The organism is Nocardiopsis sp. NPDC057823 (genome assembly GCF_042797335.1).
Classification (GTDB): Bacteria; Actinomycetota; Actinomycetes; order Streptosporangiales; family Streptosporangiaceae; genus Nocardiopsis; species Nocardiopsis changdeensis.
The window spans coordinates 168,129-374,261 of the sequence record NZ_JBHVLR010000004.1; the positions used below are offsets into that span (position 1 = coordinate 168,129).

Below are 206,133 nucleotides of genomic sequence, written 5' to 3' on the forward strand. Positions count from 1 at the left end.
CAGGGCCTCCGACACCGACAGCGAGTCGGGGAGCAGGAGGGGTTCGCGGATCAGGGCGGCGACGTCGCTGTCGTCCCGGCCGATCAGGTCCGACCAGTGGACCACCCCGAGCACGTCGTCCACGTCCCCGGCCGCCACCACGGGGGCCCGCGAGTGCCCGTGGTCGGCGAGCATGCGCAGCGCCTCCCGGGCGGTGGTCCCCGCGGGGACCACGTCGACCTCGGGGCGCGGGACCAGCACCTGGCGGACCTTGCGCTCGCGGATGTCGAACGCCCCGGCCAGGATGTGCCGCTGCTCGGGGGTGATGTCGCCGCGCGAGACGATCATGTCCCGCAGCTCCTCCTCGGTGACGTCCTCCCGCTCCGCCCCCGGGTCGCCGCCGAAGACCCGCACCACCAGGTCGGTGGAGACCCCGAGCAGCCACACCACCGGGCGCGACAGGGCGGCGAGCAGGCCGAGGGGGCGGGCCGCCAGCAGCGACCACGCCTCGGCGCGCTGCATGGCGATGCGCTTGGGCGCGAGCTCGCCCAGGACCAGGGTGAGGAAGGTCAGCAGCAGGGTGACCAGGACGACGGACGTCGGGGCGGCGTAGGGGCCGAGGAAGCCCAGCGGCTCGACCAGCGGCCCGGCCAGCGTGACGGCGGCGGTCGCGGAGGCGAGGAAGCCGGCGAGCGTGATGAAGATCTGGATGGTGGCCAGGAAGCGGTTGGGGTCCCGGGCGAGCCTGGCGACGGCCCGGCCCGCCCGGCCGCCCGCCTCCAGGCGGCGGATCTGGCCCTCGCGCAGGGTGACCAGCGCGATCTCGCTGCCGGCGAACAGGGCGTTCACCACGACCAAGACCAGCACGAGGCCGATCTGGGCCCCGTAGCCCTCCATGTGGTGCTCCCGTGGGTCGGTTGCGCTGTGCTGTGCTGGGATGGGGGTCTTCCCCGATTCCCCGCCCTCCACACACGCCCCGCCCGGGCCCCGCCCGGACAGGGGGCGGAACCGCTCAGGACGTGGAGCGGACGACCAGCTCGGTGGGCAGGATCAGCGGGGTGGCCTCGCCGCCGCCCAGGACGGTGAGGAGCATCCGGGCCGTCTCGCGGCCCAGGGCCCGGACGGGCTGGCGCACGGTGGTCAGCGCGGGCTCGCGGGTGCGGGCGGTGTCCAGGTCGTCGAACCCCACCAGGGAGACGTCGCCGGGGACGTCCCGGCCCGCCGCGCGCAGGACGCGCAGGGCGCCCGCGGCCATGTTGTCGTTGGCGGCGAACACCCCGTCCGCGTCCGGGAGGCGCTCCAGCAGGCGGGACATGGCGGCGGCGCCGCCGGCCTCGGTGAAGTCCCCGCGCTCGGGGGCGAGGGCCTCCCGTCCGGCCAGGGCGAGGGCCTCGCGGTGGCCGCGCTCGCGAGCGCGGGAGACCTCGGTGTCGGCGGGGCCGGAGATCATGGCCACCCGGCGGCGGCCGCGGGCGAGCAGGTGCTCGGTGGCCAGCCGTGCGCCGCCGGCGTTGTCGACGTCGACGTACCAGCGGGGGGCGGGGCCGGGGGGCAGCCCCCCGAAGACCACCGGCACCTCGGAGGCGGCGAACACCGGCAGCAGGGGGTCGCCCTCGCGCATCGCCATCGGCATCACGCCGTCGGTGCCCCGGGAGCGCAGCAGCTCCTCCACCCGGCGGCGGCCGCGCTCGGAGGCGGCCAGGCACAGCATGAGGTGCAGGTCGCCCTCCTCCAGGGCGGCGGACAGGCCGACGATGACCTGGGCGAAGAAGGGGTCGGCGAAGATCGACGGGTCCTCGCCGGAGACGACCAGGGCGGCCGTGCCGCTGCGCCGGGTGGCCAGGGCGCGGGCCCTGGTGTCGGGCACGTAGCCCAGCTCTTGGACCGCGCGCCGGACCGCCTCGCGCTTGTCCCGGCTGACGTGCGGGGCGCCGTTGAGCGCACGGGAGGCGACGGAGCGGGACACCCCGGCTCGGGCGGCCACGGCGTCGAGGGTGGGGGCGGGAGGGCGCTGCTCGGTCATCGCGGTCCGTTCTTCCCGGCAGGGCGGTCGTGGGCTCGACTGGAAGCGGTTCCAGTTTAACTCCGGAGTCAGCCCCGAACGGGTCCGGAGGAGATTTTCCTTCACCCCCTTGACGGTGGTTCCAGGGAAACTCATGATGTGAGGCGCCTCACCACGACCCGGGACCGGGCTGGAAGCGCTTCCAATGGGAGCGCTTCCACGAAAGCCCGGGGCAGCGCCGCGCACACCGCGCGGCGTGCCACGAACAGCGCAGAGACAGGGGTACCACCCATGCGTCGCCTCACCCGCTCGATCGCGGCCGCGATCCTCGCCCTGCCATTGGCCCTCGCCGTCACCCCACCCGCCAACGCCGCCCGCGCCGGAGACCCGGTCTCCATGACCAGCGGCTTCTACGTCGACCCCGCCTCCACACCGGGCGCCTGGGCCGCCGCCAACCCGCACGACGGGCGGGCCGCGGCGATCACCTCCTCGATCGCCTCCGTGCCCATGGCCCGCTGGTTCGGGTCCTGGAGCGGCAGCATCGGCCCGGCCACCGGCTCCTACGTCGGCCGGGCGGACCAGCAGGACAAGCTGCCCGTCCTCGTCGCCTACAACATGTACGGGCGCGACGCCTGCGGCGGGCACTCCTCGGGCGGCGCGGCCTCGCCCGCCGAGTACGCGACGTGGATCGGCGCCTTCGCCGGGGGCGTCGGCCACCGCCCGGCCGTCGTCATCCTGGAACCGGACTCCCTCGGCGACTACGACTGCATGAGCCCGGACGAGATCGCCGAGCGCCGGGGCATGCTGTCCAACGCCCTCACGCAGTTCCGGAACCAGGCCCCCAACACGTGGGTGTACATGGACGCGGGCAACCCGGGGTGGCTCGACGCCGCGACCGTGGCCGAGCGCCTGCACCAGGCCGGGCTCAGCGGGGCCCGGGGGTTCTCGCTGAACGTGTCGAACTACTTCACCACCGCGGAGAACACCGCCTACGCCCAGAGGATCAACCAGGTGCTCTCCTCCCGGTACGGGTACACGAAGCCGTTCGTGGTGGACACCAGCCGCAACGGCAACGGGTCCAACGGGGAGTGGTGCAACCCGGCGGGGCGCAGGCTGGGAACGCCCACGCGGCTGGGCGGCGGGGCGGAGATGCTCCTGTGGATCAAGACCCCGGGCGAGTCCGACGGTGACTGCGGTGTCGGACAGGGGTCCCGGGCCGGGGACTTCCTGCCGGAGGTCGCGTACAGGATGATCTACGGGTACTAGCCCCCGGCCCGTCCGCGCGCCGCCCGGTCCCGGGCGGCGCGCGGTCAGCCGAGCCGGTCGCGCGCCCGCTTCGGGGAGCGGGCGCGGCGGTGCATGCCCCGGAAGGGGCACTCCTCGCGCTCCAGGTCCAGGCCGAAGGCGCGGGGCGACTCCAGGCCGTCCAGCTCCTCCCAGAACAGGGGCGCGGCCACCGGGGCGCCCTCGCGGACCCGGACCGAGTAGGGGGCGACCGCCAGCTGCTCGCGGCCGTTGCGGAGGTAGTCGACGAACAGGCGGCCCTCGCGCTTGTTCTTGCGCACCTCCGTGGTGCGCTCCCCGGGGGCGCGCTCGGCCACCCGTTCCGCGAGGAGCTTCGCCAGGTCCCGGACCTCCTGGTCGTCCAGCTCGGGGCGCAGCGGAGAACGGACGTGCAGGCCCTTGGAGCCGGTGGTCATGACGTAGGCGGCCAGGCCCGCCCCCTCCAGGACCTCGCGGGCGTCGCGGGCGGCCGCCTTGCAGGCGGCGAACGCGCCGGGGTCGGTGTCGGGCGGGTCCAGGTCGAGGATCAGGAGGTCGGGCCGGCCCAGGCGGGGTTCGCGGGACTGCCAGGCGTGCAGGGTGATGGCGGCCTGGTCGGCGCACCACACCAGGGCGGCGGTGTCGCGGGCCTCCATCATCGGCTCGCCCTCGATCTCCAGGGTGCGCACCCAGTCGGGGACCGAGGGGTGCTTGACGAAGAAGCCGGGGCCGCCGACCCCGCCGGGGTAGCGCTCCAGCGCCACGGGGCGGCCCTTGAGGTGCGGCAGCATCAAAGGCGCGATCCGCACGTGGTAGCGGGCCAGGTCCTCCTTGGTGGGGCCGCCCGCCCCGAAGAGCTCCTTGTCCGGGCGCTTCACCTCGACCACCCGGCGCCCCGCCCGGATCCTCACACCGTCCCCCACGGCGACCACCTCCCGGAGGCCCCCTACCCACCCGGCGGAAAACCGTTCACCCGACCCCCGCCAGAGCCGCGACGTGCGGACACACCGCTCACGCCCCGGTCAGGTGGGAAACCCCTGCGGCGTAGGAAGCGGTTCACCCCCCGCTCAGCGCCGCCCGGGCCCGGGCGCGCGGCCGATCCCGTCCACGTCGAAGGTGGTCAGCGCTTCGGCCACGGGGACACCGGTGCGCTCGGCGGCGGCCAGCCGCTCCCTGACCTGCACCATGGTGCGCGGCCGCCATCCCGGGCCGTCGCAGCAGGTGGAGTGGAAGGTGACCCCGGCACGGAGCAGCGTCCCCAGCACCCGCCAACCGGCGTCATCACCGCGCCGGGGCACCTCCAGATCGCTCCCGGCGTCGATCAGCTCCCCCGCACAGTTCGGGCACAGCCGGGAGCGCGGTTCATCGACACGATGCTTGAACCCGACCCGGCATTCCAGGCACACGTGATGGCGTCCGAGGTGGGCGGGGCGGGTGCACATGCGGGCAGTATCGCCCGGTTCTCCACCGGCCCGCAAGACCGCGGGGGCGCGGCCCGAGAAGCTCGGCAAGCCCCGCGCACGCGGGGATGGAACCGTGGCACGTTCAGACACGGTTTCCGTGATTTCCGCCAGTCGCTCGGCGTTTTGTCTTTGTCCCTGCCGCCATGGTCGTGCTGGGACGACATGATCGGGACAACACCCGAACCGAGCCGTTGTCCTCTTCCGGCCACCCCCGCCCGCCCTCAGGCGGGTACACCACCCGCATGAGCGAACCCGTGTTCTTCAAGTCCGGCCACCGCAGTGGGGAAGGCGAGTGCGTGGAGGTCGCGTTCCGTAAGAGCAGCTACAGCGGCACCGGCAACAACTACATCGGGGCCGCCGATACCCCCACCCCCACCCTCGTCCGCGACACCCGGAACCGGGCCGCCGGCCATCTCGGATTCGCCCCCGGAGAATGGGCGGCGCTCCTCAACACCCTCGACCGCTGACAGGACCCCTCTTGGAACTCTTGATCGTCCTCTCCATCCCCCCGGGAATCGGCCTCCTCATCTGGATCATGATGAGCAGAGAAGCACGGGAGCGCTCCTTGCAGACCAAAGCCGATCCATGGATCCCGCCCGCCGGCGACTCGGGAGGCGGCGACGGCGGCGGAGGGAGCTGACACGCAAAAGCCCCCGCTGGAACGGGGGCTTCCCAGGGGCTCGCCAGCACTGCTTGTGCCCCTCGAACACCAAGCGCAGCACACCCTCCGCATCCAGCACCACCACCGGCAGGATCGCCAAGGACATCACCACCTGCTGTGGCACCGGTGGTGCCCCCGCCTCCAGCGGGCGGTAGGCCGTCTGCCTGAACACCCCCGGGACGAACACCGTCCCCACGAACACGCGAGGATGGCCCGCCTCGAGCTGTACATTGTAGATTCCGAGCCGTTCCCAGAGGTTCAGGCTCTCGTGGGCACGGCGGCGCGGACGGGGAACGGGCCCGAGGCCGTCAGGCGCTCCCGGTGCGGAACCGGCCCCGCTTCAGGCCGACACGCACCGGTCGGGATCTAGTGTGCTGTCATGCGCGATGACACCCCTGACGAAACGCGCCGTGTCCGCTTGAGCCGGACCTTCGACGAAGACGCGGAGCTGTACGACCGCGCCAGGCCCGGATATCCGCCGGAGCTGTTCGACGACCTCGCCCCGATGGCCGGCATCGGCCCCGGCTGCCGCGTCCTGGAGATGGGCGCGGGCACCGGCAAGGCGACCCTGCCGCTCGCCGAACGCGGTTGCCGTGTCACGGCCGTCGAGTTGGGCGCGGACATGGCCGCCGTCGCCCGGCGCAACCTGGCCGGATTCGGGGCGGTGGAGGTCGTGACGGCGGACTTCGAGACCTGGCCGCTGCCGGAGGAGCCGTTCGATGCGGTCGTCGCGGCGACGGCGTTCCACTGGATCGATCCAGTGGTGCGGATGGTCAAGTCCGCCGACGCCCTGCGGCCCGGCGGCGCTCTCGCCGTGATCGGCACGCAGCACGTGGCGGGCGGCAGCGAGGAGTTCTTCGTCGAGGTGCAGGACTGCTACGAGCGTTTCGACCCCGCCACCGTCCCGGGGACGCGGCTGCCCGCAGCGGCGGACATCGACACCTCGGACCACGCGGACGAGGTGGCCCGCAGCGGCCGCTTCGGCCCCGTCACCGTCCGGCGCTACGAGTGGGACCTGGCCTACACCACCGCCGGGTACCTGGACGTGCTGCGAACCTACTCCGGCCACCGCGCTCTGCCGCCGCAGGCCCGGGAGGGCCTTCTGGGCTGCATCGCCGCGCTCATCGACCGCCGCTACGACGGCCGGATCACCAAGAGGTACCTCACCGAGCTGCGGGTATCGCGCACACTCCCCGCCCCGGGGTAGAAACGGCCCGGACCAGGCCGCTGCGTACCCGTCGGTCCGCGGGCGTACCGGACGGCGACCCCTATCACCGTTCCCACGTGGTCGGGCTCAGGGAGTGGTGGAGGCGGGCGCACACTCCGCGTGCGCCCGCCCCGGGGGACCGGCCGGAACCGCGCGGGTCAGTCGCGGGCCGGGCCGAGGATCCCGCGGAAGAGGCGCCGCACACCGGCCAGGAGCGATCCGAGGATGAAGGACTGGACCAGGGCGCAGACGACGAGCCCGACGCCGAGGAACCACAGGGGCGCGTCCAGCCCCCAGACCGCGTCGGCGATGGTCGTCACGGCCGCGAAGGCGGGGAAGGTGAACATGGCGGGCCATACCCAGATGAACCCGGGGTCCGTGCTGAACGCGGTGACGGCCGCGGCCACCGCGATGGAGCTTCCGACGAGTCCGAGGTAGATCGCCGAGGCCGGGTTGGCGAAGGTCAGCCGGACGAGGGGATGAGCGTTCATCGTCTCCCTTGGTGAAGAGGTGGAATGCCCTCCATGGTGGGGCGCGGCCGCTCCCCTGTCGTGAGTACCCGTACTCAGGGGGAACGCGGCCCCTCCCTGCACGTCCGCGCCCCGGCCGGGGCCGACGCCCGTTCCCCCTCCGGCGCCTCCCGAGGCGAACGCGGGGGTCCGGTGGCGGTGCGCGCACGGCAGCGGAACCCCCCGCGCTCCCGGCCCGCCACGCGCCTCGGCACAGGTCAGCCGGGGAAGACCTCGGACAGGGCGTCCAGGTACGCCTGCTCGTCGAACCCGGGGACGACGATCCGCTGGAGCATGAACCCCGGGATGGACGAGAGCAGCACGGGCGTCACCCGCTCCGCCCACGCCTGCGGGTCCTTCCCCCGCACGGCCTCCGGCTCGCCCGCCGCCCACTCCGCCAGTTCCGCCCGGATGATCCCCCGGACCCGGCCGAAGATCATCTCCACGATGGCGCGGATCTCCGGGTCGACGGTCGCCTCGGCCCAGATCTGCGGCGCCACGGTCATCGCCGGGTGCCGTTGCAGCACCCGGACGATCGCTCGGACGACCTCGCCCGGCGACCGCGGCGGCTCCCCCTGCGGCCTGGCGAAGCTCATCACCTTCAGGTCGAAGGTGCGCTCGGCCAGGGCCCGGAACAGCTCCTGCTTGCCCTCGAAGTACCCGTACACCGCGCCCGTGGACAGGCCCGTCTCCCTGACGATCACCGCCATGGACGCGCCGCGGTAACCGTCGCGGATGATCACCCGTTCGGCGGCGTCGAGGATCTGGTCGCGGCGGGCGGCCCTGTGCGCGTCACTCACTTTCGGCATGGGGACAGCATATGTTATACAGAACGAACATTCGTTTTTTTGGAGAAGCCATGTCTCAGACCTCCTCGCCGACACCCCGGCCGGCCGCCCCCGGACCCACGCCCCTCCCGCGCGCCTTAGGCATCGCGACCGCCCTGACCGCGGTCGTGGCCCTCGTCGTGCTCGCCTTCTCCTGGCCCGCCGTGACCGCGGAGCCCAAGGACGTCCCGATCGCGCTGGTGGGTCCTGACGCGGCCGTCGAGGCCCTCGGGGCCCGGCTGGCGGAGGACTCCGAGGGCCTCTTCGACACCGATATCCTCGGCGACCGCGACAGCGCGGTCGAGGCCGTCGAGCGTCGGGAGGTCGCCGGCGCCGTGGTCCTGGGCCCGGAGCCGGAACTGCTCACGGCCTCCGCCACCGGCCCCCTGAACCAGCCCGTCGCCCAGCTGGCGGTCCCCCTCCAGGCCGCGCTGACCGAGCAGGCCCCGGACCAGGGCGGGCGGCCCGTCGCCCTGACGGTGACCGACGTCGTCCCCTACTCCGAGGACGACCCGAACGGCGGCAAGCTCTCCTCCGCGTTCTTCCCGCTCCTGCTCGGCGGCATGATCGGCGGCATCGCCATCGGGCTCGCCGTCCACGGCGCCGGCCGCCGGGCGGTCGCGGTGCTCGCCTACTCCGCGGTCGGCGGCACCCTGCTCACCGGCATCCTCCAGACCTGGTTCGGATCGCTCCAGGGCGACTTCTGGTCCAACGCCGCCGCCTTCGGCCTCGCCCTGGGCGCCATCGCCGCGCCGATCGTCGGATTCGTCTCCCTGCTGGGCCGCGCGGGCATCGCCGTCGGCCCGGTCGTGATGATGCTCTTCGCCAACCCGATCTCCGGCGCGACCCTGCCGGCGCAGTTCCTCCCCGGCGCGTGGGGAGCCGTCGGCCAGTGGTTCCCGCCCGGGGCCTCGGCCACCCTCGTGCGCGGACTCTCCTACTTCCCGGACGCCGACCTGGCGTTCCCCTGGCTCGTACTCGCCGCCTGGGCGGCCTGCGGGCTCCTGTTGACCCTGGTGAGCGGCCTGCGCCGCACCCCGGCGGAGGATCCCGGCCGGGAGGCGGCCGCCGGCGAGCGGCGGCCCGTCGGCGTCTGAACCGTCCGGTCCCGTGCCCCGGACCGGTCGCGAAGACCCCTCCCGTCTCCGCGGAAAACCGGGAAACCCCCACCGGCCCCGCCCGCAGGTGTGAGGATCGGACCATGCAGAAACCGATACCGCTCCCCGACGCCGACGCCGCCGAGCGCCTCGCCGACGACATGAGGAACGAGCGCGTCTACGTCTTCTGCCCGAACAGGTTCTGGTCCTCGGTCCTGGTCGGCTGCGACGGCGGCACCCTCTACCTGCCCACCGCCCTGGGGGTGGTGTTCGTCGAGGAGACGAACACCGACCCGATGTGGGAGGTCGTCGACTCCCTCCCGCGCCCCATCGAGGCCGGGGAGTCGGTCCTCACCTGGCCCCGGACCCCCGAGGGCCACCGGGAGCTCCTCTCCGCGGGGATCGACAACACCCCGCCACCGCGGGAGGCCGGTTCTCTCCCGCTGCTCCTCATCCCCGAGGAGGGCCGGAGTCCGCGCATGCCCAAGCTGCTCACGGACGCGATCTCGGTGTACGAGCCGGTCTCGGCCGCGCGCATCCGCGCCCGCGCCCGCCACGTCACCTGAGCCCCGCGCCCGACCGCCGCACCCGGCCGCCGGCGGGTCCCCGCCCGCCGGGGCGGCCGTGGCACCGGGGTCAGGCCTGTTCGGTGTCGGTGCCGTCGCGCGGCGGGGCGGGGGCCGGGCGGGCCGGCGCGTCCGCGGGGTCGATCTGGCCGTACCCCATGGCCACGTAGTACTCCTCCAGCGTCGCGTACCCCGCCCGCCGGGCCACGCTGATCATGTCCCCCGACGACTCCGCCTCGATCAGGCTCCGGTCGCCGCCCATGGACTCCGCCATCCTGCGCCGCCCCGCGACCTCGGCGCGCTCGCGGTCCCGGGTGCGGTGCCACGCCCCGATCGCCACCCGCGCCTTGCCGGTGCGCACCGACTCCAGCCACGCCCGGTCCGGGCCCGGCTCGGTCTTGGTGATGATCTGGACGGTGTCGCCCTCCCGCACCTGGGCGCTGGGCAGCGCCAGCCGCCCGTTGACGGTCGCCGCCGAGAACCGGTCGCCGATCTCGTTGTCCAGGGCGTAGGCCACGTCCACCGGGGTCGACCCCTCGGGCAGCATGAGGACCACACCGTCCGCGGTGAGCACCGTGATGCTGTCCGCCAGGTCGGTGCGCACCCCCTCCAGCAGCTCCTCCGCCGAGGCGCCCTCCTGCCAGCGCAGCAGCCGGGTCAGCCACTCCGGGTCGGTGGTGCCCCCGGCGGCCAGTCGCCCGTCGCGGCCGGTGCGCTCGTGGATCTCGGCGATGATCCCGTACTCCGAAACCTGCTGGGCGCGGTTGTCGCAGATGATGATCTGCACCCGGTGCCCGGTGTCGGTGAGCACGGTCGTGTGCAGCGCCCGGTACAGGTTGTACTTGGGCGAGGCGATGAAGTCGCGGAACTTCGCGGGGACCGGCTGCCACCTGCCGTGGACCGCCCCGAGCGCCAGGTAGGCGTTGCGCTCCTCGCCGCGGACCACCACCAGGTACCGGACGGTCGCCTGCGGGTCCAGGGCGGCCAGCGGGGCGCCGGAGTGGAAGACCGACGCCAGGTGGCGCGGGCGCACCTCCACGTCCGCCTTGACCCGGAACGCCGCCAGGCTGTCGCGCAGGGCCACCGTCAGGGCCTCGGTCTCCGGCCGAGCCCGCCCCCGGACCAGGGCGGCGCACTCGCGGGTGCGCTCGAACTCCTCGGTCTCCAGGTACTCGAAACACAGGTCCTCGAGTTCCCGTTTGAGCTTGTACACGCCCAGCCGCTCGGCCAGCGGGATGAGCAGCTCCCGGGTGCCCCTGGCGATCTTCACCCGCTTGTGCGGCGGCTGGAACTGGAGGGTGCGCAGGTTGTGCACCCGGTCGGCGAGCTTGATCAGCAGGACCCGCAGGTCGTCGCGGGCGGCCACGACCATCTTGCGGAAGGTCTCGCCGGCGGCGGCGCTGCCGTACATGGACCGGTCGACCTTGGTGACCCCGTCGACCATGACGCCCACCTCGGTGCCGAACTCCGCGGCGAGGTGGGCGAGGCTGAACGGGGTGTCCTCCACGGTGTCGTGCAGGAGCGCGGCGACGAGGGTGGCGGTGTCGAGGCCGAGCTCGGCGAGGATCGTGGCGACGGCCAGGGGGTGGATGATGAAGGGCTCGCCGCTCTTGCGCTTCTGCTCCCGGTGCAGGTGGTCGGCGACGGCGTAGGCGCGCGCCAGCAGGGCGGTGTCGGCCTTGGGGTACCAGCGCAGGTGCTCGGCGATGAGCGGTTCGGCCTCGGAAGCGGGGCGGGTGGTGGCCTTGGCCTGGTTGAGCCCGCGCCACCACTCGGTGGAGGCCGTCACATCCACATCGGGAGCACCCATATGGACCCCTTCCCATCGCGCTGCGGACCGGGTATTCCGCTAAGCCTACTTATCCCCGGGCGCCCCCGGCCCACGAACCCCGCAACCCGGTGCGGAACCGGCTGCGGGCAGGGGATCGCCGTTCCCGGGAGAGGTGGGTCACCCCGCCCCGCTCCCCCGGCCCGGGACGCGCGAACGCCCGGCCAGGGTCCTGGCCGGGCGTTCGGGGCTCGCGAGCGCGGTACCTGCGCCGCCCGCGACCGGCGGCGGCCGGTCACGGGTGGGTGCGGCTACTTGCGCTTCTTGATCTCCTCGGTCAGCTGCGGGGCGACGGTGTGCAGGTCGCCCACGACACCGAAGTCCACCAGCTCGAAGATCGGCGCCTCGGGGTCCTTGTTGACCGCGACGATGTTCTTCGAGGTCTGCATGCCGGCCCGGTGCTGGATCGCGCCGGAGATGCCCAGGGCGATGTACAGGTTCGGGCTGACCGTCTTGCCCGTCTGGCCGACCTGGAACTGGTTCGGGTACCAGCCGGAGTCGACGGCGGCGCGGGACGCGCCGACGGCGGCACCGAGCGAGTCGGCGAGGTTCTCGACGACGGTGAAGTCGTCGGAGCCCACGCCGCGGCCGCCGGAGACCACGACGGCGGCCTCGGTCAGCTCGGGGCGCTCGCCCTGCTCCTGGACGACGCGCTCGACGACCTTGGCGGTCTTGGCGGCGTCCGACAGCTCGACGGTAACGGCCTCCTCGGCGGCGGCGCCGGCGGCGGCCTCGGCCGGGATGGAGTTCGGGCGGACCGCGATGACCGGGACGCCGGTCCGGACGCGGCCGTGGGTGACGGTGGCGCCGCCGAAGATGCTGTGCTCGGTGACCAGGTCGGCGTTGACGTCGACCACGTCGGTGAGCACGCCCGAGCCCAGCTTGACGGCGGTGCGGCCGGCGATCTCCTTGTTCTCGGCGGTGGCCGAGACGAGGACGGCGGCGGCGCCCTTGTCCTGGGCGAGCTTGGCGAGCAGCTCGGCCTTGGGCGCGACGACGTAGTCGTTGAGCTCGGCCGGAGCGACGTAGACCTTCTCGGCGCCGAACTCGGCCAGCGCGGCCTTGCCCGACTCCGCACCTTCGCCGACCCAGACCGCGGCGGGCTCGCCGATGCGGCGCGCGGCGGTCAGCAGCTCGGTGGTGACCTTCTTGACCTGTCCGTCGACGTGGTCGACGAGGACGAGGACCTCAGCCATAATCCTTGAACCTTCCTGAGTCTCTCGCCTGACCTACACGAACTTCTTCTCGGCGAGGAAGTCGGCGATCTTCACGCCGCCGTCGCCCTCGTCCTTGACGATCGTGCCCGCGGCGCGCGGCGGCGCGGCGGCGAAGTCGACGGTCTCGGTGGTGGCGTTGGCCAGTCCGACCTTGGCGGTGTCGATGCCGGCGTCGGCCGCGGACTTCTTGTCCACCGGCTTCTTCTTCGCCTGCATGATCAGCTTGAAGGACGGGTAGCGCGGCTCGTTGATCTTCTCCACGACGGAGACGACGGCGGGCAGCTGCGCCTCGACGACGTCGTAGCCGTAGTCGGTCTGCCGCTGGATCCTGATGGCGCCGCCGTCCACGTCGACCTTGCCGGCCAGCGTGAGCTGGGGCAGGCCGAGGTACTCGGCGAGCGCGGCGCCGACGACGCCGGTGCGGGCGTCGGTGGACTCCGAGCCCAGGACGACGAGGTCGAACTCCAGGGTGCCCAGGGCCTGCGCGAGCGCGTAGGCGGTCTGGAGGGAGTCCGAGCCGTGGAGGGCGTCGTCGTTGACGAAGACGGCCTTGTCGGCGCCCATGGACAGCGCCTTGCGGATCGAGTCCGTGGCCTGGTCCGGTCCCATCGTCAGGATGGTGACCTCGCCGCCGTGCTTCTCCTTGAGCAGGAGGGCTTCCTCGATCGCGTACTCGTCGAGCTCGTTGACGACGCCGTCGGACGCTGCGCGGTCCAGCGTGTTGTCGGCGGCGTTGAGCTTCCGTTCGGTCGCCGTGTCCGGGACCTGCTTGACCAAAACGACAATATTCATGGCCGGTGGCCGACCTCCCTGCACTCCATGATCCGCCGTGCGGCGGCCGGACGCTGGCGCGCCCCGTACTGCCCAACAATGTCGAACGACGTTCGGTCATCCGACGGCGGGTCCGGTCTTTCCGGTCGATCGGCCCCGCGGTGTGCTCATAGTCCAGATGTTACTGGCTAGTAGCATGAAGGCCAACCCGCAGCCCCCGCTTTTACTTAGGAAACCCTAACCCCTACGGATAGCGCGAACCGAACGAGCGGCGCCATCAGGCGTTCCACCGGTTCTCCGGGCCGTGCGCACGCGGGGTCGGAGGCCCTTCTCACACCTTAACCACCGCGTGCCGCGGCCCCGCAGCCGCACCGCCCCCGCACCGGGGCGCCCGGCGGCCCCCACGGCCCCCCGGCCCCGCCGTCCCCACGGCCCCCGCACTCCCCCGGAAACGGGGGCGCCCCCGCTCTCCGAGGAGGAGCGGGGGCGTCCGGGACGCGTGGCGGGCGTCAGCCGCTGAACCAGTCCGAGGGGCCCCGGAGCGGCCCCAGGCGCCAGTCCGGCGCGGAGCCGAAGCCGAACGACAGGATGAGCATCGTCAGCAGCACCACCGCGACGATCACGCCGATGTACAGGTACAGGTTGCGGAACCGGACCCGCTCCACCAGCCACACCGCCTGGTGCCGGGCCTGGCGGCCGCTGGGCATCAGGTAGCTGAGCAGCATCGTCACGAACACCGCGAACCCGCCGATGTAGTTGGCCCCGGAGTCGCCGGTCTCCACGATCTGGGCGTAGACCAGGCCCACGAGGATGCCCGCCACCAGGTACACCAGGCCGAACCCGACGGTGCGCAGCAGCATCCGCCCGAACGCCCACGGGAAGCTGAGCGCCACCACCACGCTGTCGGAGTTGCGCGGGCCGCGCGTCTGGAGCCGCTTGGCGTGCTCGGCCTTGACCACGTCCAGCGCGCTCAGCCCGGCGATGACCAGGATGCCCAGCAGGATGCCGATCCACGGGAACACCAGGCCCAGGCCGGCCAGCGCCAGCACCACCGGGATGAGGATCAGCGGGTGCATCTGGTACACCCGCTCCTCGTACTCCTCGCCGTCCCCGTCCTCGTAGAGGGAGTCGTACTCGTCGTACTCGCCGGTGTTGTTGTCGCCCCGGAAGTAGCCGCCCATCCGGTCGTTGCCGCCGCGACGGAAGCGGTTCAGCCAGCCGCCCTGCTCCTCGTCGTCCTCGTCGAACTCCTGCGTGTGCCGACTGCGCCCGCCGTCCTCGTCGACGGGGGTGAGGATGTCCGAGAAGTCGCCCTTGTGCAGCGGCGTGTTGAAGAACTGGGTCTGCGGCGACTCGTACTGCTGCTCGTACGGCTCCTCGTAGTCGAGGGAGGAGCGCTTGCCCCGCGCCGTCTCGCGCGGGTCGAGCATCATGGTGCCCTGCGGGTCGTTGGAGCCGCCGTCGACCGGGTCGAGCATCATGGTGCCCTGCGGGTCGTTGGAACCACCGTCCGCCGGGTCGATCCGCACGGTGCCCTGGTCGTCGCCGGCGGACACCGGGGTGAAGCGCTGCGTGCCCGCGTCGTCGGCGAGCGGGTCGATCCGCATGGTGCCCTGCGGGTCGTCCAGGTCGTCCGCCCCCGCGGGGGCGATCCGCTCCGTGCCCCGGTCGCCCGGGTCGTCGAAGCGGCCGGGGCCGATGCGCTCGGTGCCGGCCCCGCCCAGGTCGTCGGTGGCCTCCTCACCGGCGCCCCAGCCGCCGGACAGGTCGTCCGTGGCCTCGTCCTCCCAGCCGCGGCCGCGGCCGCCCGAGAGGTCGTCGGTGGCCTCGTCGCCGGGCAGGCCGCCCGACTCCGAGCGCGCCTCCCGGCGCTGGTCGCCCGGAGCGGACCAGGCGCTGGCGGCGGGGTTGGGACCGCTGGTCCAGCCCTCGCCCCCGCCCTGCGTCATCCGGCTGGCCAGGTACCCGGCCGCACCGCCCAGCGCCGCACCGCCCAGGGCCGCGCCCGCGGCGCCGCCCGCGCCCGCCCCGGAGCCGCCCGGGTCCGCGGCGGCCGTGCCGCCGGTATCGCTCCCGGGCACCGGCGAGTGGTAGACGGTGTGCCCGCCCGTCAGCCCCGCGGACTTGGCCCCGGGGTCCTCGGTCCAGGGCAGGTCGAGGTTGAGCCGCCCGGCCTCCTCCACCAGCTCGGCGGCGGTGGGACGGCGCCGCATGTCGCGGGAGACGGCGCGCGTGACCAGCGGCCGCAGCGCCTCGTGCATCCCGTCCATGTCGATCTCGCCGTTGAGGATGCGGAAGAAGATCACCTCGAAGGCGCCCGCGCCGTAGGGCGGGCGGCCGGTGGAGGCGAAGGCGACGGTGCCGCCCCAGGCGTGGATGTCGGTGGCCGGCCCCAGCGCGGTGCCCTCGATGACTTCCGGGGAGAGGTAGCTGGGCGTGCCGACGAAGGTGCCGGTCTGGGTGAGCTTGGCGCCGTCGACGGCGTGCGCGATGCCGAAGTCGATGACGATCGGCTCGCCGTTGGAGATGATGACGTTGCCGGGCTTGAGGTCGCGGTGGATGACGTCGACCGCGTGGATGTCCTTGATCGCCCGGGCCAGGCCGGTGATGAAGCGGGTGAGCGCGCGCCCGCGCAGCGGCCCGTGGTCGGTGACGGTGGCGTCCAGGGTGGGACCGGGGATGTACTCGGTGACCACCCAGGGCAGCTCGGCGTCGATGTTGGCGTCGATGACCTCGGCGACGTTGGGGCTCTGCACCCGGCGCATCGTCTCGACCTCGCGGGCGAGCCGGGCGCGGGCGATGCGGTCTCCGGCGACCTCGGGCTTGAGGACCTTCACCGCGACGAACTGCTGGGTCCGGGGATCTTCGGCCTGGTACACCACGCCCATGCCGCCCGATCCGATGCGGCGGCGGATCACGTAGTGGCCGATGCGCTCCGGCAGCTCCTCACCCATGGGGAAACCTGCCGACATTGCCATCGAGTACTCATCCCCTCAAAAGACCGCATAACCGCCACGTCCAGCTTATCGGCCGGGGGAATGGGTCACCATTGGCTTGTACGGGCCCCGACGGGGCCGTTGTGGTCTGTTCGGCGCCGCCGGGAAGTCTGGGGGCTCCGGCGGTCGGTCCCTCGTCGGACGACCACCACCGAGTATGACGGAAAATCCGGGCGTGCGGTTCCCCTCCACCTGTCCGAACTGGCCGGTTTCGGTCTCCGGGAAGGGTGTTTCGGTCCGTGTGTGCCCGTCCCACCCGCCCCGTCCTCCGTACCGGCCCCCGCGGACCGGCGGCCCGTGCCGGGCACCGCCGTGCCCCTTCTCACCCCGCGTCCCGCGACCGGTGCCGCGGCTACCGGCCGCGGGACGGCCCCGGCGGGTCAGCGGCCGTTGAAGACCGCCTTGCCGGGCCCCTGCTCGATGAAGCTGCGCATGCCGGTCTTCTGGTCCTCGGTGGCGAACAGCCCGGCGAAGTGCAGGCGCTCCATCTCCAGCCCGGTGTCCAGGTCGGTCTCCAGGCCGCGGTCCACGGCCTCCTTGGCGGCGGCCAGCGCCACCGCGGGGCCGTCGGCGAAGCGGGCGACGAAGGCCACCGCCTCGGCGTAGACGTCCTCGTCGGCGACGACGGCGTCCGCCAGGCCGATCTCCTTCGCCTCGGCGGCGTCCACGTGGCGGCCGCTGAAGATCATCTCCTTGGCGCGGGCCGGGCCGATGAGCCGGGGCAGCCGCTGGGTGCCGCCGGCGCCGGGGATCACGCCGAGCTGGATCTCGGGGACGCCCAGCTTGGCCTTGCTCCCCACCACCCGGAAGTCGGCGGCCAGCGCCAGCTCCAGGCCGCCGCCCAGGGCGTAGCCGGTGACGGCCGCGACCACGGGCTTGGGGATGCGCGCCACGGCGGTCAGCGCCTTCTGGAGGTCGCGGGCGTACTCCAGCATCTGCGCGTGGGTGCGCTCGGCCATCTCCTTGATGTCGGCCCCCGCCACGAAGAACCGCTCGCCGCCGTAGACCACGACCGCTCGGGCCGCCGGGTCGGCGGCGACCTGCGCGGCGGCCTCGGCGATCTCGGCGGTCAGTACCGCGTTGAGCGCGTTCACCTTGGGGCGGTCCAGCCGGATCACGGCGACCGCCGGGTGCTCGGGGTCGGTCTCCACGCGCACGAACTCGGCCACGTGCTCCACCTCTTCGCTTGTCGACGTCAGTGTCTGGGTCCCAGGGATTCCTATCACCCGGGTCACGAGAACAGCAGTACCAGGGTGCCCAGCCTGGCGGACAGCGTGTAGGCCGCCGCCAGCAGCAGCAACGCCCCGACCGGCAGCAGCGTGTCGGCGGTGCGCCAGCGGCTGTGCCGGGCGTGGCTGCGCCGTCCGGTGCCGAACGCGCGGGCGTCCATGGCGGTGGCCATGAGCGTCCCGGTGCGGATGGCCCGCACCAGCAACGCGAACATCCGCCCGAAGAACAGCGCGACCATCCGCACCGGGTTGCGGCCCGCCTCCAGCCCGCGGGCCCGCCGGGCCAGGGTGATGGTGCGCCACTGGTCGGCCAGCAGCGGGACCAGCCGCAGCGCGGCCAGCACGCCCATGGCCGGGCGCTCGGGCACCCTCAGCCTCTGCACCAGGCCGTCGGCCATGTCGGTGGGGTCGCTCCCGGCGGCGGCGAGCAGCCCGGGCAGGGCGATGGCCAGCAGGCGCACCGCCGCCCCCACCGCCCCCTCCAGGCCCTCCTCGCCGTACAGGTAATTGACCAGGCCGCTGGACAGGCCCATGAGGACGAACGGCCCGCCCAGGACCAGCAGGGTGCGCCGGTCCAGGCCGCTGAACGGCACCAGGGCCAGCACGCCCAGCAGCACCACGCCGCCGGTGACGGCGTCCACCGCCGGGACCAGGCCCAGGCCCAGGACCAGCGCGGCCAGCAGCTTGGCCGCGGGGTTGAACCGGGTCAGCCAGGTGCGGGCGCCGCCGTCCCCGGGCGCGTCGAAGGTCAGCGCGTCCGCGACCGGCGCGTTGGTCTCACGGTCGGCCACGGGTGCCCCCCTCCGCCGCGTCGGCGCGGCCCGTCTCCTCGGCCCGGCCGCCGGCGACCCGGATCCGCACGTCGGCCAGGCGGCGCAGCAGCAGCTCGTCGTGGGTGGCCATGACGACGGCGCGGCCCTCGGCCCGCAGTCCGCCGAGCAGTTCCACCAGCTCGGTCCAGGTCCGGGTGTCCTGGCCGAAGGTGGGCTCGTCCAGGACCAGCACGTCGGGGGCGTGCGAAGGGCCGGAACTCAGCGCGGTGGCGACCGAAAGCCGCCGTTTCTCTCCCCCGGAAAGCGTGTACGGGTGCACGTCGGCCAGCGCGGTCAGCCGCAGGCGCTCCAGCAGCTCGCCGACCCACGCCTCGGTCTCCGCCTCGCCCCTCCCGGCGCGCAGCGGGGCGAACCTCAGCTCGTCCCGGACGGTGCCGGTGACGAACTGGTCCTCGGCGTGCTGGAACACGGTGCCCACGTGCCGGGCCAGCCTGCGCGCCGGCCAGCGTGCCAGCGGCCGCCGGTCGGCGTCGGCCAGCGGGCCGTGCGGCAGGACGGCGCCGCGGTGGGGGCGGGACAGCCCGGCCAGCAGGGTGAGCAGCGTGGACTTGCCGGCGCCGTTGGGCCCGGTCAGCGCGGTGGCGGTCCCGGCCCGCACCGCGACGTCCACGTCCTCCAGGACCGTGCGCCGGGGCGGGACGCGCACGCCCAGCCCGGGCGGGGTGCGGGCGTCCACCCCGGCGGCCCGCAGCAGCACCGGGCCGCCGGGGGCGGCTCCCGGGGAGGGGTCGGGCTCGTGCCCGGGCACCCACACGCCCTGCGCGGCCAGCGCCGCGCCGTGGGCGGCGAACACCTCGCGCGGCGGGCCGTCGGCGGCCACGCCGCCCCCGGCCTCCAGCACGACCACCCGGTCCACCAGGTCCACGACCTCGGCGACCCGGTGCTCCACCAGCACCATCGTCGCCGAGGTCCGCTCCAGCAGGCGGGCGAGCACCCCGCGCACGAGGGCGGCCCCGTCCGGGTCGAGGTTGGCGGTGGGCTCGTCGAGCAGCAGCAGGCGCGGGCGCATCGCCATCGCCCCGGCGATGACCAGGCGCTGCTTCTCGCCGCCCGACAGCGCACCGGTGGGGTGGCGCGGACCGTAGGGGAACCCGACGGCCTCCAGCGCCTCGCCCACCCGCTCGCGGATCTCCTCCGGCGGCACGCCCAGGTTCTCCGGGCCGAAGGCGACGTCGTCCCCGGCCCGGGCCATGACGATCTGCGACTCGGGGTCCTGGGCGACCAGCCCGACCCCGGCCCGGCCGCGGCGGGCCCGCTCCCCGTCCACCAGGAGCAGGCCCTCCTCCTCTCCGCCGATGGCGCCGTCGTCGCCGGTGAGCCCGGCCAGGGCGTGCAGCAGGGTGGACTTGCCGGTGCCGGAGGCGCCGAGCAGCAGCACCCGTTCACCGGGCCCGACGGCCAGGTCGACGCCCCGCAGGGTGTACGCGTCCCGGCCCGCGTGCCGCCATCCCCAGCCGGAGAGCTCGACGCGGGCGCCCGGGCGTCCTCGGTCGGCCACGGTCAGCCCTTGGCCGAGGCGAAGGGGGCCAGCGCGCCGGAGCGGGCCAGGGCGGTGGTGAGCAGGCGCGCGCCGACCCCGGCGATGACCGCGGCGCTGATCACCACGATGACCCCGTAGATCACCTGGTAGTGCAGCGGCCAGGTGACGTTGTAGGCGATGTTGTCGCGGATCGCCGGGGAGATCCCGGCGACGGCGGCGGCCAGGACGGCGACGCCCATGCCCCAGCGGCGGTAGCCGAAGGCCAGGAAGACCAGCTCGGGCAGGATGCCCTGGAGGGTGCCGTCGAGGAGGACCATGACCCCCCACTGGGTGCCCAGGACCGCCGACACCGAGGCGGCGGCGATCGAGGTCAGCAGGGCGGCGCCGGGCCTGCGGATGATGAGCCCGCCCAGGACGCCGGAGATCAGCCACATGCCGTAGACGGCCGCCTGCCCGGGCGGGAACGCCGCGAACAGCGGGGTGGTGATGGACCAGACGATGTTCCAGAGCCAGAACACGACGCCGACGGCGACGCCCAGCACGGCGGCGACGACGATGTCGACGGTGCGCCAGCCGCGTGCCCGCGACCTGATGTCGGCCCAGGTGCCACCGGGGGTGGTGTCGGTGCCCATTCGATGTGTCCCTTCGTCGGTGTGACGAGGGGCGGATACGGCCAAGAGCGGCACCGGGGCACTGCGGCGCCGGAAGCGGACCTCCGGCGCGCGAGACGCGCCATCGGTGGCGGTTCCCACGACTTCCTTCGCCGGCATTACCCGGATCAGGTGTGTAAGGGTCTGCGGACTTTCCGCACTCTCAGCGCTCACGCGCTCCCCTGTCGGTTCGCCCCCATTATGCGCCATATGCCGGAGAAGGCCAGTCCTGTGCCGTGCCGTCTCACCTCCCGGGACGCCGCGGGGGCCGGCCCCGAACCGGGACCGGCCCCCGTCCCCTCCCCGGGGACTGCTCCGGAGGGCCCTCCCCGGGCCCCTCCGCGCCTTGCGGTCAGGCGTCCTCGTCGCCCTCCTCCTCCTTCTTGGGCGGGGCCGCCGACGGGTCGCCGAAGCGGGGCGGCGACGGGGCGAAGGACTCCGCGGGCAGGTCGGCCGCGGCGCGGTTCATCGTGGCCTGCCAGATCGGCCCCGGCAGCGTGCCGCCGTAGACGATCCCGTAGTACCGGCCGCCGATCCACACCCCCTGGAGCGGGTTCTGCTCCCCGCCCCGGATGTCGCCGACCACCACGGCCGAGGCCAGGTTGGGCGTGTACCCGGCGAACCAGGCGTAGGCCGCGCTGTCGGTGGTGCCGGTCTTGCCCGCGGCCGGGCGGCCGATGCCCAGGCCGTTCGCGGTGCCGCCCTTGAAGGTCTGCTGGAGCAGGTGGTTGACGCCGTCGGCCACGTGGGTCGGCACCGCCCCCTCCTCGCAGTGCGAGCGCATCCGGATCTCGCGGAAGTCCTCGTCGCCCTCGCGGCCGATGGTCACGGAGGACACCGGGCGCGGCTCGCAGTACTCGCCCCGCGCCGCGAAGGTGGCGTAGGCGTTGGCGACGGTGAGCGGGGAGACCTCCTGGTCGCCCAGGGTGAAGGAGCTCCACACGCCCAGCGGCTCGCCGTCGGCGCGGTGGATGCCGGTCCGCTCGGCCATCTCGGCGGTCTCGCACAGCCCCACCCGCCTCTGGAGCTGGGCGAAGTAGGTGTTCACCGACCCCTTGGTCCCGCTGATCATGTTGTGCGAGCCCGCGTCGCTCTCACCCGCGTTGTTCACCTTCCACGTGGACATCGTCCCGCCCTCGCAGTTGGCCATCCCGCTCACGGAGACGCTCTTGGGCGAGTCGAAGCTGGTCCCGTACTTCAGCCCCTTGTCGAGCGCCGCGGCCAGGGTGAACGCCTTGAACGTGGACCCCGCCTGGTACCCGTGCGAGCCGCCGTCCTCGTGGTCGACGGCCAGGTTGATGGAGGTCGTCCCGACCTCCTCCTCGTCGAACCCGTACCGCATGTTCTGGGCCATCGCCCGGACCTTGCCGGTCCCGGGCTCCACCAGCACCTGCGCGGCGAACTTGGTGGTGTCCCCCGGGGGCACCCGGGAGTCGATGGCCTCCTGCGCGGCCGCCTGCATCCCCGAGTCCAGGGTGGTGCGCACGGTGATGCCGCCGCGCCCGAGCAGGAACTCGCGCTCCGCGGGGTCCTCGGCCAGCTCCTCGGAGTCCTGGAGCCAGCGCATCACGTAGTCGCAGAAGAACGGCTGCTCGCTGTGGTAGCAGCTGCCGCCGCGCGGCGTGGGGTCCAGCCGCAGGTCGGCCCCGCGGTACCGGTCGGCCTCCCCTTCGGACAGGTGGCCGGTGGCGACCATGCGGTCGAGCACCAGGTCGCGCCGTTCGGCGGCGGCCTCGGGGTTGGCCAACGGGTCGTAGTAGGAGGGGGCGCGCACCAGGCCCACGAGGGTCGCCGCCTGGCCGGGGTCCAGCCGGTCCGCGGTGGTCGAGAAGTAGCGGCGGGCCGCGATCTCGATGCCGTGGGCGCCGGAGCCGAAGTAGGCGAGGTTGAGGTAGCCCTCCATGATCTCGTCCTTGCTCAGGCGGTCCTCGACGTCGATGGCGTAGCGCAGCTCGACGAGCTTGCGGACCAGGGTCCGCTCGCTGGCGCGCCGCACCCCCTCCTCGTCGGTGGCCTGCTCGATGAGCAGGTTCTTGACGTACTGCTGGGTGATGGTCGAGCCGCCCTGGGTGTCGCCCTGCGCGGTGCGCGTGGCGGCGCGCAGCAGGCCGCGCAGGTCGAGCCCGGCGTGTTCGTAGAACCGCTCGTCCTCGATCGCCATCAGCGCGGCCGGGACCCAGGGGCTGATGTCCGCCAGGTCGACGACCTCGCGTTCGCGCCGGGCCACCTCGGCGATGGGCTCGTGGTCGACGTCGGTGATGAGGACCCGCTCGGTCAGGCGGTGGATCTCCAGGTCGGCGGGCAGCGCCATGAACCCGGCCGCGGCGTCGCGGGCGGCCAGCCCCAGGCCGCCCGCCCAGGGCAGGATCAGCGCCGCGGTCAGCAGCCCCGCCAGCGCGCCCGTCCCCGCCAGTCCCAGGATCGTCCTGCGTCTCTCCTCCGGCCGGCCCTTCCGGTTCGGCTCCGTCACGTCGTCCCCCCAACGCCGTGTGGCCCCCGCCCGCGCTCGGCACGGGCGGGGCACTGCTGCGTCGACCACCCTCGCAGGGACGGGCCGCCGCGGACGGCGCGGGATCGGGCGTGTCACTGAAACTCTTCATCAATCCATGGCAAAGCCAACAGATCGGACATCGCTCACGCCAGGTGCACTACTCAACGAAACGGGCATTTCAATTTCTCGACATCGAGACGAAACGAAGCCGCACGGCACGGCCCGCCGCACCGATGCACCGAATCCGGGACTAGCCGACTTCCATGGATCATTCCGACACACGGACATGTCCGCAATAAGGTCGGACCCCTCCTCCGGGCATTTGGTCATCCCTACCCATCCGCCACACCCCTGCAACATGACCGATGAGTTTTCCGACTTTTCACCACAGAGAACGGCAGAACAACCAGAGAGACCCCCGAAACACGTGTCTCTTTCTGACCGATTTGCGTAGTTTACGCAGGTGAAACCAGTCAAATACCAGCAGAAAGCCCTTACAGCCAGTGTGACGAGGATCACATAAATTATCCGGCCCTGGCACTCCGCCAAACCACACGAGAGGGCACACGATAGAGAGCGGAGGGCACCGAAGCCGCAATCCGGACAGAATCCGATCCGGGCCCTTCATTAACTCCGTCTTGCCTCGGATTAACTCTGGGTTATTTCTGCCCGACGTCGACCGAAGCGCCTCCCCGAAACGCCCGAACCACGACAATTACGGTGTAGCCAGTGATCGGACGCCTGCCCATCCTCGACATCTCTCCGGACAACGATCTCGGCCCGGTGAAAGCCGTTCCCGGTGAACGCTTCACCGTCGGCGCGACGGTCATCCGCGAAGGGCACGACTCCCTCGCCGCGGGTGTGGTCGTCTATTCGCCCAAGGGCCGCCGGGAACGCCTCGTGCGCATGAGCGAGCGCGCCCCCGGGACCGACCGCCACGAGGCGGAGATCTCCCTCCCCGCCGAGGGGAAGTGGTCCTTCGCCATCGAGGCCTGGAGCGACCCCTTCGCCACCTGGCACCACGTCGCCGAGGTCAAGCTCCCCCTGGACCAGGACACCGACCTGGTCCTGGAGGAGGGGGCCCGGCTGCTGTCCCGGGCCGCCCGCCGCGTTCCCCGCAAGCCCCCGCTCGCCCGGGCCGCGGCCGCCCTGCGCGACACCTCGCTGACCCCGGCCGAGCGCTACGCCGCCGCGGTCACCCCCGAGGTGCTCGAGCTCATGCACGACCACCCGCTGCGCGAGCTCGTCACCCGCTCGCAGCGCACCAGCGTGGTCGTGCACCGCGAGCGCGCCCTCTTCGGCTCCTGGTACGAGTTCTTCCCCCGGTCCGAGGGCGCCCAGGTGGACACCGCCCCCGGCCAGGAGGTCTCCGGCACCTTCGCCACCGCGGCCAAGCGGCTGCCGGCCATCGCCGACATGGGCTTCGACGTGGTGTACCTGCCGCCGATCCACCCCGTGGGGCACTCCCACCGCAAGGGCGCCAACAACGCCCTGACCGCCGGTCCGGGCGAGCCCGGGTCGGTATGGGCCATCGGCTCGGCCGACGGCGGGCACGACGCCGTCCACCCCGACCTGGGCACCCTCGCCGACTTCGACGCCTTCGTCTCCGAGGCGCGCGGACACGGCCTGGAGATCGCCCTGGACCTGGCCCTGCAGTGCTCCCCCGACCACCCGTGGGTCGCCGAGCACCCCGAGTGGTTCACCACCCGGGCCGACGGGTCCATCGCCTACGCCGAGAACCCGCCCAAGAAGTACCAGGACATCTACCCCCTGAACTTCGACAACGACTTCCCGGGGCTGTACCGGGAGATCCGCCGCGTCGTCCAGCACTGGATCGACCACGGGGTGCGCATCTTCCGGGTCGACAACCCGCACACCAAGCCGGTGGCGTTCTGGGAGAAGCTGCTGGCCGACGTGGCGAAGAAGCACCCGGACGTCCTGTTCCTGGCCGAGGCGTTCACCCGCCCCGCCATGATGCGGACCCTGGCCAAGGTCGGGTTCCACCAGTCGTACACCTACTTCACCTGGCGCAACGGCAAGGACGAGCTCACCGACTACCTCACCGAGCTGAGCCGGGAGACCGCCCACTACCTGCGGCCCAACTTCTTCGCCAACACCCCGGACATCCTCAACGCCTACCTCCAGGAGGGCGGCCGCCCCGCCTTCGAGATCCGCGCGGTCCTGGCCTCGCTGCTCTCGCCCACCTGGGGCGTCTACTCCGGCTACGAGCTGTGCGAGAACACCCCCGTGCGGCCCGGCAGCGAGGAGTACCTGGACTCGGAGAAGTACCAGTACCGGCCGCGCGACTGGGCCGGGGCCGAGGCCGAGGGACGGAGCATCTCCGGCCTCATCACCCGGCTCAACCGGCTGCGCCGCGCCCACCCCGCCCTGCGCGAGCTGCGCAACCTGCGGTTCCACCCGGTGGACCGGCCGGAGATCATCTGCTTCTCCAAGCGCCGCCCCGGCGAGCGCCCCGGCGACCCCGACGACCTGGTCGTCGCCGTCGTCAACCTCGACCCGCACCACGTCCGCGAGGCGACGGTGCACCTGGATCTGCCGTCCATCGGCCGCGCGTGGGAGGAGGAACTCAAGGTGACCGACGAGTTGACCGGCGCCGCCTACACGTGGGGGGCGGCGAACTACGTCCGGCTCGACCCCGAGCGGGGTCCCGCGCACGTGTTCACCGTCAACGGCAGATAGCGGCCCGCGGAGCATCCGGAGGGGCGCGGCGGACGGTGTCCGCCGGCGCCCTTCCCATGCCCGAGCAGCCGTTGATCCGATGTCGAACATTCATTGGTGGGGAGCAGTAGATGAGCAACGACGAGTCCGGACCGGGCCGCCCCGAACACCCCGCGCACGGTCCGCTCGCGCCGGCCACCGGGGCCGCCACCGGCCCGCTCATGTCCTCCGGCGGTACCGGTGACCCCTACTGGTACAAGCACGCCGTCTTCTACGAAGTACTCGCCCGGGGTTTCCACGACTCCAACGGCGACGGCACCGGCGACCTCGCCGGCCTGGTGCGGAAACTGGACTACCTCCAGTGGCTTGGCATCGACTGCATCTGGCTGCTGCCGATGTACGAGTCCCCCCTGCGCGACGGCGGCTACGACATCTCGGACTACTTCAAGATCCTCCCCGAGTTCGGCACCACCGCCGACTTCGTGGAGCTGCTCGACGAGGCGCACCGGCGCGGCATCCGCGTCATCACCGACCTGGTCATGAACCACACCAGCGACCAGCACCCGTGGTTCAAGGCCTCCCGGGAGGACCCCGAGGGCCCCTACGGCGACTTCTACGTGTGGTCCGACACCAAGGACCGCTACGAGGACGCCCGGATCATCTTCGTCGACACCGAGACGTCCAACTGGACCTACGACGAGGTCCGCGGCCAGTACTACTGGCACCGCTTCTTCTCCCACCAGCCCGACCTCAACTTCGAGAACCCGGCCGTCCAGGAGGCCATCCTGGAGGTCCTGCGCTACTGGCTGGACCTGGGCATCGACGGCTTCCGGCTGGACGCCGTGCCCTACCTGTACGAGCGCGAGGGCACCAACTGCGAGAACCTCAAGGAGACGCACGAGTTCCTCAAGCGCGTGCGCGCGGAGGTGGACCGGCTCTACCCCGGCCGGGTCCTGCTGAGCGAGGCCAACCAGTGGCCCTCCGAGGTCGTGGACTACTTCGGCGACCACGCCGCCGGCGGCGACGAGTGCCACATGAACTTCCACTTCCCGCTGATGCCGCGCATGTTCATGGCGGTGCGGCGGGAGCAGAGGTACCCGATCTCGGAGATCCTCGCCCAGACCCCGGAGATCCCGGCCAACTGCCAGTGGGCGATCTTCCTGCGCAACCACGACGAGCTGACCCTGGAGATGGTCACCGACGAGGAGCGCGACTACATGTACGCCGAGTACGCCAAGGAACCCCGCATGCGCGCCAACGTGGGGATCCGGCGGCGGCTCGCCCCCCTGTTGGACAACGACCGCAACCAGATCGAGCTGTTCACCGCCCTGCTGCTGTCCCTGCCCGGCTCCCCGGTGCTGTACTACGGCGACGAGATCGGCATGGGCGACAACATCTGGCTGGGCGACCGCGACGCCGTGCGCACCCCCATGCAGTGGAGCTCCGACCGCAACGCCGGGTTCTCCACCGGGGACCCCGGGCGCCTGTACCTTCCGCTCATCCTCGACCCGGTGTACGGCTACCAGGCGGTCAACGTCGAGTCCCAGCGCGCCAACCCCGGCTCGCTGCTCAACTGGACGCGGCAGATGATCCAGATCCGCAAGCGGCACCCCGTGTTCGGCACCGGGGCGTTCACCGAGCTCGACGCCAGCAACCCCAGCGTGTTCGCGTTCATCCGCGAGCACGGCGACGACCGCATGCTGTGCGTCAACAACCTGTCCAAGCACCCGCAGCCGGTGGAGCTGGACCTGTCCGGCTACCTCGGGGTGAACCCGGTGGAGTGCGTGGGCGGGACGCGCTTCCCGCGGATCGGCGAGCTGCCGTACCTGCTCACCCTGCCCGGACACGGCTTCTACTGGTTCCAGCTGCCCCCCGCCGCGGACACCGGCCCCGGTCCCGTCGTCGGCGAGGAGGACACCGCACCGACCTACGGCCTGCCCGCGGCCGGGGTCAGTGCCCGGACCGCGCTGGGCGGGCACTCCCCCCGCACCCGCGGCGGCCACCGCACCACGGTCACCATGCCGTCCTCCGACGAGAAGGGGAACAGGCCCGACTGATCATGTCCCAACTCGAAGAGCTCCTCGCCGTCTGGATGCCCCGTCAGCGCTGGTTCTCCGGCAAGGGGATCCCCATCCGCAACATCCGGGTCGAAAGCCGGCACACCCTGGTGTCCGCCGGCCCCGAGGGCCCCGACCTCAACCTGCTCGTCGTCCGCGCCGGGCAGCGCGGCCGCAGCTCCCGCTACCAGGTACTGCTCGGCTCCCGGTCGTCTCGCTCCCTGCCCGCGGAGCTGGCGGGCGCCGCCATCGGCGTCCACCAGGCCCCGGGCGGGAGGTCGCGGGTCGTCTACGACGCGGCCAACGACGCCCAGCTGACCGCCATGCTGCTGGAACGCTTCGCGGCCCCCTCGGCGGCCGGGCACGTCCGGTTCCGCACCCTGCCCGGCGAGCGCATCCGCACCGGTACCTCGGGGCGGGTGCTGACCGGGGAGCAGTCCAACACGTCGCTGGTGTTCGGAGAGGACTACGTCCTCAAGACGTTCCGGCGGGTGTGGCCCGGGCCCAACCCGGACCTGGAGCTCAACCGGGCGCTGTACGGCTCGCCGTACGTGGCCCGGCCGTGCGGGTGGATCGAGGCGGACCTGCCCGGGTACGCCGAGCCCACCACCCTGGCGATGCTCCAGGACTACATCCCCGGGGCCACGGACGGCTGGGTGCTGGCCACCGCCGACGCCGAGGCGCTGACCCGGGGCGCCGACCGCGCGGCGCGGACCTCGTTCACCGGGGATGCCGCCCTGCTCGGGCGCACCACGGCGGAGGTGCACCGCGCCCTGGCCCGCACCCTGCCCACGGACGTGCTGTCGGTGACGGCCGTGGCGGAGCTGGCCGACGCCATGGTGGAGCGGCTGGCCATGGCCAGCGCCGAGGTGCCGGAACTGGCCGAGCACGCACCCCTGGTGATGGAGGCCTACGCCGAGTTCGCCCGGGTGGACGAGCCGCTGCCGATCCAGCGCATCCACGGCGACTACCACCTGGGCCAGGTCATCCGCACCGGGACCGGGGGGTGGGTGCTGCTCGACTTCGAGGGCGAGCCCACCGTCTCCGTCGCCGAGCGCCGGCAGCTCGCCAGCCCGCTGCGGGACGTGGCCGGGATGCTCCGCTCCTTCGACTACGCCGCCGGGTACCTGCTGGTCGACCACCCCGGCGACGAGGGGCTGGAGTGGTCGGCGCGGTCCTGGGCGCGGGCCAACCGCGAGGCGTTCTGCCGCGGCTACGCCGACGGCGGCGGCGCCGACCCGGAGAAGCACCTGGTCGTGCTGCGGGCCTTCGAGTTCGACAAGGCCGTGTACGAGGTGCTGTACGAGGCCCGCAACCGGCCGCACTGGCTGCGGGTACCGCTGGAGTCCATCGCCGCCGCGGCGGCCCCGCCGGTGCCCCGCTGAACGGCGGCCCGCCCCCGGGGGGGCCGCCTCCGCTCCCCCGCCCCTCCCCGTTTCCTGTCCACCGTTCCTGTCCACGAGCACCACGGAGCAGCATTGTCCTCGCCACACAGCGAACAGCGTCAGCGCGCGACCACCGATGAGGAGACCGCGAAGAAGACCGGGAGCAAGGCCGCCGGCGCGAAGAAGAAGACCGCGGGCAAGCCGGCGGCGGCTAAGGCCGCCACCGCGAAAACGGCCGCCGCCAAGACCACGGCGGGCAAGACGACGGCCGCCAAGAGCACCGCCGCCAAGGCCGCCGCGGGCAAGACCGCCGCCGGGTCGGCGGCGGCGAAGAAACCCGCCGCCGCGCGAACGGCCGCGGGCAAGACGACGGCGGGCAAGACGGCCGCGGCGAAGAAGCCCGCGGGCCGGGCCACCGCCGCGAAGGAGCCCGCGACCAGGGCCGCCTCCGCGAAGAAGACGGCGCCCGCCACCAAGGGCCGCGCCAAGGCCGCCCCGGCGGGGAGGGCGCCCGCGCGCACCGCCCCGGCCCGCGCGACCTCCGGGCCCGAGCAGGAGCTGCTCGCCGCCGTCGACCGCCTGGTCGACGGCCACCACCACGACCCGCACTCCGTCCTGGGCGTACACCCCCAGGGGCGGTCCACCGTGGTACGGGTGCTGCGGCCCCACGCCACCGAGGTCCACCTGGAGCTGCGCGACGGCGAGCGGGTGCGGGCCGAGCACCTGCACCGGGGCGTGTTCACCGCCAAGGTGCCCGGTAAGAGGCTCGGCGACCCCGCCGACTACCGGGTCACCGCCCGCTACGAGGACGGCGCCGAGCACACGGCCGCCGACCCCTACCGGTTCACGCCCGTTCTGGGCGACCTGGACCTGCACCTCATCGGCGAGGGCAGGCACGAGGAGCTGTGGCGGGCGCTGGGGGCGCACACCCGCACCCTGGAGACCGAAGCGGGCGAGGTGTCCGGCACCTCCTTCACCGTGTGGGCGCCCAACGCCCGCGGGGTGCGCCTGATCGGCGACTTCAACCTGTGGAACGGCGTCGGCCACCCCATGCGCAGCCTGGGCAGCACCGGCGTGTGGGAGCTGTTCGTGCCCGGCGTGGGCGACGGGGCGCTGTACAAGTTCCAGGTGCTGGGCGCCGACGGGCACTGGCGGGACAAGGCCGACCCGATGGCGCGGGCCACCCAGATGCCGCCGCAGACCGCGTCGGTGGTGACGACGTCGGGCCACGTGTGGACCGACCAGGAGTGGATGGCCGAGCGCAAGGGCGTGGAGCCGCACCGGGCGCCGATGAGCGTGTACGAGGTGCACCTGGGGTCGTGGCGGCCCGGCCTGTCGTACACCGAACTGGCCGACCAGCTCGTCGGGTACGTCACCGAGATGGGGTTCACCCATGTGGAGCTCCTGCCGGTGGCCGGGCACCCCTACGACGGCTCCTGGGGCTACCAGGTCACGTCGTACTACGCGCCCACGCCCCGGTTCGGCACGCCCGACGAGTTCCGGCACCTGGTGGACTCGCTGCACCGGGCCGGGATCGGGGTCCTGCTGGACTGGGTGCCCGCGCACTTCCCCAGGGACGAGTGGGCGCTGGCCCGGTTCGACGGCACCGCGCTGTACGAGCACCCCGACCCGCGCCGGGGCGAGCACCCCGACTGGGGGACGCTCATCTTCAACTACGGGCGCACCGAGGTGCGCAACTTCCTCGTGGCCAACGCCCTGTACTGGCTGGAGGAGTTCCACATCGACGGGCTGCGGGTGGACGCGGTGGCGTCCATGCTGTACCTGGACTACTCGCGCGAGGACGGCGGGTGGGAGCCCAACGCCTTCGGCGGCCGGGAGAACCTGGAGGCGATCGACTTCCTCAAGGAGCTCAACACGGTCGTCTACCGGCGCAACCCGCACGCGGTGATGATCGCCGAGGAGTCCACCGCCTACCCGGGGGTGACCCTGCCGGTGGACCACGGGGGGCTCGGGTTCGGGCTCAAGTGGAACATGGGGTGGATGCACGACACCCTCCAGTACCTCTCCAAGGAGCCGGTCCACCGCAAGTACCACCACGACGAGGTCACCTTCGCGATGGTGTACGCCTACAGCGAGAACTACGTGCTGCCGCTGTCGCACGACGAGGTGGTGCACGGCAAGGGGTCGCTGTTCAACCGGCCGCCGGGCGACGAGTGGCAGCGGGCGGCGAACCTGCGGGCGCTGCTGGCGTTCATGTGGTCCCACCCGGGCAAGCAGCTGCTGTTCATGGGCGGGGAGATCGCCCAGGGCGACGAGTGGTCGCACCTGGACGGGGTGCCCTGGTGGTTGCTGCAGTACGACCACCACGCGGGGGCGCAGCGGCTGGTCAAGGCGCTCAACGACCTGTACCGGCCGCGTCCGGCGCTGTGGTCGCTGGACACCGACCCGGCCGGGTTCCAGTGGCTGGACGGCGGCGACCGCGACGGCAACACGCTGTCGTACCTGCGGCGGGGCGAGGACGGCTCGGCCCTGGTGTGCGCGGTGAACTTCTCGCCGGTGCCGCGCCCCGACTGGCGGATCGGCCTGCCCTGGGAGGGCCGCTGGGACGCGGTGCTCAACACCGACGAGGCCCGGTTCGGGGGCTCGGAGTACCCGGCCCCCGCACACGTGGAGGCCCAGGTCCAGGAGTGGCACGGCCAGCCGTACTCGGCTCCGGTGACCCTGCCGCCGCTGGGCGCGGTCTGGTTCGAGCACCGGCCCTGAGCCCGACGAGCGCGGGAGCGGCCCCGGTCCGGTCGGACCGGGGCCGTTCCCGTGGAAACGTCATCGCGGCGTCATCCGGTGTCACGCCGATGACACCGCAGGTCACACGGACTTCATGACCCTCCGTGGGGATCCGGTGCGCCAGGGGGGATGAAACCCGTCCGGAATTCGTCCGGAACGGCCCTTTACCTCCGCGGGTCCGCGTGCTGGGGTGGCCTGCACCACAGTCACGAACGATGGGACACCCCCTATGTCCGACACCTCCCAGAGTTTCGCGAAAGTCCTCGGCCGGGGCGACGTCCTCGCCCTCGGCTTCGGCGCCATGATCGGCTTCGGCTGGATCGTGCTGGTCGGCGACTTCATCGGCGCGGCCGGCCCCGGCGGTGCCGCCGCCGCCTTCGTCATCGGCGGGGTGATCATGGCCTTCGTCGGCCTCACCTACGCCGAACTCGTCTCGGCGATGCCGCACGCCGGGGGCGAGCACCACTACGCCATGCGGGCCGTCGGCCCCCACGGGGCGTTCGTCGCCTCCTGGGCGATGGTGCTCGGCTACGTGTCGGTGGTCGCGTTCGAGGCGGTCGCCGTCCCCCAGACGCTCGTCTACCTCTTCCCCGACATGGCGGCCGGGCACCTGTGGACCGTCGCCGGGTACGACGTGTACGCGAGCCTGGTCGCGACCGGCGTGGTGGCCGCGGCGGTGATGACCTTCGTCAACTACGTCGGGATCAAGCCCGCCGCCGTGTTCCAGACCGTCGCCGTGCTGTTCCTGGTGTGCGTCGGCGCCGTCATGCTCACCGGCTCGTTCGCGGGCGGCTCGGCGGCGAACATGGAGCCCCTGTTCACCGGCGGCGTGCCGGGGGTCTTCGTGGTCCTGGTGGCGGTGCCGTTCCTGTTCGTCGGGTTCGACGTGATCCCGCAGTCGGCGTCCGAGGTCAGGATCCCCCACCGGCTGGTGGGGGCACTGCTGGTGGTCTCGGTCCTGTGCGCGACCGCCTGGTACGTGATGGTCATGCTCACCGCGGGGGCGGGCCTGCCCGCGGCGGACCTGGCGGCCTCGGAGCTGGCCTCGGCGGACGCGGTGGCCGCCCTGTGGAACAGCCCGGTGATGGGCGACGTGCTGGTCCTGGGCGGCATCGCCGGTCTGCTGACCAGCTGGAACGCCTTCCTCATCGGCGGCAGCCGCCTGGTCTACGCGATGGCGGCGTCGCGGATGCTCCCGGCGTGGTTCGGCCGCCTGCACCCGCGGTACCGCACCCCGGCCAACGCCGTCCTGTTCATCGGCGCGCTGTCGGCCGCGGCGCCGTTCTTCGGCCGCCCCATGCTGGTGTGGCTGACCAACGCGGGCGGGATCAACATCGTGCTCGCGTACCTGGTGGTGGTGGTGAGCTTCCTGGTGCTGCGCCGCCGCGAACCCGCCATGGAACGGCCGTTCCGCACCCCGGCCGGCCCGGCGGTGGGGTGGATCGCCCTGGTGCTGTCGCTCGGCCTGTTCTCGCTGTACCTGCCGGGCATGCCCGCCGCCCTGGGCTGGCCCCAGGAGTGGCCGATGGTGCTGGCCTGGTGGGCCGCCGGGGCGCTGCTGCTGTGGCGGCTCCCCCGCGTCCCCCCGGGGCCGGACGCCGAGCGGCGCCTCATCGCCCTCATGGACGCCCGCCGTTGAACGGGGCCGGTGGCCCCGCGGGGCCACCGGCCCGCCCGGGCGGTGCGGTCCCCCGACGAAAGGCCCGGCGGCGGACGCCCCAGCGCGGAGAGGAGACGGGCCCCCTCCGGGGCCCGCCCGGGCGGTGCGGTCCCCGCCGGAAGGCCCGGCGGCGGACGCCCCGGCGCGGGAAGGAGGCGGTGGCCACCTCCGGGGCCGCGTTCGGCGGCGCGCCGCACGGCGGGCCCCGTCGTCAGGACGCGCGGTGGTGCCAGGCGGTGAGGCGGGCGACCGCCTCGTCCAGGACCTCGTCGCGCTTGCAGAAGGCGAAGCGCAGCAGGTGTTCGCCCTCCTTCTCGCGGTCGTAGAACACCTGGGCGGGGACCGCCGCCACCCCGGCCTCCCGGGGCAGGGCGCGGGCGATGTCCACCCCGCTCGTGTACCCCAGCGGGCGGATGTCGGCCATCACGAAGTAGGTGCCCTCGGACACGCCCACCTCGAACCCGGTCTCCGCCAGCCCCGCCGCCAGCCGGTCCCGCTTGCCCTGGAGCGCGGCGCGCTGGGCGGCGACCCACTCGCCCTCGTTGTCGATGGCGTCGGCGATCGCGAGCTGGAGCGCCCCGTTGGCGCTGAACGTCAGGAACTGGTTGACCGTGCGCACCGCCGTCACCAGCGGCTCGGGGCCCATGACCCAGCCGGTCTTCCACCCGGTGACCGCGAACATCTTGCCCACCGAGGACACCGACACGGTGCGCTCGCGCATCCCCGGCAGCGTCGCCAGCGGCACGTGCGGCCTGCCGTCGAAGGTCAGGAACTCGTACACCTCGTCGGTGAACGCGATGAGGTCGTGCTCGCGGCACACCGCCGCGATCTCCTCCAGCTCCTGCGCGGTGAACACCGTCCCCGTGGGGTTGTGCGGGCTGTTGACCAGCACCATCCGCGTCCGGGGGCCCACCGCGGCGCGCAGCTCGTCCGGGTCGAAGACGAACCGGCCGGTCGCCGGGTCCGGGCGCAGGGTGACCGGGCGGCGGACGCCGCCGGCCAGCGTGACCATCGCGGCGTAGGAGTCGTACATCGGCTCGAACACGATGACCTCGTCGCCCTGCTCGACCAGGGCCAGCAGGGCCGCGGCGATGCCCGCCGTCGCCCCCACCGTGATGTACACCTCGGTGTCCGGGTCCAGGTCGATGCCGTAATGGCGCGACCGGTAGCGGCTGACCGCCCGACGCAGCTCCGGCCGCCCCGGGCCCGGCGGGTACTGGTTGACGCCCTCCAGGATGTTGCGGGAGGCGGCCTCCAGCAGTGAGCGGGGCCCGTCGGTGTCGGGGAATCCCTGGCCCAGGTTGACCGACCCGGTCTCCGTGGCCAGTCGCGTCATCTCGGCGAAGATCGTCTCGCCGTACACGCGCATTCGTTCGATCAGCGGATTGTCCACGTCCCGAGCGTATCCCCCGGACCGCGGCCGCGCCCATCCGGGCGCACGCGTGGGGCGGGACCCCTCGGGTCCCGCCCCACGCGTGCGTCTCGGTCCCTCACAGGAGCAGGCTGAGCACGATCCACACCACCGGCCCCGCGATGAGCAGGGAGTCCAGCCGGTCCATCAGGCCGCCGTGGCCCGGCATGAACCGGCCCATGTCCTTGATCCCCAGGTCGCGTTTGAACAGCGACTCGATGAGGTCGCCGACCGTCGCGGCCAGGACGACCGCCAGCCCCAGGACCACGCCGACCCACCAGGGGCCGTCGAGCATCAGCACCACGCACAGGGCCCCGGCCAGGGCGCAGCCGAGCACGGAGCCGCCGAAGCCCTCCCAGGTCTTGTTCGGGCTGATCACCGGCGCCATCTTGTGCCGGCCCAGCAGGATCCCGGCGAAGTAGCCGCCGATGTCGCTGGAGATCGTCACCACGATGAACGTCACCAGGCGCTGCTGGCCGTCCTCGGGGTGGGCGATCAGCAGCAGCCACGTCCCCAGCAGGAAGGGGAGGTAGACCAGGGTGAACATGCTCGCCGACGTGTCGGCGACGAACCCGTCCGCCCCGCCCCGCAACCGCCACACCAGGGCGGCGATCGCGGTCAGGGCGGTGGCGCCCAGCAGCCACTCGGGGCCGCCGAAGTAGGCGGCCACCTGCATGGCGACGCCGCCGGCGGCCAGGGGGACCACCGCGACGTCCATCCCCTTGCTGGCGAACGCCCGGTTGAGCTCGCGCATGCCGATCAGCACCCCCGCGGAGGTGATGATCGTGAACAGCGCGGGCCAGGGGAAGATCGAGAAGAAGACCAGTGCGCCCAGGAGGCAGCCGCTGGCGATGGCCACCGGGAGGTTGCGGCCCGTCTTGACCGGCTCACCTCCCGGCTTGTGCAGCACGAAGCGCTGACCGGCGGCCCTGTCGGCCCCGGCGTCGCCGGGGCCGACCTGCTGATCGTCGTCGGGTCTGTGCTCCGGCGAGTGGTCATCGCCTCCGGAGCCGCTGGAAGGAGTCGTCACCGGCTAGACCTCAAGGAGTTCCGATTCCTTGTGCTTGAGGAGCTCGTCGACGGAGGCGACGTACTTGTGGGACAGCTCGTCCAGCTCCGCCTGCGCACGGTGGGCCTCGTCCTCGCCGACCTCGCCCGCCTTGACGGCCTTCTCGAAGGCGTCCTTGGCGCGGCGGCGGACGTTGCGGATCGAGATCTTGGCGTCCTCGCCCTTGGTGCGCGCGACCTTCACGTACTCCTTGCGGCGCTCCTCGGACAGGTCCGGGAAGACGACCCGGATGACCTGGCCGTCGTCGGACGGGTTGACGCCCAGGTCGCTGTTGCGGATGGCGTTGATGATCGAGGTCCGGGAGTTGACGTCGAACGGTGAGATGACCACCATGCGCGGCTCGGGGACCGAGAAGGACGCGAGCTGGTTGATCGGCGTCGGCGCGCCGTAGTAGTCCACGGTGATCTTGTTGAACGTCGCCGGCGTGGGACGCCCGGTGCGGATCGCCGCGAAGTCCTCCTTCGCGACGATGACGGCCTTCTCCATCTTCTCCTCGGCTTCGAGGAGGGTCTCTTCGATCATGGGGCGCTCCCGGTTCTCGGCTGTGGTGTGCGTGGCTTGAGGGTGTCGCCGCGGCCGCCTCAGGCGGGGGTCGGCCCGACGATGGTGCCGATCTTCTCACCGCGGACGGCGCGCAGGATGTTGCCCTGGCTCATCAGGTCGAAGACGACGATGGGCAGCCCGTTGTCCATGCACAGGCTGACGGCGGTGGCGTCCATGACCTTGAGGCCGCGGGTGAGGACCTCGTTGTAGTTGAGCTTGTCGAACTTGACCGCGTCCGGGTTGCTCCGGGGGTCGGAGTCGTAGACCCCGTCGACCTGGGTGCCCTTGAGGACGGCCTGGGCGCCGATCTCCAGGGCGCGCTGGGCCGCGGTCGTGTCGGTGGAGAAGAACGGGGCGCCCAGGCCGGCGCCGAAGATGACCACACGGCCCTTCTCCAGGTGGCGCACGGCGCGGCGGGGGATGTACGCCTCGGCGACCTGGCTCATGTGGATGGCGGTCTGGACGCGGGTGTCCACGCCCAGGCGCTCCAGGAAGTCCTGGAGGGCGAGGCAGTTGATGACGGTGCCGAGCATGCCCATGTAGTCGGCGCGGCCGCGCTCGATGCCGCCCTCGGTGAGCTGGGCGCCGCGGAACATATTGCCGCCGCCCACCACGACCGCGACCTGGATGCCCTCGGACACGGCCTCGGCGATGGACTCGGCGACGTACTGGACGACCTCCGGGTCGATGCCCAGGCCGCCCCCGCCGGCGAAGGCCTCGCCGGAGAGCTTGAGCATCACGCGCTTCCAGCCTGCGTCGTGCATGGCGGGTTCGGTGTTCGTCGCTGCGTTCACGGCCTGTGGCCTCCCTTGTCGTCCCCGAGCGGCACAGGGTCCCCCGAGTGCTCCTGCTGCGGGCGGTGGGGGTCGTCATGCCCTCCGAAACCGCCCATATCCACCGAAGGTGCCGGGGAGAGCGTTCTCCCCGGCACCTCCATCATGTCAAAACCTAGGCCTGGCCGACCTTGAAGCGGGCGAAGCGCTTGACCGTGACGCCGGCGGCGTCGACGACCTGCTGGACCGTCTTCTTGTTCTCCTTGACGAACGGCTGGCCGAGCAGCGTCACGTCCTTGAAGAAGCCGTTGAGGCGGCCCTCGACGATCTTGGGGATCGCCTGCTCGGGCTTGCCCTCCTCGCGGGTGGTCTGCTCGGCGATGCGGCGCTCGTTCTCGACGACCTCGGCGGGCACCTCGTCCTTGGAGACGTACTGCGGGGCCATCGCGGCGATCTGCTGCGCGAGGTCCTTGCCGACCTCCTCGTCCGCCTTGTCCAGCTCGACCAGGACGCCCATGGTCGGGGGCAGGTCCGGGTCGGACTTGTGCAGGTAGGCGGAGACGTAGGCGCCGTCGAACTTGGCGAAGCGGCGGAACTCCAGCTTCTCGCCGATGATCGCGCTCTTCTCCTCGATGTAGCCCTGGAGGGTCTTCCCGGGCTCGATCTCGGCGGCGGCGACGGTGGCGAGGTCGTCGCTGTCCTGGGCGGCGACGAAGTCGGCGACCTGGTCGGCCAGCTCGATGAACTGGGCGTTCTTGGCGACGAAGTCGGTCTCGCAGTTGAGCTCGATGAGGGTGGCCTTGCCCTCGCCCTGCTGGCGGAGGACGACCGTGCCCTGGGCGGCGGTGCGGCCCGCGCGCTTGTCGACGGACTTGGCGCCCTTGATGCGCAGGGCCTCGACGGCCTTGTCGAAGTCGCCGTCGGCCTCGGTCAGGGCCTTCTTGCAGTCCATCATGCCCGCGCCGGTCATGTCGCGCAGCTTCTTGACGTCCGCGGCGGTGAAGTTCGCCATGACTGTTGGATTCCCTTGGAAGTGAAGTCTGTACGGAAGGTGAGCGGTCCGTACACCCCGCGTGCCGCCCCGCTCGAAGGCGGAGCGGCACCGGGGTGTCGTGGGTCCCGGGGGACCGACTGCTACTCGGCGGCCGGGGTGTCCTGGGCCGGGGTCTCCTCGGCCGGAGCCTCGTCGACGGTGGCGGCCTCGGACTCGGCGACGGCCTCGGCGGCGGGCTCGGGGGTCTGGACCGGGACCTCGGAGGCGTCCTGGCCGGCCCCGACGGAGTCGGCGGTCTCGCCCTTGCCCTCGAGGATCTCGCGCTCCCACTCGGCCAGGGGCTCCTCGGCGGCCTTCTGCTCACCGGCGCCGGAGCGGGTCAGCAGACCGTCGGCCACGGCGTCGGCGATCACGCGGGTCAGCAGGCTGACACTGCGGATGGCGTCGTCGTTACCCGGGATCGGGTAGTCGACCTCGTCCGGGTCGCAGTTGGTGTCGAGGATCGCGACGACCGGGATGTTGAGCTTCCGGGCCTCGCTGATCGCGATGTGCTCCTTCTTGGTGTCCACGATCCACACGGCGCTGGGCACGCGGGACATGTCGCGGATACCGCCGAGGGTGCGCTCGAGCTTCTCCTTCTCGCGGCGGAGGTTGAGGAGCTCCTTCTTGGTGAGCGAGGAGCCGGCGACGTCGTCGAAGTCGATCTCCTCCAGCTCCTTCAGGCGCTGCAGCCGCTTGTGGACGGTGGAGAAGTTGGTGAGCATGCCGCCCAGCCAGCGCTGGTTGACGAACGGCATGCCGACGCGGCGGGCCTGCTCGTCGATGGCCTCCTGCGCCTGCTTCTTGGTGCCGACGAACAGGACGGTGCCGCCGTGGGCGACCGTCTGCTTGACGAACTCGTAGGCGCGGTCGATGTGCGCCAGCGACTTCTGGAGGTCGATGATGTAGATGCCGTTGCGCTCCGTGAGGATGAAGCGCTTCATCTTCGGGTTCCAGCGACGGGTCTGGTGCCCGAAGTGGACGCCGCTCTCCAGGAGCTGGCGGGTCGTCACGACTGTGGCCATGACAGGTCCTCCTAGTGGTGGCGGGGATAGGGCTCCCCGCCTTCGGTTGTTCCTGACGCCCCGGCCGTACCGCCACTCCGCCGAGGCGGTGTGGACCGTGGGTACGACCCCTCCGGAGGGAGGCTGGTGGACGTGCGTAGTGTGTTCGGCCCGGTGGGCCACAGATGATTCTATCCTCCGCGGGGAACGGGCCGGACCTGCGCGGGGGGCGGCCCCCGCGGTCGTCCACAGGCCGGCGGAAAAGCCCGCCCGCCGGGCCCGCGGCGGCGAACCTGGATGTATGCGGAACCTCGTGCCCCTCCTCCTGCCCGTCCTCCTCCTGCTGGCCTGCCTCCTGCCCGCTCCCCCGGCGGCCGCCGGCGCCGACTGGCGGTGGCCGCTGGACCCGGCGCCGCGGGTGCTGCGGCCCTTCGACCCGCCCGAGCGCCCCTGGCTGCCCGGCCACCGCGGCGCCGACCTGGCCGCAGAGCCCGGCCAGGAGGTCCTCGCGGCCGGCCCCGGCCGCGTCCACTTCGCCGGCACGGTCGCGGGCACGCCCGTGGTGTCGGTCTCCCACGGCGGCCTGCGCACCACCTACCTGCCGGTGGAGACCGGCCTGGCCCGCGGCGACCCGGTGACCGCCGGGCAGGTCATCGGCACCGTCGCCGCCGCGCCGCGGCACTGTCCGCAGCGCGCCTGCCTCCACTGGGGCCTGCTCCGGGGCCGGGACTACCTCGACCCGCTCTCCCTGCTGGGCCCCGTCCCCGTCCGCCTCCTCCCCCGCACCCCCTGACCCGCCGCCGGCGAACCGCGCCCACCCGCGCGAGCAGCCGGTCGCCGGTGGCACCCGCCTCCGGCATGCCCAGGTGACGGGAAGGGCGTCGCCGCGCCCGCGACGGGGCCTCCCGGGACGGCGAAGGCCATCGGCGGCGGACACGCGCCCGCCGGCTCGGGCGACCGGTCGCCGGTGGCACCCGCCTCCGACATGCTCGGCGACGGGAAGAACGTCGCCGCACCCGACCGGTTGCCCGGGGCGGCGGTGCCGTCGGCGCTGGCCGGCGCGCACCCGGTCGTCACCTGGCCCACCGGCCCGGGCGGTCGGCACCCGCCTCCGGCATGCCCAGGTGACGGGAAGGGCGTCGCCGCGCCCGCAACGGGGCCTCCCGGGACGGCGAAGGCCATCGGCGGCGGCCGACACGCGCCCACCGGCCAGGGTCTCAGGCGCGGGGGTGGGAGCGGCGGTAGACGTCGCGGAGGCGGTCGACGGAGACGTGGGTGTAGATCTGCGTGCTGCGGGGGCTGGCGTGGCCCAGGAACTCCTGGACGCTGCGGAGGTCGGCGCCGCCGTTGAGGAGGTGGGTGGCGGCGCTGTGGCGCAGGTCGTGCGGGGCGGCGTCCAGGCCCGCGGCGCCCAGGTGGGCGTGGACGTCCTCGCGGGCGCGGCGCACGTCCAGGCGCCCGCCGCGCACGCCCAGGAACAGGGCCGGGCCGCTGGACGGGCCGACCAGTGCCGGACGGCCGACGGCGAGCCAGTCGTCCAGGGCGTCCAGGGCCGGGGCGCCCACCGGGACGGTGCGCTCCTTGTCGCCCTTGCCGACGACGCGCACGGTGGTGCGGGCGCGGTCGACGTCGTCCACGTCCAGGGAGCACAGCTCGGCGACGCGCACTCCCGTGGCGTAGAGCAGCTCCACCACGGCGCGGCGGCGGGTGCCCACCGGGGTGTCGTCCACCGGGCGCGACAGCGCGGCCTCGGCCTGGGCCTCGTCCAGGACGGCGGGCAGCGCGCGCCGCTGGGACGGGGCGGACAGGCGCGGCCCCGGGTCGGCGGCGAGCACGCCCTCCCGGTGCAGGTAGCGGGTGAAGGCGCGGACGGCGGCCACCCGGCGGGCGACGGTGGAGCGGCCCGCCCCCCGGTCGCGGGCGCGGGACAGCCAGGCGCGCACCGCGGGCACGTCGAGGTCGCGGACCTCCAGCCCCTGCTCCTCCAGGTCCTCCAGCAGGGACCGCAGGTCGGCGAGGTAGCCGCGCACGGTGTGCGGGGAGCGGCCCAGCTCGCCCGCCAGGTGGGCGGCGAAGCCGTCGAGCGGGCTCACCGGCGGGGCAGGCAGGCGATGCCGTCGATCTCCACCATGTAGGTGGGGTCGATGAGGGCGCTCACCTCCACCAGGGTCGAGGTGGGCCGGTGCCCCTCGGGCAGGCGGGACAGGAGCGCGGAGCGGAACTCCTCCAGGTCGCTGATGTGCCGCAGGTAGTAGGTGAGCCGCACCACGTGGCTCAGGTCCGCGCCGTGGCGGGCGAGGATCGCCTCGATGTTGCTCAGGACCTGCCGGGTCTGGCCGCCGATGTCCCCGGCGACCTCTCCGGCGGGACCCACCGGGACCTGGCCCGAGATGAACAGCAGCGGGCCGTCGGCGGTCAGGGCGTCACTGTAGGGCTTGGCCATGGACGCACGGTATCAGCGCGCCTCCGGCGGAGCGGTGCGCCGGACCACGCCGCGGGCGGGTTCGGCCCCGTCGAGGGCCCCGGAGCGGACCCGGGCGGCCAGGGCGCGGGCGACGATCCGGTCGGTGACCGCCGGGAGGTGCCGGGCCAGGAAGAACTCGACCGCGCCCCGGCGGGTGGTCGGCAGGTCGCGGCGGGGGCGGCGCGACAGCCCCGCCAGCAGCACGGTGTCCACGACGCCGTCCAGGCTCTCGTAGGTGCTCATCCCCTCCAGGGACAGCCCCGCCCGGGCGGTCGAGTCGTGGATGGGACTGCGCACCATCGACGGGTAGACGCAGGTGACGGTCACGTGCGGGGCCAGCTCCAGGCGCAGGGCGTCGGCGTAGGCGACGAGCGCGCGTTTGGAGGCCCCGTAGGCGGCGGCCAGGGGCAGCTGCATGACGGCCATGCGCGAGGACACCATGACCACCCGGCCCCGGGAGTCGACGAGGGCGTCCACGCAGGCGGCGCCGACCCGCCAGGCGCCGAGCAGGTTGACGTCCAGCTGGCGGCGGACCTCGGCGCCCGGGGGCAGCTCGGCCGGCGCGGGCCCGCCGATCCCGGCGTTGTTGACCAGCAGGTCGAGCCCGCCCAGCCGGGACAGCGCCCCGGCGACGGCCGCGGGCACCGCGGCGTCGTCGGTGAGGTCGCAGGCGAGGACCTCGACGGGGTCGTCTTCGCGGGGGCGGGCGTCCAGCCCGACGACCCGCGCGCCCGCGTCGCTCAGCCTCGTGCACAGGGCCCGGCCGAAGGTGCCCGAGGCCCCGGTGACCAGGACGCGCAGGCCGCGGGGGTCGCGGCGGCCGCCGGACAGCAGGTCGCGCAGGGGTCGGCTCATCGGGGGCTCTCCTGGGGGCGGGCGGGCGCGAAGGCGCGTTCGGGGCGGGCGGCCAGGCGCCTGGCCCCGGCGGCGCGCTCGCGGGGCAGGTCGGCGACGTAGTGGTCGAAGTCCACCCGCATCATGGGGCGCCTGTCGCCCCAGCGGGCGGTGGCGGCACGCAGGTCGCGGGCGACGGCCCGGCGCTGCGCGGCCGGGTCGGGCAGGGCGTACTCCCCCGCCAGGTGGGCGGCCACGAGCTCGCCCTGGGCCTCCACGACGGGCAGGGCGGCGCCGGTGGACTGCATGAGGCCGACGAACGCCAGGCTCGGGTCGTCCAGGTGGAACACCCGCTTGTACAGGGGCAGGCGCTCGGGGTCGGGGCCGGTCCAGCGCTCGCCGAGGAAGGGGAGGGTGACGCGGTAGCCGGTGGCCCAGACGACGGTGTCGACGGTGTCGCCGCTCCCGTCGGCGAACACCGCCCGGTCGCCCTCGAAGCGCGCGATCCCCGGCCGGACGGCGATCTCGCCGTGGGTGAGGCGGCTCAGGACGGTGTCGCTGACCGTGGGGTGGTTCTGGAGCAGTCCGCCGGAGGGGGCGGGCAGCCCGTAGTCCTGGGGGCGGCCCACGGCCAGCCGCAGCAGGATCTGGGCGACGGCCTGGCGGATACGCCAGGGCAGCACGGCCAGGGCCCCGCCGGTCGCGTCGGAGGGCCGCCCGAACAGGTACTTGGGCACGATGTGGACGCCGCGGCGGGCCGACAGCAGGACGGGCCCGCGGGCGACGTGGGAGGCGTCGACGGCGATGTCCATGGCGGAGTTGCCGGTGCCGACGACCAGGACCCGGCGGCCCCGGAACGGTTCGGGGTCGCTGTAGTCGCGGGCGTGCATGTGGACGCCTGAGAAGTCGCCCGGGTAGGCCGCGGCGGGCATGCGGGGGTCGCTGTTGTGCCCGTTGGCGACGACGACGGCGTCGTAGCGGGCGGTGTCCCGGCCGGCGGCCACCTCCCAGCGGCCGTCCTCCGTGCGCTCCACCGAGGTGACGTCGGTGCCGAACCGGATGTGCCCGGTCACCCCGAAGGCGTCGGCGTAGTCGGCGAGATATCCGGCCACGAGGTCCGCCGACGGGTAGTCGGGCCACGTCCGCGGCATGGGGCGGGCGGCGAACCCGGTGCGCCCCCGGCTGGTGTTGAGGTGCAGGGAGGCGTAGGCCGGGGAGCCGGGGGCCGTGCGCACCCACAGCCCGCCGGGGCGGTCGCCGCGTTCGTGGACCACCGGTTCCAGGCCGCGGTCCAGCAGGGCCTTGGCGGCGGCCAGACCCGCCGCCCCGGCTCCGATCACGGCGACGCGTGGGCGGCTTATGGGTGGCCTTTCGTGGGGGCGGCGCCCGCCGGGCCCTTCCCGGTTCGGCGGGCGCCGCGGTACTCGGGGGTGTTCCCGCCCCGTCGGCGCCGGGCCCGGGGCGGGGACCGGCGCCGGCGGGGCGGCCGTGGGCCGGTGTGCTCGGGGAGGGCGCGGCTTCCGGGACGCGGCCCTGTTCGGGGAGAGGGGGCCGCCGCCGCACACCGGCCGCCCGGATGCCGGGCTTGTGCGCGGGACCAATCGTAAGCGTCCCCCTGCCCGAAGGACATGGTCACGGACACACCCTTGCCCGGCGGGGTTGTGCTCCGCCACAATCCGGCGGGACGCACGAGGAGGCGCTGATGGATCCGCGGGGGGACTGGGACGGCGTGGTCGCCGTCATCGAACAGGTGGTGGCCGACGACCGGCTGCTGGCGGCGACCGTGGCCGGTGTCCGCGGCTCGGTGCGCGAGGTGGCCGCGCTCACCCCGGGCGACATGAGCGCGCACACCCGGGCGCTGCTGCTGGCCGCGACCCGGGCGGTGGCGGCCCGGCGCGGGCCCACCGAGGCCGAGCTGGGCTTCGTCCAGGAGCTCGGGGTGACCCGGGCCCTCCAGGGCGTCCCGGTGGAGGCGGTGCTGTCCGCGATCCATGTCGCCGAACGCGGGATCTGGGCGCACGTCCGGGAGATCGCCCGGGCCCACGGGGTGGGCGCCGAGCGGCTGCTCGACATGCGCGAGCTGTACGAGGACTGGGCCGAGGCGGTGCGCGGCCGCCTGATCACCGCCCACCGCGAGACCCTGGCCGACCGGGAGCGGTCCGCCACCGCCCGGGACACCGCCCTGCTGCTGCGCCTGCTGGAGGGCGGATCGGCGGCGACGCTGGCCGCCGCCGAAGCGGGCCTGCCCCCGGAGCTGTGGGTGGTGGCGGCCCGCTCCGGGGAGCCGGTGGGCAGCGCCGCCCGCTGGGAGCGGGACCTGCGCGGCCCGGCCCCGGTCCTGGCGGCCGAGGTGGACGGGCTCTTCGTGGCGGTGCTGGCCCGCTCCCCCGCCCCGGACGCCCTGCCGGGGCCGGCGGGCCTGGCCGGGCCCGGGCAGCCGGAGCACGTGTCCAAGCTGCGGCGCCTGGCCGCGTCGGCGCTGGCGGCGGCCGAGGCCGCGGGCCGCACGGGGGTGGTGCACATCGCCGGCCTGGCCGCGCTGGCCGCCGTGGTGGAGCGCGACGACCTGGCCGGAGTGCTGGCGCGGCACCACGCTCCGGCCCGCCGTGCGCTCGGGGCGAACGCGCTGCCCGTGGCCCGGGCCGTGCGCGCCTGGTTCGAGTGCGACCGCGACGTGGCGAGGACCGCCGAGGCCCTGTTCGTGCACCCGAACACCGTGCGCAACCGGCTCCAGCGCTTCGCGGAGGCCACCGGAACGGACCCGTACACGCCGCTGGGCGCGGTGGACGCCTGGTGGCTGTGCCGGACCTGGCTGCTCGCCGCCGAGTGACCTCACCGGACGGGCCGCCACCCCGCGGGGCAGCGCTCCACGAGCCCGGCGGCGGCCAGCAGTCCCAGCGCCCGCATGGTGGACTCCAGGTCCCGGCCGCAGGCCCGGGCGATGACCGCGGGCCCGCCCCCGCCGCGGGGGACCGCGGCCAGCACCCGGGCGCTCTCGGGCGCCAGCTCGGCGGTGACCCGCACCGGGCCGGGCGGGACCCCGCCCAGGGGCCCGATCTGGTCGAGCACGTCCTCGGCGCTCGTGACGCAGGCCGCCTGCCGGTCGCGCAGCAGCAGGTGGCAGCCCGCGGACATCGCCGAGGTGACCGGGCCGGGGACGGCCATGAGCACCCGGTGCAGCTCCGCGGCGTGCGCGGCGGTGTTGAGCGCCCCGCTGCGCAGCCCGGCCTCGACCACCACGGTGCCGGGGGTGAGCGCGGCGATGAGCCGGTTGCGGACCAGGAAGTCCTTGGCCCGCGGGCGCAGGCCGACGGGGCGCTCGCTCACCAGGACCCCGGTGCGGGCGATGTCGGTGAACATCCCCGCGTGGCCGCGCGGGTAGTCCACGTCCGGCCCGCAGGCGAGCACGACCACGGTGGCGCCCGCCGCGTGGGCGGCCCGGTGCGCGGCGCCGTCGATGCCGTAGGCCCCGCCGGACACCACCACGACGGAGCGCTCGGCCAGGTCGTAGGCGAGTTCGGCGGCGACGTGCCCGCCGTAGGGGGTGGCCGCCCGGGAGCCGACGATCGCCACCGAGCGCAGGCACAGGTTGCGCAGGTCGCCGCGGCCGCGCACCCACAGTCCGTGCGAGCGGCGGCCGCCGGGGGCGTCCAGCGCCTCCAGCCTGCCGGGCCACTCGGGGTCCCCCGGCGCCACGAACCTGACCCCGGCCGCGGCCGAGGCCGCCAGCAGGGCGTCGACGTCCACTCCGCGGGCCTGCGCGTGCCAGCGCCGCCAGCGCAGCGCCACCCGGTCCCGGTCCACGACCGCCTCCCCGTCCGCGGGCCCGCTCGGCGGCGGCGCCCCGGCCACCAGGTCCGCCCACACCCGCGCCGCCCCGTGTTCGGCGAGCACCGCCCCCAGCCACGGGTCCCCGGGCGGGGCCACCGTCGTCAGCGCCGCCAGGGCCCGCACCTCGTCCTCGTCCACCGCACCGCTCCTCGCCTCGCCCGTCACCGCGGCCCGCCCCGGGCCGCACTCCCCCGCCGCCGCCCGCCCGGTGGGCCCCACGGCCCGGTCCCGGCGTCACCAGGCGCGGCCGGACCACAGCGCGAAGGCATAGGCCACCTCCTCCTCCCCGGGGCGGTCGCGGTCCGCCAGGTCCGCCAGCGTCCAGGCGACGCGCAGGGTGCGGTCCACCCCGCGCGCGCTGATCCGGCCCTGGTCCATGGCCGTCCCGAGGATGCGCAGCGCGCCGGGCTCCACGGGGAACTCCCGGCGCAGGTGGGCGCCGGGCACCTGGGCGTTGGCGGTCCACGGGGTCCGCTCCAGGCGGGCGGCCGCCCGCCCGCGGGCCGCGAGCACCCGGGCGCCCACCACCGCCGAGGACTCGGCGAAGGCCCGGTCCGCGAGCAGTTCGGCCCGGCCCACCTGGGGCAGCTCGACCTTGAGGTCGATCCTGTCCAGCAGCGGCCCGGAGATCCGGGAGAAGTAGCGGCGCCGCTCCCCGGCGGGGCAGTCGCACAGGGCGCCCGGCTTGGCGCAGGGGCAGGGGTTGGCCGCCATCACCAGCTGGAACCGGGCGGGGAACACGACCGTGGAGGAGGCCCGGGCCAGCACCACCTCGCCGCGCTCCAGCGGCTCGCGCAGCGAGTCCAGCACGCCCCGTCCGAACTGCGGAGCCTCGTCCACGAAGAGCACCCCGCGGTGCGCCTTGGACACCCACCCCGGGGCGGGGTGGCCGCTGCCGCCGCCGATGATGGCCGACCGGGTGGAGGTGTGGTGCGGTGCGGCGAAGGGCGGCACCGTGACCAGCGGGGACCCGGCTGGCAGCAGGCCGGCGACCGAGTGGATGGCGGTGGCCTCCAGCGCCGCCGCCGGGTCCAGCCGGGGCAGCACCGTGGGCAGCCGCTCGGCCAGCAGGCTCTTCCCGGTGCCGGGCGGGCCGAGCATCATCAGGTTGTGCCCGCCCGCGGCGGCGATCTCCACCGCCCGCCGGGCCACCGGCTGGCCCAGCACGTCCGCCAGGTCGGGCTCGGTGTCGGCGGGGCGGCGCGGCCGCGGCGCCGGGTCGGGCGGCCGCGCCTCGGGGAGCAGGCCCTCCCGCGCCCAGCGGCACAGCTCCTCCAGGGAGTCGACCGCGACCACCTCGATGTCGGGGACCAGGGCCGCCTCGGCGGCGTTGCCCCGGGCGACCACGAAGCGGTCGTGGCCGCGCTCGCGGGCGGCGATGACCGCGGGCAGCACCCCGCGCACCGGGCGGGCCCGGCCGTCCAGCCCCAGCTCCGCGATGAGGACCGTGCCCGCCAGCGGGTCCGGCGGCACCGCCCCCTCGGCGGCCAGGACGGCGGCGGCGATGGCGAGGTCGAACATGCTGCCCGCCTTGGGCAGGCTGGCCGGGGACAGGCTGATGGTGATCTGGCCGCTGGGCCAGGCCTCGCCGCTGTTGGCCAGGGCCGCGCGGATCCGGTCGCGGGCCTCGCGCAGCGCCGCGTCGGGCAGGCCCACCAGAGTGACGCCGGGGTCGCCGCCGCCCAGGTGCACCTCGATCTCGACGACGTGTCCCTCCACCCCCAGCAGCGCGACGCAGTGGGTCCGGGCGAGCGTGATCATCGCACCCCCCGCACGGGTCGCCCGGGAGGGGGTGCGCCCTCAGGCGGCTGTGGCACCTGCCCTCCGCCCGCCCTCCCGTACCACCGGGGAACGGCGGGCTCCGCTGGAGCGGTCCGCGGGAAGGACCCGTGCCCGTGGGGCCGCCCGTAGACGGCAGGGGGCGACAGGCGAGCGGGAATCACGACGGAAAGACCGAAGGCACCCCGGCACCGCACAAGGCGAGGGCTACGGCCTCCAGGCCACCCGCCGAAGGCGGCACCAGGCCACGGATGGGCATCGCCGGAAAGGCGGGGCCCCGCCCTCCAGGGCCACCGCACAGGGCGAGGGCTACGGCCTCCAGGCCGCCCATCAAAGGCGGCGGGCGCCGGGCGGGGGTCCGGGGGGACACGCCACGGTGAGGGGCGGGCGGGCTCCCGCGGGGCGGTCATGACAGGCCCCGCTCGTGGGAGACGTACACGCGGCCGCCGGTGAGCAGGACGCCCAGGCCGTCGACGCGCAGGGGGCGCCCGGGCACCCGGCGGGCGCGGGCCCAGGCCCGGCCCAGGCGGCGCAGCCGTCCGCGCTTGCTCCGGCCGATGGCCTCCACCGGGTGTCCGTGCAGCAGCCGGGTGCGGGTCTTGACCTCGGCGACGACCAGCACGGGGCCGTCCCGCGCCACGATGTCGATCTCCCCGGCGGGGCACCGCCAGTTGCGGTCCACCACCCGTATCCCGGATCGTTCCAGGAACGCGGCGGCCAGGTCCTCACCGAGGCCGCCCAGGTCCCTCCGGTACGCGGCGTACACGTCCACGTCGACCACCTCCCGTTACCACGGTCGGTGATCGGGCGGCGTCCCGCCAGGGTCGGTTCTCTTCTGTGGATAACCGGCGTCAGTCCCTGCCGCCCTCCGCGGGCGGCAGCTCGATGTCGGCCTTGGTGATCTCCTCGACGTTGACGTCCTTGAACGTCACGACGCGGACGTTGCGGACGAACCTGGCGGGCCGGTACATGTCCCAGACCCAGGCGTCCTCCATCACGACCTCGAAGTACATCTCCCCGTTCTCGGTGGAACGCGGCTGCAGGTCGACGTGGTTGGTCAGGTAGAACCGCCGCTCGGTCTCCACGACGTAGCCGAACAGCCCCACGACGTCCCGGTACTCGCGATAGAGCTGGAGCTCCATCTCGGCCTCGTACTTCTCCAGGTCCTCAGAACTCATCCACGTGCTCGCTTTCGTCTGCAGTCTCCGGCCGGGGTGTCCGGTTCCTCCCTGTCATCCACTCGTTGTCGGCCTTCGCTCTGTTCCCAACGGGGGAAGGCCCTGGGACGTTCCACGCGAGACCCACACGGTCTGGGATCCATCATGCGTCACGGAACGGACTTTCGTGCCCGGACGAGAGGATTTCCTCGGACCGATCCCGCCGGCCGGCCCTCCGGCCGCCCGTCAGGCGTCGTCGTCGAGCCGCGCGAAGGTCTCGGGGATCCCCAGGCCGCCGGCCTGGTCGAAGGGCCAGATGATCACGAACGCCCGCCCGACCACGTGGTCGATGGGCACCGCCCCGCCCCCGGGGTTGCCCTGGTTGCGCCGGGAGTCGGAGGAGATCGCCCGGTGGTCGCCCATCACCCACACGTGCCCCTCGGGCACCGTGACCGGCCCGAACTCCTCGTGCGAGGTCAGGCTGCCCGGGTAGAGGTACTCCTCCTCGTCCAGGGCGACGCCGTTGACCGTGACCCGCTGCTGCTCGTCGCAGCACTGCACCACGTCGCCGGGCAGGCCGATGACCCGCTTGATGTACTCCTTGCCGGTGGGCGCCGCGCCCAGCTGCTGCTGCACCCAGGTGAAGCCGCGCGAGACCGGGTTGGTCGGCTCGGGGATCACCACGGTGTTGGGGTCGTCCCACGACCCGTCGCCGTCGAAGACCACGACCTCGCCGCGCCGGATGTCCCGGATCTCGTAGACGACCTTGTTGACGAGCACGCGGTCGCCGACCTGCAGGGTGTTCTCCATCGACCCGGAGGGGATGTAGAAGGCCTGCATCACCCAGGTCCTGATCACGAACGCCAGTACCAGGGCGATCACGATGAGGATGGGCAGTTCCTTCCAGAACGACCCCTGCTTCTCCTTGCTCATCGACTCGTCCGCCTTCTCCTCCGCGTCGGCATCCTCGGCTTCGGAGACAGCACTGGCTCCCGAGTCCTGATCGGACTCGGGAGCCAGTGGGGAGCCGTGCTCCTCAGGGCCGGGCCGGGCGGAATCCTCGTCCTGAACCCCGTCCGCGCCGAGGTCCCTGTCGTCTGTACTCATCGAGCCGAAGCTTATACCTCGCGGGAAAACCGCGGGGGCGACTCCGGAGAGGAACCAGGCGACTACTGACCGGCGGGCTCGCGGCGCTCGCGGATGCGGGCGGCCTTGCCGCGCAGGTCGCGCAGGTAGTACAGCTTGGCGCGGCGGACACGGCCACGGGCCGCGACCTCGTACTTCTCGATCGCCGGGGTGTGGATCGGGAAGGTCCGCTCCACGCCGACGCCGTAGCTCACCTTGCGGATGGTGAAGGTCTCGCGGCTGCCGGAGCCCTGGCGGCGGATGACAACGCCCTTGAAGACCTGGACACGGGTACGGTTGCCCTCGGTCACGCGCACGTGAACGTTGAGGGTGTCACCGGGGCGGAACTCCGGGACGTCGGAACGCAGCTGGGCCTTCTCCAGCTCCTGAATGGCGGTGTGCATCTGAATCCTCATCGATAGCGCTCCGCGCCCCACCCCGCCCGCTCCGGGCGTGCGGGGGTGCGCGGGCGATGGCCCGTAAGGGTCTGACTGTCGAACCGCCCGGGTGACCGACACAGAGGCCGACGTCGTGCCGCCGGCATGCGGATGCCTGAGGATCACCAGGGGGGAACCCACCCAGTTTGCCACATCCCGTGCGGCGCACCGAACCACCTGGTCAGGTGGTCTCGGGTACACCCTCCCCGGCCTCCTCGGCCAGGACCTCCCGGTCCCGCCGGTCCAGGGACTCCGCGGGGATGGCGGCCACCAGGTCGGGGCGGTTGCGCGCGGTCTTGCGCAGCGCCTCGTCGCGCCGCCAGCGGTCGACCGCGCCGTGGTTGCCCGACAGCAGGACCGGCGGCACCCCGCGGCCGCGCCATTCGGCGGGCTTGGTGTACACCGGGCCCTCGACCAGGTTCTCCATGCCCCCGGAGGCGAACGAGTCCTGCACCGCGGACTCCCGGTTGCCCAGCACCCCGGGCAGCAGCCGGGTGATCGCCTCGACCATGACCAGGGTCGCCGACTCCCCGCCGTTGAGCACGTAGTCGCCGATGCTGATCTCCTCGACGGGCATCCGCTCCGCGGCGTCCTGGGCGACCCGGGAGTCGATGCCCTCGTAGCGGCCGCAGCCGAACACGAGGTGCCCCTCCCCCGCCAGCCTCTCGGCGTCGGCCTGCCGGAAGGGGCGGCCGCTGGGGGTGGGCAGGATGAGCCGGGCGGGCGCGTCGCCGACCACGGCGTCCAGCGCCTCGCCCCACGGCTCGGGCTTCATCACCATGCCGGGGCCGCCGCCGTAGGGGGTGTCGTCCACGGTGTTGTGGCGGTCGTGGGTCCACGAGCGCAGGTCGTGGACGTGCACGTCGAGCAGCCCGGAGGCGCGCGCCCTGCCGATGAGGGACAGCTCCAGCGGCGCGAAGTAGTCGGGGAAGATGCTGATGATGTCGATGCGCACGGTGCGCCCTTCAGTCGGCGAGGTCGAGCAGCCCCGGGGGCGGGTCCAGGACGATCCGGCCGCCGGGCACGTCCACCTCGGGGACCAGCTCCGCGACGAACGGGACGAGCACCTCGCGGCCGCCGGGGGCGGCCAGGACCAGGACGTCCTGGGCATTGTGGAGCACGTCGTCCACCGTCCCGACCTCCTCGCCGTCGGTCGTCACGGCGGTCAGGCCGATGAGCTCGTGGTCGTGGAACTCGTCGGGGTCGCCGGTGGGCCCCAGGTCCTCGGAGTCGATGAGCAGGGTGGTCCCGCGCAGCTCCTCGGCGGCGGTGCGGTCGGCGACGCCCTTGAAGCGCACCAGCAGGCGGCCGCTGTGCACGCGCACCGCCCCGACGGTCAGCGGACCGCCTCCGGGCCGGTCGGTCTCCAGGACGGAGCCGACGAAGAACCGCTCCTCGGGGGTGTCGGTGCGCACGTCGATGGCGACGTCGCCGCGGATGCCGTGGGCGCGGCCGATACGGCCGACCACCAGACGCATGGGACTCCGTCCTCCCTCCCGCCCTCGCGCGGGGTAGTCGGGGAACAAGGGGAAACTCGGGTGCCGGGAACGGCGGGGAAAAGACCGTGCCCGGGGCCGTGTGGCCCCGGGCACGGCTGCGGGGGCGCCGACCGAGATCGGCGCCCCCGCAAGGCGCGTCAGCGCACTTCGTTCAGGTCCAGCAGATCGACGCGGACGTAGCGGCCGCCGGCCAGCGCACCGATGACGGTGCGCAGGGCCTTGGCGGTGCGTCCGTTACGGCCGATCACCTTGCCGAGGTCGTCGGGGTGCACCCGGACCTCCAGGACTTTGCCCTTGCGGAGTCGTTTGACCCGCACCTGGACATCGTCGGCGTTCGCAACGATCCCCTTCACGAGGTGCTCAAGCGCCTCTTCCAGCACGTCAGGCCTCGCCCTCGGACTTCTCGGCCTCAGCGGTCTCGGCGGCGGGCTTCTCCGCCTTCTTCTTCGGGGCGGCGGTCTTCTTCTCGGCGCCCGGGAGCACGAGCTCCTTCAGGGCGGCCTGGAAGGCGGCCTCCTTGGCCTCCGGGTCCTTGGCCTCGGCGACCTTCAGCGGAGCCGGCGCGGCCAGGCCCTTGAACTTCTGCCAGTCACCGGTCTTGCGCAGGAGGACCTTGACCGCGTCGGAGGGCTGGGCGCCCACGCCGAGCCAGTACTGGACCCGCTCGGAGTCGACCTCGATGAGGCTCGGGTGCTCCTTGGGGTGGTACTTGCCGATCTCCTCGATCGCCTTGCCGTCACGCTTGGTGCGGGCGTCGGCGACGACGATGCGGTACTGGGGCGTACGGATCTTGCCCATACGCTTGAGCTTCAGTTTGACAGCCACTGGAGTGGTCTTCTCCCGATTAACGGTTGAGGCGCCCGGCGGGGCGGCCACGTGGGGTTGTGGAGCCCACCGGAACAGACGTGGGCGGCGGGCTAGTTAGAGGGCCGGCCCGCCACCGTTAGTCGACTACTCATTGTGCCAGACACCCGCGGGTTCCTTGGACAGCCCCGCGGCGTGGCCTACTTCTCAGGCAGCTTGAACCCCGACAGGTCGGGCATGTTCGGCATTCCGCCGCCGCCGAACGCGGGGGGCAGCTGCGGCTGCTTGCCGCCGCCGAGCCCCGGCGGCAGCTGCGGCTGGGCGTTCTCCTGCTGCTCCTTGCGGCGCTGCTGGCGCTCCAGCTCCTGCTGGCGGGCCTTCATCGGGTTGCCGCTGCGCTGCTTGCCCTTCTTCTTCTGCTGGGCCTTGGCCTTCTTGCGGGCCCCGCCGCCACCGCCCATGCCGGGCATGCCGGGGATCCCGGGCATGCCGCCGTTCTTCATCTTGCGCATGACCTTCTGCGCCTCGAAGAACCGGGTGACCAGGTTGTTGACGTCGCCGACCTGCGTGCCCGAACCGTTGGCGATGCGCAGCCGGCGCGAGCCGTTGATCATCTTGGGGTTGGCCCGCTCGCCGGGCGTCATCGACTGGATGATCGCCTGGAGGCGGTCCAGGGCCTTGTCGTCGATGTTGTCGATCTGCTCGCGCATCTGGCCCATGCCGGGCATCATGCCGAGCAGGTTGCCGATGGGGCCGAGCTTGCGGACCATCATCATCTGCTGGAGGAAGTCGTCCAGCGTGAAGTCCTCGTCCGACGCCATCGTCGAGGCCATCTTCTGGACCTCGGCCTCGTCGAACGTGCGCTGCGCCTGCTCGATGAGCGTGAGCACGTCACCCATGTCCAGGATGCGCGAGGCCATCCGGTCCGGGTGGAACAGGTCGAAGTCGTCCAGCTTCTCGCCGGTGGAGGCGAACATGATGGGACGGCCGGTGATGTGCCGGATCGACAGCGCGGCACCGCCGCGCGCGTCGCCGTCGAGCTTGGTGAGGGCGACCGCGTCGTAGCCGACCCCGTCCAGGAAGGCCTGGGCGGTGTTGACGGCGTCCTGGCCGATCATCGCGTCGACGACGAAGATGATCTCGTCCGGCGACACGACGTCGCGGATGTCCGCGGCCTGCTGCATCATCTCGGTGTCCACACCGAGGCGGCCGGCGGTGTCGATGATGACGATGTTGTGGTTGTTGCGCCGCGCGAACTCGATGGAACCGCGCGCGACCTCGACCGGGTCGCCCACGCCGTTGCCGGGCTCGGGCGCGAAGACGGGGGCGCCGGCGCGCTCGCCGACGACCTGGAGCTGGGTGACCGCGTTGGGACGCTGGAGGTCGGCGGCGACCAGCAGCGGCGTGTTGCGCTGCGCGGCCAGCCACTTGGCGAGCTTGCCCGCCAGGGTGGTCTTACCGGCGCCCTGGAGGCCCGCCAGCATGATGACGGTGGGCGGGTTCTTGGCGTAGCGGATCTGCCGGGTCTCGCCGCCGAGGACCTCGATGAGCTCCTCGTTGACGATCTTGATGACCTGCTGGGCCGGGTTGAGGGCCTTGGAGACCTCCTCGCCCCGGGAGCGCTCCTTGATCCGCGCGATGAAATCACGGACCACGGGCAGGGCGACGTCCGCCTCCAGCAGCGCGAGACGGATCTCCCGCGCGGTCGCGTTGATGTCCTCCTCGGACAGGCGCCCCTTGCCCCGCAGCGAGGAGAAGACCGATGTCAGCCGGTCGGAAAGCGTCTCGAACACGAGTGTGGCCAGTCCTTCGTCTCGGAATTGGTCTCTAAGCCTACCCGGACCTCGTCACACCGGCGGAAACCCGTCGGGGGCCCGGAACGGGGAGGAGGGGCCGGGAAACCCCGGCCCCTCCTCCACCCGGACGCGGAGCGTGTCAGTTGCCGCCCCCGTCCTCCTCGCTCTCCTCGTCCGCGGGCTCTCCGCCGCCGGACAGCGTGGCCTCGCGCTGCTCGTTCAGGGCCTCCAGCATGCTCTCCTGCTGGCTTCCGGGCAGGCCCCGGGTGCTCAGGGTGGCGTTGCCGTCGATCGTGTACGTCTGCTGGGTCTGGCTGACGATGTTGTAGTCGGCGCTGCACGACAGGTCCAGCGTGCCGCCCGCCTCCAGGTTCCCGCTGTCGTCGCAGGTCTGCTCGCCGATCTCGGAGTTGCTGAAGGTCACGTCCATGCGGACGGCGACCGTCCCGCTGCCGGTCCCGGCGGCGTCGCGGACGGTGCCCGACCAGGTGCAGTTGGGGCCGTCCTCGCAGGTCATCTCGGCCTGGCCCTCCCAGCCGACCTCGATGCGCGCGTCGCGCGAGGAGCCGAGCTCGTCCGTGGTGGCGGCGATGACCCCGTCGTAGAGCTCCTCGACGGCGGCGGTGTCGGCCTCGGCCAGGTCCAGGCGGACCTGGGGACCGCTCTCGGCCTCCGGCGCCACGAGCTCCTCGATGGCGATGCGCTTGATCTGGCCGCTCTCGGCGTCGATCCACATCTGGTTGCGCTCGCCCGCCAGGTCGATGCGGTGGGTGAGGGTGCCGTCCAGGTTCTCCTCGACGGCCTCGTCCGACTCCAGCTCGATGCCGCCCAGGATCTCGGCGAGGACCGGCGGGGCGAGCACGGCGCTGGGGTCGATCCCGGCCTGCGCGCCGGAGGCCCGCACCCAGTTGCCGCCGAACTCGTCGAAGTCGGGCGCGAAGACGCCCTGGTCGAGCCAGAAGTCCTCCAGCGCCCGGATGAAGATCCGCCCGTCGGCGCTGATGAGGTCGGCCTCGATGCTGCCGGAGCGGATGGTGCCGTTGGCGGCGCCGCCGTCGGCGACGGTGAGCGAGGCGTCGCGCACGTCGGCGCCCACGCTCTCGGCGACCTGGCCGGTGGCGACCAGGCCCTGGTACCCGGCGAGGTCGGTCAGCGCCTGCTCCACCAGGGGCGCGGCGGCCACCGGCTCGGCGGGCTCGGGGCTGGGCTCCTCCTCGCCGCCGCCGGGGCGCAGGTTGCTCAGGTCGATGGAGCATCCGGCCAGGCCGAGCACGACCGTCGCACCCGCCGCGGCGAGCACGGTGCGCCCGCCCCTGCGAAGCCTGTTGTGAATGACCGGCGCCATCTTGCCTCCTGACCCCGCTGTGCGGGGCACGTACGAATCAGCGTGGTTTCTTCCGGGAGTCCGGCCGGGGTGCACCCCCTCGACCTGTTCGCCCCCTGGGATGCGCCCGCGCGCCCCCGGGTTCGGGTCGGCATGGGCGCTTCGCGCGATCCGGCCGTACGACCGGCCTCGGCGGCGTCCGGCGCCCCGACCGCGCCGCCCCGCCAGGGTATCGAACCACAGCACAGAACACGGCCAACATCCGGTACGAATGCCCCCATATGCCGCGTCGGCGGTGGTTCCGTGGACGACGACGGGGCCGGCGGGGATCGCTCCCCGCCGGCCCCTGGGTCACCTCACCGCTTCAGCGGCGCAAGACCTCCGGCCTCAACGTTGAAGACTAGGCCTTGACCTGCGATGAGGCCGTCTCCCCGCCCGGAGGCGTCGGCGAGGAGACCGCTTCCGCCTCCAGCTCGTCGAGTTCGTCGAAGGCGTAGGCCGACTCGGCGTGGAGCTCGTGGTCGAGCCCGTTGGTCTCGACCTCCTCGGGGATGCGGAACCCGATGATGAGGTCGATGACCTTGCCGATGACGAAGGTGATGACGAAGGAGTAGAGCATGACGCCGACCACGGAGACGGCCTGCACGGCGAGGAGGCCGACACCGCCCCCGTAGAAGAGGCCGGCGGAGCCGCCCGTGACGTCGGCGGCCAGGAAGCCCAGGGCCAGGCAGCCGATGATGCCGCCGACCATGTGGATGCCGACCACGTCCAGGGCGTCGTCGTACTTGAACTTGAACTTCCAGCTGATGGCGTAGGCGCAGACGCCGCCGGAGACGAGGCCGAGGATGATCGCGCCGACCGGGGTGAGGTTGGCGGCGGCCGGGGTGATGGCGACCAGGCCGGCGACGGCGCCGGACGCGAAGCCCAGGGCGCTGACCTTGCCGTAGCGGATGCGCTCGACGAGCATCCACGCGGCGGTGGCGGCGGCGGTCGCGACCTGGGTGTTGACCAGGGCCAGGGCGGCGGTGCCGTCGGCGACGTAGGCGGAGCCGGCGTTGAAGCCGAACCAGCCGAACCACAGGAGCGCGGTGCCCAGCAGGACGAACGGCAGGTTGTGCGGGCGCATCGACTCGGAGCCGAAGCCCTTGCGGCGGCCGAGCACGAAGGTCAGCGCCAGGGCCGCGGCGCCGGCGTTGATGTGGACCGCGGTGCCGCCGGCGAAGTCGATGACGTTGTAGCCGCCGATGGTCATGCTCTCGATCCAGCCCTCGCCCCAGACCCAGTGGGCGACGGGGAAGTAGACCAGCAGGGCCCACACCGGGACGAACAGCAGCCAGGCGCCGAACTTGGCGCGGTCGGCGATGGCACCGCTGATCAGGGCGACGGTGATGATGGCGAACATCATCTGGAATCCGGCGTCGACCAGCAGCGGGTAGGAACCGGGGCCCTCACCCGAGTTCTCGCCGATCAGGCTGGTGAGGCCGACGTAGTCGAAGCCGCCGATGAACGCCTGCAGGGGCCCGAAACCCTCGGAGTAGGTCAGCGAGTGGCCGATCAGGACCCAGAGCATGCTCACGATGGCGATGCTGGCGAAGCTCATCAGCATCATGTTCAGGACGCTCTTGGCCCGCGACATGCCTCCGTAGAAGAAGGCCAGGCCCGGTGTCATGAGCATCACGAGCGCGGCACTGGTCAACAACCAGGCTGTCGTGCCGGTGTCAATCATTACGTCGCCTCCATAGGACGGACGGGGGATTGTCTGTGAGGGCGGCAGTCAGCGAGCGCATCATCGGGCCCGATGCAGAACACCACGCAGGCAACTGTCCGACCGGGGTGTTTCTCGGTGGCGCCCCACGTGTTGCACGGGCGTAAAAGGACAGCCAGTCGTGTTAACGCCCCGTGAACGAACCCCCCGCATGCGGCCGATGCACGTGCACCGGCGCAGGGCGACCACCCTCACATCGACTCTGGGCGATGTTCGCGCAACGCAGCGTCACATCTCGCGGCGATAACGGAGTCATTGCCAGGAAGTCACCCCGCCGTGTAACACCGGTATTTCAATTGCATGACGTGGGTCACAGGAGGTTCGCGCGACTCCCCCGGAGACGCCGGCGGCCGGCCACCCCGTGTCGGGGCGGCCGGCCGCCGTGGAGGGGTCCGCGCTCAGCCGAGGATGGCGTCCACGAACACCTCGGGGTCGAACGGCGCCAGGTCGTCGGGGCCCTCGCCCAGGCCGACCAGCTTGACCGGCACGCCCAGCTCCCGCTGGACCTGCACGATGATGCCGCCCTTGGCGGTGCCGTCCAGCTTGGTGAGCGCGATGCCGGTCACGTTGACCACCTCGGCGAACACCCGCGCCTGGCGCAGGCCGTTCTGGCCGGTGGTGGCGTCCAGCACCAGCAGCACCTCGTCCACCTGGGACTTCTTCTCCACCACGCGCTTGACCTTGCCGAGCTCGTCCATCAGGCCCGTCTTGGTGTGCAGGCGCCCGGCGGTGTCGATGATGACGGTGTCGGCGCCGTCCTCGATGCCGCGCGCCACCGCGTCGAAGGCCACGCTGGCCGGGTCGGCGCCCTCCTCCTTGCGCACGACCGGGGCGCCCACCCGCGACCCCCAGGTCTGGAGCTGCTCGCTGGCGGCGGCGCGGAAGGTGTCGGCGGCGCCCAGGACGACCGAGCGGCCGTCGCCCACCAGAACCCGGGCCAGCTTGCCCGTGGTGGTGGTCTTCCCGGTGCCGTTGACGCCGACGACCATGATGACCGCGGGGCGGTCGCCGTGCGGCGCGGTGTGCACCGCCCGGTCGGCGTCGGTGCGGATCTGGGCGAGCAGCTCCTCGCGGAGCAGGGCGCGGACCTCGTCGCGGTCGCGGGTCCCCAGCACCTTGACCTTGGTGCGCAGGTTCTCCACGATCTGCGTGGCCGAGGTGACGCCGATGTCGGCGGTGATGAGGGTGTCCTCGATCTCCTCCCAGGCGTCCTCGTCGAGGGAGGAGGAGGACAAGAGGTTGAGCAGCCCCTGGCCCAGGGCGCTCTGCGAGCGGGCGAGCCGGGCGCGCAGCCGGACCATGCGTCCGGCCGAGGGCGGGGGCGTCTCCAGCTCGGGTTCGGCGGGCGGCGCGGGGGCCGCGGTCGCGCCCGCCGGAGGTGCCTGGGCGGGCGGGAGGAGGTCGGCCCCGCCGTCCTTCTCCCGGTCCTCCGGGGTGGTCGGCTGGGGCTCGCGGGTGACCTCGGGAGCGGTCTCCTCCTCGCCCGGCGCGACCGAACGCCGGGTCCTGACCAGGAAGAATCCGCCGACGGCCGCGAGCACGAGGACGATGGCAAGACCTGCGTACAAGTAGATTTCCATAGCCCGCCCAGTCTCCCAGAGTGTTCGACGCATTCGCATCACACCGTGGTGGCGTGCCGGGAACGAACCGGTGACCGGGCACGGGCCCGTTCAGACGGAGCGGTGGCGTGTGGTGCGCAGGATCAGCACGAAGAACGGCGCCCCCAGGAACGCGGTGACCACCCCGATCGGCAGCTCGGCCGGTGCCGCGACGGTGCGCGCGACGATGTCGACGGCGACCAGGAAGGCCGCGCCGACGATCATGGTCACCGGCAGGACGGCCCGGTAGCTCGACCCCACCAGCCGGCGCACGATGTGCGGCACCACGATGCCGACGAACCCGATGAGACCGCTCACCGACACCGCCGCGGCGGTGGCCAGGGAGGCGGCGGAGATCACGGTGATCCGCACCACGGCCGGGTCCAGCCCCAGGCTGACGGCCTTGTCGTCGCCCAGCGCGAGCATGTCCAGCAGGTGGCCGCACACCAGCAGGACGAGCATCCCGGTCACCGCGTAGGGGGCGATCAGGCGCACGTCGTCCCAGCCGCCCCGGCCCAGTCCGCCCAGCAGCCAGGCGTAGATGCGCTGGAGCTGGTCGGTGCCCATCTGCTGTACGAACGTCTGGACGGCCGACAGGAACGAGGACACCGCCACCCCCGCCAGGACGAGCGCGGCGGTGCCGCCCCCGCCCGCGGTGGTGCCGAGCAGGTAGGCGGCGGCGACCCCGGCCAGGGCCCCGGCGAAGGCGGCCACCGGCACCAGGGCCCGGGGGTCGTCGCTGATCTGGGCGCCGAAGACGATGACCGCGGTGGCGCCCAGCCCGGCCCCGGCGGCGGCCCCCAGCAGGTAGGGGTCGGCCAGCGGGTTGCGGAAGACGCCCTGGTAGGCGGCGCCCGCGGTGGCCAGCAGGGCTCCGACCACGGCGCCCATGACCACCCGGGGCAGCCGGAGTTCGACCAGCAGGGCCGCCTGCCGCTCGGTGAGCGGTGACTCCACGTCGAGCGGCAGGAGGCTCAGCAGGTGCAGGACGATGTCGGACGCGGACAGGGAGGCCGCTCCCGCGGAGACCCCGAAGAGGACGGCCGCGGCCAACAGGACCAGGCCGCCCGCGCCCCAGCCGAGGGGGACACCGACAACGCCCCGGGGCACTACTTGTCCGCGTTCTCGAGGACGGCGTCGCCGACGAGCCGGGCGAAGTCGACCACGCGCGGCCCCCAGCGGGAGGCGATGTCGGCGTCGAGCAGGTAGACGGCGTCGTTCTGGACGGCGGTGACGGTGTCGAAGGCGGGGCGCTCGGCCACGGCCCCGACGGCGGCCTCGTCGCCGTAGGACAGGAAGATCAGGTCGGGGTTCTCCTCGACGATGTACTCCTGCGAAAGCTGCGGGTAGCCCCCGGCGGTGCCGTCGTCGGCCGCGTCGGCGATGTTGACCAGGCCGAACGAGGAGTAGACCTGGCCGACGAAGGTCTCGGAGGTGGCGGCGAAGGGGGTCTCGTCCAGCTCCTGGTAGAAGGTCAGGCCGCTGTCGCCCGCCTCGGCGCAGACCTCTTCGACGACCTCGGCGAACTCGGTCTCGACCCGGGTCGCCTCCGCGTCCGCGTCCTCGCTGTGGCCGGTGGCGTCGCCCAGCAGGCGGATCTGGGCGTAGGTGTCCTCCAGGGTGGCGGCGGCCGGCAGGACCAGGGTGGGGATGTCCACCTCGCCGAGCTGCTCGGCGACCTCGGCGGTGCTGTCGGACATGACGACCAGGTCGGGGTCGTACTCGGTGACGGCCTCCACGCTGGGGGTGAACCCGCTCAGGTCGGTGGTGGGCGCCTCGGGCGGGTGGTTGGAGTACTCGTCGGCCGCCTCCACCAGGTCGCCCGCGCCGATGGCGAAGAGCATCTCGGTGTGGCTCGGGGAGAGGGAGACGATCCGCTCGGGGGCGGCCTCCAGGGTGACCTCGCCGGTGGCGTCGGTGAGGGTGACCGGGAAGGTGCCGTCTCCGACGCCGGGGCGGTCCGGGTCGGCCGCGGGCGGCGCGCAGGTCGCGGCGGCGGTGTCGGTGCCCGGCTCGGCGGACTCGGCGGGCTCGGGCTCCTCGCCCTGGCCGCCGCAGGCGGTGAGGGCGAGCGTCGCGCCCAGCAGGACGGCGGGAAGTCGGTGTGCGATCCGCACGGTGCTCCTTGGGGAACCGGGGGAAGGGGAGCGGCCATGGCGGAGGACGGCCCTGTCCCTCCCACGAGGACGGTGGCGTGCGGTGTCGGTCAGGCGACCCGGCTCGTCCCCGCCGGGGCGGGGCTTCACGGTTGCGGGGCAGCGCCGGGTTGGGCGGCCGTGGGGGCCGCGGTACCGGACTTCGCTTTGTCGACACCGGCCGGTCGCCCGTGTGCGGGGCGGATCGGCCCCACCACTGTACTGGCCGGCACCCGGCGGGCACCGGCCGGGGCGACACCGCGTCCGGCCCGGCGTTCGCGGCGGACGAGGGCGGAAAAGGAACCCGGTACCACAATTCAGGACTCCGGAATCTACACAAAAGTGAACTTCATCCGCTTTCTCACCTTGCGAAACACACGTCACTTGGGAGCGTTTTCATCCTCTGTGTGGCCATATTGAGTCTTGGTGAACATTGACACGGAGATGGCACACAGCAATGATCTCGTTGCTATGCGCGCCATTTAACCGAGTAAGGACTTGACGCGGTGTATAGCCCCAACCGTGTACCCCGTACCCCCACGGGCTGTCCCGCCACCATTCCCCCGGCGTCCCGAGGCGCGCGCAGAGAAGGGATGTGTTGACAAGGTGGCACCCCACCGTAAACACCTGGCGTCACTCGCCGGGCTGACCCTGCTGGCGGGCCTCGTCTCCGCCGCCCCGGCGGGAGCCGACGAGATCTCGGAACTCGCGCCCCTGCACCCCGTTCCCGCCCCCGGCGACGGCGAACTGGTCCACCAGGCGAACGGCCTGTGGTTCATCGAGCTGGAGAGCCCGCCCACCACCCAGGGCACCTCCGAGTCGAAGGTCGACGCCGAGCAGGACGAGTTCCGCACCGAGGCCGAGGCGTTCGGCCTGGAGTACGACGAACGCCACTCCTTCAGCGACCTGTGGAACGGCTTCTCCGTCGAGATGGACGACGCGCAGGTGAGCACCGCGCGCGAGATCCCCGGCGTCCGGGCCATCTACCCCGTCGTCACCTACCGGATCCCCGAGGTGGACGAGAGCGTCCCCGACCTCGACACCGCCCTCCCCATGACCGGCGCCGACATCGCCCAGAACGAGCTCGGCCTCAGGGGCGAGGGCGTCCGGGTCGCCATCATGGACACCGGCGTCGACTACACCCACCCCGACCTGGGCGGCGGCGGCTTCCCCAACGACCGCGTGGTCACCGGTCACGACTTCGTCGGCGACGACTTCAACGCCCAGGACCCGGCCGCCGTCCCGGTGCCCGACGCGGACCCCCAGGACTGCAACGGCCACGGCACCCACGTCGCGGGCATCGTCGGCGCCGAGGGCGAGGTCACCGGTGTGGCCCCCGACGTCGAGTTCGGCGCCTACAAGGTGTTCGGCTGCTCCGGCTCCACCACCTCCGACATCATGATCGCGGCCATGGAGCAGGCGCTGGCCGACGACATGGACGTGCTCAACATGAGCATCGGCTCCTCCCACTCCTGGCCGCAGTACCCGACCGCCACCGCCGCCGACAACCTGGTCGACGAGGGCATGGTCGTCGTCGCCTCCATCGGCAACGAGGGCGCCACCGGCCTGTACTCTGCGGGCGCGCCCGGCCTGGGCGAGAACGTCATCGGCGTCGCGTCCTTCGACAACACCCACGTGCGGACCGCCACCGCCCTCGCGCGGCCCGGCGGCGAGCCCGTCCCCTACATGGAGATGGACGACGCCCCGGTGCCGCCCACCTCGGGCACCACCGACCCGCTCGCCGAGGCCGGCCGGGCCTGTACCGCTCTCGGCGACGAGGTCGGCGACATGACCGGGCGGACGGCGCTCGTCATCCGCGGCGGGTGCACCTTCGCCGAGAAGTACGACGCGGCCGTGGCGGCCGGCGCCACCGGCGTCGTCATCTACAACAACGTGCCCGGCCTGTTCGCCGGCGGCGGCGTCGCGGCGGGCGACGCCTTCTCCGTCGGCGTCTCCGACACCTCCGGCGCCCACCTGCTGGAACTGCTGGAGGGCGGCGAGCCCGTCACCCTGGAGTGGACCGAGCAGACCTCCACCGTCCCCAACCCGACCGGCGGCCTGATCAGCTCCTTCAGCTCCTACGGCCTGGCCGCGGACCTCTCCGTCAAGCCGGACATCGGCGCCCCCGGCGGCCTGATCAACTCGACCTACCCGATGGCCAAGGGCGGCTACGCCACCATCAGCGGCACCTCGATGTCGTCGCCGCACGTGGCCGGCGGCGTGGCCCTGCTCCTCCAGGCCCGCCCCGACCTGGACGCGCACGAGGTGCGCACCGTCCTCCAGAACAGCGCCGACCCCCGGGCCTGGTGGGGCAACCCCGGCCTCGGCCTCCTGGACAACGTCCACCGCCAGGGCGCGGGCATGCTCGACATCCCCGGCTCGGTGCTGGCCGCCTCCACGGTCACCCCGGGCAAGCTGTCCCTGGGCGCGACCGAGGGGCCGGCCACGGAGACCGTCACCATCACCAACGACGGTGACGAGGAGGCCGTGTACGAGCTCTCCCACGAGAGCGCGCTGGGCACCCACGGCGACACCTTCGCGCCGAGCTTCAACGACGGCTCCGCCGACGTGGCGTTCGACTCCGACAAGGTGACCGTCGCCGCGGGCGACTCCGTGGACGTCCGGGTCACCGTCACCCCGCCCGCCCGCGACTACGAGCAGATGGTCTACGGCGGCTACGTGGTGGTGTCCCAGGTCGGCGGGGAGACCTTCCGGGTCCCCTACGCCGCCTACAACGGGGACTACCAGGAGATCACCGCGGTCACCCCGACCGAGTACGGGCTGCCCTGGCTGACCCGGATCACCGAGTGCGCCGCGTTCTCCGGCCTGGAGTGCGCCGACGGCGGCTCGTTCGAGAACCGCCCCGACGGCGAGACCTACACCCTGGAGTGGGTGGACGGCCTGCCCGACGCCCCCTACGTCATCGCGCACCTGGACCACCACGTCTCCAGGCTGGAGCTGGTGGTCATCGACGAGCGGACCGGCCGCCCGATCCACCCGCGCAACAACATCGCGGTGTCGGTCGACCACGTCGGCCGCAACGCCACGCCGACCTCGTTCCACAGCTACGTGTGGGACGGCACCTACGTCGACGCGCACGGCCGCGTCAAGGACGTGAGGAACGGCGAGTACCGGCTGGAGCTGCGCGCCCTCAAGGCGCTCGGCGACGCCGGGAACCCCGACCACTGGGAGACCTGGACCTCCCCGGTCATCACCATCGACCGGGGCTGACCCCTCCCCGGTCCGCGGCCGTCCCCTCTCCAGGAGGGGGCGGCCGCTCCCCTTCCCGGGTCAGGCGGAGCGCTCGATCTTCTGGCTGATGACCTGGGAGATGCCGTCGCCCTGCATGGTGACGCCGTACAGCGCGTCGGCCGCCTCCATGGTGCGCTTCTGGTGGGTGATGACGATGAGCTGGGAGGACTCCCGCAGCTCCTCGAAGATCACCAGCAGCCGCTGGAGGTTGGTGTCGTCCAGGGCCGCCTCGACCTCGTCCATCACGTAGAACGGCGACGGGCGGGCCTTGAAGATCGCCGCCAGGAACGCCACCGCGGTCAGCGAGCGCTCGCCGCCCGACAGCAGCGACAGCCGCTTGACCTTCTTGCCGGGCGGACGGGCCTCCACCTCGATGCCGGTGGTGAGCATGTCGTCGGGGTCGGTGAGCAGCAGCCGCCCCTCACCGCCCGGGAACAGCCGGCCGAAGATCGCCGAGAACTCGCGCTCCACGTCCAGGTAGGCGGAGGCGAACACCTCCTGCACCCGGGCGTCCACCTCCTGGACGATGTCCATGAGGTCGCGCCGGGTCTTCTTGAGGTCCTCCAGCTGGGCGTTGAGGAAGGCGTGCCGCTCCTCCAGAGCGGCGAACTCCTCCAGCGCCAGCGGGTTGATCTTGCCCAGCTGGTTGAGCTGGCGCTCGGCCGCCTTGGCCCGCTTGAGCTGGACCTCGCGCACGTACGGCACCGGGACGCCGTCCTCGCCCGCCTCGGCGGGCGGCGGCACCGGGACGGTCGGACCGTACTCGGCGACGAGGGTGGGCACGTCCACGCCCATCTCCTCCATCGCCTTGGTCTCCAGCTGCTCCAGGCGCAGGCGGCGCTCGGCGCGGGCCATCTCGCCGCTGTGCGCCGAACCGGTGAGCTTCTCCAGGTCGACGGACAGCTCGCGGACGCGGGCGCGCACGGTGCGCAGCTCGGCGTCGCGGGCCTCCTTGCCCGCCTCGGCGGCGGACCGCTCGGACTCGGCGGCGGCCAGCGAGGCGGCGATGCGCTCCAGGGCCAGGCGGGCGCCCTCGGCGACGGCCTCGGCGAGGGTGGCCTGCGCCCCGCGCAGGGCGCGGCGCTGTGCCGCGCGCTCGGCGGCCCGCCGCTCCTCGGCGGCCTGGGCGAGCAGCTGCTCGGCGCGGCCCGCGACGGCGCGGGCGCGCTCCTCGGCGGTGCGCACCGCCAGGCGGCGCTCCATCTCGGCGGCGCGGGCGCGCGAGGCCTGCGCGGACAGCTCGTCGCGCACCTCCGGGTCGGGGGCCTCCTCCTCCAGGGAGGCGGCCATCTCCTCGGCCTCGGCGTGCCGCTCCTCCAGCCGGGCCAGCTTCTCGACGTCCTCCGCGCGGGCGGCGGCCGCCTTGGCCGCCGCGGCGGCGTACCTCGCGGACTCGGCCTCGGCGGAGCGGGCCTGACCGCCGAGCTTGCCCAGGCGCTGGGCGGTCTCGTTGCGCTTGCGCTCGCCCTGGCGGCGGCGGGCCGTCAGCTCCTGGACCCGGGCGGACAGCTCGGCCCGCTCGGCCTTGGCGGCGTCCAGCTCCTCGGCCGCGGCGGCCGCGGCCGCGGTGGCGGTCTCCAGCTTGGCGGCGGCCTCGTCGACGGCGGCCTGGACCTCCAGCAGGCTGGGCGCGGCGGCCGAGCCGCCGTGGGCCAGCGCCCCGGCCAGCACGTCGCCGTCGGGGGTGACGGCCCGCACCGCGGGCAGCTTGGCGACCAGGTCGCGGGCGGCGGCCAGGTCGGCGGCGAGCAGCACCCGGTCCAGCAGCGCGGTGACCGGCCCGGCCAGGTGCTCGGGGGCGGTGACCGCGTCCACCGCGTAGCGGACCCCGGGCGGGGGCTGGGGCCAGTCGGCGCGCGGCACGGCGGGCACGGCCCCGGCGATGACGATCCCGGCCCGGCCCGCGTCCTCGGCGCGCAGGAGTTCGAGGGCGGCGACGGCGGCGTCGGGGTCGGCGACCGCGACGGCGCCGGCGGCCGCGCCCAGAGCGGCGGCCACCGCGGCCTCCCGGCCGGGCTCCACCTGGACCAGGGACGCCAGCGAGCCGAGCAGTCCGGGCAGGTCGGAGCCGAGCAGGGCGGCGGCGCCGTCCCTGCCGGCCAGCCCCAGTTCGAGGGCCTCCTTGCGGGCGGCCAGCGCGGCCCGCTCGCCCTCGGCGGAGCGCTCGGCGTCGCGCAGCCGGTTCAGCTCGGACTCGACCGCGGCGAGCGCGGCGGCGGCCTCCTCCTGGGCGGCGTCCAGCTCGGCGTCGCCCTCGTCGAGGCCCGCCGCCTCCTCGGCGGCCATCTCGTACTCGGCCTGGGCCTGCTCGGCGCGTTCGGCGGCCTGGGCGGCGGCCTCCTCCAGCCGGGTGATCTCGGCCTCGCCGGAGGCCAGGCGGCCGCGCAGCCCCTCCACGCTCGCCGACAGGCGGACCAGCTGCTCGCGGCGCTCGGCGGCGGCCCGGCCCGCGGCCTCCAGGCGCTTCTCCTCGCGGTACAGGGCGTCCTCGGCGGCGCTGCGCTCGGCGACGGCGGTCTCCAGGACCTCGCGGGCCTCGTCCAGCCGGGCCAGCAGCTCCTCCTCCTGGGCCGCGGCCTCCTCGGCCTCCATCTCCAGTTCCGCGGGGTCGCGCCGGTGGGCGGGCTCGTCGCCGACGGAGGCGAGGTTGCGGAAGCGCTCGGCGGCCAGTCCGCGCACGGCGTCCAGCCGCTCGGTGAGCCGGGACAGCGCGTGGTAGGTCTCGGTGGCGCGGGCCAGGGCGGGGGCGGCCTCGGCGGCCTGGGCCTCCAGCTCGGACTCGCGCTCCTGGGCCTGGGCGAGGGAGGCCTCCACCGCCGCCCGGCGGCGCAGGACGTCCTTCTCGTCGGCCTCCTCCTTGGCGAGCTGCTCGGTGAGGGTGACGATGTCGTCGGCGAGCAGCCGCAGCCGGGAGTCGCGCAGGTCGGCCTGGATGACGGCGGCCCGGCGGGCCAGCTCGGCCTGGCGGCCCAGCGGCTTGAGCTGGCGGCGCAGCTCGGCGGTGAGGTCGGTGACCCGGTCCAGGTTGCCCTGCATCGCGTTGAGCTTGCGGATCGCCTTCTCTTTGCGCTTGCGGTGCTTGAGGATGCCCGCGGCCTCCTCCACCAGCGAGCGGCGCTCCTCGGGGCCGGCGTGCAGGACGGTGTCGAGCTGGCCCTGGCCGACGATGACGTGCATCTCGCGGCCGATGCCGGAGTCGCTGAGCAGGTCCTGGATGTCGAGGAGGCGGCAGGTGTCGCCGTTGATCGCGTACTCCGAGCCGCCGTTGCGGAACATGGTCCGCTTGATGGTGACCTCGGTGTAGTCGATGGGCAGCGCGCCGTCGGTGTTGTCGATGGTGAGGCTGACCTCGGCGCGGCCCAGCGCGGGGCGGGTGGAGGTCCCCGCGAAGATGACGTCCTCCATCTTGCCGCCGCGCAGCGACTTGGCGCCCTGCTCGCCCATCACCCAGGACAGGGCGTCGACGACGTTGGACTTGCCCGAGCCGTTGGGGCCCACCACACAGGTGATCCCCGGTTCGAAGCGCAGGGTGGTGGCCGACGCGAACGACTTGAAGCCGCGCAGCGTCAGATTCTTCAGGTACACCCACACCTCCCGCAGTGGCCACCGGGCGTTCGCGCCGCGCTTTCCGGGGAGGGAAGGCGGGCCGACCCGTACAAGGGTGCCACGAAGAGGCGACAGGGGTGCGGGGGTCGGCGCGGTGTGCCGGTGGGGGACGCGTCGCCGGGCGGAGCAGGTCCGCCCTGCGCGTCGCGTGTTCGTACGTTTCCTCCCGGCTTTCCCGGGAGGAGTCGAGGAGGGGGGATCACCGGCGGACACGGAGGGTTGTGACGGAGTCCGCCGGGTACTAAAAGGAAAAGAGGCCGCAATGGAAAAGGAAAGACTGCGGCGCGGTGGACTTGTGGATCCGGTGGGAATCCCACCGGTGAGGATTCAGGGACGCCCGGACGATACAGCGGAAAGGCGTCCCCACCCCTGGATTCGTGCGCGGCGCGCGCGGCCGGTCATCGCCGGGCGCGGAACGCGCGGATCAGGCGAGCGCGGGCTCGCGGTCGGTGGCACCCGCGACGTCGCTGACCGCCATGCTGAGCTGGTCGTTGCGCGCCTGGAGCCGGCTGACCTCGTCCTCGAGGTCGCGTACCCGCTTCTGAAGCCGTCGCATCTCCTGGACCATACGAGGGTCGGAGCCGCCGACGTGGCCGAACAGAGCCTTCGCCATGATGTGGGTCCTCCACACTGAGTGACCAGTTGTGATTTTGCGCATGCGACACCCCGCGGGATTTCTTTCTCCATGATGTGCGATTCGCTTTCATGGACGTTTCTTCCACGCGGGTGGAAGGCTGCGCGGTGTGCCTTCCAGAGTCTCACTAGGCGCGCCACTGGTCAAGATTGGATTACAAACACTCGGTAACCACTCTGATCCGGAGTGAGAAGTCCCGGGCAGGTGGTGTCAACACGATGCGAAGAAGGCCGCCCCGGCCGGGCCGGAGACGCGCGGGAACGCACGATGACGGCCGACGCACCTCACGAGACCCTGCCACGAGCCTTCGGTACCGACCGTCGCGGTCGCGGGGTGCGCTCGAATCGCGTTACCCCTCCAGGATACTCACCGCTCGACGAAACCGGTGAACGTACCCCCGACCGGACCCCAACGTTCGACCACAGAGTCCACACGGCCGGGTGTTCCGCCGCCCTTGAGGCGTTCAAGAAGCTCCTCGCAGGCTTTCCGGGAACCCTCCGCCACGACCTCCACACGGCCGTCCGCGAGGTTCGTGGCGGCCCCGACCAGCCCCAGTTCCAGCGCTCGGGAACGCGTCCACCAGCGGAAACCCACTCCCTGTACATGTCCGCGCACCCACGCGGTCAGTCGGACGACCTCGTCGCCGCCGCTCATTGACCGTTCCTCTTCCTTACCTTGGGGAGACACTTTCCTCACTGTGCGGTCCTCTGGGCCGTTCGGACCCGGAAAACCCCACCCGCCCCACCCGTCACAGTCCAGTCAGGCGGTGCGGGACCTCCGCGGGGGCCTCTGGCACGAGGGGCAGCTGAACGAGGAGCGGTTCATGAACGACTCCCGCACGATCGGGGAGGCGCACCGGCCGCACGGCCGGTCCTCCCGCCCGTAGGCGTTGAGCCCCCGGGCGAAGTAGCCGCTCTCGCCGTTGACGTTGACGTACAGCCCGTCGAAGGTGGTGCCGCCCACCGCCAGCGCCTCCGTCATGACGTCGCGCACGTGCCCCAGCAGCTCGGTCGCCTGCGCCCGGGTCAGCCCCCGGGTGCCGCGCCGCCCGTGCAGGCCGGCCCGCCACAGGGCCTCGTCGGCGTAGATGTTGCCCACGCCGCTGATCAGCGACTGGTCCAGCAGCGCCCGCTTGAGCTCGGTGTCCCTGGCGCGCAGCGCGCGCACGAACGCCTCCGGGACGAACTCCGCGTCCAGCGGGTCCAGGGCGATGTGGTCGACCGACGCCGGCACGTCCGCCCGCTCCCCCGGCCCGTCCACCATCAGGTGGCCGAAGGTGCGCTGGTCGACGAACCGCAGCTCGTTGCCGTCCGACAGCGGCAGCCGCACCCGCAGGTGCTTCTCGTCCGGCTTGCCCTGCGGCTGGACCAGCATCTGGCCGCTCATCCCCAGGTGGGCCAGGAGCATCGACCCGTCGTCCAGGGCCAGCCACATGTACTTGCCGCGGCGCAGCGCGGCCGTGGGGGTGCGCCCCTCGAGCCGGGCCGCGAAGTCGGCGGGGCCGGGGGTGTGCCTGCGCACCGCGCGGGGGTGCAGGACCTCGACCCCGGCGACGGTGCGTCCCACGGCGTGGGCGGCCAGCCCCCGGCGTACGACCTCGACCTCGGGCAGCTCGGGCATCGGGGTACCTACCTCTTTCCGTTTCCGGCGGCCTCGGATCGGGCCTTGATCGCCTTCCAGGCGGACTCGGCGGCCTGCTGCTCCGCCTCCTTCTTGCTGCGGCCCTCGCCCAGGCCGTAGCTCTCCCCCGCGACCCTGACCGTGGCCCGGAACGTCTTCTGGTGGTCGGGGCCCGACTCGTCCACGTGGTACTCGGGCACGCCCAGCATCTCCGCGGCCGTCAGCTCCTGGAGCGAGGTCTTCCAGTCCAGGCCCGCGCCCAGCCCGGAGGCGGTCGCGATCAGCGGGTCGAACAGCCGGTGCACGAACTCCGAGGCGGTGTCCAGGCCGCGGTCCAGGTAGACCGCGCCGATGATGGCCTCCAGGGTGTCGGCCAGGATCGACGACTTGTCGCGCCCGCCGGTGCCCTCCTCGCCGCGGCCCAGCCGGATGTAGGCGCCGATGCCCAGGCCGCGGGCCACGTCGGCCAGCGCCCGCATGTTGACGACCGCGGCGCGCAGCTTGGCCAGCTGCCCCTCGGGCAGGTCGGGGTGCTTGCGGAAGAGCGTGTCGGTGACCACCAGGCCGAGCACGGAGTCGCCCAGGAACTCCAGGCGCTCGTTGGTGGGCAGGCCGCCCTTCTCGTAGGCGTAGGAGCGGTGGGTCAGCGCGCGGACCAGGATCCTGGGGTCGACCTCGACCCCGATGGCCTGGTGGAACGCCTTGGTCTCGGCGGAGGAGAGCTGGGTGGCCACTCGTTTCACTTCCCTGTTCGGGCACGCCGGTGCGGCGCGCGTGCGCGGTCGCGGACGCACGGCCCGACCAGGGTGCTCGAAAACGAGGTGAGCGTCGCGGGAGCCCGGCGCCGGACACGGCGCCCGCTCCCCCGGCGGCCACCACGAACTCGGGAACTCCGGTGCGGTCCGCGGGCCGGCCGTCGCGTGGACGGTAGGACGGGCGGGGCGGCTCGGGGCGTGTTCGCTCGCGTCCTCCGGTCCGTCTCTCGCGGCGCCGGCCGAGCCCGGGGGCCGGGCCCGGGCGGGCCCCGCCGCGCGGTGCCGCTCGGCACCCCGGAACGGTCGTCCTGCGAGAGATCGCCTGGAGGCCGCTCGTGCCGGACGGCGCGAACGCCGGACGGCACGAGGACATCCGCGGAACACGCCCTGGGCCGTCCCTCGGTCACACTCTACAAATCCCGGCCCGTCCGCGCCTCCCCCGCGGGCCCCGGACAGCGTTCGGGGCGGGTCCGTGGTACGGACCCGCCCCGGGGGCAGGAGTCGGGTGCGGTGACCCGAGGACCTGGCATACGCGGTTACGCCGGGTTGACGACCTGGCGGTTGTTGTAGGTGCCGCAGGTCGGGCAGGCGACGTGGGGCTGCTTGGGGTCGCGGCAGCGCGGGCAGTTGACCAGCACCGGGCGCGACGCCTTCCACTGGGAACGGCGGGTCCGGGTGTTGCTCCGCGACATCTTCCGCTTCGGGACGGCCACTTCAATCCTCCTGGGTCACCCCCGCGCGGATCGCGGGAGGTCGCTTATCTGGTCGGCCCCGCGCACTGCGGGGTGTGCTCCGTAGAACGGGGCGCCCGGCACGGGGCCGGGATCATCCCCGTGGTGCACGGGGAAGGGCTGTTGTCACTCGCCGGGCCGCTCTGCGAGGTCGCGGAGCGCCTCCCACCGGGGGTCGACACGGTCGCCGTGACCGTGGTCGGGTCCCGCGTCGGCGAGTCGGGCACCGCACTCCGAGCACAGGCCCGGGCAGTCCGGGTCGCACAGCGGCGAGAGCGGGAGGGCGAGGACGACGGCGTCTCGGACCACGGGTTCGAGGTCGAGCAGGTCGCCCTCTAGATAGTAGTCCTCATCGTCGTCGTCCGCTTCCAGGTCCTCCTGGTGGAGGCCGTCCTCGTCGGCGGTGTACCGGAACATCTCCTGGAAGCCCGCCTCGAAGTCCTCGGAGAGGGGGTCGAGGCAGCGCGAGCACTCGGCCGTGATCTGCCCGCGCACGGTCCCGGTGACCAGGACGCCCTCCATCACCGCTTCGAGGCGCAGGTCGAGCTCCAGCTCGCGGCCCTCGGGCACGGAGGACATCGCGTTCGCGAACGCCTCGGGGACGGTCACGATGCGCTGGACCGTCCGCATCGACCCCGGCTGGCGGCCCAGCGCCTGGGTGTCGACCACGAACGGGTCACGGGGATTGAGACGAGACAGGGTCATCGGGCTTTCACGAGGATTCCGGGAGCCGGGCGGTCCGCCGGTGGCGGCCGGTACCGGCCCGCGCGCACGCCGAAGACGGCGACGCACATGGTCGAACCTGGATTCTACCCATCACGTCCCCGAGCACCCAAATCAGCTCCGGAAGGCCCGCGTATCAGCCGTTCGCGGTGTACTTCTCGCGCAGCCGGTCCTGCACGTAGGGCGTCACCAGGTTGGAGACGTCGCCGTGGTACTGGGCGATCTCCCGGACCAGGCTGGAGGACAGGAAGGAGTACTGCGGGTTCGCGGTCATGAACACCGTCTCCACCCCGGACAGGCGGTAGTTCATCTGGGCGATCTGGAGCTCGTAGTCGAAGTCGCTGACCGAGCGGAGGCTGCGCACGATGGTGTCGATGCCGTTGGCGCGGCAGAAGTCGACCAGGAGCCCGTCGAACTCGGCGACCTGCACGTTGGCGAGGTCCTCGGTTCCCACGCGGAGCATGTCGAGCTTCTCCGGGACCGTGAACAGGCCCCTCTTGTTCACGTTGTTGAGCACAGCGGCGACGACCTCGTCGTACTGCTTGGCCGCCCGGCCGATGATGTCGATGTGACCGTAGGTCACCGGATCGAAGGAACCCGGGCAGACGGCACGGCGCACGGTGATCGCCCCTTTCGGACATGGCGTTCGAGTACCGCGATCGTAGGGGTCGCCCCCGGTACGGATTCGGGCAACTCCCGCTTAGTGGCTACTTTCCCCCCGTCGGCCCCACCGCGGGAGGAGGCGCGCCGGGGAGTCCGGGAGGCGCGGCGCCTTGGCTACGGTGGTGCCATGACCCGCATCATCGCCGGGACGGCCGGGGGGCGCCGCCTCTCCGTCCCCGACGGCCGCACCACCCGCCCCACCAGCGACCGGGCCCGCGAGGCCCTGTTCGCCTCCGCCCAGTCCGACCTCGGCCCGCTGACCGGGCTGCGGGTCATGGACCTGTACGCGGGCTCGGGGGCCATCGGCCTGGAGGCCCTGTCCCGGGGCGCCTCCCACGCGCTGCTGGTGGAGGCCGACCGCAGGGCGGCCAAGGTGGTGCGGGACAACATCGACGCGCTGGGCCTACCCGGCGCCCGGCTGGCCGCCGACCGGGTGGAGCGGGTGGTCGCGCAGGACAACCCGGACGGGCCCTACGACCTGGTGGTGGCGGACCCGCCGTACGCGGTCACCGACGCCGAGATCGCCGCCGTGCTCGCCGACCTGGCCTCCCGCTCCTGGCTGGCCGACGGCGCGCTGGTGGTGGTGGAGCGCTCCAAGCGCACCGCCGAGCCCGCCTGGCCCGCCGGCCTCGCCCGCGACCGCAAGCGCGGCTACGGCGAGGCCGTCCTCTGGTACGCCCACTACTCCGCCTAGTGCCTGTTTTTGAATGCTCTCCTGTACTGCTGGGGGTTCGTGAGGCGCCCGGCGGGGTTCTGGAGGCCCGGAGGAGGCATCCGAGGAACGAGGATGTCGACGCAGGGCCGAAGGTTCCCGCCCTCGGGGGGCGCCGAGCACGAACCGAAGCGCAGCGGAGGTTCAAAAAACACGCCCTAGGCCGCCCTTTCGCACCTCCGCCGCCCTTCGGCCCGCCCGTCGGACGGCGGAAGGCCCCCGGCGGACGGCCCACGGCCGCAGGCTTTCGCCGAGGACCGCCTCCTCCGCTCCCCCGGGCCTTTGAAACCCGCCGGGCGCCTCACGAACCCCGGCGGCGCAGGCGTTCGAAGGACAGGCCTCGGAGCCCGGTGCTCAGGTCTTGTCGAGGTACTCGGCGCGCTCCTCCGGGAGCAGCTCCTCCAGGGCGCGGACCAGGGGCGGGTGGGCGGTCAGCTCCGGGTCCTCCTCCAGGTAGGCGGCGGCGCGCTCGCGGGCCTCCTCGATGACCTTCTCGTCCTTGAGCAGGGTGAGCAGGCGCAGGCTGGAGCGGCCCGACTGGGCGTCGCCCAGCACGTCGCCCTCGCGGCGCATCCGCAGGTCCTCCTGGGAGAGCACGAAGCCGTCGGTGGTCGAGGCGACCACGTCGAGCCGCTCCCGGGCGGGCGAGCCCTCCTCGGACTCGGTGACCAGCAGGCACAGACCCGGCAGCTTGCCGCGGCCGACCCGGCCGCGCAGCTGGTGCAGCTGGGAGACCCCGAACCGGTCGGCGTCCATGATGACCATCACAGTGGCGTTGGGCACGTCCACGCCCACCTCGATGACGGTGGTGGACACCACCACGTCGGTGGTGCCGGCCGAGAAGCGGCCCATCACCGCGTCCTTGTCGTCGGGGGCCATCCGCCCGTGCAGCACCTCCACGCGCAGGCCGGCCAGGGGGCCCTCCGTCAGCCGGGCGGCGATCTCCAGCACCGACAGCGGGGCGCGTTCGCCCTCCTCCCCCGCGGCCTGGGCGTCCTCGGCGGAGTCGCCGTCGCCGATGCGCGGGCAGACCACGAAGGCCTGGCGGCCCTGGGCCGCCTCCTCGCGGATCCGCTCCCAGGCCCGGCTGAGGTAGTGGGGCTTGTCCTTGGCCGGGACCACGTGGGTGGACACCGGCGCCCGCCCGGCGGGCAGCTGGGTGAGGGCGACCACGTCGAGGTCGCCGTAGACGGTCATGGCGACGGTGCGCGGGATGGGCGTGGCGGTCATCACCAGCACGTGCGGGCGGCCGTCGGCGGCCTTGGCCCGCAGGGCGTCGCGCTGCTCCACCCCGAACCGGTGCTGCTCGTCGACCACGACCAGGCCCAGGTCGGCGAAGGACACGTGCTCCTGGAGCAGGGCGTGGGTGCCCACCACGATCCCGGCGGCGCCGGAGGCGGCGTCCAGCAGGGCCTCGCGCCGGGCGGCGGCCCCCATGGACCCGGTGAGCAGGGCGGTCCGGGTGGCCCGCTCGGCCCCGTCGATCTGCCCGGCCCGGCCCAGCGCGCCCAGCATGGCGCCGATGGAGCGGTGGTGCTGCTGGGCCAGCACCTCGGTGGGGGCGAGCATGACGGCCTGGCCGCCGGAGTCCACCACGCGGAGCATGGCCCGCAGCGCCACCAGGGTCTTGCCCGCGCCCACGTCGCCCTGGAGCAGGCAGTGCATGGGGTGGGCGGAGTCGAGCCGCGCGGCGAGCAGGTCGCCGACCTCCCGCTGGCCGTCGGTGAGGGTGAACGGCAGCTGCGCGTCGAAGGCGTCGAGGATGCCGCCGTCGGCGCCGGGCCGGGGCACCGCGGGCAGGCTCTCGGCGTCGCGGCGCCGGCGGGCCAGCGCCAGTTGCAGGACGAACGCCTCGTCCCACTTCAGGCGCCGACGGGCGGAGCCGATGTCCTGATCGCTCTGCGGCCGGTGGATCCTCCGCAGGGCGTCGGCGATCCCCGGGCGGTCGCCGAGGACGGCGGGCGGCAGCGGGTCGGGCAGGTCGTCCACGACGCCCAGGGCGACCTCGACGGCGCGGCCGATGGTGGCCGAGTCCATGCCCTTGACCGCCGGGTAGACCGGGATGAGCTCGTCGGCGTAGGCGCGGGCCCGGTCCACCTCGGAGCCGTCCTCGTCGAGGAGCTCGTACTGCGGGTGGTCGAGCTGGCGGCGCCCCTTGAAGGTGCCGACCCGGCCGGAGAACATGGCCAGCCGCCCGGGGGTGAGCCGGGTCTGGTGGTAGGCGCCCTGGTTGAAGAACGTGAGGTGCAGCCGGCCGGTACCGTCGGTCACGACGACCTCCAGCAGGTCCATCCTCCGCCGCCCCTGCCGGGGCGGGACCGTGCGCCTCTTGGCGTCCAGGACGCGGGCCTGCACGGTGGCCTGCTCGCCCTCGCGCAGCAGGGCCAGGTCGGTGAGGTCGCCGCGCCGGTCGTAGCGGCGCGGGTAGTAGCGCAGGAGGTCGCCGAGGGTGTGGAGGTCGAGCTTCTCCTCCAGGGCCTTGGCCGTCTTGCCGCGCAGCGGGCCCCGGCCCAGCGGTTCGTCCCAGGTGGTCATGGTCTTCCTCTTCAGGATCGCCGGTCACGGCCAACGCTAGTGCCCCGCTGCGACGCTCGGCGGCGGCTCCCGGGAGCGGGGCGGCGGCGGGTCGGCATTCTCCCGGGACGGGGCCGAAGGCACGGATGTCCGCCGACGTCTCCGGCGGCGCTATACTCGTGTGAGTTCATCGTGTTTCCGCCGTGCCCGCGTGGCGGCGGTCGATGGTCCTTCCGGCGGCACCACGTCCCGTCGGCGCACGCGGGGGGCTTTTTACCTCCCCTCGTGTACTCTTCCACGGTTGGCGTTCGCGCCGGCCTGTCCGCCCGGCCCCTTCCGGCCGGTTGAACCTTCGCGTGCGGCGACGTGCGCGATCCCGAACACTTGAATGGAGTTACCGTGGCTTCCGTCTGCGACGTCTGCGGCAAGGGACCAGGGTTCGGTAACAGTGTTTCCCACTCGCACCGTCGCACCCGCCGCCGCTGGAACCCCAACATCCAGACCGTCCGCACCCGCGTCGGCGGCACGCCCAAGCGCGTGAACGCCTGCACCTCGTGCATCAAGGCCGGCAAGGTGACCCGCTAGGGAGCACCGCCCCCGACAGGTCTTCGAGGCCCTCCGACTCCGGTCGGGGGGCCTTCGCCGTTCCCGGGCCCGGACGGAGGGGTCGGCGCCGGAACGCGGTGGGACCGCTCACAGGCTGCAGATGTGCCCGTTGAGGGAGCAGCGGGTCGGGCTCTGCGCGGCGCCCAGGGCCTGGAAGGTGAGCGAGGCGCTCTCCCCGGGATCGAGCCCGTCGGCGCTGCCGGGCTGGCGGGCCAGGATGCCGTCGTCGATGGCCTCCCAATCGGCGCCCTCGACGTGGGTGACCTCGGCGTCCTCGAACGCCAGGGCCAGTTCCCAGGCGTCGAGCCTGCTGCGGGAGGTGTTGGTGACCGTGACCTGCGCACTGAAGCCCGCCTCGCCCGACTCCACGACGCGGTAGGAGACGGTGGTGGGCTCGGTGCCCGCCTGGGTCTGCGGCGCGGGCGTCCCGGCGTCGGGCTCGGGGGTGACGCCGCCGCTGGGGCCCACCCCGTCCTGGGTGCCCGGGTTCTGCGCGGTGCCCCCGGGGGTGCCGCCGAATTGGAGGTAGATCTGGGTGGTGCTGTAGCCGAAGAGGAGCAGGCCCAGGATCACACCGGAGACGACGAGCACGTTGAGCAGGCGCGGGGGCTCCACGCGCTTGGGGACGGTGCTCTCGATGAAGCCGCCCAGCCGGCGCAGCGCCCCGGTGTCCGCGGGCTCGTTGCGGTGCGCACCGCGACGGGCGCCCTGCCGCTGGCCGTGCCGCCCCATGGACCGCCTCTCCCCGGGATCGGAAACCGATCTCGCCCTGCCCGGTGGCCGCCGCTCGGTGCGAGCGGGACCGGGCGATTCCCGGCCGCAAGCCTAGCGCGCGAGCCAAAACAGACAAATCCAAACGCGCTCATTCGCCGGGGAAATGATCCCATCCGGTGCGTTCGGGGACCCGCCCGCCGACGGTGACGCGGTGCTCCCCCTCCTCGGCCGGGAGGACGGTCCCGATGCGGTGCCAGTGGTCGGGCAGGTCCGCTCCGGCGGGGAAGGTCGCGGCCAGGGCGTGGTCCTCGCCCCCGGAGACCATGAACGCCAGGGCCCGGCCGGGCTCCCCGCCCAGGACGCGCACGGCCTCGACCAGCGCGGGCTCGGGGCGCAGCAGGTCCGGGTCCAGGTCGATGCGCACCCGCGATGCCCGGCACACGTGGCCCAGGTCCTGGGCGAGGCCGTCGCTGACGTCGAGCATGGCGGTGGCGCCCAGCCGGGACGCCTCGGGTCCGGCGGAGTAGGGCGGGGAGGGCCTGCGGTACTCGTCCAGGCAGGCGGCGGGCCCGTCGGTCCCGGCGGTGAGCAGGGCCAGCCCGGCGCCGGACAGGCCCAGGTGCCCGCAGTAGGCGACGACGTCGCCGGGGCGGGCGCCGTCGCGGCGGACCGGGGCCCGGCCCTGGAGGTCGCCCAGCGCGGTGATCGCGACGGTGATGGTGTCGGAGCCGACGGTGTCGCCGCCCACCACCGCGCCGCCCGCGGCCGCGCACTCGTCGCGCACGCCCAGCGTGAACTCCTCCGCCCACTCCAGGGGCAGGTCGGCGGGGGCGGCGAAGCCGATGAGCAGGCCGGTGGGGCGGGCGCCCATGGCGACGACGTCGGCGAAGTTCTGGGCCACCGCCCGGTGGCCGACGTCGCGGGCCGTGGACCAGTCGCGCCGGAAGTGGCGCCCCTCCACCAGCAGGTCGGTGGTGGCCACGGTCCGGCCGTCGGGGGCGGCGACGACGGCCGCATCGTCACCCGGGCCGAGGATTACATCGTCCGTCCCGGGGAATTGGCCCGTCACGCGTCTGATCAGAGCGAACTCGCCCAGACCCCCAATGGTGTTCTGCACAGGGAACAGGGTACGGTGACGCTCCGGCGCGGTGGTCCAGACCCACGTTCGTCACACGTTCGTCATCGGCCTCACCGTCGGGTGCTCCCGTACCCGGCATGCACGAAGGAGTACACATGGTGCGGGCATACATCCTGATCCAGACCGAGGTCGGCCGCGCCGCCGAGGTCGCCGAGCGCATCCGGGGCATCGAGGGGGTCACGGAGGCCCACGACGTGACCGGCCCCTACGATGTGATCGTCCAGGCCGAGGCCGACGACGTGGACGCCCTGGGGTCGCTGGTGGTGGCCCGCATCCAGCGTCTCGAGGGGATCGCCCGGACGCTCACCTGTCCCATCGTCAACATCTGACCCGACCCTTCGGAGAATGTGGTGCGCGTACTCCTGCGGCTGGCCCCCGTGCTCCTCCTGCTGGGCGCGGTCGCGGGGTGCGGGGCGCAGACGGTGCGCATGGAGCCGCCACTGCCCGACGCCGCGGCCGAGGAGCTGTGCACGGCGCTGGTCGCCGACCTGCCGGACACCCTCATGGACGCCGAGCGCGTCGACGTCCGGCCCGCGTCCGACCTCACCGCCGCCTGGGGCGACCCGGCGATCGGCCTGCGCTGCGGGGTGGAGCGGCCCGTGGCACTGGCCCCGGACTCCCTGCTCGAGGAGGTCAACGGGGTCCCGTGGCTGTCCGAGCCGGCCGACGCCCCCACGGTCTTCACCGCGGTCGGCCACGAGGCCTACGTCGAGCTGCTGATCCCGACCTCCTACGGCCCCCCGGCCGCGGCGCTCACGACCGTGAGCGACCTGGTCTCCGAGCACCTGCCGCCGCTGCCCGACGGAGAGCTCTAGGCAGAGTCCTTTCGGGCCTCCGTCGCGCCGCGGCCCGCCCGCCGGACGGCGGAGGGTCCCCGACGGACGGCCCGCGAAAGAGCGGTCCCGGGAGCGGCCCGCAGAACCCGGAAGGGGCGGTGCGACCGTGGTCGCACCGCCCCTTCCCTCCGTCTTCCGACATGCGGCGCCCGCTACTCGGAACCCTCCTCGGCGGGAGCCTCGCTCTCGTCCCCGGCGGGGGCGTCGCTCTCCTCCTCGGCAGGGGCGTCGCCCTCGCCCTCGGCCGGCGCGTCGCCCTCGGCTCCCTCGGCGGGGCCGTCCATCCCCTCGGGGAGCTGCTCCTCGCCGCCACCGCCGGCGAGCATGGCCTCGACCTCCTCGGCGTTCTCGGCCACGCCCTGGGAGCACAGCGCGCCCGGCTCCGGCACGTCGCTGCTCTGCTCGAAGGCGCGGACGAAGCGCTGGAGGCTCTCGTCGGTCGGGCTGTCCACGGCGACCTGGCGGCCCCAGGCGGAGGCCACGATCGGGCCGTCCATCTCACCCTCGTACGGGGTGACCAGCAGGTAGGAGCCCGGCGTGTAGAAGCCGTTCAGCTGCTCGACCTGGTCCGCGGGCAGCTCGGGGTCGTAGGCGATCCACACCGCGCCGTGCTCCAGGGAGTGCACCGCGAACTCGGGGGTCACCGGCGAGGGGTAGACGCCGCAGTTCTGCCAGGCGCTCCAGTGGTCGCCGCCGACCGGCGGGCTCTGCTCGTAGTCGACCTTCTCACCGGTGTCGACGTGGAGGTAGGAGCCGATCTCGTGTTCCGCCATACCGGGGATCTGCCGGCTGCGATGATCCATGTAGAAGAGGAAACCGATGAGACCCACGACCACCACGGCCGCCAGCGCGCCGCCGGCGATGCCGAGGATCTTGCGCTGTCTCTCCTTACGCAGGCGTTCCGCCTTGAGGGCGGCGGCGCGCTGGCGACGCTCCTCCGCCGTCTTCTTCTTGGCCACTGGGTCTCCTGAGGTGGGTGGTGGGGCCTGGGACTTACCTATCCTCTACTTTGGCATCAGAGTCGGGCGATTTGACCAGGATGGTTCCCATGGGAGACGAAAGCGGTACCGAGCGCGACCCGATCGGTGACCTCGGCCACACCGCGGACGGACCCGGGGACGACGGCGGGGAGGCCGTCCCGGGGGAGTTCCCGGAGGAGTCCGAGCCCCGCAGGACGTCGTTCGCCTCCGTCCCGACCTGGGCCGCGGTGATCCTGGTCGCAGTCGCCCTGCTCGGCGGCTACCTGCTGGGACGCCCCTCGTACCCGCTGGACACCGGTGCCGACGCGGGCTTCCTGCGGGACATGAGCGTCCACCACAACCAGGCCGTGGACATGTCGATGATCATCCTCGACAAGACGGAGGACCCCGAGCTGCACACCGTCGCCACCGACATGGCCCGCACCCAGCAGGCCCAGGTGGGGCGCATGCAGGGGTGGCTGCTGGCCTGGGACCTGCCGATGCGCGCCCCGGACCGGCCGATGGCCTGGATGGCGGGGCACGACCACGGCGGCGGGGACGGCGGGGTGCCCGAGGCCATGCCGGGGCTGGCCACAGCCGAGCAGCTCGACGGGCTCCGCGCGGCCGAGGGCGTGGAGGCCGAGATCGTCTTCCTGGAGCTGATGATCGCCCACCACCTGGGCGGCATCGAGATGGCCGAGGCCGAGGTGGACCTGGGCCGGGAGGAGATGGTCGTGGACTTCGCCCAGGGCATGATCGACGCCCAGGGGGCCGAGGTGGACCTCATGGAGCGGATGCTGGCCGACCGCACCGACGCCTGACCGGCCCCGTCCCAGCCGAGGCGGCGCACCCCCGCGGGGGTGCGCCGCCTCCGTCGTTCCCGGGGCGGCCCCGCATGTGTCCGAGTCCACAGACACGACTCCCCGACCTCCGTGGATACCGCGTCATCCCAGGTCAGCATGGTCACGCGACCGCGTTCGGGCCGCCCTCCCCGGGCCGGCACCCCCTCTCCCTCCCCGCCGGAAGCCCCTCCGAGGCCCTTCGCGGGCCCCCGGAGGCGACTACGACACGTTGTAGAACTACGATGTGTAGTACTACCGGTGGTCGGTACCTGAGAGGCGGGTATGGAAGCCCTTGAACTCGCGCGGTGGCAGTTCGGTGTCACCACGATCTACCACTTCCTGTTCGTTCCGTTGACGATCGGCCTGTCGTTCATCGTGGCCGTCCTCCAGACGGTCTGGTACCGCACCGGAAGGCACGAGTACCTCCAGGCGACCCAGTTCTTCGGGAAGCTCTTCCTGATCAACTTCGCCATGGGCGTGGTCACCGGCATCGTCCAGGAGTTCCAGTTCGGCATGAACTGGAGCGAGTACTCCCGGTTCGTCGGCGACGTCTTCGGCGCCCCGCTGGCGATGGAGGCGCTGCTCGCCTTCTTCCTGGAGTCCACCTTCATCGGCCTGTGGATCTTCGGCTGGCACCGGCTGCCCCGCGCCGCCCACCTGGCCTGCATCTGGATGGTGGCGATCGGCACCAACCTGTCGGCCTACTTCATCCTGGCCGCCAACGCCTGGATGCGCCGCCCCGTCGGGTTCGAGGTCAACCCCGAGAACGGGCGCGCCGAGCTCAACGACATCTGGGCCGTGCTCAGCAACGACCAGGCCTGGTCCACCTACCTGCACACCGTCTCGGCCGCGTTCATCACCGCCGGGCTGTTCGTGGTCTGCGTCAGCGCCTACAAGCTGTGGCGCAACCAGAGGCACAACGACACCGGGATCCGCGGGACGACCCCGCCCAAGGGCGACTTCGCCCTCTTCCGCGGCACGCTCAAGGTCGGGCTGGTGTTCACGCTCATCGCCGGTGTGATCGTGGTGTTCTCCGGGGACCACCAGGCCAAGCTCGCCGCCCAGTACGAGCCCATGAAGCTCGCCGCGGCCGAGGCCCTGTGGGAGACCGAGGAGGGGGCGCCGTTCTCCGCGTTCGCCGTCGGCGACACCGAGGCGCGGTACAACCCCATCGACATCACCATCCCCAACATCCTCAGCTTCCTCGCGACCGGCGAGTTCGACGGCGAGGTCCACGGGATCAACAACCTCCAGGAGGCCTACGAGGCCGAGTACGGCGAGGGGGACTACGTCCCCAACGTGTTCGTCACGTACTGGTCGTTCCGCCTCATGATGGGCCTGGGCATGGCCGGGGTCGCCGTCGCCGCGCTCGGGCTGTGGCTCACCCGCGGCGGCCGGACGCCGTCCGTGCACGGCAGGCTGACCCGCTGGTTCTACCCGCTGGCCGTGCTCGCCCTGCCCGCCGCCCTGGCCGCCAACATCTTCGGCTGGGTGCTCACCGAGATGGGCCGCCAGCCCTGGACCGTCCACGGCTACCTGCTCACCGCCGCCAGCGTCTCGCCCGGTGTGAGCCTGGGCACCGTCGCCCTGAGCCTGACCGGGTTCACCCTCGTCTACGGCGTCCTCGCCGTCGTCGAGGTCGGCCTGCTGGTCAAGTACATCAAGGCGGGCCCGTCCCACCTCGTCCCCGACCTCGAGAGGGACGGCGACGAGTCGAAGATCCCTCACTTCAGCTACTAGGACATGACCATGGATCTGGCCGTCATCTGGTTCATCGCCATCTCGGTCCTGTGGATCGGGTACTTCGTCCTGGAGGGGTTCGACTTCGGCGTCGGCACCCTGATGCCGTTCATGGGCAGAAGGGACTCCGTCGACCGCAGGGTCGCCATCAACTCCATCGGACCGGTGTGGGACGCCAACGAGGTCTGGCTGATCACCGCGGGCGGCGCCACGTTCGCGGCGTTCCCCGCCTGGTACGCCTCCCTGTTCAGCGGGTTCTACCTGCCGCTGTTCGTCATCCTCATCGCGCTCATCCTGCGCGGTGTGGCCTTCGAGTACCGCGGCAAGCGGGACGACCCCGTCTGGCGGCTGTGGTGGGACCGGGCCATCTTCTTCGGCAGCGCCGCGCCGGCCCTGCTGTGGGGGGTCGTCTTCGCCAACGTCGTCCGGGGCGTGGCCATGGACGCCGACCACATCGTCACCGCGTCCCTGGCGGACCTGTTCAACCCGTACGCGCTCCTGGGCGGGCTCACCACCCTGTCGCTGTTCACCCTGCACGGGGCGGTGTTCCTGAGCCTGAAGACCGACGGGCCGGTCCGGGCCCGCGCCCGCACCGCCGCGCTGCGCACCGCGTACGTCGCCGTGCCCGCCGCGGCCGCGTTCCTGCTGTGGACCCAGCTCGCCCACGGACAGGCGTGGACCTGGCCGCTCGTGGCGCTGGCCGCCCTCGCCCTGGTCGGCGGGGTCGCGGCGGCCCGGGCGCGGCGCGAGGGCCTGGCGTTCGGGCTCATGGTGGCCACCATCCTGGCCGCCGTGGTCACCCTGTTCGGGTCGCTGTTCCCGGACGTGCTGCCCTCCACCACCGACCCGGCGTTCAGCCTCACCGTCGAGAACGCCTCCTCGGCGGACTACACGCTCACCATCATGACCTGGGTGGCCGTCGTCTTCCTGCCGCTGGTGCTCCTCTACCAGGGCTGGAGCTACTGGGTGTTCCGCAAGCGGGTCACCGGTGCCACCGTCACCGGCGAGTCCGTGGCCCAGCGCTCCGGCGCCTGATCCGAAGGGCGCGGCCCCCTCCCCCATCGCCCGGGGCGGGGGCCGTGCCCGTATCCGGTGCCCATCGGCGAGACTGGGCACGAACGCCCACCGTCCACCGCCACCCTCAAAGGGGTCCCATTGAAACCGCTCGATCCGCGCCTGGTGCGGACCGCGTCGGCGGTCCGCACCCACCTGGCCGTCTCCGTGCTCAGCGGGGTGGCGATCACCGGGCTGATCCTGGCCCAGGCATGGCTGCTCGCCCACGTCATCTCGGAGGTGTTCGCCGGGTCGGGGTTCGCCCCCCTGGGGTGGGCGGTCGCCGCCGTCGCCGGCATCGCCCTGGTCCGCGCCCTGCTGTCGTACGCGGCCGAGGCGTCGGCGCTGCACAGCGCCGCCCGCACCAAGTCGATCCTGCGGCGCCGGCTGATCGACCGCGTCACCGGCGACGGGACGGTGTGGACCGCCCAGCGCGGCGAGGACGGGGAGGCGCCCAAGGCCGGGGAGCTGGTCACCCTGGCCACGCGGGGCCTGGACGCGCTCGACGACTACTTCGCCCGCTACCTGCCCCAGCTGGTGCTGGCGGCGATCGTGCCGGTCGCGGTGCTGGCCGTGGTGTTCTGGGCCGACTGGATCTCCGGGGTCGTCATCCTGGTGACGGTGCCGCTCATCCCCGTCTTCATGGCGCTCATCGGCATGCACACGCAGAACCGCACCGAGCGGCAGTGGCGGCTGCTGAGCAGGCTCGGCGGGCACTTCCTGGACGTGGTGGAGGGGCTGCCGACCCTGGCGGTGTTCCGCCGGGCCAAGGCGCAGGCGGCGCTCATCCGGCGGGTCGGCGAGGAGCACCGCAGGGCGACCATGGGGACGCTGCGGATCGCGTTCCTGTCCGCCTTCGCCCTGGAACTGCTGGCCACCCTGGCGGTGGCGCTGGTCGCCGTGGAGGTGGGGCTGCGGCTGCTGGGCGGGTACATGGACTACCAGACCGCCCTGCTGGTGCTGATCCTGGCGCCGGAGGCCTACCTGCCGCTGCGCGAGGTGGGCGCCCGGTTCCACGCGAGCATGGAGGGCGTGGCCGCCGCCGACCAGGTGTTCACCGAGCTGGAGCGGCGCCGGACCGCGGACGGCGGCGCGCCCGCGCCCACCGGGGAGCGGTCCCCGGCGACCGGCGGCGACCTGCGGCTGAGCGGGGTGTCGCTGACCTACCCGGGGCGGGACCTGCCCGCCCTGTCCGGGGTGGACCTGACGGTGCGCTCGGGCGAGCGGGTGCTGCTCACCGGGCCCAGCGGGTCGGGCAAGACCACCCTGCTGTCGCTGCTGCTGCGGATGAACACCCCCTCGGAGGGGCGGATCGAGGTGCGCGCGCCCGGCGGCGCGTGGGAGCCGCTGGAGTCCGTCCCCGCCGACGACTGGCGGTTGGGGGTGGCCTGGGTGCCCCAGCACCCCTACCTGTTCGACGTTTCGGTGGCCGACAACATCCGGCTGGGCGACCCCGACACCCCCCTGGAGCGGGTGCGCGAGGCCGCCCGGCTGGCCGAGGCCGACGGGTTCGTGTCCGCGCTGCCCGACGGGTACGACACCCGGCTCGGCGAGCGCGGCGCCCGGCTCTCGGCGGGCCAGCGCCAGCGGATCGCGCTGGCCCGGGCGTTCTGCCGGGACGCCCCGCTGGTGCTGCTGGACGAGCCCACCGCCCACCTGGACCCGGAGAACGCCGCCGCGGTCCGCACCGCCGTGGACCGCCTCCTGCGGGGGCGCACCGCGGTCATCGTCGCCCACGACACCGGCTGGGCCGAGGCCGTCCTCGGCGCCCGGGTCGTGGAACTCCCGCTGCCGGGCCGTGAAGGGGCGCTGAACCGATGAGCACGACCGATACCGCCGACGCCGCGCCCGTGTCCGAGGAGGAGCGCCGCCGCGACCCGCTGCGGCGGATGGTCGCGCTGGCCCGGCCCCGGGCCGGGAGGTTCGCGCTGGGCGTCCTGCTGGGCGCGGTGGCCACCGGCTCCGGGGTGGCGCTGCTGGGGGTGGCCGCGTGGATGCTGGCCACCGCGGCCTCGCACCCGGGGATCACCGCGCTGGGGGTCTCGGTGGTGGCCACCCGGGCGCTGGGCGTCGGCAAGGGGGTGAGCCGGTACCTGGAGCGGCTGGTCACCCACGACGCCGCGTTCCGCACGCTGGCCGAGGTGCGGGTGCGCGTGTACCGCAGGCTCGCCGCCACCGAGCCCTTCGGCCGGTTCCGGTCCGGCGACCTGGTGTCGCGCCTGGTCAACGACACCGAGGCGACCCTGGACCTGCTGGTGCGCGGCCTGACCCCGCCGCTGGTGTCCCTGGTGACCGGCGGGGTCACCGTCCTGGTGGTCACCGCCGTGTACGCGCCGGGCGGGGCGCTGCTGGCCGCGGGCCTGCTGCTGGCGGGGCTGGCGGTGCCCTGGGCGGCCGCCGCGCTGGGCCGGGCCCCGGGGCGGCGCCAGGCGGTGGCGCGCGGGCGGCTGTCGACCTCCCTGGTGGACACCCTGCACGGGGCGCCCGACCTCATCGCCTACGGGGCGATGGACCGCCAGGTGGCCCGCGTGTACGAGGCCGACGAGGAGCTGACCCGGATGGCGCGGCGCGACGCCGCGGTGCTGGGGCTGGGGGCGGGCGCGACGACGCTCATCACCGGGCTGAGCGTCTGGGGCGCCCTGTTCCTGGGGGTGCTGGCCGTCGAGGGCGGGGAGCTGGACGCGGTGTCGCTGGCGGTGCTGGTGCTGGTGACCCTGGCGGCGTTCGAGATCGTCGCCCCGCTGCCCGCGGTCGCCGCCCGGCTGGGGGCGATCCGGGAGAGCGGTGCGCGGCTGTTCGGGGTGCTGGACACCCCAGCGGCGGTCGCCCCGGCGGTCCGCACGGGCCTGGACCCGGACGGGGACTCCGCGGTCCGCGTCCGCGGGCTGCGGGTGCGCTACACCCCGGACGGGCCGTGGGCCCTGGACGGCGTGGACCTGGACGTCGCGGCGGGCGAGACGGTCGCGGTGGTGGGGCCCAGCGGCGCGGGCAAGAGCACGCTGGCCTCCGTCCTGCTGCGGTTCCGCGACCCCGACGCGGGGCGCGTGGAGCTCGGCGGCGCCGACATCACCGGGTACCCGGCCGACGAGGTGCGCGCCGTGGTCTCCGGGGTGCCGCAGGACCCGCACGTGTTCGCCTCGACCCTGCGCGAGAACCTGAGGCTGGCCCGGCCGGAGGCGTCCGACGACGACCTGTGGGCGGCGCTGCGCCGGGCCCGTCTGGCCGACGACGTCGCGGCGATGCCCGACGGCCTGGACACCCGCGTCGGCACCCACGGCCTGGGGCTGAGCGGCGGCATGGTGCAGCGCCTGGCACTGGCCCGCGCCCTGCTGGCCGCGCCCCGCGTGCTGGTCCTGGACGAGCCCACCGCCCACCTGGACCCGGACACCCGCGACGCGGTGGTCGAGGACCTGCTGGCGGCGGCCGAGGGCTACTCGACGCTGCTCATCACCCACGACCTCACCGGGCTGGAGCGGGTCGACCGCATCGTCGTGGTCCGCGACGGCCGCGTCGTGCAGTCCGGCACCCACACCGAGCTGCTGGCCCGCGACGGCTGGTACCGCGACGTGCACCCCGGCCTCTGAGCCGGGCGGCCCCGTCTTCGCGGCGGGGCCGCCCGGGGGGACGGGCCGACTGGCAGGCGCGGGCGGGATTGCCCTAATGTTCCAGCGTGGCCATTCCCAATCCCGTTCGTGAAGTCTTCGGCGGAGTCGGCGCGCTGGCGCGCGGCTTCGGCCTGCTGCTGCGCAGACCGCGCCTGTTCCTCCTGGGCGCGCTCCCCGCCCTGATCACGTCGCTGCTCTTCCTGGCGCTGTTCGTCCTCCTGGTGATGAACCTGACCGACCTGGCCGCGTGGGCGACGCCGTTCGCCGACGGCTGGGACGAGGTCTGGCGCAACCTGCTCCGCGGTGCCGTCGCCGTCGGCGCCCTGGCCGGGACGGTCCTGCTGATGGTGGTCTCGTTCACCACCATCACGCTGGCCCTGGGCGCGCCGATCTACGACAAGATCACCGACCTGGTCGAGCAGGAGCTGGGCAACGCCCCCGCCGAGTCCGACGAGTCGGTCTGGTCGTCGCTGGGCCGGGCGGTGCGCCAGTCCCTGGTGATCATCCTCGCCTCGCTGCTGGTGACGGTCCTGGTGTTCGCCATCGGGTTCGTCCCGCTGGCCGGCCCGGTCGTCGGCTCGGTGCTGGCCGCCCTGCTGGGCGGCTGGCTGCTGGGCATCGAACTGGTGGCGGGCTCGTTCGACCGCCGCGGGTTCCTCACCATCAAGGAGCGCCGCAAGTGGATGGGCACCCGGCGGCTGCGGGTGCTGGGGTTCACGGTCCCCACGTACCTGCTGCTGGCGATCCCGTTCCTGGCGGTCGTGGTGTTCCCGGCCGCGACGGCGGGCGGCACCATCCTGGCCCGGCAGCTGCTGGGCGTGCCCGACGCGCCCAAGGGCGTCGCTCCCCCGCCCGGGCGGCCGCCCGTCCCCCCGCCCCCGTACGGCCGGCCGCCGGTCGCCCCGCCGCACGGGCACCCGCAGGGACCGCCCCCGCACCCCGGGGCCTGAGGACACGAAGAGGACACGAAAAGGGGGGCGGCCCGAGCGGGCCGCCCCCCTTTCCCGTACGTACCGGTTCGCGTCAGCGCAGGCCGGGCGAGCGCCGCAGCGCCGTCGTGATCATCCGGTCGACCAGCGCCGCGTAGTCCAGCCCGGTGGCCGCCCACATCTGCGGGAACGCCGACGCCGGGGTGAACCCGGGCATCGTGTTCAGCTCGTTGACGAGGACCTCGCCGTCCTCGGTGTAGAAGAAGTCCACCCGGGCCAGCCCCTCGCAGCCCATCGCCTCGAACACCTCGGCGGCCAGCCCGCGCAGCCGCGCCGTGACGTCCTCGGGGATCTCCGCCGGGATGGTCAGCCCGCTGCTGGAGAGGTACTTGGCCTCGAAGTCGTAGAAGTCGAAGCCCTCCGCCACGTGCACCTCGGCCGGGAAGGACACGTCGGGGACGCCCCCGTCCTCGGCCTCCAGCACGCCGCACTCGATCTCGCGCCCGACGACCTGGGCCTCCACCAGCACCTTGGGGTCGTGCTCGCGCGCCGCCTCGACGGCCGCGATCACCGCGTCGGCGTCGGAGGAGTCCCGCACCTTGCTGATGCCCACGCTGCTGCCCGCACGGGCGGGCTTGACGAACACCGTCTCCCCCAGCTCGGCGATGTCGTCCAGGACCTTCTTGCGCTCGGTGCGCCAGCGCCGGTCGGTGATGGCCACGTAGTCGCTGGTGGGGATCCCGTTGCCGGTGAGGATGGCCTTCATGAACACCTTGTCCATGGCGGCGGCGCTGGAGAACACCCCCGCGCCCGCGTAGCGCACGCCCATCATCTCGAACAGCCCCTGGATGGTGCCGTCCTCGCCGAAGGGGCCGTGCAGCAGCGGCAGCACCACGTCCACCTCGGCCAGCCGGGAGGGCCCGTCCGCGGGGTCCACCACCATCAGCTGCCCGGCGGCGTCGAACGGCAGGGCCAGGTCCTTGCCGCCCTCCTCCGCCACGGTCGGCAGGGCCTTGGTGCCCTCCTCGATGCGCAGGAGCTCCGGGTCGCCGGAGGTCAGCACCCAGTTGCCGGTCTTGGTGATGCCGACCGGCACGACCTCGTAGCGGTCGTGGTCGATCACCGACAGGACGCTGCCCGCGGTGACGCAGGAGATCTCGTGTTCGGAACTGCGACCGCCGAAGACGACGGCGACCCGGATCCTTCGCTGCTCGGACGACATGGTGCTGACCCTTTGTACTCGTTGCCGGAAGGGGCCGGGGTTCTCCCGGCCCGCTGTGTGTCAGTTGCCCCCGAGGGCCGCCAGGGCGTCCCCGATGAGGTCCTGAGGGTCCTCCAGGCCGATGGAGAACCGCACCGCACCAGGTGAGATGCCGGCGGCCGCCAGTTCGACGTCGTTCATGTTCCGGTGCGACGTGGAGGCGACGTGACCGGCGAGGGTGTGGGTGCCGCCCAGGGACGCGGCGATGGTGGCGACCTTCAGGCGGTCGGCGAAGGCCATCCCCGCCTCCCAGCCGCCGCGCGGGTGGACGGTGACGACGGCCCCGTACCGCCCGGGGTCGAACAGCTTGGCCGCCAGCCCCGCCTGCGGGTGCGAGTCCAGGGACGGGTGGTCGACCCGCTCCACCAGCGGGTGCTCGGCGAGCGCGGCGGCGAACGCCGCGGCGGTCTCGCACTGGCGCTGCACCCGCAGCGGCAGCGTCTCCAGGCCCCGGTGCAGCAGGTACGCCTCGTCGGGGGCCAGGCAGGGCCCCAGGTCGATCCGGGCCGACCGGATCCGGTCGATGAAGGAGGGCGCGGCGACGGCCACGCCGCCGGTGGTGTCGCTGTGCCCGCCGATGTACTTGGTGGCCGAGTGCACCACGATGTCGGCCCCGTACTCCAGGGGCCGGCACACCGCCGGGGAGGCGAACGTGGAGTCCACCACCAGGGCGGCCCCGGCCTCCCGGGCGATCTGGGCCAGCCCGGGCAGGTCGGAGACGGTCATGGTGGGGTTGGACAGGGTCTCGGTGAACAGCACCGCCGTGCCCGGCCGCACGGCCTCGCGCACCGCGTCCAGGTCGGTGATGTCCACGAAGTCGGTCCGCACCCCGAACCGGCGCAGCAGCCGGTCCAGCAGCGAGTAGGTGTTGCCGTAGATGGACCGCGCCGCGACCACGTGCGAGCCGGCCTCGGTGAGCGCCATGAACACGGTGCTCAGCGCGCCCATCCCGGAGGCGAACGCCTGGCCGCGCACCCGGTCGGGCAGGCCCGCGCCCTCCAGGGCCGCGACCGCCTCGGCGAAGGCGTCGACGGTGGGGCTGTCGATGCGGGCGTAGGAGTAGCCCTGCTGCGCCCCGGACAGCACGTCCGCGTAGTCCTGGGAGGTGTCGAAGGCGTAGGTGGTCGCCCGGTGGACCGGCATCCGCATGGGGCGCTCGGCGGGGACGGCCGCGGGCGGCGGGGAGACCGCCCGGGTGTGCTCGCCCCCGGCCGCGGGTGTGTACGACATCGCTGCTCGCTCTCAGACCCCGTAGCGCTCGGGTTTGGCACTGCGCGCCATGAAGGCGACGAGCGCCTCCGCGGGGCTCAGGTCGTGGTGCATCATCTTGACGACGGCCTCGGTGATCGGCAGGTCGACCCCGCGGGCCCAGCCCAGTTCCAGGACCGACTCCGAGGACTTGACCCCCTCCGCGGTCTGCCGGGTCTCGGCGATGACCTGCTCGAGGGTCTTGCCCTTGCCCAGTTTCTCACCGAAGGTCCGGTTCCGCGACAGCGGCGACGAGCATGTCGCGACGAGGTCGCCCATTCCGGCCAGCCCGGACAGGGTGTGCTCGTCGGCGCCCAGGGCCACCGCCAGGCGCGTCGTCTCGGCCAGGCCGCGGGTGATGAGCGACGCCTTGGTGTTGTCGCCGAAGCCCATGCCCTCGGCCACGCCCACGGCCAGCGCGATCACGTTCTTCATGGCGCCGCCGATCTCCACGCCCACCAGGTCGGTGCTGGTGTAGGGGCGGAAGTACGGGGCCTTGAACAGCGCCTGGAGGCGGACGGCCGTCTCCTCGTGCGGGCAGGCGACCACGGCGGTGGCGGGCTGGCGCTCGGCGATCTCCCGGGCCAGGTTGGGGCCCGAGACCACGGCGATGCGCTCGGCGGGCAGCTCCAGCACCTCCGCGATGATCTGCGAGGCGGTCAGGTGGGTGCCCAGCTCCACGCCCTTCATGAGGCTGACGACCACCGCGTCCTCGCGCAGGTACCCGCGCCACTGCGCCAGGTTGTCCCGCAGCGACTGGGTCGGCACCGCCATCACGACGACCCCGGCCTCCGCCAGCGCCTTGGCGGCGTCGGTGGTGGCGGTCAGCCGCGGGTTGAGCGTGAGCCCCGGCAGGTAGTCGGGGTTCTGGGAGGTCCGGTTGACGGCGTCGACCACCTCGGCCCGCCGTCCCCACAGGACGACCTCCGCGGCGGGGGCGGCCGGGTCCTGGGACAGGGCGTGGGCGGCGGCGTCCGCGATGACGTTCGCGAACACGGTGCCCCACGACCCGGAGCCCAGGACGGCGATCCGCGCGCTATCGTTGCCCGTCACCGTCACTCCGCCGCACCCTTCGTCGTGTCGTCGCCGCCGGCGTCCCCGGCCCTCTTCTTCTCGGCCTCCTCCAGGCGCGCGCGCTTGAGGTCGTAGCGCACCGCCGGCGGCTGCTCGCCGCGGATCTTCGCCTGGAGGGCGGTGATGTCGTCCATGATCGCGTCGGTGGCCTCCTTGAGGACCGTCGCGGTCAGCGGCCGCCCCTTGAAGCGCTCCAGGTCGACCGGGGGGCCGGCCAGGAACTCCAGGCGCTTGCGCGGGAAGAGCCTCGGCTTCTTGGAGCCGTAGGGCAGGATGTTCTGCTCGCCCCAGTGGGCCACCGGGACGACGGGGACGCCGGTGGTCAGGGCCAGCCGGGCGACACCCGTCTTGGCGCTCATCGGCCACAGGTCCGGGTCCCGGGTGCAGGTGCCCTCGGGGTAGAAGATCACCGACGCGCCGTCCCGGGTGAGCGCCAGCTCGGCCTCCTTGAGGGCCTTGACGGCGTCGGTGGTCCCGCGCTTGACCGGGATCTGCCCCGTGCTCTTGGCGACCGACCGCACCACGGGGATCTTCATGACCCCGTCCTTCATCGTGAAGGTGGGCCAGCGGCGGGCCCCGATGTAGAGGAAGTGCGCCACCGTCAGCGGGTCCGCCAGCGACAGGTGGTTGGCCGCGATGATCACGCCGCCCTGGGCCGGAACGTTCTCGGTGCCCTTCCAGTCCGGCTTGGTGACGAACCACAGGACGAAGCGGACGATGCGGGAGACGACCGCCTTCACCCACCGCGATTCTCGTTGCTTGGCCTTGGCCACGGGACTCCTCATTCCATCGCTCCCGGGTCCCTAACGGACCTCGAAGCACAATCGGTTCAGTCTAGGACGCTCCCGGCCCCACTCCCGCTCCGCAAGGGCAGGTCACGGTGCCGGAACGTCTCCGGGCCCGGCCACCGCCCGGTCCCGCCCCCGTGAAGCCCTACCCTCGTCACTGTCGTGGCCGTACGAGCGTCCCGGGGGAGAGCGTGGCCGGCGTCGGAGAGCGGGAGGGGGTCGCGGACCCCGGGGTGCGCTGGTCCCTGGTCATCCCAGTCAAGCACCTCGGGCTCGCCAAGTCGCGCCTGGCCCCGGCCCTGGGCCCCCGGCGCGAGGAGCTGGCCCTGGCGTTCGCCTGTGACACGGTGGCCGCCGCGCTCGCCTGTCCGGCGGTGGCGGAGGTGTTCGCGGTCACCGAGGACCCGAGGGCGGGGGCGGAGCTGGCGGCGCTGGGGGCGGCGGTGGTGACCGGGGAGCCGGGCACCGGCCTCAACCCGGCGCTGGAGCACGGGGCGCGCGCGGCGCGGCTGCGGGCGCCGGGGGCGGGCGTGTGCGCGCTGTCGGCGGACCTGCCCGCGCTGCGCCCGGCGGAGCTGGGCCGTGTGCTGGCGGCCGCGGCCGGGCACGGCCGCTCGTTCCTGGCCGACGCCCCCGGGGTGGGGACGACCCTGTTCGCGGCGTCGCCGGGGCACCGGTTCTCCCCCGCCTTCGAGGGCGCCTCGCGCGAGCGGCACCTGGCCGCCGGCGCGGTGGAGCTGCCGCTCCCGGACGTGGAGTCGGTGCGCCGGGACGTGGACACCCCCGCCGACCTGGCGGCGGCGCTGGAGCTGGGCGTGGGCCCGCGCACGCGGTCGCTGGCCGCCGCGCTGCTCCAGCCCGGCCCCGGGGCCCCCTGAGGGGCACCCGCCCGCTCCGGACCCCGGACACGACTCCGCCCGGGTCCGTGCGGACCCGGGCGGAGCGCGGTCACGGTCGGATCGACCGTGCCTACTTCTTGTCCCCGTTGACGAGTGCCTTGAAGTCGGCGCCGGCCCGGAACTTCGGAACGAAGCTCGCGGGAACGTCGATGGTGGCGCCGGTGGCGGGGTTGCGAGCGGTGCGCGCGGCCCGCTCGGCCTTCTCGAAAACACCGAAGCCGGTGATGGCGACCTTGTCGCCCGACGCCACGGTGGCCTGAATGGTCTCAAGCACAGCGTTGACCGCTTCGGTCGCGGTCTTCTTGTCTCCGAGTCGGTCGGAGATCGCGTCGATCAGGTCACGCTTGTTCATAAGGTTCCTCCGGTTCCCCCTTGCTCGCACGAAATTAGGGGACACAGAGGCCCTTGCACAAATACAAACGCCTGCGGTTAGGGCGTGTCGGGGCCGGTCCGACCTGCGCGGTCACTCTCCGGGACGGCTCCGCCGTGCACTCGGAGGCATCCCGACGGGTCCCTTTTGCCCCTCTCTGTGATCCTCAAATGCCTATGTATAACCGGATTCCGGGCGAGCGGTGGACCCTGTTCACGGATACGGGGAGCACCGCAGTTCGGTCACGCCAAGTAAAGGTAAAATATTTGGGGGCCGACGGGTGCGCTGCGTCACACAGCCCCGCCGACCCCCGTCCCGTAAGGGGTTCGGACCGCTACAGGGTCACCGGCAGCCACGGCTTGCGCCGCTCCTCGAACTCCGCGATCGCGTCCGTGTGACGCAGAGTCAGCCCGATGTCGTCCAGGCCCTCCAGGAGCCGCCAGCGGGTGTAGTCGTCCAGCTCGAACGCCTCCTGCACGCCGACCCCGGGAGCGCGCACCTCGCGCTCCACCAGGTCCACGGTGATCTCGGTGGCCGGGTCGGCCTCGACGGCCTTCCAGAGCCGCTCGATGACCTCCTGCGGCAGCAGCACGGTCAGCAGGCCGCCCTTGAGGGAGTTGCCGCGGAAGATGTCGGCGAACCGGGAGGACAGCACGGTCTTGAAGCCGTAGTCCTGCAGCGCCCACACGGCGTGCTCGCGGGACGAGCCGGTGCCGAAGTCGGGCCCGGCCACCAGCACGGACGCGCCCTGGTACTCGGGGCGGTTGAGGACGAAGTCGGGGTCCTCGCGCCACTCGGCGAACAGGCCGTCCTCGAACCCGGTGCGGCTGACCCGCTTGAGGTAGACGGCGGGGATGATCTGGTCGGTGTCGACGTTGCTCGCGCGCAGCGGCACGGCCCGACCGGTGTGGACGTTGAACTTCTCCATGGCAGGTCTCCTCCTGTCGTGGTCGGGCGCGGCTACAGGTCGGCCAGGTCGGCGGGCGAGGACAGCGTGCCGCGCACCGCGGTGGCGGCGGCGACCTGCGGCGACACCAGGTGGGTGCGGCCGCCCTTGCCCTGGCGCCCCTCGAAGTTGCGGTTGGAGGTGGAGGCGCTGCGCTCGCCGGGCTTGAGCTGGTCGGGGTTCATGCCCAGGCACATGGAGCAGCCGGCCTCGCGCCACTCGGCCCCGGCCTCCTCGAAGACCGCGCCCAGGCCCTCGGCGTTGGCCTGCTCCTTGACCCGCATGGAGCCGGGGACGACCAGCATCCGGACGCCCTCGGCGACCTTGCGGCCCCTGATGATCTCGGCGGCGGTGCGCAGGTCCTCGATGCGGCCGTTGGTGCACGAGCCCAGGAAGACGGTGTCCACCCGCACCTCGCGCATCGGGGTCCCGGCCTCCAGGCCCATGTAGGCCAGGGCCTTCTCGGCGGCGGCACGCTCGGAGGGGTCGTCGTAGGAGGCGGGGTCGGGCACCGCGGCGTCCAGCGGGACGCCCTGGCCCGGGTTGGTGCCCCAGGTGACGAACGGGCTGAGCTCGTCGGCGTCCAGCACCACCTCGGCGTCGAAGACCGCGCCCTCGTCGGTGCGCAGGGTCTTCCAGTGCTCGACGGCGGCCTCGAAGTCGGCGCCCTGCGGGGCGTGCGGGCGGCCCTCGATGTAGTCGAACGTGGTCTGGTCGGGCGCGATCATCCCGGCCCGGGCGCCCGCCTCGATGGACATGTTGCACACGGTCATGCGGGCCTCCATCGAGAGGGCCTCGATGGCCTCGCCCCGGTACTCCAGGACGTAGCCCTGGCCGCCGCCGGTGCCGATCTTGGCGATGACCGCCAGGATGATGTCCTTGGCGGACACGCCCGGCCTGAGCTTGCCGTTGACCGTGACGGCCATGGTCTTGAACGGGGCCATGGGCAGGGTCTGGGTGGCCAGCACGTGCTCGACCTGGCTGGTGCCGATGCCGAAGGCCAGCGCGCCGAACGCGCCGTGGGTGCTGGTGTGGCTGTCGCCGCAGACGATGGTCATGCCGGGCTGGGTCAGGCCGAGCTGGGGGCCGACCACGTGCACGACGCCCTGCTCGATGTCGCCCATGGGGTGCAGGCGGACGCCGAAGTCGGAGCAGTTCTTGCGCAGCGTCTCGACCTGCTTGCGGGAGACCGGGTCCGCGATGGGGGCCAGCAGGTCCATGGTGGGGACGTTGTGGTCCTCGGTCGCGATGGTCAGGTCCGGGCGGCGCACCGAGCGGCCCGCCAGCCGCAGGCCCTCGAAGGCCTGGGGGCTGGTCACCTCGTGGACGAGGTGGAGGTCGATGTAGAGCAGGTCCGGCTCGCCCTCGGCACGCCGGACGACGTGCTCCTCCCAGACCTTCTCGGCCATCGTGCGTGCCATGGGCGATCGCCTCTCTCGTTCGTTCCGTGCGCGGACTCTGACTTGCATTCCATATTTCGAGACGGCAATATCAAGTCATGGACAACTCTAGCTCATCCAGCGGCGTCGGAGTACTCGACAAGACGATGTCCGTCCTGGACGCCCTGGAATCCGGACCGGCCTCCCTGGCCCAGCTGGTCCAGATCACCGGCCTGGCCCGGCCCACGGCCCACCGGCTGGCGGTCGCCCTGGAGCGGCACCGTATGGTCTCCCGGGACAGCCAGGGGCGCTTCGTGCTGGGCCCGCGCCTGGGTGAGCTGTCGATCGCCACCGGGGAGGACCGCCTGCTGGCCGTGGCCGCTCCGGTCCTGGTGCAGCTGCGCGACCTCACCGGGGAGAGCGCCCAGCTCTACCGCCGCCAGGGCGACGTGCGCGTGTGCGTGGCCGCCTCCGAGCGCACCAGCGGCCTGCGCGACACCGTGCCGGTCGGCAGCGAGCTGCCCATGAACGCCGGCTCCGCGGCGCAGGTGCTGCTGGCCTGGGAGGACCCGGACCGCATCCGCCGCTCCCTGGTGGGCGCCCGCTTCACCGCGGCCAGCCTGGCCCAGGTCCGCCGCCGCCGCTGGGCCCAGAGCGTGGCCGAGCGCGAGCAGGGCGTCGCCTCGGTGTCGGCGCCGGTGTCCGGGCCGGGCGGGCGCGTGATCGCCGCGGTCTCGGTGTCGGGCCCTATCGAGCGCCTGACCCGCTCGCCGGGGCGCATCCACTCCCAGGCGATCCTGTCCGCCGCCGAGAAGATCAGCGAGTCCCTGCACAGCGTCGAGTCCCACTGACCCGCACCCCCACCACTCTTCCCCGCGGCCGCGCACCCCACGGCCGCCATAGCGCGCACGGCCCCGTCCGGCCACCGCCGGGCGGGGTCTTCCGCGTCCGGGCGCCACCTGGGGCCGGGGCCGCCCGTGGACGCTTACTGACGGGTTGTCTAACATGACGCGAAGTCTCACACGAGCACGTCCGGGACCCCGCCCCCGAGGAGAGCCGAGTGCACCAGTACGTCACCGCCCCCGACGGCCAGCGACTGGCCGTCCGCACCACCGGACCCGCCGACCGCCCCGTCCTGCTGCTCGTCCACGGCTACCCCGACAACTCCTCGGTGTGGGACGCCCTGGTCGCGGAACTGGCCGGGGAGTACCGGATCGCCGCCTACGACGTGCGCGGCGCCGGGCGCTCCACCGCCCCCGGCACCCGCGCCGGCTACCGCCTGGACCGGCTGGCCGCGGACGTCGCCGCCGTCGCCGACGCCGTCGGCGCGGGCCGGCCGGTCCACCTGGTCGGCCACGACTGGGGGTCCATCCAGAGCTGGCACGCCGTCACCGAGCCCCGGTACGCGGACCGGTTCGCCTCCTACACCTCGATCTCCGGGCCGGACCTGGACCACGCCGGGCACTGGTTCCGCTCGGCCCCCGACGGCCTGCGCGCCGTCCTGCGCCAGGCCGTGCGCTCCGGCTACATCGGGTTCTTCCACACCCCGCTGGTCCCGGAGCTGTTCTGGCTGACCGGGCTGGGCGGGGCGGCGCTGGCCGGGCTGGAGCGGGCCGGCGGCGGGCCGGTGCGCCCCGCCCGCCGCGCCACCCGCGACTACGTCAACGGCCTGGCGCTGTACCGGGCCAACATGGCCCCCCGGCTCACCCGCCCGGCCGAGCGCCGCACCGCGGTCCCGGTGCAGGTGCTGGCACCCACCCGCGACGCGTTCATGGTCGGCCCGCTCCAGTCCAACGCCGGCCGCTGGGTCGACGACCTGCGCTTCCACCGCTTCCACGGCGGCCACTGGTCGCTGCGCTCGCGCCCGGCGGCGGTGGCCGACCGGCTGCGCTCCTTCGTCGCGGAGGTGGAGTCCGGAGCGCCCCGGACCCGCCGGTCCCCCGAGGCGGCCCACCGCCACGGCGGCGCCTTCGCCGGGCAGCTCGCGGTGGTCACCGGGGCGGGCGGCGGCGTCGGCCGGGCCCTGAGCCTGGAACTGGCCGAACGCGGCGCCCGGGTGGTCGCCGTGGACGCCGACGGCCCGGCCGCCGAGCGCACCGCCGAGCTGTGCGCCCGGCTCACCCCCGGCGCCGTCCCCCGGCGGGTGGACGTCGCCGACGCCTCCGCCGTCCACGGGCTCGCCGCCCGGCTGCGCGAGGAGTCCGGGGTGCCGGACCTGGTCGTCAACAACGCCGGGACCGTGCCCGCCGGGCCCCTGCTCCGCATCCCGGACGCCGACCTGGAGCGCCCGGTCGACGCCGGCCTGCGGGGCGTGGTCCACGGCTGCCGCGCCTTCGCCCCGGTGATGGCCGGGGCCGGGGGCGGCGGCCTCATCGTCAACACCGTCTCCGTCGCCGCCGGCCGGGCCCCGCGCGCGCACGGGGCGTACCCGGCCGCCAGGGCCGCCGTGCTGGCGCTCAGCCGCTCCCTGCGCCGCGAGCTGGCCGCCTCCGGCGTCGGCGTCACCGCGGTCCTCCCGGGCCCCGTGGGCACCGGAGCCGCCGCCCGCCCGTACCGCCGCCGCGGCCTCACCCCCGAGGAGGCGGCCCGCCGCGTCGCCGACGCGGTCGCGGACTTCCCGGAGTGCCGGTGACCGCCGCGGCGGCCGCCGGTGTCGGTGGCCGCCGGTAGGTTCGGGAGGAGGGATAGAGGAACTTTCGGGAGGTCGTCACCACGGTGGTGTCCCACAGGACCGACCGTCACCGGGCGCGGGTGGCGGGTTCGGAGCCCACGGCGGACCGGCCGGGGCCGGGGCGGCGGCCCCGCCGCATGGCGCCGCACGAACGCCGGGAGGACCTGATCCGGACGGCGCTGGGCGTCTTCGCGCTGCGCCCGCCCGGAGAGGTCACCCCGGAGGACATCGCCGAGGCCGCGGACGTGTCCCGCGCGCTGGTGTACCGCTACTTCCCGAACATGGCGCGGCTGCGCCGCGAGGCCCTGGAACAGGCCATGTCCGAGCTGCTGGAACGGCTGGTGCCGCCCGCGGACCTGCCGCCGCGGGAGCAGCTGCGGGGCTCCCTGGTCCGGTTCGTCGAGTTCGCCGACTCCTACTCCCCCGCCTACGTCGCGCTGCTGCGCGGCGGCTCGGTGATCGCCACCGAGGAGACCGAGGCGGAGATCGACCGGGTGCGCACGGGGGTGCTGGAGCTCCTCCTGGACCGCGTCGGCCCGCGGCCGCCCTCCCCGCCGGTGCTGATGGCGCTGCGCTGCTGGATCTCGGTGGTGGAGACCGCGGTGATGCTGTGGCTCCGGGAACGCGGGCGGACCGCGGAGGAGCTGGCCGACTGGCTGCTGGACCAGCTGGTCGCGATGGTGCTGGCCGCCGGGGCGCCGGAGGAGGAGCTGAGCGCCCTGACCTCCCGGGGCTGACCCGGGCGGGCCCGGGGCTCCGGGAACGACGAAGGCCCCGCCCTGGTGGGCGGGGCCTTGGTGCTGGTACCCCCGAGCGGATTCGAACCGCCGTTACCGCCTTGAGAGGGCGGCGTCCTAGGCCACTAGACGACGGGGGCCTGAACTGCTGGTGCAGTGGTCGGCGTGACCACCGACCCTACGATACCCGGTCGAACCGGACACCGGTGACGAACACCGGCCAGAAAGAAGCCCCCCACGATGGTGGGAGGCGCTCCCTGTGGTACCCCCGAGCGGATTCGAACCGCCGTTACCGCCTTGAGAGGGCGGCGTCCTAGGCCACTAGACGACGGGGGCGCGTGCCGGGTCCTTCGGACCCGATGGCCCGAGCTCTCACTCGGACCGCGCTGGGGTACCAGGACTCGAACCTAGACTAACTGAACCAGAATCAGTCGTGCTGCCGATTACACCATACCCCAGTGCTCTGGGAGGACCCGGTCCGCTTTTCCGCTTTCCCTGTCCCCCTCGGCGACGTGGATAACTCTAGCGGAACTTCAGAGTGCTCGCGAACCGAAAACGGGGTGGGGGGTCCGTGACCCCGACCACCCCGTTGTGCACCCCTCTGAGCAGCGGATCTGCTGCTCCGGTGAACGCTAGGACTGCTCGGCGGGCCCCTGGGCGCGCAGCTTCTCCAGGGCCGCGCCCAGCCGCGCCAGGACGCGTTCGCGGCCCAGCAGCTCCAGGGACTCGAACAGCGGCAGGCCGACCGTGCGGCCGGTCACCGCGACGCGCACGGGCGCCTGGGCCTTGCCGAGCTTGAGGCCCAGGCCGGCGCCGGTCTCCTCGGTGGCGGTCTTGAGCGCCTCGGCGTTCCACTCCAGGGACGGGTCGGCGAAGCGCTCCAGGGAGGCGGCGAGCATCTCCTCGCCCACACCCGGCTTCATCGCCTTGGCCCAGCTCTTCTCGTCCTCCACCGGCTCGGCGAGGAACAGGAAGTCGACGTTGGGCACGATCTCCGACAGCACCGCGACCCGGCTCTGGGCCAGCGGCGCGACCGCCCGGAACACCTCCGGGTCGAAGTCGGCGGCCGCCCACGGGGTGTCCTCGCCGGTCACCCAGGGGGCGCAGCGCTCGACGAACTCGTCCACGCCCAGCGCCCGGATGTACTCGCCGTTGAAGGCGCGCAGCTTCTTCTCGTCGAAGAACGCGCTGGAGCTGTTGACGTCCTCGATGCGGAACAGCGGCACCATCTCCGACCACGGCATGATCTCGCGGTCGTCGCCCGGGCCCCAGCCCAGCAGCATCAGGTAGTTGACCATCGCCTCCGCCAGGTAGCCCTCCTCCTGGTAGGACTCCAGGGCGACCTTGTCGCGGCGCTTGGACAGCTTCTTGCGCTGCTCGTTGACGATGACGGGCAGGTGCGCCCACACCGGCGGGGTGTGGCCCAGCGCCTCCCACAGCAGCTGCTGCTTGGGGGTGTTGGACAGGTGCTCCTCGCCGCGGACGACCTGGGTGATGCCCATCTCGACGTCGTCGACCACGTTGGCCAGCACGAACAGCGGGGAGCCGTCGGCCCGGGCGATCACGAAGTCCTCGATGGCCGAGTGGGCGAACTCCACCCGGCCGCGGATCCGGTCGTCCACGACCGTGGGCCCGCCGTCGGGCACGCGGAACCGCAGCGCCCGGCCGGGGCCGGCCTCCAGGCCGCGGTCGCGGCAGAAGCCGTCGTAGCCCAGGTTGGGGTTGTCGCGGCGGGCCTCCAACTGCTCGCGGGTGCAGTCGCAGTAGTAGGCGCGGCCGTTCTTGTACAGCTCCTGCGCCGCCTCGCGGTGCTTGTCGGCGTAGGCGGACTGGAAGTAGGGCCCCTCGAAGTGGGGGTCGTCCTCCCCGATGCCCAGCCAGGCCAGGGCCCTGATGATGCCCTCGGTCCATTCCGGGCGGTTGCGCGCGGCGTCGGTGTCCTCGATGCGCAGCACCATGCGCCCCTCGGGCTGCTGCTGTGCCAGAGCCCAGTTGAAGAGCGCGGAGCGGGCGCCGCCGACGTGGAACATGCCCGTAGGGGACGGGGCGAAGCGGGTACGAATCGAAGTCTCGGTCACGCCTTCCAGGGTAGGGCCGAACGGACCGCGCGGGCCCCGTCCGGCCGTTTCCGGCGTGCTCAGGAGGGTTCGGGGAGGGGTCGGGGGTAGGGTCCGCCCACCCCGTAGGCCTCGGAGAGGGCGTCGGCGAAGGCCGCCGCGATCTTGATCTCGCCCCGTGCGTTGGGGTGGGTGCCGTCGTAGGTGTCGGCCTTCACGTCCCACTCCTCGCGCTCGGCGATGTCGACGCTGATCACCGGGGAGCGCTCGGTGGACAGCTCCCCGGCCAGGTCCCGGATGAGGACGTTGTAGGAGTACGTGCGCAGCGCGAACCCGGGGTCGTTGTCGGCGTAGGCGATGGGCAGCGCCTCGGCCAGGACGATCCTCACGTCGGGGTTGCCCTCGCGGGCGCCCTCGATGTACCGGCGCAGCCGCTGCTCCATCTCCTCCATCCCGATCGGCCACAACAGGTCGTTGACGCCGATGAGGGTGCACAGCACGTCCGGCTCGTAGCGGCGCACCTCCTCCTCGATGCTGGCGGAGGCGTCGCGCAGGGTGCGGCCCCACACGGCGTTGTGGTCCTGGTCGAAGTCGGGGTCGCGGTACTCGCCGGTGCCGGCGTCCCCGTCGGCGCCCGGCCAGCCGTGGCCGGCGGGCTCCGTGGGGCTCCCGGAGTCCTCGGGCTCCGCCCCGGCGGACCCGTCGGCGCGCCGCTCGTCGGCGGGCCCGTCCGCGGTGGGCCCGTCCGCGGTGGGCCCGTCGGAGGGCGAGTCCTCGTCGGAGGGCCGGGCCTCGTCGGTGGGCACCGGGATGATCATGTCGGTGGTGGCCGGGTCGGTGTAGGGGCCGACGAAGTCGAGCCCCTCCACGGCGGGCTCCAGGTGGTTCCACAGGTGGTAGCGCCACGTCCGGTCGCCGTTGGCGCCCTGGGTCATGGAGTCTCCGGAGAGCATGACGCGCAGTGATCCGCTCATGGGTGTTCCAGCCTCCGCTCGGGGGTCGGTTCCGCGGTCGTCGGTGCGTGTCACCCACAGGTAGCCGCCGCCGGCGACCAGGGCCAACGCGACGAGACCGGCCAGGACCAGGGTGCCGGTGCGTCGGGACGGGAGGATGGCCACTTCGGAGCCCTTCCGGTGAGGTGTCGGGCGGCGGCCGGGGCCGCCCGGGGACGGTGCGGCCCGGCCGGGTCACGGCCGGGCCGGGGCCTTCAGTCCCGGGCGACGACCCGGTTGCTGATCGTGCCCAGCCGCTCCACCGTCACCGAGACCTCCTGGCCGACCCGCACCGGGCCGACGCCGGCGGGTGTGCCGGTGAGGAGGACGTCGCCGGGGAGCAGCGTCATGAATGAGGTGACGTAGGAGATCATGCCCGGGATGTCGTGGATGAACTGTGATGTTCGTCCACTCTGCCGGACCTCGCCGTCCACGGTGGTGGTGACCGCCAGGTCCTGCGCCTCGTCGATGCTCAGTCCGGTGGTGATCCACGGACCGATCGGGCAGAAGGAGTCGAACCCCTTGGCCCGGGTCCACTGCTTGTCCTTCTGCTGCAGGTCGCGGGCGGTGACGTCGTTGGCGACGGTGTACCCGAAGATGACGTCGGCGGCCCGCTCCCGGGGCACCTCGCGGCAGGGCCGGGAGATGACGATGGCCAGCTCGCCCTCGAAGTCGACCCGCTCGGAGACCGCCGGGTGGAAGATCGGGTCCGTGGGCCCGGCCACGGCGGTGGACGGCTTGAGGAAGACCACGGGCTCCTCCGTGGTCTCGCCCGTGATGTCCTGCATCTCCGCGACGTGGTCGGCGTAGTTCTTGCCGATGCAGACCACCTTGGTGGGCAGGACCGGCGACAACAGGCGGACGTCGGCGAGCTTGGCCCTCTCCCCGGTCAGCTTGATGTCGCCGAGCAGCGGGTGCCCGTTGAGCCTGGCGACGTACTCGTCGCCGCTGTCGGTATCGGTCTCCACGAGGCCGAACCCGACCTCGTCACCGGCCGCGAACCGTGCGATGCGCACTGCTTGTCCTCCCAGATCGACACGTTTGCGCTTGCAGGTTATCCGCGCCCGCCCCCGACGGCACGACGGCGGTGCCGCACCTCCGGCTTGGCCCTCCCCACGGCCGCGGTCATGGCATGCTGGGGTCCGTCGTCCGTTACTGAGAGGTGCCCCGTGCCCACGTCCGCTCCGTCCCCGCGGGGCCGTCGCCGCCGGCCCCGCCGGTACTCGGCGGGTCTCGCCCTCGGCCTGTGCCTGGTCTCGGGCGCCTCCGCCGTGCTGATGGTCAGCGTGCCGCCGCCGTTGCAGGACTCGGGCACCCCCGCGGGCTCCTCCGGGCCGGTCGGCGACGGGACGCCCGGCGCGGCCGGGACCCCGCCGGAGGCCAGTGCCGACGGGCGGTCCGAGGAGTCGGCCGCCCCGGCGTCCCCCTCCCCCTCTCCCTCCGAGGAGGAGAAGGAGGAGGACGAGCCGGTGCTGCTGCGCTCGGTCGTGGAGGAGGTCGACACCGCCGACGGCGAGTTCTCCGTGCTGGAGGGCGAGGGCGACGTCATGGGCGAGGGGCCGGTGACGACGTTCGCCGTGGAGGTCGAGAAGGGCCTGCCCGGCGAGGCCGAGGACTTCGCCGAGGCCGTCGAGCTGATCCTGGGCGACCCGCGCAGCTGGGGCGACGACGGGAAGCGGTCGATGCAGCGGGTGGACGGCGACGACGCCGACATCCGGGTGCTGCTGGCCGCCCCCGACACGGTCGACCGCCTGTGCGCGCCGCTGCGCACCAACGGGTACGTCTCCTGTGCCAACGGCAACCGGGCCATCATCAACCAGAACCGCTGGGTGGCCGGGGTCCCGCACTTCGAGGGCGACCTGGAGACCTACCGGATCTACCTGATCAACCACGAGGTGGGCCACACCCTGGGCCACGGCCACGTGTTCTGCCCGGGGGAGGGCGAGACCGCCCCGGTGATGCAGCAGCAGACGCTGGACCTCCAGGGCTGCGAGGCCAACGGCTGGGTGTACCCGGACAACGACCCGCCCGGGGACGACTGACCCCGGTCCCGAACAGAGAGGCCGCACCCGTGAACGTTCCCTTCCCGCTGAGCAGGAGGGCGGTCCTGGGCGCGGCCGCGGGCGCGGCCACCGGCGCCGTCGCCGCCTGCTCGGGCCCCGGACAGGGCACCGGGGCCCCGGCCTCCCCCTCCCCCGAGAGCGCTCCGGCGCCCTCGCCGGAGGAGTCCGTGGCCACCGTCGAGGAGGTGCCGGTCGGCGGCGGCGTCGTCCTGCCCGGGGCCGCCGTGGTCCTGACCCAGCCGGAGGAGGGCGAGTTCCGGGCGTTCTCCACCACCTGCACCCACGAGGGCTGCCCGGTGGACGAGGTGGTCGGCGACGAGATCGTGTGCCCGTGCCACGGCAGCCGGTTCTCCATCGCCGACGGCTCCCGGACGGACGGCCCGGCCTCCGAGCCCCTGGAGGAGTACCCGGTGACCGTCACCGGGGAGGGCGGCCTGGTCGTCGGCTGACCGCGAACCGCGGCGGGCGCCGGGGGATCCCACCGCCGACACCGACCGGTACGAAGGGCCGCCGATGACGTCTTCCGCAGCACGCTCCTGGGCCGAGGCGCAGGCCGGGGGGTTCGCCCTCTCCCCCGCCGCCGCCGACCTGCTCGAGGAGCTGTACACCCCGTCCCTGCCCGCGGCCGCGGCGGAGTTCGACCGCGAGGTGGCCGCCCTCCCCGCGGACCACCTGCCGACCTGGGGGCTCACCAGCCGCCGTCCCGGCACGGGGGCGGACCTCCTGCTGGACGGCCTGGACCATGACACCCTCCGCCGTGTCCTGGTGTGGTCGCTGGCGACCATGCCCCCGTACACGGGGCCGGAGGAGGCGGCACCGGCCCGCACCGAGGAGGAGGCCCGGCGGCACCGGCGGATCCAGCGCCACTTCTCCCGCTCCGCGCTGGACTGGGACGGCGCCACCCTCCCGCTGCTGCTGCGCACCTGCGCCCTGGGGCTGCGCCCCTCCGACCTGGCGGTGAACGCCTGCGCGAAGGCGCCGCGCCACGTCCTGGCCGCCTCCGCCGACACCGTCCGCGCGGTGGCCGCCCACCTGGAGGAGTGGCTGGTGTCCGTCCCGGCCGAGGACCGGGACCGGGAGCAGGCCCACCACCGGCTGCTGGGGGCCCTGCTGGAGCTGGGCGAGGCCCCCGCCTCCCTCGACGGGCTCTGCTACGCCGGGGACCGGTTCTTCGACCGGCTGCGCGCCGCGCGCCCGGACCTGCTCACCGCTCCGGGGCTGCCCGCCCTGCTCGTGCACTCCCTCCAGCCCTTCCACGGGGACACCTGGCGACAGGGCCTGCCCGACCTGCTCGCCGGGTTCACCGACCTCGACGGGGCGCTGCGCGGGTTCCTGGAGGTGGCGCTGGACCTGCCCGACCTGCCCGATCCCGTTCCCGCCCTCACCGCGCGGGACCGCCTCGACCACCACCTGCCGGGGCACGTCCGCCACCGCGGGGAGAAGTACATCGCCGTGCACGCCGGCCACCTGCTGCGGGGGATGTCCGAGCTGTTGCCCCTGCTGGACCCGGTCCCGCGGTGGGCGCCGGACCTGCTGCGCCGCCTGGTGCTGCACCTGGGCGTCCCCGCGGCCGGGCGCGGCCCCCGGGCGCTGGACAGGGCCGGCTCCTTCCTCCTCACGTTCAACCGGCTGCCCGGTCCGGAGTCGCTGGCGGCCCTGGTGGAGATCCGCTCCGAGCTCCGGGACCGGACGGCGGTGGGGTACGCCGACGCCACGCTGAGGACGGTGGCCGACCGCATGGGCCTGTCCGCCGCCGAGGCCGCGGAGCGCACCGTCCCCGCGCACGGGCTCGGCCCCGACGGGACCCGCACCGAGCGGGTCGGCGGCCACAGCGTGACGGTCGCCGTGACGGAGGGGGGAGTGGCCCTGCGGTACACCGGACCCGACGGGAGGACCGGCTCCCGGGCGCCCCGGGAGCTTGCCGCGGAACACCCCGAGGCCCTCAAGGAGGCCAAGGACCGGGCGGCGCGCGTCCGCAGGACCTTCAAGGCCGAGCAGGAGCGCCTCGGCGCCCTCGGGGGCCACGCCCCGGCACTGGGCGTCTGGGTCTCCTCCTACCTGGAGCACCCGGTGACCGGGCCGGTCGCCCGCGGCCTGGCCTGGGCGGTGGACCCCGACGGCCGGCCCGGCACCCCCGAACGCGACGGCGGCCACTGGCTGCTGCGCGCCGACGACGGCGGGGTGCTCCTGCACACCGCCGACGCCCCGCCCGCGACCCGTGTGCGCCGCGCTCCCTGACCCGCCCGCCCCGGACACCGCCGCGGGCCGGAGGACGCTCCCCCGGCCCGCGGTCCTTGAAGCGGGGGTCACTCCTCCACGGAGGCGTTGTACTCCTCGATGGGGGTGGTCAGCCGGTCGGCGGCCGCCGCCATGGCCTCCTCGGCGGGGGTGTCACTGGTCAGGGCGGTCTCCCAGCCCTCCTCGGCGGCGGCGCGCGCCTCCGCCATGACGCCCATCATGCACCCGGCGGTGTTCTCGTTGATCTCGGAGTCGGCGAGCTGGGCCGCCGCCACGGAGAACTGCGGGAACTCCTCGGCCCGCTCCTGTGCCTCCGGACCGTCGTAGCCCTCCGTGTTGACGGACAGGTAGCCGGTCCCGGCGTGCCACTTCGACTGGGACTCGGGGGTCAGCAGGAACTGCACGAACTCCCAGGAGGCGCGGACCTCCTGCTCGCTGTGCCCCTCGCCGTTGATCCACAGGGAGGCGCCGCCGATGATCGAGCCGCCCGGGTCGCCCGCGGCGACCAGCGGGAAGTACCCGGCGCCCACCTCGAAGTCGGCCTGCTCGATGAAGCCGCCCAGCGAACCGGTGGACTCCAGGGTCATCGCGACCCGGCCCGAGTTGAACGCGGCCTGGGCCTCGTCGGTGTTGCGGCCGATCTGGAGGGCGAGCTCGTCGTCGACCATCCCCTGCCACCACTCGACCATCTCGACGACCTTGGGGTCGTCGAAGAGCACCTCCGCGGCCCGGCCGCTGCGGCCGTTGGAGTTGTCGCAGTAGGGGACTCCGGCACGGGCCATGAACTGCTCGATGAACCAGCCGTAGACGGCGGCCCCGAACCCGTACTGCACGACGGTGCCGTCGTCGTCGCGGACGGTCAGCTTCTCGGCCGCCTCGCGGATCTCCGCGAGGTCGGCGGGCGGGGAGTCGGGGTCCAGGCCCGCCTCCTCGAAGGCGTCCCGGTTGATGTACATCAGCGGGGTGGAGTTGTTGAACGGGAAGGACCGCAGCTCGCCGTCCACCGTGAAGTAGTTGAGCAGCGCGTCCTCGATCGGCCCGGTGTCGTAGCCGTCCGCGTCGATGAAGGACTGCGCGGGCACGGTCTGCCCGGAGTCGATCATGAACTGGGTGCCCAGGTCGAAGATCATGATCAGCTCGGCGGTCTCGCCCTGCTGGATGGCGGCCCGGTGGTTGGCCAGCGCGGTGTCGTAGTCGCCCTGGAAGGAGCCGGTGACCTCGATGCGGCCCTCGTTCTGGGCGTTGAACTCCTCGATGAGACCGTCGAGCACCTGTCCGTTGGTGGCGTCCATGCTGTGCCAGAACTCCACCTGGACCGCCTCGTCCAGGCCCTCCAGGACCTCCGCGCCGGGTGCGGTGAGGGTGCTGTCGCCACCACCGCCGCCGGAGCAGCCGCTCAGGACCAGGCCCAGGCCGGTGATCAGGGCGGCGGCACGGACCGCGTGCCGCCGGGGGGAGATTCTCATGCTTCGTCGCTTCCTGTGGTCGGTAGGGGGACCGCACCCGGGTTCTCGGGGTGCGGGCGATCGGGGTCCGGCTACTTGACCGCCCCGGCCGTGAGCCCGCGGACGATGAAGCGCTGTCCGAAGACCACGAGGGCGAGGGTGGGCAGGACGGAGAGGGCCGCTCCGGCCAGGAGCAGGCCGGGGTCGGACGCCTCACCGGTCTTGAGGCTGTTGAGTCCGATCTGGAGGGTCTGCATCTCGGTGCTGCGGGTGATGATCAGCGGCCAGAAGTACATGTTCCAGCTGGTGATGAACACGTAGACGCCGACGGCGCTGAGCGCGGGACGGCTGAGCGGGACGAGGACCGTCCACAGGAACCGCAGGTGCCCCATGCCGTCCATGCGCGCCGCGTCGTACAGCTCCCCGGGGAACTGCTTGAAGCTCTGGCGCAGCAGGAACGTGCCGAAGGCGTAGGCCAGGAAGGGCATGACCAGGCCCGCGAAGGTGTCGGTGAGGCCCCAGGAGGCGATGGTCAGGTAGTTGGGGATGAAGGTGGCCTCGCCCGGGACCATCAGGGTCGCCAGGAACAGGGCGAAGACCACGGCCGATCCGCGGAAGCGCAGGAACACGAAGGCGTAGGCGGCCAGGGCCGAGGTGGCCAGCTGGGAGACCGTGATGATCCCCGCCATGAGGAGCGAGTTCCCGTACATGCGCACCAGCGGTACGGCGTTCAGGGCGGCCGTGATGTTGTCCGTGTGCAGCCCGGTGGGGAGCAGCTGCGCCGGGAAGGTCGACAGCTCCCTGGGGTCCATGAGCGCTCCGGCGAACACGTAGTACACCGGGAACAGGGTGGGGACCAGGAACACGAGCAGCAGCAGGTAGAGCACCGCCCGGCCGAGCAGGAAGCGCGGGGAGGGCCGGTGGCGGCGGCGCCGGGGCTCCGGAGGGGCCGGGGCCGGGTCGCCGCGTCCGACGGTGGTGAGGGGGGCCGCGGTCATGCGTAGTGCACCTTCCGCTCGATGACGCCGAACTGGACCGCGGTGCACACCAGGACCACCAGCAGCAGGACGAGGGCCTGGGCGCTGGCCCGGCCGAAGTCGCTGGTGCTGTAGGCGAAGGCGTGCTCGAAGATCGAGTAGACCAGGGTGGTCGTGGAACCGCTGGGCCCGCCCCGGGTGAGGATGTGGATCTGCCCGAAGCCCTGGAGGGCGTTGATCGTGGAGATCACGATGAGGAAGAACAGCTGCGGGCCGAGCATGGGGACGGTGACGTCGCGGGCCAGGCGCACACCGGTGGCCCCGTCGATGCGGGCGGCCTCGTTGACCTCCCTGGGTATGGAGCCGATCCCGGCGGCCAGGACGAGCACCCCGTAGCCGAGGTTCATCCAGACCGTGGTGATGCACACCGACCACAGGGCCATCTCCTGGGAGGTCAGCCAGGGGACCTGGGAGAGCCCGACGCGGTACAGGATGCCGTTGAGCACGCTGTTGCCGGAGCTGTAGAACACCACGAAGATCACCGAGGCGCTGGCCACGGAGAACGCGAAGGGCAGGGCGAAGGCGCCGCGCAGGATGCGCTGTCCGCGGATGACGCCCTCCAGCAGGAGGACGATGACGAGCGCGCCGAGCACCCCGGGAACGACGGTGCCGAGCGTGAAGAGCAGGGTGGTGAGCAGGACCTCGCCGAACTCGGGCGAGGCCATTTCGGCGAAGTGGCCGAACCCGACGAACCGGTCGGGCCTGCCGATGATGTCGTTGCCGTGCATCGACAGGTACACGGTGCGGCCGAGGGGATAGGCGAGGAAGAGCGCGAACACCGCGATCGAGGGCGCCAGGAACGCCCAGGCCAGCACGGTCTCCCTGCTCTGGCGGGTACGGCGCGCCTGCGGGGGTTTCAGGGGTGCGGTGGCCGTCGGGGTGGTGGTCGCGCCCCCTCCCCCTCCGGTGGGGGTGGTTGGTGAGGACACGCCCCGCAGTCTTGTCCGGGCGGGTGACCGCTTCCCCCCTGCGGGGGGAACGGTGTGCCAACGGGGGGACGCGGGGCGGTTATGTCCGGCACCGATCACCGCTCGTAACGTGCGGGTTCACCAGAAGTTCGCGGCATCGAGCGACGCGGAACACGGTGGCCGCACCCCGGGGACGGCGTCCACCGCCCCCGAAGGTCGGCGGGCGCGGTCCGGGGGCCCGCCGCGCGGGACGGGTCCCTCGTCCGGGGCCGTCCGGTCGAGGGTCCCGTGCCGCGGCGGGCGGCCGTCCGTCACACGCCGCGTTCGCGCGGGTACCCCTGGCGCAGCAGGCCGTAGTTGAAGGCCTGCTCCAGGGCCACCCAGGAGGCGTCCACGACGTTGGGGCCCACGCCCACGGTCGTCCACTCCCCCGCGCCGTCGCTGAACGTGACGAGCGTGCGGGTGATGGCGTTGGTGCCCGAGCTGCCCTCCAGGATGCGGACCTTGTAGTCCACCAGCTCCAGTCCGGCCAGCGCCGTGTACACGCCCTCCATGGAGGAGCGCAGCGCCCGGTCCAGCGCGTTGACCGGGCCGTTGCCCTCGGCGGTGGCGATGACCCGCTCGCCCTTGACCGTCAGCTTGACGGTGGCCTCGGTCAGGCTCTCGTACGCGCCGAACAGCGGTGCCCCGTCCCGGGGGCGGCGTTCGGTGATGACCCGCCACGACTCCGTCTCGAAGTAGCGGACCGGCTCGCCCATCTCCTCCCGCAGCAGCAGCTCCAGGGAGGCGTCGGCCGCCTCGAAGCTGTACCCCGACAGCTCCAGGCCCTTGACCCGCTCCACGACCCGGCCCGACAGGGCGCGGTCGCCGGCCAGGTCCAGGCCCAGCTCCTGGGCCTTGAGCTCGATGGACGCGCGCCCGGCCATGTCGGAGACGAGCATGCGCATGGTGTTGCCGACCAGCGCCGGGTCGGTGTGCTGGTACAGGTCGGGGTCGACCTTGATCGCGGAGGCGTGCAGCCCGGCCTTGTGCGCGAACGCCGACACCCCCACGTAGGGGCGGTGCGTGTCCGGGGCCAGGTTGACGATCTCGGCGACGGCGTGCGACACCCGGGTCATCTCCTCCAGGCAGCCCTGGGGGAGCACGTCCATGCCGCGCTTGAGGGTGAGCGCCCCCACCACGGCGAACAGGTCGGCGTTGCCCACCCGCTCCCCGTAGCCGTTGGCGGTGCACTGCACGTGGGTGGCGCCGGCGTCCACGGCGGCCAGGGTGTTGGCCACGGCGCACCCGGTGTCGTCCTGGGCGTGCATGCCCAGCCGGGCGCCGGTGGCCTCGCGCACCTCGGTGACGGTGCGGAAGACGTCGTCGGGGAGCATGCCCCCGTTGGTGTCGCACAGGATCACGACGTCGGCGCCGGCGCCGGCCGCGGTGCGCACGACGTCGAGGGCGTAGGACGGGTCGTGCCGGTACCCGTCGAAGAAGTGCTCACAGTCCACGAACACGCGCTGGCCGTGTTCGCGCAGGTAGGACACCGTGTCGGCGATCATGGCGAGGTTCTCGTCGAGGGTCGTGCGCAGTGCGCGCTCGACGTGCCGGTCGTCACTCTTGGCGACAAGGGTGACGACCGGCGCGCCGCTGTCGCGCAGCGCGGCCACCATGGGGTCGTCGGCGGCCCTCACACCGGCCCGGCGGGTCGCGCCGAACGCGGTGAGTTGCGCGTGCTTCAGCGAGAGCTCTTGTGAAGCCCGCTGGAAGAATTCGGTGTCCTTGGGGTTCGCCCCCGGCCACCCTCCCTCGATGAACCCCACCCCGAAGTCGTCCAGCAGCGCGGCGATGGCCAGCTTGTCGGAGACCCGGAGATTGATCCCCTCGCGCTGGGCCCCGTCGCGCAGCGTGGTGTCGAAAACGTGGAAACCGTCGTTCCTCATGGGTGGAACTCCCGAAGGTGGATGCTGTGGAGGACCGACCCGGACCCGGCCAACAAAAAAGACCCCCCATGGACATGAGAGGTCTGCGCGCCGGCCAGGTCCGTTGTCAGCCGGCGCGCCTCACGATGATGATCACCTGAGACGGCATGCGGCCAGTGTGCCACAGGACGACGTCCGTGACCCCGCCCGCGGACCGATTGTCCCAACATGTGGGACAGTGATTTCTCCCACTGGACGAATCGGGCGGGGCCGGGCCGGACGCCGCGGGCCGCCGGGGAGACCCCGGCGGCCCGCGTTCGGTGTCCCGCGTCCGGGTCTACTTCCCGAAGCGGGTCACCCAGCCGTGCTCGTCGGGGCGCTGCCCGGTCTGCACGCCCACCAGCTCCTCGCGCAGGCGCATGGTGATCGGGCCGGGGGTGCCGTCGCCGATGGTGAACTCGCCCTCGTCGCTCTTGACGAACCCGACCGGGGTGATCACCGCGGCCGTGCCGCAGGCGAAGACCTCGGTCAGCTCGCCCGACTCGGCGGCCTTGCGCCACTCCTCGGTGGAGATCGGCTTCTCCTCCGCCGGGATGCCCAGGTCGGGGGCGAGGGTCAGCAGCGACTCGCGGGTGATGCCGGGCAGCAGCGTGCCGGTCAGCGGGGGCGTGCGCAGGCGCGCGTTCTCACCGGAGCCGAACACGAACCACAGGTTCATGCCGCCCATCTCCTCGACCCAGCGGTGCTCGCGGGCGTCCAGCCAGACCACCTGGTCGCAGCCCTTCTCCACGGCCTGGGCCTGGGCCAGGAAGCTGGCCGCGTAGTTGCCCGCGAACTTGGCCGCGCCGGTGCCGCCGGGGGCGGCGCGCGTGTAGTCCGTGGACAGCCAGACGGTGACCGGCTTGATGCCGCCCGAGAAGTAGGAGCCGACCGGGGAGGCGATGAGCAGGTAGACGTAGCTGCGGGAGGGGTGGTTGACCCCCAGGCCGACGTCCGTCGAGATCATGAACGGGCGCAGGTAGAGGCTGAAGTCGGGCTTGGTGGGGACCCACTCGCCGTCGTGCTCCAGCAGCAGCTCGATGGACTTGAGGAACAGGTCCTCGGGAAGCTCCGGCATGGCCATGCGGGCGGCGCTCCGGTTGAAGCGGGCCGCGTTGGCCTCGGGCCGGAAGGAGGCCAGGGAGCCGTCGGGGTGGCGGTAGGCCTTGAGCCCCTCGAAGATCTCCTGGGCGTAGTGGAGCGCGGAGGTGGCCGGGTCCAGGCTCAGCGGGCCGTAGGGCTCCAGCTTCGCGTCGTGCCACCCCTTGCCCTCGGTGTAGCGGATGCTCACCATGTGGTCGGTGAACACCTGGCCGAACCCCGGACTCTCCAGCAGTGCCTCTCGCTCCTGCGGGGTCTTCCGCCGGTCGGAGAGCTGGATGTCGAACGCCAACCCGCTCGTGGTGGTGTTGTCGTTGGTCATGACTCGTCGGTCCTCTCGGGTGCATCAGGTCGGCAGCGCCGCCGACCTGGGATCTAGTCTGTCGGAAGAGCGCACCCTGTGCCAGAGCGGGAGCAACGGGCCCGTAACACGGCGAGGGCGCGCCCGGGGATGTCCGGGCGCGCCCTCACGGGTGTTCGCGGTGGCTGTGCCGGTCGGCCGCGCCCTGGTCCATCGACGGGGCAGGGCCGACGCGGGGCGTCAGCCCTGCTCGGCTACTCGCGCGGCGAGGTCGTCGCCGATGCGGGAGGTGGAGCGGGTCTCGCCGGGGGCACGGGACTTGAGGTCGGCGGAGACCGCGGCCTCGATGCGGCGGGCCGCCTCGGGGACGCCGAGGTGGTCCAGCAGCATGGCGGCCGACAGCACGGTGGCGGTCGGGTCGGCCTTGCCCTGCCCGGCGATGTCGGGGGCCGAGCCGTGGACCGGCTCGAACATGCTCGGGAAGGTCCGGTCCGGGTTGACGTTGCCGCTGGCGGCCAGCCCGATGCCGCCGGTGATGGCGGCGCCGATGTCGGTGATGATGTCGCCGAACAGGTTGTCGGTGACGATCACGTCGAACCGGGCGGGCTGGTTGACGAAGAACATCGCCGCGGCGTCGACGTGGCAGTAGTCGACCGAGACCTGCGGGTACTCGGCGCCGACCTCGCGGACGACGCGCTGCCACAGCTCGCCCGCGAAGGTCAGGACGTTGTCCTTGTGGACCAGGGTGAGCTTCTTGCGCGGGCGCTCGGCGGCCTTGGCGAAGGCGAAGCGGACGACGCGCTCCACGCCGAAGCGGGTGTTGACGCTGTCCTGGGTGGCGATCTCGTGCGGCGTGCCCTTGCGCAGGACGCCGCCGGCCCCGGCGTAGGGGCCCTCGGTGCCCTCGCGGACGACGAGCATGTCGATGTCCTCGGGGCCCACTCCGGCCAGCGGGCTCTCCACGCCGGGGTACAGGCGCACGGGGCGCAGGTTGACGTAGTGGTCGAAGTCGAAGCGCAGGCGCAGCAGCAGGCCGCGCTCCAGGACGCCGCTGGGGACCGTGGGGTCCCCGACCGCGCCCAGGTAGACGGCCTCGTGCTGCGCCAGCTCCGCGGCGACGGAGTCGGGCAGGGTCTCGCCGGTGCGGTGCCAGAGCCGGGCGCCGAGCTCGTACTCGGTGGTCTCGACGGCGAGGTCGTGCCGGGCGGCGGCGACCTCCAGCACCTTGAGGCCCTCGGCGACGACCTCGGGTCCGATCCCGTCGCCGGGGATGACGGCCAGTTTCACCGTGCGCGCTGCCATGCGGCCTGCCTCTGCTCCGATCGCGATCCCACCGGCTACTTCTCACATGGTGAGATCAGAATGAACACTGAATGAGACAACCATACCGGTCCGCGAGACCGGCGGCGTCCGTCGCCCGACCTTTCAGTCGCGGCGGTTCAGGGCGTCCTGGAGCGCGCGGTGGATCTCGTCGTCGACGTCGGAGGCGGACGGGTACTCGACCATGTCGTACATCATGTGGGACTCCGATTGCGGTGCGTGACCGGCATCGCGTGCACTCGGGCCGGATGGGCGCGCCGTGCGGATGCCGCGGTCCACGGTGACCGCGAGAGATGAGAGAAAGACGGGAGCGTGGTTCCCGGCGGGGTCGCCGGGGCCGCCTCCGCGGACCCGGGTGGGGGCGGGCGGAAGCGGCGGACGGCGGCGTCGACCGGTGGAGTCGGACACCGCTGGCTCCTAGGACGACAGAATATCGGATGTCCAACTATGTGGCCAGAAGTTCTCACGATGTGAGACGACCGCGTGTCGCCGCAGGTGGGAGCGCCCGCGTTCCACCTCGGAACAGAAGGGGTGCGGCCTCCGATCGGACACCGCGCCCCTGCCCTGTCGTCAGCGCGTCCCCCACAGGGTCAGCCCGGTCCAGCGGCCCCGTGTGAGCGCACGGATCCGCCGCTCCCAGCGGTCGGCCTCCTCCTCGGCCCGCTCCGCCTTCCGGAGCGCCTTCTTCAGGCGCCTGTCCCAGTCCGAGGGGGGAGGCTCCGGCGCCTCCCCCGTCGCGGCGACCGCGTCCCGGTCCGCCTCCGCCGTCCCCCACACATCGGCCACGACGGCGTCCGGGTCCTCCGGGGAGGCGCCCAGGAGCCGGGCCCGGGCGAAGGCCGAGGTCCGCTCCAGCCGCGGTCCCCCGCCCCGGGTCAGGACCAGCCCCGCCCGCTCCCTGTCGGCGATCCCCGCCATCACCGCCAGGGCATGGGGCGCCACCGGGAAACCCGCCGGCACCAGCAGCCGGAAGGGCGCGTCCGGGTGCGGCTCGAATCCCCCCTCGCAGAAGCGGACCCTCGGTTCGCAGCGGTAGTACTCCTTCAGCAGGCGCACGTCGAGGTCCGGGTCGTCCAGCATCCCGTGCCGTCCGGGGCCGGCCTTGGACCACTCCCCCGAGAGCACCACCTCGATGTCCGCGGGCGCACCGCCCAGGAGTCCGTCCACCACGGCCGCGACCCCGTCGTAGCCCTGCCCCCGGGTGTCCACCGCGATCTGCGCGTAGGGGACCCGCCAGGAGCGCCACGCCGCCTGTCGGCGGCTCCACATCAGGGGGATCCGGTCCTCCTTGGCGGGCCGCGAGGCCCGCAGGACCCGCGGTCCGTCGTGCTCCGTGGCGGGCACGCCCAGATGCCGGCCGACCGCCTCGGGGTCGGGGACGAAGACGGCCCCCCGCTGGGCCAGGCGGTAACCGAGCTCGCTGTCCTCGCCCAGGCTCAGGGCGGGGTCGATGCCCCCGGCCTCCTCCAGGAAGGCCCGGCGGACCGAGAACGAGGCCCCGGTGAACACCTCCCAGGCGCGGTGCGCCGCACCCGCCGGCCCCGCGACGGCCTCCAGCAGTTCGGCGATCCACGCCGGCCGGGCGGCGTTCTCCCGCCGGCGGCGCGGCCACTCGGCGGCGAGGACCATACTCCTCACCCCCTCGGGGGTCAGGTCGTGGAAGGGTCCCTCCTCGAACACCGTGTCACCCAGGACCGCGAGGTAGTCGGCCAGGTGGTGCCAGCGCATCTGCGCCTCCAGGTGGTCGCGGAACACCACCATGTCCGCGTCCAGCCGGAGCACCACCTCGCCCTCGGAGGCCAGGACCCCCGAGTGGACCGCGTGCCCCGGCCCCCAGCCGCCGGGCGGGGCCGGTACCAGCCGCGTGTTCTCCGGGCGCAGCTCCGGCAGCCGCAGAGCCGGAGCACTCCCGTCGTCCACCACCACGACCTCGGTCAACGACGGCGGATACCCCTGCGCCGCCAACGAGGCCAACGTCAGGTCCAGCTTCTCCTGCCCCCCGAACGCCGGGACCACCACACTCACACCCAGCACCGGAGACCACTCCCCCAGCGCCGGAGGGCCCAGCACGGTGTGGTCGTTGCGCCGGACCACGGGCCGCGGCGCACACGCCGCGCCCGCGGGGAGGCCCTCGGAACGGACACCCGTCACAGCGTCACCCCTCATCCCAGGACCCGCCACAGCAGCCGCCCGAGCCCGCCCCCGGTCAGCCGGCGGAACCTGCCCTCCAGGGCCCGGGCCCGTGCGCGGTGCCCCTCGGCCGCCGCCAGGGCCCGCGCGACCTGCTCCTCCCAGTCGGCGGGGGCCTCCGGCGCCTCCTGGAACAGCTCCGAATCGCCGTCCATCCAGTGGACGCCGTAAACGCGGTCGACCATCGCCTCCAGGTCCTCGCCCTCCCCGGCCAGCCGGCGCGCCCGTGCGAAGGCCGCGGTGCGTTCGAGCCGGGGTCCCCCCAGGTCGTTCCCGAGGACGGTGGCCCGCAGGAGCCCGCACCGGCTCTTCTCCATCCGGTCGACCATCCGGTCCACGGCGTGGGGGGCGAGGACCTGACCGGGTGCCAGGAGGAGGCGGAAGGGGACGTCCGGGTCTGCGCCGGGCACCGCGGCGGCGAAGCGGACCCGGGGCTCCGCGCCGTAGTGCTCCCGGATCAGGCGCAGGTCCTGGCCGGGGCCGTCCGCCGGTCTGCTCCGGGCCGCCCGCTCGGGCTCCCAGGCGCCGACCAGGGTGATCCTCAGGTCCGACGCGTCACCGCGCAGCAGCGCGTCGACGGTGGCCGCGACCTCCTCGAACGTGTGCCCTTCGGCCTCCACCACCGCGTCGACCCCGGGGACCTGCCACCGCCGCCCCCGGACGCGCCGGGAGTCCGCCATGTAGGGGAGGCGGTTGCCCACGAAGGTCCGGTTGAAGCGCATCGCCTCCGCGCGGCGCCTCTCCATGTGGGGGAGGCCCAGGTGCCAGCTGCCCGCGGCGCGCTCGGGCACGAAGACGGCTCCGTTCTGGAGCATGCGGAACCCCAGATGGGTGTCCTCGCCCAGCAGGAGGGTGGGGTCCATGCCCCCGCTCTCGTGGTAGAAGGCCCGGTGGACCGAGCCCGTGGCCCCGATGAAGCACCGGTGCGCCCGGGGGCCGGCCTTCCGCAGGTCCCCGGTCGTACGGTAGGCCTTGGCCAGCCACTCCATCTCCCGCCCCGGCCCCTCGACCAGCCGCTCCTCCTCCCCCTTTCCCACGGCCTCGAACACCTCCCGCGGGGTGGGCGGGTGTCCGGTGTCCTCGACGACGCGCAGGTTCCCGGTGACCGCGAGGTAGTCGGCCAGGTGGTGCCAGCGCATCTGCGCCTCCAGGTGGTCGCGGAACACCACCATGTCCGCGTCGAGGAACAGCAGCACCTCGCCCCCGCAGGACAGGGCGCCCGAGTGCACGGCGTGGGCACGCCCCCAGCCGCCGGGCAGGGCCGGTACCAGCCGCGTGTTCTCCGGGCGCAGCTCCGGCAGCCGCAGAGCCGGAGCACTCCCGTCGTCCACCACCACGACCTCGGTCAACGACGGCGGATACCCCTGCGCCGCCAACGAGGCCAACGTCAGGTCCAGCTTCTCCTGCCCCCCGAACGCCGGGACCACCACACTCACACCCAGCACCGGAGACCACTCCCCCACCGGGGGCGGCTCCAGCGCCGAGTAGTCGTTGTGCCGCAGGACCGGCGGCGGGGCGGGTGCGGTGGAGCCGAGTACCTGCTGCCCGGCATGGTCGACGAGTGTCACGGCCGTCTCCTCAGTCGCTCGTGCTCTGCCCGGAGGGGGTCCCCCGCTCCGGTGCCCCGGCGGGGCCCCCTGCCTCTCCGGGGGGCGCGTCGCCGGGGTCGCTCTCCAGCAGGGCGCTGGGCCGCCAGCCCCGCCACTGCGTTCCCCTGTCGCGCAGGAAGAACCCCATCCGCTCCAGCCAGGTGTGGCCGCGCCCGGCCCGGCGGATGACGTGCCCCAGGCCGTGTGCGCGGTAGACGGCGGCCCCGGCGGCCCGGGCCCCCTCCAGGAGCGCGGCGTCCTCGTTCACCGGGAGGGGGCGGAACCCGCCGACCTCCTCCAGGAGGGTCCGGTCGGTGAGGAGGCAGGCGCCGGAGACGTGCTCGGCGAAGCATTCGGAGAAGGTGTCCCACCGGACGGTGAGGGACAGGGGTTCGAGGTAGAAGTACTCGGCCGCGGTTCCCACCAGGTCCGCACCCGAATAACGACGCGCCCACACCAGATCCGACAGATGATCGGGCCCGTACCAGTCGTCATCGTCCATCTTCGCCACCAACGACCCCGACGCCCGCGCCACCGCCCCGTTCAACACCGCACCGAACACCCACTCACCCGGCGCCTCCCACACCACCAGCCGGCCACCCGACGCCCGGAACCCCTCCACCGCCTCCCGCACCCCCGGCACACCCGCACCGAACCCGTGCAGCGCCAACACCACCTCCACATCCACACCCCGCTGCCGCCCCACCTGCCGCAGCGCGAACCCCACCATCTCCGGCCGCCGCGTGCACAACACCACCGACACCGAAGCCGCCGGAACCGGCCCCACCCCCGCCCGCACCGCCAACCCCCGCCACCGCGCGGCCACACTGTGCGACCCCAACGCCGCACGACGCAACCGCACACTGAACTCCTCACGCACCTGCGCGTCCGCCAGCCCGGCCACCGACACCGAACCCATCAACCCCACCAACGACCCGCCCAGACACCCCGCCCACGCAGGCACACCCGACGACACCACCGGAACACCCGCCACCGCCAACGCCGCCACCGCACGCACCGCCGCCAACGGACCGCTATGGCGCCCCCACTCCACCCGCACCGCACGCAGATCACGCACCGCCGCCACATCCACATCGGTCACAGACCCGTCATCGGGAACCCGCCACCGCTCCCGACCACCCGCGACCAGCACCCACCGCCCCTCCCGACACACCAACCGCCCCACCACCGACGAACACCCCCGCACGAACCCCACCGGGTTCACCACACGCTCATCCACCGGAGGCACATCCCCCACGGAGGGCAGGGGGGAGCACAGGTCCGCGGCGCCGGGGGAGCCGATCCGTTCCCAGGAGCCCTCCGCGAGGGGGCGCCGCGGGGGCGCTCCCCGGTCCCCGGTCCCCTCCCCGGCCTCCGGGAGGACCTCCGAGGCGGGTTCGCTCCCGCCGGCCGCCCGCAGCGGGACCTCGCCGGGGCGCCACAGGCCGGCGTCGGGCCCGGCCGTCTCCGCGGGGGGCGCCGGGGCGGTACCGCGACGGCCGCCCAGGAACCCCCGGGCCACCCCGGCCAGCACCTCGGCCACCGACACGGGGGACTCGAAGAAGAGGTCCGCCGTCCACCCCCAGCCGACCGACCGGCGGACCCGCACGTCGAGGAGGCCGGTCCACCGGCCCGCGTCCGGCAGGGCCGGCAGCGGCGGGCGCCGGGCGGTGGCGGGCGAGCGGACGCAGACGAGGACCCGGGCGGCCTCGGGGAGCCCCGCCGTCGCGGGGATGCCGCGGCGCAGGTCCGTGATCGACCCGGCCAGCACGGCGACGAGGTCGAGGGGCCCGTCCCCCGCCCCCGGCGGAGGGGCCGCGTCGGCTTGCGCGAGGTCCGTGGGCCGGACGCCCGCCGTGGCGGCGGCGCGGGCGAGGCGCGAAGTGCCCTGCCCGATGTGGCACAGCAGGGCCCCGCGCGGGGAAGCGGCGCGCAGCGCGCCGTTGAGCTCCGTCACACTCACCGGGCCGCCTCCGCGGGCGCCCTGCGGGCGGGCTCCTCCCCCGCGGTCCACGGGTCCGCCCGGCGCGCTCCCGGCGGCCCCTCGCCGGGCCCGGCCTCCAGCAGCGAACTGGGCCGCCATCCGGGGAGGGGGCGTTCGCCCCCGTGCTTCAGGAAGTAGCCGCTCCCCACCCTCCAGGTGTGGCCGGACGCCTTGCGGCGCAGCACGTAGTTGCCGCCGTGGCCGCGGTGGATGCGGCCGCCCATCCTGCCGATGGCCAGGTTCAGCCGGGTGTCCTCGCCGGTACGGACCTCCGGGAAGCCCCCGGCCTCCTCCAGTGTCCTGCGGTCCGTGAACAGGGTGCCCCCCGCCGCGGTGTGCCAGGCGCACTCGGTCGGCTGGGCCAGCCTGACCGTGACGTCCAGGGGCTCCAGGTACACGAATTCGGCCGCGGTTCCCACCAGGTCCGCACCCGAATAACGACGCGCCCACACCAGATCCGACAGATGATCGGGCCCGTACCAGTCGTCATCGTCCATCTTCGCCACCAACGACCCCGACGCCCGCGCCACCGCCCCGTTCAACACCGCACCGAACACCCACTCACCCGGCGCCTCCCACACCACCAGCCGGCCACCCGACGCCCGGAACCCCTCCACCGCCTCCCGCACCCCCGGCACACCCGCACCGAACCCGTGCAGCGCCAACACCACCTCCACATCCACACCCCGCTGCCGCCCCACCTGCCGCAGCGCGAACCCCACCATCTCCGGCCGCCGCGTGCACAACACCACCGACACCGAAGCCGCCGGAACCGGCCCCACCCCCGCCCGCACCGCCAACCCCCGCCACCGCGCGGCCACACTGTGCGACCCCAACGCCGCACGACGCAACCGCACACTGAACTCCTCACGCACCTGCGCGTCCGCCAGCCCGGCCACCGACACCGAACCCATCAACCCCACCAACGACCCGCCCAGACACCCCGCCCACGCAGGCACACCCGACGACACCACCGGAACACCCGCCACCGCCAACGCCGCCACCGCACGCACCGCCGCCAACGGACCGCTATGGCGCCCCCACTCCACCCGCACCGCACGCAGATCACGCACCGCCGCCACATCCACATCGGTCACAGACCCGTCATCGGGAACCCGCCACCGCTCCCGACCACCCGCGACCAGCACCCACCGCCCCTCCCGACACACCAACCGCCCCACCACCGACGAACACCCCCGCACGAACCCCACCGGGTTCACCACACGCTCATCCACCGGAGGCACATCCCCCACGGTCAGCGAACGCAGCGGAGCGATGTCGGTACCGGCCCGGCCCACGGAACCCCAGGAGAGCTCCGCCCCGGAGGGCCTGGCCAGGTGCGGGGACCGGACGTCGTCGTTGCGGGTCCCCGCGCCGGTGAGCAGGGTGAGGTCGAGCGGTTCCGCAGGAGCGCGGAAGGGCTCCCCGGGCCGCCACGAGCCCGCGTCGGGGCCCAGCGCGCGGCCGACGGGGAGGGGAGGCGCCCCGCGCCGGCCGCCGAGCGCGCCGCGGGCCACCCCGGCCAACACCTCGGCCGTCGGTGCCGGGCTGTCGAAGACGAATTCGACCAGGCGCCCGCCGCAGGGGAGCACACGGCCGCGGAAGTCGAGGAGTTCGGGGCCGGGAAGGGACGCGGGGAACGCCGGCACGGGCGAGCCCGGCCCGCGGAAGGCCTCGATGAGGACCGAGAGCCGGGGCACGGACGGGATCAGGTGCGCGTGCGGGACCAGGGCCCGTAGACGGAGCACTCCGGGAACGATCACCATCGCCTGCCCGTACCCGGGTCCCCCGTCGAACGCGGGGCGTTCCCCCCGGATCAGTTCCTCCAGTTCCAGGAACACCGCGTTCCCGGGCAGCGCGGACGGGGGCGGTTCGCCCTCCCCGCCGTAGCGGCACACCAGCACGGGGCCGCGTCCTAAGAACCCGGCGAGCCGGGTCCGCCGCGCGGGGCTCATGAGAGGTTCCGCAGGCTCTGGGCGGCGTCCGCGTCGCGGCCGTCCAGCGTGATCCGCACCCCCGTGGAGGCGAGCCGGAGTTCGAGGCGGGTCAGGCGCTCGGCCAGGTCGTCGGCGCGGCCGACGAGCTCGACGCGGTTCTCCCCGGAGATCTCGGCGAACTCCCGGACCTGCCGGTCGAATCCGGCCCGGAGCGTCCGGAGCTGGCGGTTGACCCGGTGGAGCACCAGGACCAGGACGAGGCACGTACCGAGGAGCGCCGTGCACACCAGCAGCTGGACGGCGTCCTGGAAGGAGAGGCGGCCGAAGGCGACCAGGCCCCCCAGGAACACCACCTCCATTCCGGCGGAAAGTGCACCGAGAAAGAGAATTCGAGAACGCGAAAGCTTCAACCCCGCCCCCAGGGAAAACCGTTCGACTCATATGTCCCAGGAAACCTTATGAGCCCCGACCGCAGAGGGCGCCGCCGAAAAAGGAAAGCAGGAGTAAACAGAGACACCGAATACCGAAAGCCCCGGAGCCGATCGGCAGGAAATCCCTCACCGACCCCAGACTTCACAGAAAAGGCGAATTCCAAGAAAAGCCGTTTAACATCGGAAAAGGGGCCGCACCTCACGGTGCGGCCCCTCCTCGTCCCTCGGCGCGGCCGGGTCAGTCCTCCAGGTCGACCTGGCGGGTGACCTCGGCGTCGATCTCGGCGGAGATCGACGCCAGGACCGCGTCCGGCACCGCGGAGTCGACGGTCAGCGCGATGAGCGCGCGGCCGCCCTCCTGGTCCCGGATGACCTGCATGCCGGCGATGTTGACCCCGGCGTCGCCCAGCAGGGCGCCCACCTTGCCGACCACGCCGGGGCGGTCGTCGTAGGACAGGAACACCATGTGCTCGGCCAGGCCGATCTCCAGGGTGTAGTTGTTGACCTCCACCAGCTTCTCGACCTGGCGGGGACCGGTGAGCGTGCCCGACACCGACACCCGGGTGCCGTCGGCCAGCACGCCGCGCACCGCGATGAGGTTGCGCCAGTCGCCGCTCTCGTCGCTGGTGACGAGGTCGACCTCCACACCGCGCTCCTTGGCCAGCAGCGGGGCGTTGACGAACGTCACCGTGTCCTCGACCACGTCGGCGAACACGCCCTTGAGGGCGGCCAGCTCCAGCACCTTGACGTCGTGGGCGGCGATCTCCCCGCGCACCTCCACGTCGATGCGGCTGGGCAGCGCGCCGGCCAGGGCGGTGAAGACCCGGCCCAGCTTCTCGGTGAGCGGCAGGCCCGGCTTGATCTCCTCGGCCACGCCGGTGCCCTGCACGTTGACCGCGTCGGGCACGAACTCGCCGGACAGCGCGAGCTTGACCGAGCGGGCCACCTGGGTGCCCGCCTTCTCCTGCGCCTCGTGGGTGCTGGCGCCCAGGTGCGGGGCCACGACCACGTTCTCGAACTCGAACAGCGGGCTGTCCGTGCACGGCTCCTTGGCGAACACGTCGATGCCCGCGCCCGCGACCCGGCCGTCCTTGATCGCCCGGTACAGCGCGTCCTCGTCCAGGATCCCGCCGCGCGCGGCGTTGATGATCCGCACGTTCGGCTTGACCTTGTGCAGCGCCTCCTCGCCGATCAGGCCGAGGGTGTCCTTGGTCTTGGGCAGGTGGATGGTGATGAAGTCGGCGCGCCCGAGCAGGTCGTCGAGCGTGGTCATCTCCACGCCCATCTGGGCGGCGCGCGCGGGCTGCACGAACGGGTCGTAGGCGATGACCCGGGTCCCGAAGGCCAGCAGGCGCTGGGCGACCAGGGCGCCGATGCGGCCCAGGCCCACGACGCCGATCGTCTTCTCGTACAGCTCGACGCCGGTGTACTTGGACCGCTTCCACTCGCCGTTGACCAGCGCGTTGTGCGCGGGGGCGGTGTTGCGGGCGCTGGCCAGCAGCAGGTTCACGGCCTGCTCGGCGGCGCTGACGATGTTGGAGGTCGGGGCGTTGACCACCAGCACGCCCGCCTTGGTGGCGGCCTCCACGTCCACGTTGTCCAGGCCGACGCCGGCCCGGGCGACCACCTGGAGGCGGGGGGCCGCGGCCAGGGCCTCGGCGTCCACCTTGGTGGCGCTGCGCACGATCAGCGCGTCCACGTCGGCCAGGGCCGGCAGGAGCCGGGACCGGTCGGCGCCGTCGACGCGGCGGACCTCGAAGTCCTCTTCGAGCAGCGCGATTCCGGCGGGCGAGAGTTCTTCCGCTACGAGTACGGCGGGTTTGGACACAGGGGTTCCTTTTCGGGTGGTGCGTCCCGATTCGCGCAGGTCAGGCCCTACCGCGATCGGGTGAGGACGGCCGGGAGGAAGTCTACTGCGGAGGTAGGGAAGCCCGATGGGGGCGGGTGGTCGTAGCCACCCACCCCCATCTCACGAGGACTCCGCTCAGCCCTTGAGCCAGCTCATCAGCGGGCGCAGCTCGGCCCCCACCTTCTCGATCTGCTCGTTCTGCTCGGCCTCGCGGCGCTTGGTGAACGTCGGCTGCCCGGCGTCGAACTCGTCCATGAGCTCCTTGGCGTAGGAGCCGTCCTGGATCTCGCGCAGGATCTTGCGCATCTCCTCGCGGGTCTGCTCGGTGATGAGGCGCGGACCGCGGGTGTAGCCGCCGTACTCGGCGTTGTCCGACACCGACCAGTTCATCTTGGAGATGCCGCCCTCGTACATGAGGTCGACGATGAGCTTCAGCTCGTGCAGGCACTCGAAGTAGGCGATCTCCGGCTGGTAGCCCGCCTCGACCAGGGTGGCGAAACCGGCCTTGACCAGCTCCTCGGTGCCGCCGCAGAGGACGACCTGCTCACCGAACAGGTCGGTCTCGGTCTCCTCCTCGAACGTGGTCTTGATGACGCCGGCCTTGGTGCCGCCGATGCCCTTGGCCCACGACAGCGCGAGGTCCCAGGCCTGGCCGCTGGCGTCCTTCTCGACCGCGACCAGGCAGGGGACGCCGCGCCCGGCCTCGAACTGGCGGCGCACCAGGTGGCCCGGGCCCTTGGGGGCGACCATGGCGACGTCCACGCCCTCGGGCGCGGTGATGAGCCCGTAGCGGATGCTGAAGCCGTGGCCGAAGAAGAGGGCGTTGCCCGGCTCCAGGTTGGGCTCGATCTCCGCGGCGTACAGGTCGCGGTGGATGTGGTCCGGGACCAGGATCATGATGACGTCGGCCTCGCGGGTGGCCTCCGCCGGGGTGAGGACGCGCAGGCCCTCCTCCTCCGCCTTGGCGCGGCTCTTGGAGCCCTCGGCCAGGCCGATCCGGACGTCGACGCCCGAGTCCCGCAGCGACAGCGCGTGCGCGTGGCCCTGGCTGCCGTAACCGATCACGGCGACCTTCTTGCTCTGGATGAGCCCGAGGTCCGCGGCGTCGTCGTAGTACATCTGTGCTGCCACTTGGGGTTACTCCTTGTTCTTCACATTCGTTGGGGGACGCGGGGGCACCCGGCCGTGTCCGGGAGCCGGGATCCTCAGGCGGTGCGTTCGACCGCCCGCAGGGAGCGGTCGGTGATCGACCGCGGCCCGCGCCCCAGGGCGACCAGCCCTGACTTGACCAGTTCCCGGATGCCGAACGGCTCCAGGTTCTTCACCAGGGCATCGAGCTTCTCGGGGTCGCCGGTGGCCTCGATGACGACGACGTCCGGGCTGACGTCCACGACGTGCGCGCGGAACAGCTCGGCCGTCTGAAGCACATGGGTGCGGCTCGACGCGTCGGCCTTGACCTTCACGAGCAGCAGCTCGCGCTGGACCGACGCGGTGGTGTCCATCTCCACGATCTTGACGACGTTGATCAGCTTGTTGAGCTGTTTGGTCACCTGCTCCAAGGGGTGGAGGTCGCAGTTGACCACGATCGTCATCCTGGACAGGCCCGGATACTCGGTGGTGCTGACACTGAGCGAGTCGATGTTGAACCCGCGGCGGGAGAAGAGGGCAGAGGCGCGGGCGAGGATGCCCGGGGTGTCCTCCACCAGGACGGAAAGCGTGTGACGGCTCATGGTGGTCGGCCTGCTCCTCTTAGTCCTCGGTGTCCCAGCTCGGCGCCATGTCGCGCGCGTACTGGATGTTGTCGTTGCTGACGCCGGGCCCGACCATCGGCCAGACCATCGCGTCGTGGTTGACCGTGAAGTCGATGACGACCGGGACGTCGTCGATCGCCATGGCCTTCTCGATGGTGGCGTCGACGTCCTCCGCGCGCTCGCACCGCAGGCCGACACAACCGTACGCCTCCGACAGCTTGACGAAGTCCGGAATGCGGACCTTCTCGTCGCGGGGCGAGGTCTGCAGGTCGGTGTTGGAGTAGCGGCCCTCGTAGAACAGGGTCTGCCACTGCCGGACCATGCCCAGGTTGCCGTTGTTGACCACGGCGACCTTGACGGGGATGCCCTCGATGGCGCAGGTGGCCAGCTCCTGGTTGGTCATCTGGAAGCAGCCGTCGCCGTCGATCGACCAGACCGTGCGGTCCGGGTCGCCGACCTTGGCGCCCAGGGCGGCGGGGACGGAGAAGCCCATGGTGCCCAGGCCGCCGGAGTTGACGAACGCGCCGGGGCGCTCGTAGTCGATGAACTGGGCGGCCCACATCTGGTGCTGGCCGACGCCCGCCACATAGGTGGCCTCGGGGCCGACGACCCTGCCCAGCCGCTCGATGACCATCTGCGGGGAGAGGGTGCCGTCGTCGGGGGCGTCGTAGCCCTTGGGGTAGGTCTCCTGGAGGCGGCCGAGCTGCTGCCACCAGGCCCCGTAGTCCCCGGCGCGGCCCTTCTCCTGGTCGCCGCGGACGGCGACCACCAGGTCGGCGAGCACCTCGCGGCAGTCGCCGACGATGGGCACGTCGGCGTGGCGGTTCTTGGAGACCTCGGCCGGGTCGATGTCGGCGTGGACGACCTTGGCGTCGGGGGCGAAGCTGTCCAGCCGGCCGGTGACGCGGTCGTCGAACCGGGCCCCCAGGGCGACGATCAGGTCGGCCTTCTGGAGGGCGCCGACGGCGGCGACGTCGCCGTGCATGCCCGGCATGCCGACGAACTGGGGGTGGCTGTCGGGGAAGACGCCGCGGGCCATCAGCGTGGTGACGACCGGGACGCCGGTCAGCTCGGCCAGGACGCGCAGCTCGGCCGAGGCGCCGGCGCGCAGGACGCCGCCGCCGACGTACAGGACGGGGCGCTTTGCGTCGAGGATCATCCGGGCGGCCTCGCGGACCTGCTTGCCGTGCGGCTTGGTGACCGGGCGGTAGCCGGGCAGGTCCAGGCGCTCGGGCCAGACGAACTCGGCGCCGGCCTGGAGCGCGTCCTTGGAGATGTCGACCAGGACCGGGCCGGGGCGGCCGCTGGAGGCGATGTGGAACGCCTCGGCGACCGTGCGCGGGATGTCGCGCACGTCCTTGACCAGGAAGTTGTGCTTGGTGATCGGCATCGTGATGCCGCAGATGTCCGCCTCCTGGAAGGCGTCCGTGCCGATCATCGGGGAGGCGACCTGCCCGGTGATGGCGACCATGGGCACCGAGTCCATGTAGGCGTCCGCCAGCGGCGTGACCAGGTTGGTGGCACCGGGGCCGCTGGTGGCCATGCAGACCCCGGGCCGGCCGGTGGCGTAGGCGTAACCCTCGGCTGCGTGACCGGCGCCCTGCTCGTGGCGCATGAGGATGTGGCGCACCTTCGCGGAGTCGTAGAGGGGGTCGTAGGCGGGAAGGATGGCGCCGCCGGGAATCCCGAAGACGGTGTCGACACCGACCTGCTCCAGCGACCTGATCAGCGATTGTGCGCCGGTCATCTGCTCGGTCATCTCAAGATCCTTAGCGAGGGCCCAGAGCGGCACGGGGGCTCTGGTTCGTGGTGGGACTGACTCGTCGTGGCCTGGTGCGGCAATAAAAAAACCCCCACCGCCCATGGCGGTCGAGGGGTGGCGCGCAGCAGAAGTGACTCAGTGGGCTGCGCGCCGACCAAGTACGAGAATCAGGGAGTTGCTCTTCACGCTCCCAACCTTGGCCGAAGAGGCGTCCGCCCGTCAACCAGAACTTCATATTGTCTCGCATACTGAGACGACAATGTCAGTATGCGACCGCCGACACCCCGCGGACACCCCTCCGAACAGGACGAACACCGAAAAAGCCCCTGTTACGTGTAACGGAGAACACGTAACAGGGGCCATGGAGTCCACCCGTTAGCCCGCCTTAACGCGGCCGCCGGGTACGGCCCCTCACAGGTTGGCGCCGGCCTCGCCGCCGACGAGGGACTCCACCCCGGAGGCGGCCATGGGGCGGGCGACCAGGAAGCCCTGGCCGCGGTCGCAGCCCATCGCCCGCAGCTGCTCCAGCTGCTCGGGGCGCTCGATGCCCTCGGCGACCACCTGGACGCCCAGGTCCCGGCCGAGCTGGATGATCGTGTGCGTGAGCAGGGTGACCGTGTCGTCGCGGCCCAGGTCGGCGATGAACGACGGGTCGACCTTGATGGCGTCCACGCTCAGCCGGCGCAGGTGCGCCAGCGAGGCGTACCCCATGCCGTAGTCGTCGATGGCCAGCTGCACGCCCAGCTCCCGCAGCTCCGCCAGGCGCTGCACCGCCTCGCCGCCGCCGTCGAGCAGGACGTCCTCGTCCACCTCCAGGGTGAGCACCTCGGCGGACAGGCCGGACTCGGCGAGCGCCGACTCCACCGCCTCCACGAAGCGCGGCGACAGTACCTGCTTGACGGACAGGTTGACCGACAGGCCGATGTCCCAGTCCGACACCCGCCACACCGCGACCTTCTCGCACGCCTCCCGCAGGATCCACTCCCCCAGCGGCACGATCAGCCCGGACTCCTCGGCCGCGCCCAGGAACCCGTCCGGGCCCACGGTCTCGCCGTCGCGGTTCCAGCGCACCAGCGCCTCCACCGACGTCACCTGGGAGGTGCCCAGGTCCACGATGGGCTGGTACTCCAGGAAGAACTCGCCCTCCGCCAGCGCCCGGCGCAGCCGGATCTGGAGCTCCAGCCGGGACACCACCGTGTCGTGCATGTGCGCCGCGTACACCTCGACGTTGCCCGGCCCGCGCTCCTTGGCCCGGGTCAGCGCCACGTCGGCGTTGCGCAGCAGGTCGCCGCTGTCGGTGTCCGGCTCGGCGAAGGCCACCCCCAGGCTGGCCGTCAGCACCAGTTCCCGGTCGGCCACCTGGAACGGCTCCGAGGCGATCACCCGGCCCAGCCGCTCGGCCAGGTCCACCACCCGCTGCGCCCGGGGCACGCCCTCGATGAGGACGGCGAACTCGTCGCCGCCCCAGCGCGCCAGCGTCGCACCCGACTCCAGCTCCCCGCGCAGCCTGCGCGCCGCCTGCGCCAGCAGGTGGTCGCCGCGCACGTGCCCGGCGGAGTCGTTGACCGCCGTGAACCCGTCCAGGTCCAGGAAGAGCACCGCGATGTCCCCGGTGGGCTCGTCGCTGATCGCCCGGTGCGCCAGCACGTCGCTGGCCCGCTCCTCCAGGTAGGCCCGGTTGGGCAGCCCGGTCACCCCGTCGTGGAAGGTCAGGTGCTCGACCTCGTCCTGGAGCGCCACCTGCGCGCTGATGTCCCGGGTGGTCACCAGCAGCCGGTCCGGCTCGCCGGGCTGCTCGTACAGGGACACCGTGGACTCGGTGTGCCGCCAGGTGCCGTCCGCCGCGCGTACGCGCAGCCTCAGGTGCACGCCCTGGCCGTCGCGCGCGTCGAACAGGGCGGTGACCGCCTCGACGCGGTCCATGTCCTCGGGGTGGATGAGCGCCGTCACCGGCGCGGCCAGCACGTCGTCCAGCCGGTACCCGAACGCCTCCGCGGTGCCCGGGCTGACGTAGGTCACCCCGCCGTCGCGGTCCAGCACCAGGATGACGTCGCCGCTGTTGCGGGCCAGCTCGTGGAAGTGCCCCTCGCGGTTGCGCACCATCCGGGTGAGGGTCGCGTTCTCCTCCAGCATGCCGAGGATGCGCACCAGCAGCACGAGCACGGCGGTGCCCGCCGCCAGCGGCAGCACCGGGGCCACCCCCGGCAGCCGCAGGCCCGCCACCGTGAGCACCACCGCGGAGACCGCGACGGCGCCCACCGCGGCCAGCTCCGGGGCGAACCGGTACAGGCCCCGCCCGGTGATCCTGCGCGGCCGGGCGCCGGGGCGGTGCTCCACCAGCCACGGCAGCGCCCCCATCAGCGCGAACCCCAGGAAGCGGACGGGGTGCTCCAGCCCGCCCAGCACCGGCGGCCCGGTCAGGCGGCTGATGGCGCCGATCATGTCCGAGGCGGCGATGACGATGAGCGCGCCGATCGCCAGCAGCACCGCGCGCCGCGTGCTGTGCGGCGACATGAAGACCAGCGGGATCAGCAGGCACAGCACCGCGATGTCGGCCACCGGGTACACCAGGGCGAAGCCCAGCACCCCCGAGCCCTCGCCCAGCTCGTCGTAGAGCGGCGAGAACAGCAGCAGCCACACCACGGCGAAGACGGCGGCCGCGCACACGTAGCTGTCGGTGATGTGCCGCAGCGCGGTGCGCAGGCCCCCCGGCCAGGGGGCGAAGCGGGTGAACCCCACCACGAACAGCGGCAGCGCCGCCAGCGCGAACAGGTCGCCCAGGGTCAGGGACAGCACCGACCCGGAGCTGAGTATCCGGGTGATGCCGTGGGTGACGCCGCCCGCGCACCAGGCCAGGGCGGCGAAGCCGAGGTTGCGCAGCGCGGCCGGGCCGTCCGCGCCGTCGGCGTGGGCCTCCCGGTCGGCGCCGGTGGCCGCCCAGCGGCGCGAGGCCAGCAGCAGGGACGCGCCCGCGGCCCCGGCCGCCGCGGAGGCGGGCCACTCGCCGAGCAGGGACGCGACGGTGCCCTCCGCCCCGACGGGGACCAGGGTCGCCGCGAGGTAGACGAGGAACAAGGCGACGAGCCCGCTGACCGACAGGCGACGTGCCCGGGTTCCCATTACCGACCTCCCAGCGGGCGCGCTGTGGACTCCGTGGCGGATCGCCGCGGACACGCTCTCTCCTCGGACATGGAGCACCCACCTCGCGTCGTGACGATTCCGGGCGCGCTCGGACGTGCGGCGCGCGGACCGGCGATCTCGTGGGACCGGGACGTCCCGGCGGCGGGCGGTCGCCGTCGACCGCGGCACCACCGTGCGGTCGCAACCCTATGCAACCAAGGTCACATGGCGATTGAGGACCGGACGAGAGATGACGACGGAGTCGTCACCCATCGTGACCGCCGTAGCGGACGCCGGAGTCCCCTGAATGCTCCCGGGTGTGCCGCGCCCGTCATCCGGCAACCGCGGCACACCCTGAACCCTAGGGGATCCGGGACGGGCACCGTCCCGCTCCCGGCGTGGCGCCGGGCACACGCGGGGTCAGGAGACGCCGAGCCGCTCCAGGATCAGCTGCCGGGCGCGTCCGGCGTCGGCCTGCCCGCGGGTCGCCTTCATGACCGCGCCGACCAGGGCGCCGGCCGCGGCGACCTTGCCGCCGCGCACCTTGTCCGCGGCGTCGGGGTCGGCGGCGATGGCGGCGTCGACGGCGGCGCCCAGCGCGCCGTCGTCGCTGACGACCTTGAGGCCGCGGGCCTCGACGACCGCGTCGGGCTCGCCCTCACCGGCGAGCACGCCCTCGACGACCTGGCGGGCCAGCTTGTTGGTGAGCGTGCCCTCTGCGACCAGGGCGATGATCCGCGCGACCTGGGCGGGGGTGATCGGCAGGGCGGACAGCTCCACCTCCTGCTCGGTGGCGCGGCGGGACAGCTCGTTCAGCCACAGCTTGCGGGCCTCGCCCGAGGGCGCCCCGGCGGCGACGGTGGCCTCCACCAGCTCGACCGCGTCCGCGTTGACCAGGTCGCGCAGCTCGGTGTCGCTGAGGTTCCACTCGGCGCGGATGCGGGCCCGCTTGGCGGCGGGCAGCTCCGGCAGGGTGGCGCGCAGCTCCTCGATCCACTCTGCGGACGGGGCGACCGGGACCAGGTCGGGGTCCGGGAAGTAGCGGTAGTCCTGCGCCTCCTCCTTGCTGCGGCCGGAGACGCTGGAGCCGGTGTGCTCCTGGAAGTGGCGGGTCTCCTGGACGACCTTGCCGCCCGCCTTGAGCACGCCCGCCTGCCGCTCGATCTCGGAGCGGACGGCGCGCTCGACCGAGCGCAGGGAGTTGACGTTCTTGGTCTCGCTGCGGGTGCCCCACTCGGCGGCGCCGCGCTCGTTGATGGAGACGTTGACGTCGCAGCGCATGGAGCCCTCCTCCATGCGGACGTCGGAGATGCCCAGGGAGCGGACCAGGTCGCGCAGCTCGGCGGCGTAGGCGCGGGCCACCAGCGGGGCCAGCTCGCCGGTGCCGGTGATCGGCTTGGTGACGATCTCCAGCAGCGGGATGCCCGCGCGGTTGTAGTCGACGATGGAGTACTCGGCGCCGTGGATGCGGCCGGTGGCCCCGCCCACGTGGGAGGTCTTGCCGGTGTCCTCCTCCATGTGGACGCGCTCGATCTCCACCCGGAACTCGCGCGGCCCGTCGGGGGTGTCCACCGTCACGTCCAGGTACCCGTCGACGCAGATCGGCTCGTCGTACTGGGAGATCTGGTAGTTCTTCGGCATGTCCGGGTAGAAGTAGTTCTTCCGGGCGAACCGGCCCCAGGGGGCGACGGAGCAGTTGAGCGCCAGGCCCAGGCGGACGGCGCCCTCGACGGCCTTGGCGTTGACCACCGGCAGGGAGCCGGGCAGCGCCAGGCAGACCGGGCACACCTGGGTGTTGGGCTCCGCGCCGAACCCGGTCGGGCAGGAGCAGAACATCTTCGAGGCGGTACCCAGCTCGATGTGGGTCTCCAGGCCGAGCACCGGCTCGTATTCGGCCAGCGCCTGCTCGTAGGCCACCGGGCCGCCGTTGGTGGTGGGAGTCACCGCGTGGGCCATCGCCGCAAACCCGTTTCCGTAGAGGACATACCTTCCAGGTCAGCCTACCGAGCGCCCGGGGGTGACGCGTCCGACGCCGGATGTCACGTGATGCGCACGATCAGGCCACCGTAGAGGTGTTCCTTCGTCACCCACGGTGCCGGACCGTTAGTCTGAGTGTCCCCAGGAGACGATTTCGCCAGGCCGAACACGGGAGCTGTACATGGGCGTCCTGCTTCGGTGCGCAACGCTGTTTTCCTCGGTCGCCCTCGTCGCGGCCCTGGCCGGAGCCCCGGCCGCCCTCGCCGACGACTTCTCCCGCGTGGAGCGCGACGCCGTGGCCGGGACGGACCTCGTCACCGCCGGCGGCGGACCCGTGCCCACCGCGCTCTACAGCCTGCGGACCGGGAACGAGGGCGCCGTGCGCGCCTACACCGCCTCACCCGACGGCGAGGTCCGCCGGCGTGCCGCCTACGTGGAGTCGGGCTGGTCCGACACCGGGGCCGGGGACGGCGACCGCGCCCGGTGGATCGTCGCCCACTCCTACCCCCACGTGGACCTGCTGTCGCTGGGCCTGGACGTCGGCCTGCCGCTGGGCGAGGAGCAGGCGATCGCCGGCACCCAGGCCGCCCTGTGGAAGGTGCTGTCGGGCACCGAGCCGGACCGCGAGGCCAACGACGAGGCCGTGCTGGCCCTGTACGACCACCTGACCGAGGCCGAGGGGGTCCTGCCGGCGGGGCCGCGCCCGCTGACCGTGGACCCCGGCCACCTGGAGGCCACCGCCCCGCAGGAGCCCCTGGGCCCGCTCACCGTGTCGAGCACCGGCGACGGGCCGGTGAGCCTGTCGCTCAGCGGGGCGCCCGCCTCCTGGCTGGTGGACGCGCAGGGCGGCCGGACCGACCGGGCCGTCGACGGCGACCCGGTGTACCTGGACGTGAGCCCGTCCGTCCCTGCCGGGGTGGTGACCCTGCACGTGCGCGGCGAGGACCTGCCGCTGGCCGAGGGGAGCCTGTTCACCGGCCGCGACGGGGTGCGCACCCGCCCGCTGGTCACCGCCGAGCCGGCCGAGGCGACCATCACCACCACGGCGACGGTCACCTGGCGCGCCCCGAGCCCCGAGCCGACTCCGGTGCCCGAAACCCCGGCCGAAACCCCGGAGCCGGAGCCCGAAGAGCCCCTCACCGAGGCCGCACCGAGCCCGGAGGCCACGCCGACCGAGGCCGACCGAATCCCCGAGGAGGACCTGCCGACGACGGGCACCTGGCTGTCGGGGCTGCTGGTCATCGCGGGCGCCCTGGTGGTATCGGGCCTGATCATCCTGGTTCTGGGCCGCAAGCGACGCGAGTGACCCCCGTTCAGTTGCATAACATTCGCCCATAATGCGGCCCCGACCGCGCGCCATTTTTTCTCGCCCGTATCCGGTCACATTTTTCGCGAACCGGGTTGGAAGTGGCGAATGGGATCGCTAGTATCGGGCGGGCGATCGACCTAGTGCGGCGCCGCAGGCCCGCCCCCGCGAGACGGCTCAGCCCGGGACCGGGACGCTCCCACGCCCTTCCCCACGGCTCCACGCCGCCTGACCCCGACGTTGCTACCCCCGACCCGGACGCACGTGTGGCGGCCTGTACCGCCCGTCCTTCGCACGGATCGCACCGCGGTCCCCTACCGCGACCCGAACCGTTTCCATCCGGTCACCCCTAGATGACACCGGGATACGACTTGACTCAGATCTCCCTCCTCCGCACCGCCGGGCGCGCGGGCCTAGCGGCCACCGCCGCCGCCTTCCTCGCCTTCGGCCTGGCGGCCCCCGCCTCCGCCGAGCCCGAGCTCTACGAGGGCGCGGTCACCGGCACCTACGTCGGCAACGCCGAGAGCGGCACCCGCGTCAAGATGGACGGCGGCGCCGCCTCCACCAGCCTCTTCAACCTGAAGCTGCAAGACGGCACCATCCTCACCACGTACTGCATCGACTTCAGCACGAGCATCGTGAGCGGCGCGGGCTACGCCGAGGACAAGTGGGAAAACTACCCGGGCAAGGGCGACTTCGCCGAGCCCGCCAAGGTCCACTGGATCCTCCAGAACGCCTACCCGAACGTCACCGCCGAGGAGCTGGGCGCCGCCGCCGGGGTCGAGGGCCTGACCCCGAAGGACGCCCTGGGCGGCACCCAGGCCGCCATCTGGCACTTCAGCAACGGCATGGACCTGACCGACGACAACTCCGCCGGCGTCAAGGCCGTCTACGAGTACCTGGTCGGCAACGCCGAGGACCTGCCGCAGACCTCCGAGCCCGACGCGACCCTGAGCATCACCCCCGGCACCGCCGAGGGCGTGGCCGGCACCACGGTCGGCGAGTTCACCATCGAGACCAACGCGACCTCCGCCATCGAGGTGGACCTGAGCGCCCCCGCGGGCGTCGAGCTGGTCGACCTGGAGACCGGCGAGGCCGTGACCGAGGTCGAGAACGGCGACAAGGTCGGCTTCGAGGTGCCCGCGGGCACCGAGGCGGGCCAGGCCTCCTTCTCCCTGGAGACCAGCGCCCACGTCGCGACCGGCCGCCTGTTCCAGGGCATCGAGATCGTGACCCAGACCCTGATCACCGCCGAGGGCGGCGAGACCACGGCCTCCGCCTCGGCCTCCGCCACCTGGACCGCCGGCGGCGGCGAGGAGCCCACTCCCTCCCCGTCCCCGTCCGAGGAGCCCAGCGAGTCCCCGGCCCCGACCCCGGTGCCGACCCCGACGCCGTCGGAGTCCCCCTCCACCCCGGCCTCCCCGAAGCCGAGCGCCCCAGACGATGACCGTCCGGCCCTGCCGGTCACCGGTGGCGCCCTGGCCGGCCTGGTCGCCGCGGGCATCGCCGCCCTCGGCGCCGGCGGCGGTGCGATCTACCTGAGCCGCAAGCGCAAGGCGGCCGGTACCTCCACCGAGGACTAAGGCCACCTCGTGAGAGCCCCCTCCCGGGATTCACCCGGGAGGGGGCTTTCGCGTGTACACCGTTCGCCCCGCCCGCGCGTCCTCTTCCGGGAGCCGCGAACCGCGCTCCGGGGCCCCGCCTCTCTCGGCTTGGTGGGGATATCCCATATCGCTAATATCGGTCACGCGGTATTCGCCGACTCCCCGCTCACCCTCCTCACGGTGTTCCTCCTGCCGTGCGAGCATCCCCTGGTCCCTCCGCGGGCACCACCGCAGAACTCAAGGAAGAGACGTGACGAACGTGTCCCTCCCCCGTGCCCTCGGGCGCACGACCGTCGCCGCAGGCGCGGCAGCCCTCCTCGCCCTGGGCCTGGCCGCCCCGGCCGCCGCCGACAACGCCGTCCGCGCGCAGTACACGGGCACCACCGGCCCGGACCGCGTCCAGATCACCATGGGCGGCCAGAACGTCGGCGCGACGATGTTCGAACTCACGCTGGAAGGCGGGGACACCTTCAGCGCGTACTGCATCGACCTGGAGACGAGCACCCGCAACAACGCCTGGTACGTCGAGGACGCCTGGGCGAACTACCCGGGCAAGGGCGACTTCACCGCGCCGGGCAAGGTCCACTGGATCCTCCAGAACAGCTACCCGACGGTCTCCGCCCGGGAGCTCGGACAGCAGGTCAACCGGCCCAACCTGTCCGAGTCCGAAGCAATGGCCGCCACCCAGGCCGCCATCTGGCACTTCACCAACGGCGCCGACCTGGGCCGCGCCCCGGGCGACGTCACCAGGGTCTACCGCCACCTGGTGGAGAGCGCCGTGGATCTCCCCCAGGAGCCGGGCCCGTCCCTGACCGTCACCCCCGGCACCGCCGAGGGCGAGGCCGGGTCGACCGTCGGCGAGTTCGCCATCGAGACCAGCGCCGCCTCCGTCCCGGTCACCGTCGAGGCCCCCGCGGGTGTCGAGCTGGTCGACCTGGAGACCGGCGAGGCCGTCTCCGCCGTCGAGAACGGCGACAAGGTCGGCTTCGAGGTGCCCGCGGGCACCGAGGCCGGCCAGGCGTCCTTCTCCCTGGAGACCACCGCCGAGGTGTCCGCGGGCCGCCTGTTCAAGGGCGAGGACCCGGCCAACCCGACCCAGACGCTGATCACCGCCAAGTCCGAGGACGTCACCGTCTCGGCCTCCGCGACGGCCACCTGGACCGCCGGCGGCGAGGAGCCCTCCCCGAGCCCCTCCCCGTCCCCCTCCGAGGAGCCCAGCGAGTCCCCGGAGCCGACCCCGGGCCCGACCCCGACCCCGACGCCGTCGGAGTCCCCCTCCACCCCGGCCTCCCCGAAGCCGACCGCTCCGGACGATGACCGCCCGGCCCTGCCGGTCACCGGTGGCGCCCTCCTCGGCCTGGTCGCCGCGGGTGTCGCCGCCCTCGGCGCCGGCGGCGGCGCGATCTACCTGAGCCGCAAGCGCAAGGCCGCTTCCGGCCAGGAGTAATCCACCGGCCCTGGGGCCCCGTCCTGTTACAGGACGGGGCCCTTTGTCATGTGTTCAACGGACAAAAACCCCAACTGTGGACACAGTGCACTTGAGCCACTACCGAGGGTTGGTCTCATGGAGTTGAATCGCTACCATCGGCCCGGTATCCCCCAGCGGAACAGGTACCCCGCCGCCGTTCCCGAGCGCCTCTCCCCCTCCGCTCCCCCCGACGGAAAGAGAACCGTGAACGCGTCCGCACTCCGCCGCCCCGCCCTCGCCGCGCTCACCGCCACCGTGCTCCTCGCGGGCCCGCTGGCCCTCCCGGCCGCCGCCGACCCCGTCCGCGGGCAGTACACGGGGGTCGACGAGCACGGGCACGGGATCGTCATGCGGGGCGAGGAGTTCACCACCACCGCGACCTTCGGCCTCGACCTGGGCGACCGCACCCTGCCGACCTACTGCATCGACTTCCGGACCGGGATCGTGGGGGGCGCCTGGTACGTGGAGGACAGCTGGGCCGACTACCCGGGCGAGGGGGACTTCAGCGAGCCGGGCCGGGTCCACTGGATCCTCATGAACTCCTACCCGGTCGTGGAGATCGGCGACCTGCGCGAGGAGACCGGCATCCCGGGGCTGACCAAGGCCGAGGCCCTGACGGCGACCCAGGCGGCGATCTGGCACTTCAGCAACGGGCTCGACCTGGAACAGGTGGAGCAGAACCCGGACCTGCCCACGGTCTCCGAGGAAGAGGTGGTGGAGCTCTACGAGCTCCTCGTCGCCGACGCGCGGGAACTGCCCGACGAGCCGCCGACCGCCCTGTCGGTGTCCCCCGAGGAGGCGTCGGGGCTGGCCGGGGAGACCGTCGGCGAGTTCACCGTGGAGACCAGCGCCGCGTCGGTGCCCGTCGAACTCGACGCGCCCGACGGCGTGGAGGTCGTCGACCTGGCGACCGGGGAGGCCGTCGAGACCGTGTCGGACGGCGACCGGATCGGGCTGTCGGTCCCGGCGGACGCCGCCGCGGGGGAGGCCGAGTTGACCCTCGCCGCGGAGGCGGCGGTGCTGACGGGGCGCCTGTTCAAGGGCGAGGACGCCGACGAGCCCACCCAGACGCTCATCGCGGCGGCCGACGGCGAGATCACCGTCTCCCGCACGGTGACCGCGGCCTGGGACGAGGCGGGCGGGACCCCGCCGCCGATCGCCAGCCCCTCCGCGAGCCCGGTGGCCGCGGCGGCCGACGACCGCGGCCTGGCCCTGACCGGACCGGCCGTCGCCGCCCTGGTGGCGGGCGCCGCGGTCCTCATCCTGGGCGGCCTGGCCTTCCTCCTGGCCGCGCGCCGGCGCCGCACCGCCCGGGACTGACCCCGAACCCGGGGCCCGGACCGTACCCCCCACGGCCCGGGCCCCGTCCCCACCCCCGGGGACCCGGCCACCACCGGAGGCGGCGCGGTGCTCCCGCCCCGCCGGGCCCTCCACCCGACCGGGGCGGCCGGGGCACGTCCGGAGGGCACCGGAGGGCCTTCACCCCGAGGGGCGAGCCCCCGACCCCCGGCGCGACCGGGGCCCCGGGGCGGAGGCACCCCCACGGCCCGGGCACACGACGGCGCCCGCCGCCCCCTCAGGGGCGGCGGGCGCCGTGCGTCCGTCCTTCGCGCCTTACGCGTTGACCGCGTACGGGCTGCGCGCGATGAGCGCGCCGTCCCGGTCGGCCAGGGCGCGCTCGACCGCGGCCGCCACCCGGTAGGTGCGGTCGTCGGCCAGCGGCGGGGCCATGATCTGCAGGCCCACCGGCAGCCCGTCCTCCGGCGCCAGGCCGCACGGCACCGACAGCGCCGCGTTGCCCGCCAGGTTGGACGGGATGGTGCACAGGTCCGCCAGGTACATCGCCATCGGGTCCTCGGCGCGCTCGCCGATCGGGAACGCGGTGGTCGGCGTGGTCGGCGAGACCAGCACGTCCACGCTCTCGAACGCCGCGTCGAAGTCGCGCTTGATGAGCGTCCGCACCTGCTGGGCGCTGCCGTAGTAGGCGTCGTAGTAGCCGCTGGACAGCGCGTAGGTGCCCAGCATGATCCGCCGCTTCACCTCGGGGCCGAACCCCTGGGCGCGGGTCAGCGACATGACCTCCTCGGCGCTGCGCGTGCCGTCGTCGCCGACGCGCAGCCCGTAGCGCATGGCGTCGAACCGGGCCAGGTTGGACGAGCACTCGCTGGGCGCGATGAGGTAGTACGCCGACAGGGCGGCGTCGAAGCTGGGGCAGGACACCTCGACGATCTTGGCGCCCAGGGACTCCAGCAGCTCCAGGCTCTCGTGGAAGCGCTGGCGCACCCCGGCCTGGAAGCCGTCGCTGTCCAGCTCCTTGACCACGCCGACGCGCAGGCCGTCGATGTCGCCGCGGCGGGCGGCCTCGACGATCGGCGGGACGGGGGCGTCGATGGAGGTGGAGTCGCGCGGGTCGTGCCCGGAGAACGCCTCCTGGAGCAGGGCGGCGTCGAGCACGTTGCGCGCGAACGGGCCGGGGGTGTCCAGGGAGGAGGCGAACGCGATCATCCCGTACCGGGACGAGCCGCCGTAGGTGGGCTTGGCGCCGACCAGGCCGCACACGGCGGCGGGCTGGCGGATGGACCCGCCGGTGTCGGTGCCGGTGGCCAGGGGGGCCTCGAACGCGGCGACGGCCGCGGAGGACCCGCCCGAGGACCCGCCGGGGATGCGGTCGGTGTCCCACGGGTTGCGGGTGACCTGGTAGGCGGAGTTCTCGGTGGAGGAGCCCATGGCGAACTCGTCCATGTTGGTCTTGCCCAGGATGACCAGCCCGGCCTCGCGCAGGCGCGCGGTGACGGTGGCGTCGTAGGGCGGCTGCCAGCCCTCCAGGATCTTGGAGGCGGCGGTGGTGGGCATGTCCTTGGTGACGAACACGTCCTTGTGGGCGACGGGCACGCCGGCCAGCGGGCCCTGCTCCTCGCCCGCGGCGCGGCGGGCGTCGACGGCCCGGGCCTGCTCCAGGGCGGTCTCCCGGCGCACGTGGAGGAAGGCGTTGATCTCGCCGTCCACGGCCTCGATCCGGTCCAGGTAGGCGTTGGCGGCCTCCTCCGCGGAGACCTCGCCCGCCTTGATCGCCGCGCCGAGGTCGGCGGCGCTGAGACTGACGATGTCGCTCATGGCTACTCCTCCTCCCCGAGGATGCGCGGGACCCGGAACCGCTGCTCCTCCACCGCCGGGGCCCCGGACAGGGCCTGCTCCGGGGTGAGGCACGGCCGGGCCTCGTCGGGGCGGAAGACGTTGGTCAGCGGCAGGGCGTGCGAGCTCGGCGGGATGTCGCCCTTGGCGACCTCCTGCACCTTGGCCACGGCGGTGAGGATGTCACCGAGCTGGGCGGCGAGCGTGTCGAGCTCGCTCTCGTCGAGCGCCAGCCGCGACAACCGGGCGAGGTGCGCGACCTCATCGCGGGTGATGGCGGTCATGAGTGTCTAACCGTTTCTTCGGCGGACGGGCTAACCCGTCAATCCTATGGCTCCCCCGCCGTCCCCGGTGCCGGTACACCGAGGCCGGGACCGGGATCACCCGGGTGCCGGCCCTGGCCGGGGCCCTGCCCGCCGCCCGCCCCGGCCTGCCCGCTCCCCCGGTGTCCGGCGAGCCAGGCGGGGACGTCGGCGGCGGGCATCGGCCGGGCGAAGTAGTGGCCCTGGGCGGCCTGGCAGCCGGTGTCGCGGGCCGCCTCGGCCAGGGCCCGGGTCTGCACGCCCTCGGCGGTGGCGCGCATGCCGAGCGCGTTCACCAGGGCGATGGCGGCGCGGACGACGGTGGGGCCGTTGCCGGTGCCGTCGGTGAGCCGGGCGGTGAACGACCCGTGGATCTTGACCTCGTCCAGCGGCAGCCCGGCGAGCTGGACCAGGGTGAAGTGGCCGGTGCCGAAGTCGTCCAGGGCCAGCCCCACCCCCAGGTCGCGCAGCCGGTGGACGGCGGCGGTGGCGGCCTCGGTGTCGGTGATCAGGGCGTTCTCGCCGATCTCCAGCACCAGCCGCTCGGGCGGGACCCCGTGTTCGGCCAGGGCGGCGGCCACGGTGTCGGGCAGGTCGGGGTGCAGGAGTTCGCGCACGCCCAGGTTGACGGAGACGGGCAGCATGACGCCGCGCTCGCGCCAGCGCGCGGCGCGGGCCAGGGTGATGTCCAGGACCTGCCCGGTGAACGCCCGGAACAGGTGGGACTCCTCCACGACCGGCATGAACTCCCCCGGCTCCAGCAGCCCCCGGGAGGGGTGCCGCCAGCGGGCCAGGGCCTCCAGCCCGACGGCGTGCCCGTCGTCCAGGCTGACCTTGGGCTGGTAGTGCATCTCCAGGGCGCCCTCGGTGAGCCCGCGGCGCAGTTCGCTGAACAGGCTGAGCCGGGCGGTGGAGTTGCGGTCCTTGCCGGGGTCGTAGGACTCCACCCCCGAGCGGGCGGACTTGGCGACGTACATGGCGACGTCGGCGCGCTGCATGAGGTGCTCGAAGTCGACGGCGTCCTCGGGGTGCAGGGCGATGCCGATGCTGGCCTCCAGGTCGAGGTCCATGCCGTCCAGGCGGACGGGTTCGCTCAGGGCGCCGCGCAGCCGGGCGGCGACCTCGGCGGCGGCCTCGGTGTCGCGGATCTGGGGCAGCAGCACGGCGAACTCGTCGCCGCCGAGCCGGGCGACGAGGTCGCCGGGGCGGACGCTGTGGGTGAGCCGCCCGGCGACCGTCTGGAGCAGCCGGTCGCCGGTGGGGTGCCCCAGGGTGTCGTTGACCTCCTTGAACCGGTCCAGGTCGAGCAGGAGCAGGCCGACCCGGCCGCCGCGCCGCCGGGCGGCGTCGATCTCCTGGTGGGCCCGGACGGTGAGGAGCTTGCGGTTGGCCAGCCCGGTCAGCTCGTCGTGGTTGGCCTGGTGGTCGCGTTTGACCGACAGCAGGGCGCTGCCGTGCAGGGCGAGCAGCGGCAGCGCGAACAGCGGCACGTACAGCACCGAGTGGGTCGCGGTGACGGCCACGAGCGGCGCCAGGGTGATGAGGACGGCGTTGACCCGGGCCTGGCGCCCGATGCCCTTGAAGAGGACCTGGGACAGCGACACGCGTTCGTGCATGGCGACGGCGCAGGTCACCAGCACCCGGTTGACCGCGAAGTAGGCGGCCCCGGCCAGCCCGACGGCGATGAGGCCCTCTCCGGCGGGGATCCAGCCGGTGGCGCGCAGCGGCGGCAGGACCAGGCGCAGGACGGCGTCGGCGGCGCCCAGGGACAGCACGTACTGGGCGGCGTTGAACGCGGTGCGGTGGGCGGCGTGGCCGCGGGCGAACCCGGCGATGACGGTGGCGGCGGCCTGGACGAGCCCGGCCAGGGGCAGCCCCTGGAAGATGACCAGGGCCAGGGAGAACGGCAGCGAGGTGGGGACGCCGTCGCCGGGTGCCTGTCCGGGGATGGCTATGGGGCGCAGCTCGCCCAGTACGACCATGACGAGCAGGACCCAGGTGAGGGGTTCGACGGCGTACCGGAGCAGGTCGGGACCGGCCCACAGCAGGGCGGCGGCGAGCAGGAGCGTCCCGGAGACGACGGTGCCCGCCATGTACAGCCAGAGCGGGGTGCCGGCGCGGGGGCCGATGTCCCGGGTGCTGATGGGGTCTCTCATGCGTGCTGTCCTCATGAGGGGGACGCGGAGACCGGCGGCACCGTCGGTGCCACCGCTCCTGATGGTTCCGGCCTGCGGGAGCGGTCACCCCTCCATGACCGAATCCCGGGATCGGTGGTGCCCGTTTCACGGGGTGCGTTGTCCACCTTACGCCGCTTCGTCACCAAGTGTCGCCTGTTCGGAACTATCAGTTAACCAAGACGCGGGTCGATTGTGACGTGAACCGGGAAAAAGATACGGCGGCCCGGAACGAACCCCGATCCGCACGCCCGCAGAACAGGCGTGCGGTTCCGGGCGTGCCGGGCCGCCGTATCCGGTGCGCTACTCCTGCGCGGGGGCCTCCTCCGCCGCGTCCCCGGAGCCGTCCCCGGGCTTTTCGGCCCCGGCCCCGGCCTCGGCGGCGTCCCCGTCCCCGGGCTCCTCCTCCGGCGGGTTGATCCGCACCTTCTCCGCCGCCTCGGGCCCCGCCTCCAGCAGCACGCGGAACCCCTGCTCGTCGAGGATCGGCACGCCCAGCTTGACGGCCTTGTCGTACTTGGACCCGGGGCTGTCGCCCACCACCACGAACCCGGTCTTCTTGGACACCGACGCCGTGGCCCGGCCGCCGCGTTCGGCGATCGACTCCTTGGCCCCGTCCCGGGTGAAGCCCTCCAGCGAGCCGGTGACCACCACGGTCACCCCGTCCAGCACGCCCGAGAGGGCCTCGTCGACCTCGTCCTCCATGCGCACCCCGGCCGCAGCCCACTTGGCGACGATCTCCCGGTGCCAGTCGACCTCGAACCACTCCCGGATGGAGCGGGCGATGGTCGGGCCGATGCCGTCCACCGCGGCCAGCTCCTCCTCCGAGGCGGCGCGGATGGCGTCCATCGACCGGAAGTGCCGGGCCAGGTCCTCGGCGGCGCGCGGGCCCACGTGCCGGATGGACAGCGCCACCAGCACCCGCCACAGCGGGCGCGACTTGGCGATCTCCAGCTGCTCGAACAGCTTCTCCACGGTCTTCTTGGGCTCGCCCTTGAGGTTGGCGAAGAACGAGACGACCTTGGGCTCGCCGGTCTTGGGGTCGGTCTTGGGCTCGGAGGTGTCGGGGTCGAGCACGTGGGTGCGGATCGGCAGCAGCTGTTCGACGGTGAGGTCGAACAGGTCGCCCTCGTCCTTGAGCGGGGCGTCGGCGGGCTCCAGCGGCTGGGTCAGCGCGGTGGCCGCCACGTACCCGAGCGCCTCGATGTCCAGGGCCTTGCGGCCGGCCACGAAGTACACCCGCTCGCGCAGCTGTCCGGGGCAGGACCGGGCGTTGGGGCAGCGCAGGTCGACGTCGCCCTCCTTCTGCTGGCCCAGCGGCGTCCCGCACTCGGGGCACTTCTCCGGCATGACGAACGGCCGCTCGCTGCCGTCGCGTTTCTCCACCACCGGCCCGACGATCTCGGGGATGACGTCGCCCGCCTTGCGCAGCACCACCGTGTCGCCGATGAGCACGCCCTTGCGCTCGACCTCCTGGGCGTTGTGCAGGGTGGCGAACTCCACCTCGGACCCGGCGACGAACACCGGCTCCATCACGCCGTAGGGGGTGACCCGGCCGGTGCGGCCCACACCGACCTTGATGTCCACCAGTTTGGTGGTGACCTCCTCCGGCGGGTACTTGTACGCGATCGCCCAGCGCGGGGCGCGGCTGGTCGACCCCAGCCGCCGCTGGAGGGCGAAGTCGTCCACCTTGATGACGATGCCGTCGATCTCGTAGGCGGGCTCGTGCCGGTGCTCCTGGTAGTGGGCGACGTAGGCGCGCACCTCGTCCATGGTGGACACGACCTTGTAGCGGTCGCTGAGCGGCAGCCCCCACTCCCCCAGCAGGGCGTACGCCTGCGACTGGCTCGTGAACCGCACGTCCTCCGAGCCCTGCGCCGGGGTATAGGCGCCCACGCCGTGCACGATCATCGACAGCGGCCGGGTGGCGGTGACCCGCGGGTCCTTCTGCCGCAGCGAGCCGGCCGCGGCGTTGCGCGGGTTGCGGAAGGGGGTGTGCTCGCCGCTCTCCGCGATACGCCGGTTGAGCGCCTCGAACGCCTCCACCGGCAGGAACACCTCGCCGCGCACCTCCAGCAGCTCGGGCGCCGGGCGCACGCTCTCGTCGAGCCGCTCGGGCACGACGTCGATGGTGCGGATGTTGAGGGTGATGTCCTCGCCCACCCGGCCGTCGCCGCGGGTGGCGGCGCGCACCAGGCGGCCCTTCTCGTAGACCAGGTCCACGGCCAGGCCGTCGATCTTCAGCTCGCACAGGTAGGCGTCCACGGGCACCTCAGCCGAGGCGCGGTCCGCCCAGGCGTTCAGCTCCTCGAAGTCGAAGGCGTTGCCCAGGCTCTCCATCCGCACCAGGTGCTCGACCGCGGCGAAGTCGACGCTGATCGGCGCGCCGACCTTCTGGGTGGGCGAGTCCTGGGTGATGAGCTGCGGGTGCTCCTCCTCGATGCCGCGCAGCTCGGCCATGAGGGCGTCGTACTCGGCATCGGGAACGATCGGGTTGCCCAGGTAGTAGCGGTAGCTGTGGTCGTCCAGCTCCCGGGAGAGCTCCTCGTGCCGGTTGCGCGCCTCGTCGGGGATCTCGGTGCTGTTCTCGGGCGCCACGTGGCCGCCTTTCCGTCTCGTGCTCGACTACGACCGGTGGGGCTCGTCCCGCAGGACGCGCGCCCCGTTCCGGACGGCCTTCAGGGCCGCCCGGGCGTGCTCGGGGGAGGCACCGGCCAGCCCGCACGCGGGGGTGGGCACCACCGCACGGGTCAGCAGGTCAGGGCCGAAACCCAGCCGGTTCCACAACTCGCGTACGACCTCGACGTTAGCCGCCGGGTCGGACATTCGGTCGCGCTGCGCGGGGGGCGGATCGACCGCCGGAACGACGCCCAGCATCAGGCCGACACCGGCCTCCACGGCGGTGCCGACCATGTCGTCGTGGCGCCGGTCGAGCAGCGCGGCGTCCAGGCCCAGCGCCCGCGCGCCGCTGCGGCGCAGCAGGTCCAGCGGGGCGTCGGCGGCGCAGCAGTGGACGGCGGGCACCGCCCCGGCCTCCTCGACGGCGCCGAACAGGGTGCGCAGCACCTCCTCCACGCGGACCCGGTCCACCGCGCGCAGCCGCCCGTAGCCGCTGGCGGTGGGCAGGGCGCCCGTGAGGACGGCGGGCAGGGAGGGCTCGTCCACCTGGACGAGGAGGCGGGCGCCGGGCACCCGCTTGCGGGCCTCGGCGATGTGCGCGAGCACCCCCTCCAGGTGGGAGGCGGCCAGGTCGCGGTAGGCGCCGGGGTCGGCGGCCATGCGCTGGCCGTTGCGCAGTTCGACGGAGGCCGCCATCGTCCAGGGGCCGGCCACCTGGATCTTGAGGGCGCCCTCGTAGGCGTGGGCGTGCTCGGCCAGGAGGTCCAGGTCGCGGGAGAGGAAGCCGCGGGCGCGGTACAGGTCGCGGCCGGGCGAGTCGGCGACGCGCCAGCCGGTGGGCTGTACCTCGACGGGGAACTCCACCAGGAGCCCGGCGGTGCGGCCGATGACGTCGGCGCCGACCCCGCGGCCGGGCAGCTCGGGCAGGTGCGGCAGGTCGGGGAGTTCGCCCAGGACGGTGCGGACCGCCTCGTCGGGGTCCTCTCCGGGCCAGGACCCGACCCCGGTGGAGGAGGCGGCGGGCCAGGGGTAGGGGTGCTGTTCGCTCACATCGCCCAAGGTTAGGGCAACGGCGGGCCAAGGAACGGTACGGCGCGGCCGCCCGGCCGGTCCGGCGCCTGGAGGGGGCGGCGCGGCGGGCCGCGGGGCGGGGTCAGCCGGCGGCGGTGCGCTCGGGGGTGGAGCCGGTCCCGGAACCGGTGCCGTCCTCGGCCCCGGGCTCCTCTGCTTCGGGCTCCTCGTCCCCGGTGCCGGGCCCGGCCGCCCGCGCCCCGCGGCTCCGGCGGCGCAGCAGCACCATGGCGGTGACCAGCACGGCCGCCACCGCGACGACGCCCACGGCGGTCCACGGCGAGTCCAGGAAGAGTTCCAGCCAGGTGCCGACGATCCCGGAGATGACCATGCCCCACAGGCCCGCCCAGGCCAGGCCGCCCAGGAACACGGCGGCGAAGTAGCGCGGGAAGCGCATCCGCACCACGCCCGCGGACAGGTTGATGGCGGTCTGCATGCCGACGGTGAAGAAGCTCAGGGTGACCACGGGGGCGCCGTAGCGGTCCACGAGGTTCTTGGCCCGCTCCAGGCGGGGCCCCAGGCGGGCGCCCATGCGGCTGCGGTTCACCCCGGCGCCCAGCCCGCGGCCGATCCAGTACGTCGCGGGGGCGCGCAGCAGGATGACGACGAGCAGGGTGAAGTAGACGACCCAGAAGGGTTGTCCTTCGAGGAAAGCGAACTGGGGCATGGACGGGTCTCCCAACCTTGACCCCCCTGAGTTTGCATTGCCTTACCTAACCCGGGCAAGGGGCGAAGGTCGGAACGTGACCGAAAAGCTGCCCCGTTCGTCCCTTTTTGTCCGATGGGTGGTGAGACTCACGCCCCGCCCGCCCGCGGCTCACTCCCAGGTCAGGCGGACACCGCCGCGCGCGACGTCGCGGAGATCGTCGCCGACCCCAGCACCGTGTCGCCCCGGTCCCCGTCGTAGACCACCACGGCCTGCCCGGTCGCCACCCCGGTGGCGGGCTCGGCCAGCCGCACCACCAGCTCGGGGCCGTCCGCGCCGTCCCGCTGGTGCACCTCGGCCCGGTACACCTCGCCGTGGGCGCGCAGCTGCACGTGGCAGCCGACGGGCTCGGCGGGCGGCTCGGCGCCGCTCCACACCGGGCGCACCCCGGTGATCGTGTCCACCCGCAGCGACTCGCGCGGGCCCACCGTCACCGTGTTGTTCACCGGCTCGATGGACAGCACGTAGCGCGGGTTCGGGGAGCCGCCCAGGCCCAGGCCCTTGCGCTGGCCCACCGTGAACGCGTGCGCCCCGCCGTGCGAGCCCAGCACGTTGCCGTCCTCGTCGAGGATGTCCCCGGGCCGCTCCCCCAGCCTGCGGTTGAGGAACCCGGCGGTGTCGCCGTCGGCGATGAAGCAGATGTCGTGGCTGTCGGGCTTGTCGGCCACCGACAGGCCGCGCCGCTCCGCCTCGGCCCGCACCTCGGCCTTGGTGCAGTCGCCCAGCGGGAACATCGCGTGCTCCACCTGCTCGGCGGTGAGCACGCCCAGCACGTACGACTGGTCCTTGTCCCGGTCCACGCTGCGCACCAGCCGCCCGTCGACCTTGCGGACGTGGTGGCCGGTGGCGACCGCGTCGAAGCCCAGGGCGACGGCGCGGTCCAGCACGGCCTCGAACTTGATCTTCTCGTTGCAGCGCAGGCACGGGTTGGGGGTGTTGCCGGACTCGTACTCGGCGACGAAGTCCTGCACGACCTCTCGGTCGAACTCCTCCGACATGTCCCACACGTAGAAGGGGATGCCGATGACGTCCGCGGCCCGGCGGGCGTCGTGGGAGTCCTCCACCGTGCAGCACCCGCGGGCGCCCGTGCGGTAGGACTGCGGGTTCTTGGAGAGCGCCAGGTGGACGCCGGTCACGTCGTGGCCCGCCTCGGCCACCCGGGCCGCGGCGACCGCGGAATCGACCCCGCCCGACATGGCGGCCAGTACACGCAAAGTCATAGTGCTTCCAGCCTATGCGCCCGCCGGGGGTGTGCGGGGCGGGTGTGGTCGTCCGCTCTGCGAAAATCGACCCATGGCTCTGTTCCGTCGTCGCCGCTCCAACGACACCACCGATTCGACCGCCGCGATCACCGCGTTCTGGGAGGCCTGGCCGTCCCTGCGCGACCCCCTGGCCGAGGCCGCCGAGGCGGACCGCCCGGTCTCCGACGAGGCCGCCGAACGGGTGACCGCGCTGGTCAAGGCCGTGCACCCGGACCTGGACTGGGAGGTGGGGCCGGCGCCGAGCGCACCCGCCCCCGACCTGACCGACCTGGACCTGTCGATGGACGTCGACCCCGACGAGCTGCTGGCGCGGCTGGCCGCGCTGGACGACCCCGGCTCCCTGGCCGAGCCCGCCGCCCACGCCCTCACCCTGCGTCCGGGCGCCTCCGACGACGCCCGCATCCAGTCCGAGCGCTGGGCGCGCTCGGCCCCCGAGGACGGCGCCTGGCGGTTCCTCCCGGCGCGGCCCGCCGACCACGACGGCCTGACCCGGACGGTGACCTGGGACGGCCACGAACTGGACCTGTCCCACGTGTCGGTGTCGATGCGCGTGAACCACGCCACGGGCCGGATCGAGGTGGGCGTCTACCACCCGGACAACATGTTCCTGTCCGAGGAGGTGCGCCGCTCCCTGGCGGACCACGTGGTGATGCTCGCCCTGGGCGAGGACGACATGGTGCGCTACATCGCCAAGGTGGACCCGCTCGACGAGTCGCCCATGGACCCGCTGCCGCCCACGTCGATCCCCGCGACGGTGCGCCAGATGGTGGACATGCTCGGCGGCGGCGAGGGCGGCTGGGTCACCCTGCACGGGACCGGCCCGGGCCGCGGGCGGGTGACCTTCTCCGCCCGCCACCCGCTGACCCGCCGCGACTTCCCGGCGCTCACCCTGGCCGTGCGCGTGATCGTGCCCTACGCCGAGACCACCGCCGACGGCAGCCCCGGCGAGTCGTCCGAGCTGGCCCTTCAGGACCTGGAGAACCGGCTCAACCGGGTGCTGGGCGACAACGGCGCGCTGTTCATGCACCAGACCGTGCCCGGCCGCAAGGACATGCTGTACTACCTCGACCCCGACTCGGGCGCGCTGGCCCCGTTCGAGGAGGAGCTCAAGGGCTGGGCCGAGGGCGACCTCAAGCTCAGCACCCAGCTGGACCCGGCCCGGAGCGTGTTCGGCGGCCTGCTGCGCCCCTACCGCTCCTTCTTCAAGAACTGACGCGTCAAGCGGCGCGGGCCGGGCGTGGACTCCCGTTGACCGTGGGACGACCCGGTGCGGACCCTCCCGCACCGGGGGCGCCGCGCGGGTCAAGTCCTGTCACCGCGTTGCACATCTGGCGCTCAAGCCCCAAGAGGCGTAACGTGGCCTCCCCGCCAGGAGGATGATTCGGCCTGATGGACGGTGTGCTTCCCCGCGCTCCCACGGGCCGGCCACGGATCGCCGCGGTCGGTGCGATCCTCGCCCTGTGCCTGGTGGGCGCCCCGCTGATGTCGCTCTTCCCGCTGGCGCTGTGGGAGTTCTCCCGCGCCCTGACGCTGAGCGACGCGGGCATGGGGCTGTTCCTGCTCGCCCCGGTGGTCACCGGGGTCGTCCTGCTCATGGCGTGGATGGCCGACCGCTGGCTGGCCGGGTTCGGCGTCGTGCACGCCCTGACCTGCTCGGTGCTGGTGACCGGCACGGCCATGGCGGTGCCGGTCGTCGTGTCGTTCCTGGCCCCGGACGCCGCCCCGCTGCCGGGCGGCCCCAACGTCAACATCCCGTTCCTGACCGGGGTGATCTCCACCCTGGGCCTGGGCGCCGCCATGCTCTCCACCCGGCTGCCGGGCGCCCGCGCCCCGGGCACGCTGCCCGCCGTGGCCGTGGTGTTCGTCCTGCTGCTCCTGCTCCCGGTGCTGTCCGAGGCGATGCGCGGCCACACCGCCGCCGAACGGGCCGGGGCGCTCATCCGCGGCTACGGGCGGCCGATCACCGTCCTGGACCACCCGGACTGGACGCTGGCCGCCGCCCACCGCACCCACCAGGGGCTGCGGCTCACCTACCTCGACGGCGACGGCGCCCCGCTGTACGTGGTCACCTGGGACCGCGCCTCCGAGGGGATCGACCAGGGCTGCGACTACCCGGGGACGCGGTGCGTCCGCAGCGGCGACACCGTCGCCGTCCACCACTCCGCGACCGAACCGGCCGAGCTGCGCGTCGCCATGGGCGACGGGCGGATCGTGAGCCTGTCCCCGGGCTGCGGCCCCGGGGCCGACCTCGCCGCCGCGGCCGACCGCCTGCGCCCGGAGTCCCCGGGCGAGCGCGACCTCCTCGCCGAGGCCCTCGCCCCCCTCCCCTGGCGCTGACGGCCCGCCCCGGGCGCCGGACGGACCCCCGGTCCGGCCACCCGGCCGACCGGGGGCCGCGACCGCTGCGGGAACGGGAACGGGTCCCGCTCCCGCCCCGGGGCCGCCTCATCCGTCGCCGCGTTCGGCGATCTCCTTGACGGCGGCGAGCCTGCGGTCCCATGCCTCGGCGACCCGTTGCAGGTCGCGGCCCACCTCGTCGAGCCGGGAGCCGATCGCCCGGTACACGACCTCGCGCCCCCGCCGCTGCGACTCGACCAGGCCGGCCGCGCGCAGCACCTCCAGGTGCTTGCCGATCGCCTGCCGGGTGACGGGCAGCTCCGCCGCCAGCGCCGACGCCGAGGCGGGCTCGCGGCCCAGGCGCACCAGGACCGCCCACCGGGTCTCGTCGCCCAGGGCGGCGAACACCGTGGCGGTGGCCCCGCCCCCGGCGTCCGGGACGCTCACTTCGGCTCCCCCGCCAGGTGCGCGGTCAGCGCGGCGAAGCCCCCCGCCCAGCCGTCGGCCTCCGCGGCGGCGTTGTCGGCCGCCGCGCCGAACCGGGGCGCGAGCGCGTCGAACCCCGTCTGGGCGACGGTGAGCAGGGTCCCCTTCCCGGAGGGGCGCACCGCCAGCTCGACCAGGGTGGAGCCGTCCTCCCCGGGCTCGGTGTCCGGCTCGGCCGCGATGCGGTAGGCGAACCGGCTCGGGGCCTCGGCCGCCACGACCCGCCCCCGGTAGGTGCCGTGCTCGTCCCAGTGCAGCGTCATGGGCGCCCCGGCCTCGGGGCGGAAGTCGGCGCCGCCGAACGCGTACCAGGCGGCGAAGTGCGCGGGCGTGGTGACGGCCTCCCAGACGCGCTCGGGCGGGGCGTCGATGTGGACGGCCCGGTGCACGGTCAGCGGGTCCACGTGCTCGCGGGCGGCGGCCAGTTCGATCCGCCAGCCCTCGGTGTTCTCCTCCAGGCGGCGGCGCCGGTCGGCCTCGGTTCCGCCGAGGGTGTCGAACCCGCTCTCGACCACGGTGAGGCGCACCCCGCCGGGGCGTTCCTCCAGGTGGAACTCGACCAGGGTGGAGGCGTCGGTGTCGGCGTCCATCCAGCGGAACGCGGCGTAGCCGTGCGGGTCGAGCTTCTCGGTGCGGAAGCGGAAGTCGCCGTGCACGGGGTCGCGGACGATGTCGGTGTCGCCGTCGCGGTCGATCCTGTGGTCGATGACGGCGCCGTCGTTGATGAACCATCCGGGCCGGGTGACCAGGTCCCAGACGCGCTCCGGCGGGGCGTCGATGTCGATGGAGCGTTCGATCCGGTCGGTGTCGGTCATGGTGGAGCCCTCCTCTGGTGCAACCCCAGAGTTGCACAGCGAAGACCAAGGTGCAACCAAGGGGTTGCATGGCCTTCTTCGCGACACGCCCTCCGGTTGCGTCGCGGGAACGGCCCGCGCGGCGATCCTGAGGTGGTGGAGACGACGATGCCCGCCGCGTCCGTCGCCCGCGGCCGCCCCGTGAGGGCGCCCGGGCCCGACCGCCGCACGCCGTGGCCGCCGGCGCCGCCGCGGGGGGCCGACCGGTGACCGGGACGGAGTGGGGCGACGAGGAGCTGTTCGACGAGCTGCTGCACCGCCTGAGCCCGGGGGACCGCGCGGCGATCGCGTCCCCGGACCGCACGACGGTGCTGCTGGACGGCGGGGACGGCGGGAAGCCCTTCATCCTGCACGTGGATCCGGCCGCCCTGGGCGTCCGGCTGCGGACGACGGCCCGGGAGGCGCAGGAGGTCTTCCCCGACGCGGAGCCGCTGATCGCCGCGCTCCGGCTGTTCCTGGTCCACGTGGACGAGGCCGTCGACACGGCCCCGCCGGACCACCGCCACCTGGCCCTGGAGCCCGGAGGCGTCCGCGCCCACCGCGTCTGGGCCTGACGGCCGGTCCCGGAATGTCCGAGGGGCGCGGCATGCTCTTCCCATCGGCACGGCGCACCGGGGACGACTCGGGAAGGCGCCCGATGAAAGGACTTCCCCATGTCGTTCCAGGCCTACCTCGACACCATCGAGGACAAGACCGGTCTCACCCCGCGGCAACTGGTCGACCTCGCCAAGGAGCGCGGTCTCGACGCCCCCGACACCAAGGCCGGGGTCATCCTCGCCTGGCTCAAGGAGGACTACGACCTCGGCCGCGGCCACGGCATGGCCCTGGTCCACGTCATCAAGAAGGGGCCCAAGATCGACGCCAAGCACGTCGGCACCACTGGCTCCCACCGGGACGAGTCCGACACCCTCTGGCTCGACGGCAAGGCCACCCGCCCCTGACCCCTCCCCACCCCCCGGCCCCTCCCCCGGGCCCGCGACGGCCCCCGGAAGCACCGCCCGAACGGTGCGCCGGGGGCCGTCGGCGTTCAGGACGGGGCTCAGGCGGGGTCGCGGTCCGGGCCCGCCGCCCCGCGCACCATGGCCGCGACGAGCCTGCGCACGTCCGCCTCGCCGAACGCCCCCGCCGGACCGGTGACCAGCGTGAACAGCGCGCCCCCGTAGAGCGTGGCCAGGGTGGCCACCGCCCCCGGCGGCACCGACGTCCCCAACACCTCGTGCAGATCGACGGTGTCGGCCACCACCGCCCGCTCCAGCCGCCCCAGCACCTCCTCCAGCGCGGGCCGCCGCCGGGCCTCCAGCCGGAGCTCGAAGATCGCCAGGTAGCGGTCGCGCAGCACGGTCGCCGCGCCCCACAGCGACGCCGCGATCATGTCGGTCAGCTCCTCGGGCCCGGTCGGCCCGGCCATCCCCTCCGTCGCGGCGGCCATGTCGGCGGTGTGCAGCTCCAGCACCCGTTCCGCGGCGGCGACCAGCAGCGCCTCCCGGTTCCGGAAGTAGTTGGTGGCCGTCCCGGCGGGCACCCCGGCGCGGGCCTCCACCGCCCGGTGCGTGACCCCGTGCATCCCCTCCTCCGCCAGCAGCGCGATCGCGGCGTCGGCGAGGGCCCGGCGTCGGCGCAGGTTGGCGGGTGGCATGGGGCCGAGTATAGGACTCGGCCGCTTACCACTACCATCGTATTGAATGGTGGTGGAGGACCGAGGCTTGGAGGGATCATGGGCGGCGGAACACTGACGGCGACGGTGGTCGGCGGCGGCATCGCGGGGCTGGCCGCGGCGACCGCGCTCGCCCGGGCGGGCTGGCGCACGACCGTGCTCGAACGCCGCACCGGCGGCCCCGAGGTCGGCGCGGGCGTCGCCGTCCCCCGCAACGGCGTCGCCGCCCTCGCCGCCCTGGGCATCGGCGGCGACCGGCTCGCCTCCCTGGGCCACGAGACCGTCGGCACCGGGTTCCGGGACACGCTCGGCCGCCCGATCCTGCTCATCCCGGACGACCTCGAAGAGGTGCGCGAGGCCGTCACCATCCGGGGCTTCCACCGCCGGCGCCTGCACGCGGCCCTGGCCGACGCCGCCCGCGACAGCGGGGTGGAGGTGGTCACGGGCGCCCGGGTCGCCAACCTGTCCGCCGGGACGCCCGGCGGGCCGCGCGCCGCCGTGTCGTGGCGGGACCCGGCGAGCGGTGAGGTGCTGCGCGCCGACGCCGACCTGGTCGTGGGCGCCGACGGGATGTGGAGCGCGGTGCGCGGCGTCCTCTTCCCGAGGGTGCACCCGGCGTACAGCGGCAGCACGAGCTGGCGGGCGATCGTCCCGGACACCGAGCGCGACGGGCGGCTCTTCGAGTACTGGGGGCCGGGCGCGGAGTTCGGGGTCATGCGGGTGAGCGACACCGAGCTGTACTGGTACGGCTACGTGCGCGCCCCGCGGGGCGCGGTCGTGGCCGACGAGCTGGCGACGGCCCGCGCCCGCTTCGCCGGCTGGGCGCCGGAGGTCACCGGGCTCATCGAGCGCACCGACCCGGCCGACCTGATGCGGCACGACGTCCACCACCTGCGCGGCGGGCTGCCGACCTACGTGCGGGGGCGGGTCGTGATGATCGGCGACGCCGCGCACGCGGCGCTGCCCACCATGGGCCAGGGCGCGGCGACCGCGCTGGAGGACGCGGTGGCGCTCGGCACGCTGGTCGCGGCCCCGGTCGCGGCGGGCGCGGACCAGGCGGAGGCGATGGCCCGCTTCGACGCCGAGCGCCGCCCCAAGTGCCGGAGCATCGCCCGGCAGGCCGCGTTCATCGCCCGGGTGGGCGCGGACCTGGGCGGCGGCTGGCGGCAGTCGGTGCGCAACGCACTGCTGCGCCGGGTGCCCGCGCGGGCGCTCGCCCTGGCGGGCTCCTCGGCGGTGGGCTGGGACCCCGACCCGGCCGTCCTGGGCGGCCCGTCCGGACCGGGGGCCGATCCGGAGCGCCCCTGACGGCTCCGGCGGACGGGGTAGGTCCTCCCGGGAGGACACACGGACGGTGAAGGGGGAACCGATGGGCGACGCCACGGGGTCGGGACGCGGCCGGGGCACCCGGCCGCTGCGCGGGGTCGGCGGGCTCAGCCGCGCCGAACTGGACGCGGCCCGCGACCGGCTGCTGCCGGACCTGCTCGCGCCGGGGATGAAGGTGGTGTTCTGCGGGGTGAACCCGGGGCTGACCACCGCCGTGCGCGGCCACCACTTCGCCGGTCCGGGCAACCGGTTCTGGCCCGCGCTGGCGCTGGCCGGGTTCACGCCCGAGGTGCTGCCCCCGGAGCGGGAGGGCGAGCTGCGGGGGTGGCGGCTCGGGCTGACGAACCTGGTGGCCCGGCCCTCCCGCGGCATCGACGAGCTGACTCCGCAGGAGTACGCCCGGGGTGCGGAGCTGCTGCGCGAGAAGGTGCGCAAGTGGGAACCGGAGTGGCTGGCGATGCTGGGCGTAACCGCCTACCGCGCGGCCTTCGGGGCGCGGAAGGCCGCGGTGGGGCCGCAGGAGGAGGGGATCGGCGGCACCCGGGTGTGGCTGCTGCCCAACCCGAGCGGCCGCAACGCCCACTGGACGCTCGCCTCCCTGGCCGGGGAGTACGCCCGCCTGCGGGAGGCCGCGGGCCTGCCGGACCTCCGTCCCGACCGCCTCCCCTGAGCCCGGCCGCCGACCGGGGCAGTGGCCGGGGACGTCGGCCGAGGGGCGTCGGCCGGGAGCCGCGCGGGCGCGGCCCCGTCGGCGGGCCTGCGTGCGGCCCCGGCATGCTGCCCCGGAACCCGGCCCCCGGGCGTCCGGCCCTGGCACGCGGCACCGTCAAGGGTCAGGCGTGCGGCTCCGTCGACGGCCCGGATGCTGCCCCGGAGCCCGGTCCCGGCCACCGGTCCCGGAGCACGGCCCCGCCGATGGCCCGGCACCCGGCCGCCCGGCGGGGCGGCGTCCGCCCGCCGACCGGCCTCGGCACGGCGCCCGTCCCCGCCGCCCGTGCGGGGACCGTCAGGCGGGGGTGATGCCCTCGACGATCCGCAGGACCTCCTCGGGGTCGCCCTCGGCGGTGAGGTCGTCGCTCTCCTCCACCTCGGCCCAGTAGGCGTCGTCCACGTAGGAGAGGTGGACGACCACCCCGGGCTCCGGGGAGAAGATCGCCGTCGACCCGTTGTAGTGCCCGTCGCCGTCCGGCAGCTCCCGGGCGGGCGAGTCGTGGAACTCCTCCTCCAGCACGGTCCCGGTGGCCTCGTAGTAGGCGTCGATGTCGGTGAAGTCGTCGCGCCGCATCACGGACACGTACAGGCTGGAGACGGCGACGGCCTCCCGTTCGGCCATCACCTCGCCGAAGTCGTCGACCAGGTGGTCGACCTGGATGGTGTCGGCCAGCCAGGAGCGCTCGACCTCGTGGGTGTCGGGAACGACGTGGCCGTCCCGCTCGGCCAGGGCCGTGTGGTCCAGGTCGTAGGGGGTGCCCGTCACGTCGTCGGGCAGGTGGCCGATCTCGTAGCCGTTCAGGTCGCCCTCGGCGGGCAGGTACCCCTGCGCCTCCAGGAAGGGAGCGGCCTCCTCCAGGGACATGTCCTCGGAGGGCGCCTGGCCGTCCGCGCCCGGGAGCGGCAGCCCGTCCTCCTCCACAGCCCGGACGGAGGCGGCCTCGGGGGTGGGGGCGCAGGCCGTGGCCGCGAGGGCGAGGAGGGCCAGGGCCCCGAAGGCGGTCTTCGCTCGGTTCGTCATGCCCCCATCCTCACCGCGCGGGGGCGGGGGCGCCTGAGTACGGCGACGCGTTCCCTCTGGGGCGGTGAGCGCTTGTGCGCGGACGCCGGACCTGGTAGGCGCGGCCCGGAACGGCAGGGCGCCCCCTCGCGGGGCGAGGGGGCGCCCGGTGCGCCGGATCCCCGGCGGCCGGTCCGGGGCCCTCGGGCGGCGGTGTCAGTCGAAGAGGTCCTCGGCCCGGGAGATGTCGAGGGCCCTGTCCAGCCAGGAGTTCAGGGTGTCGAGGTCGCCGCAGGACCGGATCCGGGTGCGGACGCCGTCGGAGACCGCGATCCCCCTCTTGGCGAGGACGCGGAGCACGCTGTCGGCGACCCCCTCCTCGCGGCCCTCCTCACGGCCTTCCTCGCGGCCCTCTTCACGGCCGATGCCGACGTACTTGCGGGCGAAGTCGCTCTGCCATTCGTAGGTGTCCACGGACATCAAGCCCTCCAGCTCCTTACGGGCCGCCTCGTTGAGGCCGGCCAGCACGTGGTCATAGTAGAACGGACGGTTCGTCTCACCGGCGGAGTCCAGCGCCTCGACCAGGGCCTTCAGCACCCGGCCGTCGTGCCCGCCGTGGGCGTGCGCGGACAGCACCGCGAGTTCGGGCAGGGCGCGGGCCCGTTCGGGGTCCACCACCACCGGCATGGTGTCGGGGCCGACCACCAGGGGTCGCAGGGTGAACCCGGGGTGGCCGGTCTCGATCGGCCGCGCGCACCAGCGGGCGACCGCCTCGTCCGGGCAGAGCACCACCAGCACGGCGGGGCATTCGAGGCGCCCGTACAGGGTGGCCAGGTAGGCGGGCCGGCTGAAGTGCTTCTCCGTGTCGCGGTCGTTCTGGCGTTCCACGGCCACCGCCAGGACGGGGTGGCCGCCGTCGCGGAGCAGGACCGCGCCGTCGGCGTTCCACTCCTTGGGATCGCAGTTGGTCAGGACGGAGGAGGTCAGGACCGCCTCCGTGTGGCCGGTGGCCGGAAATCCCAGGGCCTCGCGCAGCAGGGCCGGGACGGTCTCCGGCCTGTTCTGGATCAGCCGGAGCGGGATCTCGTGGGATCGACTCGGCATCGGGCTCCTCGGTCGTTCGTCGCAGGGGTGCGGGGTGGGGGGCCGCGGGCGGGGCCCGCGGCCCGGAGGGTTCACGCGGTCTCGAGCAGGTCGGGCGGGTCGGGCGGATCGGGCAGGGTGAACGCCGCCCAGGTGTGGCGGCCCAGGTCGCAGCAGTCGCAGACCGGCCGGTGCCCCCACACGGTCGCGGTGGCCTCGATGAGGAGCAGGCCCCGGCCGCCCTCGGCCAGCGCCCACTCCTCGTCCGTGCGGGCGTAGGGGATGCGCGGGACCCGGCCGCCGGTGCCGCCGTCGTCGGTGAACCCGACGCAGACCCGGCCCCCGATCGCCCACAGGGTCCGGACCACCCGCCCGCCCGAGCGGCCGGAAGCGGTGTACTTGAGACAGTTGGTGAACAGCTCGCTGCCGCAGAGGAGGACCGCGTCGACCGTGTCGGGGGCGAACCCGCGCAGGTCGGCGGCCAGATCGGAGCGCATCCGGGCCAGCTCGGATGTGGTGCCCGGGTAGCGGCGCGGCGGCCAGGCGCGGACCCCGGTCATACGCCCGCCTCCCTGCGGTGGTTCCGGGCGACCCACACCCGGACGGCCCTCTCCAGGTCGGCGAGGTCCGGCGGCACGAACGGGTCCCGGGCGGGGGCGGGCCGGGGCGGCACGGGGGCGAGCAGGTCCCCGGGGGGCATCGGGCGCGGTGCCGGGATACGGGGCGGCGCGGAGGGGTCGACGGGTCCGCCGGTCCAGCGGGCCAGGCGGGCGCGGGCGTCGGCCTGCGCGCGGTCGGCGTCCTCGGCGGCGGCCGCGAGGGAGCGTTCGTGGGCGGTGTAGTAGGGCCGGACCAGGGCGACGTCGTCGGCCGGGAGGCCCTCGGCGGGCGGCGCGGGGGCGGCCGGGAGGTGCGGGGTGGAACGCCGGGCGGGTCCGGGGTTCGCCGCGTAGCGGCGGACCCGGGCCGACCTGCGGCGGAACCCGAGGAGACGGGTCCGGGAGTGGCGGCCCCGGGGCGGGGAGAGGAGCGCTTCGAGCAGGTGCAGGGCACGGCTCAAAAGCGCGGCGCTAAACTGGCTCACGCTGGCAATCCTTTGGATTCAAAGTGGTGAATTGCTGGCCACGACCCCGGGCGCTGGCTAAGCGTCGCGGGGTCACTGTTTTCGGTTGTCAGGCAGAGATTATGCGATGGCAGAGACGATAGGGCCTGCTGGGGCGGGATCGGTCCGGGAAAATTTCATGGGGGGGTGTCTGTGCAGGTGGGGGCCTCTCTGGGAATTTTTCTGGCTATTTTCACCAAAGGTGCCATTCGGTCATTCGTCATGAAAAAAGCCCCCGTCCTGGAATTCCAGGTCGGGGGCCCGCACCGCCGCGCGGTCGGCCGGCGGCGCCCGCCGGGGCCGGGCGGCCACGGCCCCGGGGCATGGAGAAGTCCCCCGCGCGGACGCGGGGGACGGGGGTCGGACCGGGGTCAGCGGCCGGTGCGCACCCCGGCGAGGAGCGCGGACCACTCGGTACGGCCGAAGGCCAGGTGCCCGGCCTCGCGGTTCTGGGTGTCGCGCACGTCGGCACCGGTCTCGTGCTCGCGCACCTCCACGCAGTTCGCCCCCGAAGACGAGTAGGACGACTTGTGCCAGAGTTCATTGCTCACAGTAGTTCTTCCAATACCTTTCGCGACTGGCCAGCGGGAAGCGCGGCACCGAGCGCCTGCTTCACCAGACCCTGCAAACGGGGGTATCCGTCGGAGTCTGCGTAGACGACGTTACCGTCCACGTGGTCGCTGGAAACAGCCGTTCCGCCGTCGTGCATGTGGAAGACGAGGAGCATGGACGTCACCCCGAGCAGGAGGGAGCCGGAGGGGACCAGGTGGACCCTCACCCGCCCCGTGTCGGTCAGCTCCACCAGGTGGCGCGCCTGCTCCACGCGCACCTCCTCGGGCACCAGTGTCAGCGCCGTCTCCGGGAACACGGCGACGACCTTGGGGTCGTTGGTGCTGCGGAGCTTCTCGTAGCGCCCGCACCGCAGCGCGACCAGTTCTTCCAGGTCGGCGCCGGTCTCGCTCAGCAGCCCTTCTTCGAAGATCAGCCGGGTGTACGAGGGCGACTGGAGGAGGCCGGGGACCAGCAGCGGCGAGACCAGCTCGATCAGGCGCGCGAGCTCTTCGAGCCGGCCCAGGTCGCGCATGTACGCCGGGAGGCCCGCGCCCTCCCTGTCACCGACCCACGCCTTCAACAGGGCGCCGTAGGCCTTGACCGCATCATCGAGGATCTGGACGTTGTCCCGTTGCGGCGTGGTCTTGCCCGCTTCCCACCGGGATACAGAAGCCGACGACGTACCCGCGCGCGCCGCGAGCTGCCTTTGTGTTAATCCTGCTAGTTCGCGTGCTTTGGCCAATCGTGCCGGGAATTGCTTTGCAGTCATGTTGCAAAGCCAATCAGAGCGCTACGGCCCCGACCATGTCTTTACGGGAATACTTATCTATCTGGTGGAGCGCGCCCCGCGCGACGACCCTGGGGACATGAACGACACCGCTCACACCCCCGTCGCCGATGACGGAACGGCGGCCCTCGCACTGCGCTCGGCGCTGCGCCGCCGGGGGATCGCCGCGGCGGACGGCGACCCGCCGGGCTCGGTACGCGCCGAACACGCCGGACGCCGGCTCACCGTCCGCCACGCGGACGGCCGGTGGTGGCGGCCGATGCCGGGCCGACCGCACGTCCTCTTCCCGGTCGCCCCCTCCGGCGGCGAGGAGGCCCTGGCCCGCGACCTTGCCGCCGAACTCCTGCGCCGCCTGTGAACGGCCGCACCGGACTCACCTGGGCCGAGTTCGCCCGCCTCGCCGCGCCCCGGACCCGGCCCGAGGACGCCGCGCCCCCGACCGCCGGGCCGCTCCCCCGGCGCACCTCCACGACCCGCACGCCCGTACACACCACCGAGAAGGAGAACACGATGCCCGAACCGACCACCGCCGCCCGCGAGCGCCGCACCGACCGGCCCGTCACCCGGGCCCAGCGGGAGCGGGCCGACGAACTCTTCGACCGGCTGTCCTCGCTGCTGCGCGACGCCGCCGACCCCACCGTCGACCCGGCGTCCGTCCTGCGCCGCGCCGACCGGGCGTTCGAGGCCCTCCACCGGTACCTGCGCGGCGGCGGCGCCCTGCCCACCCCCTGGCTCGACGCCCGCCGCTGACCCGCCGCGGACGCAGGGGTCCCGGCGGCGGGGCGGAGGCCGGGCGGTGGGACGGCGGGGCCGCCGGGCGGTGGGACCGCCGCACGGCGGCGCGGGGCCGGTGGGACCACCGCGTGCGCACCCCGTGCGGAACGTCCGTGCTCCGCACGGGACACGCCCTCGCTCCGCCGCCGGGCCACCGGGCGGTTCCGGTGCGCCCGGGGCGGGACCGGCGGATGGGCGTACGGCCGCGCCGGTGTCCGCTCCGCCCGGACGCCGGACCCCGGAGGGGCCCGCGGGCCGCCGCGTCCCCTCTTGCGCTGCGGGGCCGGTGGGCCCCGGCCGACGCGCCGGTGCGCCCTCCACCGCGCGGCGGGCCCGCTCACACCTCGCGGTGGTGCCCGTTCCCCTGCACCGCGGCACCCGCCCCGCAGCCGGCGTCGGCGACCGCCCCGAGGCCCGGCTCCCCGGCCGGGCCGGTGTCCGGCCCCGCACCAGGTCCGGCCCCGTCGGTCGCGCCCCCGTCACCGCGCTGCTCACGCAGCATCCGGTCCAGCCGCTCCACCTGCGCGCCTAGCTGCTCCAGCCGCGCCATGACCTGATCGTGCTGCACGGCCTCCAGCTCCTGGTCCTCCTCCCAGCGCACCTCGTTGACCTCCTGCTCCATGGAGGTCACGATGACGCCGATGACCAGGTTCAGCATGATGAACGCCGTGAGCACGATGTAGATCACGAAGAACATCCACCCCAGCGGGTGGTCTTCGAGGACGGCGTCCGACACGTCCGGCCAGTTCTCCGTGGTGAGCAGCAGGAACATCGTGTACAGCGACGTTCCCAGGTCGCCGAAGAACTCCGGCACGTCCTTGCCGAACAGCTGCTGGGCGATGATCGCCGCGGTGTAGATGGTCACCAGCAGCAGCCCGATGACCGTCCCCATGCCCGGCACGGAGCGGAACAGCGCCGTCATGATCATCCGCATCTGCGGGACCGCCGTGATGATCCGCAGGATCCGCAGCACCCGCAGGATGCGCAGCACGGAGAACGGGCCGGTCGCCGGGATCACCGAGATCGCCACGACCAGGAGGTCGAACCAGTTCCAGGGCGCGCGGAAGAAGTCCCCGCGCCAGGCGTAGAGCTTGAGCCCCATCTCGATGACGAAGACGCCGACGATCACGTGCTCGGCGACCAGAAGATAAGGAAGGGCGGAACCCCCATAAGTCGCCCAACCCAAAATCCCCGCATTGACCAGGATCACCAAAAGCATCACATTGGAGAACCACTGGCTCTCCACCACACGGGTGACCTGTTCCCTGCGCAATGTGCCGTTCCCCTCCGCAATTCCACCCCCGATTCGGACAGTGGCCACCCAGATATATCAAAAGCAACCGAACAACTCTTCGGCGCGTCCCCCGGCGGCGTTCGGCGCGTCGCCCCGGGCGGCCACCGCCCCGGCCGCCGCCCGCCGCCGACGGGGCCCGGGACCGACCAGGAAGGATACGGGGCGTTCCGTCGCAGGTCACCGAGGCCGCGCCCGCGGCCCCGTCCCGGCGGGGCGGCCCGGGCCACCGCCACGGCCGGTGCCCGGAGCCGGGCGGGCACGGCCGCGCGGCGCCACCGGTCCCGCACGGGCGCATACCGGCGCCGGGACGGTCACGGGCGGATGACGACCGGGGCGATTCACGGGTGCAACGCACCACATCGGTAATTCCGGCTGGAACACACTCGTCGCGTAAACCGGGCCGAAAAAGCGTCAACGGCGGGGAATCCGCGAGCCGGAGCGGAAGGAAGGCCCCCGGAGTCCGGTACGCCCGGACCCCTGTCGGGGTTCCTGCGAACGGGCGGCGCACTGGTATCTTCTCTGCTGGCCTCCGGCCCCCACCGTCCCCAGCCCCCTCGGCCGCACCGGTCCCGGGACCGCGCCCGGACCGGCCCGTCCCGCCCAGCGGGAGAGGGCCGCCGGAACCGCCGCGCGAACCGGAGTCCGGAACCCGGGATCCGACGGACCGCACCCGGACCCCGCCCCCGACCGAGGAAAGAGAGCCATGGCGGAGCTGAAGTACTTCACCGGAGCCATGAACTCGGGCAAGAGCACCATGGCCCTCCAGGAGCACCACTCCCGCGGCAGCGAGGGCGTGCTCTACACCCGCCAGGACCGCGCGGGCGCGGGCATCATCTCCTCCCGCCTGGGACTGGTGTCCCCGGCCGTCGAGGTGACCGACGACCTCGACCTCTACGACGACGTCGCCGACCGCAAGGCGCCGTACGTGATCTGCGACGAGGCCCAGTTCCTCTCACCCAAGCAGGTCGGCCAGCTGGCGGGCGTCGTGGACGGGATGCGGATCGACGTGTACTGCTACGGGATCCTCACCGACTTCCAGGGGCGGCTCTTCCCGGGCTCGCAGCGGCTCGTGGAGCTGGCGGACAAGATCGAGGTGCTGCCGGTGTCCGCGCGCTGCTGGTGCGGGGAGCGCGCCACCCACAACGCGCGCGTGGTGGACGGCGTCATGGTGTACGAGGGCGAACAGGTGCACATCGGCGGCAACGAGTCGTACGCGACCCTGTGCCGCCACCACTTCATGGCGGGCGTCGCCTGACCCTGGGCGGGGTCCGGGACCGGGGCCCGGGCCGGAGGGCGCGGGGGAGGCGGGGCGGTGCGGGCGCACGGGGCCTGCCCCGGGCCGCGTGTCCGGGACGCGGCGCCGGGCGGCGGGGGCGGGGGCGCGGGGCGCCGCGCGATCAGCCGACGTCCTCCAGGCACAGGGCGTTCCCGCCGAGCACGACGATCTGATCGCTCTCCGACACGTCCTCGCACCGGGAGCGCAGGCCCGAGGCACTCGTGGCGTCGGCCTCGTAGAGCTCCTCCCCCGGTCGGACGGCGAGCACCTCGTACCGGCTGTTCGCCGCCAGGCAGAAGACCTCGGTGTACACGGAGGACTCCGCCTCTTCGTAGACGGCCAGGCAGTCGCCCGCCTCGATGTCCGAGACACCGTCGTTCACCGCCTGGCCGACCCAGGCCGCGAACCCGAAGTGGTTGGCGTACAGCAGCAGGAAGACGACCGCGCAGCCCAGGGCCCACCACCAGCCGTTGCCGCCGTCCTCCTGGGGCTCCGGCGGCTTCTCCGGCTGCTTCTTCGGCGCGGCCGGCTTCGGGTCACGCTTCCCGGCGGACACCGCGTTCGAGGAGGTGCCCCACCTCTCCGCCCCCTTGGGAGGCTTCCAGGAGTCACCGGGTCCGCGGACGAACTCGAAGCTGCCCGACCACTCGTCCCACGTCCTGCTCGTGATCCCGTTCCGTGTGGAGGCGCGGTAGGACTCCCGCCCCGGGCGGACCGTGAAGGTGACACGGCCCCCGCTCTGGAGGGTGATCAGACCGGCGTGGACGGCGGCCAGGCCCACCGAGGAATCGTCGCTGTAGATGCCGTCGCCCCAGACGGAACCCGCGTTCTTCGTTCCTCCGGGCGGCAGGACGTAGGAGAAGGAGTGGTGGTCCCGGCCGCGGAACCGCTCGGCCGTGGCGTCCCAGCCGACCTTCTCCCCCTCACGCCCGAGGTCGTCGACCCGGCCGTGGAACGCGTCGGCCATGGCCTTGTAGTGGGTCTCCCGGCGGGTGTCGTGCCCCTCGGCCTCCGGCCGGCTCCCACCGCCCTTCTTCCCCTGCTTCGACCCCTCCCCCTTTCCCTGCTTGGTTCCCTTCCGCTGTTCCTCGGCGCCCTTCGACCCTCCCGGCTTCTCCTTCGCCCGGGTTCCGGACCGCGCGGCGGACCCCTCCTTCTTCCGATCCGGCTCCTGCGGCTCGGAGTCGACGAGGGTCATGAGCAGGGTCTTGTGCAGGGTGATGACCTCGGTGACCGACTCGGGCGGCCAGGCACCGCCCGCCCCGGGGACGTCCCCGGCGTCGGCCAGCGCTCGGAAGGCGCCCAGCACCTCGTCCGGGGTCGGCCGGTCCGCGGCCTCCTTGGCCAGGCAGCGTTCGACGGTCGGGGCGAAGCCGTCGGGCACCCCGCTCAGGTCCGGCTCCCCGTGCACGATCCGGTACGTCATCGCGTGGGCCGGGCCGTCACCGAAGGGGCCGCGGCCGGTGGAGGCGAAGACGAGGACGCACCCCAGCGAGAACACGTCGCCGGGCGGGCCGACCGCGTCCCCGAGGATCTGTTCGGGCGGCATGAACGCGGCCGTGCCCATGACGGTGCCGGTGCGGGTGTACGACGTGGCGTCCAGGGCCCGGGCGATGCCGAAGTCGATGAGCCGGGGGCCGTCCTCCCCGAGGATGATGTTCCCCGGCTTGATGTCCCGGTGGATCACGTCCCTGGCGTGCACCGCCTTGAGGGCTTCGGCCAGGCCCGCCCCGAGCACGGCCGCCGACGCGGCCGGCAGCGGACCGCTCCCGGCCACCGCCTGGTGGAGGGTGGGGCCAGGGAGGTAGGTGGTGGCCAGCCACGGCGGGTCCCCCTCGGTGTCGGCGGCGGCGATCTCGGCCCCGTAGAAGCCGCCCACCTTGCGCGCGGTCCTGACCTCGGTGGTGAAGCGCCGCCGGAACTCGGGGTCCGACGCCAGGTCGGGGCGGACGGTCTTGACCGCCACCACGCGGCCGCCGGGCGAGCGGCCGAGGTAGACCACTCCCATACCGCCGACGGCCAGGCGCCTGTGGAGGGTGAAATCGCCGATCCGGGCGGGGTCGCCGTCCTGGAGGGGGGTCGTCATGGCATCGCTTTCCGCGGGAGGCGTCCGTCGGGTCGGGTGGATCATGCCAGAGCCGTACCGCCGTGGACACGCTCCGTCCGCTTCCGGCCACACGGGCACGGCGTCCGGGGCCCTGCGCTAGGGCGGTGGGGGTTCCGGGGGGTAGGACGGCGGAGCGGCCGGGGTGGTTCGCGGGGCTGCGGGGAGCGGCTCGGCGGAGGCGGTTCGCGGGGCTCCGCGGCTGGAACGGCGGGGGTGGTTCGCGGGGCCGCGGGGCTCCGCGGGCGGAGCAGCGGGGCCGGACAGGGCGGGACGGGACGGCGGAGGCGGTTCGCAGGACTGCCCGGGACAGGACGGCGGAAACACGGGAGCGGTTCGGCAGGACTCCGGGGCAGGGCCGCGGAGTCGGAAGACCGCGGGGTCACAGGGTCGCGATCGGAGGCACGGTCAGGGCCGCGCCCCTGAGGGCGCCCGCGCGCACCCTGTGGAACACCAGGGGGCGGGGCGCGCCGAACCGGGGCTCTCCCCTGATGTGCCCCGGCCGGGGCCGCGACTAATTTCGATTCCGCGGCCACACCGGAATTCTCCACCCTCGCCCCGGCCCCGGCCCCTCCGGGCGGAAAGGGATTCCCCGGTGAGAGAACCGCGGAACCCTCCGTTCCCGGAATCCACCGGCCGCCGGACCGGCCCGGAACGCCCCGCCCCCGGGGTGTTCGGCACGTCGGCGGCCATGCCCTCGGCCCTGGTCGGCGGCGGCGCGGACCGGTTTCCGAGCCTTTCCCCCATCAGGCCGAACACGTCGGCCGGCGAATCCCGGAAGTTGGGAGTTGCAGGTGCGGACCAGGGATTCTCTGTATTTCCGGTATGCGTACAACGACCTCAGGAAGAACAAGGGCGTCGCCCTCGCGCTCACCGTCGTCCTCACCCTCAGCGCCTTCCTCATGGCCACCGGCGCGATGGTCATGGAGCGCACCGTCGGCGCGGTCGACCGCCTCTTCGAGCAGGCCGAACCCCCGCACTTCCTCCAGATGCACCGGGGCGACCACGACCCCGGGGCGCTGGCGCGGTTCGCCGCCGAGCAGCCCGGGATCGACGCCTGGCTCATCGAGGAGATGCTCGGCTACGACGGCGCCTCCCTCACCTGGCGGCGCCCCTCGACCGGCGAGACCGGCGACTTCGGCGACAGCCTGATCGACAACCTCTTCGTCACGCAGAACGAGGAGTTCGACTTCCTCCTTGACGGGACCGGGGCCGCCCCGCGTCCCGGACCGGGCGAGGTCTACGTCCCGGTGGCGTACCGGCAGCGGTTCGACCTCCGGGTCGGCGACGAGCTCGGGGTCGGCACGGACGGGGGCGTCCACCGGCTGCGCGTCCAGGGGTTCGTGCGCGACGCGCAGATGGCGTCGTCGCTGGCCTCGTCCACCCGCTTCCTGGTCTCCGAGGCCGACCACGCGGCGCTGGCGGCGGCCGGGGGCGGCGCCCCCGAGATCATCGTCGAGTACCGGCTGGCCGACCCGGCCGGGGCCGCCGACCTGCAACGGGCGTACGAGGCCGACGCGGACCTGCCCTCGAACGGGCAGGCGGTGACGTTCGCGATGATCCGCCTGCTCAACACCTTCGGCGACGGCCTGGTGGCGGCGGCGCTGGTGTTCGCGAGCCTGCTGCTCATCGCGATCTCCCTGCTCAACCTGCGCTTCGTCATCCGCGGGACGATGGAGGACCGGGTCCGGGAGATCGGCGCGATGAAGGCCATCGGCATACCGGCCCGGGAGGTGTCCCGGCTGTACCTGGCGAAGTACGGCCTCATGACGCTGCTCGCGTGCGCGATCGGCGGGGGCCTGGCCGTCCTCGCGCTGGAGCCGCTGACGCGGGGCGTGCGGATGAACTACGCCGAGCCGCCGCCGGGGCCCGCGACCGTCCTGGTGCCGCTGCTGGCGCTGGCGGCGGTGTACGTGTTCGTCCTGCTGGTCTGCCGGGGGGTCCTGCGCGGGGTCGGGCGGATCGAGGTCGTCAACGCGCTGGTGCACGGGAGCCTCCTCGACGAACGCGGGACCGCGCGCCGGGCCGCCCGCCGGGCCCGCCGGGTCCGGAGGTCCGCCCTCGCCCCCGAGGCCCCGGCAGCCCCTGGCACGACCGGCGTGGCCACAAGGCCCTCCGGGATCGCGCTCCCCGGCTTCGGTGTGAACGGCCGCCTTGTCCTGCTGGACCTGCGGGCCGAACTCGGGCAGTGGGCCCTGGTCCCCGCCGTGTTCTTCCTCGCCGCCGTCCTCATGACCCTGCCGACCAACCTGCTCAGCACGTTCGAGGACCCCCGGTTCGTCACCTACATGGGCGCCCCGCAGAGCGACCTGCGCGCCGACCTCCAGTTCTCCGACGACGTCGACGCCGTCCGCGCGGCCCTGCTCGCGGACATGCACCGCGACGAGCGGCTGACGGGTGTGCGCGCCTTCGCCACCGTGCCCTACCGGGTCCGGGGCGAGGAGGGCTGGGAGACACTGCGCGTCGAGGTGGGCGACCACTCCGGCGACACGGTCGAGTTCGTCGAGGGCGGGCCGCCGGGGGCCGGGGAGATCGCGCTGTCCGTGCTGAACGCGCAAGCGTTCGGGGTCTCGGCCGGGGACGGGCTGACCATCCGCCGCGGCGGGGCGGACGGCGGGTCCGGAGAGGGCGGGTCCGGAGAGCGCGGGTCCGGAGAGGGCGGGGAGCCGAGCGGGACCGCGACCCTCACCGTCAGCGGCGTCTACCAGGACGTCACCAGCGGCGGGTTCACCGCCAAGGCGCAGGGCGAGGTGACGTCCGGCGCCACCGGCTACGTGGTCTACGCGGACACGGTCGGCGTCACCGACCCGGCCGGCGTCGCCGCCGACTACGGCGAGCGCTTCCCCACCGCCTCCGTGGTCCCCATGCGGGAGTTCGTCCGGCAGACCCTGTCGCACGTGACCGGCACCCTGCACGAGATCGCCGTGCTGTCCGTGGTCTTCGGGGTGGGGGTGGCGGTGTTCATCACCAGCCTGTTCCTCGAACTGCGGCTGGCCCGGGACCGCCGCAAGACGGGCGTGCTGTCCGCGCTCGGCTTCTCGGCCCGCGAGATCGCCGCGCAGGTACGGGCCAAGACCCTCCTCGCGGTGGTCCTCGGCACCGTGGCGGGACTGGTCTTCGCGGCGACGGCCGGCGAGGCCGTCGTCGGGGCGCTGCTCGCTGCGGCGGGGCTGGGGATCGCGGACCTGGCGCTGCTGCCGGACCCACTGCTGGTCTACGCGGCCTACCCGCTGCTTCTGGTCGGCGCCGGATACCTCGGCGCCGTGTTCCTCACCGCGCGTCCGCGCGGTACCGACAAGAGTGCATGGCTCAGGAGCTGACAGGGATGACCGGAACACTCGAGACGCACAACGGCCACCCGGCGCTGGAATGCCGCGGGCTGACCAAGGCCTACCGCTCCACCGACCCGCCGACCAGGGTCCTCAACGGGATCGACCTGAGCGTGGACAGGGGCGAGTTCCTGGTGGTCATGGGGGCGTCGGGCTCGGGCAAGTCGACGCTGCTGTACAGCGTCAGCGGCATGGACCGGCCCACGGACGGGAGCGTGCGCCTGGAGGGGCGCGACCTGACCTCGCTGGACGACGCGGAGATGAGCCGCGTCCGGCTGACGAGGATGGGGTTCGTGTTCCAGCAGGCGTACTTCCTGGAGAACCTGAACATCCGGGACAACATCCTGCTGCCCGCCCTCAAGGCGGTGCCCCGGGGCGACCGGGCCGGCCGGGACGCCGCGATCGCCCGGGTGGACGCGCTCATGGAACGGTTCGGGATCGCGCACGTCCGGCGGCACGGCGTCACGGAGGTGTCGGGCGGGCAGTTGCAGCGGGCCTCGGTCTGCCGGGCGCTGGCGTGCGGGCCGTCGGTGCTGTTCGCCGACGAACCCACCGGCGCGCTGAACAGCGCCATGACGGCCGAGGTCATGGACACGCTCACCGACGTGCACCGGGAGGGCACGACCCTCGTCATGGTCACGCACGACCCGTCCTGCGCCGCCCGCGCCGACCGGGTGGTCTACCTCCGCGACGGCACCGTGGTGGACTCCCGCCGCCTGGGCCCGTGGAGCCCGGAGGAGGCGCAGCGGCGCGAGGACGACCTACTCGCCTGGCTCCGGGGATTGGGTTTCTAGGGGGTGGGGCGGGGGCGGGCGTCCGTGTCGGGTCAGGCCGGTGGCGTCGGGGTCGCGGGCTCGAACATGTCCGGCCGAGTGTCGAGGTGCCGGGTGAGGGTGCAGCGGACCGGCGCGAACCTGTGCTCGCGCCAGAAGGCGTCGCTGACGAGGTTGGCGGAGGCCCATTCGGCATCGCAGGCGCGCATACCGCGGGCGGCCGCCCGGGCGAGCACCTCCGAGAGCAGCGCGGTCCCGACGCCGCTCACTCCGGGATCAGAAGAAAGAAGCGGTTGTCCAACCTCTGCACCACATCCGCGGCCTGGCGCTGGAAGGCGTTCTTCGGAACGGCACCCGCGTTCGCGTCGGCACCGTCCCCGGCAAAGCCGAAGGTGTAGACGGCACTCCGCGTGCGCGAGACCACCAGGTAGTGGCTCTCCCCGGATTCGCTCACCCAGTAGAACGAACGCGACTCTCCGGCCCAGTCATGGTCATCGATCTCGACGGAATCGTTGCTTTCCTGCTCGGCCTGGGAGATCTCGCTCTCGAACACCTCGGCCGCCTGCTCATCAAGTCCCCCGCTCGGATCGAAAACGAGGGCTTGATAGGAGAAGTCCATTACCCACTGACTCGACTGGGAGTCGACTCCGTACGCCGGCTGTATCGAGAACGAGCACTCTCCCGACACCTCGCGCCGCTCACCCGTTTGGAAACCCTCGACCTGAGCATCATCCCTGTCAGCACTGGAAAGGGTTTCCCTGATGGTCACATCGGAGATGTTCGGAACGTAGTTCTCACATACGTTGAGGTCGCCCGCCGGGAGTTCGTCTCTGGGAGTTCCCGTCTGTTCGACTCCGGCCACTTGGTCCGCTTCTCCCGACACCCCGGTCGAGGTGGCCCGAAAAAAAGTACCCACGATAAGGACGAGAACACCGAAGACACCGAAGGCCGCCAGCGTTCCGCAGCCGAAAACCGCGAGTGCGGCCTTCCACCCGTGCAGCCCCTGCTTCTTGGGTGGTGCCTTCTCGTCAACCACGGCTGTCCTGCGCCTCCAACTGGGCCTTCACATCGGGGTGCTCGAGCGGACGGGTGAAACCCACGATCTCCGACCGATTGGGGTCATCGTACTCGCGCACCGCGATCGGTCCACAGTTGGTGCACCAGGCCTCCACCATCAGGCCGTCGCCGATCACCATTGCCATATGCCCGGGTCCCGGCGGTTCTCCCGCCCGGGTCACATCGAAGAACACCAGGTCACCCGGCTGCTCTTCACCCGCGGGAATCTCCGGTCCGAATTTCCACTGGTCCTGCGACACCCGCGGAATCGTGACGCCGATGCTCTCGTACGCCTTCATCGTGAGGCCCGAGCAGTCGAACCCGTCCGGCCCGGTCCCGCCCCAGATGTACGGCTTCCCCCGCTGCGCCAGCGCCCAGTCGACCACGGCCTGCGTCAGCTCGTCCGGGGCCCGCCCGATCGGCGCCCCCTGCTCGTCCAGCTCGCACAGCACCGCGGTCCGGATGGGGTCCGAGGTGTTGTAGTCGCCTTCGGCGTACCGGTCCGCCCACTCCAGCACGTCGTCCACGTACCACCAGGCGTGGTTGTAGCCGAAGATCGCCTGCCGCACGTCGTCTTCGATGCCGTGGGCGATCAGGTAGTCGGCGGCGGCCGGAATCGCGTCGGCGGGGTCGTAGACGTTGACGATCCCGTCGCCGTTACCGTCCACCCCGTACCCGTTCTCCGGCCGGTCCTCCACCGGCTGGATCGGCTCGCCGCCCCAGCTGTTCCCGGCAGCGGAACCGTCCAGGGAACCGAACTGCATCGGCCCGGCCGCGCCCCAGTCGTTGTGGCCCTCGGTGATCCCGGGACCCTCCCACCTGCCGTGGTGGGACTCCACCTGGCCGACCCCGGCGAGGATGTTCCACGGGATCCCCCGGTCCTCCCCCACCTCCTGGTACAGCTCCAGGTAGTTCTCCGGGATCGAGTCCATCGCGTACCCGCTCGCCCCGGGCTGCTCCGCGTCGGCGTTCGGCGTGCACACCAGCCCGCTGGCCATGAGGCTCGCCAGCTGGCTCCCGGTTCCGGTGATCACGGGGATGACGAACATCGCCACCATGATCAGCAGCGCCGCGCCGATCGCGACCCCGCCGCCGAGCCACCAGCGGACCGCCCCCCGGTCACCGGAAGCGCCGAAATAGGAGAGCATCGGATCACTCCTCCCCGAACTGCCCGACATCGGCGGGCTGGAAGTCGAAGACCCTCCAGGTCCGCCCCTCCTGGACCACGGTGATCGCGAACTCCCCGAGTTCCTCGTCGAACTCGCGGTTCGCCGTCTCGGTGATGGACTGCGCCGTCACCACGAAGGTGATCGAGCTGTCCCCGAACGTACGGATGGACTGCACCTCGGCGCGTCCCTCGGCGATCGCCTCGGCCTCCGCCATCTCCGTCCAGAAGGCGCCGGCCCGGGAGGACTCCGCCAGCACGTCGGCGTACTCGTCGGTCGCCAGGGCGCGCATCGAGTCGTAGTAGGCCTCGGGGGATCCGGTGTAGTCGATCGTCCCGTAGGCCTCGGCGAACGCCTTCGCGGTCGTCCCTGCCGTACGGAGCTCCTCCTCCGGGAAGGGGAACCACTCCAGCACGTCCACGTCGTCCGCCGCCGTGGTCGGCAGCGGGCTGGGCTCCACACTGGACAGGGCGTCGGGGGCCCCGGCGCTGCCGCCGTTCTCCCCCTGCGAGACCTCCGGTTCGGCCGGGGCCTCAGCGCCCCCTCCGCCCCCGAATCCGCCCGTGCTGAAATACACCCCGGCCCCGACCAGCACGACGATGAGTCCGATGAACACGAACCTCTGGGCACGCTCGGGGAGGGGGTTGGGCATCGTCAGGGGCCTTTTGTCGTCGTCGGTCGGGGGTCGTCGGTCAGTCGTCGTTCAACCAGAAGGGCACGTCGCGCTTCCGGTCCCTGCGGGGAGAGTTGGAGCTCTCTCCCCAGAAGGGGGTGATGGGAGCATTGTCGCCGCGCTTGCCGGAACCACTCAACCAGCCGCCCTCACCGTCGCCGCGCCGACGCTCCGGGGCGGGCGGTGCCGGGCGGCCCGGACGCTGCGGAGCCGGACGCTCCCGCCGCTCGCGCGGCGCCCCCCAGCGGGACCCCCGCGCGTCGAGGTTGCCCCTGGGCGGGGTGTCCTCGCGAGCGCCGAAGATGCCCCGGCCGGTGCTGGGCTCCGGCCGTTCCGCGCCGGCCGCACGGCCGAACCCGGCCGCGGCCGCGCCGTCGTCCCGCTGCTCGGAACGCCCGCCGGAGGCGGTGCCGAACACCGAAGCCCAACCGGTGTCACCGGCACCGGTGTAGCCGCCGCTGGGCCGCGGCGGGATCGCACCGCTGCGCCCGCCCAGGCTCGGCGCGTCGTCGGCGGTGCGCCGGGATCCGGCAGAACGAGGGCCGCCGTCCTGGCGGCTGACGTTGAGCGGCGGCGCGGCCCCGTTGTCCCGGACCCGGCCGTAGCCGCCGGTCCCCCGCACCCGGGTCGGTTCCGCGGCCTCGCCGACGGCCTCCTCCGCACCCCTGAGGTCGGCCGTCGCACCGGTACCGGCCGGGATGCCGGCGGCGGCCCCGGCGATGGCGGCGCTGTTGCGGCGCCCCCAGTTCTGTGCCTTGAGGTAGGCCACCGGCGGCAGGACCGTCGCGCTCCTGGAGAGGACCTGGCTGTTCGCCGCGTCCCCGACGACCCGGGAGGTGAAGGAGTTCGCGTTGACCGAGGAGAACAGGTAGGCGAAGGGCTTGCGGTAGATGAAGAGCGCCAGGGTGAACAGGGCCAGCAGGATCATCTGGAGGCCCCAGCCCAGGCTGGTGGACATGACCATGCCGTAGCACATGACCAGCAGGGAGATCAGAAGCACGACGAAGATCTGTTTGAGCAGGAACCCCACCATCAACTCGACCCAGCGCAGCAGGACCATGCGCCCGTAGCCCGGATGGATGCCGATCAGCAGGAAGACCGGGGACAACAGGAACAGGACCAGGAAGGCGATCTTCAGGACGATGAGGGCGACCGATCCGGCGAGGATCAGTCCTCCGGCGAAGATCGACGCGAACAGGGCCAAGGTCGCGACGCCCAGTCGGCTGCCCTGGTCCTCTCCCGAGAAAAGCGGATAGACACTGGGGTAGGTGGACTGGATATCCGACGCCACTCCCTGATAGGCCTCCTGCTTCTCCTCGACCAGCGTCGTGGCGTCGAGTTCGCCGTCACGAATCTGCTGCTGCTCGATACGGCTGATCCCCTGGGCCGCGATCAGGTCCATGGCATGGTCGATAGAGGCGTCCTCGGCGATGTCCCCATTACCGAACTGCCCCGCCACCCACGGCTGGCAGACCAGGCTCGACCACAGCATGTCCGCGTTCCGGCGAACCTGGAAGTCGGACTCCGACTCCCAGTCCGCCCTCTCCGGGGCCTCCGCCCCAGGCGGGCACGTCCCCGACCCTCCCCCGTAGGGGATCTGTCCGACCGTGCTCGTCACCAGCTGGCTGCCCGAGTTCACCAAGCTGCTCGCCAGCCCCATGACCTGCGCCGGGTTGACCATGATCCACAGCCCCAGCGCCGTCGCCCCGACCATCCAGACCGTCGACTCGATGGTGAGCGTCATCCGCTTCCGGATGAGCCCGTACCACCCCAGCCAGATCGCGCCCAGGATCACCACCGTCGGGATCAGCGGCCGCCAGATCCCCTCCCGGAGGGTGACCACGACGTTCTCGACCAGCTCGTTGAAACTGGCGAGCAGCCCGTCGGAGGTCGCCGCCTGGTACACGGTGATGGTCGACTGATTGATGGTCTTGGACAGGTCCCAGGCCGTGTTCGCCAGGGTGGCCTGAGGCCCGTTGGTGATCCCGTCGACGCACGACTCGGTGATCATGTGCCACTGCTGCCCGGCCGTCCCGTACTGCCCGTACATGCTGGCGTCGGGCGGGAGGCCGTCGGGTGCCCCCTCGATGGCCGACTGGGACTGCGGCGGCACCAGCAGGCCGTCGGAGCCGCTGCCCGCGGACTCCGGCAGCGGTGCCGGCTCGCCCGGGCACAGCGGGTTGGCCTGGGCCGAGGTGAGCGGTAGTACCAGGAGGCCGGCCAGCATGAGGAACGTGATCAGGAGGCGTCGCCATCCCCGCCGTCGGACGTTCTGATCCGTCATCTGCTGGCTCCTGCGTCGTCGGTCGGTGCCCTGGGGTCATGATGGCGGACAACCGTGAGGCCCGGTGCTCTCCCGATGGCCGGCGCACGCCGTCCCACCGGATGCGCGCGAACGCACACCGGTGTGCGGCCGTGCGCGGCCACAGGGCCCCCGGATGTCTTTACCCCATCCTCTATGGTGCTCCATCACCGGGTTCGCGTACGGGCACAACGCGATGGGTTTTCGGGTTCTCTATCCGACCACACCCGAACCGGGGGTGACAAAGGGTTCACATATCAATGTTTCCCCAGGTAGTGGACATCATCGGCCTTGCACAAGCGCGGAAAAACTCCCATCCGCAATTACCCCTCCAGCCACTCTCTATGATCGGCGTCACACCATCACCCGTGTCCAAAAGTGGACACTCGACGGGCAATCGGACTGGTACGCGGTGCCGACCTCGGCTTCTGCGGAAACCGCAGCCGGGTTTGTCGCAGGACCGAAAAGAAGTTCTCCAGAGAGGTCAACGCCCCGGGTCCCCCACGCATCACACAGGCAGCGCCGGCACTCCCCGCCCCACGACCCCCACCTCCCTCGCCGCCCCTGCCGGTCGGCGGTTCCCACCATCCCGATCCGCCTCCGCCGCCCGCCCCCGTCCGATGACCCGAGCATCCGCTCACCCCTTCGACGCCGCTCCGGGCGGAGAGGGAGACCGACCGTACGCCCCCGCCTTCCGACGGCGACGACCGCACACCACCCCCGGACACCGGCGGCACGGTGCCCCCGGGAGGCACAGCGGTTTCGGCAGGGTCGGACGGCACGGCAGGGCCGACAGGGCGACCGCCCGGCCCCGCCGACACAGGCCCCCGAGCGGCACGAGCGGCGCGGAGTCCGCGACCGAGAGGACCTACCAAGTGACCGATACGAGCGATGCGACCGGCCGGATCGGCGCGTCCGGGCCCGGCGGCGGCACCCGCCCCGACCCGCGCGACCGCCCCCGGAGCCCGGTCGTCACCGCCGTGGCCGGAGTGGTCGGGGTCGGCGCGGTGTTCCTTCTGGGGGGCATCCTCAATCTCTTCGCCCTCTTCGGCATCGGAGACCTCGACGGCGGCGGGTTCGACCCGGCGGTGTTCGCCCGCGGCACACTGCTCGTGGGGCTCCGCTTCTGCCTGCCGGTCATCCTCGTGCTGGCCGCGGTGCTGTGGTGGGCGCGCGTACGCCACCCCCTGGCCGCGACGGGTCTGCTGACCCTGATCGCGGTGGCGTGCACGGTGGCCTCCGCCGTTCAGGAGCTCTTGTTCCCGTTCGCCCCCGAAGGGCTGTGGTGGGCGACGGTCGGCTGCCTGCTCATCGGCGGCACCACCCTGGTGGCGCTGTTGCGCGGGCGCGGCCTGGCGTTCGCGGCGGGTCTGGCGGCGGTGCCGCTCCTGGCGTGGCCGCTGACGATGTGGGGGTGGCACTCGTACGTCCAGGCCCGGCACCTGGAGACGACCACCGCCGACCTGGAACGGTACCGGGACGGTCTGGACGGCGGCGGTCCCGGGTTCGTGCTGCTGGACACCCCGGAGTGGGAGCCCCTGAACGCGACGGTCTTCACCGAACCGGACCTGCACTCGATCCTCGTCTACGGGGAGCCGGAGGGGGAGCGGATGCTGGTCGTGCAGGGGACGGACCCGATGAACGGCGCGGGCGCCGACGACCCGCCGCGGGAGGGGTGCGACGACCCGGACGCGGAGTGCTTCGAGTACCCGGTGCCCGCGGCCCTCGGTGAGGGGACGGCGGTGCTGCGGATCCCGGGCCCGGACCGGACCGATGAGGACGACCGGATCCGGATGGAGGTGGACGGGGTCGTGGTCACCCTCGTCCACCGGGCGCACCGGGATCCGATGGAGACCCGCACCGGCCCGTTCCCGGACCCCGCCGCCGAGGAACTGGTGGGACTCCTGGACCGGTTGCGCCCGGCCGGACCGGACGACCTCAGGGCGCTCGCGGAGGCCGATACCCGTTCCCTGGAGGAGATCCACTGAGCGGGCGGGGGCACGGAGAGTCCACCCGCCCCGCTCGCCCCCGCCTGCCCCGAGCCTCCGAGCCGTCCCACCCGCCCCCATCGAGACCGGGTGTCGCTGCCCCGGGCGGCCCCCTCCGGGCCGGAGACTGGCCGCATGGCGGAGAGCACGGCGGTGGAGGACTCACGGCGGAGCGCCGCGCGCATCGTGGTGGCGGCACTCGTGCTGGCGGTCCCGGTCGTCAAGCTGGCCTGGACCCTCGGCGGCGGCTCGGCGGCCCGCGAGGCCCTGTACGCCATGGGGCCGAGCAACATCATGGAAGTGGCGATCGACCTGTTCCTGGCGGAACCGCTGCTGGCCGCGTCGCTGGCGGTCGTCGTCTCGCACATGAGCTACTCCTACTTCTCCGCCAGGGGCGGAGCCCTGCGCCACCTGCGCTCCCCGATCCCCCTGGCCGTCGGCTCCGCCATGGTCGTCCCGGTGGCCGTGGGCGTGGTGGTGGGCGCGATCAACGGGCCGGTGTGGGGAACGGCCACGGGCGCGCTCGCCGCCCTCCTGCGGCTGACGGTGTTCCTGGAGTACCGCACCGGCCGGCGTTCACCGGAGAGCGGGAAACGCACGGGTGAAGCCGTCGGCAGCCTCTGGCAGGGCGTCGCCGACGCCGGGCGGATCGCGGCTCTGGCGCTGACCGTCATCGTGCTGCCGCTGGTGGCGTTCGGCGTGGCGGTGAACGGGCACTCGTGGACGACCGTGATGTTCTGCGACGTCGACACGGGGAGCGGCACCGAGCGCGCCCGCGTGATCGAGCTGGGCCGCCAGGGGCACGGCATCACCGCGTGGAGCCTGGACGACCACCAGGTCGTGGTGGGCGAGAACTGCCTGCTCGATGAGGACGAGGTGATCCGCCCGCCCCTGTGGCGGAGCGTCTGACGTCCGCCGCGGCGACCGCACCGGAGGGGCGGGACGCAGGGCACTGGCGCTTGACTGCCCGTGGTCGTACGGCGACCGCACCGGAAGGGGCAGGTCCCCATGGAGCGCCGGTGTGGACCCTCGGCCGCGCTCCGCTCGGACCGTACGGGTTCCGGCGGGGACGGGACGGCCGCGCGGCCCGGATATCCCGGCCCGCATCGTCCCGGATCCCGCACCGCGCCGCCCCCGGCCCCACACGCCCACATCCCCACACGTCCACACCCCCCGACCGGCCACAACCCTTATCGGGCACACCCCTTGCCGGACACTCCCCTGACCGGCCACACCCCACCTCACCGACGGGAGGACACCGCCCCCAGGTGCTCCGCCAGGAACGCGGCCCAGGTGCGGGTGCCCCGGTCGGCGTCCGGGCCCGCCAGGTTCTCCCCCGCCCGGTACGCGCGCCCGGCCGCGCCGGGGATGCGCAGCGGCACCGTCGGGCGCCGGACGCCCCGCGCTTCCAGGTAGGTGCGCAGCAGGTCCGCCATCGGCAGCACCTCCGGCCCGGCCAGGTCCGCGACCCGGCCCGCGGGTCCGCCCGCCGCCAGAGCGGCGAGGCGTTCGGCGACGTCGCGGGCGTCCACCGACTCCCAGCGCAGGCCGGGGACGGGGACCAGCGGCGCCTTCGCCAGGGCCCGCACCGCGGTCAGCGCCAGGTCGTGGAACTGGGCGGCGCGCAGCACCGTCCAGGGCACCGCCGACTCCTGTACCGCCCGCTCCGCGCCCAGCTTCGCGCGGAAGTACCCCAGCGGGACCCTGTCGGCGGCGACCACCGAGATGAGCAGCAGGTGGCCCACCCCGGCGCGTTCGGCGGCCGCCACCAGGTTGCGGGTGGCGACGTCGTCGCCCTTGGGTCCGCCCGCCAGGTGCAGGACCGTGCCGACCCCCTCCAGGGCCGGGTCGATCCCCTCCCCGGTACGCAGGTCGGCCCGCACGTGGGCCAGGCCCTCGGGGGCGGGACGGGAGCCGCGGGTGAGCAGGCGGACCTCGTGGCCGGCCCCGCGCAGCAGCGGCACGACCAGGGAGCCGAGCGTTCCGGTACCCCCGGTGACGAGAACGGGTGCGTTCATGGTGGATTCTCCTCTGTGTCGGTGTGCGGTGGGCTCGGGCCCACCACCGGGTTCGTTGACGTGACCCGGGCGGAGAGGGGAACGTGACGGGAATGCGCGAACTTTTTTCCGCGGCGCAGCGGTTCGAGGAGCACCGGCCCCGGTTGCGGGCGGTCGCCTACCGGATCCTGGGGTCGGTGGGCGAGACCGACGACGCCGTCCAGGAGACCTGGCTGCGGCTGGAGCGCACCGGGATCGAGAACGTCGACGACCTGGGCGCGTGGACGACCACGGTGACGGCGCGGGTGTGCCTGAACATGCTGCGTTCACGCGAGCAGCGGCGCGAGGAGCCCCTGGAGGCCGGGCCGTGGGGCGCGGAGCGCCTGCCGGACCCGGTGGTGGGGCCGGCTGCGGCCGGGGACGACCCGGAGTCGGCGGCGCTGACCGCCGACTCGGTGGGGTGGGCTCTCATGGTGGTGGTCCAGGAGCTGAACCCGCTGGAGCGGGTGGCGTTCGTGCTGCACGACCTGTTCGCCGTGCCGTACACGGAGATCGGCCCGCTGGTGGAGCGCAGCGAGGACGCCGCCCGACAGCTGGCCAGCCGGGCGCGGCGGCGGGTGCGCGAGCAGGGGACGCGGGGCGCGGTCCCGGACGGGGACCCCGTGCGGCGGCGCCGGGTGGTGGACGCGTTCTTCGCCGCGGCGCGTGAGGGGGACATCGACGGGCTGCTGTCGGTGCTGCACCCGGATGCGGTGCTGCGCTCGGAGGGCGGCGTGCGCGGCCGGTACACGACCCGGATCACGGGGGCGGCGGACGTGGCGGGTCAGGCGGTCACGTTCCACCGGTTCGCGCCGTTCGTGCACCCGGCGACGGTCAACGGCGCCGAGGGCGTCGTGGTGGCGACGGGCGGCCGGGTGCTGTCGGTCATGGGGTTCGCGGTGGTCGGCGACCGGATCGCCGCCATCGACGTCCTGGCCGACCCGGACCGCCTGGAGGCCCTGGGGCTCACCCCGGACGCCCTCGGCATCCGAGAGGGGTAGCCCCGAGCGGAGACCGGCGGGGCGGGGTCGGGCGGGCGGGGCGGCGGCCGTCCGAGAGGAGGAATAGGCGAATCCGTTTCGGGGTCACCCTGCGTGAAGCACCGGGGGCGTCCGGGCGGGTTCCGTGGGGCGGGGAAAGGCACCGCCGAAAAGTGCGGGAACCGTGCCCCGCCGAGGCACCGGATAACCGGTGAACAGCAATGACTCCGTGTTCGACGACCGTTTCGAGCCGACCCGGCGACCCGCTGGACACGGGGCGGCGAAGGGGGTTCGACCGATGACCGTTACCGGTCGCCCTCCGTCGCCCCCGTGCGGGGAGAGGGCGGGATTTCACAGTGAGAATGCTTCGGAAAGTGTCGGTGACCACCGATAACTCCGGTGGCGGGTCCTTTCTCGGATAGATTGGCCTGCGCATCGTCCCCCGACCCCCAGAAGGGATGCACCCCTATGTCCACCCCCCGCTCCTCCGTCGGCCGGTACGAGCTGCGCGAGCGGCTCGGCGCGGGCGGGATGGGAACGGTGTGGCACGCCTGGGACCCCGCCCTCCAGCGCGACGTCGCCGTCAAGGAGGTCGTCCTCCCCGACGGCATGAGCCCCGAGGAACACGACGAGGCGCGGGAGCGCACCCTGCGGGAGGCCCAGGCCACCGCGCGGATCAGGAACGACGCCGTGGTGACGGTCCACGACGTGCTGGAGCACGACGGCAGCCCGTGGATCGTGATGGAGCTGCTCAGCGGGCACTCGCTCCAGGAGCACCTGGACCGGGACGGCCCCATGCCGGTGGCCCGGGTGGAGGAGGCCGCCCGGTCGCTGCTGGGCGGGCTGAGGGCGGCGCACGCGGCCGGGGTCACCCACCGGGACGTCAAGCCCGCCAACATCATGCTCACCGAGGACGGCCGGACGGTGCTGACCGACTTCGGCATCGCGAACGTCGACGGGAGCACCGCGCTGACCCAGACCGGCGTGTACATCGGCTCGCCCGAGTACATGGCGCCGGAGCGGTTCGAGGGCGAGCGGGCGCTGCCCGCGTCCGACCTGTGGAGCCTGGGCGTCACCCTCTACGCGCTGCTGGAGGGGCGTTCGCCGTTCAAGCGGGAGAGCATCACCGGGATCATCAGCGCGGTGCTGACGGCGCCGATGCCGCCGCGCCAGGTGGTCCCCGGCCGGGTGGACGAGGTGGCGGCGGCCCCGCTGCGGGCGCTGATCGAGGCGCTGCTGAACCGGGACGTGGCCTCGCGGCCGTCGGCGGCGCAGGCCGTCGAGCTGCTGGACCGGGCCAGGGAGGAAAGGGTCCGCGACGGGGGCACCACCCGGGTGACGGGGGTCCCCGGAGGGACTGGAGCGGCGACCGGGTCCGGATCCGAGAGCGGGGAAGGGCCCGGGAACGGCGAGGAGGCCGTGGACACGGGCGGAACCGCCGGGCCGGGTGGCGCGGGCGGGCCTGGCGGGGCCGCTGACTTTGGCGGTGCGGGTGCGCCCGATGGTGCGGGAGCACGCGGGGCCGTCGGAGTTCCCGGCGGAACCACTGACTTCGGTGGTGCAGGTGTTCCCGGTGGCACGAGTGCGCCGGGCGGTGCAGGTGTTGCCAGCGGTGCGGGTGCGCCTGGCGAAGCAGGTGTGCCCAGCTGGGCTGGCGTTCCCAACGGTGCGGGTGCGCCCTGCGGGGCCACCGGGCCGAACGGGGTTCCCGGGCACGGCGGCCCGGGCGGACCGGCGGGGAACGGGTCGGTGGCGGCGGGCGGAACCCCCGCCAGCGCCCCCGGCGGCGGGCCGGGTGCCGGTGCGGCGACGGGCCCGTACGCCCCGGCGTATCCGCCGCACACGGCCTCGGGTCCGCACGCCTCCCACGCCCCGCCGCACACCCCGTACAGCGCGCACGCCGCCTCCGGGCCGCAGGCGCCCCCCGCCGGGGCCGTCCCCCATGTCCCGAGCGGCCCGCAGAACCCCTACGCCCCCGGCGGCCCCCGGCCGCCGTACCCCGCCCGTCCTCCGCAGGCCGGTCCCCCTGGTCCGGGCGGACCGCAGGCGCCCGCGGCGGGCGGCACCGGCGGGAACCCCGCCCCATTCGACCCCGGAGGCCCGCGGCCGCAGCCCGGTCCCTTCCCCAACACCGGTCCCGGCCCCGGCTTCGGGCCCGGCGGCGACCCCGCCCACGCGGGCCACACCGGTTTCGGGGTCCGGCCGACCGGACCGCACCCCGCCCACGGCCCCGGCCACCGGCCTGACGGGCCCGTGCCGGTCCCGCCCATCAGCCCCCTCGGTCCCCCGGCCCCAGGGGCCCAGGTCGACAAGACCACCGCGGCGCGCGGCTTCGTGCGCGGGGTGGGCCACAGCGGCCTCCCGGGACCCGCCCCCGCCGCGGGCGCCCCGGCGCCCAAGCCCTCGCCGTCGGTGATCGCGGCGTGCGCGATGCTCGGTCTCAACGCCCTCTACCTGCTGGTCCTGGCCCTGCTGTCACTGGGCGGCTCCGGCTCCGGGACCGCCTTCACCGGGTGGGACGGGCCGGTCGTGCTCGCCCTGTGGGGCGGGTTCTCGGCGGCCGCGGTGGTGGGCCTGCTGCTGCGCTCGCGGGTGGTGTACGGGCTGGTGGTGCTGTTGCAGACCGTGGTGTCGGTGGTGCTGGTCTTCACCATGTTCAGCGTTGTCGTCTACGCGCGCGGGGACCTGCCGTACTACCTGGTGCTGCTGCTGTTCAACGCCCTGATCGGCGCCCTGCTGCTGATCCCTCCCAAGGCCCGGGCGTACTTCCGGCTGGGCGCGGCGTTCGGCTGACGCGGCCGGCACCGCGAGCCGGTGCCGCCGCCCGGCCTCACCAGCGGGTGACCTGCAACTCGCCCAGGTCGGCGAGGGCGACACGGCCCTCGTCGGCCAGGACGCGCACCATCTCCTCGGCCTCGGGGAGGGTGACGTGGCGGCCGCTGGCCAGGCGCTCGTCGGCGGACGGGCTCTCCATCCACAGCCTCGGCCCCTCCTGCCACATCATCTGGACCACCGCTCCCGAGCGCGCCGCGAACACCCCGAAGGTGCCGTCGACCGGCGTCAGCCGGTAGACGAGGTCGCGGGCGGCGGCGCCGCTCATGGGCTCGGCGTAGTCCACGAACCCCATGCCCCCGGTCGCCGCGTCGGCGTAGGTGACGTCCAGCGGGCGCGGGCCCGCGGTCCGGGGGTCCGGCCCGGGCGGTGCAGGCCAGCCGGCGCCCACCGCCCAGCGGGCCAGGAGGTCCTCGATCCGGTCGCGGTCCAAGACCGGGCCGCCCTCCACGCGCAGGAGGTCGGAGTCGCGGGTCAGGACCGCCGTACGGCCGCCCGCGCCGACCGTGGCGCGCACGCCGCGGGGCAGCCAGGGCAGCACCAGGCGGGCGAGTTCGCGGACGCTCACCCGGCCCCGGTAGCGGGTGACCCAGTCGGGGAGGCGGTACGGGCCGGGGTTGGAGAAGTCGGCGTCCACGTGCGGTTCGCCCTCGGAGGCGGGGCCGGGGAAGGCGGCCAGGCGGTCGTGGCGGCGGCGGCTCCAGTCCATGTCCACCTCGATCCGGCGCTCCGGGTCGCCGTTCCAGTGGGCGGTGAGCCCGTGGGCGCGCAGGGCCTCTGCCACCTCCGCGCCGACGGCGGCGCGGCGGACCCGGTGGGTGGACTCGAACCCGACCGTCAGCGGGGCGCCGTCGGCCGCGGCCAGGGTGTCCTGCCAGTGGTAGTAGGCGTAGCCGCGGCTGCCGGTGGCGGCGGCCTGCGCGTCGAGGTCGGCGCGGGCGCAGCCGTCGCAGCAGAGGAACTCCTCGCGGGCGATGATCCCCGAGGCGTCCAGGGACCGGAACGCGCGGGTGAGGCGCTCGGAGTCGGTGCGGGAGGGGCGGCGGCGCTGGCGGTGGACGTGGTCGGCCAGGACGGCGTCGACGTACTCGGGCAGGGAGTCCGCGAGGGCGCGGGCCCGCGGGTCGTCCGGCGCCAGGTGTCCGGACAGGCCGGATTCGAGGTCGCGGCGGGCCCGGTCCAGCAGCTCGGTGTAGCCGCCGCGGGCCGCGGCGGCCCGGACCGTGACACCCCTGCGCACCGAGGCGAGCAGTTCCTCGCCGTCCCAGCGTTCGCTCATGCGCCCAATGTGTCAGAACCCGGGGGTGCTCGGTGCGGTTCGTCCGAGATATCGCTGTCCGCAAGCGGCCGGGCACGGAAATCGGAGGCGGCGGGCCCGCTCCGGCGCCCGGGCCCCGCCGCGCAGGCGCTCCCCGCCGCCGCGGGGCGCCGGCCGGTCCGGGCCCGCCGACCGGGCCGCACCCGCCGTCCGGGTTCCCCCGGGCGGCGGGTCAGAAGAGGAGGGAGTGGCCGGTGAGCCGCTCCACGTGCTCGTCGCGGATCCGGCGGGCCGCCTCGGCGGTGGCGGCCAGCTCGGACACCTCCGGCGCCCCGGCGCCCAGGAACGCCGCGGCGGCGCGGTGCTCGGCGTAGGCGGCGGTGGAGTCGGCGGCCTCCTGGCACTGCTCCCACTCGCGGTGGGCGGCCACGGCCCGCTCCACCAGGCGGCCGTACTCGACGATCTGCTCGACCCGGGCGTGCACGGCGTCCTCCACCGCGCACAGGTGCTCGCGCTGGGGCCGCAGCGCCTCGCGCACCCGCGGGGAGTCGGCGCGCTGCCAGCGGCGCAGGTGGGCGCGGCGCAGCTCGCGCTGGCGGGCGAGCAGGACGGCGATGCGCCACTCCTGGTCGCGCAGCACCGCCAGGGCGCGGTCGGTGTCCAGGGAGTCCCCGCCGCCGAACGCCTCGCGGGCGCGTTCGACCACGTCGATGGTGCGCTGGACGGCGCAGAGGGCGGCGTGGTCGGCCTCGCTGACGTCGTCCGGGTGGATGACGGACCCCTCCGGGGCGTCGTCGGACGGGCCCTCCTGGACGCGGGAGGTGAGGGCGTCGGCGGAGACCAGGGCCACCAGGACGCCGAACAGCCCCCAGGGGATGCCCGCGGCCGGGTCGCCGGGCAGGAGGTCGAGCAGCCACACCGGGATGGCGGCGAGGGCGCCCGCGCCCGTCGCCACGCTCGCGGCGCGGGTGGCGGGGTGGGCGTCGCCGCGCAGGGCGAGGGCGGCCACGTGGGCGACGAGGCCGATGTTGACGACGGCCATGCCCAGGTACCAGCCCGCGGTGGCCAGGGCGAGGGCGAGGGTGCCCCCGACCGCGAGCAGGTGGACCGCGGCCTCGCGCAGGCGGGCGCGGCGGGTGACGAGGTCGCCGCCGGACCACTGCGCGAGGGGGTGGGGGGCGGCGGCCCGCCTTCGCAGCTCGTCCCGTCGGGGGGCGGGGAGGGCGGGGTCGATGACGGGTCTGGGCCGGCGGATGACGTCCTCACTCATGGGCGGTCCCTTGTGAGTGTGTCGGTTCGGGGAGGGCGGCGGCGGTCGGGCACAGCGGGAGGAACCCGACAGGGTAAGAGATGCCCACCCTTCGCCCCCACCGAACACGGCTGTGCCCGGAGCTTGCCGGGCGGCCCCGGCCGGGACCGTCGGCGCAGGTCGGAGGCGTCCGCTGGCCCGCTCCGGCCACCGGAGGCCCGGAGCGGGGCACCTGGGACGGGGCACGGGAGACGGGACCGCGCGCCGTACCCGGCCGCGGGCGGGCGCCGACCACCCGGAGCGGCCCGGGGCGGCGTCGTCTGGCCGGGCGCGACGGGCCGGAGACGGCGGCTCGGTGGGGCGGCCTCGCACCCGCCGCCGGGGATACCGGCCGCCCGGGGCGGGACGTGGCGGCCCGGGACGGTGACGGCCCGGGCCACCGGCGGGCCGGGGCCGTCAGCCCTCGCGGGTGGTGGTGACCAGGTCCTCGTCCCCCGCGCTCGGGCGGCGGCGGGTGGGGTTGGTGTCCAGCCAGCGCAGCAGGTCCTCCGAGACCAGGTCCACGGAGATCCGGGCGGCCCGGCCGTCCAGGTCGCGGAACAGGCACTCGCCGTTGCCGAGGTTGCGCAGCACCGCCAGGTGCTCCTCGGTGGGCTCCACCCCCAGCAGCGACATGACGCTCTCCACCTCGTAGCGTTCGCTGGAGCGGAACGTGAACACCGAGGACAGGCAGTTGGTGACCTGCTCGTTGAGCAGGTCACCCGCGTTCTGGGACACCAGGATGAGCGCGGTGTTGCGGGAGCGGCCCATCCGGGACACCTCCGGGACCAGCTTGGCGCCCTCGGGGGTGGAGGTGACCGCCCACGCCTCGTCCAGGAAGATCGCCTTGGGCAGGTGCCGGTCCAGGCCGTTCATGAGGCGGCGGGCGAACTGGGACACCAGGTACAGCAGGGCCACCGACAGCCGCTGCTCGTAGGAGTAGTCGTCGCGGCGCAGCCCCGAGTCGGGCAGGGTGAGCCCGCCCAGGGTGAACACGGTGGTCCACCCCTCGGTGTCGATCTGCGCGTCGCCCTGGGGGTCGAAGCACAGGGACGCCAGGCGCATCTCCGACATGGAGCCCAGGACCGCGCCGAGGTTGCGGGAGGCGGCGTCGGAGGCGTTCGACAGGTGGTCGACGACCTTGGCCAGGGAGGGGCGGGGCTGGTTGGCGACCGCGGCCACGGCCTGGATCATCGCCGACTCGCGCTCCTCGCTCATGCGGGGCAGCAGCAGGCGCAGGGTCTCGGTGGCCATGGTCTTCTTGGCGGCCAGGTCGTCGCCGAACGCGAACGGGTCCAGCAGGCCGGGCTGGGCCGACCCCAGGGACATGATGCGGGCCTTGCGGCCGCGGCGCTGGAGGAGCTGCACCAGGGACTCGGCGTCGCCCTTGGGGTCGATGGCGGCGACGGTGACGCCGCGCAGGGCGAGCTGGTAGATGAGCAGCAGCGCCAGCGTGGTCTTGCCGCCGCCGGGCTCCCCGGTGATGGCGATGGCGGTGGGCCGGTTGCGCGCGGCGGCGACCAGCGGGTCGAAGTGGACGATGGAGCGGGCCCGGCCGATGGTCTCGCCGATGTAGGGCCCCACCCAGCCGTCGCCGGAGCGGTCGGTCCGGTCCCCGACGTCGACGGTGGCGGTGGGCATGCCGCCCGCGATGGTGCGCAGCGGCTGGCGCTGGGCGTAGGCGCTCAGCCTGATGCGGTCGCCCGGCAGGGACTCGTTGAACAGGGAGAACTGGTCGCCGGTGGAGTTGATGACGTCGATGCCGATGTCGCGGTAGTGCTCGATGACGGCCTCGACGTGCTGGACCAGGAGGCGCTCGGTGGGCGCGGACACCATGAGGCGGTGCCAGCCGTAGACGAACGGCAGGCGCTCCTTGGTGATGCCGTGTTCGAGCATGCGTGCGGCGTCGATCTGCTCGGCCAGGGCGATGGGGGCCTCCACCCCGGCCTCGCGGATGTGGGCGTCCATGTCGCGGGCGTGCGCGAGCTTGCGGCCGACGTCCTTGGACGCCTTGGCCGGCGGGATGAGCTTCATCCGCAGCGACATCTCCACCGGGAAGGGCAAGGAATCGGCGTGGTGCAGCCAGGGCTCCCCGTCGGGGAACGGCATGAGGTCGGGGAAGCGCGCGAAGGACAGGAAGGCGACCCAGGTGGAGCCGGAGGGCTGTTCGAGGCGGAGCATGGAGCGGCCGTTGTGGAGGGTGCCGTCCACCAGGGCCTCGATCTCGCCGCGGCCCCAGGTGCGGCGCCCGGCGGCGGAGGGGCGGGGCTCCTCGGAGCTGCCGGTGACGGAGTGGCGGATGAGCCAGGCGATCTCGTCGGCGGTGGCGTGTCGGGCGTGCAGGGAGCTGGCGGCCAGCGCCCGGCCCAGGCGTTCGGCCTGGTCGGTCCAGCGGGCGAGCTCCTTGTCGTCGACGGCGTCGTCGACGATGCCGAGGATCTCCTCGGTCCGCTGGTAGGCGCCCCGGAACTGGGAGAACAGGCCCAGGCCGGTGCCGGAGCCGCGCAGGCCGAGCCGCACCCCGAGGTAGACCTCCTTGGTCCAGAAGTCCTTGGCCCACACGTGGCGGTAGGTCTCGTCGAGGTGGTCGTACCAGCCGGGGCCGGAGTCGGAGGTCTCGTCCAGGCGGGTGGCCCACTCGGCGGCGGGGTAGGTGCGGTGGGCGATGCGGAGGTGGACCTCGGCGTCGTTCATGCGGATGGCCGCGAGGGCGATGGTGATGTTGGTGGCCAGGGCCTGGCGCTCTTCGGGGGTGGTGAACTCGTAGGAGACCGTCGGCAGCCGGAAGTAGGCCCAGGCCTCGCTCTCGCTGAACAGCACGCGGTCGTCGAAGTAGCGGACCGCGAGGCGGGTCGAGCCGCGGGTCCCCCATGTGCCGGTCATCTTCTGCCGCCCCTCCTGGTCGCGTCGCGCGGCGACCGCGCCCGGCGGGGGGCGCGGCCGTGCCTGTGCCACCCCCATAGTGTGCTGCATGGGTACCCGGCGGTAGAAGCGGAACGCTTTACGGCGAGCCGGAAACCGCGGCGCCCCGCCCCGAAAGGCGGAGCCCCGTGCGGCGCGTCGCGCGGGGCCTGCGGGACCGGGCCGGCAGGGCCGGGCCGGCGGCCGGGCGGCGGGCCCGGGCGCCCGCCCCTGACGGCCGGACCGTGGACGCGCGACGGCCCGCCCCGGAGGGCCGGGGCGGGCCGCGGACCGGGGCGGATCAGCAGCGGTTGTTGATGGTGCTCTGGATGGAGGACCTCTCGCTGGAGGTGACGGTGAGGTCGTAGCGGTACTTCACGTTGACCCACGCCTTGACGTAGTCGCAGTGGACGGCCGTGTTGGGCGGCATCCACTGGGAGGGGTCCTTGTCGCCCTTGGAGCTGTTGACGGACGCGGTGACCGCCCACAGCTGAGGCGAGTTCACGTCGTTGGCGAAGGCGCGGCGCTCACCGGTGGTCCAGGAGGCGGCCCCGGTCTTCCACGCCTCGCTGAGCGGGACCATGTGGTCGACGCTGATCTGGGAGACGGCGCCGGTCCAGGTCACGGCGTCGTAGAAGCTGTACCAGCTGCCGGAGGTGGGCTGGCAGTCGGAGTCGGTGACCACGTTGTGCCCGTCGCGGACCAGGACGTACTGGCGGGCGGTGCAGGGGCTGTCGACCACGGCCCAGTGCGGGAACAGCGAGCGGTCGTAGCCGGTCTGGGGCCCCTTGGCCGCGACGGTCAGGGAGTTGAGCTGCGACTGCGCGGTGGAGGTGGAGGGGATGCCCGGGGGGAGGCTGTGGGCCGCGGCGGCCGGGGCGGCCCAGCCGACGACGACGGCGAGGGCCAGCGCGAATACCGTCGCCAGGGCGGCGCGCAGCCCGCGGGGGGTGGGGGTCATATTCTGTTCTCTCCTCTTGAGCGGGTTCGAGGGAAGGACCTCCACCACTGTGCGGCGGCCGGGGCTTTCGCACCAGACCCCCGTACGGGAATTCCCGGAGAATCCGGTGTTACGGCCCCGGGTTCCGGGCCGGTGCTTTTGCACCAGACTCCGCACCATATCCATGTGAAGTGGATCACTTAAAAAAAAGCGCGTGGCCGGACCGGGGTTTGGGCGGATGGACCGCCCCTCCCGCACCTGCGGCGATGAACGCGGTGTCACCGCGCGGAGCACACGGTGTCGCGGCCGGTGCGCGAAGGGCGGGGGCACATGGGAGAACGCCGTACCAATGGACGGCAAGAACACGAAAGGCGCCCTTGACCTTTCCGCCGGGCGCCCCAGAGTAGGCCCGTTGTACCCCCGCCGAAAGCCGATAAACCAGGCGGAGGAAATCGCCTGAAATCACCCTGCGAGGTGTTTGTTACGTTCGGATGTCGTACGACCCGTCCAACGAAGAGACAGCGACACCGAAAGGATCACCCCGCACAGGGGTTCGGCCATGACGTTGCAGATGGATCTCCCGACACTGGACGACTACCCCACCCGCAAGGGCACCGAGGCCGCGCTCCTCTACCGGAGGGACCCCACCGTCTGGGGCACCGCCGAGGACGGGCCCCTCACCGACGAGCGCCTCCAGGAGCACGACCGCCGCGGGTACACCCGGTTCGCGTCGCTGCTGGGCGAGGACGAGGTCGCCGGGCACCTGGACGAGGCCGACCGGCTCGTCGGCGACCCCGGGCTGCGCGACGACGAGCGCGCGGTCGTGGACCCCTCCGACGGGGGCGTCCGCTCCGTGTTCGAGGTGCACCGGGTGAGCGAGGCGTTCGAGGCCCTGGTGAACGACCCCCGACTGCTGGAGCCCGCCCGCCAGATCCTCGGCTCGGAGGTGTACGTGCACCAGAGCCGGCTCGACCACCGCCCCGGGTTCGGCGGCGGCCCCCTGTACTGGCGCTCGGACTTCGAGACCTGGCACGCCGAGGACGGCATGCCGCGCATGCGCGCCGTCGGCTTCTCCGTGGCGCTGACCGACCACCACCCGCACAACGGCGCGCCGCTGGTGATGCCCGGCTCGCACCGCACCTACGTCTCCTGCCTGGAGGAGGGCGACGGCGGCCGCGCCGGGACCCCCGACCGGGCGACGCTGACGATCCTGGCCGACCGGCACGGCATCGACGCCCTCCAGGCGACGCCCGGGGACGTGACGGCGCTGGACGCCAACTGCATGTACGCGGCCGGGGCGAACATCACGCCGTGGGCGCGGTCGAGCGTGTTCGTCGTCTACAACAGCGTGGAGAACGCCTGCGAGAAGCCGTTCGGGGGCGACGACCCCAGGCCGGGGTTCCTGGCCTCGCGCGACTTCACCCCAGCCGGGAGGTGAACGCGCCGGTGCCCCGCCTCCCGGGAACGGGGGGCGGGGCACCGCCGTGTGCGGGCCGGGCCGGACACGCGGGCGCCCCGCCCGGGGGCCGGACGGGGCTCGGGGCGGCCCAATCGGGCGCGGCCACGGCGGGCGGGGTCGGAGCGGACCCGGCCGGAGCGGACGGGGCCGGGCTCAGGTGAGGAGCTTGTCGACGATGACGCCCGCCAGGGCGCCGTGGGCGCGCTTGGTGCTGGCCCGCAGGGCGCCGACGTCGATGCGCGTGTAGGAGGACCCCAGGTGGTCGTCCCACGGGATGCGGACGATCGCCCGGCAGCGGCCGCGGGCCACCCGCTCGGCGGCGTCCACGTCCGGCAGGCTGCGCTTGCTGACCCCGTTGACCACCAGGACGGACCTGGCGCGCAGGGCGCCGTGGCCGTTGCCGTCGAGCCAGTCGAAGGTCATGGAGACCGCGCGCTCGGCGTCGGCGTTGGCCGGGGTCACCAGGACCAGGCCGTCGGCGGCGGGCAGGGCGCGGGCGACGCCGGTGGCCGCCGGGTCCAGCACGGTCACCGCGTAGAAGCGGCCGAGCAGCCCGGTGAGCTGGGCGTAGTCGCGGTCGTCGAGGGTCTGGACGTAGGGGTCGTCGAGGGTCTGGACGACCTCCAGGCCGGTCTGGGTGCGGCCGGTGTAGGCGCTCATCGCCTCCTGGTCGCCGATGCCGTCGGCGTTGGCCAGCAGGGCGGTGAGGGTCTCGGGCGCCTGCGCGCCGATGCGGCGGGAGAGGCCGTTGGGGCCGGGGTTGACGTCGACCGCGACGATGCGCTCGTCCCGGTAGCCCGCCAGGGTGTGGCCGATCATCAGCGTGGTGACGGTCTGGCCCGCGCCGCCGGTGCAGCCCAGGACGACCAGGCTGCGGGGGCCCGCCAGGGGGGTGCGCAGGCGCTCGACGTCCTCCGGGGACAGCTCGGAGCGCACCGGGGCGGCGCCGCCGGTGACGACCTTGGCCAGGCGCCGCCAGCCGCGGGTGCCGCCGGAGTCGTCGGAGGACGCGGCCGGTGCGGGCGCGGGGGCCTCGGTGCGGACGGCGGAGGCGCCGGCCGGGGTGGCGTCGCCGGCGGTGGGCGAGCCGTGCGGGGTGTCGCCCAGGCTCTCCTGCTCGCCGGTGCCGTGGTCGAGTTCGAGGTCGGGGCGGGGCTCGCGCCGGGGCGGCTCGGGCTCCTCGCCGGGGGCGGGCTGGCCGAAGAGGCGGCCGATCCGGCGGGCGTTCTGGGCGACCCGGTGGAACATGCCGTCGTGCGGGTCGTGGCCCGGCTCCTGCTCCGCCTCCCGGGACTCCCGGGCGGCGGGGGCGGCCGGGTCGGCGAACTCCGCGGCGGCGTCCGGCTCCGCGGCGCCGGAGGCCCGCATGCTCCACTTGACCGGGGCCGGGCGCTCGCCGTCGGCGGCCGCAGGCCCGGGGTCCGGGGTCCGGCGGCGGGCCAGGGCGGCGGCCTCGGCCGCTTCGAGGTCGGCCGCGGTGCGGCGGCGCTCGGGGGCGTCGCGGACCTCGGCGAACCCGGCCAGCTCGCCGGTGCCGTGGTCGAGCTGGGTGGGCGGCTTGGCCGCGGGGGCCGCGTCGCCCTCGCGCAGCTCCCCGGCGGGGATGACGGGGTTGTCCTTGTCGCCGACCCGCGGCTGGTCGGGGTGGCGCTTCTTGCCGTCGTCGAACCACTCGGAGGGGTCCTTGGCCCCGCGCGTGTGCCCGGGGACGACGTCGGCGAACTTGGGGCGCGGCGGGGCGGGGGTGTCGGCGGTGCTGAGGTGGCGGTCGAGCACGTTCATGTGCTCGTTCCACTCGGGTCCGCGGTCCTCGGCCTCCTGCGGGCGCACCGGGATGGACTCCTGTTCGCCGGTGCCGTGGTCCAGCTCCAGCGGGGGCTTCGTGCCTGTGGGGCCCGGTACGGGCGCCGCGTCCGCGGCCTCCCGGCCGTCGGCGGCCCCGTCCTCGGGAGCCCCGGGGCGGGACTCCGTCTCGGAAGCGGGCGCTGCGGCCGCCGGAGCCACTGGACGCACGCCCGCCTCGGCAGCGGTGCCGGCCTCGGCCGTGGGACGCGAGGTGTCCGAGGAACGGGTGGGACGGGCGGGAGCGACCGCGTCGGTACCGGCCTCGACCGTGGGACGGGTGGGACGAGAGGTGTCCGAGGAACGGGCAGGACGGACGGGAGCGACCGCGTCAGCACGCGTCGGACCCACCGGGCGCGCGTCCGCCTCAGCGGCAGTACTGGCCTCGACCGTGGGTCGGGTGGTGTCCACGGGACGGGTGGGATGGGCCGGAGCCGTAGCGTCGGCACCGGCCTCGGCCTTGGGACGGACGGTGTCCGAGGAACGGGCAGGACGGACGGGAGCGACCGCATCGGCACGCGTCGGACCCACCGGGCGCGCGTCCGCCTCGACAGCGGTGCCGGTCTCGACCGTGGGACGCGAGGTGTCCGAGGAACGGGCGGGACGGGCGGGAGCAACCGCGTCAGCACGCGTGGACTGCACGTCCGCGTCGGCACCGGTCTCGACCATGGGACGCGTGGGACGAGAGGTGTCCGAGGAACGGGCGGGACGGGCGGGAGCAACCGCATCGGCACGCGTCGGACCCACAGGCCGCACGTCCGCGCCGGCGGGCGCCTCGGAGGCGAGGGAGCCCTCGGCGGTGCGCACCGGGTCCGCCTCGTCCTCGGCCGGCTGCGGGAGCCAGGGGGCGGACGTGGGCTTGGCGGCCGGACGGCCCGTGGCGGCGGCGTAGCGGGCGGCGTAGTCGGACACGTCGTAGCCCGGCGCCTCCTCCGCCCGCTCCTCCCGCGCGGTCTCGCCCAGCTCCCACGGGGCGGCGTGCGGCCGCCCCCGGCGGCGGGGCCGGACCGGCTCCGGCGCCGACGCCTCCTCCTCGGCGGGCACCCCGGTGGCGCGGCGCTCCTCCAGCTCGCGGGCCACCCGGATCCCCTGGGTGCGGCCGCGCAGGCGGCGGGCGGCCGGGGTCTCGTCGTCGTCCTCCTCGCCCCCGACGGCCCCGGCGACCTCCTCGCGGCTGAGCGCGGAGGTGTCCCCCACGGAGTAGGCGCTCTTGGAGCTGAGGTTCACCGGCGTGTGCCCCGAGGAGGCGCGCAGGCGCGAGAACCACTCGTCGCTGTCGCGCTCCTCCTGGCCCGCGGTGTCGTAGACGGGTTCGGCGAACCCCTCCTCGAAGTCGTTCCCGCCGGTCTCTGCCGGGGCCTGCGCTGGGGCGCGGTCCAGGGCGAAACCGAAGTAGTTGAGCACCCGGACGCCCACGCCCGGGCCCCCGGGGGCCTCCGCCCCCTTCTTCTCCTCCCGGTCCCCGTCCCCGGTTCCGCCGGTGTCCGCCGGGCGCTCCACGGCGGTCACCGTGGCGACCGCGGACCGCGCGGGCTCCGCCCGCTCCGCCTCGTCGGCGGGCGCGGACGGCGCTTCGGCCAGGACCGGTTCCCGGGCGGGCTCGGGCGCGACGGGTTCGGGCGCGACCGGCTGCTCGACCGTGACCGGCTCGACCGCGACGGGCTCCGGCGCTCGGACCGGGCCCGCCTCGCGGACGCGGCGCAGCGGCGGCGCCTGCTCCGGCGCGGGCCGCACCTGCTCGGCCTCGACGGCCTCGGGTGTCTCCGCCGCCTCGACCGGCTCGGCCTCGCGTTCGGCCCGGCGGCGCGGCAGCGGCAGCGGGCCCGCCGCCGGGTCGCGGTGCCACACGCGCACGGCGACGCGCACCTCGGCGGGCTCGTACTCCGGGGCCAGCCGGGTGTACACCCGCGCCTCGGCGAGGTAGCGGGCCTGCGACAGCAGCAGTTCGGTGAGGCGCTTGCCCTCGATCACCGGTCTGGTGACCAGCACCGTGATCACCCCGGGCGGCACCACCCACAGCACCAGGTGCCACCCGTTGCCGAACACGAACGGGGCGTTGAGGATCCCGAGCAGGATCACCCAGACCAGGAACACGCCCACGGCGACACCGAAGGTGCCCACCGGGAGCGGCATGGGCAGCCGGAAATCGTAGAGCTTGTAGAGCCGCTTCTCGATACGCCAGATGTTGGTGTACGTGGGCAGATCCACGTTCCCGGCCTCCCTCGCCTATTCCGTCGAAACGCCCATCGCTCGCGCGAGCGCCACCGCGATGACCTCGATGATGCCGGGGACGTAGAAGACGATCCCGATGAAGATCGCCAGGATGATGAACTGAGCGAACCGCGTGATCTCCCTGGTGAACAGGAAGAAGATCGCGACGATGGACACGATGACCAGGAACAGGGGTCCGAAGAAGCCGCGCAGGAACTCCGCGAGGCCGCCGGTGTCGGGGGCCTGTGAGTCGGCCAGGACGAGGGGGTCGGCCCCGCCGAGCACGGTCACGGTCTCGGCCGCGGTGGACAACAGGGGGAGCATGTCAGGCGCCGCCTCCCGGTGTCGTTTCTGCTGTGCTCATGGTCCTTCTCGTCTCCTTGCCTACGTGCCCCGTCACTCGCCGAACGAGTGGGGGGCTCCCTGGATGTCACGCACGTGCCACTCGTTGCCGGAGTCCACGACGGTGACCAGATAGCTCTGCCTCAAGGTGCCCGCCGCCTCCCCCTCGGGGGCGGGAGCGGTCCAGTGCACGGTGACGGCCACCTCTCGTACGTCATCATCCCCGCTCTCGCTCCGGGATGGCACCGTGATATCGGACAGTTCGGAGAATTCCAGGGTGTTCGCCGGAAGTGGGGCGATCGTGACGCCGGGTTCGACGTAGCGCTCCAGGTGGCCCGGCTCCTGCGCGTAGGCGCCGAAGAACCCGGTCAGCACCTCTTCCAACTGCTCGGCGGCGGCCGGGTCGGTGTCGAAGGCGGCCTGCTCGGGCAGGGAGGCGCGGGCGGGCGCGGCCAGCAGGGCGGGGCGGCCGGAGACCACGAGGGAGTCGCCGTCGGAGTAGACGGGGACCTCCAGGCTCACGGGTTCGCCGTTGACGTCGGCGCGGACGACCACGAGGGCGTTGTTGTCGTCCTTGACGTCGACGGCGGTGACGGCGAGGTTCTCGCCGGCGAGCGAGCCCGCGGGGACGTCGAGCCCCTCGGCCTCGCCCTCGGGGACGAACGCGGCCAGGGCGGTGCGGCGGGCCTCGATGTCGTCGGTGGTGAGGTAGGTGTCGGCGAAGCGGAGCGCGAAGTCCGCGGCCGAGGTCTCGGGGAAGGCGGGGGCCTGGGCCTGCTCGGGTTCGGGGTCGGGGGCGGGGAGCGCGAGGCCGCCGCGCAGGGGGAACCAGATGCCGTTGAAGATGACGACGATGAGGAACGCCCACAGGACGGCGCGGCCCACGCCGACCCACCAGCGGCCGCCGGCGCCGGGGCGGGGGCGCCGCCGGGGGGGCGGGGCCTCGTGGTCCGCGTCGTCGTGCCGTTCGCGCACGGCGGCACCGCGCCGTGGTGCGTTCGCCATCCCCGACCTCCTGCACACAGTTCCGCGCCGCCCGTTCGGACGGCGTATCCGCCATGCCCTTGTCTACCCCATCCCTATAGTGAGGCATTGTGCGGGTTGGGCGAGGGCATGGGCGCTCCGCGTTTCCCCGTCAACCGCGCATTGCACGCAACAGTCGAAGTTCCCAAAGACGGAACAATACGGCAATAAGCAGACGAAATCATCTGACGGTTGTCCCCCGTCCGCGCTTTATGGTCGGCCCGAAAATGGATTAGTCACCTGTTGGCGAGCAACATGTGTCCCCGGGGACAGAGAACGGCCGCCGGATTGTGACCGGGGTCTCCCCTGGGGGCCGCCGGACGGGGGTGTCTATGATGACCCGATGATCCCCCGCGAGACCCTCCCCCGCGTCCTGTTCTCCCTGTTCGCCCTGGTGACGGCGGTGCACCTGGCCGTGCAGGCCTTCGGCGCCGAAGCCTGGTCGCGCCCCACCCAGGCGCTGCTCATGCCGCTGCTCGCGGCCTTCGTCTGGACCGCGGCCCCGCGCCCGCACGGGCGGCCGGTCCGCCTGGTCCTGGTCGCGCTGTTCTTCTCCTGGCTGGGCGACACCGCCCCGGCGCTGGCGTCCGGGGACGCGGCGTTCCTGGTGATGGTGGGCTTCTTCCTGGTCGCCCAGGTGGTGTACATCGCCGCGTTCGCACCGTGGTGGGCCCGGAGCCCGCTGGGCACCAACCGGACGCTGCTGGTGCCCTACGGGGTGGTGGTGGCGGGGCTGGTCGTGCTGTGCGCGCCCGGGGCCGGGGCGCTGCTGGTGCCGGTGCTGGTGTACGGGCTGCTGTTGGGGACGACGGCGGTGCTGTCGGTGGGGGTGCACCGGTGGACGGCGATCGGCGGGGCGCTGTTCCTGCTGTCGGACGGGCTGATCGCGCTGCGGGCGTTCAGTCCCGGGTTCGACCTGCCGCTCAGCGGGGTCTGGGTGATGCTGACGTACGCGGCGGCGCAGGCCCTCATCGTGCTCGGGGTCCTGGCCCGCGACCGCGAGCCCGCCGAGGAGGTCCCCGCCTGAGGCGCGGGCCGGCAGGGGGTTCCCGGTCCCGGTCCCGGCCCTGTGCGGGGCCGAGGACGCGGTGCCGGCGGGACCTCGGCGGTGCAGGCCCGTGTTCGACGGACTCCCCGGCATCGACCGGGCGGCGCCGGAGCACGCCCGCGGCCCGGCCCGGGGTGCCGGAACGGCCGTCCGCACCGCCTCGACCCGGCGGGCCGGCCGTCCCGGCCGGGGCCGTCAGGCGACGGTGACGAAGGGGGCGCGGTGCTCGGCGCCGTCCGGGGTGCGCCAGGTGGCGGAGACGTGGCCCGCGCCGTCCGGCGCCGGGGCCGGGGCGAGGGCGCGCGCGACGCGCAGGGCGAGCCGGTCGCCGGCGGTGGACTCCAGGTCGATCACGGTGCCGTCCGGGCCGTGGGCGGTGGAGAACGAGGCGACCGCGGCACCGGGGGCCACGGCGGCCGGGCGGACGAGCACGGACGGGTCCGGGGTGTCGCTCACGCTCTGCTGCTGCGGCTCGGCCGCCCCCAGGAGCAGGGCGAGCAGTTGACCGGCCAGGACCGGGTCGTGCGTCCCGTCGTACACCCACCGCTTGCCCAGAACGCCGTGCTCGGCGGTGCCGACGAGCCCGTCCTCCGCCCCCTCCAGCGGCGCCCCGCGGTAGGTGAGGGGCACGTGGTAGGCCGCCGCGCCGTCGGTGACCACCATGAACTCGATGCCGACCTCTCCCTGCGGGTCGTCGAGCCGGAACCCCCCGGCCTTGGCCGGGTCCGGCCGCTCCCCCGCGTACCACGGCTGCCCGGGCAGCCAGGCCTGGAGGAGTTCGAGCTTGGTGGGGGTCATGGTGGTGCGGTGGACGACGGCCACGGGGCGTCCCTTCGGCGACGGGTCAGGCGGTGACGGGCAGCAGCGTACCGCCGGTGAGGCGAACGAGCTCGGAGGCGGTGGTGGGGAAGACGGTGTGCGGGGTGCCGCCCGCCGCCCAGATCCGCCCGTAGTCGGTCAGGGCCTCGTCGACCACGGTGGGCAGCGGCGCGGGGTGGCCGACCGGGGCCACGCCCCCGATCGCCTGCCCGGTGGCCTCGCGCACCTGGTCGGGCGTGGCGCGGCGGAGTTCGCCGCGGCCCCAGCGGGCCGCCAGGGCGGCGGTGTCCACCCGGTGGCGGCCGCTGGTCATGACCAGGACCGGCACGCCGTCGGAGACGAACACCAGGCTGTTGGCGATGGCGCCGACCTCGCAGCCCAGCGCGGCGGCGGCCTCGGCCGCGGTGCGCGCGGACTCGGACAGCTCGCGCACCCGGCCCGGGACGCCCGCGGCGGCGAGGGCGCGGGCCACCTCCCGGCTGCGGGCGGGCAGGGACTCGACGGCGTGCGCTTCCATGACTCTCCTCGACATCGTTCTGTCTATGGAACGATAGGAGAACGCCGGTGGCGGATCAAGCCGGATACGGACACGGGAGGAGAGGCCATGGAGCTCGCCGTGCGGGTGGGGCTGCGGCTGCGGGAGCTGCGCGGACGGCGGGGCCTGTCGCTGTCCGAGCTGGCGCGCCGCTCCGGGGTCGGCAAGGGCACCCTCTCCGAACTGGAGTCCGGTCGGCGCAACCCCACCCTGGAGACGCTGTACGCGCTCACCACCGCGCTCGGGGAGCCGCTCGGCTCCGTGCTGGGGCCCGTCGCCGAACGCTCCGAGATCTCCGGCCGCACCGTGGACGCCGTCCTCATCGACCGCTTCGAGGACGGCGCCGCCACCACCGAGACCTACCGCCTGCGCATCCGCGCCGGGGCCGTCCAGGAGTCCCCGCCGCACGTCCCCGGTACGACGGAGCGCCTCATCGTCCTGAGCGGCACGGCCCGCGCGGGCGCCGCCTCCGCGCCCCTGGAGCTGGGCCCCGGCGAGCACGGCTGCTGGACCTCCGACGTCCCGCACGTCTACAGCGCGCCGCACGGGGACGTCGAGGCGGTCCTGGTCGTCCGCTACCCGGTGCCCGCGCCGCCCGCCTCCTGACCGCGGCCCGCGAACCCGTCCGGTCCGGACCGGTTTCCGCAGCACCGCCGCAGGGCCGGGGCAGCGCCTTCGGCTTCAGGTGGACGGGGGACCCGAGGCCCGCTTCGAGTCGGCCCGGCCCCGTCTCCGCCGCAGTGGTGCGGCACCGGCCGGACGGGGCGGGGCGGCGGGGGCGGGAGGTCCGGGAACGGGGAGGGGCCGGATCCGGTGGATCCGGCCCCTGGGGCCCGTGGTCGCGCGGTGGGGCTACACGTTGAAGCGGAACTCCACGACGTCGCCGTCGGCCATGACGTACTCCTTGCCCTCCATGCGGACCTTGCCCGCGGCGCGGGCGGACTGCATGTCGCCGGCCGCGACCAGGTCGTCGTAGGAGACCACCTCGGCCTTGATGAAGCCGCGCTGGAAGTCGGTGTGGATGACCCCCGCCGCCTCCGGCGCGGTGGCGCCCTTCTTGATGGTCCAGGCGCGGGCCTCCTTGGGCCCGGCGGTGAGGTAGGTCTGCAGGCCCAGGGTGTCGAACCCGACGCGGGCCAGCTGGGCCAGGCCGGACTCGGTCTGCCCCATGGACTCCAGCAGCTCCTGGGCCTCGTCGTCGTCCAGCTCGGCCAGCTCCGCCTCGATCTTGGCGTCCAGGAAGATCGCCTCGGCGGGGGCGACCAGCTCCTGGAGCTTGGCGCGCAGGGCCTCGTCGGCCAGCTCGCCGCTGTCGAGGTTGAACACGTAGATGAACGGCTTGACCGTGAGCAGGCTCAGCTCGCGCAGCCGGGCCAGGTCGACGTCCTTGTCCCCGGCCGCGTACAGCGAGGTGCCGCCGTCGAGGATCTCCTGGGCGGCGCGGGCGGCGGCCAGCAGCTCCTGGGAGTCCTTGTCCTTGGCGTTGCGCTTGGCGTCCTTCTCCAGGCGCGGCAGGGCCTTCTCCAGGGTCTGGAGGTCGGCCAGGATCAGCTCGGTGTTGATGGTCTCGATGTCGCGCGAGGGCTCGACCTCGCCGTCCACGTGGGTGACGTCGGGGTCGTCGAAGACCCGGATCACCTGGCAGATGGCGTCGCTCTCGCGGATGTTGGCGAGGAACTTGTTGCCCAGCCCCTCACCGGTGGAGGCGCCGCGCACGATGCCCGCGATGTCCACGAAGTCGACGGTCGCCGGGAGGACCTTGGCGGAACCGAAGATCTCGGCGAGCCGGCCGAGCCGTGCATCGGGCACGCCGACGACTCCGACGTTGGGCTCGATGGTCGCGAACGGGTAGTTCGCGGCCAGAGCGTCGTTCTTGGTCAGCGCGTTGAAGAGGGTGGACTTGCCGACGTTGGGCAGTCCCACGATCCCGATAGACAGACTCACAAGGTGAGAGTCTATGCGGCCCGGCGGCCCGGCCGATCCGTTCCCGGGGGGAAACCGGACCGATCGCCGAAACACGCTGCGCAGGCATCACTACGCACAGTAGGTTCGATTCATGTCGCCGGGGACCCGGGCGGGAGATGTCCGACCCGCCGACCCCTTCCCCGGTACCCCGGCCTGCGAGCCACGGCCGCGGGTCCCGGCGGCGGGGAGGCCCGCGCACCACGCGGAGCGCGGGCCGGTGCGCGGACGACCGCCCGGGCCCCCGACCCGTTTCTTGGGGGGAACATGGTCACCGACCACCTGCGCGAGATCGTGCGCCGCTACCCGCTGGTGAGGTTCGCGGCACGGCGGCTGCGCGTCCGGCTGCCCCGGAGCATGGGCGGCCTGGACCCGGGCCGGGTGCCGCCGTGGAGCCGCACCTTCACCCTGGCCCTGCCCGGGGGCGGGGCGGGCGATCCGCGGGAGCTGACGCTGCACCTGCCCGGCTACCTCACGGTGCCGCGGAGACTGGCCGCCAACGGGCTGGCCGGGCACGGACCCGACGCCCTGTCCTGCTTCCTGGCCATGCTGGACCGCACCCGGCCGGGGGCGGTGCTCGACGTGGGGTCGGGGGTCGGGGTGTACGCGATGCTGGCGGCGACGCGGTCGCGGCGCCCGGTGTTCGCGTTCGAGCCGACCCCGGAGATCGCCCTGGCGGCCCGGTCGGCGGCGGAGGCGACGGACCGGGGCTTCACGGTGGTGGAGGCCGCGCTGAGCAACCACAACGGCAGCGCCTACCTGCGGCGCGCCCGGCACAACGACATGTGCAACACGATCGGGCTTCCGCGGCGCCAGGACCTGTCGGGGACGACGGTGCGGGCGGCCACGCTGTCGCGGTGGTGCGAGTCGGAGGGCTGCTCCCCGGCGGTGGTGAAGATCGACACGGCGGGCACCGAGCCCGACGTCGTGGCCGGGGGCCTGGGGGTGTTACGCCGGTTCCGGCCGTGGCTGCTGGTGAGGGTGCGCCCGGACCGGGGCCTGGAGGAACGGCTGATGGCCCTGCTGGACCCGCTGGAGTACACGTGGTACCCGGTCAACGGGCGGCCGCCGTACCAGCCGAGCCGGGAGATCGCGGCGCGTTCGTCCCCGGCGTGGGAGCGGATGTGGCTGCTCACCCCCGAACCGGCCGGGGAGGGCTTCTGGGCGGCGGCGCGGGCCTGGCGGGAGGCGCTGACCGCCTGTTCCTGAGGCCGGGGCGCCGCCGGGGTGCGGCCGGGATGCGGAGCGCGGTCCGGGACGCGGAGTTCGGTCCGGGGGGTGGGGCGTGCGCCCCGCCCCCGGTCCGGCCGGCGGGTCAGAGCCAGGAGTCCAGCTCGGCCAGCAGCCCGGCGGGATTGTCGCGGTGGATGCAGTGCCCGGACCCCGCCACCCTGCGCACCTCGAAGCCGCGCTCGACGAGTTCGGCGGCGGCCCGGTCGTCGATCGTGATGGCGTCCTCGGCCCGCAGCACCAGGGACGGGACGTGCGCCTTGTCCGGCAGCAGGTCGTGCCCGGCGACCTCGGCCGCGACGAAGGCGTAGAACTCCGGGTCGCAGGCGGCGAAGCCCGCCAGCTCCTGCTCCACGTCGAGGTCGTTCCAGCGCGGGTTCATGGCCCGCACGTGCGCGGCGTCGGCGGTCTCGAAGACCCGGCGCATGCGCTCCCCCGCGTCGGCGGGCATCGGCGGCAGCCGGAACGCCGGGTCCAGGTAGACGGCGCGGGCGGGGGCCGAGCGCTCCACCGCCAGGGACAGCGCCAGGCCGCCCATGGAGTGGCCGATGGCGAGGTCCGCCCCCGAGGGCAGGGAGTCCACCAGGTCGTCGCCCAGCGCCTGGACGCTGTAGCCGCCGCGGCCGCTGGCCCCGTGGCCGCGCAGGTCCGCGGACACGACACGGTACCCCCGTTCGACGAGGGCGGGGACCAGGGCGTGCCAGGTTCCGTGATGGGCCCCGGCCCCGTGGACGAGCAGGGCCGTTCTTTCTCCGGTGCCGGTGGTGTAGGTCTCCAGGTTCAATGGGACTCCTTGCGAAGGGACGAGAGGCCGCCCCGGGACCGGGAGGGGACCGGTCGACCGGAGCGGTCATCTCAGCCTCTCGGACAATCCGGGGACCGAGAAGGAAATGACCGGAAGCGGACGTGCGCGCGCAGCTTTCCTCCCCGGCCACGGCACCGGCCCCGTCCCGCGCCCGGAACCGGCGGGCGTCAGTCGGCGCCCAGGGCCGCGACGAGCACCGCCAGCCCCTCGACCCGGGCCGCGTCCTCCTCCTGGGCGTAGGCGCGGTCGACGCCGAGCGCGCCCACCGACACGGCGCCCTCGGCGAGCAGTGCCACGGCGTCGGCGTCCTCCCGGGTCTCTGCGACGCAGCCGGAGGCGCCGGGTTCGCACAGGCGCACGACCGGGGTGAAGGACTCCTCCCCCTCGTAGTCGACGGCCAGCACCGACCCGGTGCCCGCCCGGGTCCAGCGGACGTCGGTGCCGGGCGAGCCGTCGGGCGAGGCGGGGTGGTTGACGTTGACCACGTAGCCGGGGTCGAACAGGTCGGCCCCGCGCATCCGGGCGATGAGGTCCGCGCCGAAGGCCGCTGTGGCGGCGAGGGTCTCGGGGGTGACCACCAGGTCCTCGTCGACGCTCGCGCTCAGGGCGACGGCCGGGATGCCGGAGGCGACCGCGGTGGAGGCCACCCCGACCGTGCCCGAGTGCGGGATCTGAGAGGCGACGTTGGGCCCGGAGTTGACCCCCGAGACCACGAGGTCGGGCGGGCCGTCCCAGCCGACGACCTCGGGCAGGCCGTGGGCGAGGGCGAAGGAGAGCGCGTCCACCGGGGTCGCGCTCGGCGAATCCGGGCGGCACGGGCCCTGGGCCAGGCACACTCCGTGGACGGCTCCCCCGGAGGGCGCGTCGGAGCAGGCGTCGGCGTACTCCTCGGGAGGGTCGGGCGGGGTGCCCAGGCCGAACTCCGCCTCGTGGGAGAGGGCGGCGCTCATACTCGACTGCTGTCCCCAGGGGGCGAAGACGACGACGTCGGCCCCGGCCTCGCACAGGGCCGCCCGCAGGGCGTACAGGCCCAGGCCGTCGGTGCCGTCGGCCTCCTCGCCGCGCATGGAGTCGTCGTTGCCGACGAGCACCCGCAGTCCGTCGAGGGGGACGGGTGGGAAGTCGGCGGCGGTGGGCGCGGGGTCGGCTGCGGGCAGAGGGTCGGCGGCGGTGCACGCCGCCGCGGCCAGCGGGAGCAGGGTGAGGGCTGCCGCGGCACGGCGCAGCGGTCTCGGCGACACGGGGGTCTCCTTCTTGGGGGGTGGGGGGTGGGGGCGCGGGGCCCCGGGGGCGGGCGCCCCGCGGGGGGGGGCGGCGAAGCACCCCGGGGGGGGGGGGGGGGAGCCCGGCCGGTGGGCGCCGGGGTGGGCCT

169 protein-coding genes, 3 tRNA genes and 1 riboswitch (1 of these 173 cut by a window edge) are annotated in these 206,133 nt (G+C 73.4%); of the genes, 53 read left to right on the plus strand and 119 right to left on the minus strand.

The annotated features are described in order from the left end of the window. Both ACFVNO_RS09480 and ACFVNO_RS09485 read right to left on the minus strand, forming a co-directional pair. Nucleotides 1-876, minus strand: the 5' portion of a protein-coding gene (locus tag ACFVNO_RS09480) for a hemolysin family protein (protein ID WP_378891061.1). It extends 411 nt beyond the left edge of the window; 876 of the gene's 1,287 nt are visible here — the first part of the coding sequence; its start codon is at nt 874-876; the stop codon falls past the left edge of the window. A gap of 115 nt (nt 877-991) precedes the next feature. Further along, nucleotides 992-2,002, minus strand: coding sequence for a LacI family DNA-binding transcriptional regulator (locus ACFVNO_RS09485; RefSeq protein ID WP_355258166.1), 1,011 nt, complete (start codon nt 2,000-2,002; stop codon nt 992-994). Nucleotides 2,003-2,272: 270 nt separating this feature from the next. Between ACFVNO_RS09485 and ACFVNO_RS09490 the strand changes: the two genes are divergently transcribed. After that, nucleotides 2,273-3,247, plus strand: a complete 975-nt coding sequence (locus ACFVNO_RS09490; protein ID WP_378891065.1) for a glycoside hydrolase family 6 protein — start codon at nt 2,273-2,275, stop codon at nt 3,245-3,247. A gap of 44 nt (nt 3,248-3,291) precedes the next feature. Here the strand turns inward: ACFVNO_RS09490 and ligD are convergent, their stop codons facing one another. Both ligD and ACFVNO_RS09500 read right to left on the minus strand, forming a co-directional pair. Next, a complete protein-coding gene (gene ligD / locus ACFVNO_RS09495) occupies nt 3,292-4,167 on the minus strand; it encodes a non-homologous end-joining DNA ligase (protein ID WP_355258172.1) in 876 nt (291 codons plus the stop codon). Between the two features lie 144 nt (nt 4,168-4,311). Next, nucleotides 4,312-4,686, minus strand: coding sequence for a hypothetical protein (locus tag ACFVNO_RS09500; protein ID WP_378891069.1), 375 nt, complete (start codon nt 4,684-4,686; stop codon nt 4,312-4,314). A 263-nt stretch (nt 4,687-4,949) separates the two neighbouring features. On the opposite strand from ACFVNO_RS09500, the gene ACFVNO_RS09505 reads away from it, so the two are divergent. Both ACFVNO_RS09505 and ACFVNO_RS09510 read left to right on the plus strand, forming a co-directional pair. After that, entirely contained in the window at nt 4,950-5,174 is a 225-nt protein-coding gene (locus tag ACFVNO_RS09505) for a DUF397 domain-containing protein (RefSeq protein ID WP_378891072.1), read from the plus strand. A 573-nt stretch (nt 5,175-5,747) separates the two neighbouring features. Next, on the plus strand, nt 5,748-6,575 hold the full coding sequence (locus tag ACFVNO_RS09510; protein ID WP_378891075.1) for a class I SAM-dependent methyltransferase: 828 nt from the start codon (nt 5,748-5,750) through the stop codon (nt 6,573-6,575). A 158-nt stretch (nt 6,576-6,733) separates the two neighbouring features. On the opposite strand, the gene ACFVNO_RS09515 is transcribed toward ACFVNO_RS09510, so the two are convergent. Together ACFVNO_RS09515 and ACFVNO_RS09520 are read right to left on the minus strand one after the other, a co-directional pair. Beyond that, nucleotides 6,734-7,066, minus strand: coding sequence for an SCO4225 family membrane protein (locus tag ACFVNO_RS09515; RefSeq protein ID WP_355258183.1), 333 nt, complete (start codon nt 7,064-7,066; stop codon nt 6,734-6,736). Between the two features lie 236 nt (nt 7,067-7,302). Beyond that, nucleotides 7,303-7,893, minus strand: a complete 591-nt coding sequence (locus ACFVNO_RS09520) for a TetR/AcrR family transcriptional regulator (RefSeq protein ID WP_355258186.1) — start codon at nt 7,891-7,893, stop codon at nt 7,303-7,305. 50 nt (nt 7,894-7,943) lie between these two features. Here ACFVNO_RS09520 and ACFVNO_RS09525 point away from each other — a divergent pair, with 50 nt between their 5' ends. Together ACFVNO_RS09525 and ACFVNO_RS09530 are read left to right on the plus strand one after the other, a co-directional pair. Continuing rightward, the gene (locus ACFVNO_RS09525) at nt 7,944-9,008 is read left to right on the plus strand and encodes a hypothetical protein (RefSeq protein WP_378891080.1); all 1,065 of its coding nucleotides are present in this window, start codon (nt 7,944-7,946) and stop codon (nt 9,006-9,008) included. Between the two features lie 104 nt (nt 9,009-9,112). After that, nucleotides 9,113-9,574, plus strand: a complete 462-nt coding sequence (locus ACFVNO_RS09530; protein WP_355258192.1) for a hypothetical protein — start codon at nt 9,113-9,115, stop codon at nt 9,572-9,574. A gap of 70 nt (nt 9,575-9,644) precedes the next feature. On the opposite strand, the gene ACFVNO_RS09535 is transcribed toward ACFVNO_RS09530, so the two are convergent. The 9 genes from ACFVNO_RS09535 to ACFVNO_RS09575 form a co-directional block, all read right to left on the minus strand. After that, nucleotides 9,645-11,384, minus strand: coding sequence for a RelA/SpoT family protein (locus tag ACFVNO_RS09535; RefSeq protein WP_378891083.1), 1,740 nt, complete (start codon nt 11,382-11,384; stop codon nt 9,645-9,647). A 269-nt stretch (nt 11,385-11,653) separates the two neighbouring features. After that, nucleotides 11,654-12,598: an electron transfer flavoprotein subunit alpha/FixB family protein gene (locus ACFVNO_RS09540; protein WP_220563068.1), complete on the minus strand. Its 945-nt coding sequence runs from the start codon at nt 12,596-12,598 to the stop codon at nt 11,654-11,656. A gap of 33 nt (nt 12,599-12,631) precedes the next feature. Further along, nucleotides 12,632-13,411, minus strand: a complete 780-nt coding sequence (locus ACFVNO_RS09545; protein WP_220563069.1) for an electron transfer flavoprotein subunit beta/FixA family protein — start codon at nt 13,409-13,411, stop codon at nt 12,632-12,634. 488 nt (nt 13,412-13,899) lie between these two features. After that, nucleotides 13,900-16,344, minus strand: coding sequence for a protein kinase (locus ACFVNO_RS09550; RefSeq protein WP_378891088.1), 2,445 nt, complete (start codon nt 16,342-16,344; stop codon nt 13,900-13,902). Between the two features lie 422 nt (nt 16,345-16,766). Beyond that, nucleotides 16,767-17,555: an enoyl-CoA hydratase-related protein gene (locus tag ACFVNO_RS09555; RefSeq protein WP_355258201.1), complete on the minus strand. Its 789-nt coding sequence runs from the start codon at nt 17,553-17,555 to the stop codon at nt 16,767-16,769. Between the two features lie 62 nt (nt 17,556-17,617). After that, complete coding sequence (locus tag ACFVNO_RS09560; protein ID WP_355258204.1) at nt 17,618-18,406, minus strand: energy-coupling factor transporter transmembrane component T; 789 nt, start codon at nt 18,404-18,406, stop codon at nt 17,618-17,620. After that, nucleotides 18,393-19,946, minus strand: a complete 1,554-nt coding sequence (locus tag ACFVNO_RS09565) for an ABC transporter ATP-binding protein (RefSeq protein ID WP_378891094.1) — start codon at nt 19,944-19,946, stop codon at nt 18,393-18,395. The genes ACFVNO_RS09560 and ACFVNO_RS09565 overlap by 14 nt, the downstream gene beginning before the upstream one ends. A 2-nt stretch (nt 19,947-19,948) precedes the next feature. Further along, a complete protein-coding gene (locus tag ACFVNO_RS09570) occupies nt 19,949-20,560 on the minus strand; it encodes an ECF transporter S component (protein ID WP_220563073.1) in 612 nt (203 codons plus the stop codon). A gap of 106 nt (nt 20,561-20,666) precedes the next feature. After that, a riboswitch (TPP riboswitch) is annotated at nt 20,667-20,772 on the minus strand. Between the two features lie 158 nt (nt 20,773-20,930). Continuing rightward, the gene (locus ACFVNO_RS09575; protein ID WP_355258211.1) at nt 20,931-23,048 is read right to left on the minus strand and encodes a transglycosylase domain-containing protein; all 2,118 of its coding nucleotides are present in this window, start codon (nt 23,046-23,048) and stop codon (nt 20,931-20,933) included. Nucleotides 23,049-23,798: 750 nt separating this feature from the next. On the opposite strand from ACFVNO_RS09575, the gene ACFVNO_RS09580 reads away from it, so the two are divergent. The 5 genes from ACFVNO_RS09580 (at nt 23,799) to ACFVNO_RS09600 (ending at nt 33,574) form a co-directional block, all read left to right on the plus strand. Next, nucleotides 23,799-25,769: an alpha-1,4-glucan--maltose-1-phosphate maltosyltransferase gene (locus tag ACFVNO_RS09580; RefSeq protein WP_355258214.1), complete on the plus strand. Its 1,971-nt coding sequence runs from the start codon at nt 23,799-23,801 to the stop codon at nt 25,767-25,769. 110 nt (nt 25,770-25,879) lie between these two features. Continuing rightward, a complete protein-coding gene (gene treS, locus ACFVNO_RS09585; protein WP_355258217.1) occupies nt 25,880-27,805 on the plus strand; it encodes a maltose alpha-D-glucosyltransferase in 1,926 nt (641 codons plus the stop codon). A 2-nt stretch (nt 27,806-27,807) separates the two neighbouring features. Continuing rightward, entirely contained in the window at nt 27,808-29,190 is a 1,383-nt protein-coding gene (locus ACFVNO_RS09590) for a phosphotransferase (protein WP_355258220.1), read from the plus strand. A gap of 558 nt (nt 29,191-29,748) precedes the next feature. After that, entirely contained in the window at nt 29,749-31,914 is a 2,166-nt protein-coding gene (gene glgB / locus ACFVNO_RS09595; protein WP_378891383.1) for a 1,4-alpha-glucan branching protein GlgB, read from the plus strand. 250 nt (nt 31,915-32,164) lie between these two features. Continuing rightward, entirely contained in the window at nt 32,165-33,574 is a 1,410-nt protein-coding gene (locus tag ACFVNO_RS09600) for an APC family permease (RefSeq protein WP_355258223.1), read from the plus strand. Between the two features lie 232 nt (nt 33,575-33,806). Here ACFVNO_RS09600 and ACFVNO_RS09605 read toward each other — a convergent pair whose 3' ends face one another. From ACFVNO_RS09605 to rpsB, 6 genes are all read right to left on the minus strand, one after another. Continuing rightward, nucleotides 33,807-34,988 carry a pyridoxal phosphate-dependent aminotransferase gene (locus ACFVNO_RS09605; RefSeq protein ID WP_355258225.1) on the minus strand — a complete coding sequence of 394 codons (1,182 nt, stop codon included), beginning with the start codon at nt 34,986-34,988 and terminating at the stop codon, nt 33,807-33,809. Nucleotides 34,989-35,085: 97 nt separating this feature from the next. After that, nucleotides 35,086-36,036 (minus strand): phosphatidate cytidylyltransferase, encoded by a 951-nt coding sequence (locus ACFVNO_RS09610; RefSeq protein ID WP_220563079.1) that lies wholly within the window; start codon nt 36,034-36,036, stop codon nt 35,086-35,088. 3 nt (nt 36,037-36,039) lie between these two features. Further along, the gene (gene frr / locus ACFVNO_RS09615) at nt 36,040-36,597 is read right to left on the minus strand and encodes a ribosome recycling factor (RefSeq protein WP_220563080.1); all 558 of its coding nucleotides are present in this window, start codon (nt 36,595-36,597) and stop codon (nt 36,040-36,042) included. A 59-nt stretch (nt 36,598-36,656) separates the two neighbouring features. Then, a complete protein-coding gene (pyrH, locus tag ACFVNO_RS09620; protein WP_220565329.1) occupies nt 36,657-37,382 on the minus strand; it encodes a UMP kinase in 726 nt (241 codons plus the stop codon). A gap of 184 nt (nt 37,383-37,566) precedes the next feature. Beyond that, the gene (gene tsf / locus ACFVNO_RS09625; protein WP_355258229.1) at nt 37,567-38,403 is read right to left on the minus strand and encodes a translation elongation factor Ts; all 837 of its coding nucleotides are present in this window, start codon (nt 38,401-38,403) and stop codon (nt 37,567-37,569) included. 122 nt (nt 38,404-38,525) lie between these two features. Then, nucleotides 38,526-39,449 carry a 30S ribosomal protein S2 gene (gene rpsB / locus ACFVNO_RS09630; RefSeq protein ID WP_355258232.1) on the minus strand — a complete coding sequence of 308 codons (924 nt, stop codon included), beginning with the start codon at nt 39,447-39,449 and terminating at the stop codon, nt 38,526-38,528. A gap of 280 nt (nt 39,450-39,729) precedes the next feature. Between rpsB and ACFVNO_RS09635 the strand changes: the two genes are divergently transcribed. Next, nucleotides 39,730-40,221 (plus strand): M23 family metallopeptidase, encoded by a 492-nt coding sequence (locus ACFVNO_RS09635; protein WP_355258235.1) that lies wholly within the window; start codon nt 39,730-39,732, stop codon nt 40,219-40,221. Between the two features lie 424 nt (nt 40,222-40,645). On the opposite strand, the gene ACFVNO_RS09640 is transcribed toward ACFVNO_RS09635, so the two are convergent. The 4 genes from ACFVNO_RS09640 to ACFVNO_RS09655 are packed head-to-tail and all read right to left on the minus strand — an operon-like array spanning nt 40,646 to nt 44,066. After that, complete coding sequence (locus ACFVNO_RS09640) at nt 40,646-41,521, minus strand: tyrosine recombinase XerC (RefSeq protein ID WP_355258238.1); 876 nt, start codon at nt 41,519-41,521, stop codon at nt 40,646-40,648. Further along, a complete protein-coding gene (locus tag ACFVNO_RS09645) occupies nt 41,518-41,871 on the minus strand; it encodes a RidA family protein (RefSeq protein ID WP_220563084.1) in 354 nt (117 codons plus the stop codon). Before ACFVNO_RS09645 ends, ACFVNO_RS09640 begins: the two co-directional genes overlap by 4 nt. A gap of 12 nt (nt 41,872-41,883) precedes the next feature. Then, entirely contained in the window at nt 41,884-42,747 is an 864-nt protein-coding gene (locus tag ACFVNO_RS09650) for an SDR family NAD(P)-dependent oxidoreductase (RefSeq protein ID WP_355258242.1), read from the minus strand. After that, nucleotides 42,744-44,066 carry a flavin-containing monooxygenase gene (locus ACFVNO_RS09655; RefSeq protein WP_378891107.1) on the minus strand — a complete coding sequence of 441 codons (1,323 nt, stop codon included), beginning with the start codon at nt 44,064-44,066 and terminating at the stop codon, nt 42,744-42,746. Before ACFVNO_RS09655 ends, ACFVNO_RS09650 begins: the two co-directional genes overlap by 4 nt. A 362-nt stretch (nt 44,067-44,428) precedes the next feature. Here ACFVNO_RS09655 and ACFVNO_RS09660 point away from each other — a divergent pair, with 362 nt between their 5' ends. Next, nucleotides 44,429-45,556, plus strand: a complete 1,128-nt coding sequence (locus ACFVNO_RS09660; protein ID WP_355258248.1) for a helix-turn-helix domain-containing protein — start codon at nt 44,429-44,431, stop codon at nt 45,554-45,556. 2 nt (nt 45,557-45,558) lie between these two features. Here ACFVNO_RS09660 and ACFVNO_RS09665 read toward each other — a convergent pair whose 3' ends face one another. The 16 genes from ACFVNO_RS09665 to ACFVNO_RS09740 form a co-directional block, all read right to left on the minus strand. Then, on the minus strand, nt 45,559-46,695 hold the full coding sequence (locus ACFVNO_RS09665; protein ID WP_355258251.1) for a DNA-processing protein DprA: 1,137 nt from the start codon (nt 46,693-46,695) through the stop codon (nt 45,559-45,561). Between the two features lie 96 nt (nt 46,696-46,791). Beyond that, nucleotides 46,792-48,315 (minus strand): YifB family Mg chelatase-like AAA ATPase, encoded by a 1,524-nt coding sequence (locus ACFVNO_RS09670; RefSeq protein WP_355258749.1) that lies wholly within the window; start codon nt 48,313-48,315, stop codon nt 46,792-46,794. A gap of 427 nt (nt 48,316-48,742) precedes the next feature. Next, nucleotides 48,743-49,108 carry a YraN family protein gene (locus tag ACFVNO_RS09675; RefSeq protein WP_355258254.1) on the minus strand — a complete coding sequence of 122 codons (366 nt, stop codon included), beginning with the start codon at nt 49,106-49,108 and terminating at the stop codon, nt 48,743-48,745. 79 nt (nt 49,109-49,187) lie between these two features. Next, nucleotides 49,188-49,514, minus strand: coding sequence for a DUF2469 domain-containing protein (locus ACFVNO_RS09680; RefSeq protein ID WP_073379808.1), 327 nt, complete (start codon nt 49,512-49,514; stop codon nt 49,188-49,190). Between the two features lie 225 nt (nt 49,515-49,739). Further along, nucleotides 49,740-50,600 carry a signal peptidase I gene (lepB, locus tag ACFVNO_RS09685; protein WP_355258257.1) on the minus strand — a complete coding sequence of 287 codons (861 nt, stop codon included), beginning with the start codon at nt 50,598-50,600 and terminating at the stop codon, nt 49,740-49,742. A 62-nt stretch (nt 50,601-50,662) separates the two neighbouring features. After that, nucleotides 50,663-51,022: a 50S ribosomal protein L19 gene (gene rplS, locus ACFVNO_RS09690; protein ID WP_220563091.1), complete on the minus strand. Its 360-nt coding sequence runs from the start codon at nt 51,020-51,022 to the stop codon at nt 50,663-50,665. Nucleotides 51,023-51,236: 214 nt separating this feature from the next. Beyond that, entirely contained in the window at nt 51,237-52,010 is a 774-nt protein-coding gene (gene trmD / locus ACFVNO_RS09695; RefSeq protein ID WP_355258260.1) for a tRNA (guanosine(37)-N1)-methyltransferase TrmD, read from the minus strand. A gap of 10 nt (nt 52,011-52,020) precedes the next feature. Next, the gene (rimM, locus tag ACFVNO_RS09700; protein WP_355258263.1) at nt 52,021-52,533 is read right to left on the minus strand and encodes a ribosome maturation factor RimM; all 513 of its coding nucleotides are present in this window, start codon (nt 52,531-52,533) and stop codon (nt 52,021-52,023) included. Nucleotides 52,534-52,691: 158 nt separating this feature from the next. Then, nucleotides 52,692-52,934, minus strand: coding sequence for an RNA-binding protein (locus ACFVNO_RS09705; protein WP_220563094.1), 243 nt, complete (start codon nt 52,932-52,934; stop codon nt 52,692-52,694). 1 nt (nt 52,935) lies between these two features. Next, nucleotides 52,936-53,379: a 30S ribosomal protein S16 gene (rpsP, locus tag ACFVNO_RS09710; protein WP_220563095.1), complete on the minus strand. Its 444-nt coding sequence runs from the start codon at nt 53,377-53,379 to the stop codon at nt 52,936-52,938. A gap of 179 nt (nt 53,380-53,558) precedes the next feature. Beyond that, nucleotides 53,559-55,151 carry a signal recognition particle protein gene (gene ffh / locus ACFVNO_RS09715; protein WP_378891118.1) on the minus strand — a complete coding sequence of 531 codons (1,593 nt, stop codon included), beginning with the start codon at nt 55,149-55,151 and terminating at the stop codon, nt 53,559-53,561. A 142-nt stretch (nt 55,152-55,293) separates the two neighbouring features. Continuing rightward, on the minus strand, nt 55,294-56,499 hold the full coding sequence (locus ACFVNO_RS09720) for a hypothetical protein (RefSeq protein ID WP_355258268.1): 1,206 nt from the start codon (nt 56,497-56,499) through the stop codon (nt 55,294-55,296). Nucleotides 56,500-56,878: 379 nt separating this feature from the next. Continuing rightward, nucleotides 56,879-58,204, minus strand: coding sequence for an ammonium transporter (locus ACFVNO_RS09725; RefSeq protein WP_355258271.1), 1,326 nt, complete (start codon nt 58,202-58,204; stop codon nt 56,879-56,881). Between the two features lie 437 nt (nt 58,205-58,641). Next, nucleotides 58,642-59,823, minus strand: a complete 1,182-nt coding sequence (gene ftsY, locus ACFVNO_RS09730) for a signal recognition particle-docking protein FtsY (protein ID WP_220563099.1) — start codon at nt 59,821-59,823, stop codon at nt 58,642-58,644. A gap of 90 nt (nt 59,824-59,913) precedes the next feature. Further along, the gene (locus ACFVNO_RS09735) at nt 59,914-60,951 is read right to left on the minus strand and encodes an iron ABC transporter permease (RefSeq protein ID WP_355258275.1); all 1,038 of its coding nucleotides are present in this window, start codon (nt 60,949-60,951) and stop codon (nt 59,914-59,916) included. Next, complete coding sequence (locus ACFVNO_RS09740; RefSeq protein WP_355258278.1) at nt 60,951-61,958, minus strand: ABC transporter substrate-binding protein; 1,008 nt, start codon at nt 61,956-61,958, stop codon at nt 60,951-60,953. The genes ACFVNO_RS09735 and ACFVNO_RS09740 overlap by 1 nt, the downstream gene beginning before the upstream one ends. A 624-nt stretch (nt 61,959-62,582) precedes the next feature. Between ACFVNO_RS09740 and ACFVNO_RS09745 the strand changes: the two genes are divergently transcribed. Continuing rightward, nucleotides 62,583-65,207, plus strand: coding sequence for a S8 family serine peptidase (locus tag ACFVNO_RS09745; RefSeq protein WP_378891125.1), 2,625 nt, complete (start codon nt 62,583-62,585; stop codon nt 65,205-65,207). 60 nt (nt 65,208-65,267) lie between these two features. Here the strand turns inward: ACFVNO_RS09745 and smc are convergent, their stop codons facing one another. The 8 genes from smc to coaD all read right to left on the minus strand — a co-directional run bounded on the left by smc (nt 65,268) and on the right by coaD (nt 73,916). Beyond that, complete coding sequence (gene smc, locus ACFVNO_RS09750) at nt 65,268-68,813, minus strand: chromosome segregation protein SMC (protein WP_355258283.1); 3,546 nt, start codon at nt 68,811-68,813, stop codon at nt 65,268-65,270. A gap of 445 nt (nt 68,814-69,258) precedes the next feature. Further along, nucleotides 69,259-69,447 (minus strand): hypothetical protein, encoded by a 189-nt coding sequence (locus ACFVNO_RS09755; protein ID WP_220563103.1) that lies wholly within the window; start codon nt 69,445-69,447, stop codon nt 69,259-69,261. A 387-nt stretch (nt 69,448-69,834) separates the two neighbouring features. Further along, nucleotides 69,835-70,122, minus strand: a complete 288-nt coding sequence (locus ACFVNO_RS09760; RefSeq protein WP_220563104.1) for an acylphosphatase — start codon at nt 70,120-70,122, stop codon at nt 69,835-69,837. A 105-nt stretch (nt 70,123-70,227) separates the two neighbouring features. Next, nucleotides 70,228-71,088, minus strand: a complete 861-nt coding sequence (mutM, locus tag ACFVNO_RS09765; protein WP_378891130.1) for a bifunctional DNA-formamidopyrimidine glycosylase/DNA-(apurinic or apyrimidinic site) lyase — start codon at nt 71,086-71,088, stop codon at nt 70,228-70,230. Between the two features lie 8 nt (nt 71,089-71,096). Further along, nucleotides 71,097-71,822, minus strand: a complete 726-nt coding sequence (rnc, locus tag ACFVNO_RS09770; RefSeq protein ID WP_220563106.1) for a ribonuclease III — start codon at nt 71,820-71,822, stop codon at nt 71,097-71,099. 557 nt (nt 71,823-72,379) lie between these two features. Further along, complete coding sequence (gene rpmF / locus ACFVNO_RS09775; RefSeq protein ID WP_073379826.1) at nt 72,380-72,556, minus strand: 50S ribosomal protein L32; 177 nt, start codon at nt 72,554-72,556, stop codon at nt 72,380-72,382. Nucleotides 72,557-72,700: 144 nt separating this feature from the next. Beyond that, complete coding sequence (locus ACFVNO_RS09780; protein WP_355258291.1) at nt 72,701-73,279, minus strand: DUF177 domain-containing protein; 579 nt, start codon at nt 73,277-73,279, stop codon at nt 72,701-72,703. A gap of 154 nt (nt 73,280-73,433) precedes the next feature. Next, complete coding sequence (gene coaD, locus ACFVNO_RS09785; protein WP_220563109.1) at nt 73,434-73,916, minus strand: pantetheine-phosphate adenylyltransferase; 483 nt, start codon at nt 73,914-73,916, stop codon at nt 73,434-73,436. A gap of 171 nt (nt 73,917-74,087) precedes the next feature. Between coaD and rsmD the strand changes: the two genes are divergently transcribed. Beyond that, nucleotides 74,088-74,654, plus strand: coding sequence for a 16S rRNA (guanine(966)-N(2))-methyltransferase RsmD (gene rsmD, locus ACFVNO_RS09790; protein ID WP_355258294.1), 567 nt, complete (start codon nt 74,088-74,090; stop codon nt 74,652-74,654). A gap of 372 nt (nt 74,655-75,026) precedes the next feature. Here rsmD and recG read toward each other — a convergent pair whose 3' ends face one another. Next, the gene (gene recG, locus ACFVNO_RS09795) at nt 75,027-77,207 is read right to left on the minus strand and encodes an ATP-dependent DNA helicase RecG (RefSeq protein WP_220563111.1); all 2,181 of its coding nucleotides are present in this window, start codon (nt 77,205-77,207) and stop codon (nt 75,027-75,029) included. Between the two features lie 378 nt (nt 77,208-77,585). Here recG and rpmB point away from each other — a divergent pair, with 378 nt between their 5' ends. Beyond that, nucleotides 77,586-77,771: a 50S ribosomal protein L28 gene (gene rpmB / locus ACFVNO_RS09800; protein ID WP_013151263.1), complete on the plus strand. Its 186-nt coding sequence runs from the start codon at nt 77,586-77,588 to the stop codon at nt 77,769-77,771. Between the two features lie 108 nt (nt 77,772-77,879). Here rpmB and ACFVNO_RS09805 read toward each other — a convergent pair whose 3' ends face one another. Next, nucleotides 77,880-78,524, minus strand: coding sequence for a cellulose binding domain-containing protein (locus ACFVNO_RS09805; protein ID WP_378891138.1), 645 nt, complete (start codon nt 78,522-78,524; stop codon nt 77,880-77,882). A 130-nt stretch (nt 78,525-78,654) separates the two neighbouring features. Continuing rightward, nucleotides 78,655-79,623, minus strand: coding sequence for a thiamine-phosphate kinase (locus ACFVNO_RS09810; RefSeq protein WP_378891141.1), 969 nt, complete (start codon nt 79,621-79,623; stop codon nt 78,655-78,657). Nucleotides 79,624-79,739: 116 nt separating this feature from the next. On the opposite strand from ACFVNO_RS09810, the gene ACFVNO_RS09815 reads away from it, so the two are divergent. Both ACFVNO_RS09815 and ACFVNO_RS09820 read left to right on the plus strand, forming a co-directional pair. Beyond that, entirely contained in the window at nt 79,740-79,973 is a 234-nt protein-coding gene (locus ACFVNO_RS09815) for an Lrp/AsnC ligand binding domain-containing protein (RefSeq protein WP_355258306.1), read from the plus strand. A 21-nt stretch (nt 79,974-79,994) separates the two neighbouring features. Next, complete coding sequence (locus ACFVNO_RS09820; protein WP_378891144.1) at nt 79,995-80,459, plus strand: DUF3515 domain-containing protein; 465 nt, start codon at nt 79,995-79,997, stop codon at nt 80,457-80,459. A gap of 173 nt (nt 80,460-80,632) precedes the next feature. Here the strand turns inward: ACFVNO_RS09820 and ACFVNO_RS09825 are convergent, their stop codons facing one another. Next, the gene (locus ACFVNO_RS09825) at nt 80,633-81,439 is read right to left on the minus strand and encodes a DUF3105 domain-containing protein (protein ID WP_378891147.1); all 807 of its coding nucleotides are present in this window, start codon (nt 81,437-81,439) and stop codon (nt 80,633-80,635) included. A gap of 89 nt (nt 81,440-81,528) precedes the next feature. Between ACFVNO_RS09825 and ACFVNO_RS09830 the strand changes: the two genes are divergently transcribed. From ACFVNO_RS09830 to ACFVNO_RS09855, 6 genes are all read left to right on the plus strand, one after another. Continuing rightward, nucleotides 81,529-82,260: a DUF305 domain-containing protein gene (locus ACFVNO_RS09830; RefSeq protein ID WP_378891150.1), complete on the plus strand. Its 732-nt coding sequence runs from the start codon at nt 81,529-81,531 to the stop codon at nt 82,258-82,260. Nucleotides 82,261-82,563: 303 nt separating this feature from the next. Next, on the plus strand, nt 82,564-84,021 hold the full coding sequence (locus ACFVNO_RS09835; RefSeq protein WP_355258316.1) for a cytochrome ubiquinol oxidase subunit I: 1,458 nt from the start codon (nt 82,564-82,566) through the stop codon (nt 84,019-84,021). A 9-nt stretch (nt 84,022-84,030) separates the two neighbouring features. Continuing rightward, complete coding sequence (gene cydB / locus ACFVNO_RS09840) at nt 84,031-85,056, plus strand: cytochrome d ubiquinol oxidase subunit II (protein ID WP_355258752.1); 1,026 nt, start codon at nt 84,031-84,033, stop codon at nt 85,054-85,056. A 120-nt stretch (nt 85,057-85,176) separates the two neighbouring features. Next, nucleotides 85,177-86,895, plus strand: coding sequence for a thiol reductant ABC exporter subunit CydD (gene cydD, locus ACFVNO_RS09845; protein ID WP_355258319.1), 1,719 nt, complete (start codon nt 85,177-85,179; stop codon nt 86,893-86,895). Continuing rightward, nucleotides 86,892-88,658 (plus strand): thiol reductant ABC exporter subunit CydC, encoded by a 1,767-nt coding sequence (gene cydC, locus ACFVNO_RS09850; RefSeq protein ID WP_355258322.1) that lies wholly within the window; start codon nt 86,892-86,894, stop codon nt 88,656-88,658. The genes cydD and cydC overlap by 4 nt, the downstream gene beginning before the upstream one ends. 92 nt (nt 88,659-88,750) lie before the next feature. Next, nucleotides 88,751-89,629 carry an EI24 domain-containing protein gene (locus tag ACFVNO_RS09855; protein WP_378891390.1) on the plus strand — a complete coding sequence of 293 codons (879 nt, stop codon included), beginning with the start codon at nt 88,751-88,753 and terminating at the stop codon, nt 89,627-89,629. Nucleotides 89,630-89,702: 73 nt separating this feature from the next. Here ACFVNO_RS09855 and ACFVNO_RS09860 read toward each other — a convergent pair whose 3' ends face one another. From ACFVNO_RS09860 to ACFVNO_RS09875, 4 genes are read right to left on the minus strand one after another with little or no spacing between them, the layout of a single operon-like run. Continuing rightward, nucleotides 89,703-90,830 carry a D-alanine--D-alanine ligase family protein gene (locus ACFVNO_RS09860; protein WP_355258325.1) on the minus strand — a complete coding sequence of 376 codons (1,128 nt, stop codon included), beginning with the start codon at nt 90,828-90,830 and terminating at the stop codon, nt 89,703-89,705. A 60-nt stretch (nt 90,831-90,890) separates the two neighbouring features. Continuing rightward, nucleotides 90,891-92,099 carry a PLP-dependent aspartate aminotransferase family protein gene (locus ACFVNO_RS09865; protein WP_220563121.1) on the minus strand — a complete coding sequence of 403 codons (1,209 nt, stop codon included), beginning with the start codon at nt 92,097-92,099 and terminating at the stop codon, nt 90,891-90,893. A gap of 12 nt (nt 92,100-92,111) precedes the next feature. Beyond that, nucleotides 92,112-93,170 (minus strand): NAD(P)H-dependent glycerol-3-phosphate dehydrogenase, encoded by a 1,059-nt coding sequence (locus tag ACFVNO_RS09870; RefSeq protein WP_355258331.1) that lies wholly within the window; start codon nt 93,168-93,170, stop codon nt 92,112-92,114. 2 nt (nt 93,171-93,172) lie between these two features. Further along, nucleotides 93,173-93,976 (minus strand): lysophospholipid acyltransferase family protein, encoded by an 804-nt coding sequence (locus ACFVNO_RS09875; protein WP_355258335.1) that lies wholly within the window; start codon nt 93,974-93,976, stop codon nt 93,173-93,175. 194 nt (nt 93,977-94,170) lie between these two features. Here ACFVNO_RS09875 and cofC point away from each other — a divergent pair, with 194 nt between their 5' ends. After that, on the plus strand, nt 94,171-94,857 hold the full coding sequence (gene cofC / locus ACFVNO_RS09880; protein ID WP_378891158.1) for a 2-phospho-L-lactate guanylyltransferase: 687 nt from the start codon (nt 94,171-94,173) through the stop codon (nt 94,855-94,857). A 91-nt stretch (nt 94,858-94,948) separates the two neighbouring features. Here the strand turns inward: cofC and ACFVNO_RS09885 are convergent, their stop codons facing one another. The 3 genes from ACFVNO_RS09885 to leuC all read right to left on the minus strand — a co-directional run bounded on the left by ACFVNO_RS09885 (nt 94,949) and on the right by leuC (nt 97,615). After that, nucleotides 94,949-95,230 carry an HU family DNA-binding protein gene (locus ACFVNO_RS09885; RefSeq protein WP_073379845.1) on the minus strand — a complete coding sequence of 94 codons (282 nt, stop codon included), beginning with the start codon at nt 95,228-95,230 and terminating at the stop codon, nt 94,949-94,951. Between the two features lie 352 nt (nt 95,231-95,582). Continuing rightward, nucleotides 95,583-96,176: a 3-isopropylmalate dehydratase small subunit gene (gene leuD / locus ACFVNO_RS09890; RefSeq protein WP_378891161.1), complete on the minus strand. Its 594-nt coding sequence runs from the start codon at nt 96,174-96,176 to the stop codon at nt 95,583-95,585. Nucleotides 96,177-96,208: 32 nt separating this feature from the next. Then, nucleotides 96,209-97,615 (minus strand): 3-isopropylmalate dehydratase large subunit, encoded by a 1,407-nt coding sequence (gene leuC, locus ACFVNO_RS09895; RefSeq protein ID WP_220563125.1) that lies wholly within the window; start codon nt 97,613-97,615, stop codon nt 96,209-96,211. Nucleotides 97,616-97,740: 125 nt separating this feature from the next. Here leuC and ACFVNO_RS09900 point away from each other — a divergent pair, with 125 nt between their 5' ends. The 3 genes from ACFVNO_RS09900 to ACFVNO_RS09910 all read left to right on the plus strand — a co-directional run bounded on the left by ACFVNO_RS09900 (nt 97,741) and on the right by ACFVNO_RS09910 (nt 100,981). Beyond that, nucleotides 97,741-98,424 (plus strand): IclR family transcriptional regulator, encoded by a 684-nt coding sequence (locus tag ACFVNO_RS09900; protein ID WP_378891394.1) that lies wholly within the window; start codon nt 97,741-97,743, stop codon nt 98,422-98,424. A gap of 209 nt (nt 98,425-98,633) precedes the next feature. Next, on the plus strand, nt 98,634-100,205 hold the full coding sequence (locus ACFVNO_RS09905; protein WP_355258346.1) for an SDR family oxidoreductase: 1,572 nt from the start codon (nt 98,634-98,636) through the stop codon (nt 100,203-100,205). Between the two features lie 176 nt (nt 100,206-100,381). After that, the gene (locus tag ACFVNO_RS09910; protein WP_355258349.1) at nt 100,382-100,981 is read left to right on the plus strand and encodes a TetR/AcrR family transcriptional regulator; all 600 of its coding nucleotides are present in this window, start codon (nt 100,382-100,384) and stop codon (nt 100,979-100,981) included. A gap of 64 nt (nt 100,982-101,045) precedes the next feature. Here the strand turns inward: ACFVNO_RS09910 and ACFVNO_RS09915 are convergent. From ACFVNO_RS09915 to ACFVNO_RS09940, 6 genes are all read right to left on the minus strand, one after another. Next, nucleotides 101,046-101,121, minus strand: a tRNA-Glu gene (locus ACFVNO_RS09915). 120 nt (nt 101,122-101,241) lie between these two features. Next, a tRNA-Glu gene (locus ACFVNO_RS09920) sits at nt 101,242-101,317 on the minus strand. A 50-nt stretch (nt 101,318-101,367) separates the two neighbouring features. After that, nucleotides 101,368-101,439, minus strand: a tRNA-Gln gene (locus ACFVNO_RS09925). A gap of 174 nt (nt 101,440-101,613) precedes the next feature. Further along, nucleotides 101,614-103,059, minus strand: a complete 1,446-nt coding sequence (gene gltX, locus ACFVNO_RS09930; RefSeq protein ID WP_220563129.1) for a glutamate--tRNA ligase — start codon at nt 103,057-103,059, stop codon at nt 101,614-101,616. Nucleotides 103,060-103,118: 59 nt separating this feature from the next. Next, a complete protein-coding gene (locus ACFVNO_RS09935; RefSeq protein WP_378891169.1) occupies nt 103,119-104,156 on the minus strand; it encodes a GDSL-type esterase/lipase family protein in 1,038 nt (345 codons plus the stop codon). A gap of 89 nt (nt 104,157-104,245) precedes the next feature. Then, nucleotides 104,246-105,046: a fumarylacetoacetate hydrolase family protein gene (locus tag ACFVNO_RS09940; RefSeq protein ID WP_220563130.1), complete on the minus strand. Its 801-nt coding sequence runs from the start codon at nt 105,044-105,046 to the stop codon at nt 104,246-104,248. A 261-nt stretch (nt 105,047-105,307) separates the two neighbouring features. On the opposite strand from ACFVNO_RS09940, the gene ACFVNO_RS09945 reads away from it, so the two are divergent. The 3 genes from ACFVNO_RS09945 to ACFVNO_RS09955 all read left to right on the plus strand — a co-directional run bounded on the left by ACFVNO_RS09945 (nt 105,308) and on the right by ACFVNO_RS09955 (nt 108,331). Beyond that, the gene (locus ACFVNO_RS09945) at nt 105,308-106,072 is read left to right on the plus strand and encodes a DUF3152 domain-containing protein (RefSeq protein ID WP_355258758.1); all 765 of its coding nucleotides are present in this window, start codon (nt 105,308-105,310) and stop codon (nt 106,070-106,072) included. A 29-nt stretch (nt 106,073-106,101) separates the two neighbouring features. After that, on the plus strand, nt 106,102-106,542 hold the full coding sequence (locus ACFVNO_RS09950) for a Rieske (2Fe-2S) protein (RefSeq protein WP_355258355.1): 441 nt from the start codon (nt 106,102-106,104) through the stop codon (nt 106,540-106,542). 64 nt (nt 106,543-106,606) lie between these two features. After that, nucleotides 106,607-108,331 (plus strand): hypothetical protein, encoded by a 1,725-nt coding sequence (locus tag ACFVNO_RS09955; protein WP_378891174.1) that lies wholly within the window; start codon nt 106,607-106,609, stop codon nt 108,329-108,331. A 68-nt stretch (nt 108,332-108,399) separates the two neighbouring features. Here ACFVNO_RS09955 and ACFVNO_RS09960 read toward each other — a convergent pair whose 3' ends face one another. The 17 genes from ACFVNO_RS09960 to gatB all read right to left on the minus strand — a co-directional run bounded on the left by ACFVNO_RS09960 (nt 108,400) and on the right by gatB (nt 134,919). Next, nucleotides 108,400-109,797, minus strand: coding sequence for an ABC transporter substrate-binding protein (locus ACFVNO_RS09960; RefSeq protein WP_378891177.1), 1,398 nt, complete (start codon nt 109,795-109,797; stop codon nt 108,400-108,402). A gap of 71 nt (nt 109,798-109,868) precedes the next feature. Beyond that, nucleotides 109,869-110,774, minus strand: coding sequence for a carbohydrate ABC transporter permease (locus ACFVNO_RS09965; protein ID WP_355258364.1), 906 nt, complete (start codon nt 110,772-110,774; stop codon nt 109,869-109,871). Beyond that, nucleotides 110,771-111,742 carry a carbohydrate ABC transporter permease gene (locus ACFVNO_RS09970; RefSeq protein ID WP_378891180.1) on the minus strand — a complete coding sequence of 324 codons (972 nt, stop codon included), beginning with the start codon at nt 111,740-111,742 and terminating at the stop codon, nt 110,771-110,773. Before ACFVNO_RS09970 ends, ACFVNO_RS09965 begins: the two co-directional genes overlap by 4 nt. Before the next feature lie 290 nt (nt 111,743-112,032). Continuing rightward, the gene (gene cimA, locus ACFVNO_RS09975) at nt 112,033-113,649 is read right to left on the minus strand and encodes a citramalate synthase (protein ID WP_378891183.1); all 1,617 of its coding nucleotides are present in this window, start codon (nt 113,647-113,649) and stop codon (nt 112,033-112,035) included. Nucleotides 113,650-113,965: 316 nt separating this feature from the next. Continuing rightward, nucleotides 113,966-115,090, minus strand: a complete 1,125-nt coding sequence (locus tag ACFVNO_RS09980; RefSeq protein ID WP_220563133.1) for a branched-chain amino acid aminotransferase — start codon at nt 115,088-115,090, stop codon at nt 113,966-113,968. A gap of 219 nt (nt 115,091-115,309) precedes the next feature. Then, nucleotides 115,310-116,371 (minus strand): 3-isopropylmalate dehydrogenase, encoded by a 1,062-nt coding sequence (locus ACFVNO_RS09985; protein ID WP_220563134.1) that lies wholly within the window; start codon nt 116,369-116,371, stop codon nt 115,310-115,312. Between the two features lie 588 nt (nt 116,372-116,959). Then, nucleotides 116,960-118,540 (minus strand): glycosyltransferase family 2 protein, encoded by a 1,581-nt coding sequence (locus tag ACFVNO_RS09990; protein WP_355258369.1) that lies wholly within the window; start codon nt 118,538-118,540, stop codon nt 116,960-116,962. Nucleotides 118,541-118,551: 11 nt separating this feature from the next. Then, a complete protein-coding gene (locus ACFVNO_RS09995; protein ID WP_355258372.1) occupies nt 118,552-120,147 on the minus strand; it encodes a glycosyltransferase family A protein in 1,596 nt (531 codons plus the stop codon). 10 nt (nt 120,148-120,157) lie between these two features. Beyond that, on the minus strand, nt 120,158-122,131 hold the full coding sequence (locus tag ACFVNO_RS10000) for a glycosyltransferase (RefSeq protein WP_378891189.1): 1,974 nt from the start codon (nt 122,129-122,131) through the stop codon (nt 120,158-120,160). After that, on the minus strand, nt 122,128-124,107 hold the full coding sequence (locus tag ACFVNO_RS10005; RefSeq protein ID WP_355258380.1) for a hypothetical protein: 1,980 nt from the start codon (nt 124,105-124,107) through the stop codon (nt 122,128-122,130). Before ACFVNO_RS10005 ends, ACFVNO_RS10000 begins: the two co-directional genes overlap by 4 nt. Continuing rightward, on the minus strand, nt 124,104-124,448 hold the full coding sequence (locus ACFVNO_RS10010; protein WP_355258382.1) for a hypothetical protein: 345 nt from the start codon (nt 124,446-124,448) through the stop codon (nt 124,104-124,106). The genes ACFVNO_RS10005 and ACFVNO_RS10010 overlap by 4 nt, the downstream gene beginning before the upstream one ends. Nucleotides 124,449-124,758: 310 nt before the next feature. After that, nucleotides 124,759-126,348, minus strand: coding sequence for a phosphoglycerate dehydrogenase (serA, locus tag ACFVNO_RS10015; RefSeq protein WP_355258385.1), 1,590 nt, complete (start codon nt 126,346-126,348; stop codon nt 124,759-124,761). 156 nt (nt 126,349-126,504) lie between these two features. Next, nucleotides 126,505-127,500: a ketol-acid reductoisomerase gene (ilvC, locus tag ACFVNO_RS10020; protein WP_220563143.1), complete on the minus strand. Its 996-nt coding sequence runs from the start codon at nt 127,498-127,500 to the stop codon at nt 126,505-126,507. A 74-nt stretch (nt 127,501-127,574) separates the two neighbouring features. Next, the gene (gene ilvN, locus ACFVNO_RS10025) at nt 127,575-128,099 is read right to left on the minus strand and encodes an acetolactate synthase small subunit (protein WP_220563144.1); all 525 of its coding nucleotides are present in this window, start codon (nt 128,097-128,099) and stop codon (nt 127,575-127,577) included. Between the two features lie 19 nt (nt 128,100-128,118). After that, nucleotides 128,119-129,879, minus strand: a complete 1,761-nt coding sequence (locus ACFVNO_RS10030) for an acetolactate synthase large subunit (protein ID WP_378891196.1) — start codon at nt 129,877-129,879, stop codon at nt 128,119-128,121. Between the two features lie 414 nt (nt 129,880-130,293). Continuing rightward, nucleotides 130,294-133,002, minus strand: a complete 2,709-nt coding sequence (locus tag ACFVNO_RS10035; RefSeq protein ID WP_355258393.1) for an EAL domain-containing protein — start codon at nt 133,000-133,002, stop codon at nt 130,294-130,296. 420 nt (nt 133,003-133,422) lie between these two features. Beyond that, nucleotides 133,423-134,919, minus strand: a complete 1,497-nt coding sequence (gene gatB, locus ACFVNO_RS10040) for an Asp-tRNA(Asn)/Glu-tRNA(Gln) amidotransferase subunit GatB (protein WP_355258764.1) — start codon at nt 134,917-134,919, stop codon at nt 133,423-133,425. 241 nt (nt 134,920-135,160) lie between these two features. On the opposite strand from gatB, the gene ACFVNO_RS10045 reads away from it, so the two are divergent. The 4 genes from ACFVNO_RS10045 to ACFVNO_RS10060 all read left to right on the plus strand — a co-directional run bounded on the left by ACFVNO_RS10045 (nt 135,161) and on the right by ACFVNO_RS10060 (nt 140,677). Further along, the gene (locus ACFVNO_RS10045; protein ID WP_355258396.1) at nt 135,161-136,285 is read left to right on the plus strand and encodes a thioester domain-containing protein; all 1,125 of its coding nucleotides are present in this window, start codon (nt 135,161-135,163) and stop codon (nt 136,283-136,285) included. 371 nt (nt 136,286-136,656) lie between these two features. Further along, nucleotides 136,657-137,868, plus strand: coding sequence for a thioester domain-containing protein (locus tag ACFVNO_RS10050; RefSeq protein ID WP_355258399.1), 1,212 nt, complete (start codon nt 136,657-136,659; stop codon nt 137,866-137,868). A 271-nt stretch (nt 137,869-138,139) separates the two neighbouring features. Next, nucleotides 138,140-139,336, plus strand: a complete 1,197-nt coding sequence (locus ACFVNO_RS10055) for a thioester domain-containing protein (RefSeq protein ID WP_378891202.1) — start codon at nt 138,140-138,142, stop codon at nt 139,334-139,336. A gap of 225 nt (nt 139,337-139,561) precedes the next feature. After that, nucleotides 139,562-140,677, plus strand: coding sequence for a thioester domain-containing protein (locus ACFVNO_RS10060; protein WP_355258405.1), 1,116 nt, complete (start codon nt 139,562-139,564; stop codon nt 140,675-140,677). A gap of 294 nt (nt 140,678-140,971) precedes the next feature. On the opposite strand, the gene gatA is transcribed toward ACFVNO_RS10060, so the two are convergent. The 7 genes from gatA to mnmA all read right to left on the minus strand — a co-directional run bounded on the left by gatA (nt 140,972) and on the right by mnmA (nt 150,581). Further along, nucleotides 140,972-142,471 carry an Asp-tRNA(Asn)/Glu-tRNA(Gln) amidotransferase subunit GatA gene (gatA, locus tag ACFVNO_RS10065; RefSeq protein ID WP_220563152.1) on the minus strand — a complete coding sequence of 500 codons (1,500 nt, stop codon included), beginning with the start codon at nt 142,469-142,471 and terminating at the stop codon, nt 140,972-140,974. A 2-nt stretch (nt 142,472-142,473) separates the two neighbouring features. Beyond that, on the minus strand, nt 142,474-142,773 hold the full coding sequence (gene gatC / locus ACFVNO_RS10070; protein ID WP_220563153.1) for an Asp-tRNA(Asn)/Glu-tRNA(Gln) amidotransferase subunit GatC: 300 nt from the start codon (nt 142,771-142,773) through the stop codon (nt 142,474-142,476). A gap of 44 nt (nt 142,774-142,817) precedes the next feature. Continuing rightward, nucleotides 142,818-144,947: a putative bifunctional diguanylate cyclase/phosphodiesterase gene (locus ACFVNO_RS10075; protein ID WP_378891206.1), complete on the minus strand. Its 2,130-nt coding sequence runs from the start codon at nt 144,945-144,947 to the stop codon at nt 142,818-142,820. A 321-nt stretch (nt 144,948-145,268) separates the two neighbouring features. Then, entirely contained in the window at nt 145,269-147,563 is a 2,295-nt protein-coding gene (gene ligA, locus ACFVNO_RS10080; RefSeq protein ID WP_378891208.1) for an NAD-dependent DNA ligase LigA, read from the minus strand. Between the two features lie 27 nt (nt 147,564-147,590). Then, the gene (locus ACFVNO_RS10085; protein ID WP_378891210.1) at nt 147,591-148,634 is read right to left on the minus strand and encodes a methionine synthase; all 1,044 of its coding nucleotides are present in this window, start codon (nt 148,632-148,634) and stop codon (nt 147,591-147,593) included. A gap of 103 nt (nt 148,635-148,737) precedes the next feature. Next, on the minus strand, nt 148,738-149,322 hold the full coding sequence (locus tag ACFVNO_RS10090) for a DedA family protein (protein ID WP_378891212.1): 585 nt from the start codon (nt 149,320-149,322) through the stop codon (nt 148,738-148,740). Nucleotides 149,323-149,483: 161 nt separating this feature from the next. Beyond that, nucleotides 149,484-150,581, minus strand: a complete 1,098-nt coding sequence (mnmA, locus tag ACFVNO_RS10095; protein ID WP_255646837.1) for a tRNA 2-thiouridine(34) synthase MnmA — start codon at nt 150,579-150,581, stop codon at nt 149,484-149,486. 73 nt (nt 150,582-150,654) lie between these two features. Here mnmA and ACFVNO_RS10100 point away from each other — a divergent pair, with 73 nt between their 5' ends. Both ACFVNO_RS10100 and ACFVNO_RS10105 read left to right on the plus strand, forming a co-directional pair. Then, complete coding sequence (locus tag ACFVNO_RS10100) at nt 150,655-151,836, plus strand: DUF695 domain-containing protein (RefSeq protein ID WP_355258432.1); 1,182 nt, start codon at nt 150,655-150,657, stop codon at nt 151,834-151,836. 176 nt (nt 151,837-152,012) lie between these two features. Further along, a complete protein-coding gene (locus ACFVNO_RS10105; protein WP_355258435.1) occupies nt 152,013-152,960 on the plus strand; it encodes a hypothetical protein in 948 nt (315 codons plus the stop codon). Between the two features lie 108 nt (nt 152,961-153,068). Here ACFVNO_RS10105 and ACFVNO_RS10110 read toward each other — a convergent pair whose 3' ends face one another. Both ACFVNO_RS10110 and ACFVNO_RS10115 read right to left on the minus strand, forming a co-directional pair. After that, on the minus strand, nt 153,069-153,407 hold the full coding sequence (locus tag ACFVNO_RS10110; RefSeq protein WP_355258438.1) for a metalloregulator ArsR/SmtB family transcription factor: 339 nt from the start codon (nt 153,405-153,407) through the stop codon (nt 153,069-153,071). Then, nucleotides 153,404-154,261, minus strand: coding sequence for an SRPBCC domain-containing protein (locus ACFVNO_RS10115; protein ID WP_378891217.1), 858 nt, complete (start codon nt 154,259-154,261; stop codon nt 153,404-153,406). Before ACFVNO_RS10115 ends, ACFVNO_RS10110 begins: the two co-directional genes overlap by 4 nt. A gap of 245 nt (nt 154,262-154,506) precedes the next feature. Between ACFVNO_RS10115 and ACFVNO_RS10120 the strand changes: the two genes are divergently transcribed. Then, entirely contained in the window at nt 154,507-154,854 is a 348-nt protein-coding gene (locus ACFVNO_RS10120) for a hypothetical protein (RefSeq protein WP_355258444.1), read from the plus strand. Nucleotides 154,855-154,953: 99 nt separating this feature from the next. Beyond that, complete coding sequence (locus ACFVNO_RS10125; protein WP_355258447.1) at nt 154,954-155,241, plus strand: DUF4287 domain-containing protein; 288 nt, start codon at nt 154,954-154,956, stop codon at nt 155,239-155,241. 98 nt (nt 155,242-155,339) lie between these two features. Here ACFVNO_RS10125 and ACFVNO_RS10130 read toward each other — a convergent pair whose 3' ends face one another. Beyond that, entirely contained in the window at nt 155,340-155,936 is a 597-nt protein-coding gene (locus ACFVNO_RS10130) for a TetR family transcriptional regulator (protein WP_355258450.1), read from the minus strand. Nucleotides 155,937-156,014: 78 nt separating this feature from the next. Here ACFVNO_RS10130 and ACFVNO_RS10135 point away from each other — a divergent pair, with 78 nt between their 5' ends. Beyond that, nucleotides 156,015-157,262 (plus strand): FAD-dependent monooxygenase, encoded by a 1,248-nt coding sequence (locus ACFVNO_RS10135; RefSeq protein ID WP_355258453.1) that lies wholly within the window; start codon nt 156,015-156,017, stop codon nt 157,260-157,262. Nucleotides 157,263-157,323: 61 nt separating this feature from the next. After that, a complete protein-coding gene (gene mug / locus ACFVNO_RS10140; RefSeq protein WP_355258456.1) occupies nt 157,324-157,950 on the plus strand; it encodes a G/U mismatch-specific DNA glycosylase in 627 nt (208 codons plus the stop codon). Nucleotides 157,951-158,286: 336 nt separating this feature from the next. Here the strand turns inward: mug and ACFVNO_RS10145 are convergent, their stop codons facing one another. The 6 genes from ACFVNO_RS10145 to ACFVNO_RS10170 all read right to left on the minus strand — a co-directional run bounded on the left by ACFVNO_RS10145 (nt 158,287) and on the right by ACFVNO_RS10170 (nt 162,497). Continuing rightward, nucleotides 158,287-159,012, minus strand: a complete 726-nt coding sequence (locus ACFVNO_RS10145) for a hypothetical protein (RefSeq protein ID WP_220563168.1) — start codon at nt 159,010-159,012, stop codon at nt 158,287-158,289. Nucleotides 159,013-159,207: 195 nt separating this feature from the next. Next, nucleotides 159,208-160,095: a hypothetical protein gene (locus tag ACFVNO_RS10150; protein WP_355258459.1), complete on the minus strand. Its 888-nt coding sequence runs from the start codon at nt 160,093-160,095 to the stop codon at nt 159,208-159,210. Between the two features lie 71 nt (nt 160,096-160,166). Beyond that, nucleotides 160,167-160,634, minus strand: a complete 468-nt coding sequence (locus tag ACFVNO_RS10155) for an ATP-binding protein (RefSeq protein WP_220563170.1) — start codon at nt 160,632-160,634, stop codon at nt 160,167-160,169. Next, the gene (locus ACFVNO_RS10160; RefSeq protein ID WP_378891226.1) at nt 160,631-161,158 is read right to left on the minus strand and encodes a hypothetical protein; all 528 of its coding nucleotides are present in this window, start codon (nt 161,156-161,158) and stop codon (nt 160,631-160,633) included. Before ACFVNO_RS10160 ends, ACFVNO_RS10155 begins: the two co-directional genes overlap by 4 nt. Before the next feature lie 389 nt (nt 161,159-161,547). After that, a complete protein-coding gene (locus tag ACFVNO_RS10165) occupies nt 161,548-161,727 on the minus strand; it encodes a DUF397 domain-containing protein (RefSeq protein WP_378891229.1) in 180 nt (59 codons plus the stop codon). Next, nucleotides 161,724-162,497, minus strand: a complete 774-nt coding sequence (locus tag ACFVNO_RS10170; RefSeq protein WP_378891232.1) for a Scr1 family TA system antitoxin-like transcriptional regulator — start codon at nt 162,495-162,497, stop codon at nt 161,724-161,726. The genes ACFVNO_RS10165 and ACFVNO_RS10170 overlap by 4 nt, the downstream gene beginning before the upstream one ends. A 97-nt stretch (nt 162,498-162,594) precedes the next feature. Here ACFVNO_RS10170 and ACFVNO_RS10175 point away from each other — a divergent pair, with 97 nt between their 5' ends. Both ACFVNO_RS10175 and ACFVNO_RS10180 read left to right on the plus strand, forming a co-directional pair. After that, complete coding sequence (locus ACFVNO_RS10175) at nt 162,595-162,873, plus strand: hypothetical protein (RefSeq protein WP_355258468.1); 279 nt, start codon at nt 162,595-162,597, stop codon at nt 162,871-162,873. Continuing rightward, nucleotides 162,870-163,265 carry a hypothetical protein gene (locus ACFVNO_RS10180; protein ID WP_355258471.1) on the plus strand — a complete coding sequence of 132 codons (396 nt, stop codon included), beginning with the start codon at nt 162,870-162,872 and terminating at the stop codon, nt 163,263-163,265. The genes ACFVNO_RS10175 and ACFVNO_RS10180 overlap by 4 nt, the downstream gene beginning before the upstream one ends. Nucleotides 163,266-163,626: 361 nt before the next feature. Here ACFVNO_RS10180 and ACFVNO_RS10185 read toward each other — a convergent pair whose 3' ends face one another. Further along, on the minus strand, nt 163,627-164,562 hold the full coding sequence (locus ACFVNO_RS10185) for an ion transporter (RefSeq protein WP_355258474.1): 936 nt from the start codon (nt 164,560-164,562) through the stop codon (nt 163,627-163,629). A 724-nt stretch (nt 164,563-165,286) separates the two neighbouring features. Here ACFVNO_RS10185 and ACFVNO_RS10190 point away from each other — a divergent pair. After that, nucleotides 165,287-165,838 carry a thymidine kinase gene (locus tag ACFVNO_RS10190; protein WP_220563177.1) on the plus strand — a complete coding sequence of 184 codons (552 nt, stop codon included), beginning with the start codon at nt 165,287-165,289 and terminating at the stop codon, nt 165,836-165,838. Between the two features lie 142 nt (nt 165,839-165,980). On the opposite strand, the gene ACFVNO_RS10195 is transcribed toward ACFVNO_RS10190, so the two are convergent. Beyond that, a complete protein-coding gene (locus ACFVNO_RS10195; protein WP_378891238.1) occupies nt 165,981-167,945 on the minus strand; it encodes an LCCL domain-containing protein in 1,965 nt (654 codons plus the stop codon). 812 nt (nt 167,946-168,757) lie between these two features. Between ACFVNO_RS10195 and ACFVNO_RS10200 the strand changes: the two genes are divergently transcribed. Together ACFVNO_RS10200 and ACFVNO_RS10205 are read left to right on the plus strand one after the other, a co-directional pair. After that, a complete protein-coding gene (locus ACFVNO_RS10200; protein ID WP_378891241.1) occupies nt 168,758-171,283 on the plus strand; it encodes an FtsX-like permease family protein in 2,526 nt (841 codons plus the stop codon). A 5-nt stretch (nt 171,284-171,288) separates the two neighbouring features. Beyond that, a complete protein-coding gene (locus ACFVNO_RS10205) occupies nt 171,289-172,086 on the plus strand; it encodes an ABC transporter ATP-binding protein (protein WP_378891244.1) in 798 nt (265 codons plus the stop codon). A 32-nt stretch (nt 172,087-172,118) separates the two neighbouring features. Here the strand turns inward: ACFVNO_RS10205 and ACFVNO_RS10210 are convergent, their stop codons facing one another. Genes ACFVNO_RS10210 through ACFVNO_RS10230 form a run of 5 tightly spaced genes read right to left on the minus strand, consistent with a single transcriptional unit; the run spans nt 172,119 to nt 177,244 of the window. Continuing rightward, nucleotides 172,119-172,334, minus strand: a complete 216-nt coding sequence (locus tag ACFVNO_RS10210; protein ID WP_378891247.1) for a hypothetical protein — start codon at nt 172,332-172,334, stop codon at nt 172,119-172,121. Beyond that, a complete protein-coding gene (locus tag ACFVNO_RS10215; protein ID WP_378891250.1) occupies nt 172,331-173,101 on the minus strand; it encodes a hypothetical protein in 771 nt (256 codons plus the stop codon). Before ACFVNO_RS10215 ends, ACFVNO_RS10210 begins: the two co-directional genes overlap by 4 nt. After that, nucleotides 173,094-174,269, minus strand: coding sequence for a C40 family peptidase (locus tag ACFVNO_RS10220; protein WP_355258489.1), 1,176 nt, complete (start codon nt 174,267-174,269; stop codon nt 173,094-173,096). The genes ACFVNO_RS10215 and ACFVNO_RS10220 overlap by 8 nt, the downstream gene beginning before the upstream one ends. Before the next feature lie 4 nt (nt 174,270-174,273). Beyond that, nucleotides 174,274-174,939, minus strand: a complete 666-nt coding sequence (locus tag ACFVNO_RS10225) for a hypothetical protein (protein WP_355258492.1) — start codon at nt 174,937-174,939, stop codon at nt 174,274-174,276. A gap of 40 nt (nt 174,940-174,979) precedes the next feature. Next, a complete protein-coding gene (locus ACFVNO_RS10230) occupies nt 174,980-177,244 on the minus strand; it encodes a type IV secretion system protein (RefSeq protein ID WP_378891254.1) in 2,265 nt (754 codons plus the stop codon). An 893-nt stretch (nt 177,245-178,137) separates the two neighbouring features. On the opposite strand from ACFVNO_RS10230, the gene ACFVNO_RS10235 reads away from it, so the two are divergent. Both ACFVNO_RS10235 and ACFVNO_RS10240 read left to right on the plus strand, forming a co-directional pair. Next, nucleotides 178,138-179,250 (plus strand): hypothetical protein, encoded by a 1,113-nt coding sequence (locus ACFVNO_RS10235; protein WP_378891257.1) that lies wholly within the window; start codon nt 178,138-178,140, stop codon nt 179,248-179,250. Nucleotides 179,251-179,385: 135 nt separating this feature from the next. Next, a complete protein-coding gene (locus tag ACFVNO_RS10240) occupies nt 179,386-180,159 on the plus strand; it encodes a hypothetical protein (RefSeq protein ID WP_355258501.1) in 774 nt (257 codons plus the stop codon). Between the two features lie 332 nt (nt 180,160-180,491). Here the strand turns inward: ACFVNO_RS10240 and ACFVNO_RS10245 are convergent, their stop codons facing one another. Beyond that, nucleotides 180,492-181,268 carry an SDR family oxidoreductase gene (locus ACFVNO_RS10245; RefSeq protein ID WP_378891260.1) on the minus strand — a complete coding sequence of 259 codons (777 nt, stop codon included), beginning with the start codon at nt 181,266-181,268 and terminating at the stop codon, nt 180,492-180,494. Nucleotides 181,269-181,360: 92 nt separating this feature from the next. Between ACFVNO_RS10245 and ACFVNO_RS10250 the strand changes: the two genes are divergently transcribed. After that, entirely contained in the window at nt 181,361-182,287 is a 927-nt protein-coding gene (locus ACFVNO_RS10250) for a sigma-70 family RNA polymerase sigma factor (protein WP_378891264.1), read from the plus strand. Between the two features lie 447 nt (nt 182,288-182,734). Continuing rightward, nucleotides 182,735-185,059 carry a serine/threonine-protein kinase gene (locus tag ACFVNO_RS10255; RefSeq protein ID WP_378891267.1) on the plus strand — a complete coding sequence of 775 codons (2,325 nt, stop codon included), beginning with the start codon at nt 182,735-182,737 and terminating at the stop codon, nt 185,057-185,059. A 37-nt stretch (nt 185,060-185,096) separates the two neighbouring features. Here the strand turns inward: ACFVNO_RS10255 and ACFVNO_RS10260 are convergent, their stop codons facing one another. The 4 genes from ACFVNO_RS10260 to ACFVNO_RS10275 form a co-directional block, all read right to left on the minus strand. Then, entirely contained in the window at nt 185,097-186,377 is a 1,281-nt protein-coding gene (locus ACFVNO_RS10260) for a DUF6891 domain-containing protein (RefSeq protein WP_378891270.1), read from the minus strand. Between the two features lie 211 nt (nt 186,378-186,588). Beyond that, nucleotides 186,589-187,626, minus strand: coding sequence for a hypothetical protein (locus ACFVNO_RS10265; protein WP_355258516.1), 1,038 nt, complete (start codon nt 187,624-187,626; stop codon nt 186,589-186,591). A gap of 435 nt (nt 187,627-188,061) precedes the next feature. Beyond that, nucleotides 188,062-190,527, minus strand: a complete 2,466-nt coding sequence (locus ACFVNO_RS10270; protein WP_378891274.1) for an ATP-binding protein — start codon at nt 190,525-190,527, stop codon at nt 188,062-188,064. A 319-nt stretch (nt 190,528-190,846) separates the two neighbouring features. After that, nucleotides 190,847-191,506 carry an HNH endonuclease family protein gene (locus ACFVNO_RS10275; RefSeq protein ID WP_355258519.1) on the minus strand — a complete coding sequence of 220 codons (660 nt, stop codon included), beginning with the start codon at nt 191,504-191,506 and terminating at the stop codon, nt 190,847-190,849. 550 nt (nt 191,507-192,056) lie between these two features. Between ACFVNO_RS10275 and ACFVNO_RS10280 the strand changes: the two genes are divergently transcribed. Then, nucleotides 192,057-192,923: a phytanoyl-CoA dioxygenase family protein gene (locus ACFVNO_RS10280; RefSeq protein ID WP_378891278.1), complete on the plus strand. Its 867-nt coding sequence runs from the start codon at nt 192,057-192,059 to the stop codon at nt 192,921-192,923. A gap of 174 nt (nt 192,924-193,097) precedes the next feature. On the opposite strand, the gene ACFVNO_RS10285 is transcribed toward ACFVNO_RS10280, so the two are convergent. From ACFVNO_RS10285 to ACFVNO_RS10295, 3 genes are all read right to left on the minus strand, one after another. Beyond that, the gene (locus ACFVNO_RS10285) at nt 193,098-196,994 is read right to left on the minus strand and encodes a TcpE family conjugal transfer membrane protein (protein WP_378891281.1); all 3,897 of its coding nucleotides are present in this window, start codon (nt 196,992-196,994) and stop codon (nt 193,098-193,100) included. Between the two features lie 18 nt (nt 196,995-197,012). Then, complete coding sequence (locus tag ACFVNO_RS10290) at nt 197,013-197,321, minus strand: hypothetical protein (protein WP_220563197.1); 309 nt, start codon at nt 197,319-197,321, stop codon at nt 197,013-197,015. Between the two features lie 72 nt (nt 197,322-197,393). After that, nucleotides 197,394-198,344 carry a conjugal transfer protein gene (locus tag ACFVNO_RS10295; protein ID WP_355258529.1) on the minus strand — a complete coding sequence of 317 codons (951 nt, stop codon included), beginning with the start codon at nt 198,342-198,344 and terminating at the stop codon, nt 197,394-197,396. 361 nt (nt 198,345-198,705) lie between these two features. Between ACFVNO_RS10295 and ACFVNO_RS10300 the strand changes: the two genes are divergently transcribed. Next, nucleotides 198,706-199,389, plus strand: a complete 684-nt coding sequence (locus ACFVNO_RS10300) for a lysoplasmalogenase (protein ID WP_378891286.1) — start codon at nt 198,706-198,708, stop codon at nt 199,387-199,389. 216 nt (nt 199,390-199,605) lie between these two features. On the opposite strand, the gene ACFVNO_RS10305 is transcribed toward ACFVNO_RS10300, so the two are convergent. After that, complete coding sequence (locus ACFVNO_RS10305) at nt 199,606-200,232, minus strand: 1,4-alpha-glucan branching protein (protein WP_378891289.1); 627 nt, start codon at nt 200,230-200,232, stop codon at nt 199,606-199,608. Between the two features lie 22 nt (nt 200,233-200,254). After that, nucleotides 200,255-200,746 (minus strand): YbaK/EbsC family protein, encoded by a 492-nt coding sequence (locus ACFVNO_RS10310; protein ID WP_378891292.1) that lies wholly within the window; start codon nt 200,744-200,746, stop codon nt 200,255-200,257. An 87-nt stretch (nt 200,747-200,833) separates the two neighbouring features. Between ACFVNO_RS10310 and ACFVNO_RS10315 the strand changes: the two genes are divergently transcribed. Beyond that, nucleotides 200,834-201,370, plus strand: a complete 537-nt coding sequence (locus ACFVNO_RS10315; protein WP_355258541.1) for a helix-turn-helix domain-containing protein — start codon at nt 200,834-200,836, stop codon at nt 201,368-201,370. 246 nt (nt 201,371-201,616) lie between these two features. On the opposite strand, the gene ychF is transcribed toward ACFVNO_RS10315, so the two are convergent. Further along, nucleotides 201,617-202,708 carry a redox-regulated ATPase YchF gene (gene ychF / locus ACFVNO_RS10320; RefSeq protein ID WP_220563206.1) on the minus strand — a complete coding sequence of 364 codons (1,092 nt, stop codon included), beginning with the start codon at nt 202,706-202,708 and terminating at the stop codon, nt 201,617-201,619. A 285-nt stretch (nt 202,709-202,993) separates the two neighbouring features. Here ychF and ACFVNO_RS10325 point away from each other — a divergent pair, with 285 nt between their 5' ends. Next, nucleotides 202,994-203,935 (plus strand): FkbM family methyltransferase, encoded by a 942-nt coding sequence (locus ACFVNO_RS10325; RefSeq protein ID WP_378891297.1) that lies wholly within the window; start codon nt 202,994-202,996, stop codon nt 203,933-203,935. A gap of 106 nt (nt 203,936-204,041) precedes the next feature. Here the strand turns inward: ACFVNO_RS10325 and ACFVNO_RS10330 are convergent, their stop codons facing one another. Both ACFVNO_RS10330 and ACFVNO_RS10335 read right to left on the minus strand, forming a co-directional pair. Continuing rightward, nucleotides 204,042-204,740, minus strand: a complete 699-nt coding sequence (locus tag ACFVNO_RS10330) for an alpha/beta fold hydrolase (protein WP_378891300.1) — start codon at nt 204,738-204,740, stop codon at nt 204,042-204,044. 188 nt (nt 204,741-204,928) lie between these two features. Further along, nucleotides 204,929-206,002, minus strand: a complete 1,074-nt coding sequence (locus ACFVNO_RS10335; RefSeq protein WP_378891303.1) for a 5'/3'-nucleotidase SurE — start codon at nt 206,000-206,002, stop codon at nt 204,929-204,931. Nucleotides 206,003-206,133 lie beyond the last annotated feature (131 nt).

Bases quoted from the DNA above. Each gene is read 5' to 3' on its own strand.
- ACFVNO_RS09485 (WP_355258166.1), bottom strand. From the start codon at position 2,002: ATGACCGAGCAGCGCCCTCCCGCCCCCACCCTCGACGCCGTGGCCGCC.
- ACFVNO_RS09490 (WP_378891065.1), top strand. From the start codon at position 2,273: ATGCGTCGCCTCACCCGCTCGATCGCGGCCGCGATCCTCGCCCTGCCA.
- ACFVNO_RS09500 (WP_378891069.1), bottom strand. From the start codon at position 4,686: ATGTGCACCCGCCCCGCCCACCTCGGACGCCATCACGTGTGCCTGGAA.
- ACFVNO_RS09505 (WP_378891072.1), top strand. From the start codon at position 4,950: ATGAGCGAACCCGTGTTCTTCAAGTCCGGCCACCGCAGTGGGGAAGGC.
- ACFVNO_RS09510 (WP_378891075.1), top strand. From the start codon at position 5,748: ATGCGCGATGACACCCCTGACGAAACGCGCCGTGTCCGCTTGAGCCGG.
- ACFVNO_RS09515 (WP_355258183.1), bottom strand. From the start codon at position 7,066: ATGAACGCTCATCCCCTCGTCCGGCTGACCTTCGCCAACCCGGCCTCG.
- ACFVNO_RS09520 (WP_355258186.1), bottom strand. From the start codon at position 7,893: ATGCCGAAAGTGAGTGACGCGCACAGGGCCGCCCGCCGCGACCAGATC.
- ACFVNO_RS09525 (WP_378891080.1), top strand. From the start codon at position 7,944: ATGTCTCAGACCTCCTCGCCGACACCCCGGCCGGCCGCCCCCGGACCC.
- ACFVNO_RS09530 (WP_355258192.1), top strand. From the start codon at position 9,113: ATGCAGAAACCGATACCGCTCCCCGACGCCGACGCCGCCGAGCGCCTC.
- ACFVNO_RS09535 (WP_378891083.1), bottom strand. From the start codon at position 11,384: ATGGGTGCTCCCGATGTGGATGTGACGGCCTCCACCGAGTGGTGGCGC.
- ACFVNO_RS09540 (WP_220563068.1), bottom strand. From the start codon at position 12,598: ATGGCTGAGGTCCTCGTCCTCGTCGACCACGTCGACGGACAGGTCAAG.
- ACFVNO_RS09545 (WP_220563069.1), bottom strand. From the start codon at position 13,411: ATGAATATTGTCGTTTTGGTCAAGCAGGTCCCGGACACGGCGACCGAA.
- ACFVNO_RS09550 (WP_378891088.1), bottom strand. From the start codon at position 16,344: ATGGGTGAGGAGCTGCCGGAGCGCATCGGCCACTACGTGATCCGCCGC.
- ACFVNO_RS09570 (WP_220563073.1), bottom strand. From the start codon at position 20,560: ATGGGCACCGACACCACCCCCGGTGGCACCTGGGCCGACATCAGGTCG.
- treS (WP_355258217.1), top strand. From the start codon at position 25,880: ATGAGCAACGACGAGTCCGGACCGGGCCGCCCCGAACACCCCGCGCAC.
- ACFVNO_RS09590 (WP_355258220.1), top strand. From the start codon at position 27,808: ATGTCCCAACTCGAAGAGCTCCTCGCCGTCTGGATGCCCCGTCAGCGC.
- ACFVNO_RS09600 (WP_355258223.1), top strand. From the start codon at position 32,165: ATGTCCGACACCTCCCAGAGTTTCGCGAAAGTCCTCGGCCGGGGCGAC.
- frr (WP_220563080.1), bottom strand. From the start codon at position 36,597: ATGATCGAAGAGACCCTCCTCGAAGCCGAGGAGAAGATGGAGAAGGCC.
- pyrH (WP_220565329.1), bottom strand. From the start codon at position 37,382: ATGCACGACGCAGGCTGGAAGCGCGTGATGCTCAAGCTCTCCGGCGAG.
- tsf (WP_355258229.1), bottom strand. From the start codon at position 38,403: ATGGCGAACTTCACCGCCGCGGACGTCAAGAAGCTGCGCGACATGACC.
- rpsB (WP_355258232.1), bottom strand. From the start codon at position 39,449: ATGGCCACAGTCGTGACGACCCGCCAGCTCCTGGAGAGCGGCGTCCAC.
- ACFVNO_RS09635 (WP_355258235.1), top strand. From the start codon at position 39,730: ATGCGGAACCTCGTGCCCCTCCTCCTGCCCGTCCTCCTCCTGCTGGCC.
- ACFVNO_RS09645 (WP_220563084.1), bottom strand. From the start codon at position 41,871: ATGGCCAAGCCCTACAGTGACGCCCTGACCGCCGACGGCCCGCTGCTG.
- ACFVNO_RS09650 (WP_355258242.1), bottom strand. From the start codon at position 42,747: ATGAGCCGACCCCTGCGCGACCTGCTGTCCGGCGGCCGCCGCGACCCC.
- ACFVNO_RS09660 (WP_355258248.1), top strand. From the start codon at position 44,429: ATGGATCCGCGGGGGGACTGGGACGGCGTGGTCGCCGTCATCGAACAG.
- ACFVNO_RS09680 (WP_073379808.1), bottom strand. From the start codon at position 49,514: ATGAGTTCTGAGGACCTGGAGAAGTACGAGGCCGAGATGGAGCTCCAG.
- lepB (WP_355258257.1), bottom strand. From the start codon at position 50,600: ATGAGTACAGACGACAGGGACCTCGGCGCGGACGGGGTTCAGGACGAG.
- rplS (WP_220563091.1), bottom strand. From the start codon at position 51,022: ATGCACACCGCCATTCAGGAGCTGGAGAAGGCCCAGCTGCGTTCCGAC.
- rimM (WP_355258263.1), bottom strand. From the start codon at position 52,533: ATGCGTCTGGTGGTCGGCCGTATCGGCCGCGCCCACGGCATCCGCGGC.
- ACFVNO_RS09720 (WP_355258268.1), bottom strand. From the start codon at position 56,499: ATGGCGCCGGTCATTCACAACAGGCTTCGCAGGGGCGGGCGCACCGTG.
- ACFVNO_RS09725 (WP_355258271.1), bottom strand. From the start codon at position 58,204: ATGATTGACACCGGCACGACAGCCTGGTTGTTGACCAGTGCCGCGCTC.
- ftsY (WP_220563099.1), bottom strand. From the start codon at position 59,823: ATGGAAATCTACTTGTACGCAGGTCTTGCCATCGTCCTCGTGCTCGCG.
- ACFVNO_RS09755 (WP_220563103.1), bottom strand. From the start codon at position 69,447: ATGGCGAAGGCTCTGTTCGGCCACGTCGGCGGCTCCGACCCTCGTATG.
- ACFVNO_RS09760 (WP_220563104.1), bottom strand. From the start codon at position 70,122: ATGAGCGGCGGCGACGAGGTCGTCCGACTGACCGCGTGGGTGCGCGGA.
- mutM (WP_378891130.1), bottom strand. From the start codon at position 71,088: ATGCCCGAGCTGCCCGAGGTCGAGGTCGTACGCCGGGGGCTGGCCGCC.
- ACFVNO_RS09780 (WP_355258291.1), bottom strand. From the start codon at position 73,279: ATGACCCTGTCTCGTCTCAATCCCCGTGACCCGTTCGTGGTCGACACC.
- rsmD (WP_355258294.1), top strand. From the start codon at position 74,088: ATGACCCGCATCATCGCCGGGACGGCCGGGGGGCGCCGCCTCTCCGTC.
- recG (WP_220563111.1), bottom strand. From the start codon at position 77,207: ATGACCACCTGGGACGAACCGCTGGGCCGGGGCCCGCTGCGCGGCAAG.
- ACFVNO_RS09805 (WP_378891138.1), bottom strand. From the start codon at position 78,524: ATGGGGCGGCACGGCCAGCGGCAGGGCGCCCGTCGCGGTGCGCACCGC.
- ACFVNO_RS09815 (WP_355258306.1), top strand. From the start codon at position 79,740: ATGGTGCGGGCATACATCCTGATCCAGACCGAGGTCGGCCGCGCCGCC.
- ACFVNO_RS09830 (WP_378891150.1), top strand. From the start codon at position 81,529: ATGGGAGACGAAAGCGGTACCGAGCGCGACCCGATCGGTGACCTCGGC.
- ACFVNO_RS09835 (WP_355258316.1), top strand. From the start codon at position 82,564: ATGGAAGCCCTTGAACTCGCGCGGTGGCAGTTCGGTGTCACCACGATC.
- cydB (WP_355258752.1), top strand. From the start codon at position 84,031: ATGGATCTGGCCGTCATCTGGTTCATCGCCATCTCGGTCCTGTGGATC.
- cydC (WP_355258322.1), top strand. From the start codon at position 86,892: ATGAGCACGACCGATACCGCCGACGCCGCGCCCGTGTCCGAGGAGGAG.
- ACFVNO_RS09860 (WP_355258325.1), bottom strand. From the start codon at position 90,830: ATGTCGTCCGAGCAGCGAAGGATCCGGGTCGCCGTCGTCTTCGGCGGT.
- ACFVNO_RS09865 (WP_220563121.1), bottom strand. From the start codon at position 92,099: ATGTCGTACACACCCGCGGCCGGGGGCGAGCACACCCGGGCGGTCTCC.
- ACFVNO_RS09875 (WP_355258335.1), bottom strand. From the start codon at position 93,976: ATGAGGAGTCCCGTGGCCAAGGCCAAGCAACGAGAATCGCGGTGGGTG.
- ACFVNO_RS09885 (WP_073379845.1), bottom strand. From the start codon at position 95,230: ATGAACAAGCGTGACCTGATCGACGCGATCTCCGACCGACTCGGAGAC.
- leuD (WP_378891161.1), bottom strand. From the start codon at position 96,176: ATGGAGAAGTTCAACGTCCACACCGGTCGGGCCGTGCCGCTGCGCGCG.
- leuC (WP_220563125.1), bottom strand. From the start codon at position 97,615: ATGGCACGCACGATGGCCGAGAAGGTCTGGGAGGAGCACGTCGTCCGG.
- ACFVNO_RS09900 (WP_378891394.1), top strand. From the start codon at position 97,741: ATGTCCGTCCTGGACGCCCTGGAATCCGGACCGGCCTCCCTGGCCCAG.
- ACFVNO_RS09910 (WP_355258349.1), top strand. From the start codon at position 100,382: ATGGCGCCGCACGAACGCCGGGAGGACCTGATCCGGACGGCGCTGGGC.
- ACFVNO_RS09945 (WP_355258758.1), top strand. From the start codon at position 105,308: ATGGTCAGCGTGCCGCCGCCGTTGCAGGACTCGGGCACCCCCGCGGGC.
- ACFVNO_RS09955 (WP_378891174.1), top strand. From the start codon at position 106,607: ATGACGTCTTCCGCAGCACGCTCCTGGGCCGAGGCGCAGGCCGGGGGG.
- ACFVNO_RS09960 (WP_378891177.1), bottom strand. From the start codon at position 109,797: ATGAGAATCTCCCCCCGGCGGCACGCGGTCCGTGCCGCCGCCCTGATC.
- ACFVNO_RS09965 (WP_355258364.1), bottom strand. From the start codon at position 110,774: ATGACCGCGGCCCCCCTCACCACCGTCGGACGCGGCGACCCGGCCCCG.
- cimA (WP_378891183.1), bottom strand. From the start codon at position 113,649: ATGAGGAACGACGGTTTCCACGTTTTCGACACCACGCTGCGCGACGGG.
- ACFVNO_RS09980 (WP_220563133.1), bottom strand. From the start codon at position 115,090: ATGACCAACGACAACACCACCACGAGCGGGTTGGCGTTCGACATCCAG.
- ACFVNO_RS09985 (WP_220563134.1), bottom strand. From the start codon at position 116,371: ATGGCAGCGCGCACGGTGAAACTGGCCGTCATCCCCGGCGACGGGATC.
- ACFVNO_RS10005 (WP_355258380.1), bottom strand. From the start codon at position 124,107: ATGAGCCCCGCGCGGCGGACCCGGCTCGCCGGGTTCTTAGGACGCGGC.
- ACFVNO_RS10010 (WP_355258382.1), bottom strand. From the start codon at position 124,448: ATGGAGGTGGTGTTCCTGGGGGGCCTGGTCGCCTTCGGCCGCCTCTCC.
- ilvN (WP_220563144.1), bottom strand. From the start codon at position 128,099: ATGAGCCGTCACACGCTTTCCGTCCTGGTGGAGGACACCCCGGGCATC.
- ACFVNO_RS10030 (WP_378891196.1), bottom strand. From the start codon at position 129,879: ATGACCGAGCAGATGACCGGCGCACAATCGCTGATCAGGTCGCTGGAG.
- ACFVNO_RS10035 (WP_355258393.1), bottom strand. From the start codon at position 133,002: ATGGGAACCCGGGCACGTCGCCTGTCGGTCAGCGGGCTCGTCGCCTTG.
- ACFVNO_RS10045 (WP_355258396.1), top strand. From the start codon at position 135,161: ATGGGCGTCCTGCTTCGGTGCGCAACGCTGTTTTCCTCGGTCGCCCTC.
- gatA (WP_220563152.1), bottom strand. From the start codon at position 142,471: ATGAGCGACATCGTCAGTCTCAGCGCCGCCGACCTCGGCGCGGCGATC.
- gatC (WP_220563153.1), bottom strand. From the start codon at position 142,773: ATGACCGCCATCACCCGCGATGAGGTCGCGCACCTCGCCCGGTTGTCG.
- ACFVNO_RS10075 (WP_378891206.1), bottom strand. From the start codon at position 144,947: ATGAGAGACCCCATCAGCACCCGGGACATCGGCCCCCGCGCCGGCACC.
- ACFVNO_RS10090 (WP_378891212.1), bottom strand. From the start codon at position 149,322: ATGCCCCAGTTCGCTTTCCTCGAAGGACAACCCTTCTGGGTCGTCTAC.
- mnmA (WP_255646837.1), bottom strand. From the start codon at position 150,581: ATGACTTTGCGTGTACTGGCCGCCATGTCGGGCGGGGTCGATTCCGCG.
- ACFVNO_RS10100 (WP_355258432.1), top strand. From the start codon at position 150,655: ATGGCTCTGTTCCGTCGTCGCCGCTCCAACGACACCACCGATTCGACC.
- ACFVNO_RS10105 (WP_355258435.1), top strand. From the start codon at position 152,013: ATGGACGGTGTGCTTCCCCGCGCTCCCACGGGCCGGCCACGGATCGCC.
- ACFVNO_RS10115 (WP_378891217.1), bottom strand. From the start codon at position 154,261: ATGACCGACACCGACCGGATCGAACGCTCCATCGACATCGACGCCCCG.
- ACFVNO_RS10125 (WP_355258447.1), top strand. From the start codon at position 154,954: ATGTCGTTCCAGGCCTACCTCGACACCATCGAGGACAAGACCGGTCTC.
- ACFVNO_RS10130 (WP_355258450.1), bottom strand. From the start codon at position 155,936: ATGCCACCCGCCAACCTGCGCCGACGCCGGGCCCTCGCCGACGCCGCG.
- ACFVNO_RS10135 (WP_355258453.1), top strand. From the start codon at position 156,015: ATGGGCGGCGGAACACTGACGGCGACGGTGGTCGGCGGCGGCATCGCG.
- mug (WP_355258456.1), top strand. From the start codon at position 157,324: ATGGGCGACGCCACGGGGTCGGGACGCGGCCGGGGCACCCGGCCGCTG.
- ACFVNO_RS10145 (WP_220563168.1), bottom strand. From the start codon at position 159,012: ATGACGAACCGAGCGAAGACCGCCTTCGGGGCCCTGGCCCTCCTCGCC.
- ACFVNO_RS10150 (WP_355258459.1), bottom strand. From the start codon at position 160,095: ATGCCGAGTCGATCCCACGAGATCCCGCTCCGGCTGATCCAGAACAGG.
- ACFVNO_RS10155 (WP_220563170.1), bottom strand. From the start codon at position 160,634: ATGACCGGGGTCCGCGCCTGGCCGCCGCGCCGCTACCCGGGCACCACA.
- ACFVNO_RS10170 (WP_378891232.1), bottom strand. From the start codon at position 162,497: ATGACTGCAAAGCAATTCCCGGCACGATTGGCCAAAGCACGCGAACTA.
- ACFVNO_RS10175 (WP_355258468.1), top strand. From the start codon at position 162,595: ATGAACGACACCGCTCACACCCCCGTCGCCGATGACGGAACGGCGGCC.
- ACFVNO_RS10190 (WP_220563177.1), top strand. From the start codon at position 165,287: ATGGCGGAGCTGAAGTACTTCACCGGAGCCATGAACTCGGGCAAGAGC.
- ACFVNO_RS10195 (WP_378891238.1), bottom strand. From the start codon at position 167,945: ATGACGACCCCCCTCCAGGACGGCGACCCCGCCCGGATCGGCGATTTC.
- ACFVNO_RS10205 (WP_378891244.1), top strand. From the start codon at position 171,289: ATGACCGGAACACTCGAGACGCACAACGGCCACCCGGCGCTGGAATGC.
- ACFVNO_RS10220 (WP_355258489.1), bottom strand. From the start codon at position 174,269: ATGCTCTCCTATTTCGGCGCTTCCGGTGACCGGGGGGCGGTCCGCTGG.
- ACFVNO_RS10225 (WP_355258492.1), bottom strand. From the start codon at position 174,939: ATGCCCAACCCCCTCCCCGAGCGTGCCCAGAGGTTCGTGTTCATCGGA.
- ACFVNO_RS10230 (WP_378891254.1), bottom strand. From the start codon at position 177,244: ATGACGGATCAGAACGTCCGACGGCGGGGATGGCGACGCCTCCTGATC.
- ACFVNO_RS10240 (WP_355258501.1), top strand. From the start codon at position 179,386: ATGGCGGAGAGCACGGCGGTGGAGGACTCACGGCGGAGCGCCGCGCGC.
- ACFVNO_RS10245 (WP_378891260.1), bottom strand. From the start codon at position 181,268: ATGAACGCACCCGTTCTCGTCACCGGGGGTACCGGAACGCTCGGCTCC.
- ACFVNO_RS10250 (WP_378891264.1), top strand. From the start codon at position 181,361: ATGCGCGAACTTTTTTCCGCGGCGCAGCGGTTCGAGGAGCACCGGCCC.
- ACFVNO_RS10255 (WP_378891267.1), top strand. From the start codon at position 182,735: ATGTCCACCCCCCGCTCCTCCGTCGGCCGGTACGAGCTGCGCGAGCGG.
- ACFVNO_RS10260 (WP_378891270.1), bottom strand. From the start codon at position 186,377: ATGAGCGAACGCTGGGACGGCGAGGAACTGCTCGCCTCGGTGCGCAGG.
- ACFVNO_RS10265 (WP_355258516.1), bottom strand. From the start codon at position 187,626: ATGAGTGAGGACGTCATCCGCCGGCCCAGACCCGTCATCGACCCCGCC.
- ACFVNO_RS10270 (WP_378891274.1), bottom strand. From the start codon at position 190,527: ATGACCGGCACATGGGGGACCCGCGGCTCGACCCGCCTCGCGGTCCGC.
- ACFVNO_RS10275 (WP_355258519.1), bottom strand. From the start codon at position 191,506: ATGACCCCCACCCCCCGCGGGCTGCGCGCCGCCCTGGCGACGGTATTC.
- ACFVNO_RS10280 (WP_378891278.1), top strand. From the start codon at position 192,057: ATGGATCTCCCGACACTGGACGACTACCCCACCCGCAAGGGCACCGAG.
- ACFVNO_RS10290 (WP_220563197.1), bottom strand. From the start codon at position 197,321: ATGCTCCCCCTGTTGTCCACCGCGGCCGAGACCGTGACCGTGCTCGGC.
- ACFVNO_RS10295 (WP_355258529.1), bottom strand. From the start codon at position 198,344: ATGGCGAACGCACCACGGCGCGGTGCCGCCGTGCGCGAACGGCACGAC.
- ACFVNO_RS10300 (WP_378891286.1), top strand. From the start codon at position 198,706: ATGATCCCCCGCGAGACCCTCCCCCGCGTCCTGTTCTCCCTGTTCGCC.
- ACFVNO_RS10310 (WP_378891292.1), bottom strand. From the start codon at position 200,746: ATGGAAGCGCACGCCGTCGAGTCCCTGCCCGCCCGCAGCCGGGAGGTG.
- ACFVNO_RS10315 (WP_355258541.1), top strand. From the start codon at position 200,834: ATGGAGCTCGCCGTGCGGGTGGGGCTGCGGCTGCGGGAGCTGCGCGGA.
- ACFVNO_RS10325 (WP_378891297.1), top strand. From the start codon at position 202,994: ATGGTCACCGACCACCTGCGCGAGATCGTGCGCCGCTACCCGCTGGTG.